This window comes from Paenibacillus sp. RC67 (assembly GCF_030020805.1).
Taxonomy (GTDB): Bacteria; Bacillota; Bacilli; order Paenibacillales; family NBRC-103111; genus Paenibacillus_S.
In genome coordinates this window covers 2,502,690-2,733,375 of the sequence record NZ_CP125098.1, presented here as the reverse complement: position 1 = coordinate 2,733,375, position 230,686 = coordinate 2,502,690, and the positions used below count along the sequence as shown (strand labels likewise).

Annotated in this window: 215 protein-coding genes, 4 tRNA genes, 1 other RNA gene, 4 pseudogenes and 1 other annotated feature (1 of these 225 running past the window's edge); of the genes and pseudogenes, 46 read left to right on the top strand and 178 right to left on the bottom strand. The window is 45.5% G+C overall.

What is annotated here, in order from left to right; all coding sequences use genetic code 11:
* Nucleotides 1–92: 92 nt before the first annotated feature.
* Nucleotides 93–1,346 carry a tyrosine--tRNA ligase gene (gene tyrS, locus QMA13_RS12380; protein ID WP_282941689.1) on the bottom strand — a complete coding sequence of 418 codons (1,254 nt, stop codon included), beginning with the start codon at nucleotides 1,344–1,346 and terminating at the stop codon, nucleotides 93–95.
* Between the two features lie 535 nt (nucleotides 1,347–1,881).
* Between tyrS and QMA13_RS12375 the strand changes: the two genes are divergently transcribed.
* Complete coding sequence (locus tag QMA13_RS12375) at nucleotides 1,882–5,034, top strand: transglycosylase domain-containing protein (RefSeq protein WP_282941688.1); 3,153 nt, start codon at nucleotides 1,882–1,884, stop codon at nucleotides 5,032–5,034.
* Between the two features lie 99 nt (nucleotides 5,035–5,133).
* Here QMA13_RS12375 and acsA read toward each other — a convergent pair whose 3' ends face one another.
* Nucleotides 5,134–6,858: an acetate--CoA ligase gene (gene acsA / locus QMA13_RS12370; protein ID WP_282941687.1), complete on the bottom strand. Its 1,725-nt coding sequence runs from the start codon at nucleotides 6,856–6,858 to the stop codon at nucleotides 5,134–5,136.
* Nucleotides 6,859–7,091: 233 nt separating this feature from the next.
* Here acsA and QMA13_RS12365 point away from each other — a divergent pair, with 233 nt between their 5' ends.
* On the top strand, nucleotides 7,092–7,724 hold the full coding sequence (locus tag QMA13_RS12365) for a GNAT family N-acetyltransferase (RefSeq protein ID WP_282941686.1): 633 nt from the start codon (nucleotides 7,092–7,094) through the stop codon (nucleotides 7,722–7,724).
* A 61-nt stretch (nucleotides 7,725–7,785) separates the two neighbouring features.
* Nucleotides 7,786–8,961 (top strand): acetoin utilization protein AcuC, encoded by a 1,176-nt coding sequence (locus tag QMA13_RS12360; RefSeq protein ID WP_282941685.1) that lies wholly within the window; start codon nucleotides 7,786–7,788, stop codon nucleotides 8,959–8,961.
* A 107-nt stretch (nucleotides 8,962–9,068) separates the two neighbouring features.
* On the opposite strand, the gene QMA13_RS12355 is transcribed toward QMA13_RS12360, so the two are convergent.
* The 14 genes from QMA13_RS12355 to aroA form a co-directional block, all read right to left on the bottom strand.
* Entirely contained in the window at nucleotides 9,069–10,451 is a 1,383-nt protein-coding gene (locus QMA13_RS12355) for a glycine--tRNA ligase (protein ID WP_282941684.1), read from the bottom strand.
* Complete coding sequence (locus QMA13_RS12350) at nucleotides 10,451–11,176, bottom strand: 5'-methylthioadenosine/adenosylhomocysteine nucleosidase (RefSeq protein ID WP_282941683.1); 726 nt, start codon at nucleotides 11,174–11,176, stop codon at nucleotides 10,451–10,453. Before QMA13_RS12350 ends, QMA13_RS12355 begins: the two co-directional genes overlap by 1 nt.
* Before the next feature lie 78 nt (nucleotides 11,177–11,254).
* On the bottom strand, nucleotides 11,255–12,268 hold the full coding sequence (gene ccpA, locus QMA13_RS12345) for a catabolite control protein A (RefSeq protein WP_282941682.1): 1,014 nt from the start codon (nucleotides 12,266–12,268) through the stop codon (nucleotides 11,255–11,257).
* Between the two features lie 269 nt (nucleotides 12,269–12,537).
* The gene (locus QMA13_RS12340; RefSeq protein WP_282941681.1) at nucleotides 12,538–12,957 is read right to left on the bottom strand and encodes a hypothetical protein; all 420 of its coding nucleotides are present in this window, start codon (nucleotides 12,955–12,957) and stop codon (nucleotides 12,538–12,540) included.
* Nucleotides 12,958–13,334: 377 nt separating this feature from the next.
* Nucleotides 13,335–13,868 (bottom strand): type 1 glutamine amidotransferase domain-containing protein, encoded by a 534-nt coding sequence (locus tag QMA13_RS12335; protein WP_282941680.1) that lies wholly within the window; start codon nucleotides 13,866–13,868, stop codon nucleotides 13,335–13,337.
* Nucleotides 13,869–13,904: 36 nt separating this feature from the next.
* Nucleotides 13,905–15,638 carry a phosphoenolpyruvate--protein phosphotransferase gene (gene ptsP, locus QMA13_RS12330; protein WP_282941679.1) on the bottom strand — a complete coding sequence of 578 codons (1,734 nt, stop codon included), beginning with the start codon at nucleotides 15,636–15,638 and terminating at the stop codon, nucleotides 13,905–13,907.
* A complete protein-coding gene (locus QMA13_RS12325) occupies nucleotides 15,631–17,520 on the bottom strand; it encodes a glucose PTS transporter subunit IIA (RefSeq protein WP_282941678.1) in 1,890 nt (629 codons plus the stop codon). The genes ptsP and QMA13_RS12325 overlap by 8 nt, the downstream gene beginning before the upstream one ends.
* Before the next feature lie 94 nt (nucleotides 17,521–17,614).
* The gene (locus QMA13_RS12320) at nucleotides 17,615–17,947 is read right to left on the bottom strand and encodes a spore coat protein (protein WP_282941677.1); all 333 of its coding nucleotides are present in this window, start codon (nucleotides 17,945–17,947) and stop codon (nucleotides 17,615–17,617) included.
* Between the two features lie 17 nt (nucleotides 17,948–17,964).
* Nucleotides 17,965–18,180: a hypothetical protein gene (locus tag QMA13_RS12315; protein WP_282941676.1), complete on the bottom strand. Its 216-nt coding sequence runs from the start codon at nucleotides 18,178–18,180 to the stop codon at nucleotides 17,965–17,967.
* Between the two features lie 74 nt (nucleotides 18,181–18,254).
* Nucleotides 18,255–18,917: a hypothetical protein gene (locus QMA13_RS12310; RefSeq protein ID WP_282941675.1), complete on the bottom strand. Its 663-nt coding sequence runs from the start codon at nucleotides 18,915–18,917 to the stop codon at nucleotides 18,255–18,257.
* Nucleotides 18,918–19,057: 140 nt separating this feature from the next.
* Nucleotides 19,058–19,699: a thiamine phosphate synthase gene (gene thiE / locus QMA13_RS12305; protein ID WP_282941674.1), complete on the bottom strand. Its 642-nt coding sequence runs from the start codon at nucleotides 19,697–19,699 to the stop codon at nucleotides 19,058–19,060.
* Between the two features lies 1 nt (nucleotide 19,700).
* Nucleotides 19,701–20,126, bottom strand: a complete 426-nt coding sequence (locus QMA13_RS12300; RefSeq protein ID WP_282941673.1) for a CoA-binding protein — start codon at nucleotides 20,124–20,126, stop codon at nucleotides 19,701–19,703.
* Between the two features lie 18 nt (nucleotides 20,127–20,144).
* Complete coding sequence (locus tag QMA13_RS12295; protein ID WP_282941672.1) at nucleotides 20,145–20,948, bottom strand: C39 family peptidase; 804 nt, start codon at nucleotides 20,946–20,948, stop codon at nucleotides 20,145–20,147.
* 86 nt (nucleotides 20,949–21,034) lie between these two features.
* Entirely contained in the window at nucleotides 21,035–22,330 is a 1,296-nt protein-coding gene (aroA, locus tag QMA13_RS12290) for a 3-phosphoshikimate 1-carboxyvinyltransferase (RefSeq protein WP_282941671.1), read from the bottom strand.
* A gap of 185 nt (nucleotides 22,331–22,515) precedes the next feature.
* Between aroA and QMA13_RS12285 the strand changes: the two genes are divergently transcribed.
* Nucleotides 22,516–22,809 carry a rhodanese-like domain-containing protein gene (locus tag QMA13_RS12285; protein WP_282941670.1) on the top strand — a complete coding sequence of 98 codons (294 nt, stop codon included), beginning with the start codon at nucleotides 22,516–22,518 and terminating at the stop codon, nucleotides 22,807–22,809.
* Here QMA13_RS12285 and QMA13_RS12280 read toward each other — a convergent pair.
* On the bottom strand, nucleotides 22,806–23,312 hold the full coding sequence (locus QMA13_RS12280; protein WP_282941669.1) for a shikimate kinase: 507 nt from the start codon (nucleotides 23,310–23,312) through the stop codon (nucleotides 22,806–22,808). The two genes, QMA13_RS12285 and QMA13_RS12280, sit on opposite strands and share 4 nt — an antisense overlap.
* Nucleotides 23,313–23,489: 177 nt before the next feature.
* Here QMA13_RS12280 and QMA13_RS12275 point away from each other — a divergent pair, with 177 nt between their 5' ends.
* On the top strand, nucleotides 23,490–23,816 hold the full coding sequence (locus tag QMA13_RS12275; RefSeq protein WP_481858215.1) for a hypothetical protein: 327 nt from the start codon (nucleotides 23,490–23,492) through the stop codon (nucleotides 23,814–23,816).
* On the opposite strand, the pseudogene gndA reads toward QMA13_RS12275, so the two are convergent.
* The 7 genes and pseudogenes from gndA to QMA13_RS12240 all read right to left on the bottom strand — a co-directional run bounded on the left by gndA (nucleotide 23,813) and on the right by QMA13_RS12240 (nucleotide 31,982).
* A pseudogene (gene gndA, locus QMA13_RS12270) lies at nucleotides 23,813–25,224 on the bottom strand (NADP-dependent phosphogluconate dehydrogenase). The gene QMA13_RS12275 and the pseudogene gndA overlap by 4 nt on opposite strands.
* Nucleotides 25,225–25,380: 156 nt before the next feature.
* Nucleotides 25,381–26,148 (bottom strand): SDR family oxidoreductase, encoded by a 768-nt coding sequence (locus QMA13_RS12265; protein WP_282941668.1) that lies wholly within the window; start codon nucleotides 26,146–26,148, stop codon nucleotides 25,381–25,383.
* 53 nt (nucleotides 26,149–26,201) lie between these two features.
* Nucleotides 26,202–27,752 (bottom strand): gluconokinase, encoded by a 1,551-nt coding sequence (locus tag QMA13_RS12260; protein WP_282941667.1) that lies wholly within the window; start codon nucleotides 27,750–27,752, stop codon nucleotides 26,202–26,204.
* Nucleotides 27,749–29,020, bottom strand: coding sequence for a nickel pincer cofactor-dependent isomerase, group 22 (locus tag QMA13_RS12255; protein WP_282941666.1), 1,272 nt, complete (start codon nucleotides 29,018–29,020; stop codon nucleotides 27,749–27,751). The genes QMA13_RS12260 and QMA13_RS12255 overlap by 4 nt, the downstream gene beginning before the upstream one ends.
* A gap of 4 nt (nucleotides 29,021–29,024) precedes the next feature.
* Nucleotides 29,025–30,035, bottom strand: coding sequence for a LacI family DNA-binding transcriptional regulator (locus QMA13_RS12250; RefSeq protein ID WP_282941665.1), 1,011 nt, complete (start codon nucleotides 30,033–30,035; stop codon nucleotides 29,025–29,027).
* A 195-nt stretch (nucleotides 30,036–30,230) separates the two neighbouring features.
* On the bottom strand, nucleotides 30,231–30,827 hold the full coding sequence (locus QMA13_RS12245; protein ID WP_282941664.1) for a hypothetical protein: 597 nt from the start codon (nucleotides 30,825–30,827) through the stop codon (nucleotides 30,231–30,233).
* A gap of 234 nt (nucleotides 30,828–31,061) precedes the next feature.
* A complete protein-coding gene (locus QMA13_RS12240) occupies nucleotides 31,062–31,982 on the bottom strand; it encodes a stalk domain-containing protein (RefSeq protein ID WP_282941663.1) in 921 nt (306 codons plus the stop codon).
* Nucleotides 31,983–32,322: 340 nt separating this feature from the next.
* Between QMA13_RS12240 and QMA13_RS12235 the strand changes: the two genes are divergently transcribed.
* From QMA13_RS12235 to QMA13_RS12225, 3 genes are read left to right on the top strand one after another with little or no spacing between them, the layout of a single operon-like run.
* Nucleotides 32,323–33,162 carry an ABC transporter ATP-binding protein gene (locus QMA13_RS12235; protein WP_282941662.1) on the top strand — a complete coding sequence of 280 codons (840 nt, stop codon included), beginning with the start codon at nucleotides 32,323–32,325 and terminating at the stop codon, nucleotides 33,160–33,162.
* Nucleotides 33,095–33,859 carry an ABC transporter permease gene (locus tag QMA13_RS12230; RefSeq protein WP_282941661.1) on the top strand — a complete coding sequence of 255 codons (765 nt, stop codon included), beginning with the start codon at nucleotides 33,095–33,097 and terminating at the stop codon, nucleotides 33,857–33,859. The genes QMA13_RS12235 and QMA13_RS12230 overlap by 68 nt, the downstream gene beginning before the upstream one ends.
* Nucleotides 33,860–33,881: 22 nt before the next feature.
* On the top strand, nucleotides 33,882–34,937 hold the full coding sequence (locus QMA13_RS12225) for an ABC transporter substrate-binding protein (RefSeq protein WP_282941660.1): 1,056 nt from the start codon (nucleotides 33,882–33,884) through the stop codon (nucleotides 34,935–34,937).
* Nucleotides 34,938–35,037: 100 nt separating this feature from the next.
* Here QMA13_RS12225 and QMA13_RS12220 read toward each other — a convergent pair whose 3' ends face one another.
* Both QMA13_RS12220 and QMA13_RS12215 read right to left on the bottom strand, forming a co-directional pair.
* Nucleotides 35,038–37,347, bottom strand: a complete 2,310-nt coding sequence (locus QMA13_RS12220; RefSeq protein WP_282941659.1) for a DUF4962 domain-containing protein — start codon at nucleotides 37,345–37,347, stop codon at nucleotides 35,038–35,040.
* Between the two features lie 44 nt (nucleotides 37,348–37,391).
* Entirely contained in the window at nucleotides 37,392–38,159 is a 768-nt protein-coding gene (locus tag QMA13_RS12215; RefSeq protein ID WP_282941658.1) for an SDR family NAD(P)-dependent oxidoreductase, read from the bottom strand.
* Between the two features lie 253 nt (nucleotides 38,160–38,412).
* On the opposite strand from QMA13_RS12215, the gene QMA13_RS12210 reads away from it, so the two are divergent.
* The 5 genes from QMA13_RS12210 to QMA13_RS12190 all read left to right on the top strand — a co-directional run bounded on the left by QMA13_RS12210 (nucleotide 38,413) and on the right by QMA13_RS12190 (nucleotide 43,277).
* Nucleotides 38,413–39,315 carry a LysR family transcriptional regulator gene (locus QMA13_RS12210; protein WP_282941657.1) on the top strand — a complete coding sequence of 301 codons (903 nt, stop codon included), beginning with the start codon at nucleotides 38,413–38,415 and terminating at the stop codon, nucleotides 39,313–39,315.
* Between the two features lie 175 nt (nucleotides 39,316–39,490).
* Nucleotides 39,491–40,513: a 2,3-butanediol dehydrogenase gene (locus QMA13_RS12205; protein ID WP_282941656.1), complete on the top strand. Its 1,023-nt coding sequence runs from the start codon at nucleotides 39,491–39,493 to the stop codon at nucleotides 40,511–40,513.
* Between the two features lie 132 nt (nucleotides 40,514–40,645).
* Entirely contained in the window at nucleotides 40,646–41,281 is a 636-nt protein-coding gene (locus tag QMA13_RS12200) for a DUF1054 domain-containing protein (RefSeq protein WP_282941655.1), read from the top strand.
* A gap of 179 nt (nucleotides 41,282–41,460) precedes the next feature.
* Nucleotides 41,461–42,180, top strand: a complete 720-nt coding sequence (locus tag QMA13_RS12195) for a DUF2680 domain-containing protein (RefSeq protein WP_282941654.1) — start codon at nucleotides 41,461–41,463, stop codon at nucleotides 42,178–42,180.
* A gap of 173 nt (nucleotides 42,181–42,353) precedes the next feature.
* Nucleotides 42,354–43,277, top strand: a complete 924-nt coding sequence (locus QMA13_RS12190; RefSeq protein ID WP_282941653.1) for an S-layer homology domain-containing protein — start codon at nucleotides 42,354–42,356, stop codon at nucleotides 43,275–43,277.
* Between the two features lie 53 nt (nucleotides 43,278–43,330).
* Here the strand turns inward: QMA13_RS12190 and QMA13_RS12185 are convergent, their stop codons facing one another.
* Nucleotides 43,331–44,512 carry an MFS transporter gene (locus QMA13_RS12185; protein ID WP_282941652.1) on the bottom strand — a complete coding sequence of 394 codons (1,182 nt, stop codon included), beginning with the start codon at nucleotides 44,510–44,512 and terminating at the stop codon, nucleotides 43,331–43,333.
* A gap of 282 nt (nucleotides 44,513–44,794) precedes the next feature.
* On the opposite strand from QMA13_RS12185, the gene QMA13_RS12180 reads away from it, so the two are divergent.
* On the top strand, nucleotides 44,795–46,264 hold the full coding sequence (locus QMA13_RS12180) for an aminotransferase class I/II-fold pyridoxal phosphate-dependent enzyme (protein WP_481858162.1): 1,470 nt from the start codon (nucleotides 44,795–44,797) through the stop codon (nucleotides 46,262–46,264).
* Nucleotides 46,265–46,394: 130 nt separating this feature from the next.
* Here QMA13_RS12180 and QMA13_RS12175 read toward each other — a convergent pair whose 3' ends face one another.
* On the bottom strand, nucleotides 46,395–47,204 hold the full coding sequence (locus QMA13_RS12175; RefSeq protein WP_282941650.1) for a Cof-type HAD-IIB family hydrolase: 810 nt from the start codon (nucleotides 47,202–47,204) through the stop codon (nucleotides 46,395–46,397).
* Between the two features lie 160 nt (nucleotides 47,205–47,364).
* Here QMA13_RS12175 and QMA13_RS12170 point away from each other — a divergent pair, with 160 nt between their 5' ends.
* Entirely contained in the window at nucleotides 47,365–47,784 is a 420-nt protein-coding gene (locus QMA13_RS12170; protein ID WP_282941649.1) for a DUF1885 family protein, read from the top strand.
* Between the two features lie 67 nt (nucleotides 47,785–47,851).
* Here the strand turns inward: QMA13_RS12170 and QMA13_RS12165 are convergent, their stop codons facing one another.
* Together QMA13_RS12165 and QMA13_RS12160 are read right to left on the bottom strand one after the other, a co-directional pair.
* Entirely contained in the window at nucleotides 47,852–48,151 is a 300-nt protein-coding gene (locus QMA13_RS12165; protein ID WP_282941648.1) for a DUF1292 domain-containing protein, read from the bottom strand.
* 99 nt (nucleotides 48,152–48,250) lie between these two features.
* The gene (locus tag QMA13_RS12160; protein ID WP_282941647.1) at nucleotides 48,251–48,871 is read right to left on the bottom strand and encodes a stalk domain-containing protein; all 621 of its coding nucleotides are present in this window, start codon (nucleotides 48,869–48,871) and stop codon (nucleotides 48,251–48,253) included.
* 366 nt (nucleotides 48,872–49,237) lie between these two features.
* Between QMA13_RS12160 and QMA13_RS12155 the strand changes: the two genes are divergently transcribed.
* Entirely contained in the window at nucleotides 49,238–49,399 is a 162-nt protein-coding gene (locus QMA13_RS12155; protein ID WP_282941646.1) for an aspartyl-phosphate phosphatase Spo0E family protein, read from the top strand.
* 90 nt (nucleotides 49,400–49,489) lie between these two features.
* Nucleotides 49,490–50,233, top strand: a complete 744-nt coding sequence (locus tag QMA13_RS12150; protein WP_282941645.1) for an MBL fold metallo-hydrolase — start codon at nucleotides 49,490–49,492, stop codon at nucleotides 50,231–50,233.
* Between the two features lie 123 nt (nucleotides 50,234–50,356).
* Here QMA13_RS12150 and QMA13_RS12145 read toward each other — a convergent pair.
* Nucleotides 50,357–50,589, bottom strand: a pseudogene (locus tag QMA13_RS12145) (DUF3892 domain-containing protein).
* A gap of 189 nt (nucleotides 50,590–50,778) precedes the next feature.
* Here QMA13_RS12145 and QMA13_RS12140 point away from each other — a divergent pair.
* Nucleotides 50,779–52,407, top strand: a complete 1,629-nt coding sequence (locus QMA13_RS12140; protein ID WP_282941643.1) for an ATP-binding protein — start codon at nucleotides 50,779–50,781, stop codon at nucleotides 52,405–52,407.
* A gap of 61 nt (nucleotides 52,408–52,468) precedes the next feature.
* Here QMA13_RS12140 and QMA13_RS12135 read toward each other — a convergent pair whose 3' ends face one another.
* On the bottom strand, nucleotides 52,469–52,963 hold the full coding sequence (locus QMA13_RS12135) for a divergent PAP2 family protein (protein WP_282941641.1): 495 nt from the start codon (nucleotides 52,961–52,963) through the stop codon (nucleotides 52,469–52,471).
* Nucleotides 52,964–53,094: 131 nt separating this feature from the next.
* Nucleotides 53,095–54,495, bottom strand: a complete 1,401-nt coding sequence (locus QMA13_RS12130; protein WP_282941640.1) for a hypothetical protein — start codon at nucleotides 54,493–54,495, stop codon at nucleotides 53,095–53,097.
* 47 nt (nucleotides 54,496–54,542) lie between these two features.
* Here QMA13_RS12130 and QMA13_RS12125 point away from each other — a divergent pair, with 47 nt between their 5' ends.
* Nucleotides 54,543–55,364, top strand: a complete 822-nt coding sequence (locus tag QMA13_RS12125; RefSeq protein ID WP_282941639.1) for a Crp/Fnr family transcriptional regulator — start codon at nucleotides 54,543–54,545, stop codon at nucleotides 55,362–55,364.
* An 18-nt stretch (nucleotides 55,365–55,382) separates the two neighbouring features.
* On the opposite strand, the gene mobA is transcribed toward QMA13_RS12125, so the two are convergent.
* A complete protein-coding gene (gene mobA / locus QMA13_RS12120; protein ID WP_282941638.1) occupies nucleotides 55,383–55,940 on the bottom strand; it encodes a molybdenum cofactor guanylyltransferase in 558 nt (185 codons plus the stop codon).
* 203 nt (nucleotides 55,941–56,143) lie between these two features.
* Between mobA and QMA13_RS12115 the strand changes: the two genes are divergently transcribed.
* Complete coding sequence (locus QMA13_RS12115; protein ID WP_282941636.1) at nucleotides 56,144–56,860, top strand: Crp/Fnr family transcriptional regulator; 717 nt, start codon at nucleotides 56,144–56,146, stop codon at nucleotides 56,858–56,860.
* On the opposite strand, the gene QMA13_RS12110 is transcribed toward QMA13_RS12115, so the two are convergent.
* Genes QMA13_RS12110 through QMA13_RS12100 form a run of 3 tightly spaced genes read right to left on the bottom strand, consistent with a single transcriptional unit; the run spans nucleotide 56,857 to nucleotide 59,148 of the window.
* Complete coding sequence (locus QMA13_RS12110) at nucleotides 56,857–57,150, bottom strand: DUF1811 family protein (RefSeq protein WP_282941634.1); 294 nt, start codon at nucleotides 57,148–57,150, stop codon at nucleotides 56,857–56,859. The genes QMA13_RS12115 and QMA13_RS12110 overlap by 4 nt on opposite strands.
* A gap of 4 nt (nucleotides 57,151–57,154) precedes the next feature.
* Nucleotides 57,155–58,162, bottom strand: a complete 1,008-nt coding sequence (locus QMA13_RS12105) for a phosphotransferase (protein WP_282941633.1) — start codon at nucleotides 58,160–58,162, stop codon at nucleotides 57,155–57,157.
* A gap of 44 nt (nucleotides 58,163–58,206) precedes the next feature.
* The gene (locus QMA13_RS12100) at nucleotides 58,207–59,148 is read right to left on the bottom strand and encodes a hypothetical protein (protein ID WP_282941631.1); all 942 of its coding nucleotides are present in this window, start codon (nucleotides 59,146–59,148) and stop codon (nucleotides 58,207–58,209) included.
* 185 nt (nucleotides 59,149–59,333) lie between these two features.
* On the opposite strand from QMA13_RS12100, the gene QMA13_RS12095 reads away from it, so the two are divergent.
* Nucleotides 59,334–59,405: transfer RNA gene (locus QMA13_RS12095), tRNA-Val, on the top strand.
* Between the two features lie 1,115 nt (nucleotides 59,406–60,520).
* On the opposite strand, the gene QMA13_RS12090 is transcribed toward QMA13_RS12095, so the two are convergent.
* The 11 genes from QMA13_RS12090 to QMA13_RS12040 all read right to left on the bottom strand — a co-directional run bounded on the left by QMA13_RS12090 (nucleotide 60,521) and on the right by QMA13_RS12040 (nucleotide 67,453).
* Complete coding sequence (locus QMA13_RS12090; protein WP_282941630.1) at nucleotides 60,521–61,069, bottom strand: GNAT family N-acetyltransferase; 549 nt, start codon at nucleotides 61,067–61,069, stop codon at nucleotides 60,521–60,523.
* 9 nt (nucleotides 61,070–61,078) lie between these two features.
* A complete protein-coding gene (locus tag QMA13_RS12085; protein WP_282941628.1) occupies nucleotides 61,079–61,456 on the bottom strand; it encodes a hypothetical protein in 378 nt (125 codons plus the stop codon).
* Between the two features lie 297 nt (nucleotides 61,457–61,753).
* A complete protein-coding gene (locus QMA13_RS12080) occupies nucleotides 61,754–62,599 on the bottom strand; it encodes a class I SAM-dependent methyltransferase (protein ID WP_282941627.1) in 846 nt (281 codons plus the stop codon).
* Between the two features lie 6 nt (nucleotides 62,600–62,605).
* Nucleotides 62,606–63,424 carry a polysaccharide deacetylase family protein gene (locus tag QMA13_RS12075; RefSeq protein WP_282943381.1) on the bottom strand — a complete coding sequence of 273 codons (819 nt, stop codon included), beginning with the start codon at nucleotides 63,422–63,424 and terminating at the stop codon, nucleotides 62,606–62,608.
* 261 nt (nucleotides 63,425–63,685) lie between these two features.
* On the bottom strand, nucleotides 63,686–63,949 hold the full coding sequence (locus tag QMA13_RS12070) for a hypothetical protein (RefSeq protein ID WP_282941626.1): 264 nt from the start codon (nucleotides 63,947–63,949) through the stop codon (nucleotides 63,686–63,688).
* Nucleotides 63,950–64,041: 92 nt separating this feature from the next.
* Nucleotides 64,042–64,269 (bottom strand): helix-turn-helix domain-containing protein, encoded by a 228-nt coding sequence (locus QMA13_RS12065; protein ID WP_282941625.1) that lies wholly within the window; start codon nucleotides 64,267–64,269, stop codon nucleotides 64,042–64,044.
* A gap of 83 nt (nucleotides 64,270–64,352) precedes the next feature.
* On the bottom strand, nucleotides 64,353–64,649 hold the full coding sequence (locus QMA13_RS12060; protein ID WP_282941623.1) for a hypothetical protein: 297 nt from the start codon (nucleotides 64,647–64,649) through the stop codon (nucleotides 64,353–64,355).
* A 181-nt stretch (nucleotides 64,650–64,830) separates the two neighbouring features.
* Complete coding sequence (locus QMA13_RS12055; protein WP_282941621.1) at nucleotides 64,831–65,190, bottom strand: hypothetical protein; 360 nt, start codon at nucleotides 65,188–65,190, stop codon at nucleotides 64,831–64,833.
* Between the two features lie 166 nt (nucleotides 65,191–65,356).
* A complete protein-coding gene (locus QMA13_RS12050; RefSeq protein ID WP_282941618.1) occupies nucleotides 65,357–65,563 on the bottom strand; it encodes a hypothetical protein in 207 nt (68 codons plus the stop codon).
* A gap of 257 nt (nucleotides 65,564–65,820) precedes the next feature.
* A complete protein-coding gene (locus tag QMA13_RS12045; RefSeq protein WP_282941617.1) occupies nucleotides 65,821–66,984 on the bottom strand; it encodes an acyltransferase in 1,164 nt (387 codons plus the stop codon).
* Nucleotides 66,985–67,063: 79 nt separating this feature from the next.
* A complete protein-coding gene (locus tag QMA13_RS12040) occupies nucleotides 67,064–67,453 on the bottom strand; it encodes a VOC family protein (protein ID WP_282941614.1) in 390 nt (129 codons plus the stop codon).
* A gap of 166 nt (nucleotides 67,454–67,619) precedes the next feature.
* Between QMA13_RS12040 and QMA13_RS12035 the strand changes: the two genes are divergently transcribed.
* Both QMA13_RS12035 and QMA13_RS12030 read left to right on the top strand, forming a co-directional pair.
* Nucleotides 67,620–68,318, top strand: a complete 699-nt coding sequence (locus QMA13_RS12035; protein ID WP_282941612.1) for a pirin family protein — start codon at nucleotides 67,620–67,622, stop codon at nucleotides 68,316–68,318.
* Between the two features lie 29 nt (nucleotides 68,319–68,347).
* Nucleotides 68,348–68,683, top strand: a complete 336-nt coding sequence (locus QMA13_RS12030; protein ID WP_282941610.1) for a hypothetical protein — start codon at nucleotides 68,348–68,350, stop codon at nucleotides 68,681–68,683.
* A 177-nt stretch (nucleotides 68,684–68,860) separates the two neighbouring features.
* Here QMA13_RS12030 and QMA13_RS12025 read toward each other — a convergent pair.
* The 14 genes from QMA13_RS12025 to QMA13_RS11960 form a co-directional block, all read right to left on the bottom strand.
* Nucleotides 68,861–68,946, bottom strand: a tRNA-Leu gene (locus QMA13_RS12025).
* 32 nt (nucleotides 68,947–68,978) lie between these two features.
* Nucleotides 68,979–69,055, bottom strand: a tRNA-Ile gene (locus tag QMA13_RS12020).
* Between the two features lie 10 nt (nucleotides 69,056–69,065).
* A tRNA-Met gene (locus tag QMA13_RS12015) sits at nucleotides 69,066–69,142 on the bottom strand.
* An 82-nt stretch (nucleotides 69,143–69,224) separates the two neighbouring features.
* Entirely contained in the window at nucleotides 69,225–69,392 is a 168-nt protein-coding gene (locus QMA13_RS12010) for a hypothetical protein (protein WP_282943714.1), read from the bottom strand.
* A gap of 203 nt (nucleotides 69,393–69,595) precedes the next feature.
* Nucleotides 69,596–71,320 (bottom strand): hypothetical protein, encoded by a 1,725-nt coding sequence (locus QMA13_RS12005; RefSeq protein ID WP_282943380.1) that lies wholly within the window; start codon nucleotides 71,318–71,320, stop codon nucleotides 69,596–69,598.
* Nucleotides 71,321–71,351: 31 nt separating this feature from the next.
* A complete protein-coding gene (locus QMA13_RS12000; protein ID WP_282941608.1) occupies nucleotides 71,352–72,605 on the bottom strand; it encodes an efflux RND transporter periplasmic adaptor subunit in 1,254 nt (417 codons plus the stop codon).
* Between the two features lie 29 nt (nucleotides 72,606–72,634).
* Entirely contained in the window at nucleotides 72,635–75,742 is a 3,108-nt protein-coding gene (locus QMA13_RS11995; protein ID WP_282941606.1) for an efflux RND transporter permease subunit, read from the bottom strand.
* Nucleotides 75,743–75,843: 101 nt separating this feature from the next.
* A complete protein-coding gene (locus QMA13_RS11990; protein ID WP_282941604.1) occupies nucleotides 75,844–76,218 on the bottom strand; it encodes a hypothetical protein in 375 nt (124 codons plus the stop codon).
* Nucleotides 76,219–76,609: 391 nt separating this feature from the next.
* Nucleotides 76,610–78,757 carry a hypothetical protein gene (locus tag QMA13_RS11985; protein ID WP_282941603.1) on the bottom strand — a complete coding sequence of 716 codons (2,148 nt, stop codon included), beginning with the start codon at nucleotides 78,755–78,757 and terminating at the stop codon, nucleotides 76,610–76,612.
* A gap of 55 nt (nucleotides 78,758–78,812) precedes the next feature.
* Nucleotides 78,813–80,288 carry an ABC transporter substrate-binding protein gene (locus QMA13_RS11980; protein WP_282941602.1) on the bottom strand — a complete coding sequence of 492 codons (1,476 nt, stop codon included), beginning with the start codon at nucleotides 80,286–80,288 and terminating at the stop codon, nucleotides 78,813–78,815.
* A 63-nt stretch (nucleotides 80,289–80,351) separates the two neighbouring features.
* Nucleotides 80,352–81,233: an ABC transporter ATP-binding protein gene (locus QMA13_RS11975; RefSeq protein ID WP_282941600.1), complete on the bottom strand. Its 882-nt coding sequence runs from the start codon at nucleotides 81,231–81,233 to the stop codon at nucleotides 80,352–80,354.
* A 1-nt stretch (nucleotide 81,234) separates the two neighbouring features.
* Nucleotides 81,235–84,159, bottom strand: coding sequence for an ABC transporter permease (locus QMA13_RS11970; RefSeq protein WP_282943379.1), 2,925 nt, complete (start codon nucleotides 84,157–84,159; stop codon nucleotides 81,235–81,237).
* A gap of 5 nt (nucleotides 84,160–84,164) precedes the next feature.
* Complete coding sequence (locus tag QMA13_RS11965; protein WP_282941599.1) at nucleotides 84,165–85,280, bottom strand: efflux RND transporter periplasmic adaptor subunit; 1,116 nt, start codon at nucleotides 85,278–85,280, stop codon at nucleotides 84,165–84,167.
* A complete protein-coding gene (locus QMA13_RS11960) occupies nucleotides 85,240–86,064 on the bottom strand; it encodes an ABC transporter ATP-binding protein (RefSeq protein ID WP_282941597.1) in 825 nt (274 codons plus the stop codon). Before QMA13_RS11960 ends, QMA13_RS11965 begins: the two co-directional genes overlap by 41 nt.
* Nucleotides 86,065–86,475: 411 nt before the next feature.
* Between QMA13_RS11960 and QMA13_RS11955 the strand changes: the two genes are divergently transcribed.
* Nucleotides 86,476–88,218, top strand: a complete 1,743-nt coding sequence (locus tag QMA13_RS11955; protein ID WP_282941596.1) for a PdaC/SigV domain-containing protein — start codon at nucleotides 86,476–86,478, stop codon at nucleotides 88,216–88,218.
* A 99-nt stretch (nucleotides 88,219–88,317) separates the two neighbouring features.
* Here the strand turns inward: QMA13_RS11955 and QMA13_RS11950 are convergent, their stop codons facing one another.
* The 6 genes from QMA13_RS11950 to QMA13_RS11925 form a co-directional block, all read right to left on the bottom strand.
* The gene (locus QMA13_RS11950) at nucleotides 88,318–88,983 is read right to left on the bottom strand and encodes a DnaD domain-containing protein (protein WP_282941595.1); all 666 of its coding nucleotides are present in this window, start codon (nucleotides 88,981–88,983) and stop codon (nucleotides 88,318–88,320) included.
* 130 nt (nucleotides 88,984–89,113) lie between these two features.
* On the bottom strand, nucleotides 89,114–90,412 hold the full coding sequence (gene asnS, locus QMA13_RS11945; protein WP_282941594.1) for an asparagine--tRNA ligase: 1,299 nt from the start codon (nucleotides 90,410–90,412) through the stop codon (nucleotides 89,114–89,116).
* A gap of 39 nt (nucleotides 90,413–90,451) precedes the next feature.
* On the bottom strand, nucleotides 90,452–91,666 hold the full coding sequence (locus QMA13_RS11940) for an acetate/propionate family kinase (RefSeq protein WP_282941593.1): 1,215 nt from the start codon (nucleotides 91,664–91,666) through the stop codon (nucleotides 90,452–90,454).
* Nucleotides 91,663–92,535 carry a 3-hydroxyacyl-CoA dehydrogenase family protein gene (locus QMA13_RS11935; protein WP_282941591.1) on the bottom strand — a complete coding sequence of 291 codons (873 nt, stop codon included), beginning with the start codon at nucleotides 92,533–92,535 and terminating at the stop codon, nucleotides 91,663–91,665. Before QMA13_RS11935 ends, QMA13_RS11940 begins: the two co-directional genes overlap by 4 nt.
* Nucleotides 92,536–92,771: 236 nt before the next feature.
* Complete coding sequence (locus QMA13_RS11930) at nucleotides 92,772–93,791, bottom strand: Gfo/Idh/MocA family protein (RefSeq protein WP_282941589.1); 1,020 nt, start codon at nucleotides 93,789–93,791, stop codon at nucleotides 92,772–92,774.
* Nucleotides 93,792–93,811: 20 nt separating this feature from the next.
* Nucleotides 93,812–94,582 carry a sugar phosphate isomerase/epimerase family protein gene (locus QMA13_RS11925; protein ID WP_282941587.1) on the bottom strand — a complete coding sequence of 257 codons (771 nt, stop codon included), beginning with the start codon at nucleotides 94,580–94,582 and terminating at the stop codon, nucleotides 93,812–93,814.
* 124 nt (nucleotides 94,583–94,706) lie between these two features.
* Here QMA13_RS11925 and QMA13_RS11920 point away from each other — a divergent pair, with 124 nt between their 5' ends.
* Both QMA13_RS11920 and QMA13_RS11915 read left to right on the top strand, forming a co-directional pair.
* Complete coding sequence (locus QMA13_RS11920) at nucleotides 94,707–95,531, top strand: helix-turn-helix domain-containing protein (RefSeq protein WP_282941585.1); 825 nt, start codon at nucleotides 94,707–94,709, stop codon at nucleotides 95,529–95,531.
* 185 nt (nucleotides 95,532–95,716) lie between these two features.
* The gene (locus tag QMA13_RS11915) at nucleotides 95,717–96,133 is read left to right on the top strand and encodes a YjdF family protein (protein WP_282941584.1); all 417 of its coding nucleotides are present in this window, start codon (nucleotides 95,717–95,719) and stop codon (nucleotides 96,131–96,133) included.
* A 58-nt stretch (nucleotides 96,134–96,191) separates the two neighbouring features.
* On the opposite strand, the gene QMA13_RS11910 is transcribed toward QMA13_RS11915, so the two are convergent.
* The 4 genes from QMA13_RS11910 to leuC all read right to left on the bottom strand — a co-directional run bounded on the left by QMA13_RS11910 (nucleotide 96,192) and on the right by leuC (nucleotide 100,624).
* Nucleotides 96,192–97,559, bottom strand: a complete 1,368-nt coding sequence (locus tag QMA13_RS11910) for a UDPGP type 1 family protein (RefSeq protein WP_282941583.1) — start codon at nucleotides 97,557–97,559, stop codon at nucleotides 96,192–96,194.
* A 21-nt stretch (nucleotides 97,560–97,580) separates the two neighbouring features.
* Nucleotides 97,581–98,441, bottom strand: a complete 861-nt coding sequence (locus QMA13_RS11905; RefSeq protein WP_282943378.1) for a GNAT family N-acetyltransferase — start codon at nucleotides 98,439–98,441, stop codon at nucleotides 97,581–97,583.
* Between the two features lie 127 nt (nucleotides 98,442–98,568).
* Nucleotides 98,569–99,174, bottom strand: coding sequence for a 3-isopropylmalate dehydratase small subunit (gene leuD / locus QMA13_RS11900; RefSeq protein ID WP_282941582.1), 606 nt, complete (start codon nucleotides 99,172–99,174; stop codon nucleotides 98,569–98,571).
* A gap of 31 nt (nucleotides 99,175–99,205) precedes the next feature.
* Complete coding sequence (gene leuC / locus QMA13_RS11895) at nucleotides 99,206–100,624, bottom strand: 3-isopropylmalate dehydratase large subunit (protein ID WP_282941581.1); 1,419 nt, start codon at nucleotides 100,622–100,624, stop codon at nucleotides 99,206–99,208.
* A gap of 161 nt (nucleotides 100,625–100,785) precedes the next feature.
* Here leuC and QMA13_RS11890 point away from each other — a divergent pair, with 161 nt between their 5' ends.
* Nucleotides 100,786–101,685: a LysR family transcriptional regulator gene (locus tag QMA13_RS11890; protein ID WP_282941579.1), complete on the top strand. Its 900-nt coding sequence runs from the start codon at nucleotides 100,786–100,788 to the stop codon at nucleotides 101,683–101,685.
* Nucleotides 101,686–101,721: 36 nt separating this feature from the next.
* On the opposite strand, the gene QMA13_RS11885 is transcribed toward QMA13_RS11890, so the two are convergent.
* From QMA13_RS11885 to QMA13_RS11870, 4 genes are all read right to left on the bottom strand, one after another.
* Nucleotides 101,722–102,252, bottom strand: a complete 531-nt coding sequence (locus QMA13_RS11885) for a GrpB family protein (RefSeq protein WP_282941577.1) — start codon at nucleotides 102,250–102,252, stop codon at nucleotides 101,722–101,724.
* Nucleotides 102,249–102,761: a GNAT family N-acetyltransferase gene (locus QMA13_RS11880; protein WP_282941575.1), complete on the bottom strand. Its 513-nt coding sequence runs from the start codon at nucleotides 102,759–102,761 to the stop codon at nucleotides 102,249–102,251. Before QMA13_RS11880 ends, QMA13_RS11885 begins: the two co-directional genes overlap by 4 nt.
* A 381-nt stretch (nucleotides 102,762–103,142) precedes the next feature.
* Nucleotides 103,143–103,940: a carbon-nitrogen family hydrolase gene (locus tag QMA13_RS11875; RefSeq protein WP_282941574.1), complete on the bottom strand. Its 798-nt coding sequence runs from the start codon at nucleotides 103,938–103,940 to the stop codon at nucleotides 103,143–103,145.
* A 58-nt stretch (nucleotides 103,941–103,998) separates the two neighbouring features.
* On the bottom strand, nucleotides 103,999–104,784 hold the full coding sequence (locus tag QMA13_RS11870; RefSeq protein WP_282941573.1) for a class I SAM-dependent methyltransferase: 786 nt from the start codon (nucleotides 104,782–104,784) through the stop codon (nucleotides 103,999–104,001).
* A gap of 196 nt (nucleotides 104,785–104,980) precedes the next feature.
* On the opposite strand from QMA13_RS11870, the gene QMA13_RS11865 reads away from it, so the two are divergent.
* From QMA13_RS11865 to mtnB, 7 genes are all read left to right on the top strand, one after another.
* Nucleotides 104,981–106,186: a pyridoxal phosphate-dependent aminotransferase gene (locus QMA13_RS11865; RefSeq protein WP_282941572.1), complete on the top strand. Its 1,206-nt coding sequence runs from the start codon at nucleotides 104,981–104,983 to the stop codon at nucleotides 106,184–106,186.
* 367 nt (nucleotides 106,187–106,553) lie between these two features.
* The gene (gene proB / locus QMA13_RS11860) at nucleotides 106,554–107,669 is read left to right on the top strand and encodes a glutamate 5-kinase (RefSeq protein ID WP_282941570.1); all 1,116 of its coding nucleotides are present in this window, start codon (nucleotides 106,554–106,556) and stop codon (nucleotides 107,667–107,669) included.
* Between the two features lie 29 nt (nucleotides 107,670–107,698).
* Entirely contained in the window at nucleotides 107,699–108,967 is a 1,269-nt protein-coding gene (locus tag QMA13_RS11855) for a glutamate-5-semialdehyde dehydrogenase (RefSeq protein WP_282941569.1), read from the top strand.
* A 36-nt stretch (nucleotides 108,968–109,003) separates the two neighbouring features.
* Entirely contained in the window at nucleotides 109,004–109,870 is an 867-nt protein-coding gene (gene proC / locus QMA13_RS11850) for a pyrroline-5-carboxylate reductase (RefSeq protein WP_282941568.1), read from the top strand.
* Between the two features lie 18 nt (nucleotides 109,871–109,888).
* A complete protein-coding gene (locus tag QMA13_RS11845; RefSeq protein WP_282941567.1) occupies nucleotides 109,889–111,163 on the top strand; it encodes a 2,3-diketo-5-methylthiopentyl-1-phosphate enolase in 1,275 nt (424 codons plus the stop codon).
* Nucleotides 111,160–111,822: a 2-hydroxy-3-keto-5-methylthiopentenyl-1-phosphate phosphatase gene (locus tag QMA13_RS11840; RefSeq protein WP_282941566.1), complete on the top strand. Its 663-nt coding sequence runs from the start codon at nucleotides 111,160–111,162 to the stop codon at nucleotides 111,820–111,822. Before QMA13_RS11845 ends, QMA13_RS11840 begins: the two co-directional genes overlap by 4 nt.
* Entirely contained in the window at nucleotides 111,819–112,460 is a 642-nt protein-coding gene (mtnB, locus tag QMA13_RS11835; RefSeq protein WP_282941565.1) for a methylthioribulose 1-phosphate dehydratase, read from the top strand. The genes QMA13_RS11840 and mtnB overlap by 4 nt, the downstream gene beginning before the upstream one ends.
* Nucleotides 112,461–112,519: 59 nt before the next feature.
* Here mtnB and QMA13_RS11830 read toward each other — a convergent pair whose 3' ends face one another.
* Nucleotides 112,520–113,305 carry a DL-endopeptidase inhibitor IseA family protein gene (locus QMA13_RS11830; RefSeq protein ID WP_282941564.1) on the bottom strand — a complete coding sequence of 262 codons (786 nt, stop codon included), beginning with the start codon at nucleotides 113,303–113,305 and terminating at the stop codon, nucleotides 112,520–112,522.
* A gap of 186 nt (nucleotides 113,306–113,491) precedes the next feature.
* The gene (locus tag QMA13_RS11825) at nucleotides 113,492–114,124 is read right to left on the bottom strand and encodes a cysteine hydrolase family protein (protein WP_282941563.1); all 633 of its coding nucleotides are present in this window, start codon (nucleotides 114,122–114,124) and stop codon (nucleotides 113,492–113,494) included.
* A 143-nt stretch (nucleotides 114,125–114,267) separates the two neighbouring features.
* Between QMA13_RS11825 and QMA13_RS11820 the strand changes: the two genes are divergently transcribed.
* On the top strand, nucleotides 114,268–114,573 hold the full coding sequence (locus QMA13_RS11820) for a hypothetical protein (RefSeq protein ID WP_282941562.1): 306 nt from the start codon (nucleotides 114,268–114,270) through the stop codon (nucleotides 114,571–114,573).
* A 77-nt stretch (nucleotides 114,574–114,650) separates the two neighbouring features.
* Here the strand turns inward: QMA13_RS11820 and QMA13_RS11815 are convergent.
* The 8 genes and pseudogenes from QMA13_RS11815 to pyrR all read right to left on the bottom strand — a co-directional run.
* Nucleotides 114,651–114,828: pseudogene (locus QMA13_RS11815) on the bottom strand (DapH/DapD/GlmU-related protein); the annotation flags it as partial.
* 137 nt (nucleotides 114,829–114,965) lie between these two features.
* Nucleotides 114,966–115,622, bottom strand: coding sequence for an orotate phosphoribosyltransferase (gene pyrE, locus QMA13_RS11810; protein WP_282941561.1), 657 nt, complete (start codon nucleotides 115,620–115,622; stop codon nucleotides 114,966–114,968).
* 49 nt (nucleotides 115,623–115,671) lie between these two features.
* The gene (gene pyrF / locus QMA13_RS11805; RefSeq protein ID WP_282943377.1) at nucleotides 115,672–116,364 is read right to left on the bottom strand and encodes an orotidine-5'-phosphate decarboxylase; all 693 of its coding nucleotides are present in this window, start codon (nucleotides 116,362–116,364) and stop codon (nucleotides 115,672–115,674) included.
* A gap of 141 nt (nucleotides 116,365–116,505) precedes the next feature.
* Nucleotides 116,506–119,721: a carbamoyl-phosphate synthase large subunit gene (gene carB / locus QMA13_RS11800; protein ID WP_282941560.1), complete on the bottom strand. Its 3,216-nt coding sequence runs from the start codon at nucleotides 119,719–119,721 to the stop codon at nucleotides 116,506–116,508.
* The gene (locus tag QMA13_RS11795) at nucleotides 119,708–120,895 is read right to left on the bottom strand and encodes a carbamoyl phosphate synthase small subunit (protein WP_282941559.1); all 1,188 of its coding nucleotides are present in this window, start codon (nucleotides 120,893–120,895) and stop codon (nucleotides 119,708–119,710) included. The genes carB and QMA13_RS11795 overlap by 14 nt, the downstream gene beginning before the upstream one ends.
* A gap of 97 nt (nucleotides 120,896–120,992) precedes the next feature.
* Nucleotides 120,993–122,279 (bottom strand): dihydroorotase, encoded by a 1,287-nt coding sequence (locus QMA13_RS11790; protein WP_282941557.1) that lies wholly within the window; start codon nucleotides 122,277–122,279, stop codon nucleotides 120,993–120,995.
* Between the two features lie 92 nt (nucleotides 122,280–122,371).
* Nucleotides 122,372–123,280 (bottom strand): aspartate carbamoyltransferase catalytic subunit, encoded by a 909-nt coding sequence (locus QMA13_RS11785; protein WP_282941555.1) that lies wholly within the window; start codon nucleotides 123,278–123,280, stop codon nucleotides 122,372–122,374.
* Nucleotides 123,277–123,813, bottom strand: a complete 537-nt coding sequence (gene pyrR, locus QMA13_RS11780) for a bifunctional pyr operon transcriptional regulator/uracil phosphoribosyltransferase PyrR (protein ID WP_481858214.1) — start codon at nucleotides 123,811–123,813, stop codon at nucleotides 123,277–123,279. The genes QMA13_RS11785 and pyrR overlap by 4 nt, the downstream gene beginning before the upstream one ends.
* Before the next feature lie 397 nt (nucleotides 123,814–124,210).
* On the opposite strand from pyrR, the gene dapD reads away from it, so the two are divergent.
* Together dapD and QMA13_RS11770 are read left to right on the top strand one after the other, a co-directional pair.
* The gene (dapD, locus tag QMA13_RS11775) at nucleotides 124,211–124,921 is read left to right on the top strand and encodes a 2,3,4,5-tetrahydropyridine-2,6-dicarboxylate N-acetyltransferase (protein WP_282941553.1); all 711 of its coding nucleotides are present in this window, start codon (nucleotides 124,211–124,213) and stop codon (nucleotides 124,919–124,921) included.
* Between the two features lie 120 nt (nucleotides 124,922–125,041).
* Nucleotides 125,042–126,202, top strand: coding sequence for an N-acetyldiaminopimelate deacetylase (locus QMA13_RS11770; protein WP_282941552.1), 1,161 nt, complete (start codon nucleotides 125,042–125,044; stop codon nucleotides 126,200–126,202).
* 80 nt (nucleotides 126,203–126,282) lie between these two features.
* On the opposite strand, the gene QMA13_RS11765 is transcribed toward QMA13_RS11770, so the two are convergent.
* From QMA13_RS11765 to lspA, 5 genes are all read right to left on the bottom strand, one after another.
* A complete protein-coding gene (locus tag QMA13_RS11765; RefSeq protein ID WP_282941550.1) occupies nucleotides 126,283–126,660 on the bottom strand; it encodes an ArsR/SmtB family transcription factor in 378 nt (125 codons plus the stop codon).
* Nucleotides 126,657–127,079: an SRPBCC family protein gene (locus QMA13_RS11760; RefSeq protein WP_282941549.1), complete on the bottom strand. Its 423-nt coding sequence runs from the start codon at nucleotides 127,077–127,079 to the stop codon at nucleotides 126,657–126,659. The genes QMA13_RS11765 and QMA13_RS11760 overlap by 4 nt, the downstream gene beginning before the upstream one ends.
* A gap of 173 nt (nucleotides 127,080–127,252) precedes the next feature.
* The gene (locus QMA13_RS11755) at nucleotides 127,253–128,407 is read right to left on the bottom strand and encodes an aminotransferase A (protein WP_282941547.1); all 1,155 of its coding nucleotides are present in this window, start codon (nucleotides 128,405–128,407) and stop codon (nucleotides 127,253–127,255) included.
* Nucleotides 128,408–128,421: 14 nt separating this feature from the next.
* Nucleotides 128,422–129,369 (bottom strand): RluA family pseudouridine synthase, encoded by a 948-nt coding sequence (locus QMA13_RS11750; RefSeq protein ID WP_282941546.1) that lies wholly within the window; start codon nucleotides 129,367–129,369, stop codon nucleotides 128,422–128,424.
* Between the two features lie 5 nt (nucleotides 129,370–129,374).
* Nucleotides 129,375–129,866 carry a signal peptidase II gene (gene lspA, locus QMA13_RS11745; protein WP_282941545.1) on the bottom strand — a complete coding sequence of 164 codons (492 nt, stop codon included), beginning with the start codon at nucleotides 129,864–129,866 and terminating at the stop codon, nucleotides 129,375–129,377.
* Between the two features lie 107 nt (nucleotides 129,867–129,973).
* Here lspA and QMA13_RS11740 point away from each other — a divergent pair, with 107 nt between their 5' ends.
* Entirely contained in the window at nucleotides 129,974–130,732 is a 759-nt protein-coding gene (locus tag QMA13_RS11740; RefSeq protein WP_282941544.1) for a TraR/DksA C4-type zinc finger protein, read from the top strand.
* Between the two features lie 90 nt (nucleotides 130,733–130,822).
* Here the strand turns inward: QMA13_RS11740 and ileS are convergent, their stop codons facing one another.
* From ileS to QMA13_RS11555, 37 genes and pseudogenes are all read right to left on the bottom strand, one after another.
* Nucleotides 130,823–133,591 carry an isoleucine--tRNA ligase gene (gene ileS / locus QMA13_RS11735; RefSeq protein WP_282941543.1) on the bottom strand — a complete coding sequence of 923 codons (2,769 nt, stop codon included), beginning with the start codon at nucleotides 133,589–133,591 and terminating at the stop codon, nucleotides 130,823–130,825.
* A gap of 72 nt (nucleotides 133,592–133,663) precedes the next feature.
* Nucleotides 133,664–133,918, bottom strand: a binding site (T-box leader).
* An 81-nt stretch (nucleotides 133,919–133,999) separates the two neighbouring features.
* Nucleotides 134,000–134,479, bottom strand: a complete 480-nt coding sequence (locus tag QMA13_RS11730; protein ID WP_282941542.1) for a DivIVA domain-containing protein — start codon at nucleotides 134,477–134,479, stop codon at nucleotides 134,000–134,002.
* 116 nt (nucleotides 134,480–134,595) lie between these two features.
* Nucleotides 134,596–135,384 carry a YlmH family RNA-binding protein gene (locus tag QMA13_RS11725; protein WP_481858161.1) on the bottom strand — a complete coding sequence of 263 codons (789 nt, stop codon included), beginning with the start codon at nucleotides 135,382–135,384 and terminating at the stop codon, nucleotides 134,596–134,598.
* 3 nt (nucleotides 135,385–135,387) lie between these two features.
* The gene (locus QMA13_RS11720) at nucleotides 135,388–135,657 is read right to left on the bottom strand and encodes a YggT family protein (protein ID WP_028549298.1); all 270 of its coding nucleotides are present in this window, start codon (nucleotides 135,655–135,657) and stop codon (nucleotides 135,388–135,390) included.
* Between the two features lie 20 nt (nucleotides 135,658–135,677).
* Nucleotides 135,678–136,112, bottom strand: coding sequence for a cell division protein SepF (locus QMA13_RS11715; RefSeq protein ID WP_282941541.1), 435 nt, complete (start codon nucleotides 136,110–136,112; stop codon nucleotides 135,678–135,680).
* A 139-nt stretch (nucleotides 136,113–136,251) separates the two neighbouring features.
* A complete protein-coding gene (locus QMA13_RS11710; RefSeq protein ID WP_481858160.1) occupies nucleotides 136,252–136,935 on the bottom strand; it encodes a YggS family pyridoxal phosphate-dependent enzyme in 684 nt (227 codons plus the stop codon).
* 28 nt (nucleotides 136,936–136,963) lie between these two features.
* Nucleotides 136,964–137,821 (bottom strand): peptidoglycan editing factor PgeF, encoded by an 858-nt coding sequence (gene pgeF, locus QMA13_RS11705; RefSeq protein WP_282943375.1) that lies wholly within the window; start codon nucleotides 137,819–137,821, stop codon nucleotides 136,964–136,966.
* A gap of 173 nt (nucleotides 137,822–137,994) precedes the next feature.
* On the bottom strand, nucleotides 137,995–138,297 hold the full coding sequence (locus QMA13_RS11700) for a YlmC/YmxH family sporulation protein (protein ID WP_282941539.1): 303 nt from the start codon (nucleotides 138,295–138,297) through the stop codon (nucleotides 137,995–137,997).
* Nucleotides 138,298–138,484: 187 nt separating this feature from the next.
* Nucleotides 138,485–139,267 (bottom strand): RNA polymerase sporulation sigma factor SigG, encoded by a 783-nt coding sequence (sigG, locus tag QMA13_RS11695; protein ID WP_079910477.1) that lies wholly within the window; start codon nucleotides 139,265–139,267, stop codon nucleotides 138,485–138,487.
* A gap of 171 nt (nucleotides 139,268–139,438) precedes the next feature.
* Nucleotides 139,439–140,161 (bottom strand): RNA polymerase sporulation sigma factor SigE, encoded by a 723-nt coding sequence (sigE, locus tag QMA13_RS11690; RefSeq protein ID WP_028549292.1) that lies wholly within the window; start codon nucleotides 140,159–140,161, stop codon nucleotides 139,439–139,441.
* A gap of 73 nt (nucleotides 140,162–140,234) precedes the next feature.
* The gene (spoIIGA, locus tag QMA13_RS11685) at nucleotides 140,235–141,152 is read right to left on the bottom strand and encodes a sigma-E processing peptidase SpoIIGA (protein WP_282941538.1); all 918 of its coding nucleotides are present in this window, start codon (nucleotides 141,150–141,152) and stop codon (nucleotides 140,235–140,237) included.
* A 131-nt stretch (nucleotides 141,153–141,283) separates the two neighbouring features.
* Nucleotides 141,284–141,736 carry a flavodoxin gene (locus QMA13_RS11680; protein ID WP_282941537.1) on the bottom strand — a complete coding sequence of 151 codons (453 nt, stop codon included), beginning with the start codon at nucleotides 141,734–141,736 and terminating at the stop codon, nucleotides 141,284–141,286.
* A 224-nt stretch (nucleotides 141,737–141,960) separates the two neighbouring features.
* Entirely contained in the window at nucleotides 141,961–143,103 is a 1,143-nt protein-coding gene (ftsZ, locus tag QMA13_RS11675; protein ID WP_282941536.1) for a cell division protein FtsZ, read from the bottom strand.
* A gap of 45 nt (nucleotides 143,104–143,148) precedes the next feature.
* Nucleotides 143,149–144,399, bottom strand: a complete 1,251-nt coding sequence (ftsA, locus tag QMA13_RS11670; RefSeq protein ID WP_282941535.1) for a cell division protein FtsA — start codon at nucleotides 144,397–144,399, stop codon at nucleotides 143,149–143,151.
* 179 nt (nucleotides 144,400–144,578) lie between these two features.
* Nucleotides 144,579–145,463, bottom strand: coding sequence for a cell division protein FtsQ/DivIB (locus QMA13_RS11665; RefSeq protein WP_282941534.1), 885 nt, complete (start codon nucleotides 145,461–145,463; stop codon nucleotides 144,579–144,581).
* A gap of 266 nt (nucleotides 145,464–145,729) precedes the next feature.
* Complete coding sequence (gene murA, locus QMA13_RS11660; protein WP_282941533.1) at nucleotides 145,730–146,998, bottom strand: UDP-N-acetylglucosamine 1-carboxyvinyltransferase; 1,269 nt, start codon at nucleotides 146,996–146,998, stop codon at nucleotides 145,730–145,732.
* 15 nt (nucleotides 146,999–147,013) lie between these two features.
* A complete protein-coding gene (gene murB / locus QMA13_RS11655; protein ID WP_282941532.1) occupies nucleotides 147,014–147,919 on the bottom strand; it encodes a UDP-N-acetylmuramate dehydrogenase in 906 nt (301 codons plus the stop codon).
* Between the two features lie 218 nt (nucleotides 147,920–148,137).
* Nucleotides 148,138–149,205 carry an undecaprenyldiphospho-muramoylpentapeptide beta-N-acetylglucosaminyltransferase gene (locus tag QMA13_RS11650; protein ID WP_349254209.1) on the bottom strand — a complete coding sequence of 356 codons (1,068 nt, stop codon included), beginning with the start codon at nucleotides 149,203–149,205 and terminating at the stop codon, nucleotides 148,138–148,140.
* 5 nt (nucleotides 149,206–149,210) lie between these two features.
* A complete protein-coding gene (spoVE, locus tag QMA13_RS11645) occupies nucleotides 149,211–150,308 on the bottom strand; it encodes a stage V sporulation protein E (protein ID WP_282941530.1) in 1,098 nt (365 codons plus the stop codon).
* Nucleotides 150,309–150,361: 53 nt separating this feature from the next.
* Nucleotides 150,362–151,781, bottom strand: a pseudogene (murD, locus tag QMA13_RS11640) (UDP-N-acetylmuramoyl-L-alanine--D-glutamate ligase).
* A 3-nt stretch (nucleotides 151,782–151,784) separates the two neighbouring features.
* Nucleotides 151,785–152,747 carry a phospho-N-acetylmuramoyl-pentapeptide-transferase gene (gene mraY / locus QMA13_RS11635; RefSeq protein ID WP_282941529.1) on the bottom strand — a complete coding sequence of 321 codons (963 nt, stop codon included), beginning with the start codon at nucleotides 152,745–152,747 and terminating at the stop codon, nucleotides 151,785–151,787.
* Between the two features lie 97 nt (nucleotides 152,748–152,844).
* Nucleotides 152,845–154,248: a UDP-N-acetylmuramoyl-tripeptide--D-alanyl-D-alanine ligase gene (locus QMA13_RS11630; protein ID WP_282941528.1), complete on the bottom strand. Its 1,404-nt coding sequence runs from the start codon at nucleotides 154,246–154,248 to the stop codon at nucleotides 152,845–152,847.
* The gene (locus QMA13_RS11625; protein ID WP_282941527.1) at nucleotides 154,241–155,731 is read right to left on the bottom strand and encodes a UDP-N-acetylmuramoyl-L-alanyl-D-glutamate--2,6-diaminopimelate ligase; all 1,491 of its coding nucleotides are present in this window, start codon (nucleotides 155,729–155,731) and stop codon (nucleotides 154,241–154,243) included. Before QMA13_RS11625 ends, QMA13_RS11630 begins: the two co-directional genes overlap by 8 nt.
* Before the next feature lie 89 nt (nucleotides 155,732–155,820).
* A complete protein-coding gene (locus QMA13_RS11620) occupies nucleotides 155,821–157,761 on the bottom strand; it encodes a stage V sporulation protein D (protein ID WP_282941526.1) in 1,941 nt (646 codons plus the stop codon).
* Nucleotides 157,762–157,842: 81 nt separating this feature from the next.
* On the bottom strand, nucleotides 157,843–160,134 hold the full coding sequence (locus QMA13_RS11615) for a penicillin-binding transpeptidase domain-containing protein (protein WP_282941525.1): 2,292 nt from the start codon (nucleotides 160,132–160,134) through the stop codon (nucleotides 157,843–157,845).
* 23 nt (nucleotides 160,135–160,157) lie between these two features.
* Nucleotides 160,158–160,586: a cell division protein FtsL gene (ftsL, locus tag QMA13_RS11610; RefSeq protein ID WP_282941524.1), complete on the bottom strand. Its 429-nt coding sequence runs from the start codon at nucleotides 160,584–160,586 to the stop codon at nucleotides 160,158–160,160.
* A gap of 47 nt (nucleotides 160,587–160,633) precedes the next feature.
* Nucleotides 160,634–161,584, bottom strand: coding sequence for a 16S rRNA (cytosine(1402)-N(4))-methyltransferase RsmH (gene rsmH, locus QMA13_RS11605; RefSeq protein ID WP_282941523.1), 951 nt, complete (start codon nucleotides 161,582–161,584; stop codon nucleotides 160,634–160,636).
* Nucleotides 161,585–161,620: 36 nt separating this feature from the next.
* A complete protein-coding gene (gene mraZ / locus QMA13_RS11600; RefSeq protein ID WP_282941522.1) occupies nucleotides 161,621–162,058 on the bottom strand; it encodes a division/cell wall cluster transcriptional repressor MraZ in 438 nt (145 codons plus the stop codon).
* A 112-nt stretch (nucleotides 162,059–162,170) separates the two neighbouring features.
* Nucleotides 162,171–163,244: a DUF4349 domain-containing protein gene (locus tag QMA13_RS11595; RefSeq protein WP_282941521.1), complete on the bottom strand. Its 1,074-nt coding sequence runs from the start codon at nucleotides 163,242–163,244 to the stop codon at nucleotides 162,171–162,173.
* 158 nt (nucleotides 163,245–163,402) lie between these two features.
* Nucleotides 163,403–164,665 carry an adenosylhomocysteinase gene (locus tag QMA13_RS11590; protein WP_282941520.1) on the bottom strand — a complete coding sequence of 421 codons (1,263 nt, stop codon included), beginning with the start codon at nucleotides 164,663–164,665 and terminating at the stop codon, nucleotides 163,403–163,405.
* Between the two features lie 112 nt (nucleotides 164,666–164,777).
* Entirely contained in the window at nucleotides 164,778–166,418 is a 1,641-nt protein-coding gene (bshC, locus tag QMA13_RS11585) for a bacillithiol biosynthesis cysteine-adding enzyme BshC (RefSeq protein WP_282941519.1), read from the bottom strand.
* Nucleotides 166,419–166,574: 156 nt separating this feature from the next.
* Nucleotides 166,575–167,531, bottom strand: coding sequence for an ABC transporter ATP-binding protein (locus QMA13_RS11580; protein ID WP_282941518.1), 957 nt, complete (start codon nucleotides 167,529–167,531; stop codon nucleotides 166,575–166,577).
* A complete protein-coding gene (locus QMA13_RS11575; RefSeq protein WP_282941517.1) occupies nucleotides 167,528–168,553 on the bottom strand; it encodes an ABC transporter ATP-binding protein in 1,026 nt (341 codons plus the stop codon). Before QMA13_RS11575 ends, QMA13_RS11580 begins: the two co-directional genes overlap by 4 nt.
* A 73-nt stretch (nucleotides 168,554–168,626) precedes the next feature.
* Entirely contained in the window at nucleotides 168,627–169,544 is a 918-nt protein-coding gene (locus QMA13_RS11570) for an ABC transporter permease (RefSeq protein WP_282943374.1), read from the bottom strand.
* The gene (locus QMA13_RS11565; RefSeq protein WP_282941516.1) at nucleotides 169,544–170,479 is read right to left on the bottom strand and encodes an ABC transporter permease; all 936 of its coding nucleotides are present in this window, start codon (nucleotides 170,477–170,479) and stop codon (nucleotides 169,544–169,546) included. Before QMA13_RS11565 ends, QMA13_RS11570 begins: the two co-directional genes overlap by 1 nt.
* A 301-nt stretch (nucleotides 170,480–170,780) precedes the next feature.
* Nucleotides 170,781–172,436 (bottom strand): peptide ABC transporter substrate-binding protein, encoded by a 1,656-nt coding sequence (locus QMA13_RS11560; protein WP_282941515.1) that lies wholly within the window; start codon nucleotides 172,434–172,436, stop codon nucleotides 170,781–170,783.
* 341 nt (nucleotides 172,437–172,777) lie between these two features.
* Nucleotides 172,778–173,770, bottom strand: coding sequence for an asparaginase (locus tag QMA13_RS11555; protein WP_282941514.1), 993 nt, complete (start codon nucleotides 173,768–173,770; stop codon nucleotides 172,778–172,780).
* Nucleotides 173,771–173,937: 167 nt separating this feature from the next.
* Between QMA13_RS11555 and QMA13_RS11550 the strand changes: the two genes are divergently transcribed.
* The gene (locus QMA13_RS11550) at nucleotides 173,938–174,300 is read left to right on the top strand and encodes a helix-turn-helix domain-containing protein (protein WP_282941513.1); all 363 of its coding nucleotides are present in this window, start codon (nucleotides 173,938–173,940) and stop codon (nucleotides 174,298–174,300) included.
* A 105-nt stretch (nucleotides 174,301–174,405) separates the two neighbouring features.
* On the opposite strand, the gene QMA13_RS11545 is transcribed toward QMA13_RS11550, so the two are convergent.
* From QMA13_RS11545 to QMA13_RS11535, 3 genes are all read right to left on the bottom strand, one after another.
* Nucleotides 174,406–174,801, bottom strand: coding sequence for a DUF3397 domain-containing protein (locus QMA13_RS11545; protein ID WP_282941512.1), 396 nt, complete (start codon nucleotides 174,799–174,801; stop codon nucleotides 174,406–174,408).
* A 19-nt stretch (nucleotides 174,802–174,820) separates the two neighbouring features.
* Nucleotides 174,821–175,798, bottom strand: a complete 978-nt coding sequence (locus QMA13_RS11540) for a ketopantoate reductase family protein (RefSeq protein WP_282941511.1) — start codon at nucleotides 175,796–175,798, stop codon at nucleotides 174,821–174,823.
* 100 nt (nucleotides 175,799–175,898) lie between these two features.
* Entirely contained in the window at nucleotides 175,899–176,552 is a 654-nt protein-coding gene (locus tag QMA13_RS11535; protein WP_282941510.1) for an RsfA family transcriptional regulator, read from the bottom strand.
* Nucleotides 176,553–176,895: 343 nt separating this feature from the next.
* Between QMA13_RS11535 and QMA13_RS11530 the strand changes: the two genes are divergently transcribed.
* On the top strand, nucleotides 176,896–177,126 hold the full coding sequence (locus tag QMA13_RS11530; protein WP_282941509.1) for a DUF2626 domain-containing protein: 231 nt from the start codon (nucleotides 176,896–176,898) through the stop codon (nucleotides 177,124–177,126).
* Between the two features lie 24 nt (nucleotides 177,127–177,150).
* Here QMA13_RS11530 and QMA13_RS11525 read toward each other — a convergent pair whose 3' ends face one another.
* Entirely contained in the window at nucleotides 177,151–178,269 is a 1,119-nt protein-coding gene (locus QMA13_RS11525; protein WP_282941508.1) for a class I SAM-dependent methyltransferase, read from the bottom strand.
* Nucleotides 178,270–178,403: 134 nt separating this feature from the next.
* On the opposite strand from QMA13_RS11525, the gene QMA13_RS11520 reads away from it, so the two are divergent.
* From QMA13_RS11520 to QMA13_RS11510, 3 genes are all read left to right on the top strand, one after another.
* Nucleotides 178,404–179,375 (top strand): hypothetical protein, encoded by a 972-nt coding sequence (locus QMA13_RS11520; RefSeq protein WP_282941507.1) that lies wholly within the window; start codon nucleotides 178,404–178,406, stop codon nucleotides 179,373–179,375.
* A gap of 84 nt (nucleotides 179,376–179,459) precedes the next feature.
* Entirely contained in the window at nucleotides 179,460–180,584 is a 1,125-nt protein-coding gene (locus tag QMA13_RS11515) for a hypothetical protein (RefSeq protein ID WP_282941506.1), read from the top strand.
* Nucleotides 180,585–180,612: 28 nt separating this feature from the next.
* On the top strand, nucleotides 180,613–181,110 hold the full coding sequence (locus QMA13_RS11510; protein WP_282941505.1) for a hypothetical protein: 498 nt from the start codon (nucleotides 180,613–180,615) through the stop codon (nucleotides 181,108–181,110).
* Nucleotides 181,111–181,189: 79 nt separating this feature from the next.
* Here QMA13_RS11510 and QMA13_RS11505 read toward each other — a convergent pair whose 3' ends face one another.
* Nucleotides 181,190–182,521 (bottom strand): PhoH family protein, encoded by a 1,332-nt coding sequence (locus QMA13_RS11505; RefSeq protein WP_282941504.1) that lies wholly within the window; start codon nucleotides 182,519–182,521, stop codon nucleotides 181,190–181,192.
* A 100-nt stretch (nucleotides 182,522–182,621) separates the two neighbouring features.
* Between QMA13_RS11505 and QMA13_RS11500 the strand changes: the two genes are divergently transcribed.
* Nucleotides 182,622–183,164 carry a YhcN/YlaJ family sporulation lipoprotein gene (locus QMA13_RS11500; protein WP_282941503.1) on the top strand — a complete coding sequence of 181 codons (543 nt, stop codon included), beginning with the start codon at nucleotides 182,622–182,624 and terminating at the stop codon, nucleotides 183,162–183,164.
* A gap of 47 nt (nucleotides 183,165–183,211) precedes the next feature.
* Here QMA13_RS11500 and QMA13_RS11495 read toward each other — a convergent pair whose 3' ends face one another.
* From QMA13_RS11495 to QMA13_RS11435, 13 genes are all read right to left on the bottom strand, one after another.
* Nucleotides 183,212–183,664, bottom strand: a complete 453-nt coding sequence (locus QMA13_RS11495; protein WP_282941502.1) for a pyridoxamine 5'-phosphate oxidase family protein — start codon at nucleotides 183,662–183,664, stop codon at nucleotides 183,212–183,214.
* Nucleotides 183,665–183,851: 187 nt separating this feature from the next.
* On the bottom strand, nucleotides 183,852–184,124 hold the full coding sequence (locus QMA13_RS11490; RefSeq protein ID WP_282941501.1) for a hypothetical protein: 273 nt from the start codon (nucleotides 184,122–184,124) through the stop codon (nucleotides 183,852–183,854).
* A gap of 123 nt (nucleotides 184,125–184,247) precedes the next feature.
* Nucleotides 184,248–184,685, bottom strand: coding sequence for a hypothetical protein (locus QMA13_RS11485; protein ID WP_282941500.1), 438 nt, complete (start codon nucleotides 184,683–184,685; stop codon nucleotides 184,248–184,250).
* Nucleotides 184,686–184,719: 34 nt separating this feature from the next.
* Nucleotides 184,720–184,989 carry a YlaH-like family protein gene (locus QMA13_RS11480; RefSeq protein ID WP_282941499.1) on the bottom strand — a complete coding sequence of 90 codons (270 nt, stop codon included), beginning with the start codon at nucleotides 184,987–184,989 and terminating at the stop codon, nucleotides 184,720–184,722.
* 125 nt (nucleotides 184,990–185,114) lie between these two features.
* The gene (gene typA / locus QMA13_RS11475; RefSeq protein ID WP_282941498.1) at nucleotides 185,115–186,962 is read right to left on the bottom strand and encodes a translational GTPase TypA; all 1,848 of its coding nucleotides are present in this window, start codon (nucleotides 186,960–186,962) and stop codon (nucleotides 185,115–185,117) included.
* A 205-nt stretch (nucleotides 186,963–187,167) separates the two neighbouring features.
* Nucleotides 187,168–187,836 (bottom strand): TerC family protein, encoded by a 669-nt coding sequence (locus QMA13_RS11470; RefSeq protein ID WP_282941497.1) that lies wholly within the window; start codon nucleotides 187,834–187,836, stop codon nucleotides 187,168–187,170.
* A gap of 84 nt (nucleotides 187,837–187,920) precedes the next feature.
* On the bottom strand, nucleotides 187,921–189,123 hold the full coding sequence (gene thiI, locus QMA13_RS11465) for a tRNA uracil 4-sulfurtransferase ThiI (protein WP_282941496.1): 1,203 nt from the start codon (nucleotides 189,121–189,123) through the stop codon (nucleotides 187,921–187,923).
* 2 nt (nucleotides 189,124–189,125) lie between these two features.
* On the bottom strand, nucleotides 189,126–190,292 hold the full coding sequence (locus QMA13_RS11460) for a cysteine desulfurase family protein (RefSeq protein WP_282941495.1): 1,167 nt from the start codon (nucleotides 190,290–190,292) through the stop codon (nucleotides 189,126–189,128).
* A gap of 89 nt (nucleotides 190,293–190,381) precedes the next feature.
* On the bottom strand, nucleotides 190,382–191,083 hold the full coding sequence (locus tag QMA13_RS11455) for a lytic transglycosylase domain-containing protein (RefSeq protein WP_282941494.1): 702 nt from the start codon (nucleotides 191,081–191,083) through the stop codon (nucleotides 190,382–190,384).
* Nucleotides 191,084–191,287: 204 nt separating this feature from the next.
* On the bottom strand, nucleotides 191,288–191,710 hold the full coding sequence (locus QMA13_RS11450; RefSeq protein WP_282941493.1) for a hypothetical protein: 423 nt from the start codon (nucleotides 191,708–191,710) through the stop codon (nucleotides 191,288–191,290).
* 26 nt (nucleotides 191,711–191,736) lie between these two features.
* Entirely contained in the window at nucleotides 191,737–191,943 is a 207-nt protein-coding gene (locus tag QMA13_RS11445; RefSeq protein WP_282941492.1) for a DUF1540 domain-containing protein, read from the bottom strand.
* A gap of 47 nt (nucleotides 191,944–191,990) precedes the next feature.
* Nucleotides 191,991–193,118 carry a glycoside hydrolase family 15 protein gene (locus QMA13_RS11440; protein WP_282941491.1) on the bottom strand — a complete coding sequence of 376 codons (1,128 nt, stop codon included), beginning with the start codon at nucleotides 193,116–193,118 and terminating at the stop codon, nucleotides 191,991–191,993.
* 72 nt (nucleotides 193,119–193,190) lie between these two features.
* On the bottom strand, nucleotides 193,191–193,691 hold the full coding sequence (locus QMA13_RS11435; RefSeq protein ID WP_282941490.1) for a YpuI family protein: 501 nt from the start codon (nucleotides 193,689–193,691) through the stop codon (nucleotides 193,191–193,193).
* Nucleotides 193,692–193,886: 195 nt separating this feature from the next.
* Here QMA13_RS11435 and QMA13_RS11430 point away from each other — a divergent pair, with 195 nt between their 5' ends.
* Nucleotides 193,887–195,806 carry a S8 family peptidase gene (locus tag QMA13_RS11430; RefSeq protein WP_282941489.1) on the top strand — a complete coding sequence of 640 codons (1,920 nt, stop codon included), beginning with the start codon at nucleotides 193,887–193,889 and terminating at the stop codon, nucleotides 195,804–195,806.
* 56 nt (nucleotides 195,807–195,862) lie between these two features.
* On the opposite strand, the gene rnpB is transcribed toward QMA13_RS11430, so the two are convergent.
* From rnpB to efeO, 27 genes are all read right to left on the bottom strand, one after another.
* Nucleotides 195,863–196,270, bottom strand: an RNA gene (gene rnpB, locus QMA13_RS11425) — RNase P RNA component class A.
* A gap of 136 nt (nucleotides 196,271–196,406) precedes the next feature.
* The gene (locus QMA13_RS11420; RefSeq protein ID WP_282941488.1) at nucleotides 196,407–197,522 is read right to left on the bottom strand and encodes a Nif3-like dinuclear metal center hexameric protein; all 1,116 of its coding nucleotides are present in this window, start codon (nucleotides 197,520–197,522) and stop codon (nucleotides 196,407–196,409) included.
* Nucleotides 197,489–198,259 (bottom strand): tRNA (adenine(22)-N(1))-methyltransferase, encoded by a 771-nt coding sequence (locus tag QMA13_RS11415; protein WP_282941487.1) that lies wholly within the window; start codon nucleotides 198,257–198,259, stop codon nucleotides 197,489–197,491. Before QMA13_RS11415 ends, QMA13_RS11420 begins: the two co-directional genes overlap by 34 nt.
* A gap of 1 nt (nucleotide 198,260) precedes the next feature.
* Complete coding sequence (locus QMA13_RS11410) at nucleotides 198,261–199,091, bottom strand: hypothetical protein (protein WP_282941486.1); 831 nt, start codon at nucleotides 199,089–199,091, stop codon at nucleotides 198,261–198,263.
* Nucleotides 199,092–199,217: 126 nt separating this feature from the next.
* The gene (gene rpoD, locus QMA13_RS11405) at nucleotides 199,218–200,333 is read right to left on the bottom strand and encodes an RNA polymerase sigma factor RpoD (protein ID WP_282941485.1); all 1,116 of its coding nucleotides are present in this window, start codon (nucleotides 200,331–200,333) and stop codon (nucleotides 199,218–199,220) included.
* A gap of 43 nt (nucleotides 200,334–200,376) precedes the next feature.
* Nucleotides 200,377–202,209 (bottom strand): DNA primase, encoded by a 1,833-nt coding sequence (gene dnaG / locus QMA13_RS11400; RefSeq protein ID WP_282941484.1) that lies wholly within the window; start codon nucleotides 202,207–202,209, stop codon nucleotides 200,377–200,379.
* A 40-nt stretch (nucleotides 202,210–202,249) separates the two neighbouring features.
* Nucleotides 202,250–202,711, bottom strand: coding sequence for a YaiI/YqxD family protein (locus tag QMA13_RS11395; RefSeq protein WP_282941483.1), 462 nt, complete (start codon nucleotides 202,709–202,711; stop codon nucleotides 202,250–202,252).
* Between the two features lie 93 nt (nucleotides 202,712–202,804).
* Entirely contained in the window at nucleotides 202,805–203,617 is an 813-nt protein-coding gene (locus tag QMA13_RS11390) for a pyruvate, water dikinase regulatory protein (RefSeq protein ID WP_282941482.1), read from the bottom strand.
* Between the two features lie 239 nt (nucleotides 203,618–203,856).
* Nucleotides 203,857–204,603 (bottom strand): DNA repair protein RecO, encoded by a 747-nt coding sequence (recO, locus tag QMA13_RS11385; RefSeq protein ID WP_282941481.1) that lies wholly within the window; start codon nucleotides 204,601–204,603, stop codon nucleotides 203,857–203,859.
* A 33-nt stretch (nucleotides 204,604–204,636) separates the two neighbouring features.
* The gene (locus tag QMA13_RS11380) at nucleotides 204,637–204,783 is read right to left on the bottom strand and encodes a YqzL family protein (RefSeq protein ID WP_282941480.1); all 147 of its coding nucleotides are present in this window, start codon (nucleotides 204,781–204,783) and stop codon (nucleotides 204,637–204,639) included.
* A 143-nt stretch (nucleotides 204,784–204,926) separates the two neighbouring features.
* Entirely contained in the window at nucleotides 204,927–205,838 is a 912-nt protein-coding gene (gene era, locus QMA13_RS11375; protein ID WP_282941479.1) for a GTPase Era, read from the bottom strand.
* Between the two features lie 4 nt (nucleotides 205,839–205,842).
* Nucleotides 205,843–206,253, bottom strand: a complete 411-nt coding sequence (gene cdd, locus QMA13_RS11370; protein ID WP_282941478.1) for a cytidine deaminase — start codon at nucleotides 206,251–206,253, stop codon at nucleotides 205,843–205,845.
* Nucleotides 206,254–206,282: 29 nt separating this feature from the next.
* The gene (locus QMA13_RS11365) at nucleotides 206,283–206,972 is read right to left on the bottom strand and encodes a diacylglycerol kinase (protein ID WP_282941477.1); all 690 of its coding nucleotides are present in this window, start codon (nucleotides 206,970–206,972) and stop codon (nucleotides 206,283–206,285) included.
* Between the two features lie 8 nt (nucleotides 206,973–206,980).
* Entirely contained in the window at nucleotides 206,981–207,544 is a 564-nt protein-coding gene (gene ybeY, locus QMA13_RS11360) for an rRNA maturation RNase YbeY (RefSeq protein WP_282941476.1), read from the bottom strand.
* 4 nt (nucleotides 207,545–207,548) lie between these two features.
* A complete protein-coding gene (locus QMA13_RS11355; protein WP_282941475.1) occupies nucleotides 207,549–209,801 on the bottom strand; it encodes an HD family phosphohydrolase in 2,253 nt (750 codons plus the stop codon).
* Nucleotides 209,802–209,851: 50 nt separating this feature from the next.
* Nucleotides 209,852–210,814: a PhoH family protein gene (locus QMA13_RS11350; RefSeq protein WP_481858213.1), complete on the bottom strand. Its 963-nt coding sequence runs from the start codon at nucleotides 210,812–210,814 to the stop codon at nucleotides 209,852–209,854.
* A 31-nt stretch (nucleotides 210,815–210,845) separates the two neighbouring features.
* A complete protein-coding gene (yqfD, locus tag QMA13_RS11345) occupies nucleotides 210,846–212,027 on the bottom strand; it encodes a sporulation protein YqfD (RefSeq protein ID WP_282941473.1) in 1,182 nt (393 codons plus the stop codon).
* A gap of 14 nt (nucleotides 212,028–212,041) precedes the next feature.
* Nucleotides 212,042–212,320: a sporulation protein YqfC gene (yqfC, locus tag QMA13_RS11340; RefSeq protein ID WP_282941472.1), complete on the bottom strand. Its 279-nt coding sequence runs from the start codon at nucleotides 212,318–212,320 to the stop codon at nucleotides 212,042–212,044.
* A gap of 257 nt (nucleotides 212,321–212,577) precedes the next feature.
* Nucleotides 212,578–213,063, bottom strand: coding sequence for a hypothetical protein (locus tag QMA13_RS11335; protein ID WP_282941471.1), 486 nt, complete (start codon nucleotides 213,061–213,063; stop codon nucleotides 212,578–212,580).
* Nucleotides 213,064–213,099: 36 nt separating this feature from the next.
* Nucleotides 213,100–214,089, bottom strand: a complete 990-nt coding sequence (gene floA / locus QMA13_RS11330; protein WP_282941470.1) for a flotillin-like protein FloA — start codon at nucleotides 214,087–214,089, stop codon at nucleotides 213,100–213,102.
* A 127-nt stretch (nucleotides 214,090–214,216) separates the two neighbouring features.
* The gene (locus tag QMA13_RS11325; RefSeq protein WP_282941469.1) at nucleotides 214,217–215,611 is read right to left on the bottom strand and encodes an NfeD family protein; all 1,395 of its coding nucleotides are present in this window, start codon (nucleotides 215,609–215,611) and stop codon (nucleotides 214,217–214,219) included.
* A gap of 152 nt (nucleotides 215,612–215,763) precedes the next feature.
* The gene (locus QMA13_RS11320) at nucleotides 215,764–216,207 is read right to left on the bottom strand and encodes a GatB/YqeY domain-containing protein (protein ID WP_282941468.1); all 444 of its coding nucleotides are present in this window, start codon (nucleotides 216,205–216,207) and stop codon (nucleotides 215,764–215,766) included.
* Nucleotides 216,208–216,219: 12 nt separating this feature from the next.
* Nucleotides 216,220–216,393: a 30S ribosomal protein S21 gene (gene rpsU, locus QMA13_RS11315; RefSeq protein WP_010491812.1), complete on the bottom strand. Its 174-nt coding sequence runs from the start codon at nucleotides 216,391–216,393 to the stop codon at nucleotides 216,220–216,222.
* 106 nt (nucleotides 216,394–216,499) lie between these two features.
* Nucleotides 216,500–216,844: a histidine triad nucleotide-binding protein gene (locus QMA13_RS11310; RefSeq protein WP_079910550.1), complete on the bottom strand. Its 345-nt coding sequence runs from the start codon at nucleotides 216,842–216,844 to the stop codon at nucleotides 216,500–216,502.
* A 159-nt stretch (nucleotides 216,845–217,003) separates the two neighbouring features.
* Nucleotides 217,004–218,803 (bottom strand): FTR1 family iron permease, encoded by a 1,800-nt coding sequence (locus tag QMA13_RS11305; RefSeq protein WP_282941467.1) that lies wholly within the window; start codon nucleotides 218,801–218,803, stop codon nucleotides 217,004–217,006.
* Nucleotides 218,804–218,839: 36 nt separating this feature from the next.
* Nucleotides 218,840–220,135, bottom strand: coding sequence for an iron uptake transporter deferrochelatase/peroxidase subunit (gene efeB, locus QMA13_RS11300; RefSeq protein ID WP_282941466.1), 1,296 nt, complete (start codon nucleotides 220,133–220,135; stop codon nucleotides 218,840–218,842).
* Between the two features lie 4 nt (nucleotides 220,136–220,139).
* Nucleotides 220,140–221,009, bottom strand: a complete 870-nt coding sequence (gene efeO, locus QMA13_RS11295) for an iron uptake system protein EfeO (protein WP_282941465.1) — start codon at nucleotides 221,007–221,009, stop codon at nucleotides 220,140–220,142.
* Between the two features lie 235 nt (nucleotides 221,010–221,244).
* On the opposite strand from efeO, the gene QMA13_RS11290 reads away from it, so the two are divergent.
* Nucleotides 221,245–223,200 (top strand): FAD-dependent oxidoreductase, encoded by a 1,956-nt coding sequence (locus QMA13_RS11290; RefSeq protein WP_282941464.1) that lies wholly within the window; start codon nucleotides 221,245–221,247, stop codon nucleotides 223,198–223,200.
* Here QMA13_RS11290 and QMA13_RS11285 read toward each other — a convergent pair.
* From QMA13_RS11285 to addA, 5 genes are all read right to left on the bottom strand, one after another.
* Nucleotides 223,190–223,957: a copper amine oxidase N-terminal domain-containing protein gene (locus QMA13_RS11285; RefSeq protein WP_282941463.1), complete on the bottom strand. Its 768-nt coding sequence runs from the start codon at nucleotides 223,955–223,957 to the stop codon at nucleotides 223,190–223,192. The two genes, QMA13_RS11290 and QMA13_RS11285, sit on opposite strands and share 11 nt — an antisense overlap.
* Before the next feature lie 35 nt (nucleotides 223,958–223,992).
* Complete coding sequence (locus tag QMA13_RS11280; protein WP_282941462.1) at nucleotides 223,993–225,312, bottom strand: glycoside hydrolase family 26 protein; 1,320 nt, start codon at nucleotides 225,310–225,312, stop codon at nucleotides 223,993–223,995.
* Between the two features lie 86 nt (nucleotides 225,313–225,398).
* Nucleotides 225,399–228,872, bottom strand: coding sequence for an AAA family ATPase (locus QMA13_RS11275; RefSeq protein ID WP_282941461.1), 3,474 nt, complete (start codon nucleotides 228,870–228,872; stop codon nucleotides 225,399–225,401).
* Between the two features lie 28 nt (nucleotides 228,873–228,900).
* On the bottom strand, nucleotides 228,901–230,064 hold the full coding sequence (locus tag QMA13_RS11270; RefSeq protein ID WP_282941460.1) for an exonuclease SbcCD subunit D: 1,164 nt from the start codon (nucleotides 230,062–230,064) through the stop codon (nucleotides 228,901–228,903).
* 84 nt (nucleotides 230,065–230,148) lie between these two features.
* Nucleotides 230,149–230,686, bottom strand: the final stretch of a protein-coding gene (addA, locus tag QMA13_RS11265; protein WP_282941459.1) for a helicase-exonuclease AddAB subunit AddA. It continues 3,506 nt past the right edge of the window; 538 of the gene's 4,044 nt are visible here — the last part of the coding sequence; the start codon falls outside the window, past its right edge — the gene reads right to left on this strand; its stop codon occupies nucleotides 230,149–230,151.

Genomic DNA, 230,686 nt, shown 5'->3' with positions numbered 1-230,686 from the left:
TGTTGAAAAAAGGCCCCCCTCTATCCAGCTTAAATGCCGGCCTCGAAAGGAGCCTCATTGAGACTTATTATAATGAAATGTTCAAACTTACCTTAAATGAACTTCGCCAAGTAGTAGTTTTTCTTACCGCGACGAATCACGATGTATTTGCCTTCCAACCCGTCACTTGCCTGAAGCACTTTCTCCAGATCAGTTACTTTAGTTCCGTTAACCGATACCGCTCCGCTTTCGATATCCTGTCTCGCTTGACGCTTCGATGGCGCTGCATTGACAGAGAGCAATAGATCGATAAGAGCCGTGTCACCGCTAATTTCAGAGGATGGGACGTCCTGGAACGCATCTTCGATTTCACGGCCTGTCAAGATACTAACGTTGCCGCTGAAAAGAACTTCAGAGATTTTAATCGCGCTAAGCGCTGCTTCTTCTCCATGAACCAATTCCGTAACTTCTCTTGCCAGAACGCGTTGCGCTTCCCGCTTCTCCGGGCTTGTATTCACTTGCTCCTCCAAACGAGCAATTTCCTCATACGACAAGAAGGTGAAGTATTTCAAGAATTTCACTACATCATTATCATGAGTGTTAATCCAGAACTGGTAGAACTGGTATGGGGATGTTTTATCTGGATCTAGCCACACCGCTCCGCCTGCCGTTTTACCAAATTTAGAGCCGTCACTTTTCGTTACAAGCGGCATCGTCAAGCCGAAAGCTTTGTTTCCTGTTGATTTGCCGATTAACTCCAGACCTGCTGTAATATTGCCCCATTGATCGCTTCCGCCTACTTGCAAGGAGCAGTTAATATCTGTGTTCATCCGGTAGAAATCGTATGCTTGCAAAATCATGTAGCTAAATTCTGTAAACGAAATCCCGTTGCTCAAGCGCGAATCAACGCTGTCTTTAGCCAGCATGTAGTTCACAGAGAAATTTTTGCCGATATCTCTTAAGAACGTTATCACGTTCAAACTACCCAACCAATCATAGTTGTTAGCCATACGGGCAGGATTGACATTCGTTTCAAAATCCAGGAAACGCGATAGCTGATTACGAAGCTTCCCTGTCCATTCTTCTACAATATCCGATGTGTTCAAGGAACGCTCGGTCGATCTACCACTCGGGTCACCAATCAATCCGGTTCCTCCACCAACTAGTGCAATTGGCAGATGCCCTGCCATCTGAAATCGTTTCAAGCACAAGATCGGAAGCAGATGTCCAATATGAAGGCTGTCCGCTGTCGGGTCAAACCCTGCGTAAAGAACAACTGGCTCTTCGCTCAATTTTTTGGCTAAACCCTCTTCATCCGTTAATTGCTGGATTAATCCTCTGTACTGTAATTCTTTTAAAATATCCATCTTCTGACTCCCTCTCTTCTTAAAAATACAAAAAAGCCTTCTCATCCACAAAGGGACGAGAAGGCTACTGCTCGCGGTACCACCCTAATTAAAACCGAGAAAACGAATGCTGTACCCTAAGATACATACAAGGTTCCCCATGCTTTCACTTTGAAACGATAACGGGTCAGACCCGGTAGGAAGCTACTTACGTTAGCAAAAGGCTCGCCGGCGATAAGCCACCTGATGCCCATGTTCTCTTCCCCTGCTCCGGACGGTAATTCGAATGAAGGTCAACTACCGATTCGCACCAACCACCGGCTCTCTGAAAGCTTGCTTCCTTATTCTACTGTGTGCGGTAGAAGATCTAGCCCCAACCGTCACCTGTCCATCTCAGCATTTGTCATATGTGATTAAACCAATTTATATCACAAGTTCATTTCATTTGTCAAACCTAAATGTCATCTAATCGTCAGGGACGTATTGTCCACGCTTTCCATCTTTATGGTATAATGAACTACGTATGTTTTCCAATTTCGGGAGGATTTCTATCAGTATGGAGATGGAGAAAAAAGAGAGCAAGACCAAAGATGTGCTATGGAACATCGGCAAATATACACTTATCACGTTTAAATGGATGTTCATTGTCTTTATCATCGCAGGTTTTCTAGGAGGCGGTGCCGCTTTTGGTTATATGTCCGCACTGGTCAAGGATGACCCTGTCCGAAGCAAGGAAAGTATGATGGCACAGGTACAGGAAAATGCCCTAACCGGCTTCGTGTATTTTAACGACGATAGCGTCATCGGACAGCTGCGCTCCGAGGAAGACCGACGAATGGCTGAGCTCAAGGATATCCCTCAACAGATGCTGGATGCCGTATTTGCCATCGAGGATAATCATTTTTATGAGCACCATGGGATCGACTTCAAAGGCTTGGGAAGAGCCGTGGTCCAAAAGCTGCTAAGAGAAGATGTGCAAACCGGGGGAAGCACTATTACTCAGCAGTTGGCACGACGTGTATTTTTATCCCTTGATCGTGAAGACAGCCGAAAAGCAAAAGAAATCTTTTTGTCACTGCGGATGGAGCGTCTCATGTCCAAGGATGAAATACTTCTGGCCTACATGAACAAAATTCCTTACGGTAACGGATCATCAGGCTACAATCTTTACGGAATCAAGGCTGCGGCCAAAGGCATTTTTAACATTGATGATTTAAATGAGCTTAATATCGCGCAATCGGCCTATCTGGCTGGATTGCCTCAGCAACCGAGCAATTATTCAACCTTTACAAGCAAAGGACAGTTTGACGGGGCTGCTTTCAAAAGAGCCGTTGCGCGGCAGCAGCTCGTACTGAGAAGGATGATGGAGGAAGGAAAAATCAACTCCAATCAGTACCAAGAGGCCCTTAATTTCGATTTGCGCAAATCGCTTGCGGAACCGGCCAAAAAAGCCTACTCGACCTACCCTTACCTCATGCTGGAGATCGAGAAGGAAGCAGCAAAAGCGCTGCTGAAGGTCCAGGATCCTAAGCTGGCTGCGCAGCCAAATACGGATACATACAACGAAGCTCTAAAAAATGTGCAAGCGCAAATGAACCGCGGTGGCTACCAGATTTATACAACCATCGATAAAGACATTTACGATGCGATGCATGCGATTTCAGACAATGCTAAAAACTTCACTCCCGACGATCCGACCAAAGGTTCGGAGCAGGTCGGTGCCGTTATGATGGACAGCAAAACCGGTGCCATTCTCGGGATGATCGAAGGGCGGGACTTCTTCAAGGAACAGCTCAATCATGCCACACAAGCATTCCGTCAGCCTGGCTCCACGATGAAGCCGATTGCAGCTTATGTCCCGGCAATTGAGAAAGGTGCTATTCAACCAGCATCGATTATTGATGATGTTCCTATCATTCTGAAAGACGGTACCAAGGTCGGCTACCATATTCCAGAAAACTGGGACGATCGCTATCATGGTTTAATTACTGCTCGCAGAGCATTAGATCAATCCTATAATATTCCTGCAATCAAGCTGTTTTTGGATGTTGTAGGCATTAAAGAAGCATGGGATTTCGCTAAAAAAATGGGAATTTCCAGCATTACAAAAGAAGACTACGTTGCGCAAACCGGGGTTATCGGAGGCTTGAGATATGGCGTATCCGTCAAGGAATTAACTAACGCCTACTCTACTATTGGCAATAAAGGCATACACAATGATGGGTTCATGATTCGTAAAATTACGGATTCCAATGGAAAAGCCGTTTACGAGCATGAGCTTCAGCCAACTACCCTGTTCTCAGAACAAACAGCCTACTTGATGTCCGATATGATGCGGACTGTTATTACTTCCGGTACTGCCACTGATTTAATGAGCAAATTTAAACATTACGGCAAAGTACCGATCGTGGGTAAAACCGGTTCCACGCAGGATGATGCAGATGCTTGGTTCATGGGCTATACGCCGGATATTACACTTGGTGTCTGGATCGGGTATGATTCGCCAGTATACAAATTAAGCAAGAAAACGGGCGGAACCAACCGAGCGAAAGATATATGGGCACTAGCTATGGATGCCGCTATTGATAAAAAACCGGACTATTTCAAAACCAAAACATTTACACGTCCTGATAACATCGTAGAAATGACTGTGTCCAGCTTGTCCGGTAAGCTTCCGAGCGAAGCAACCTCCAAAGCAGGGAAGCTCGTCACTGATCTTTTCAATAAAAAAGACATTCCTACAGAAGAAGATAATGTGATGGTGAGACTGCCAATCATTTCGTACAACGGCATTAATTATATCGCACAGCCTTCAACACCTGCGGAATTCGTTCAAGAAAAGACGGTCATTAAAAGAGAAAAATCACTCGGAGCTTTGATGAAGGAGCTGCAGGATGTTATTCCAAAGCTTCCACAGGATAGGCGCCAATCGCTCGAAATGTATCGACCTATCGACTATAATGAGGACGCTCCGTCCGAGACGGACCCGCGCAGCGATGATGGGAAAGCTCCTGATGCACCGACTACCGTGGTTGCAACCCACTCGGGAGGCACGAGTGTCATCACATTCCAAGCGAGTGATAGCGCCGATGTTGTTGGTTATCGTTTGTACAAATCGGTGAATCATGGCACCTTCCAGCGCGTGAACAACAAAATTATCGTTGCTGGTGACGAAACGAAGTTCACGGAACAAACGAACGCTTCCGGAGCTATAGGCTATTATGTCACTGCTGTTGACGTTGCTGGTAAAGAATCCATGCCTAGCAAAGGAGCCTACACGGACGGAACCGTTATGGATTTAGTGTTTCTGACTCCTGACAGTAACGGCAGCCTTATTCCGGGAGGTACTGGAACAACCGGTACAGGAGCCAATGAGAACAATGGTGCGGCCACGCCGAATCCTAGTCCTACTCCTAGCCCTGGACCACCAGCCAAGGAAAAACCGGCGACGCCAACCGGAGTATCGGTCAAAGCAAGCGGTGCAGGCATCGTCATCACTTGGAAAGCTAATGAAGATAAAGATAAAGTGAAACAGTATGTCATCTATTTCAGCGATAAGGAAAACGGCACCTATACTAAGCTCGGCAATGTAGTTAATGGGACGGAGTTTCGTTACTATGCTTCAGGCTATGAGGGCTATTATAAAGTATCTGCCGTCAATGAGCTTGGAGAATCCAAGGCTACCTCTCCAGTTCTATTTAAAAAGTAAAAGGATTTAGATCCAAAAAAATACCCTACAAGAAAATGGAGCCACAAAAGGTGAGCTCCATTTCTTATAGGGTATTTTACTAAAACTAACCTGAATCCATTAATCTTCTATCGTGGACAAATCGCCAGTTGGAAGATTTAACTCCCAAGCTTTCAACACACGGCGCATTATTTTACCGCTGCGGGTTTTCGGAAGCTTATCTTTAAATTCGATTTCACGAGGCGCTGCATGAGCAGACAGCCCTATTTTGACGAATTTGGAAATGTCCGCTTTTAATTCCTCAGATGGTTCAAAGCCTTCACGCAATGCGATAAATGCCTTGATGATTTCTCCGCGCATCGGATCTGGTTTACCGATAACACCCGCTTCTGCAACAGCTGGATGCTCGACAAGCTTGCTTTCAACCTCAAACGGACCTACGCGCTCGCCTGCGGTATTAATTACATCATCGATACGTCCTTGGAACCAGAAATACCCGTCTTCATCGCAATATGCCGAGTCACCGGAAATATACCAGCCTTGTATTCGGAAATACTCTTCGTATTTCGCAGGGTTATTCCAAATCTTTCTCATCATGGATGGCCATGGAGTTTTGATGGCCAAGTTCCCCATGCGATACGGAGGTAAAATATTGCCAGCATCGTCGACAATCGCTGCTTCAATACCTGGAAGCGGTTTACCCATGGAACCCGGACGAATAGCCATACAAGGATAATTGCAAATTAATTGACCGCCTGTTTCCGTCATCCACCATGTGTCATGGATACGTTGATTGTATACCTTCAAGCCCCAGCGGACTACTTCAGGATTAAGAGGCTCGCCTACGCTTAGAACATGACGCAATGCAGACAAGTTAAATTCCTTGGACACATCGTCGCCAGCACCCATTAGCATACGGAATGCCGTAGGTGCGCTGTACCAAACGGTAACGCCGTATTTTTCCAAAGTACGGTACCAATCTTGAGGACTGAATCGCCCACCTCGGATTACATTCGTTGCACCATTCAACCAAGGAGCAAAGATCCCGTACGATGTTCCTGTAACCCAGCCCGGATCGGCAGTACACCAATACACATCCTGTTCCTGCAAATCTAGAACGACACGCCCCGTATAATAATGTTGAAGCATAGCATTATGAACATGAAGAACACCTTTTGGTTTCCCTGTGGAACCTGAAGTATAGTGAATCAGCAAGCCATCCTCACGATCGACCCATTCAATATCGAGTTGATCAGATGCTTGCGCCATTTCTTTATGAAAATCGACTTGTCCTTCGGCCAGCTCCAAATCTTCACCGACTACAATAACGTGTTTCAACTCCGGAAGTTCATTTACAGGAATTCGCGACACCAATGATGGCGTAGTGATGATAGCAACAGCTCCGCTATCCTGCAAACGATCCCTAACTGCTGTTTCCATAAACGCTTCAAACAAAGGTCCCACAATGGCACCGATTTTAATCGCACCGATTAAAGAAAAATAAAGTTCTGGAGTTCTCGGCATGAAAATGAAGACGCGGTCTCCTTTTGAAATCCCATGCTTGCGAAGCACATTGCCGAAACGGTTTGATTGCAGCTTCATGTCCTGAAACGTGTATTTTTCATCCCGCTTGTCATCGCTATAATATAAAGCAACTTTATCGGCTTTAGCAGACTCCGAATGCCGGTCGATAGCCTCATACCCCATGTTTACTTTCCCGGTAGTAGACCAAGAGAACTGCTTCTCAACAGCTTCCCAACTGAACTGAGCGCGCTCATCCTCGTAATTTTTCATGTTAGACGATTTGGAAACGGGTTCAATGCTTTCAATATTTGTGTGATCCATGCTACTACCTCCCGATATCAACAATTTCCATTTTGAATTGAAACGCTTACATCCGAATTTGCGATTGTAGTTTTTTTACACCTGATATTATATCACATCCTTGATATTTCCACTATTTCTTTTCTTGTATCCGATTTTTTGGTATAGTATCAAGCAAGTATGGGTACATGACTACATAGAGCATTAGATAAAAAATACCTCCGCTTGATCCGCATGAAGGGAGACAACTGGCAATGGAGCATTATAAAATATATCATTCCCGTCGCGTACCCTATCGCGATTCGCAGATTATAGTGGAAGGCCCCGTGCCTCCTGAGCAATTAAAATCGTATCGGATGCATCGGGATTTGGACGCTTTCCGTCGTCCGAAGGAGCAATTTGAAGCACTGATCGAAATAGCGGAATTACCCGAAGGCCGGATTATCATTTCCCGTTTGGACGATGAAATTATCGGCTACGTCACATTCCATTATCCTGATGAAATGGAACGCTGGTCCGAAGGCAATATGGAGGACCTAGTTGAACTCGGAGCCATCGAGGTTGCTGATGATTATCGGGGACTGAGCCTAGGCAAACAAATGATTGTGCTCGCATTTGAAGGCGGACAATTGGATAATATGATCACTTTTACTACCGAATATTATTGGCATTGGGATTTGGAAAAAAGCGGATTAAACGTATGGGATTATCGTGGAATGATGGAAAAGCTGATGAAGTCCGTAGATATGGTATGGTTCGCAACGGACGACCCTGAGATCTGTTCCCATCCCGCAAACTGTTTAATGGTTAAAATCGGCAAAAACGTACCACTTTCTTCCGTTGAACAGTTCGACCGTGTTCGGTTTCGACAACGGTTCATGTATTGACCTGGTCATTGCAAATTCAACATTTCTCCGAGAGGAACGAGTCATGGGGGCGCCGCAATATATGACGAAGTCATCGTTATTTATTTATAGTGAACAAGAAACCGGTTATCGTCTGCAACAAGGACATCCATTTAATCAGGAAAGACTTCTTCCGGCCATTGATCTTCTCCGGAAGCTGGGGGCTGTTCCGGAGTCGGTCGTCCGAGCTCCGGCAATGGCATCGGAGGAGAAGCTTCTAGCGATTCATAGTGCCGATTACATCGAGGCTGTGAAAGCGCTTAGTATAGACAATCCGGAAGAACTGTGGAGAAGCCGTGCGGACAAGTATGGCTTTGACATGGAAGATACGCCCTATTTCGCTGGCATGCATGAGGTCACCTCCCTGTTAGTCGGTGGCTCCATCCGGGCTGTAGATGAGGTGATGAGCGGACAGACCGAGCACGCTACCCATCTGGGTGGTGGACTTCATCATGCACTAAGAAACAAAGCTGCAGGCTTCTGTATATACAATGACGCTTCGGTGGCCATTGAGCACGCCAGAAAACATTATGGAGCCCGTGTTCTATATATTGATACAGACGTCCATCATGGAGATGGAGTGCAATGGAGCTTCTATAGTGAACCGGATGTGTGTACATTGTCCATTCATGAAACCGGGAAGTATCTATTCCCCGGCACGGGAGCCGTCAATGAACGTGGAGAAGGAACCGCCTTCGGTACCTGTATTAATATTCCAGTCGAGCCTTATACAGAAGACGCCTCTTGGCTGGAATGCTTCGAAGAAGTACTTAACAAGGTCGCAGCTCATTTCAAGCCCGACCTAATTGTGTCTCAGCATGGGTGCGATGCCCATGCTTACGATCCTTTGTCTCATGTCCATTGCAGTATGGACATCTATTTAGCCATGCCACAGCTTATCCACCGTATTGCGCATCAGTACAGCGGTGGACGTTGGGTGGCGCTTGGCGGAGGCGGATATGACTTCTGGCGCGTCGTTCCACGCGCCTGGAGCTTGCTGTGGCTCGAGATGAGTGACAATCCTCTTATTGCTCAATTGGAGCAGAATCGAGCTCTAAAGCTGCCTACAGCCTGGCTGGAGCAGTGGCAGCCTCAAAGCCCTGTGGAGCTGCCGACAACGTGGCTTGACAACACAGATTGGACTCCCATGCCGCGGCGCCAGGAAATTACAACGAAAAATCGTCAAACCACAGAAGTCGCCATACTTTATTTGACTTGATTACTTTTATTTCATACTTTATCGAGTTAAACCATTAAACAATTAAAAAAGCCCGTAGTTCAGGAAAAGTTAAGTAAGTTCCACTTTTCCCACTGCGGGCTTTTTTATTAAAATTGTATGTTCTTTTCGATAAATGCCTTCAGCTCGCTGATTGGCATACGAGTTTGTTCCATCGTATCGCGATGGCGGACTGTAACTTGACCGTCCTGTTCCGATTCAAAATCATAAGTGATACAGAATGGCGTACCGATTTCATCGTGACGACGATATCTTTTACCGATGGAGCCTGCATCATCATAATCGACCATGAAATGTTCGGACAAATCAGCAAAAATCTTCTGAGCGCCTTCAGCCAATTTTTTGGACAATGGGAAGATCGCTGCTTTAATTGGTGCCAATGCGGGATGGAAGCGAAGTACGGTACGGCTGTCATCGCCTTCAAGCTGCTGCTCTTCATAAGCATCGATCAGGAAAGCTAACGTTACGCGGTCCGCTCCAAGCGAAGGCTCGATGCAGTAAGGCACGTAGCGCTCGTTCGCTTCTTGGTCGATATAATTGAAATCTTCGCCCGAATGCTCCATATGCTGTTTCAAGTCATAGTCGGTACGATCTGCAATACCCCACAGCTCGCCCCAGCCAAACGGGAATTTGAATTCGATATCTGTCGTAGCGTTACTGTAATGGGACAACTCATCATCGGAATGATCGCGAAGACGGATATTGGCTTCTTTCAAGTTTAGGCTTAACAGCCACTGGTAGCAGAAGCTTCTCCAATACTCAAACCACTGCATATCCTCACCTGGTTTGCAGAAAAACTCAAGCTCCATTTGCTCGAATTCACGGGTGCGGAAGGTGAAGTTACCTGGAGTAATTTCGTTACGGAAGCTTTTACCGATTTGGCCGATACCGAACGGCAGTTTTTTTCTCATGGTACGCTGAACGTTTTTAAAGTTAACGAAAATACCTTGAGCCGTTTCCGGACGCATGTATACAACGTTAGAACTTGATTCCGTTACACCTTGGAACGTTTTGAACATCAAGTTGAATTGACGAATATCGGTGTAATCGAAAGCTCCGCAATCTGGACATACGATGTGGTGCTCTTGAATCAAGCCCATCATTTGATCGAATGTCATACCGTCAACAACGATTTCAATGTCTTTTTCCGCCAGTGCGTTTTCAATGATTTTATCCGCGCGGTGACGGGATTTACATTTTTTACAATCGATCATAGGATCATTGAAATTACCAACATGACCCGAAGCTACCCATGCTTGAGGATTCATCAGAATGGCTGCATCCAAACCGACATTATAAGGGGATTGCTGGATGAACTTTTTCCACCATGCACGCTTGATATTATTTTTCAGCTCGACTCCTAGTGGACCGTAGTCCCATGTATTGGCCAAACCGCCATATATTTCAGAGCCGGGAAAAATAAATCCACGGTGCTTCGCTAACGCTACAACTTGATCCATAGTTACTGTCATTATTTGTTCTCTCCTTCTGCTTTCTGCAGTTGTTTCAGCATATGCTCTACAATACGGTAAGAATTCTCCGAAGCCTGTACCGTAAACTCGGCAAAGTTAACATGTGCGGATCCATCCGCTTTGTCGGACATGGAGCGGATAATAACGTGGGGAATCTCATTCATTACGCACACTTGAGCAACTGAAGCCCCTTCCATCTCCGTGCAAGTACCTTGAAGTTCACTGTACAGCTTGGATACGGTTTCCCTGCTTGCGATGAATTGATCGCCAGAAAGAATTCTCCCAACCTTCACACGTCCAGGAAACAGCTCCCCGCTAGCGTTAACCGCCAATTGGCGTAAAGCTTCATCCGCTGCGAACACCGATGTTTCCTCATAAGGTATCGTCCCGATAGGAAATCCAAGAGCTGTAACATCCATATCATGCTGCATAGATTCGGATGAAACTACGATATCTCCGACGTTCAATTCAGGATCGACTGCTCCGGCCACACCAGTAAAAATGATTGCGTCAACACCATATGTATCAATCAGCACCTGAGTTGTAACGGCAGCGTTAACCTTGCCAACTCCAGATTTGCAAAGCACGATCGGTTTCCCGTGGAAAAGTCCTTCTCTAAACTGCACTTTGGCTTTTTCCGTTACGTTCACCTGTTCCATATGCTGTAAAAACTGTTCAATCTCTTCTTTCATCGCGCCGATGACTCCGATTTTTCCGTAAGACAATTGATTTCCTCCTAAGAGTTTGCAAAGCAAACGATCTTCGTAAGTAATTTACGCCCTCACAAAAGAAAGAGGCTCACATTAACGATGAGCCACCGAGTTTCTATGAATGACATCATGCGGTAAAATAACCTGCATTTGCTCCGACGCGTCTTTCGTTTCTTTGTTCATCAGCTTCGTTAACAGTCTCATGGATACAGCTCCGATATCATACATTGGCATTGCCACTGTAGTTAACTGAGGACGGACCATAGAAGCCATTCGAATGTTGTCTACGCTAATAACAGACATATCTTCAGGTACCTTATATCCATTATCCTGCAGTGTATGAATCGCGCCGATAGCCATTTCGTCTGTTGCTGCGAAAATCGCTGTCGGAAGCTCACTAAGCTCCAAGAAGTGCTTGGTTACTTCAAGCCCAGATTCATAACGGTAATTTCCGATCCGAACATATTCATCACGAACAGGAATGCCCGCTTCCTCCAACGCTTTCTTATAACCCTGATAACGAGCAAATCCGTTAGCCGGATCCTGAAGCGTTCCCGAGATCATCGCAATATTACGATGGCCGTTCTCAATCAGAACCTTCACTGCATCATAAGCAGCCTTCTCATGGTCAATATCGACGGAAGCAATCGTGTTATTCTCATCGGTAGTGGCACACAGCACGATAGGTACTGCAGACGTTTTGAAGGCTTGAATGTGCTCTTCTGTCACGACACCGCCCATAAATAACAGCCCGTCCACTTGTTTTTCCAACAAAGTGTTGATAACGCGAATTTCTTTCTCTTTCTTCTTATCCGCATTACACAAAATAATATTGTAGTGGTACATATTCGCGATATCTTCAATCCCTCTGGCAACTTCAGAGAAAATCGAGTTCGATATATCTGGAATAACTACACCGACTGTAGTCGTCTTCTTACTTGCCAATCCTCTTGCAACGGCATTTGGTCTATAACCCAAACGCTCAATGGCCTCAAAGACTTTCTTACGAGTTTGCGGCTTCACGTTGGGATTATTGTTGACAACCCTCGAAACGGTTGCCATGGAAACGCCTGCTTCTCTGGCTACATCATAAATGGTTACAGTCACGGTCATTCTCTCCATTATAGTAAAATGTATAATGCTGCGATCGTATACTATTAAGCCCTATCATACGACAAAATCAGGTTTAACGCAATAAATACGGGACCTTCTTACTTGTATAGTATCAAATAATGCAAAAAAAGCCAACTGCGGCGCAGTTGGCAATCAAATAAACCTCATTTTTTGTATTTAAAAATGAGCGTAGTTCGAGTTTTTTCATGCAAAAACCTTCGTCAAAATATCGACATACCTTGTTTCTAAGCCACTATATGCTGCTAAGCAATATCGTTCACGGACATCGAATGGTTCGCAATCTGACCCAAACGCTTACGAATGTCGTCCAACCAATGGTCATCTTTTAACGATTGTGCCAGCAGCAAAAGATCAAGTAACTCATTGATCCGGTCTTCTACGATTTTCTCGACTGGATCAGCCGCGTATTGTTTATCTGTCACCATCTTCATAAGGTGCGCAATCTCGCTGATGTCGTTAAAATACAGTTGCTGCTTCTCAGGCAAATTTCCCAGGCTTCCAATAATTCCGGTAAGCTCAGGCTTGACTTGAGCAACGACTTCACTTCTTTGACAGGTTTCACAAGAATAAACAGGAACATTCTCTATCTCTACTTTGTTCTGATAAATGACAGTCCGCAGTTTTATGCCCATCGCGCTGCCACACTTGCACTGCTTCTGCAACTCATACCACTCCTTTGTTCCAACAACCAAATCATTGAGCGCGGCAGTTTAATTAATCCCTCATTGAATCAACCGATGCATGATCTGTTCCTCGTCCCCAAAGCAAGTCATTCACCCCTTACATTGGTTCATGCAGGGGTAGTACGTGAATTAAGCTTTTGGATTATTGGGATCAATAAACCTACTCTTCTATGATACAAATATTCTACTTCCGCATTTAAACTCCTTCTGATGACCCTCTAGTAATATTAACCACAAAAAGACCGCTATCTCAGATAAGATAACGGTCCTGTTACGATGAAACCTATTCATTTCAAATGGAATCCTTAGTCGACTATCCTCTGATTCCAGCCCTAATATGACTTGATTAGAATGTCTTATTTACGAGTATAGTCAGCTAACACTCTAACGAATTCTTTAGTAAATGCAGGTAAATCTGGAGGTCTTCTGCCTGAAACGATGTTCCGGTCCACAACCACTTCTTTATCCACCCAAATAGCTCCTGCATTTTCCAGATCATCTTTAATTCCCGGCGTAGATGTCATCGTGTAACCAGCGCATATTTTCGCAGAAGCTAATACCCAACCGGCATGGCATATATGTGCAATGGGCTTCTCAGTCTCATGGAATTCCTTGGTCAGACGAAGCACGTCAGCATAGCGGCGCAGCTTGTCAGGAGCCCAACCGCCTGGAACATAAAGACCAATATAATCTTCGCTCACAACATCCTCAAAAGCATACTCCGTAGTTAAAGGCACTCCATACTTCCCGTGATACACCGTGCCGGCTTTTGGACCGACCAAATGAACTTCAGCACCTGCTTCCTTCAAACGAAGAACAGGGTACCACATCTCCAGATCTTCGAATTCTTCATCAACGAATGCCAATACTTTATACCCTTTTAATTCCATAGAACGTCTCCACCTTCCCACCATATGGTACTCTATCTATTTCGCGACTACATCCTGCCGAAGATTAGAATTTAAAACTTCCAAAATGGATTTGCTGTTTTTGCATCGCAATAATTGATCCCAGATTACAGCCCCTTCACTATGATGACTTTGAAGCAAGCTGTTTTTTACAGGCAATATCGATTGTACGGACATGCTAAGCTCTTGAATGCCCAGTCCCAGCCATATAGGCAAGGCGCGAATGTCACCCGCCATTTCACCGCATACGCTCACGTGAACGCCGGAGTCTTTTGCGGCTTCTACGGTCCTTTTTAGCATCCGTAGTACGGCAGGGTGGAATGGATCATATAAATGAGCAACTGTTTCATTCATACGGTCTACGGCAAGCACATACTGCACCAAATCATTGGTACCAATACTAAAAAAGTCGACGTGATCTCCCAGGATGTCAGCAATCACCACTGCAGCAGGCACTTCAATCATAATGCCTACCTCGATGTTCTTATTAAAAGGTAGTCCTTCCTCACGCAGCTCTTCCTTTGCAGCCTCTAGAACTTCATTAGCTTTCAGAAGCTCTTCGAGGGAAGAAATCATTGGATACAATATTTTGATATTACCATAATGGCTGGCTCTTAGAATGGCGCGTAGTTGAGTCTGGAACAGATCAATTCGGTCCAGTGATATGCGGATCGCTCGATATCCTAGCGACGGATTATCCTCTTCAGGCAGCTCGATGTAGTCGAGACTTTTGTCGCCGCCAATATCCAACGTCCGAATAACAACTCGCCTTCCGCCAAGCTTCTCAGCTACCTGCTTGTATACCTCGAACTGCTCTTCCTCTAAAGGAAGGCTGTCTCTGTCCATATACAGAAACTCGGTTCGGAACAATCCGACTCCCGAGGCACCATTATTCAATACTTGATCAAGCTCCTTCACGGAGCTGATGTTAGCTGCCAATTGAAACGAGACTCCGTCCGCGGTTTGAGCAGGAAGATGAGCCAATGTTTGCAGCTTATCCTTCCTTACCTGCAAGATGGCTTTTCGGGTCTTATATTCCTCAACAAGCTCGTCCGAAGGATTGATGTAGACACAGCCTTCATCGCCATCAATAATAAGGTAATCCCCATTTTGAATAGGGGTACTGAGCTTGCCTTCAAGCCCAAGTACATAAGGAACACCCATTGCCCGTGCCATAATGGCTACATGGGATGTCTTTCCTCCCAGCATAGTAACCAGACCTAACGCCAGGTTCGTGTCCAGATGGACCATTTGCGAAGGAGAGAGCTCTTTGGCAACGACAAGATACGGTTGATCCTTCGGGGGGAGTGTCTCCTCTAAGGCACCTAACAGATGCTTTAGAAGTCGATTACCGACATCCTTAATGTCAAGTGCTCTCTCCTTCATATATTGATCGTCCAGCAAATCAAACATATTGACAAATTTCTCAATCGCTTCTTTAACTGCAACCTCCGCAGCCTTGTACTGCTTCTGCATAATCCCCTGAACCTCGTTCATAAAAATAGGATCCTCCAGAATTGCCAAATGCGCGTCGAATATAGAGGTTTGTTCCTCCCCTAGAACGGATACGAATTCTTGTTTAATGGTTTCTATCTCGTCCTTGGAAGAACGAATTCCGTCGTAGAGCCGCTCGAATTCAAAAGCTAAATCGGTGACATCGATCAGCTTATCCGGGAAGTCCCATTCCCAGGTCGGAATGACGAAAGCTTTCCCCATCGCTATTCCTGATGAAGCTCCGATCCCTTTAGCCAAAAGTGTTCCCTCCCCCTGTAGCATCCTTCAACACAACCGACATCACTGATGCCTGACCTTTTTTGACTGTTTTAAAAGGCGCAAAGCTCCAAGATTTCACTTTATCCACATTCGTAATGATCATCGGCGTCGCCAGCGATTTGCAGTTTTGCTTCACTTTATGCAGATTAAAGCGGATTAACAGCTGTCCCGCTTCCACATAGTCGCCTTCTTTGATATGAGCCGTAAACCATTTGCCCTGTAGCTGTGAAGTGTCTATTCCAATATGGAGCAATACCTCAAGTCCCTCATCCGTTTGGATACCAACCGCATGGAGAGATGGATACAAAATAATAATTTTACCGGCTACCGGTGCAACAAGCTCTCCTTTATCCGGCATGAAAGCAACTCCGTTGCCTACCAGCTTGCCCGCGAATATTTGATCCGGCACCTCTTCCAAAGGCATCATCCGTCCTTGCATCGGGGCACTGAACAAGACTCTTTGGATATCTTTCATCAAAACTTTCTTGATCTCTTCTCGGATTAGCTCCGAATAGGTCCCGAAAACGACCTGGACATTGCCTCCGCCTAAACGAATAACGCCCGCAGCCCCCAAATGTTTGAGTGCCGCCGTATCCATCAGCTTATCATTGTTTAATGTGAGCCTAAGTCTAGTTATGCAAGCTTCAATTTTTTTAATATTGTTCTTACCGCCAAGCGCCTGCAATATTAACGGAGAACGGTAAGGAATATCGCCTGCCCACTCTTCCAACTGCGAGCCTTCCTCCCTGCCCGGGGTAGGTATCCGGAACTTGCGAATGGCCCACCGGAACAAAAAGTAATAGACGAAAAAGTAAGCAAGTCCGATAGGGATCAGCATCCAGCCATTATGAGACAAATGATAATTGATTATAAAGTCAATTGCTCCGGCCGAATAAGAGAATCCGTGATGGATATCTAAATAATATGCAATCCACATAGAAAGACCTGACAATATCGCGTGAACAATAAACAAATAAGGAGCAACAAACAAGAATGCAAACTCTATCGGTTCGGTTACTCCTGTTAAAAAAGAAGCAAGTGCCGCCGTTAGAAAGGTGATGCGGATTTTCGGTTTTAAATCTTCCCTTGCCTCATGAATAATCGCCATAGCAATAGCAGGCAGAGCAAACATCATGATCGGATACAATCCGGCCATGTAGATACCTGCCTTCGGGTCTCCTGCAAAAAAACGCGGCAAATCGCCGAATATCATTTCTCCACTTGGCTTTTCATACGCTCCCAGTTGAAACCAAAACAAATTGTTGAATACATGATGCAACCCTGACGGCACCAGAAGTCGATGGATGACTCCATACACGAATGTACCGAAGCCTCCTAGACCTAAGATCGCCGTAGATAACGTTTGCATAAAATATTCCAAATAGGGACCGATCTGAATAACAATCAGAGTGAGCACCAGAATGGAAAAGCCCATTAAAAGCGGAACCATTCGAGGCCCGCCAAAAAACTGGATGTATTCCGGCAGCTGGATGTGTTTCACACGATGATATATGATAGCCGCGATGAGACCGATTAATATACCGCCAGGAATGCCTAAATGAAACTCATCCCCTAAATAATGACGGATAGCCTGGTTAAACATAATTTGACCAATTAATGCCGACATTCCGGCAATTCCTGCGCCTTCCGTTAAACCAAGGGCAACGCCGACCGCGAATATCACAGGCAAGTACGTAAATATGGTATTGCCAAAAAACAGCATAATTTCCCCAACACGGGACATATGTACGTCTTGCCATGGCAGCGTCCCGAGACGCAGTAAAATAGCTGCAACAGGGATCGTAATCGTCGAAAGCATTAAGGACCGACCTAACTGCTGCAAATTACCCATCCAGTTCAAACCAACCGCTCCCTCCTTTCTTACTCGATGGTAAGGCCAATGTGCCAATTTGTCAAACAACCCCAAACCAATTTGTTCGGGGCTGTTTGTCATCTTATGAGAAAGTCGGGAATTGTGAGGAATAGCCGCTAAATTGCTGCTTCGCTTGTGTAATTTCTTGTTTATCGGCCGCTTTCATCTTATACCAGCCTTTTTCGAACATAAGATTAAATAACTGCCATTGTGATTCATGCTGTGTATTTAGAATGGAGGAAATGGTTTTACGAAGCTCCGGGTTTTGAACTTCGTTCAGTCCGGTATTGAAGCCTGTTGTCATATATTTTTCCAACATCAGAATGTCGTTGATATGATCTCTGTCATTCATTTGCGGTCCTTTTACCTTTGGAAGCTCTCCTGTTTGAGGCTTTGCAATTTCCATCGTCGGCATGGTTATGCTCCTCCTTCTTATTTCAAATGATTAAGAATACTGTTGTATTGATCGAGATGGGCTTGCCCCGTCTGCTCAATCATTTGTTTAATCTGCGGATCCTGGCACATGTCTGCCGTTTCTTTACACTTTTTCATAGCAAGCAGTTCCCAGGATAGAAAATCTTTAATATAGCTGAACTCTTTTTCTGATAATTGGGAACGGTCCGCAGTCATGTTTTGTTGATTGTTCATTCTTTCATCCTCCTGACTCATTAATGGTTAGGATAAAGAGAGCGGGCCCCTAAGCCCGCTCCGCTGCTAAACTGTTAGAACTGAGATCTGTTCATTCCAAATGAAGACATTCCATATTGTTGAGCCGGCTGGTTAGAGTCGGATCTCAGGTAAGCATCATGACCTTGTTGGTTACCACGGTAGTTGGCCGTGTGATAAGATTGTTGGGATTGGGCTTGTCCAAATTGCTGCGAATTGCCCATTCCGGAATTATAGGAATTCCCAGATCCCATAGCATACTGGTTTTGAGCAGGCTGATTGGAATCGGAACGCAAGTATGCGTCATGACCTTGTTCGTTACCACGGTAGTTGGCCGTGTGGAACGATTCAGGGTTTTGTTGTTGATTATATTGTTGATTTGAATACGATGCATTAAATTGGTTATTGTATGCAGGTGCTTGGCTGATATAACTTGTCGTGTATTGCTGCGCCGGTTGGCTGGAGTCAGAACGCAGATAAGCATCGTGCCCTTGTTGATTACCACGGTAGCTCGCTGTGTGATAGGATTGCGAGAAGTTGGAGTATTGGTTCGAGCCTTGATTCTGTTGGTTGCCCATGTTGGAGTTATTGGATTGATTGTATTGGGATTGAACCATACCTACCGGTTGGTATCTATTTTCCAATCCGCGATACTGGGAGGTCACGTTCCCGGAACTCATTTGTGGTTGAAAGCTATTTTGTTGAAAGTTTTGATTCATAACAAAAATCCTCCTTAGGAAGTTTAAAAGTCTTCCGGGATCGGTTACTCAACCGTTGCTCTTCCAGAAGCCTTTCTTATTGTCTCTAAGGAGGTTTTATTTTATTTATGGTAGCTATTGGTTTTGAAAGCTATTTTTTTCTAAGATTGAAGCACAATCTGCTTTAATCTTGCAGTTGCATCCTCTGGCTTTGAATTCTTGGTAATGGCAGATACGACTGCGACACCATGGGCTCCGGCCTGTATAACAGAAGCCGCATTATTGTCTTGTATACCGCCAATGCCGACCATAGGTACAGGCCATCGATTGGCAATCTCCCGAATTAAGGTCGTTCCAATGGCATCTCCTGCATCCTGCTTGGTAGAGGTAGCGTAAACTGGGCCAATGCCTAAATAATCTGGACTTTGAGACATTGCCCATTCTGCTTCTTCCATACTGCCAGCAGATATCCCAATAATTTTATTGTCGCCTAACAATTTTCTTACTTCTTGGCCAGGAATGTCATCTTGCCCTACATGCACTCCGTCTGCATCAAGCAAGATAGCTACATCGACCCGGTCATTGACAAGAAATGGAACGCCATATTGACGGCACAAATCACGCAGCAAAACTCCTTGCTCCAGAACCTGCTTCAACGGTGCCTTCTTTTCTCTCAGCTGAAAGATGGTAACGCCGCCTTCCAGAGCTTCTCTAGCAATATCCAGCGCAGTTCGATTTCCGTAATTATCCAGCCCCATTACCAAATAGACAGGTAAATGGTTCACTATACTTTCACGATACAACTTATTTCCCTCCAGGCAGCAAAATGGAGTCCTCCACCTTAATACAGCGGTCCATGATGACTTCTAGTCCCCCAGCGCGGGCTATGTCAGCGGCTTCTTCATTAAAAATTCCTTGTTGAAGCCAGAACACCTTTGCATGAATTTTGACAGCTTCTTCAGCGACAGGAGTTACCGTTTCACTGCGGCGGAACACATTTACGATATCTACCGGCTCAGGAATGTCAGATAGCGAAGCGTAACAGGTCTCTCCCAATATTTCAGTCGCATTCGGATTAACAGGGATAATGCGGTAGCCTTTCTTTTGCATTGCTTCCGCCACCATATACGAGACGCGATCCGGTTTATCAGATAACCCAACGACAGCTACATTGCGTGCAGCGACCAAAATTTCCTTGATATGATCACGGGATGGATTCTCAAAAGCCATTACCATTCATCTCCTCTATTATTTGGTATAGGATAGGGCTTGACTTCCCATAGCTTCCCAAGTTTGCAGAAACTGAGTTTTATCTATTCTCACTTTGCTCTTCCCATTATAGGGATCATTGACATATACGTTCTCTTCATCGAAGCCGACAAGTAAGACTGCGTGCTCCATAAACGTCGTTTGAATAGGTCCGATCGGCGTATCCCAGACAACCCATTTATCAGGTACTTGATAATTAATAGTAGTCCATACGACAGAAGGAATTCCATCACGGAGCTGATCCTCCAGTTGTTCAAAAGGCAGCCGTGTAAAATCTTTCGCTGTAGGAATATACTTCTTCTGCAGCTCAAGTAAAGCTCCATGATAAATCCCGAAGCCTTTGGAGGCTCCCGTAATATCACCGACAAAACCTGTATTCGGATTCCCCCAATAAGCTATAGAGCCATCTCCATTGCGTTTTAATGGGGTAGGATCCTTCTTCAGTTCAGGTACAAGCTCCATCTTACTTTTATCAACGCCGAAATATTGAATCAGCATGGTCAGGCTTGTCAGCTCACAGCCCGAAGGTAATTCAGGATACTGCCTGATTGCAGGGGCATCCAGCATGACTGAAGCCGCTCGCGGTACCTCCGCTACAGGAGCAGGAGCTAGATTTACTGCTGCAGCGGTCTCAGCGTAAGCCACCGAAGACTCGTCTGCATACCAGGCCTGTCCCGTTAGTTTGGCGTAAATAAGTATACATAATACTCCACTGACAAACATCAGCCCTATAATCGTAAAAAAACCGAGTGAAACCTGGATTCCCTTCCAAAGCACCTTCATTATGACTCAACCCGCTTGTTTTTAATAGATAATAGGAACACTGTCCGTCAATTGTTTATTACTTTTTTAACTCAAAAAAAGTGGAACTACTCTTGAACCAGCTCGATATTGGCACCTAGAGAAAGTAAATGCTCAAAATAATGAGGATACGATTTGGCAACATGGTGCGCATCGTTAATAATAAGACCTTTCTCTGAACGTAAACCTACAACAGTCAAAGCCATAATGACGCGATGATCATAATGCGCATTGATTTCTACCCCGCCGGTTACTCCTTGTGGACGACCATGAATAATAATTTCACTTTGTTTTTCTTCTACTTCCGCACCCGCCTTACGAAGCTCGTTAAGGAAATCCGTAATACGGTCGCATTCTTTATACCTTAAGTTTTCAACATTGTAGAACCGGGACGTCCCTTCAGCAAAGACAGCTGCAGCAACCATGGCAAGTACGGCATCCGTAAAGTGATCTCCGTCAAATTCTCCTGCTTGAAGCTGCTGATTCCCTTTAACATGTACAACTCCATTTTCATGGGTTAAATTTACACCCATTGCACGGAGAACGTCGACAACCGCCTTTTCTCCTTGCTTGCTTTGCTCTTCCAAACGTAGAACTTTAACATCAGAATTCGTAACAGCGGCTGCGGCCAAAATAGCTGCGGAGCCTGGGTAGTCGCCTTGGACGACATATTTTTGAGGCTGATACTGTTGACGTCCAGGAATTTTATAATGCATCAAATCTTCGGAAGCCTCGATATGGATGCCTGCTTGGGCAATAACTTCTAAGGTTTGACCGACAATAACTTTAGATTTCAAATCATGGAGTACTTCGATCTCACTGTCTTCATCCAGCAAAGGAGTCATGAACAGCAGTGAGCTTAAAAATTGAGAACTCACGTTACCTGAAACTTTAATTTTTCCGCCGTGCGGCTTACCGCCACGAATAGTTATCGGAAGCTTGCCTTCACGATGATCAACCTCTACTCCCATTTGTTGAAGAGCATCGATCAAGTCGTTATGCGGCCTTTTCCCTAAGGAATCCGGGTACTTATTAATAAAAGTCAGCTCCGGACAAAATGCAGCAATAGACATTAAGAAGCGGAGTACTGCTCCTGCGTTGCCAACGTTCAGTTCTTGTACATGTTTAGGGTTCTTTCCAAAACCCCGGATCGTCATTTTCTCTTCGTCTTCTTCAACAACCGCTCCCAAATCGCGGATACAGCGGCGCATAGCATCACTGTCTTCGCTGTGAGCAGGATAATATACCGTGCTTGTCCCATCTGCCAATGCTCCTATCAGCAGGTAACGGGTCGTGTAGTTTTTGGAGGACAACGCATTAATTGTTCCCTCTAAATGATTTGTCGGTTTTACGATGGCTTTCATGAATATGTATCTCTCCTGTTCCGCATAAAAAGTTACGAAATCATTAGGCAATTTCAGATTATTGCCAGTTTACCATACCCTATGAGGGTTGGAAACCGGAAGTTTGACACCTGTACGGTTTTCTCTATATCATGTGATAGATGAGTATACACCAATTTCAATAACCTACTGGAGGTTTATTTATTATGCAAACTATTACTCCCCAAGAACTGAAATCCCGTCTAGATAAGGGGGAAAAGCTCGACATTATCGACGTTCGCGAGGCCGAAGAAGTAGCTCTGGGCATGATCCCAGGTGCCGTTCATATCCCTCTAATGCAAATCCCTGAACGACTGGCCGACATCCCTCAAGACCGGGAAACAATTCTCGTTTGCCGCAGCGGCAATCGCAGTGGTAGAGCGTATGATTTTCTTAGCGCTCAAGGTTTTACCAAATTGAAAAATATGAGCGGCGGCATGCTCGAGTGGGAGCAGCTTTAAAGGTTCATTTCCGCTAAGATGACTTCTACGATTTCCTGAACTGTCAATATGCTTGTATCGATCTTCTGGTCAGCAAAGTCATATGCATGCTTGCGCACTTCCAGCAACGTATGCACTCTCTCGGCAACATCCCCCTGCACCAAAGGACGGTTTTGATCCTGACTGACACGTTCAATGATCGTTTGCGCATCTGCGGTTAATGCAACTACATAGCCCTTCTCCTTCATCACCGTGCGGTTTTGCTCTGCCAAAACCGCCCCACCTCCGGTGGCTACGATACATCTTCCCTCTTTCAAGGATGCTTGGATGACCTTGCTTTCAACTTGTCTAAATGCCGGCTCCCCAAGCTCTGCAAACATATTGCTTATAGTCATCCCCTGTTGTTCCTCAATCACATCATCCGTATTGACGAAACGCCACCCTAATCGAGCAGCCAGTGCATGTCCTACCGTGGATTTTCCGGTACCCATAAATCCTATTAATACGATATTGGTTTTTTCCAAGTTTCACACCTCTTGACAGCTTCTGCCTAACCCTACAATCATATCATACGTTCAACTTGATGAATAGAAATAGCAATAAATTCATATGATGGAATGTGAATAGATTCCAGTCTTTTCTGCTAAGATGATACTATGAAACCTATATCAAGGAGAGATGATTTGTTGATACATTCAGCCATGTCTCAGTCGCAGAGTCCTATTCCTAATGCTGCACAGCGGAAGCTGGAGCAAATATTGAATCCTGCGCACCCCTTATGCAGAGATGACGTCGTCTGGATTTTGGAATACATTAAAAAAAAGGTGGCTGAAGAAGATCCGGAATTACTGGACCTTTCTCAACCACGCTTGTTACAAAACTTTCGGTATTTTGCGGAAATCGCTTTGATGCTTATCCAGCGCCGCAACGGATTCGATCAGGAGGCGGACCGTCTGAAGCATTGGATCTATGAGGCCTCCTACGGTCTTCATCCTATCAAACCAAACGGGCGGGTTAAAAAGGATTAGTTTTCCATCCAGTTGAAGTGGAAACTTCCTTCTTTATCCAAGCGTTTGAATGTGTGAGCTCCAAAGTAATCTCTTTGCGCCTGCAGCAGGTTAGCTGGCAAACGCTCTGTGCGGTAACTGTCATAGTAAGCCAATGCGGATGCAAAGGCAGGAACAGGAATACCACGAGTTACAGCAGTTGCTACAACGGTTCTCCAAGCATCTTGATAGTTGCCTACAACGCCTTGGAAGTACTCGTCGAGGAGCAAGTTATTCAATTCCGGGTTGCGATCGTATGCATCTTTAATATTTTGCAGGAAACGAGCGCGGATAATGCAACCGCCACGGAAAATCATTGCGATGCTGCCGTAATCCAATCCCCAGTTATACTCTTCGGAAGCGGCTCTCATTTGAGCGAAACCTTGAGCATAGGAGCAAATTTTGCTAGCGTAAAGCGCTTTGCGAACAGCTTCGATAAACTGCTTGCGGTCTCCTTCGAAAGCAGGCGTTTGCGGGCCGCTCAATACTTTGCTTGCAGCAACGCGCTCTTCTTTCATAGCGGAAAGGAAGCGAGAAAATACGGATTCCGTAATGATCGACAATGGTACTCCAAGATCCAGGAGCTTTGGCTTGTCCATTTACCTGTACCTTTTTGGCCTGCGGAATCAAGGATTACGTCTACCATGGCTTTACCGGTTTCTGGATCTTTCTTCGTGAAAATATCGGTAGTGATCTCGATCAGGTAGCTATCAAGCTCTCCTTTATTCCACTCAGCAAAAATCTCATGAAGCTCTTCTGTGCTGACATTCAATACATCTTTCAACAGCTGGTAAGCTTCGCAAATTAGCTGCATGTCGCCGTACTCGATACCGTTATGAACCATTTTAACGTAATGTCCTGCGCCGTCTGGTCCGATGTATGTGCAGCAAGGATCGCCGTTTACTTTTGCAGAGATAGCTGTCAAAATTGGCTCAACCAATTCGTAAGCGTCTTTTTGACCGCCTGGCATAATGGAAGGACCTTTCAATGCGCCCTCTTCACCGCCAGAAACGCCTGTACCGATAAAGCGCAAGCCGTGAGCGGACAAGTCTCTGTTTCTGCGTTGAGTGTCAGGGAAGTAAGCATTACCGCCATCAATAATGATGTCGCCTTCTTCCAGGTGAGGGATCAAGGAGTCGATAGTAGCATCCGTTCCTGCTCCAGCTTGAACCATAATCAATACTTTACGTGGTTTTTCAAGAGAAGCTACGAATTCCTCAATGCTGTATGTACCTACCAGGTTCTTGCCTTTTGCTTCCTCGATCAAAGCATCTGTTTTTTCACGGGAACGGTTGAATACCGATACAGTGAAGCCTCTGCTCTCAATATTTAATGCCAGGTTTTTACCCATGACTGCTAATCCGATAACGCCTACTTGTTGTTTAGACATATGGTTTCTCTTCCTTCCTTGTCATTGTATTGGTGATTTAACATTTTTTTGAACATATCGCAAAACCGGTCGTGAGCAGCATCACTACCTTATTTCATCGGCAGCTTTTGATGCTGCTTACTTGAAGACCTGTTCTACACGAAGTTCAACCGTCTATTAAATCGTCATAGATCCATAACCGCCGTCTACGCGAAGCAGCGAGCCGGTTACAAAGCTGGACGCCTTGTCAGAAGCGAGGTAAACAGCAGCACCTTGAAGCTCTTCCGCTTCACCGAAACGATTCATTGGAGTGTGACGCAAAATCGATTCCGTACGCTCAGGAGACAAGATTTTACGATTTTGTTCTGCCGGGAAAAAGCCCGGAATGATGGCATTAACGCGAACGCGAGCCGGTGCAAATTCACGTGCCAAGAACTTAGTCACGTTGTTCACAGCCGCTTTGGATGCCGAATAAGTGAATACGCGGGACAATGGTGGCTCGGAAGATACGGACGAAATGTTGATGATGCTGCCGCCTTCGCCGTTGTCCACCATATGTTTCCCAAACACTTGGCAAGCTAACACAACGCTTTTGAGGTTAACTTCCATAATGGAGTCCCACTCTTCCATCTTCAGTTCGAAGAATGGCGTTGCGCTGTTCATGCCAGGGCAGTTCATCAATACGTCGCAGCGGCCTGTCCAAGCCAGTACATCTGCAAGAACTTGTTGAAGATCTTCGACTTTAGTCGCATCGGCTGTGAAGCATTTTGCTCTGCCGCCTGCTTCTTCAATTTTTTTCGCAACCGCTTCGGATTTCTCCGCGTTACGGCCAACGACAGCCACATCGGCGCCATGTCCGCCTAATGCTACGGACATAGCTCCCCCAAGAGTACTGTTACCTCCGATAATTACTGCTGTTTTTCCTGTCAAATCGAACAAATTCATGATGATCCTCCTCATGTATAGGTGTTGCATATGAACCGTCTGTTGGAGTGGTACTACTTCGTATGCTGTTGCTGATATGCAGCTATAGCATCGAATTCATCCTTCAACTGATGGTACACACGATTATAAATATTTGTCAACTGTTGATACAGCTGATGGTTCCCGGAATCCGGTTGATGACGATGATGAACCTGCATCCAGTTATGCACGGAAGAGAAGTCTTTGATCTCCCCCATAGCCAACATACCGAGCTGTGCTGCACCTAAACCTGAGCTTTCGATCGAGTTCGGAACAGCAACAGAGCTGCCTGTTACGTCAGCCATGCATTGCAGCCAGAAGCTGGAGCGTGCAAAACCGCCGGATGCGCGAATTTCCTTAGTTGGCCCGGAAAGCTCTTCCAAAGCGCTCAGAACGGAGTTGATACGATAGACAACCCCTTCTAGCACGGAACGAATCATATGTTTTTTCTGATGGTACAGAGATAAACCAAAGAATACGCCTCGCGCATTAGCATTCCAATAAGGCGCACGTTCCCCTGTCAGAAGTGGAAGGAAAATAAGACCATCAGACCCTGCTGCTACTTCCTCAGCCAGAGTAGTTAAATAATCATATGGATCCATTCCTCTGCGACGCCCTTCTTCGGCCTCTGCAGTAGCCAGCTGATCTCTTACCCAGCGGAACATTATACCACCGTTGTTGATTGCGCCTCCTACAACCCAGAAATCCTCTTTCAGAGCGTAGCAGAACAGTCTTCCTTTGGGGTCTGTTACCGGCTCGCGAACAACGCCACGCACTGCACCGGAAGTCCCGATTGTAACCGCGTATATTCCTTCTTCAAATGCACCTACACCAAGGTTAGCCAATACTCCGTCGGAAGCGCCTACTACAAAAGGAGTATCCGCAGGAAGGCCCATCGCTTGAGCATACTGCTCCTTCATTCCAGAGACACGGTGCACTGTCGACACAGGCTCAGAGAGCTGTTCTTCTCTTACACCGCATGCTTTAAGAGCCAGCTCGTCCCACTTCAAATTGCGAAGGTTGAATAGTCCAGTAGCGCTTGCGATAGAATAGTCGACGATAAATTGGCCGAACAGCTTGGCAAAAACATATTCCTTAATTCCGATAAATTTATGAGCATTCTCAAACACATCCGGACGATTGTCGCGCAGCCACATAAGCTTCAGAAGCGGCGACATCGGATGAAGCGGTGTGCCTGTATTCAAATAAATTTGGTGACCGTTCAGCTCTTCCTTCAAAGGCTTAACATAGCCGACACTGCGGTTATCCGCAAATGTGATCGATTGCGTCAACAAATTAAGATCACGGTCGACAGCTATTAAGCTGTGCATCGCAGAGCTAAAAGAAACGCACAGGACTTGACTTGGTAAGATTCTAGCTTTTGCAATAACGGCTTGAATGCCGGTTACAAGTGCATGAAAGATTTCCTCTGGGTTCTGTTCAGCCATATCCGGTCTAGGCGTATTCAGAGGGTATTCGATAGAATTCGAAGCTAGAACGCGGCCGTCCCGGTCAATAACCAGTGTTTTGGCACTGGTCGTCCCGAGATCGGCAGCGATGATGTATGGCTTTGAAATCAAACTCATTTCGCTAAATTCCCTTCGCTGTCAAATTGCAAATCATAAGGCTCCGTCAAAATTTCAATGTCCGGATGCAGCTTGGCTTCTTCAAGCAAGTTAACCGAAATTTCAATCTCGCCCAAATGCAAAGTATCCTGGATGCGCACCAGCTTACATTTCGTGTAATCCAAAATGTTGCAGGTCTTAACGCCAGCTTTAATAGCATAAAAATCGTTATCGAGTGTCGTCGAAATTTTGGTAGGAGCACACACGGTCGAAGTCAAGCCATTGACAAATGTAGCTGCTCTGTCCATTTGGTCAACCAAACGTTGAGTTGTAAAATCTGCTGTACCTACGCCGTTCGCATTCCCTTTGGTCTCCGGAGTCAGATCGAGAACGATCATCTTGGAAACGTCTGGTCCACCATGAGCGTATGGAGTTGGGTAACGGCCCGTTACGTTCGGATCCATGCCGTCGCCGCTGATGTTCTTACCGATATAGTCAATGACGAGAACGTCAATTTGGTCAAACAAAATTTTTGGAAGGCGCGCCTTGGCTTCTTCCAACAGCTGCATTTCACGTTCTTCGATTTGTGCAGCAGGAAGCACCTCGATGCGGCAAGTTTGGTCATAGGCGTTCTCAACCAATGCCACACCAAAAATAATAGGCAGCTTTTCAATCATGATGTTAGCCATGGCTGGAACGTTTTCCGCCATATATTTAAATCCTAATTGGTGGCAGGCTTCCGCCCCTTTTTGTTTACCCAGACCGATGGAGATCATTTTCATAATCCCGCTTTCAATGCGGCCTCGGAATGCAGTATGAGGTTTAACACGGTTAATGACTACGATAGCATCCGCAGTGGAAGCGATCTTGTCTACGTAGACAGGCAACCCGTTAGGAAGCTCATCGATTTTGACAACTTCCATAGAAGAACGGATAGGCGCTCCCATTGCTTCTTCGGTAACTCCAAGATGGTGCAGAACGTCCTTCTGGCCATCCGCCGTTGCACCGCCATGGCTGCCCATGCAAGGTACGATAAACGGCTCGCCGCCTGCTTGCTTGATGGCATCAATCGTAATTTTCGTAAATAAAGCAATGTTAGCAACGCCGCGGCTTCCTACGGCTACCGCAACTTGTTGTCCTGGTTTAATTTGATCTACTGTACCTGGCTTTTTCAGCTCCTGCTCCAGCACTTCCGACAAGTTATCGATTGTTGTGTCATCAAACTTTTGACGAATACGCACCATTTGCGGAATGGGAATGTCTTCAAGAACCTGTCTTAAAATACTCATACTTCTAAACGCCTCCTGCAATTGTTTTAACGGAATCTCGGATAATGAGCTCCGTTCGAATGAAGATGGTCTCTTTCTCCACCTGTTTGTTTTCTATAAAAGTGAGCAGCTTTGCCGCGCCTTCCCGGCTAATTTCCTCAATCGGCCTCCGAACGGTTGTTAGCGCCGGAGTCACGAACGCGGAAAAAAGCTGATCGTCGAAGCCTACGACGGAAATATCACCAGGAACGGACAATTGCTTCTCATTTATCGCTTTAATAGCACCTAACGCCATCTCGTCATTACAGCAAAAAACAGCCGTAGGCCTAAGATCCAGTGTCAACAGCCGCGCCATGGCGGCATATCCGCTCTCAACGTCGTAGTTTCCATGTACCCTATACTCTTCCCTTACGGTTACGTTATATTGATTCATCGCTTCCATATAACCTTCTCGCCGCGCTTGCGTCGATTTGAAGTTCTCTTTCCCTTCAATGATCGCAATATCTCGGTGGCCTTGATTAATCAAATATTCAACAACGAGAAAGGCGCCTCGCAAGTCGTCGGGGATAAGATTCATCACAGGGATGGCATCGATCTGACGATTTAATACGACCAGTGGAATATCCCGTTCCGTCACATATTCGATAAAAGGCTGGTCGGACGAGCTTTGGCTCATAACCATAATGCCGTCAAAGCTCTTACGGTTAATTTTATGAAAGCTTTTATAGTCGTCAATGCCTCGTACAATCAAGTTGTATTGATCCTGTATGACGTCATTGACCCCTTTAACCGCTTCGTACAAGAACCCGGCTGACGTACCAGTATGGAGAGTTGAAAAAAACAATCCCAAGTTGTATGATCGATCAAGGACCAGACTCTTGGCGCTGTAGTTTGGGGTGTAATTCAAGTTAGCCGCGAGCTGCTGGATTCGTTCCTTCGTCTCCTGATTGATAAGCGGACTGTCATTTAGAGCCCTTGAGACCGTAGTATGCGAAACATTAGCCAGCTTGGCAATGTCTTTGATCGTAACACTCAATCCTACCACCTCTGTTTTATAATATCATACAGCTGCACACGTTAACAACGAACATTTTTTGCGAAGCATTGATCTGTTTTGCTCTACAGCCAAAAATTCATCTTGGAAACTCCCTGTTCTTCTCGAATTTTATTTTATTGTACCCATAGAAAATGGCCTGTGCATAATATACACAGACCATTTCAATCGTACCGTTTACATTTCAAGCTGCAGCATTTCATGCCTGAGTTCCATCAACCTTTCTTTGCACAATTTAACGGCTTTAGCGTCTCCTGACTTCAATGCATCCTGAAGGGTAGCCAGCTCGTAATCAAGCTCCAGCCTCAGAACAGGAATACGGTCGTCAGGTCTCTTGGATCGAAAAGCTTGCATCATTTCCTCCACCGTCACCACCGGCTCCTTTTGAAACAATACTTTGTGCTCGACACCAGAAATCTCAACCATCCGGATTATTTCACCAAACATAATATTTTCGATTAAAATTTGCCTGTCCTTGAACCGTTTGACTACGGCATGACCGCGGGTATCTCCTATCATCTTCTCCATCAATTCCGCCAGCTTCTCATCCTTGAACGAATAATTCCCGACGATTTTGTAGCGATCTCCTATGCGCTGAAATTTCAGCTTCACCAGCTTCCGTCCCGTGCGGATCGAGACAATGAATTGTTGGTCGCTCTCATTCCAGTATAACGAATACCCCTCTTGAATCAGCGCTTTAATGAAGTTACGGATTAGCCGACGGTCAAATCGTAACTCAAGGTTGCAATATTCCACTTCATGACTCTTACTCACGGCAATCCCCTCCCAAATGGTACATAAACCCCGGCAATCTAAGGTGATAAGACTGATTTAAGGATCGCCCGGATTTTGATAGAATTTTCAGACAATTCAGTTACTTAATTCTATCTTATTATGAATCATATGATTTAGCAACTTGGATTATTGACTTTTTTCCTTGAATTTCAATCCATTTTTTTAATGCAAAAGGACCGCCTCCGCTGGAGACGATCCTCTTCATTGCAAAACCTACTTTTGTTCATCGCTTTGCTGACTTGTCTGGTTAATCTTGTGATCCAGTTCATCATTCAAGTCGGTTCGGGTTTCTACATTCACGCTATACGTCATATTTTCTCCTAAGCCCTGCTTATCCAAACGAAGGATAGCTCTAAAATAATGATTTTGATTAATATTGAATCCATTGCCTCTGCCGCTCATCGTTTGATACACCAAATATTCATAACGGTCCTCGCCGTCAATTTTCTCAATCATGATCGGTTTTGTGGAATAATAAAAATCTTTAATTGTAAAATTGGATGTGCTTTTTACATAATCCTTTAGTTTGGCAAGCTTTTCTGTGTTCACTTCATTCGCGATGACGTAATTCTCCTTGTTGGTCCGGGACACGGCCGGCGCTTGACGCCACCTCTTCCTAGCTTCCGTATCGCTAACGTACAATACCCCGGTCAGCTTCTCACGGTTCTTCTTCAAGCCCTCGGTATCAATTCCCATCCTTCGCAAATCAGACAAACGGTAATAAACCCCGGAGCCGCTATCGGAATACACCGTCAACAGAGGGTATTCCGCACCTAAATAAGTTACCCATTGCGATGCTGGTGAGCGAAGCGTGAACTCTTCATATGTCGTATCTTTTTCCTCAGCTGGCTGCTCTGAATTAATCCGGCTGTTGATATAGATCGTCTTGTTATCGCTTTTCCAAAGAATGTTCGCGCCAAGCATATTGCCGAGCTCTTTTAACGGTAAATAGCTTTTATCCTGATACACAAGGGTTGGCCCCTCCAGCTTAATCGGCTTACCGTCTAACACTATGTTAAAATCCGGACGCAAGTAGGCCTCGACTCTTTGCAAAATATCTTCGGCATACACTCCCGCGGTAAATGTTCCACCCAGTACTGCCCCCATAATTAAAACGCGTTTCCATTGTTTCATTGCAGCTCAAACCTTTCCCCATATAAATTTTGACAAGTAGGAAAAAACCTCAAGTAACTTCCTTTTCGCCGAAAGTCCAACCTTTTCCTGTAATTGAAAACTTTATATTGACAAACACATTAATTCCGATAGAATAGGTTGGTATAAGAAAGTGGAATCGCAAATAGCTTATAAAGACACTATCGTTAATCGGCATACTCCTACCTATTTATCGTACAAATAGGCTTCAAATGTTATAGGACATTTGGACCAGTGCCGTTTCGATATCCGCTTACTGCGATTCGTGTTTGATCTTACAAAAGAAAAACTATTTATCGGATTTCAGGGGGAGTGAGCGTCATTGATCGAAATTACGGGAGTCAGCAAGACGTTCCATCAGAGGACGGGAGGATCTTTTACCGCCATTGATAATGTATCGCTTTCGATTCAAAAAGGAGAATTTGTGTCACTGCTGGGGCCATCGGGATGCGGAAAGTCTACACTTCTGAATCTGGTTGCCGGCTTGGAGCAAGCCGAACAGGGATCCATTACCGTCAACGGAAAGCCATGCAGCACACCAGGTCCCGACCGTGTTGTCGTGTTCCAGGAACATGCGTTGTTTCCATGGCTGACGGTACTTGATAACGTAGCCTTTGGCCTAAAGCAGAAGGGTATCGGTAAAAAAGAACGTGAAGCAATGGCGATGGAGCAGATCAAATCCGTTCATCTGAGCAAGTTTGCTGACCGGTATCCGCACGAATTGTCAGGTGGTATGAAGCAAAGAGCCGCGATTGCCAGAGCGCTCGCAATGGATCCGGAGATTTTATTAATGGATGAACCCTTTGCTGCTCTCGACGAACAAACACGACTCATTTTGCACAGAGAGCTGGAAGATATTTGGATGCGTACTCGCAAAACGATTTTGTTTATTACGCACAATATCCGCGAAGCCGTTATTCTTTCGGATCGAGTATTGGTCATGTCGACACGCCCTGGAACGATTAAGAAGGAATTTGCGGTTCAAGCGGCAAGACCAAGAGATTGGGCTGACCCGCTCCTCCACCACGTAGAGAGCAGCATTATGGATGCACTGGCCGACGAGCTGGAAAAAGTGGTAAAGGAGGAAATGGGCGATGAGTACAGCATTAAGAAGAACAATCTTTCTGGTTCTACTTCTGATAGCATGGGAAGCGGGATTTAGAATTTTTGATTGGGGCTGGAAATTCCCTTCAGTTACTCAAACGTTTCAAGCGTTTTATGATGGGTTCGTTCACGGACAGCTTCTACAAGCTACGCTTGAGAGTATACGCCGACTGCTTACCGCCTTTATTCTATCTATTGTTATTGGTACGGTGCTTGGCTTCCTGTTTGCAAAATATAGGTTTCTCGACGACACACTTGGCTTCCTCGTTGTTGCGCTGCAGACGATTCCAAGTATTGCCTGGCTACCTTTCGCCATCATCTGGTTCGGTATGAACGATTTCTCCGTCATCTTCATTACAACTTTAGGGGCAACTTGGACCATGGCTATGTCCAGCCGCACAGGGATTATGAACATTCCCCGTATTTATTTAAAGGCTGCTCAAACGATGGGAACCGGAGACGGGTTCAAAATGTTCTATCAAATCATGGTACCTGCTGCATTCCCTCACATGATTACAGGAGTTCGAGTTGCATGGGCTTTTGCATGGCGGGCTCTTGTTGCCGGCGAATTGATCGCCAAGGGCGTAGGCCTGGGACAGCTGCTGCAGGACGGCCGCAATCTTGCGGACACGGCATTAATGCTATGTATAGTTATTATCATTGCCGTATTAGGCACTTTATCCGATCACTTCTGCTTCAAACGGCTGGAGGATACCATATTGGTCCGCTACGGCCTTTCAACCAAACAAAAATAAGCTTTTAAAGGGGAGTTGTACGATGAAAAAAAGAATTTCTTTTACACTTGCCATCTTGATGGTTGCGGTTCTGGTGTTGTCGGCTTGCGGTAAGAAAGAGGACACTGCCAAAGACGCTGCTGCTGGCGGCAAATCCGCACCCGCTTCTACCGTTAAACTTGGGATATTCAAGAACGTAACTCATGCACCTGGGTACATTGCTCTGGAAAAAGGATTGTTTCAAAAATATTGGGGAGAGAACGTTAAAATTGAAGTCACTCCTTTCGATAACGGGTCCGACTTCTCCACTGCATTAGCTACAGGCGAAATCGATCTCGGCTTCGTAGGTCCAGGTCCTTCGACGAACCAATATATTAAAAGTAAAAACTTCAAAGTCATTTCCGGCTCTAACAACGGTGGTGCCGTTCTCGTTGCCGGGAAAGATTCCGGTGTTACCAGCGTAAAAGATTTGGTAGGCAAAACCGTAGCAATCCCAACCAAAGGCAGCACGAACGAAATTTCTCTGCGTTTGCTGTTGAAGCAAAATAACTTAAATGTTACGACCGACAAAACCGGGGTTCAAATTATTGCCCGCGCCCCAGCGGATACGCTTATCGCTATGCGCCAAAAAGAAATTGACGCCACCTTGATCCCAGAGCCATGGGGTACCCAAATGGAACAAGAAGGCATCGGTAAAATCATTGTAGATTGGGATAAAATTCCACCGAACAACGGAAATTATCCTTTGACCATTCTCGTAGCAAGCGATAAATTCCTGAAGGAACACCGCGATATGGCGAAGCAAGCGATCAAAGCCAATGCGGATGCCATCGATTTTATTAAGAAAAATCCTGACCAGTCCTATGAGCTGATCAATAATCGCTTGAAGGCTCTTAGCGGCAAAGGAATGGACATAGCTCTCATTAAAGCAGCCCTCTCCCGTTTGAACTTAACGACAGACGTAAGCAAGGAAGCCATCGAAGAAATGGCAAAAGTATCGATTGATGCAGGCTACATTAAAGAGGTTAAGAAAGAAGAGCTCGACCTTAGTAAATTCGTTGATTTGAGCTTACTGGAAGAAGTAAAAGCAGGGAAATAAGTTCTTACAACATTAAAATCCCCTTGTTTGACGGAATCGTAAATTCCGACCTTACAAGGGGATTTTGTTTTGCTGCATCAATAAAAGTTATAAATTCATCTTAGTAAGCCTTCGGAACCTCAACCCGATGGGTCTGGCCGTTTTCCGTAAAATACAAGTCGACTCCATGGCCCTGATCATCCATAAAGTAAGAAACGTACTTCGACTCCCCTTTTCGCATCGGCACCAGCAGGGTAACGATTCGGTGGCTTTGGGCCGGGCGAGTTGTAGCCGTTAAATGCCATTGACAATCCAAGCCTTCGATCTCTGAAGGATCCACATCCGTAAATACATTGCTTTGCGACAACTGCAAATTGCCAGACGAGCTGTAAACAAAACGGCCGTCCATATCCGCCTTTGTTCCTTGGACCTTGAACGTTTGAGCCTCAAGCTTCAGTTCATTAAGAGTATGAAACAACCAGTCCACTTGGCCTGATTGTGATAAATCAACATAATCGACAATGACAGTGTAGGACTCATTCACAAAATAAAGCTCTCTTACGTATCGTTCAAGATACGGCACATTTTCTTTGTAAGCAGCTGTTGCATTGCAGCGGGAGTACGTGTAGGTCGAGTGGTTCTCAACGGCTTCCACAACACCGGTTGCAGCCATGTTAAGCACTTTGTTCGTGCCTGCATATTGCCCTAAACCATCGATGAGCAGACTATTCGTCGATCGGGTCTGCTTTCTCCAATTCAGATGCATCGTACTGCCGAAGGCGACATAATATCCGCTTTCAATGGCCAACGGTTCTCCGTAGGCATGAAGCAGAAATCCATTCTGATCCCCGTGGCTATGACTGATAGAGCCGTATGGACTGCTCTTGGTCAGCAGCATAATGTGATCCTCAGGCTTGTCCATGTTGGCATGGAAAGCAACCCATCCGATGTCACGAAACCATTTAACAGGCTCAATGTTGGTTGGAGCTTGAGCTTGTACTTCAGGATAATCATATCGGTACATCATCTCGTCAAATCGGAAATCCCACCAGCCGTAATTGTAAAATTTCATCTCCGAATCGGTATCGATCGCTTTCGTCTGCTCATAATACCATTGATAATGTCCATTACCTGTTGTTCCAGCGAATTGCCGAATATTAAAACCGGTTTTCAAGCTGACCGGGTCTCCAAGCGTAGATTGGTCTCCAAAGCTGGTTCGAAGTGTGTCGGGACTAAAGCAGTAGAGCGGAAAATCACCGGTTTTGCGGAAGAAAGGGCGTTCGTAAAAATCGATTGCCGTATACTTTTTCAATAAGTTCATCGCTTGCGTAACGAATGCCATCCCGGTTGTCCAATACATGGGCCCTTCCGCCCATCCCCCGTCAATTCCTCCCCATGGAGTATACAAGCATGCGTAATATTCTAGCGTATAATCGAGCCAGAACTGCGCCTTCTGCTCCTCTCCGAGCATTGCGATACTGCATGGGATAAGCACCGAGGATAGCGAGCGAACCGCGTGGCTGTCAAACGGTACATGATGAATCTTGGAGCGTTCCATGACATGGAATGCGACCTGCTCTGTCCTGTGGAGCAGCTTGTAGCGAACCTCATCTCGCTCCGTCGGAGTCAAATGGTCATACAGCCAGTCATAGCCCCAAGCAAGCGCTTCTGCTACGCGAAAAGCCGCTTCATCATTATAATCCCTACTCGTAGCTCCTTCAGGGTCCCAAGAGGCAACATGAAGCAGCCACTGCTTAGCTCGATTTAAGAACAGCTCATTTTCTAGTACTATCCCCGCTACACTGAGATGACGAACCGCATAGAGCGCTTCCTGACAATCCATATACATCTGGCGCCACAGCTTAGCAACCCGCTTGTTATTAGGATAGGGCTGCGGCTCAGGAATAAGCTCCTTCTCGATCCACGGTTTCACGGAGCGTTCAACAAATACGTCCCATCCGCAGTAGGTTGAGTCCTCCCTAACGTTACGTCTAAAATCCGACAGCTCTTTGGCCTGCAGCCATAGACGTGGATGCTCGGATCCAGCATGCCGATATCGGACTTCCCGATTCGGCAAAGGCGTTTGCGGCAAATCCTCGGCAACAGTGAAACGTCTCACTATACTCCACTCTGTTTGAGCAGCCGCTTCATCTGAATTCTCAACCAGTAGAAGAGCATAACGCCAATAATACTCGCCAGCCTCCAAAGCTTTATCCGGAGTATATAGATTATATGGAATTGGCTGCACCGTTACAGTATAGTTCTCTTCGAATTGCGGAGAACGAGAATATTGTAAAATATAGCAGTCATTATCAAGCTGCGCCGGAATCCAAGTAAAACGTGGAGGATTCTCTATCAGCTCCTTGTGGCTATCCGGTTCATATTGCACGGTCAGTGCTCCGCTTAACGGTTGATACAATGATTGACTCATTTGCTACTCCTTCTCTGCCCGAGCTCAGTTAGATTTCAATAGTACTAGCGCATGAACATGCCGCCGTTAATTTCAATGGACTCTCCGGTCAAATAGGAACCAAGGTCGGAAACGAGGTACAGCACCGCTCCGGCCACATCCTCCGGTGTTCCCTCCCGTTTCAGAGGGATCCCATTGACTGTAGCTTTTCTTGCTTCGTCCGTCGTAAAAGTTGCATGAAAGGCCGTTTGTCCGATGAAGCCGGGTGACACGATGTTCACGGTTATCCCATCACCAGCAACTTCTTTGGCTAAACCCTTGGAATAGCTCAATACGGCAGCCTTGCTGGCTGCATAAATACTGGCTCCAACTCCTCCGCCATTATGAGCGGCTATGGAGGACATATTCACTATTCGTCCGGTTCCCTTCGCTTTCATTCCTGGCAGCACTCGTTTGCACATAAAAACGGTGCTTTTCAAATTGACATCCATAATCTTATCGTACAATTCTTCACTCATATCGGAATTCGGGCGGCGCTCGATCAAATGTCCCGCATTGTTCACGAGGATGTCCACATTGCCTCCGAAGGCCGCCTCGACACCACTGACCAACGTATCAATCTGCTTAATATCCGTTACGTCTGCATGAAACAGCTCCGCATTCCCTCCGGCTTGCCGAATCGAAGCAACGGTTATTTCTCCCTGCTCTTTATTGTTCAAGTAAGTGACCCCGACACTTGCGCCATTTGCCGCCAACATGATCGCAATAGCACGTCCAATTCCTGCATTCGAGCCTGTGACTAGTGCAATCTTCCCTTGTAAGCTTGTGTTCACAAATACACCTCCGGTATAATTCGTTAGCTATTTCATAGAAATCGCTTACTTTAACCAATTAGGATAAATAACCCATCTATTTGATTGTACCATGTATGGTAAATTATGAAAACAAACGTTCTTAAGCACATGCCAGTAATCAGACATCAGGATGACAATCGCCTTGACTAAATTAACCGATAAGCCAATTTGTCGCATCGATTTATTTTTGTTAATCTACAACTAATAGATCGATATAAAAGGAGGGTCCTTCTTGCATTTAGAACAGCTTGAATTCATCGTCGAGGTTGCCAAAACCGGCTCCCTGACGGCAGCCGCACAAAATCTTCATGTAACCTTATCAGCGGTCAGCCAGTCTATTTCGAATCTTGAAGCGGAGCTCAAAATTTCATTGTTTACCCGTTCCCGCTCAGGTGCCGCACCCACTGCTGAAGGGAAGGTTATCATTCATAAAGCTGTCGAAGTATTGGACAAGTTAAAAGAGCTTCGCGAAGAAGCCAACGGATATTCCAATACGCAAAGCGGAGAGCTCCGTTTGGCTACAATTCCAGGGCCCTTATTTTTATATCTGGACACTATACTAGGCTTAAAAAAGCAATACCCTAACATTCAAATGGAAATTATGGAGAAAGGGACGCTCGAGATCATCGATGATGTCCGGCATAATAAAATTGATATGGGCCTGATCATTTTATACGAACCTTACCTTGAGAAGCATTCGGGATTAGTTTTCGAGCCATTATTAGAAGGAAAGGTCGTCGTTTGCATTAGCAGAAAATCCCCTTTGGCACTACATACATCCATTTCTCCGGAGGAGTTAAAAAAGCAGCCGCTCGTTTTGTACAATGACGACTATTTAAAGTGGTTTATGGAGCAATTCCAAGAGCGTTATGGCGATATGACCATCCTTTTCTCTACTAATAATAAAGATGCGATTCGCAGAGCTACCGAGGATGGCACAGCCGTTACAATCGGCCTTGATTATTCGTTCAAGAACCAACCGGAATATTTAAAAGAGGAGTTCGTCATTCTTGATTTGAATACCCCGGTTCACAATTCGATTCATTTAAGCTTAGTTACATCCAAGGAAAAGAAGCTGTCCAATACAGCTAAAATATTCATCAATAATTTAAGACACACACTACATCTTTCATAGCTCTTCCTCACAGCAGACCATCCATTTAAAAAGATGTAACTGCTATGATCTATACTTAAGCTAAACTTAACTATAGTTAATTATATATAATTTTACTTAAAGTATAAGCGGATATACAATGATAACGAACGAAGAATTCATCATCCTACTCTAATAATAAAGGAGCTATTCCACGATGAAAGCAGCTAAAATATACGGAGCCAAAGATATTCGAGTTGAACAAGTAGAGATTCCTCAGCTTGAAGCGGGAACGGTAAAGGTTAAAGTCGAATTCGCTGGTATTTGCGGCAGTGATATGCATGAATATTTGGCGGGCACATACCCCATACGTACACAGCCAGTGCTGGGCCATGAATTCTCGGGTACGGTTGTCGAGGTAGCACCCGATGTTCATACCATTAAAATAGGCGACAGAGTAGCCGTTGAACCGTTAATGCCATGCGGCAAATGTGACAATTGCAAACGGGGCTTCGTTAATTTGTGCATCAGCAGACAAGGCTACGGTTATACTAAATCCGGTGGCTTCGCAGAATACACAGTAGCAAAAGAGGAAAACGTCTTTTTACTTCCCGACCATATGAGTCTGGAACTGGGGGCTCTCGTTGAGCCTACGGCTGTTGCTGTGCATGCGGTTCGTCAAAGTCAGCTAAACCTCGGAGACAGTGCTGCCATCTTTGGCGCCGGTCCTATCGGATTGCTGCTGCTTCAAGCAGTTAAAGCTGCCGGAGCAAGCCGGATCTACGTTGTTGAGGTGTCTGAGGAACGCAGACAAAAAGCGATGGAGCTTGGCGCAACGACAACAATAAACCCAATGGAAACTGACGCGGTTCAACTCATCTTGGATGAAACGAATGGCGGTGTGGATGTCGCATATGACGCTGCGGGTGTCCAGGCAACATTCAATACGGGTGTTCGTGTCGTACGTCCTAATGGAGAATTCAAAATTGTAAGTGTATGGGAGAAACCAGTCACATTTGATCCAAATACAATCGTAAGAACAGAAGCTAAAATTAGCGGTTCGTATGCCTATATACGATTGTTCCCTGAAGTCATCCGTCTTCTTGCCAATGGCGTTATAGACGGTAATGCGGTGATCACCAGCATCATCCCTCTGGATGATATTGTTGAAAAAGGCTTCGATCTATTGACCAAGGATAGAAAGCAATGCAAAATCCTTGTCAAAACAAACCAAGATTAATTAAACCAAGGCCAGTAGAGCTGTTCATCCGCTCTGCTGGCTTTTTCTGATTTCATTCGCTCTTCAGACAACCTGTATGATATAGTATTTTCATATACATAGGGATTTTTTGTTGCACAGGAGGATATTCACATGATATTTGAAGGTTTCAAGCAAGCTGATTTTGACGTTTTTACGATTCCAGGATTGGAAGGTCGTATGGAAGGGATTCAACAACGAATTCAACCTAAATTCAAAGCAATAGGTGACGCAGTATGCGATGATACGGCTATGCTGGCCGGGGATGAAATGTTCCTGCATATTGCCAAGCATGCCCGGCGTACTGTAAACGCCCCTGTAGATACTTGGATGGCGGTATGCCACAATAAGCGGGGTTATAAACAGTATCCTCACTTCCAAGTCGGACTTTTCGATGACCGCGTATTTGTTTGGCTCGCCTTAATATATGAACTTCCTTCTAAGCAAACCATCGCTAAGGCATACTTGGATCACTTTGACGAGGTTCGAGCAATGATTCCATCTAACTATATGCTTTCATTCGATCATATGAAGAAGGATGCTAGCGCATTTAGTGAGCTAAGCGATACAGAGCTGCAGAAGGCACTGGAACGTTTCCGTGATGTCAAAAAGGCCGAGCTTCTGATAGGGCAGAACTTGCCTTCCTCCGCTTCAGTACTTGCAGATGGTCCGCAGTTTATTGAGCTTGTTAAAGACACCATTCACACTTTAATGCCGCTTTATCAAATGGCGCGCAATGCTTCCATGTAATTTCTTTTCGAAGCCGCTGAAACTGCAAACTCAATTATTCGTAATGTTATACGAGTGTCTTAGAAAATTTATGTAACGCTAAGGTTCTCTTAAAGTAACATTAAGTTAATTTGCACACGCTATAATTGGTTGCTCCAACCATTGGGGCAAATCAAATTTTTGCGAAAGGCGGACACAAGATGAGAAGCGTTCACACGAACAGAGTTATTGTCACAAGCTTAGCTTTCACTTTACTGCTGAGCGGAGTCGCTCTCTCCACTTCAAGACAGCAAGCGCTTGCCGAACCGTCAGAGAAATCAGTGCTCCAACAGCAGGGTCCAACCGAACAGAAGCAGGAACGTGGTGAAAAAAACAAAGAAAGCAAAAATCCAGAAAAAGGTGAGCGTCATTCCCTCCCTATTCTGGAGGAAGCTGCAGCCATTCTTAACATGGACAAGGCCACCCTCTCCGCTTCATTAAAAGAAAAATCATTGGTCGAACTCGCGAAGGAAAAAGGGATCAGTGAAGCCGATTTAATCGACAAGCTGAAAACGATGCGCAGTAAAAAAATCGATGAGGCCGTCAAAGCCGGTAAACTCACTGCAGAGCAAGCCGAGAAGATGAAAGCCAATATGGAGAAACATCTGAAATTTATGGTCAACCATAAAGGCGGGTTCTGGCATGGCAAGCACGGAATGAGACATAAGATGCTGCCTGCGCCGGACAAGCTTGCTTCCATCATCGGCATTTCTGAAGATCAGTTGAAGACTCAGCTGAAAGAAGGCAAATCCTTAGTAGAAATTGCTGCTGCTAAAGGAATCGGAAAAGATCAGCTAGTCACTAAGATCAAGGATGAAATGACGCCTTGGATTGAGAAAATGGTCGAGCATAAACGCGGCTCCCAGCAGGACAAAAATTAAGAAGCTAAGTAACCTTGTTCTAAAAATACTTACCGCAAGAGCTGTTCCCGGTCAAGGCATGAGGGGACAGCTTTTTTTCATCAAATATAGTAAATAACCGTGAAATTTTTCACACTTTTGTCATCTTTTTCGTTTATAATGGAGAAAAGTGACATACATAAGGAGTGCCTGTTATGCATCGCAAACGACCTTTAAGACGAAGACTCTATCTTCTAATGCTTGTCGCTGCCATAGCGGCCGGTGGAGCCACGCTCCAACAACTGCGTTTCTCAGCTACCGCTGAAGCTGCTCCCTCTGTTGGACAAGTAACTGCCACACCTGTGAGCGGAGAAGCCGTTTATCAGCAGCACTGCCTGGCTTGTCATGCAACCGATGGCAAAGGATCCGGTAAATACCCGGCCTTAACAAGTGATCATGTGAAGAAAAAACTCGGAACCTATGACAAAGCCTTCGATTTTATAAGTCGTAACATGCCAGAGAATTCCCCAGGCTCCTTATCGGAAGAGGAATATAAGGCCGTAACCAAATATGTGCTATCGTTGAATAATGTCCCTACTGATTTTATCGATATCCAAAACCACTGGGCTCAGAAGGAGATATCCGCCCTGTACGATAAAAAGTATATTGACGGATACTTAGATAAACAAACGGACAAGCTCTCCTTCAAGCCAGATCAATATATTACTAGAGCCGAATTTATTCGTTATTTTGTTAAAGCCAAGGAATTGTTCCTATCCAACAGTACCGAATCGGACATGACAGACATCGGAACTAATAAGGAAGACCGTATTTATATAATTACAGCTGTAGAATATGGACTAATTAATGGGTACCCTGATCATACTTTCCGTCCGAAAAATACAATTACGCGCGCTGAAATATCGGCTATCTTGTCTCGAAGTGAAATGCTGAAGTCAAGCGTCACTGCGAATTTCAAAGATATCCCTTCCGGTTACTGGGCGGGCGATGCGATTAGTGCTGTGCAGGAAGCTCATCTATTCAATGGCTACGAAGACGGAACATTCCGTCCCGATCAAAAAATGACTCGCGCCGAAGCGATTACCGTCATTTATCGGCTGCTCAATCCATCCCTTTAAACAACAAAAGCCGCCTAAGCTCAGTGACGAGCCGGCGGCATTTCTTATATATCCTACGCGCGCTGTCCAAGTGAAGAAGCTTCTTTGTCAAGTGCCATGAACCGATATAGCAAGTATAAGGCTGCCACAGACAAAATGGCTCCAGTATAAAACGGAAGGTTCATACTGTACTGATATATTCCTGCTCCAAGCAGCGGTCCTGTAATCCTACCCAAGCTGTCCATGGACGAGCTTAGGCCAGACGCAACACCCTGCCCGACCTTTGTTTTCTGAGTGATCAGCGATGTTACACAAGGCCGAATCAAGGCATTACCTGCACCAAATACAGATAAGTAGATGGAAGCGGTAACTAAACTATCGGAAAATAAAATGAGCACAAACCCAATCGCCGACACAACTAATCCGATCCCTACAACACGTGCTTCGTCGCCCCTTTTAATAAATCTCCGCACAACGCCCCCTTGAATCAAGGCTCCGACAACTCCGCTCACAGCGAACATAATGCCCAAATCCAGCGAAGTAGCTCCGATTTTGTCCTTTTCGAACAGAAGGAGTGTTGCTTCTAGTCCAGCCAAGGTGAACGACACGAAGAACGATAGTACATACAAATATTTAAGTGAACCTACAAAGGCCGACCAACGTGAAGGTTTGGGACCGTCTGCTTGCGGCTTGCGGCGTTTCTCCTCACTTAGCGATTCAGGCAGCATGATCAAAGCAAAAATAAAGGTCAGCAGTGCCAATATGGCAGATGCGAAAAACGGAACCTGGTACCCCCACTGGCTCAAAATCCCGCCAACCGCAGGACCGAATATAAATCCGAGACCAATGGACATTCCGACAAGCCCCATGCCCTTGGTACGGTTCTCTTCCGTCGTAATATCAGCTACATAAGCAACCGCACAAGCCGTCGCAGCTCCGGAGAACAATCCACCAAGTATCCGGGATGCATACATCAACAGCAAATTGCCGTCCGCCAATCCAAATAAGAAAAAGCTTACGCTAAAACCGAGCGTTCCGATCATAATCAGTGGTCTTCTTCCGATCCGGTCGGAAATACTTCCCCAAATCGGCGACATGAGGAATGAAGCCAGTGAATAGATCGACAGCAGCATGCCCAAATGGAAGCTGCTGGCTCCAGAACCCGTCACCGCATCGGGAAGCACCGGAATGATGATGCCGAAGCCGATAAATATCGTCATCAGCAGTACCATAATAATGGCCAGCTGTTTTTTCATAGTGTAATCCAAAGCCTCCCAATTTAAAGTATATTGCTATGGTATCATAACTTTTTTCAAGAGGGAAATCATCTCACACAAGATTAACAAATTCGACAAAACCGCCGTTTGCTTCAGATTCCTTACCTCCTTAGATCCGAAACCCTTTTTTATTCTTTTAAGTTTTCTTAAACGTCAAAAAATCCCCTTGCATCCCTATCCCTTTATGGTTTAGTATTACTTAGTTGGGGTCCATATCGGATCTCAACCGTCTTTATTTTACTACGAAAGGTAGGCATGACAGTGGATCATCAACGTACTCCTCTTTTTACTGCTTTGAAGCAGCACGCAGAGCACAATCCCGTTCAATTCCATATTCCAGGCCATAAAAAAGGAGTCGGGATGGACCCGGAGTTCCGGCATTTTATCGGAGACAACGCCCTGTCCATCGACCTTATCAATATAGCACCGCTCGATGACCTGCATCAGCCGACAGGTGTCATCGAAGAAGCACAAATGCTTGCAGCCGACGCCTTCGGAGCAGATCATACGTTCTTTTCCGTGCAAGGCACCAGCGGCGCTATTATGACGATGATTTTGACGGTTTGCTCTCAAGGGGATAAAATAATCGTGCCGCGGAACGTACATAAATCCATTATGTCCGCCATTATTTTTGCCGGGGCCAAGCCTGTCTTTATCTCGCCTGTCCGTGATGAAAATTTAGGGATCGATCATGGAATTACTACACGTTCTGTCAAACGTGCGCTTGAGAAGCATCCTGATGCAAAAGCCGTTCTCGTCATCAATCCGACTTATTACGGTGTTTGTGCCAACCTCAAAGAAATCGTCGATCTGGTTCATAGCTATAACATCCCTGTATTGGTAGATGAGGCTCATGGTGTTCTTATTCACTTCAACGACAAGCTGCCTATGTCCGCTATGAGCGCAGGCGCTGATATGGCTGCAACGAGCGTTCACAAGCTTGGCGGCTCCTTGACACAGAGCTCCGTTCTGAATATTAAAGAAGGCCGGATCAATGTACGTCGGGCCAAAACGATTATCAGCATGCTGACTACAACGTCCACTTCCTATATTCTTCTGGCGTCGCTCGATGCAGCTCGTAGGCATTTGGCATTGAATGGAGAAGAGCTTGCTAACCGTGCAATTGAACTGGCTGAATTTGCTCGTAAATCGATTAATGAAATTCCCGGACTTAGCTGCTTCGGAGAAGAGATTCTTGGCAAGGAAGCCACCTTTGACTACGATCCAACCAAAGTGAATATTCATGTTCGACACTTGGGAATTACAGGATACGATGCAGAAAACTGGCTTCGCGAGCATTACAACATTGAAGTAGAGTTGAGTGATCTCTATAACATTTTGTGTCTTATCACGCCTGGCGACACCCAAGAAAACGTAGATATTTTGTTGACAGCGCTACGAGAGCTTTCCAAACAAAACTACAATTTGCGGGAAGTTAATGAGCTGGTCATCAAAATTCCGAAAATTCCTCAGCTTACCTTGACACCGCGCGATGCGTTCTATGGCGATACGGAGATTATACCTTTCAAGGAATCTGCTGATCGAATCATAGCGGAATTCATCTATGTATATCCTCCAGGTATTCCTATTCTTTTGCCGGGTGAGGTTATATCCCAGGATCTGATCGACTATATTACCGAGCATGTGGAAGTTGGTCTTCCAGTTAAAGGACCTGAAGACAGAAGTATCGAGAACGTTAAGGTCATTGTAGAAACCCAAGCGATTTTCTAACATAACCCAACATAGTAGAGCATTTAGCTTCAAAGCGAATACAGGTACTTTGCGGGGGGCCCCACAATTTATAAATTAAAAAGGGAACACGCAGCCATCTCAAGGCGAACGTGTTCCCTTCTTTCATGTTTCAGTTCTGCACTTGGCTTTCCAGCCATTCAATCACATCAGCCACCGCATGCTCATTGTGATGCTTGCATGACCGGTTGGACACTTCCATTAATGATGGATGAGCGTTTGCTACTGCTATACCTACTCCTGCTCTCCGGAGCATTTCAAGGTCGTTCAAATGATCCCCCATCGCAATGCAGCGGGATCGCTCGATTCGCGTCATTCTCATTAACTCCTCAAGGGCATGTCCTTTAGTCGTTTCTGCTGGCAATATTTCCAAGTATTTATCATCCGATCTTATCCAACTAAACTCTGTAAATTGTGCAGCAAATGCCTCTACCTCGTACAAGAGTTCCGGTTCCCAAGCTAGCAATACCTTGAGCCATGGATCAGTTAACTGGTGCATATCCTCAGTAACAGGCCTCATAAAGTTCTCCATGCGACGATGATGATCGGTCATCCGATTCTCCCGAATAAAATACGGTTCACTTCCACAGTAGATCTCCACTCCAAGCTCTGGAAACCGCTCTATCAGTTGTTCCAGTACAGGGATCACTGATCTCTCTAACGTACACTGCCATACAATCTCGCTAGCTGCAAAATCATAGATCATAGAACCATTATATAATATAGCAGGCGCTCCAAGTGGAAGAACATCAGCAAACCGTTTTACCGATCCAGCAATTCTTCCAGTGGCCAATGTAAAAAGTCCGCCCTCCGCTACAAACCGGTCAATCGCCTGTTTATTTTCAACGCTGATTGTTTTACTGCTATCAAGTAATGTTCCATCCATATCGGTAACGAGCATATAGCCTTCGAATCTTTTCACCCTTAATGTCCCCTCTCTTTGGTTCACAACCAGTTCACTGCATACTCCATAATGATACAATGGTTCATCATATTGTCAATCCAACCTTGAAATGCTATGATGTTCTTATTATGATTTATGAAAACCTTTCCAGTCCATTTTACAGGCAGGTGTATCGGTAATGGCTCAAAGCGCTTATATTAAGTTTGTAGAAGGCTCCACCGTTTCTTCCTTATCTTTGGATGAACTGAAAGATCAACTGCTGCACTACAAAGATCAGCTGAACCTCACCGGCAAGCAGCTGGGTTGGGATTACGAGGACGCCGGTTTCCCTTACACCATTGAATCCAAACCTGAAGCCGATGGCAAATGGTTTTACCTTAAAGGTAAAAATGCTCTGTACAAATATATCGTCATGGGTTCTGGCAAGGACCAGGATGGGGATAACGAGCGCAATTTTATTCAAGTCGTTCTTCCTGACGACTGCACTCATGGGGACAAATCCAAAGGCAACGAGTTTTGCAAATATTTGGCCAAGCTTTGGAAAGCGGAGCTGCATTTGTTTAACGGTCGCATTATGTATTTTAATCCTCGCAAATAGCACCTTGATCCATACTACGCGCAAAAAAACCTTCTTGCCTTAGCAAGAAGGTTTTTACTTATAGCGCCTATTCGTTCTCTTGTTCTTCTACAATTTGATTGTAGATTTGAACAACACGTTCCCACTCTTCTTCATCTTCGATGCTAGCCAAGTAAGCTTCGTCATTTTCTTCTTCAATTCTGAAAATAACTCCGTCCGCTTCCGGATCATTACGGTCAAGCAAAACAGCATAAGGCTGTTCACTTGCTTCAAACGTATATACCATAACCATTTCATGCTCAACGCCGTCTTTATCTGTTACGATAAAAATATCGTCTTCGTGATCATGGTCATGATCACAGTTCTCGTCGTGTATGTGATCGCTCATGGGAAAACCTCATTTCATAATAAAATAGTCATCCCTCGTATGGTAACACGTTTCGTGCATGGAGGTCAATGTAAGACAGCGATACTAGCCTACTTTTAATTATTCGGAAACAATGACTTTCTCGGAAACTACGGTGTAATCTCCATCTTCATCCAGCTTGATAGAGAACTTAATTTTATAGTCTCCTGCTTCATTGAAGGAAACCGAGAAAGGCCATGGATACCAGAAGTTTTCTTTCTGCCCATTAACAATTTTCTCATGAGCAGGTACCGCTTGCTGGCCGCTTGGTGTTTCTATCGATATTTTGAAAGAATAAAACGGTGTCTTCAAGCTATCAACTTGAGCGAAGACTGCAAAATCAATCTTCTTTCCTTTTGGTACCCGTCCGAACGGAGACTTAACAGAGTAATCATCGTTAACTTTTTCCGCTACAAACATATGAACGTTAGGCTTAAAGACGGATACCGTCTTCGTTCCATCATCCCAACGAACCAGAGATTGCAGTGACTCGGATAAGGCACGTACAGGTAGAACCGCGTTACCTTTCACTAGAAAAGCAGGAGTCTCGTTATCCTTGAACTGCTTCTCCACATCGTTGACAACCATTTTAACCTTACTGAAGCCCTCGTAATCGCCCCATATTGAACTGGCCATAGCCCCTGTTGCTCCAAAGAGCGATAAGGAGAGAACCAGCGTTAGCATCCGCGGTACTTTAAACATTCCAGCAACCTCCATCGTGTCTTGTACTTTGTTCTATATGCTTATACTCAGATTAGTGGAAAGAGTTGCGCTCATTTCCTTATTAAACAAAAAAATGTTTTCGTTATGAACTAGATATAGTAAAAACAACCATTCTTCCTTGCATTTTATACAAAATACGCCATTTCGATGCTATCACAATGGAAATAGGTATCACAATGTGCAAATATATGGCGATTGTCGCGCTTCCCCGGGAAATACATTGATTCACATAGCTATCAAAAAAATCCAAAGAGGAAGAAATCTCGTCCGCTTTGTTTTCTATAATAAACGTGGTATATTTCAATTATCGCAATCACACAGAATCTGTCATATGGAGATGGTCGCATGTCATCAGACCCAAGTCGGCTAGAAGAGGAAATTGAGGCTCTTAAGAAACACTTGGCGCAAGTTGTAGTGAAGCACCAGTACAATTTCGGACATCCGGATGTGCTGGCCATTAGCCAGAAACTGGACTCTTTCATCCTGCAGCAAATGAAGGCAAAGTAACCTTGTTAAATTTTTCTTGTAAATGGGTTCAAAGACATGGTAGATTAAAAATGACATAAGTGCTATGGAACCATGAGTGGAGGATCGTTTGTGAGCCTGCAAATTCAGATGATCGGCACGGGAAGTGCTTTTTCAAAAAAATATTTCAATAACAATGCTTTAGTTACCTGTAACGATTTTGTATTATTAATAGATTGCGGAGCCACTGCTCCTAGAGCACTACATGCTTTGGATATCTCAATAGATCAGATTGACGGCCTACTTATAACCCATATTCACGCGGATCATGTAGGTGGACTTGAAGAGTTTGCCTTTCGGTTTAAATATACATACAAGAAAAAAATGAAGCTGTTCGTTCCTTCAAAGGTTCTTGAATCATTGTGGGATCATTCATTAAGAGGTGGTCTCGAGAATGAAGCTGAAGGCTTTACAAGCTTGCAAGATTACTTCGAAGTGATAACGATCGATGAAGGATCACTTACTGAAATTTCACCGGGATTCATCATCGAGACAATTCGCTCCGAACATATTCCTGACAAGCCTAGCTATTCGGTACTCTTGAACAATACCGTGTTTTACAGCGCCGATACCAAGTTCAATCTATCGCTGCTGACGAATTTATATGAAAACCAAAGATGCAAATATATTTTACACGATTGCCAGTTTTCCACTCCAGGCTTTGTACATGCCAGTCTTGAGGAGTTGATGACTCTACCCCCACATATTCAAAAAATAGTTTTATTGATGCATTATGATGATACAATGGAATTATATAAAGGAAAAACAGGCCAGATGACTTTCATCGAACAGCATACATGTTACGAATTTGATTAAACTGCCTGCTTACGGATACAGAGGATGTTTATATATGATAGGTACTCTCTCCTTCTCCCTACTCCATGAACCTATCGTAAAAAAACCTGACCTCCTGGAAGGTCAGGTTTTGTTTATTGTTCATTAAAACATCGGTAGCGAGTCCAAGTTGTTTGTAGGATCACCGTCAGCATCGCCGCGAATATAGGAATCACCGTCTCTGCCTTTGAAAACGTTTACTCCTCAATAGTACCGTTGTGAACTTCTTGAAGGGCTTGCTCGTACTGGAGTGTACGACCGCTTGAAGTTTTGAAGGCTGTTATGTCGCCATCACCGTTTTTTTGCACAGCTACAAAGGTTTCACGTTGCATGGACATATCCTCCCTTAATTGTGTTAGAAACCATCTTTGCTATTGAAATCCATGACGCAATGTTATTGTGAGCTGAATGAAAAGTTTTTATTCAGGATAAGTTCAATTCCGATTTACTAAGAAGGATTTATCAAGTCAATAGAGAATTCCATTAATATCCTTTCATTCCTAAATTATGATGAGGAGTATGAAAGCATGAGTTATAATTGGATTCTGATTACTTACACAACCATTATTTGCGCCTCTTCTATTTGGTTCCAGAAAACTTCCAATCCATGGTTACTCGTTCTTTGTGCTGTCGCTTATCTCGCTGCTCATCTCGTCGAAAAAAAATGGATAGGAGCTACATTTCTTCAATTTGGTCTGGTTATGATATTCCATTGGGTTAGTCAAATGGATTTATGCTTGCCGCTGTACATTGTTGAAATCATTAAGTCGATGTACTCGATGAAGAAGCAGAAGTCCACAGCCTCCATAAGTATTATATATACAGCAGCCTATGTTTGTATTGCTTTCACTTATTTACCTTTTACTAGTTATCGACTGTTCATCTTATTATTTTGCGCATTCAGTTGCTTGACTGTTGGCTTTTTATTTAGACGATACTTATATGTGATAGAGAGTCAGACCCTGCTTTTGGATAACGAAAAGAAGCATTTAAGCACTCACGATGCGTTGACAGGGTTATACAACTATGAGGAATGTCATCGTCAGTTAGAGCATCTAGTACAGATTCATCAATCGGTTGCGCTCGTATTGATCGATTGCAAGGATTTAAAATCATTAAATACGATCAACGGTTTTCACGGAGTGAACCGAATATTGAAGCAGGTTGCCCAACTGTTAAGGATTATGTTTCCCGAAGCCTTAGTCATCTCCCGCTACGGCGGTGATGAATTTGCCATTGTACTGGATTCCAGCGATTCCAGGCATACACAGAACTATATTTCTCAACTGATGGCCTCGGAGTTCCCTAAGCTAACAGGAATCGAAATTAACTATGGTATGGCCTTTTATCCCGATGATGGAATTTCTAAAGATGATTTGTTTTTTATAGTAGAACGCAATTTGTATACAATGAAGAGAGAATCTTGGTTAAAGCGCGAAGAACACATGCTCCGCTCCGAGAAACTTCGTGTCGTAGGTGAGCTGGCATCGGGCATGGCACATGAAATACGTAATCCGTTGACTACGATTAAAGGTTTCCTGCAGATCTCCAAATCCGATAATTTTAACATTAAACCATGGTATGATTTAATTATGGATGAAATTACGAGGATGAGTATGCTGACTGCCGAATTTCTTCAGTTCTCAAAACCGCATGCAACCCAATTCAAAGTTCATTCCATCAAGGATTGCATTCAGCGTGTCATTTCGCTTTTGGATTCGGAGACGTCTCGTCTAGGTCATCATATTGAATTTGATCCGGGCTCGGATTCGCTCCCTATGCTAATGGATCAAGATAAGATTTTGCAACTTCTTCTAAATTTGATCAAAAACGCAATCGAGGCGATGCCTGATGAAGGACTCGTTCGGATCGTGCTCACCCGTGAAAATGATCATGCGGTAATTGAAATTTCAGATACCGGGAAAGGAATTCCCGAAAATGAGCTTGATCAAATTTTCCTGCCTTTTTATACAACAAAAGAATCGGGTACTGGCTTAGGATTATCCATTTGTCATAAAATTGTACAGGATCATGAAGGAACGATGGAAGTGGAAAGTGAAATGGACAAAGGAACCAAGTTCACTATCACGGTTCCCCTTAGCCATCCGGATGCTTCACCTCAAATGAGTCTAAGTGGAAATCGCGGAACAATGTAACTATACATAAATAACCCTGTGCTGCATTATGCAGCACAGGGTTTATTAAGTTAGAAAATGATCAACTAAACCATGGCAAGAAGAATCTGCGCTTACGTGTCCGTTTTTCTAAGATGTAGCTTCCTGCCCCAATGAAGATGCCAATCAGTGCACCTCCAAGTACCTCCTGAGGCACATGCCCCAACCTTTCTTCCAGTTGTTTCTCCCTTCTCTCATGACTCAGTGTTGGGTCCTTATCCGCTAATAAGGCTACTGTATCACCAAGATCATTTACTTCTGTCGCAATAATCCCCGCCTGCCTTCGAATTCCCATCGCATCGAACATAACAATCAAACCCAGCATACTAGCTGTCGCAAAATGAATAGAGGTCACACCTCTTTTTAAAGCTACATAGGAAGCCAAAGAAGCAACGCCTGCAGAATGGGAGCTTGGCATCCCACCGGTTCGGAGCAGATTAGACCAATCCAGCCTTCCAGTTTGTTGGTAAGCCAAAGGAACCTTAGCCAGCTGAGCTAACCCGACTGTGAACAGAGCTGTTGTTAACGCACGATTCATCGTATCACCTCAGCTATATCATTTTGTATAACGGTTCGTTCTATTCATCTCAAGGCGTATCGGTTTGAACGATCCTTCCACTATCCTCTCCGTCCCACAATATAGCTACACCAAACAACTGCGGCAGCTCACTAACTGGTACGACCGGCTCCATTCCCATCTTTTTTTATTGAACGATTAAGCTTCACGCTTTTCCCATCAATCCACACATTGTCTTGATTCATCTGAACTTGCACCGAGTGTTGTTGAAATTGAACATCCAGCGGTTTATCATCCCCATTGTTTAACGAATTGTTTACATCGTCTCCTTCGGAGAACAATCTCAGAGGAATGTAATCGACGCCATTCTCGCTGTATTTGCGAATCGCATTAAATGGCTTCCCATTCAAATACATGAGAACCAAAGGCCAGTTATCCATCCCTTCGCTTTTCAGCATACTGCGCAGTCCTTGTTTATCCAAGGGAAGTGTCATAGGCTTCATCGTATTGGAGTCAGGATCATAAGAAAACCAATTGATATAGTAGGGAGTGTACATAATTTGTTTGCTTATTGGCTCCAAAGCCCAAATCTGTATATGGATATAGAAGGTTTGGAGCTCTTTCCTTAATGGACTTATATCCAGGTTGGTTTCAATCATCTTCCTGCCTTCTGATTCAAGTCCTGTCGTAATGCTAGCCGGGAGCCCGCCTTGTTCACCGAACCCTATGATATGAATGCCGTACATCACCTGCTGCTGCTCTGATGCTGCCGCTGAAGAAAAAACGATACGAAGCTGCTCCAATTCCTGACTCGTCTCGTCTTTGACCAGCTCCCACTGCTGTAGAACAGGCATTTTAAGTGGTTGTTTGATAGGTAGCCCCGCGGCGGATTGCCAATATCGGCGAACAGATGGAATGGAAAGTACAGATGGGATGTAATCATTCTCATGCCTAAGCCAATTGACTACGCCACTTGGTCTTTCCGGCATAGGTCTGGAATCAATTCCAAATAGCAGAACGTAATCCTCGGCCATAATTTCTTCCGGGTCCCACTTGTGACTGTAAGGCAATGTGCTGCCTGACCAACGAATAGGAAATCCGTCTAGCTGTCGTATTTGCGACCATTGGGAATTTGGAGTTAATTGCGCTGGATAAATCCCTTCCTTTTTCTGAAGCCAATAATAGGTAAAATGATGACCATATTCATGAATAAACGTCCGCTCTAAAGGAACGGAATCGACCTCGTATAATTCGATGCTCTTGTTCTTAATACTATAGTAACCAACACGGTAACCGCTCTTTCCTACACTCTTCTCCGGATATAAGGTCACTTGTGTCAATTGATTCAATTCTTCACCGTGCTCACATTGTATTAAAATTTCATATAAGCCTCTGAGCTTATCAGGACTCCACTTGGTACTGTAGCTTTGAAATCGAATCCCTTCAGGACTTATATAAGTAGCAGCTGGTTCTTTATCCTGAGCATAGATGATGAAAGAAAACATAAAGCAAAAACTAACCCATAAACCTATTGCTGCTACCACTTTTGTCATAAATACGCACCACCGCCTCAACTGAATGACAACGCTTTCATTAGTACTTGAGAACCATCATAGCACAAAAATGGTTCATGGTGTATAAAGTTTTTGTATGTTATTTGGTCCATATCCTTTACAATAGAGCTACGACCTATGAAGAAAGGTTTGATATAAAAATGACCCTAAATGCTAACACTCATACACAAATTGACTCCTATTTATCCGCGGCTAATTTTAATCTGTTAGAGGAAAATCTGACGTTCGAAGCCAAGATGGCCGGGAGCCATTTATTTTGGGATAGTGAGCCTGTAAACTCGTGTCTGTATGTAAAATCCGGTTTGGTTAAAGTATATAAGATGACAGAGGACGGACAAGAGCTCATCCTTCATTTGCTCCAGGCAGGAGACTTTTATATGGAAATGGGGGGAAGTGAAACACGGTATAATTGCAGTGCTGCAGTCATGGAGGACAGTGTGATCGGATTTATTACGATCAATGGTCTTGAGGAGCTCGTCGCGAGCAGCGGAAGCTTTGCCGTACAATTCATGAAATGGATGGGGCTGCTGCATCGTACTACCCAGTCCAAGTTTCGCGATCTGATGCTTTACGGTAAAAATGGCGCGTTAGCCTCTACTCTTATTCGCATGAGCAATTCTTATGGTGAGCCTTGCGAGCAAGGTATTCGTATTCAATTGAAAATGACAAAGACGGAATTAGCCAACTTGATGGGAACTACAAGAGAAGGCGTCAGTCGGATGCTGAGCGCATATCAAGAGAAAGGCGCCATCGCCTATATAGACGGGCACCTTGTTATTCGCGACTTAGCCTATCTGAGGTCTATCGTACAATGTCCGGATTGTCCGCCGGATATTTGCCGCATGTAACCCCTATAATCAGAAGCGTTAATTGACGCAAGAATTTTGCGTTATAGAGATATTGAAGTCCAACGAACGCAAGCCGCTAAGACTAACTCCAATCCACGTGATACGCTGCAGCAGCTCCACCACCCTACTCTCCTCTATCCTGATCAGCTCCGCTATAACCTCCAGACAGCTTTTGCTATACACTCCTACGAGCGGGTCAGGCTCTTCATCCAATACCGGAAGGACCGCTTGAGCTGCACTGAGCTGCTTTTTTTCCCATAGCTTCAAAATAGCGCTCGAAGAATACACATAAGGAATATGGCTGCCTGTGACAAATAATTCACAATACTTGCTTAATGTAAATGCTGCGTGCATACCGCTTAACACACCATGTCCCGGGTAATAGTCTGTAAGTATTCTTGTGGAGCGTGGAACAACCGGCAGCAACAATTTAGGTTCGTTCGTCACTATGATGATTTCCTGGCATACCTTTTGCATTTCGCGAATTTGGCATTCAATGAAAGCTTCTCCACCGATGAGACGCAGCGCCCGTGCGATACCCTTCTCCCCTCCGGCCAATATAACTCCGCTCAGCATGTGTCTTACACTTCCTTTCTTGCAAAGCCTGCCTATTGCTAATTATTACTATATCAACTTAGTACGCAAATGCATGTTACAAAAATCACAGAATTGGGCGTGTATTTAATTTAAAGCGTGATTTTTATCACATCGCCTGTGACAGTAATCCTTTATGGTTATAGCATAAGGAAACGGCACGATATGGCTAGGAGGAAAATCACATGCTGCACTGCGCACTTAAAGTGGATGGCGTTCATAATACAGATTGTTTTTCGGAGGATAATTTAACAAAGCTGAAGGAGATCATGTATGAGCAAAAGGTCACTTCAGGTGCATACTTGTTCTGGGAAGGGGATACTGCTGATAAGCTGTATTTCATGATCCAAGGAAGCGTTAAAATTACAAAAACGAGCGATGAAGGAAAGAGCTTTATCTTATACATGTACGGAGAAGGGGATTTATTCGGTCAGCTGGACCCTTTTCATCAATCGGTCAATAGCTTTAATGCAGAGGTAATGGAAGATAGCATTATTGGAGTCATTCAACAGAAGGACCTGGAGACGCTGTTGTGGCAGCACGGAGATCTGGCTATTGAATTCATGAAGTGGATGGGACTCATGCATCGGATGACGCAGACGAAATTTCGTGATTTGATGATGTTCGGTAAGCCTGGTGCACTATGCTCGACTTTGATACGGTTAAGTAACTCTTATGGTCAAGCAAGCGAAAAGCAAATTCTCATTACAAAAAAATTGACAAATAGCGAGCTCGCCGATATGATAGGCGCAACCCGCGAAAGTGTCAATCGTATGCTTAGCGAGCTTAAGAAGCTGGGTATCATTTCAATGGAAAACAGCTACATTATCATTGAAAATATGGATTACCTAAAAAACGTATGCCAATGTGAAAATTGCCCCAAGGATATGTGTCGGATTTAGACCCGAGTCAGCATCGAGATAGGAAAGCTGGCCTCCGGGTCTTTTCCCATTTTGCCCCAGCCCATCATTCCGTTGATATATTCCAGCTCGAATGGTTCCTCATATCCATCGACAGTGTAAAGTCCAGGTACGAACTCGCCCGGATTTAGCGTGTAAGCTTTTGCAGTATAATATTTGCGCTCCAGCAAATCTTTCTGACTAGGAAACTCGACATTCTTCATCGCCTCAAGAATTTCTGACATTTCCGCTTCAAGCTCTTCAGGAGACATTTGGCTGTACAGCTTCTTCATCCACTCACCCCCATTGTTTTTTGCAGAGCTCCAGAAGCCTTTCCTGATTCTGCTCCAACCATGTATAGACTTGGCTCAACTGAACTAAATACCGGTTTACGTCCTGCTCTTCATCCAGTCCATCCCAATGTCTTCCGAGAAAATGAATGCAAAGCACCATGCTGCGAAGCAATATTAACTGCGGTAAGGCTTCGATCTCATCTCCGTTCAAACGAGCTGCTTGTCCGTAACCTAATATGAAAGATTCAACCAGACTCCAGCTGTTCTCATCCTCATGTCGAACAAGTTCGCATAGAAATACTGCAGCATCCATTGCACGCAAGTCTGGTGTAACGAATTCAAAATCAAGCACTCCGGAAATCTCATCTCCATCAACAAGTACATTACCTGCCACGATATCGGAGTGCGTCAATTGAACAGGAAGGCGGCATAAAGCAGGAATGTCGTTCAGCAACCGATCTATTCCACTGCTTAGCAGATGAATTTCATTGTGCAACGGTCCGTCGCTCATTTCTTTCATCCAAGTATCCAGTCTTTCCTTAGTCACTAATGGATGAACCTCATACAGCTCGTAATAAGGTTCGTAGGCTGCATCTATATCCAACTGTATTTTGGACAATGCATCCGTCAATTCTCCCATAGCCCGCCCAATCGCAGCTACGTGATGGAGATCCGTCATATTAGCACGTTCACCTTCAATATACTCGAAGACAACCGCAATTTTTCCAGACACAGTGACTACATAAGGGCTCCCCTTTAAAGTACTTAAAGGTTTAGGGACGCGATAGGATAGCTTCACTCGCTGTAGCTGCTGCAGCACGGTGCTTTCGTACATGATTTTGTTCATGTCTTCATGATTGTCATAGATTCGTAGTACGAATGTGCCCATGGGTGTATAAACAAACCGTGTCGTATTATTGACGCCGCTTTCCTTAGCCTCAACCCGCCACTGCCCATCTTCAAAATAACATTCTAGAACTTCTGTAATTATGTCTTCTAAATCATTTTTCATTGGAAACTGCTCCTCGTATTATGCCTGACCTTGATGTAATGAGATTATTCGCGAAAACTGCCGGAAAAGCCGGCTGTAATATATTTCTTATCCTGATCTGTCATCCACACCCAACATTTGAACGTTTGGTTAGCGGACTCCAGATGATCATGTATATCCTTCAAGCCAAGTACTGCTGGCTCCATCCCATACTGACCAAATGCTTGGAACAAAAAGTGAACTCTCTGCTCCTCCGTTTTCAACTGATACAAACTCTCTAGTAAGCTCTCGTGTTGCTCATCCAATCGTATCATATCCGACCACATAACAAGCTTTCCATCTGGCTTCAATAGGGACATCAGCAGCTTATTATAGTCCGTGATGAGACTGTTGCGAAGGTAAGCTAATGCTTCTAACACTACCCTCACTTCTGATTCAGCATATTGATCCGCGTAACCGGCAAATTGCGTCAATGCATGGATGTAAAACAGTTGTGTATGTACGGAAGATGACACAACAAGAGCGAAGCTTCTTTTCCACTGAGGAAAAGCTTCGCGATGACGAACACGAAACGCACAATCTTTTATATAAGCCGCCATGTCAGCTGCGGGAGCTTGATTTAGCAGCATTTCCTCCCAAGTCTCATAAAACTGTACTTGATCCAGGCAAGTATAATCTACGTTAGTGATGGACTTTATTTTACTAGCAAGCAACCCACCATTGGAATCTATAATTTCTTCCAAAGCATTTGGCTCTGTATCAAGCACTGTAACATGCATAAAATGGTTGGCAAGCTCCGGCAGATCCAAATCTCCGTGTGTTCCCGCTCCTAGCACAACTGCTTTATCCTTAACCTGCAGCTGCTCAAGAGCTTGATTCATGAGCTGGCGAATATGAAAACGATGAGTCCCCCATTCCTTACTTCCCCAATCGACCGCATCATCTTGGGCTTGCTCCTGATGCACTTGCAGTTGAATAGGTTGAAACGACCGTTGAAACTCCCTCATCCTGTACCTTCTTTCACTAGGTTGGTATCCTAGTATTATAGCACATGGTACCGTCCTGCGTGCTGCAAACTTCATCACAATACTATGAAGAAGCTTGTTCATATTTTTTTAATAAAAACAGTTGACATTGATAAAACAACTTGGTATATTATTACTTGTCGCTAATGAAGCGGCCAACATAATAAGACTTGTTAGCTCAGCGGGAGAGCACTATCTTGACAGGGTAGGGGTCGCTGGTTCGAACCCAGCACAGGTCATACTAGGAAGCCTTGATAATCAAGGCTTTTTTATTTTTTAAAACTCAATGCTCCCACCAGATAAAACTTAGTGATACGAATTTGATACGAATCGACTTCCGGTATTGAATGATATGATTTCTACTGAAAACAAAAAAACAAGCAGTTAGATAATCTCTACTTGTTTTTGAAAAATATCGATCTTTGTTCCCTCTAACCAGTTCCTGAATACGTCATCGAACATATACGACTCCGTCCCTCGACCAGCTAACTGGCTCGATCCGTTCGGGTGGTACTTTTGTCATATGGTTCAATGGATCGTAACTAAGTCCGCAGTCGATCGACCCCTTCATTTTCGAGTTTACGCATGGTTACAACTTCTTCTTCCAGGTATCCGATAGCTCGACCATTGCCACTACCTTGTATAAAAGGACAGTCTTTACAAGGCTTCTTGAGGTTGAATTTCATACAAACCCCCTCCCATGTCCTGCTTATCTCCTCCCCCATTCGGGGGATTTTTTTAAAAAATTTCTGATGTTAAAATGATATTACTAGAGGTGATATTTTGAGAATAAAAATTGATATTCGATTTATCTGTAAACAGTTGAACATCGAGATTAAAAAAGTTTTATACTTGATTTCCCCCGCCAATGAGATCAGATGGGCCCTACTTCATATGGGCTCTTTTTTGATTCTGATAATCTTAAATTTTCAAGTATCATCCGTAACTAATTAAGTTAACCTGCATATGATTTCATTGATGGAGCGTGAAAAAATGGATGCAATCGGTTTATTTATTATCGCTACTCTTGGTTGCTTTGTTCTGATATTGTTTAAAATGTTTTTAAAATGGATGATTTTTGATGTCCTCTCCGGAAAAGGGGAAGACACACTTAGTATAAGGTTCTCTAAATTTTCAATGCTTCTATACTTTGTTATAGCTTTAGTCATAGCTTCATACTTTTTATATTTTCGTTAGAAACGCCATCTAAATTTCTCATATTCAGTCCTGCTCGTCGCTTGTGATAGCTGATATTCAAGAACCTTTTGGTCAATAGAACTATATATTAGCGCCATTGGAAAGTAGAAAATCATGAAACATACATAGTATAAAATAAGAAATATGGATGATTTTCTCACAATTTAATCCAATACCGTTTTATCACATTTCCGTTTTCCTCTACATAACTCGTATCCTGTACGCCACCATTGTTCAAAATCGTTTTCTCTGAGGCCACATTTCCTTCATCACAGACGACAAGGACTTTATTAATGCCCAATTCTTTCGTCTTTTCCAAGGCAAGGAATAATAATTTGGTAGCATAGCCGTTTCGACGTTCTGAGGGGCGAATTCCATACCCAATGTGACCACCGCAATGGAGCAGTTGTTCCGTTAATCGATGCCTAATGTTGACAGCACCAATGACTTTATTATTTTCGCTGACTAGCCAAAACGTTGAATCAGGAACCCAACCTTCAGGTAAATGCTCACCTTTTTCATTGTTAAGCAAAAATTGTACCATGCCTTGAAAATCGGAAGGGTCTTTACTTATCACCCAAGGAACCATCGATTCTCCGCTTTGCTTCCACTCTTGATAAAAATCCATATATTCATTTTGTAAATCCAAGCAAGGTTTCACTAAATATACATGCTCCGTGGTGATCTCCCCCTGTGCTTCATTCATAAGTTCCGACTATATCATTTCAAAGCCATGCTCATTCGGATCGATTCTATCGAATCTTAACCAACTCATCTCCTCGAGATTGAGCAACTGCTTAAATTCTTCAACAATCACTTGTTTATTATCATATAGTAGATAGGTATTGGCATTTAATAATTGGTCCAATCCCTCTAAGACTTCCTCCGAAACATCAAATAAGTGGAAATCCTCAATATGTACGGATTCAAAAAGCTGACTCACTGCAGCTTCATAAAAAGCATGGTCCCGCAGTTGCTCTCGAATCTCCTCTGCAATCCTTTGCCCTTCCTGCTCTTCATATAAAAATGCCACGATATGATCTATCTCTGGATAGCGTTCTCCTGCAATTTTAAATAGCAGCTCCGTTTCCATCTCGTACGGAATATGCAAAAAAGACTTCCGATCCCCTCGGTTCCATATCTCATAACCCCAGCAATGATCCTCCAGATTGTAAAAGTACAGGACGGGGCACTCGTTGGATATATTTATCATATAGGAAGAAGAACCCATTTCACTGTCTTGATCTGTAAAAAAAGCTATCCATTCCTCATTCAACTGACATACAGCAGTCCCTTTAGGAAAAACATGCTGAAGCCTGTTTTTATGTTGAACACTCGCTATATTTCCATATGTAAATTCACTCATCTATTGTCTCCTATACCGTATATTTCACCGTTCAGCGACCACTGCAAAATACAAGGGCAACCATCCTAGTCTCATCATGTTCCTCTCCGTATAAAATTGAATATTCACAAAGCCGAGCGCATTCAATATGCTTTTGACACGCCGAATGGTAAGAACATGTGCTCTCGAACGAGAATGTTGAACTTTTGAAGTGCTGCTGTATCGATTCTGTTTTTGCAGTATAAAGTTCAAAAGCTGCTTACTAAAAACCCCATTTCTAGTAAAAAGATAATCATAAATGTAACCGGTCCCATGAACCAATAGAAAAAGCTTACCCTGAGGCAGGAGCACACGAGACATCTCTCGCAGAGCCACCTCTTCGTTCAAGTATTGCAACGCAACCCGACAGATCGCCATATCAACGGATTCGTCATCCAACGGGATCGTATGCGCATCGGCAACCTTTGTGACAACTTTAGTACCACTACCGTTCAGTTCATTGAATACAGAGCGAAGCAGCTCCACCTGGTATTCGTCAGAATCTACTCCATATATATTGTGAGGCTGGTGCTGACGCAGCGCATGAATAGTAGCTCCCCCGCCACAGCATAAATCCAAAATGCGCTTCCGATCCCAAGCCTGCATCACAAGCAGCTTATCAAAATAATCAGGCTCTACAGTTTGACGATAATACTCATAACAAGTATAGCCAAATCGGTCGTCCGGGAGCTTGAAATCTGCCGATAGAACGCCCATCTCAACTAAATCCTTCAGATCTCTATCATCGGGAACGCTTAAAGAAGCTTTTTTTATCCCAATCTCTTTGCAATAGATAGCGGTTACATTACGTAAGAGTTGCTCATTTAAAAGTATCTCAGCTCTTATATCCACAACAGCTTACTTCCCCTCAAAAATATGCGAGTGGTACTCTCGAATGGACGTACAGGTAAAGTTAGTCAGCAAGCGATTTAGTTTCTTTGTTGTGTGCTTCAATCCATAGTAGCGCCTAATGCTATTGATCCATGATGTATTAAAAATTTGCGGCTGTCCTTCATCTAAATCATATGGATGAATATAGAAGATAAACGAGCCTTGATTTTTAACGATCCTGTTAGCTCCGCTGTCAAATAACCAATAAGGATAGAGCCGAAAATAACCACCACCACCCCACGGGATGTTAAATGGTCCCAGATATAAAACGGGCATCGGAATCTCCCATAGCTTTTGTTTTAATTTAAATGGGGTAAGCCATGTCGGAGCGAGATTAAACTTGGAATAAAGCGAATTTAACGTATTTGGAATTATACTCGCATCATAGACAAAGCCTTCCTCAACTAAAATGTCCAATGCAGATAGCGTAATAGAAAAACAAGGAGCTCGATAGCCATAAACCTGCGTCCCTGTAAGATGCTCTAAAATATGCTTGGACTTTCGAATATCCGCTCTGAACTCTTGCGCAGACTGTTGGTAAACCAAACGGTGAGAGTATCCATGTGAGGCTATTTCATGGCCTCTCCGAGCTATTTCTTTAATTAAATTCGGTCTTCTCTCAGCTATCCATCCCAGTATAAAAAAAGTTCCTGTAGAATTCCTTTCGTCCAACAGGTCTAATATGTCATAAATCGGTCGCTCCAACCTAATTTCGTACTGTTCCCAATCATCAAGCGATAACTCCGGGCTGCAAAACCAATCCTCTACATCGACAGTAAACGCCATTCTCAATCTACTACACCTCTTTTACTATGCAGGAATTGGAATGCTTTCATCTACCATTTAGGAAGATCCCCTGGTCTGCTTATGCACCCTTTATCTATATCCTTACAATATTATCATTATTTTCCCATTTTCAAAAGATATTTTCTATAATCCTATTCTCTTAACTGGATACAAAAAAAAGAATGCAAGTGAACGTACCAACCGCATTCATGTTTGATATGAACTATATGAATAACTTACTCGTAGTATAATTTAGAATTGCTAAGACCATCCCTGCGGCTTCGTCTTCGGTTTCTTTTTGTAACGAAGATACCGTTTTAAAATACTCTGTTCTTGTTTATTGCTCATCATTCGTTTGATATTGCGCATTAATTTATTAAGTCTAAGCGTTTCTTGATCTTCTGTCTTAAATAAGGGCATTTTTCTATCGCTGTGCATCTGTGCTGTTAATCCACCTTTTGCAGAAGTGTTGTTATTGATAAGTATAAAACGGTACATAATAAAATCAATCCTATAACATTCCAAATAAGTAGCATAGGAACACTCCCCTCTCTGTCTGTTACCATTATACTATACTTTGGAAGTTTTTGTCGAATTATGTAGTTACAATTACCTAATTATTTTTCATTATCGTAGCCCGCAAGGACTAACAACTCTGAAATAGGTTCGTATCTTAAAGCATTAGCTAAAGCTATCACCGTCTCTCGGGATGGCTGATATCTCCCGTTCTCAATGGAGTTTAAGATCGAATAGCTTACACCGGCTTTCTCGCCAAGCTTCCGTAATGTAATATCTTGCTGCATCCGCAGCTGCTTAAGTCTGACTCTGAACTTTGTTTCTATCATGGTTCATACTCCCTTATTTGTGTCGTTCCCTAAATATATCTCATTTGGGATTACAAATAAAATAGTACGATCAAGTCCAATAATTAAGCACTCTGGAGAATTTTGTTCTCCAAGTTTGTTCGTATCATATGAATTCTTTGTCTCACGTAAAAATCATAAGCGGCTCCCTTCAGCTCTTTGAGAGGGATGTGAAGCTCCGTATCATTATCGATAATGGTTAACGAACCGTCATCGAAAAATTTGAAAGTGAGATCAGCCCAGTGCGTACCGGCTGCGTCAAGGATTTTTTCGATTTGACTATCACTTAAATAACTACTATGGCTTACCATCATCGTTCTATAATAGTCACGCTCAATAAATCTTACTTTTGTCGAATTCATAGCTTACACCCCTCTCAAAAATAGGAACACTAGTTCTATATCTCTATTATAGCAAACATTTGTTCGTAGTCAATATATTGCAAGCAAATTTGTTCCAAAAAAATAGACTCATTCCTTCAACAGGAACAAGTCTATCTATGATTTTTCGTAAGGATAATAGATCGATAGCATAACTATGTACTTAAAATTTAGTAAGCGATTTATGCAAATAATAATACAAACGATGATCTATCAAATCCATATGTTCCTTGCCCACATACTTCTCCAGGTCCTTGTAATCAACGGAATCGCCCTCAATCTCACGTGCAACATTTAAGTCGAACGTTTCATATTGATACTTGGCTTGAGTAACAATAAAACTTGCATCCGGTTTAATATAAATTTCTTTGGCACAATCCTCACTAAGCGTGACAACTGTCAAATAACAGCATTTTGTTTTGAGCCGCGGATCGGTTACCCGTGTATTCAACACATTTCCCTCCACTAATGGATAAGAAAAAGGAGTGTTCATCACTACGCGTCTTAAAGTTCTTTCATCCATTCTGAAATCCTCCGATGTCTTGGATTACCTGCACTTGCACTGATTACCATATTATCACAGTCTTCAGAAGAATGCTTCCATTTTAATATATTCCTATCTGAATACCCTTGTCTTTCTCACAGCAAAAAAAAGCCCGCAGCTTCACGGACCTTCTCACCTGACTCGTTTAGACATAAGCCCTTCCTTTCGTTAAAATACATGGAACCCCTTTACCGATCGCCCCCGGCTGGGACATTTTCTCCAAATATCGCAGTCCGCGTTCGCATTTTCTGCAGCGGCTGCACACATCTGAAGTCACGATTTTCATGTTGAACTTATTTTTATCGATGCTTGAGACGGGGGTGTTTTTCTTTTTGACTTTTTTGCCACTCATAGCGTTCACCTCAACACGTTTGGTTGATGTATACTATGTAGGCGGCAGTCGTATTGTACCCGTTACAAGCATCAATGGATCATTATTTTCAAGCTTGAACTGTTGCTTCAGTCAAAGGGACATAGAACATATGTTCTAATTATAGTCAGATTACACCTTATGTATTCAATGGTAAATGTTGTGCAGTCGATTTGTTCTCCAGACAATGAAAAAAAGCCGTGTTCTTCAAACGAAGATCACGACCAATGTAAGTGCATTTAAAGCGTTCTTGCTTGACCACCCGGTTTACGTGGCGCAGGCGCTCCTACGATCAACCGTCCAATGTTAAACTTACTAAGAACTACAGTGAGCAGTAACGACAGCACAGTGCAAATAACGAAGGCTACGACCGTTCGAACGGAAATGTTTCCTCCAAGAACCAAACGATCCGATAATCCAGTTGCAAAAGTGAGCATAAGCGCATGAGCCAGATACGCTCCATAGGAATGTTTACCCAAATAGCTAAACGTACTTCGAAGGCGCTCGCTTGTCCCATCATGCAGCACTACTGCAGCTATACTCATTGCAATAACGGACAACATCAGGAAAACAGCCATAAAAGGCTGCACCAGCAGCGTATCATTGTACTGAATCACATAACCTGTACTCGTTTGAAAGCTCCGTACAATCTTGTAGAAGAGTACCATAGAGCAAAGGAGATATAAACTGATCCATAGCCATTTCGTTTTCATCATCCATTGCTTCCATACTTGTACATTTAATCCAGCCGCGGCTCCCATAATAAAATAGATACAGAAATAAAGTGCATTACGATCCGCATATTCTGTGAAAAGCGGAGTGATGACCGGCACATGCATCCCTTCGGCTACAGAGCCTATACTGCCTACTTCCGTAGTTAAGGCCACATAAGCTACACAGAGGAGGACAAAACCAACTCTAAGCATCCAAGGCTTCGTTCGGCCCCAGAACCACAGTACGCCGCTTTGAATGAAAGGAAATAATAAGTACAGCTGAATACTCATTACGACATACCATAGGTGATAGGAGGCTTTTCCCGTAAACCAATCGAGCAGGATTCGCTTACACTCCATCCAAAATGAAGTTCCGGTCTCCCCAAAAAAAATCGCATATACCGTCGACCAGATGATATATGGCAATACGATATCTTTAAACCTTTTGCGTACGAACGGCACGAAAGAAACTTTTTCTCTATAGTTGTAAAACAAGACTAGTCCAGTAATAAAAATAAACATGGGCACCGCGAACTTAGCTGCAATTAGCAGCAATGCCAGCACAGCGCCATTTTCCAAGCCAGTCTCAGGTAAATAAGCGTAGTGTCCAATTGAATGCTGCAGCACAACCGCCAAAAAGGCAAAGCCTCGTAAATATTGAATTTCTTCGATTCTTGCTTGCTTAGCCAAGGTCTTTCACTCCTATTGGTTGCTTGCGGTTTGTGAAAAACCAGCTTTTCTAGTATATCATAATTTCAGTTCTCATATTTTAACGAGTGGATTGGAAAAATTCGATCCATTCACCATCGGGTCCATGAAAGAAGAAATATCGGGAGCCGTTAGGAAGTGTCGTGATCTCCGTATCAATCAGCTTCACATCCAACGTTTGAATGCGCGCAAACTCTTCCTCCACATTATCTGTGGTAAACGCAATATGGTGTACTTTGCCTTCTAGCGGCAGCTTGTCATTATACCCTTCAATCAACTCCAGCTCCGTCTCACCGGCTTGATCAAAGCCCAAAAATGCAAGTCTCATAACACCGTTGGAATGAATTAACGTGTCTTTAAGCGTCAATCCTATGATCTCTTGGTAAAAAGTAATAGAGCGCTCTAAATTGGATACCATAATGCCGACATGTTCTAGCTTTGTTCTTGCCATTTCTTTCTCCTCCTTCATGTAGACTATACTGCGGGTAATATCCTGAAATTTAAATCAATCACGGTACATATTATCGAAAAAAGCCCCTAAATACAATCATTGAAAATCGAACTACCTTTATATATACTAAAGATAAGGTACTATATTTTCTAAAGGAGTGATTTACTTGATCCAAATTCATACTGCCGCTTCCCGTTACTCATCAGACCATGGTTGGCTTCAAAGCAATTTCAGCTTTTCGTTCGGAGACTACTATGATCCTGAGAATACAGAGTTCGGACCTCTTTGTGTATTTAATGATGATGTGGTTGCAGGCCACCGCGGTTTCGGAGCCCACCCCCATCGTGAAATGGAGATTGTCTCTATTGTACTGAGGGGTCAACTGCAGCATGAGGACAGCACCGGCCACAAGGCAGTTACAGGCTTCGGTGGCATTCAACGAATGACAGCAGGGACCGGAATTATCCATTCGGAAGTCAATCCAGGAGATGAGGCTGTCGAGCTGCTGCAAATCTGGTTTACACCCAATGAACGCCAACTGCAGCCTTCATACGAAACGACGAGCTATTACCCTGCTCAAATGAAAAATCGTCTTCTTCCTATCGTCTCCGATGCGTCGGGACCTAACATCGCTCATATTCACCAAAACTTGACGATGTACTTATCCGAGATGGATGCTGGACAATCGGTTTCTTTCCAACAGGAACCAGGGCGCAGAATGTATGTATTCGTCATTGAAGGCTCTCTTGTATTAAACGGATCTTATCAGCTGAATCGTCGTGACGCGGCTAGAATCACCGATGTAACCGATCTAGAGCTTCATACAGAACAAGGTGCTACTTTACTCCTTATTGATTTGCCTTAATAGAAATCGGAACTGTGGGAGGGAATCGTATGAACGAAGTGTCTAAAACACATTTTTATATAAAACATGCTATAGGAAGCCGTATGCTGTTCGATGTCAGCGGTAGGCAAAAGGCATTTTCTTTGGAGGAAAATGACGGTAAATGGAAGTTTACTGTCGAGGATGTAGAGCCAGATACAGCTGCTCTGCTTGATTCGAATAGTTGGAATCTTAACCTCTTTTATTTTTTTGAAAGACCGGGTCTGCCTATCCAAAAATACTGGTTTTACGATAAAGATAAGCCAGAACTTCAATACAATGCGGCTACTCGACGTTGGACCATACAACTGGATTCAAGAATGGAATACAATAACGAGAAAGTATAAATACAGCTAGCTGATCCAATTAAGGGGGAACTTCTACTGAAGTCCCTTTTTTCTTGGGTAACTAGCCTACCATCTGATCCTGATCTGTACTCCTACATAAAAATTTAAAAATCCCGTATGCTTCACGATGCTGCATGAAAACATACGGGATTTACTATGTACGCTAATGTGTGATTGTGGTGCCGAAGACCGGACTCGAACCGGTACGGGGTCGCCCCCGCAGGATTTTAAGTCCTGTGCGTCTGCCATTCCGCCACTCCGGCAAACATTGTAAACCACGATCAAAATGCTATGGTGGTGGGCCCTGAGGGACTCGAACCCCCGACCAATCGGTTATGAGCCGACCGCTCTAACCAACTGAGCTAAGGGCCCACGAATGTTTTGGTTGCGGGGGCAGGATTTGAACCTGCGGCCTTCGGGTTATGAGCCCGACGAGCTACCGGGCTGCTCCACCCCGCGTTAGTTGGTCAGTTGTCTTAGCGACGAACTCAATAATACAATATAGATAGAAGAGTTGTCAAGAAAAATATAACAAAAAATTTTACACTATATAACGGACTCCAAAACGCCCTTTTTTAGAGCGATATACCTCTACCTCTTGAGGACATTCGTAGCCGTAAATCCACCAATCCTCTTCCATCCGTTTGGCAAGACATCCTGCTTGAAATTTGCTTTCGTATAATTTAGCCCAATATACCCAGTTCATCATCTTTACTCACTCCGATTATGTCATATCCTAATGGTATGAAGATATTCCAGCTGCTATCATGTAGCATATCCAAAAAGCAGCAACCTTATTTGGTTATTGCTCCAATTTCATTATCATTTCAGCTCTATTCATAGTACACATTGTAAAAAAGAAGCCGACCCGAGGGTGGCTTCTTTTGAAATAAAAAGTAGATAAGTTCATTATTATTGCTTGAATACACCCAGCAAACGCTTGGAATCTCCCGCCTGAGTTGTAAACAGCTCGTAGACACGAATAGTCAGAGGACGCTCGAGCTGTTCTGTAGTGGAATCGAAGATAATGTTATTCTCACCGGTTACGAGACGTCCCGTTCCGACAAATTTCCCAGTGGTCGTACCAATCAAGCGGCCCACGGAATCATAAAGCTCAAACTGCAATTTGGAAAAACTTGGGTCAACCTGCACCTGCTCGTCACGAGTCAGCTCCAGATCAAATCTGGCCTTATACGAATACGTCAACGAATTACCCAGACGATTGAAAATTGGCGATATAGTCCAGTAGGTTACTTTTGCCGCAAACGGATATACCTTGAATTGGTTCTCCGGCTCATCCGGTTGAAGCACTACGCTATAAGAAGCGATCGTTGTTTTATACGGAGCCGCTTTCTGGGTGTCCAGCATCTTCAAAGCCAGACCTTTACCTTGCTCAGAAGTCGGAAGCGTATAGGAATAAGAAACAACTAAACTGGAGTTTGGCAGCACGCTTTTGGTCGTAATGTTTTGGCGATTGCCGCTGTAAGTAAAGCCGTCCGCGCTTACCAAATCCGTCTGGAACACAGGAATAGCGATAGGCATATCGCTGTTATTGTTGAGTTTAAACTTAGCCGTAACGTTCTTAGAGCCTTCCTCTTCATTAGTATCCATGTGGAACTCCACCAAGGATACTTGCATGTTCGGATGAATCAGATCGCTTAAATTATCAAATTTCATAGCTGTACCCATTTGATAAACCGGGTAGGTAGTGCCTGTACTTGAAGCCGGTAGCAAAATGTTCAATCTTCCTACATTATAGTTGACTAAAGTCGGTTGAGCGCCGCTCCCAGGTTGCGCAAACTTCTCTGGAGTCAGCAGGTTAATGCTTGAAAGCACGGTATCATTGTCCGTTGAGATTGCAAAATGAATATACTTTTTCTCTTTTGCTTCTAATACTATCTCACCTTGTTCGATCTTTTTACCGGCATAAACTTGAGTTTCGGATTTGCCGTCCAACGTAAAGTCAGGCAATGTTTCTCTTCCTTCTGAAGGGTTACTAACTAACAGCTGCACGACTTGAACCGTGCCCTTATCCGTCATTTCCTTCTCGATATTAATCGGAGTGTATTCCAATGGAGAAATGACGGAAGAGATTTTAAATGTCTCTCCCCATTTCTTGACAGCCATAGGGTCTGTAATGGCCATGTCGCTGCCTTTCCACGATTGGCCGCTAATCGGTACCGCAACGACTAACGATTCCGTTTTCGGGTACACATAGTAATCTACATCCGTCCAGTTCACTTCCGATAAGGTAACGGTATCCGTACGGTCAATGACAGCCATATAGCTCAATTCCGTATTGGCTCTTGGTTGTATTGACTTGGGATTGGATGCGCTAGGCTGAAGTGTGTACTCTGTTCCATCGCTCGTCTTAACACGCAGCTCATATTCTGGAACCCGTGTTATCGCTCCACTGCTGTTTTTCATGCGAACAACGACGCCAATTCGAGTTCCCTCAAGAACATGTTCATTCAATACGCTCTTAATTTCAACGCTTAACGAATCTGTTAGAGTGTAGGAAGCAGCTGCTGCTGCTTGCGTGTTTGCTTCAGTCGGTTCCGCAGCAAAGGCGGCATAGCTTGTTGTCATGAGTGATGTAGTAATGACGACGGATGTTACTGTCTTTTTCCAGTTCATTTTCACTTGGTTTCTCCTCCAGTTCGTGTGATTATTTCGCCAGTTGAACTTTTTCTTTGTCTTTTAACTGATTCTGTCCGGAGATAACTAATTGTTCCCCTTCTTTAACTCCCGAAAGCACCTCTTGTTCCGCTTCGTTCAGGCGTCCTAGTTGAATTTTACGCTTCTCAACCGAATCACCTATTAAAACGAATACGAAGGTATCTCCACCTTCGCGAACAACGCTCAAGGTCGGTACGGTAACAACCACTTGATCTTTCTCATCGGAAAGCAATATTTGTGCTTTCATTCCCGGCTTAAGCTTGCGGTCTGCATTAGGCACTTCAATTTCAAGGGAATACGATTTGGTTTGTGCGCTCATCACATCGGCCAAATAGTTTACTTTGCCAGCTTGTTTATCAACTGCACCCGGTACATAGAACGTAAGCTCCTGCTTACCTCGAATCATCTTGGCAGCATCCTCGGTCAGCTCTGCCTTAATCTTGATTGGATCCAGCTGTTGGATTTGTGCCGCCTTCACGCCGGCTTGTAAAGTCATCCCTGTCTCGATTGGAAGATCGGTCAGCACTCCGCTTACCGTAGCCTTCACTTCCATATTAGACATCGTACGATCCGCTTCCCGGATCGACAATTCGGAGGATTGCAGCGCCTGCTCCAGTTGAGACAGAGAATTTGTCGTATCCAACGTTTTTAACTTCGCTTTAGAGCTTTCCAAGTCCAGCTTCAGGCTGCTCAGCTGGCTTTCCATTTGGTCAAGCTGGAACTTGGTCACGAGTCCCAAATCGTAATCATTGCGCATCTTGCTATAGTTTTTCTCTGTATCTTTGATAGAGGTTTCCAGCTTCGTAATGCCGTTCTGGAGATCTTGTCTTGAATTGACCAAGTCCTCTTTGGATTTAGTCAGCTGCTGTCTGCTTCCTGTTACGGAGATTTGAGCCCTCTCTTTTTGCAGCTGCACATCGGTAGGATCAATTCGGAATATGACATCTCCTTTTTCTACCGAATCACCCCGTTTTTTCAGTATTTCCTGAACATCTCCACCCACCTTGTTAATGACATCGACTTGAATGGATGAAGCTACATCGGCCACTTGTTCCAGAGGGTCGCCGATTTTTTTCTTTTCGATTTTGGCCGTTTTCACCGTCTTGATTTGTGCTTCCGCAGCATTGGCCTCAGGTTGAGCCGCTGGCTTGGAGGTGCACCCGGCTATTAGCGCCGAGCTGATTACAACGGCACCCATAACTTTGGTGCTCTGTTTTATAGTTTTTGCAAATGTCGGATTCATTGGCTCATTCTCCTTTTCCGTAGTCCCTATTAATTTGCCGCGGAAGTAGCGTTCGCTTCTACCGAGGTTTTCTTTTTATTGAACATCCGTCCAATCCGCTTCTTGATATTATCGATCACGATGTACACCACCGGTACAACGATCAAGGTCAACAAGGTGGACGTGGTTAAGCCGCCGATAACGACTACAGCAAGACCTTTTGAAATGAGTGTTCCTTTCGATAATCCTAAGCCGAGAGGCAGCAGAGCAATGATTGTTGCTCCTGCAGTCATAATAATCGGCCGCAAACGCGTCATCCCCGCTTCTATCAGAGCTTCCTTCACTTCATGACCATCCTCGCGAAGCTGCTGCACCCTGTCGACCAACACGATCGCATTGGTTACAACGACACCGATCAACATAAGAAATCCGATCAAGGAAGTAATATTTACCGATTCATGAGTAATCAGTAGCCCTAGCAAACCGCCGATTGCCGCAAGCGGTAAGGAGAATAGAATAGCGAATGGAGCACTACCGTTTCCAAATGCCAATACCATAACCAAGTAAACGATAAATATGGATGCTCCCATGGCAACAAACATTTGCGAGAAGCTCGATTGAATGTCGTCCGAAACCCCTTTTACTTCAGTTCTTACTCCGGAAGGCAGCTCCACCGTTTTTAATGCATCCGATACTTGCTTACTGATACCTGCTTTATCGACATTATCAATTTTGGCAGTTACTTTTACGTACTGCTCCTGCATTTCACGAGAAATGGCCACAGGCGCGTCAATCTGACGAACTTTGGCAACTTCATTCAAATCGATCGTTAACCCTGTAGGTGTTTTAATCTGGAATCTACCAATTTTATCCACTGAATTTTTGAAGTTCGGATCCAGCATGATCTTTGTTTTAAAAGTGGTATTATCAAATTTCAAATCGCCGATTTTTTCTTCTGCAAGCCAGCTACGAACCGAATCATTAATTTGAGCGGAAGATAGTCCGTAAATCCGCGCTTTATTTTGATCCACATTAATTTCCACTTCGGTTTTCGACTCACTTAAAGAGTCTTTAATATCGATAAGTGCAGGGAACTCTTTCATCTTCTCTTTAACCAATTCCGAACCTTTTGAGAGCATGAGCAAATCATCGCCTTTGAGCATATACGAGAAATCCGCTCCCCCTGAAGGAGGTCCTCCGGAAGACAGAAGCTGAACCTCTGTTTCAGAGCCTTTTGGCAGCATATAGAGAATTTTTTCCTTCAAATCTTTTACAAGCTGCTTGGCATCCGTTGCAGGTGAAGCTTCAGCAAACATGGAGCTGCGATAAGCAATCCGGTCTTCACCTTGATCATAACCGATCAATGCGTCGAAATAAATGAAGGTCGGCTGACCCGTCGGATCCTTGGAAGCCTTCATCATCGCTTCGATTTCCTTCACTTTCATGTCCATGCTTTCAATCGTTGTTTCCCGAGGCATTTTGATTGTAACCTGCATTAGCTTATCCGTAGAGCTCTCTGGCATGAATGAAACCGCCAAGAACGGAACCGTACCGCCAATGGTTACTATGAGCAATAGAATGGATAAGAACACGGTTTTCTTGCGATTAGCGAGAGACCACAAAAGCGTCTTTTTATATCCGGATGCAAATTTCCCAACACGTTCTTCATCATGATGTTTGAACTGTTTGCTTCTAAGAACTAGCAGCTTCGCAAGCATAGGGATAACCGTTAACGCAACAATCAAGGAAGACATAAGAGCAACAACCAATGTAATGGCAAAAGGACGGAATATCTCTCCTAGCACGCCTCCAACAAAGGCAATAGGTCCAAACACGCCTACCGTTGTAATTGTTGAAGAAGTAATCGCTGATGCCACTTGAGAGGTTGCCAGCTTGATAACGGATTCGTTGCGTTCCTGAGCTTTTTGCAGCTGACTGTAAATATTTTCGATAACAACGATACTATCGTCCACGACACGACCGACTGCAATGGCCATACCGCCTAAGGTCATAATGTTGAGTGATATGCCTAGTGGAGCCATAACCAGCAGTGTGACTAATATCGATAATGGAATGGACACGAGAACGATAACCGTCATTCTTACATTTCTCAAAAAAAGCAATATCATAATGGAAGCCAGAATAGCTCCTAGTCCGCCTTCACGAACCATGCCGTTTACCGACTCTTTAATGTCTGTAGCACTGTTGTAAATCGTGTGGAAAGTAATGTTAGGGAAATCCTTTTTCCACTGCTCCATCAGCTTATCGGCATCGGCAGCAAATTCAACCGCGTTGGCATTCTTCGTTTTGTATAAGTTAATCCCGATAGCCGGCTGTTCATTTAACCGCGATAAGAAGGTAGATTCAGTAATAGCCTCGACTTTGGCAATTTGCTTTAATAGCAGCGTATCGCCATTAGGCGTTGTAATCTTCATGTTTTCCAGGTTGTATATAGAATTTAGATCGCTCTTAACGCGAACCATCTGCGTGTTGCCGTTGAAGTCAACAGAACCTGCAGGACTCGTGAGCAAAGCGGCTTTGATGCTTGAGGATACTCCAGATGGGGTCAAGCCGTAGTTATTGATGGCATTAATGTCCATTTTCATCGTTAGCACAGACTCCTGATTACCGATGGAATCAACGTGATCAATGCCTTTCAAAGAATTGAAGCCAGGGAGGATAACATCTTTATAAGCTTTATCAAGCTCTTCTTGATTCATTCCGTTAGATGCATAGGCGGACAAATAATATACAGGCTGTGACGCAAAACCAAACGTTTGTACCTTCGGCTTCTCAGAGCCCTGTGGAAGCTTGACGTTAGCAACAAGGCTCTCTACATCCTTCTTTACGTCCTCCGGCTTTTTATCCTGCTCCAGCTCGATGACAATAGAGGAAAAATTGTCACTGGAGGTGGAAGTCAGGTTCTTAAGCCCTTCCAAGCCTGCGACAGCCTTCTCCAAAGGCTTCGTCACATCCTCAAGCACGTCCTTGGGAGGAGCCGTGTACTGAGTGTTAACGAGTACGACCGGGAATGATATATCCGGCATGCTTTCAACCTTTAATGTGCTGGCAGCATAAATACCTCCACCGAACAGCAGCAGGATGATAATGATGACGGCCGTAATGTTTTTCATTGAAAACTGTGTTAATTTATTCATCTCTCTACTCCTCCATTACATTAGCTGACCCTTTAGACGAGGGGGTTTGCTTTACCCCTTCATTTTTTTTCAAATTTTGGTCTTTTTTCTTTTCATTGACCTTATTCTATTTGAGGAAATAATTGTGCTCTTCTGCGGTTCCACTCCTCCTCCAAGCCATCCAATCGATTCAGGAACATTTCGTACATCGCTTGCATCTCGATAAATCTTCTTTTGCATGCGTCATGAGAAGAACGTTCTTCCTCTTCAATTCCTTCAAGCTGATCAAATATATGTAAAGTATGTTCAATCTGATGCTGTATTCTTTGCATCTTCTGTATGTTGGCTTGCAAAGAAGTCATGCTGATATCGTCGGAGATGAAGTAGTAATCCTTGCGGTCATTGCTTGTTGGAATCTTATGACACATCAAGTGTTTCTCGAGTGTGCGCACCTGTACGCTAATGGCCGCCTTGGTCACGCCAAGCTCATCCGCCATTTCCTGTAGGCTAACAGGCTTAGGCGCAGCTAGCAGGAAAGCAAAAATCTTACCAACCAGCGGACTGAAGCCCTCAGCCTCAAAAGAGAGAGAGACATATGGTTGCTAATGTTTTGCCTCAAGGCGGAATAAGACCGATGCGGTAGTTTCATATCATTCTTCCTCACTGTAGTTTATTATCGTTAAGAATGTTGTTAACGATAATAACATAATTCCTTTTGAAAAATGTGTCAATAGTTCCAATACAAAATTAACCATTTATACATAATTGGTACAAGTCCTGCAATAATCTACTCGGTTCATTCTGTAATCTGAAGGCATGATCATAACAAGAAAAACCGCCATGCTATGCTTATATGCATGGTCAATGGCGGTTTCATACTTATTCATATTAGTCCGTAGTGGAGAACCAATCGATCTTTTGGGAAGCAAGAAGTTTCTTCTGCCCTTGGTAAGAGTCATATACATTAAGCTTATAGGTTTTTAATGTTTCGAGATGGAAGATGAGATCTTGATCCTGCTCTTCGATAACGAACTTATCTCGTTTTCCGAGACGGATTTTGGTATCCTTGTTCGTTTCCGTACTTGAAGAATCTACGACATCAAAATCTTTGAAATCAAACTCACGAGTAAACGATTTGTTACCATTCTCATCTTCAAGACCAATAACTAACTTGCGACCCTCTGTATTGGTCTCCATCAAAAGATTTTTAGTTAACTCATAATTAAAGGTGATCTTCAATTTTTCTCGGTCAAGCCATGTATTAATTTTATTAATAGATAAGGTATAAGGCAGCAAATCGATATTCATTAAATCATTCTTGACCTCAAAGTTTTCCAAAGGAAGCCAGAAACCAACTGCGTTCACATAGGAATCAGGAGTATCTTTACTCGTGGAAAACTTATTGTCCGTCACAGCTTCACCGATCATCACGTTCATATTGGAAGTTGGAAACCCTTTGGGAAGTGTACTGGACAAAATGAGCAGCGCTTTTCCACCTGGTGTGATCTTGTTCTTAATCTCAGACACGGCAGCCGGGTAGATAGCTCCATCCGCCGTTTTAAATTGAGCAACAAGCTTCGTAATATCGGAATAACGTTTCTCCATATTGACGGTTTCCAGTTGAACGGTAAATATGTCGGCAGTATCTCCAGAATAAGTTTTAACATTCCGCACCTGGTAGCTTGCATTTCTGCCGATATTCGCATTTTTATACGTTTCCCCGACATTCAAATATTGCATGTTCATCAGTTCAGAACGATGGGCGAATTCCAGCAGATCCTCTGTTTCTTTCTCGCCTGTTTTCTCTTGAAGTACCAGTTTGACTGTTGAGAACTGGTATGTATACGGCATCTTGCCAACAAACTGGAACGTACTAGAGCCACCTACCGGAAGTCCTATTACTTTATCGGTTTGAACGAGCTTTGCTTCAACCTTCACTTTATCATCCAATAGGAAGTGACCTGTCAAATCAGGAAGCGGCAATGAATTCTCACCTTTATTCAAAAGTGTAAGATTCGCCGATAAGATATCTTGATCCTCCAGAGGCAAACGCTGCAGCGAGTTCAGCTTCGTCGTGTAAGTACCTTCTTTATTCGTGAATTTGTATTCTATTCCTGTATCCACGCTGTCAGGCTCAGAAACCTGCGGAAGCTCGTAATAAGCAATAGGCAAATTCAGTTTCAAATCCGCCGCATTTTGAATAATGACCAGCTGCCAGCCCTCCGTACTTACAGCTACAGGGATGGAACCAGTTAACTCAACTTCCTTATTCACCTGCGGATTAATAACTAAATCCTTCAAGTTTTTGGCATCGAGCGGATACATATATCCTTCCTTGGTCCGAATCAAAAATTGATAGGTCGGTACTGCCGCACTACGGTTACCTACGTTCTCCATATTTAGCACTACGGTAGGGGTAACATTTTTCTCGTTCTTCGTCATAAATATTTTTTTAATGGACGTCTTAACTTCGGTACCCGCCATATTAATGATGTGTGAATCATTCATAGGAGTGACGACTGAATAGGTATCCGGGACAGCAATCTCGCCTATGCTGCGCTCAAAATTCGGCTGGCTGAAGTCCCACTTAATAAATTCAAAAATAAGATCCGTCAACTCCGTAGTCTCGTTAACCGAAGCATAGAAGCTGATATCCTGTACGGATTTCGGAGTGATCCGGTTTTTGTCCTTATCTTGTGGAAGAATACGAACGGAAATTTGATTTCCTGATTTCGTTTTAAGATGCGGCCAATAATCAATGAACAGCAAGTCATTGCTGCCTTCATTATGAACGCTTACGGTAAAAGTAACTGTCTTGCTTCCCTTCTCCGGCAGTATCGTCACATTTTTGAGTTCAAAATAGCTGTCACCAGTCACTTTGACTTGTCCCAGAGCTGGCGCAGAGCCGGTGGACAGGGTATTGATCGAGTTCGCCGGAGGCGTACTGCTGTCGGCGGCAAAAGCCGGGACAGCGGTACCCCAAGTTAAGGCGGCGCTAAGGAGCAGGATATGAGTTGTTTTATGGTTAAATTTCATGATGTCTGTATGCCTCCCGTTGAAAATAGATTATTAACTGTTAACACACTGGCAGTTAGCCTGCTCGCATCGACATGATTTCATTGTTGATTGGGCCGGTTGGATTATCTTTAATCTGCTGAAGCATCGCATCTCCGTCCGTTTGCCATTTTTTCAACGCGTCACGGACCTGCATTTTCCCATCGACTACATCGTTAAACAACCGACGTCCGATATCCTGTACTTGACCGATACTAGGTTTTTCTCGATAAATTTTGTAATCCTGCTGAGGGGCCGGTGTCAATGTAGTGAAAGCTTCGATATGGAACTGTATACCGTCTTTCGGTTTAATGTACTTTTTACGGGTTACGATGTTATAAGAGCTGCTGGACTTCAGACGTGCCCAATCCTCACTATTAATAAACTTAATGAATTTCCACGCATCTTCCACATTTTGAGCCTTGGCATTAATGCTCATAATTCCGTTCATTCCGATATAGCCGCCCACATCCGGCGCTTCAGGATGGACAGGGAGCGTAACAACATCCCAATCAATAGGTGTATAACCCGGATAGTTTTGTGCACTTTTGTTGGCATTCGTAATCTGGTTCAGTTGGCCATAGTTAATAATAGACATTGCAACCCGATTAGAAAGAAAATCATCATACTGGAACGGATTGAAATTTTCGCCTCCGTTCATCATTTGGCCTTTCATTTTGGAAGGATCCTGCTGTTCAGGCAGCACTTTGTCCTGCTTCAGCTTCAGCATCGCTTTCCACACTTTTTCCCATTGATCGGAATCCACTGTCATCTTCTCGCCCTTTTCGTCAAACATTCTCAACTGAAGAGGCGCTGTATACATTTGCATGGAATAGAACAAATCTCCCATCGATTGGGTACTGAACGAGAAACCCGCTTTTCGGTTCTCTCCCTCGCCTTTAATAAGACGCTTGCCCAAGTCGAACGTTTCATCCCATGTCATCTTATCCTTTGGATAAGGAACACCCGCTTCGTCAAACATACGCTTATTATAGATGAGTGCAGAAGAGTTGAATGTAGGGGCCAGTGCATACAACTTGCCGTCCCCTGTCTTCTTAAGTCCCTCAACAACCGCAGGGACCATATCCGAGGTATCGAATTTGTCTTTCGTAATCATCGGATCGAGCTGAGTCAGCATATTGTTCGAAATCAGTTCAGGAAGCTGCTCATAACCGACCATTACAACGTCAGGAGGGTTATCCCCCTGCATAACTTCCTTCAGCTTATCCATAGGATCTACCGGCTTCTTGTTCGGATCCACTCTTCCATACCGATAGCTGTCATCCATCGTCGGAATAATCTCGATTTTAATGTTCGGATTGGCAAACTCGAATATTTCGGTGAACTGCTGACGAAAATATTCATCGTCTCCATAACCGAAGCTTGTAGCGACACGCAATACTCTCTCTGTCTTCGTATCGGCTCCCTTCGTCTTAGTGCAGGCTGCTAAAGTAGGCACCATAAGACCGGCACTAATGGATAATAGCATTGATTTCTTTATCCATGGTTTCATAAGTTAATCCCTCCAACAATTTGTTATGCCATCGGTAAAACATTGCATATAGCTTCCTAAGGACTATTCGATGGATTTAGGCGGTCTTATAATAATTTTCTCTCCGTCAAACTCCATGGAAGCCTTAGTGTCGATTTGCAGTGCCTGTAGGTACGCTTTAGGTATTTGCAGTCTGCCGGCCTTATCCAAAACAACGTACTCTTCATGGACGTCGTTCATCGCCTGAAACCCTGCAGCAGATTCCATTTGATCTTGCTCCAAATTCGGATTCCGTTTAATGAACTCCGTACTGGTCATCCCGTCGCGGATGGCAACAACACGATCCACCTTGCTGGCAAGCGCCATATCATGGGTAACAATAACGATAGTGACGCCCAGCTCGCGATTCAGCTTACGAAAAATATCCATAATCATATCCGACGTTTTCGTATCTACAGAACCGGTCGGCTCATCCGCCAACAGAAGCGAAGGCTTATTAGCAAGGGATATTGCGATGGCGACACGCTGCTGCTCACCGCCTGATAACTGCTGTAGCTTGTTTCCCATTCGTTCCTTTAATCCTACCCATTCCAGAAGCTGCTTCGCGTAAGCACGGTCATAATCTCCACTAAGCATCATAGGCATTTCTACATTTTCCAATGCGGTCAAATAAGGCACTAAGTTTCGCGCATTATTTTGCCAAATGAAGCCAACGGTTTTACGTTTGTACTTGACCAGATCTTCATCTGTAATTTTGAGGAGGTTCCATTCGCCAACCTGCACCTGGCCGGCAGAGGGCCGGTCCAGCCCTCCCAAAATGTTTAGAAAAGTCGATTTCCCGCTCCCGCTGTTGCCGATGATTGCCATCATTTCTCCGGCTGCAACGGAAATGTTCAGCCCTTTAAGGGCGACGACTTCAATGTCGTCGGTTTTGTATATTTTGACGAGCTCTTCACAAGTAATCATGTTATTTCTCCTCTCCGAGCTTGACGGCTTGATGAACCCTCAATCTGCGGATATGCAGGAACAATAGACCGGCACCAGTCAGCATCATTACCGCTACGACCACATACAGCTGATCGGTATCCCGAGCATTAAAGACGACCCGGAATGGCGGTACCTGCATCTTGACATTCTCTGCCGTTTGCAGGAAAGGCAGGAACAAGTAGCTGGTCAGCTTGCCTATTCCTATTCCGAGAGCAATGGACAATCCGGCAGTAAAGCCTTGTTCAAGCAGCAGCATGCCTGTGAGCTGACGTCGTGAAAGCCCCATGGCCCGCAGGACGCCGAACTGAACCACTCTGCTGGACAAGTTGAAAAACCAGTACAATATATAGCCGATTAGCGATACAAATACCGATACAAGGAAGCCGAGACTTAGTATTCCGAATACGCCACCGCGAGCCGGATGCTTCATCTGTACGATTAATTCGTTGCGCACATCTTTCACGCTGACAATCGGGATTTGCTTCTTCGCCAATTCTTCCATAAGAGGAGTGACTTTCGCACCCTCTTTCATCTTCAGCCACACTTCATAAGGAGTGACCGGCGCCTGATCATAAATATAATCCAGGTTGGCTATGAAAAATGGCATTTGGTCTGGATATTGACTCGGCCAATAAGGTACGGTTGCCACTACAACAAATTCAACCTGCTGCTGTTGAATGGAGATACTGATGATATCCCCTTCCTTTATATGGTGCTTCTCAGCAAAGGAGGTTGGGATAATAACCGATTGCTCATACGTACCAAGCAAATTCAAGTAAGCATTAGGATGGACTTTGAATAAGTCCTTTCTATACCAGAACACCTTGGAGAAATCAACATTATCGATTCCCATCAGCATCCCTTGGCCCAAGGATTTGCCCGACATAACAACATTACCCTTAGTTCTCAGTACACGGGCCGCATGATCGACTCCTTCAAGCTGCTGAAATACGACGAAAGGCGGCTCTACATAACGAAGCTTAGGCGGAGGTTCTTCCATACCATTACCGCCGGCACCACCAGGGCCGCCTCCATTTCCTCCCCCACTACCGTTATTGCCATTTCCTTGATTATTTCCTGAGCTTCCATTTCCACCGTTGTTTCCATTATTCTGTCCGTTGGATTGATCCTGAGGCAGATCGTCCGAAACACCATCCCAAACGGCTTGGATTACAACGTCTGTTCCATAATTGTAAAGAATGCGGTCCGTTGAGTTCAGATCTATCGTTCTTGCAGCTGAAGAGTTATACACTCCCAAGCCCAATGTAAGTATCAACAACAGCATTAGAGGGTAATACGATTGCGCAGAACGAGACAGCTGAGTCAGCGTTAAGTATACCGGCACAGGCAAGAAACGTTTGCCAATCCAGTTCCACAGCCTGAGCAGCCATGGAAAAATACGCAGAAAGAACAATCCAAGAGCAATGATTGATAATGCCGGCACGAAAAAGAGCAGCGGGTGCACCTGCAGCTGATCCGTTGTTAAACCGGTTTGCACCGATAATACTTGTCTTTGATCAAATAAATAATATCCGTAGGCTACAACACCTATAAGTAGCACATCGAGAAACCACTTTTGCCAAAAGGGGGATCGGTCTGAACGCGCCAGCTTTTGCTTGTAGCTGACAATAGATGCCTTGGCGTAGACGATCGCTGGTATTACGCTGGCTAGCAGTGCGATAAGTACAGCAGCCGCTCCATATAGCAGCGCTTCTTGAGAGACGCCGACGGGAACCGACTTCCGATCCACAAAAGCGAGGAACCCGCTGGAAGAACCGATACTTTTGGCCATAAACCATCCGAGCATAGGCCCCAGGATCATCGCAATCAATCCAAGCAGCAAACCTTCCAGCACATAAATACCGATAATTTGCTTCGTACTGCCGCCCCTGCTTCGCAAAACCGCTATGACACTGCGCTGTCGATCCAACGATTGCCTTGAATTCATCACGATATAATAAAACACCATCGCAATCATTGGTGCAGCCAATGTAAACAGCAAAATTTGCAGCTGCAGGCTTTGCGTTTTAAATTCCTGCAATATAGGAATAAACGACAAGTCGACACGCGTATTTTTCAGCTTTTGGTACAAGATGATATCCAGACGCTCCAGCTTTGATTCCAAAGGCGACAGCTGACTCGTTTGAATATTTTTCAGATCAAAGGCATAATACCAGTTCGCAAGGTTGAGCGGTATTTTCTTATCCTTCAATATGTAGTTCTCAAATCCCGCTTCGCTCATAAAGAAGGAGTTCATAACTCCTTCCATCCCTTGAAACCAATAAGGATGCTGATCGTTCTTTGGAACGATCGTTCCGACGACCTTAATTTTGATGGGGGCAATGCCTAACCCGCCACTAATAGGATAATTGAATACATCTCCGATATGAATGTCGTTGCGGTACATAGCTTCTTCCAATATAACAGCTTCTACGATACCGCTTTGCACTTGATCATTAAACCATTGTCCCTGTTTAAGCTCCGCTTGATCCTTCAAACCGTTTTGAGACAAAAGCGTCATTTGACGTTTTTTACTTGGATCGACCTTCTTCGGATCTTCCGGCGACAGCTGAGAGGCACGGATCGAATAGCTGCGGACATAAGCTTCATAAGGGAAAGAAATATCCTTAGGGATATCATTCGTTATGTATTGATCTGCATCTTTTATGGCATCCAGCTCAGCACGATCCGATCCGGTAGCCTGATATCTTATTAATACGGAGCCAGCAGGCAAACCGCCGCTTTTTTCTTCTAACGATTTGCTGACGACCCGCTTTAACGAACCGTCGGAATACATCGGTATGCTCGTTGTAAAAGCCACAGCCATAATTAGACCGACCAGAGAGCTTAACGTCAACCAGCGTGTATTCCACATTTTTCGGTACAAAAATCGCAGCATTGGCATTGACATTAGCGGCCCACTACTTTCTGCCCCGGCGTAAGTCCTTTAACGATCTCCACGTCCGTTGAGGTTTGCTGCCCTATCTCGACATCCACTTCCTTCTTGTTCCCTTGATCATCGACCACTTGAACGTAATTGCGTCCGGAATAGGATCTAAGAGTAGCTAACGGTATCGTAACCGCCTTTTCCTTACGTGAAGTTATGACGGATACGCTGAGAAACGTGCCTCGGTTCAACCCTTGGGGCAATGGATCCAGCTCCACTACCATATAATTATCGATGGAGTCAGGCTTCTTCTGGTTATTCCCGTTCTGGCCTCCAAAATTGCCGTTATTGTTATTGCCGTTGTTCGCATCCGAGCTAGGATTTGGCAATTGAATGACTTTTCCTTTATGCTGACCTGCGGAATTGATATCGACTACCGCCTCCATTCCGACGGCAACCTTCTTCAAATCCTCGTTGCTCAGACTTGCAACTACCGCTAACTGCGTTAAATCCGCAATCGTAGCGATGGCATCGTACGCTTTGGCTGTATCGCCTTTTTGCACATAAACCGAAACAATCGTACCCGAGTAGGGAGCTGTCAGCTTCGCCTTAGCGATTGTGCTCTCCAGCTTATTCAAATCTTCCCGTTTAAGCTCAAAATCGATCTTAGCCTTCTCCAGATCCTCCGCGCTCATCTCGTCGGCTTTGCGCAAGGTCTCTATCATGGTCAGCTCATCCCTGCGGGTTTGCAGCCGCTTTTGCTTGAGCTGGCTCTCCTGCTCGGTAACGTCGAGTTCGGCGATCACTTGACCCTGCTCGACTTTGTCTCCGCTCTTTACATAAATGGCCTTAATTCTTCTGCTATCCTCATCCGTAAAATAAAGATCCTCTTCCTTCGTTCCCATCATCTTGCCGGAACCGCGCACCTTGGTTTCCAACGTCTCCGTCTTCACAACATACTCCGGTTTCTTGGACAACTTGGGAGCCGTAATCGTCGGCAGCGTTTCTTCTTCCGCTTCCTTTGGCAAGAGTGAGCATCCGGAGCTTATCGTTAAAACGGATGCCATACAAACAGCAAGCAGAGGTTTAGCCTTTCTTTTACGTGTTGATAAATTTCCCATCCACCATTTCAAATACATGGTCGGCAACCTCCATAATTGTTGGATCATGTGTAGTCATACAAATGGTCACTTTCTCCGTATTGATGATTTCTCTGAATACCGCCATAACCTGTGCGCCCATCTGCGAATCAAGCTCCGCCGTCGGCTCGTCAGCTAGAAGCAGACTAGGCCTGTGGGCAATAGCTTTAGCAATTGCGACACGCTGCTGCTCTCCTCCCGAGAGCTCGAAGGGCCTATGATGCATCCGTTTGGTCAATCCGACAAGCTCCAAGCAGTGAGAAGCTCTGTTCTTCCATTCGGAGCGTGGGACGTCAGCCATTCGAAGAGCCAGCTCTACGTTCTCCCAAGCAGAAAGAAGTGGCATTAAGGCAAATGATTGGAAAATAAATCCTATTTCTTTGCGTCTTATTTGCGTACGCTGATCGTCGCTGCACAAATGAAACGGATGATCTTTAAACACAATCTCGCCCTTGTTCGGCTGGTCAAGCCCCCCAATCAAGTTCAACAGCGTTGTTTTACCAGAACCTGAACGTCCTTTCAGCATAACAAGCTGCCTGTGATAAAGAGACATATGAATGCCCTTCAGCACATGCAGCTGCTGGCCTCCGACGGGAAAAGACCTTTCTACCCCTTCAACCGTTAGCAAGGGCGTGCTATAATCCACCGGCTCAGCTGTGGCGGCCGAGGCTTCCAAGGATGCTGCCCCCAATTCCAGCGATAAGTCCACCGGCTGCTGAGCTTCTGCCTCCCTGTCAGCCTCTTCAGGTTGATTTTTGTTTTTTTGGCGAAGCCAACCAAGCATTGCGACCCTCCTACCTGTTATCGACAATCATTCTATGTATCTATCAAAACCATTACTTCCAAATTATAGACGAAGGAAATGATGAAAAAGTTACAGATTGTCATCAAAAAACTTCTTATTTTTAAATGTCTGGAAATCCCAACCACTTACCGGATACGCTTTCAATTCTCCCAAAATGAAAGATAGCTAGCCGGAACTCAGATATCTTCACGCCTTTTTATGCAGTTTTCCCTCTATCAAATTGATTCATTTTTTTCCAAACCGTGTAATATAGTTTTACTTTGTGACTGACAATAGCCCCTTGTACTATTTTACGAGAATTGTAACTTCTCCGTAACCAAAGGAAAAATCAGGTTAGCTATAATAGCTTTAGGAATCACATTAACCATGATCATCCAGGAGGTACTCATTATGAAAACACCCTTTAAATTATTGACTCTAGGTATTGCAGGATGTTGTATGCTCGCTTCCTATGCCAATAGCTCTATGGCATCACCAGCCGTAACCGCAATCCCTGCATCCGGCGTTATAACAGCTGTACCTATTTCCGCACCTATCTCGAGCACCGATATTCAAGTAACAGCCAAAACAGAGCAGGAACAAACAAGTGAATTAACCTCCAACCTGAGCGTACCAGTCATTAGCGGCCTAAAAGATAAGGCTTATCAAACCAAGCTGAATGATCAGATCGCAGAAGTAGCTGCGAAAGACTTGGACGCTATCAAATCCCAAGCTAAAGAGGGGCTAGAGGATGCGACTCAGAACGGTTACCCGTTTAGACCTTATTCTGTGGATGTAAAATACGAAGTGAAAACCAACGCGAATCATACCCTCTCCATCAAGGTCTACACTTACAGCTATACGGGTGGAGCGCACGGCATGACGCGAATTGACACTTACAACGTCAAAGATAGCGACCAAGCAGCCGCTATTACATTGAGCGACATATTCGGTGGTAATTACAAAGATGTAATTAACCAGCAAGTCAAAGCGGAGATTGCCAAATCACCAGAAAATTATTTCAGCGATGAGTTCAATGAGTTCAAAGGAATCAGTGACGACCAAACCTTTTATATCGAAAATGGAAAAGCTGTCATCGTGTTTAGTGCATACGAGATCGCTCCGTACGCTGCAGGCAGTCCTGAATTCGCCATAGCTATTCCAGCAGCAAGCTCTAGTCAAGATGGAGTTCAAGTATCCTCTGCCTCAAAACAGGAGCAGCTCGATCAATTGAAGGTAGATATGAGCGTACCCGTAATTACTGGTATGAAAGATGCCCAGTATCAAGCCGAGCTTAACGATCTGATTGCACGCCAGGCCAACAAAGACTTGGAGAGTATGAAAGAGCAAGCCCAAAAAGATGCTGAAAGAGCGAAACAAGAAGGAATTGAGGTTAGACCTTATGAGCTGTTCATTAAATATGATCTAAAGTCTGACGGAAGCAGCACCAGCAGTAACCGTCTGTCTATCCAAATGACCACCTATACCTTTACAGGCGGCGCGCACGGTATGACTCGGATCGATAATTACAATGCATTAAATAATGAACAAGCGAGCAAGATCGAATTAAGCTCGTTATTCGGAGATCAATACAAAGAAATGATTAATAAACAGATTATAGCTGAAATGGCTAAAACACCGGAAAAATATTTCCAGGATGAATTTAAGGGCATTTCAGATACTCCATCTTTTTATATCGAAAAAGGGGATGCCGTTATTGTGTTCGGTCAATACGAAATCGCGCCTTATTCTTCTGGATCACCTGAGTTCCGCTTCGCTATCCCAAGCGAAAGCACCAGCACGAACCCTACTAAACCTAGCAAGCTGGTCGTTGATAATCAAGAAATCCCATTGCTGACGAACAAGGAAGGAGTCCCTTTTGCTCCTCTGCGTACGGTTGCCGAAAGCCTTGGTTACACGCTGAAATGGAATGCCGACAAGCAGCAGGCTGAAGTGTCGAAAGGCGCTCAATGGACCGCTGTTACGGTCGGAAAGGATCAATACACATATAATAAAATGGCTCCGATCTCGTTAGGGGCAGCACCATTTATCAATGATCAAGGATCTTTGTATGTTCCAACCACCTTTTTCGACCAAATTTTAAAAGCGGATGTTAAAACCGAAGTCGATACGATCTTTATTAGCCAAAAATAATCAAAACAGACGAAAAAACCTTTCCGGATCTAAAAGTCCAGAAAGGTTTTTTGTTGCTTTACCGCATGTAGAAAAAAGTCCTGCAGCAATCACATCAGTCTAACGCATGGAGCGGAATTTCTGTGAATGCTCCTTCGCCTGCTCCACCGTTGTAATCCGGTTGCGGCTCCATTCAAGCAATATCCGGTCAATGTATCTAAAGTGTACTTTCCCCGCAAATACGGCCTCCTTCAGCCCGGCCAAAATCAATTCCTCCAGATAGCCGTCCTTATCAAGCCAGCCCGTAATTGATTCCAGCTCCATAGGAGTCAAGGGACGACCGAATTCTTTTTCGAAAACGGAAAATATATCCTTGCGAACCTCCGGCTCCTTCTTCTGCTTAAGCTTCTCCATTTCCTCGAACCAACAGCCTGCGAGTCGTTCAAGTAAAGGTGTAAAGTTATATTTCTCATATTGAATGCCGCTTACTGGGTCCACACTGTCGTCAATGGTTAATAACCCTTCCTTCAAAAGCTTCTGCAAAGCCGCAATGACCTTCTCGCCCGGAACGGTCATTCTTGCTTGCAGCTCCTCAAGTGTTGGGAATTCCTTACGTTCCCTCTCCATAAAAGCCATCACATGGATCATCAGCATAACCTCGACTTCTGTCAGCTTCCACTGATGATAGTGCTTTAACAAAAGATACGGGACTCCTACAGTGCCTTCCCGCCAACCCGCCACAAAAGCAGCCAGCAATTCTCTGTTTTCCTTACTTTGCTGTTTCATCCGATCACCTCTCTATACAAAAAACACATAACCGTTCCCCAAGCTCATTCGAAAGAACAGCGGTTCTTCAAGAGAACCGCCCCATTCTTCCCTAAGCTTGTATCCTGACTTCACTACTGAGAAATTAACTTTATGGGTACAAGCGGTACAGCAGTCTTGGAAAAGGAATCGTTTCCCGTACATGATCCAAGCCGCAAATCCACGCAACCGTACGCTCCAAACCAAGACCAAAGCCTGAATGAGGCACCGTACCGTATTTACGCAAATCCAAATACCATTGATAGGCTTCCTTAGACAGCTCATGCTCCGTAAACCGTTCTTCCATCAGCACCGGATCGTCAATCCGTTGACTGCCCCCAATAATCTCCCCGTATCCCTCTGGAGCAATCATATCCGCACACAACACAACCTCAGGCCGATTTGGATCCGGTTTCATGTAGAATGCTTTAATCTCGGTAGGGTAATGAGTGATAAATACTGGCTTATCGTAATTCTCGGCAATCGCTGTCTCATGCGGTGCACCGAAATCTTCTCCCCACTCGATTTCATGCCCGTTCTTTTGCAGAAAGCTGATCGCTTCGTCATAGGTAATCCGCGGAAACGGAGCTTGGATGTTCTTAAGCTTCGACGTGTCACGTTCCAGCACTTCCAGCTCCTTGCCGCAGTTGTCCAAGACGGACTGAATGATATGCGAAACAAACTGCTCCTGCACTTCCAAATTTTCTTCATGCGTAATGAAGGCCATTTCAGGCTCAATCATCCAGAACTCGATCAAATGACGTCTCGTCTTTGACTTCTCGGCACGGAAGGTGGGTCCGAATGAATAGACACGCCCTAAAGCCATTGCGGCTGCTTCCATATACAGCTGACCGCTCTGCGTTAAAAAAGCGTCTTCATCAAAATATTTCGTATGAAACAGGTTCGTCGTCCCTTCGCAAGACGATGGCGTCAAGATCGGAGGATCGACCAAATGAAAGCCCCGCTCATCGAAAAATTGTTGAATTGCTCGAATAATTTGAGCGCGTATAACAAGTATGGCCCGCTGCCGCGGCGAACGTATCCATAAATGGCGGTGATCCATTAAGTAATCCACACCATGCTCTTTTGGCGTTATCGGGTAATCGCTAGAAACCTGAATAATCTCAATTCCGGTTACCGTCAGCTCATAGCCGCTCTTGCTTCGAGTGTCTTCCCGCACGTTTCCGGTCACATAAAGAGAGCTTTCTTGTGTAAGCTTCCCTGCTGATTCCCAGACCTCCTCCGGCACATCGCTTTTTACGACTACTGCCTGAATGAATCCCGAGCCATCACGCAGCTGCAAAAATTGAATTTTTCCGCTAGAACGCTTATTATGCAACCAGCAGCCGATCCTCACTTCACTGTCTCTATGTTGATCGACATCTCGAATCATAGATAAATTTCGGCTCATTAAATGGATCATCCTTCCTATTTCAGAGTCACAATTAGATTATACTACATTTCTGCGATTCAATAGGAGTTGATGCGTATCGCGGGCGATAACTAATTCTTCATTCGTCGGGATGACAAGAACCTGTATCCGGGACTGCTCGGTGGAAATGATCCGTTCGTCATTGGAACGCTGTTCATTCGCTCTTTCATCAAGTTCCAAACCAAGGAATGTCAAATTACGGCATACAGCCTGACGCAGCGCTGCCGAATTTTCTCCGACTCCTGCCGTAAATACCAATACATCCACTCCGTTCATCGCAGCCGCATAAGAACCGATGTATTTTCTTAGACGGTACTCATACATTTCGAAGGCAAGGGTTGCACTTCGGTCGCCTTCCTTCATAGCCTCCAGTATTTCCCGCATATCGCTGCTAATACCCGAAATCGCCATAAGTCCGCTATGTTTATTCAGCATGGAATTCACTTCACTCAACGTCAGTTCTTCTTTGCCCATGGCAAATGGAACGATAGCCGGATCGATATCGCCACTGCGTGTTCCCATCATTAGACCTTCGAGTGGCGTCAAGCCCATACTTGTATCGAACGACTTGCCGTTCAGTACGGCTGTGCAGCTGGCTCCATTACCGATATGGCAAGAGATCAGCTTCAGCTCCTTCAATGGCTTTTGCAGCAGCGCTGCGGCTCTTTCGCTTACATATGCATGAGAGATGCCATGAAAGCCGTACCTGCGGATTTTATGCTTCTTGTAAAGCACCATTGGAATCGGATACAAATAAGACCCTTGTGGCATCGTTTGATGGAACGCAGTATCGAAGGTAACAACCTGAGTTACATCCGGCATATTCGCTTCTACGGCGTTAATGCCCAGCATATGTGCTGGATTATGCAGCGGGGCCAAATCAAACAAAGTTCTTATTTCCCGTTTTACATCCTCATCCACGATAACCGACCCAGTGAATGTTTCACCACCATGAACGACCCTGTGTCCGACGGCTTCGATCTCTTGGATGGAGTCCAGAACACCATACTTAGGATGCACGATCATCTCCAGAACTTTTCGAATCGCTGTCGTATGCTCCAATATTTCCGCAACTTCGCGAACCTCCGAGCCTCCATCAGGCTCAAAGCACACAATAGCAGAATCCATTCCTATGCGCTCTACCTTGCCTTTAGCTAGAACCGTTTCATCCATCATATTGTAAAGCTGAAATTTCAGCGAGGAGCTTCCTGCATTGATTACGAGAACTTTCACAGACGGTCACCATCCTTATCATAGCGGAAAAAGCCTTGCCCAGTCTTTACGCCGAGCTGCCCGGCACGAACCATTTGCTTCAAAAGGACGGCGGGGCGATATTTCACGTCTCCAAACTCTCGGAACATCCGTTCCATTGCCACCAAAAGTGCATCCAGTCCCATTCGATCCGCTGTTTCGAGAGGACCATAGTGAAAATCATAACCCATTCGCATTGCCGTATCGATATCTTCTGCACTCGCAACCCGCTCTGACAGCGTATGCATAGCTTCGTTAATCAGAACACAAATCAATCGTGTCGTAACAAAACCAGGCGATTCATATACCTGAATGCCTGTTCTTTGAATCGTATTTTCAATAAATTGCTTCGTAAAAGAAAACGTATCCTCGGAAGTTTTTAACCCTCTAATAATCTCCACCAAACGGATTTTTGATACAGGGTGCAAAAAATGAATGCCAATGACTCGATCAGGCCGTTTTGTTACTGCTGCGATCTCTGTCAAGCTTAATGTGGAAGTATTGCTGGCCAAAATGGTTGTTGCCGGACAAATTTCATCCAACCGTTGAAACAACAGCTTTTTCTGATCCAAATCTTCGCTGATCGATTCGATAACCAGATCGCAATCTGCAAGACTGTACATGACGGTATCTCTATGGATTCTGGATAAAATGAGCTTTTTCTCTGCAGTAGTGATAGCCCATTTCTCCAGCTGCTTGTCGAGGCTAAGTTCAATCTGCTCTAATGCTTGCTCCAATTTCTCCGACGTACGGTCAATTAATAATACGTCCATTCCTTGTGCTGCCAGCATCTCTGCGATGCCTTGGCCCATCGTTCCGGCACCGATAACACCGACTTTGCCGCACTGCATGCCGTTTCCCCCTTAACCGCTTTCATTTGCAATCTCTCACTATATAAACCCATGGTTAATTAAAACAGGCCGTTCTGCCTGTATGTGCTTATTATACACTCCCCGAAGCTTAAATGAAAAAACTTCTTGTGGCATTGTTGTGAAGAGCTGGCAGCTTACCTTTGCTCCAAAAACAAAAACAAGCCCTCCGCCGCAGCAGCAGCATTGGACTCGTTCCTATGAATGGAGAATATGAATTAAAGACTAATAACTTGCTTCGTATCTTGCGATGCAAAAGCAGCCAATATAACCTTTAACGACTTCAAGCCTTCTTCACCAGAGATGCTTGGCGGGGTATTCGTGGTCAAGCAATGAATGAATTCATCGATAACTCCGCTCGTCGTTTGTTTTTCATTAGTGGCCATCGCTCCGACCTTATACTTCTCAACGGAACCGTTGCGGAGCTCCACAATCACTTGATCATCTGAATCGGTACCGATTTTCATAACCCCGTTCTCGCACCAGAGAATCGTGCTGTTGTCGCCGCCTTTATAGTAGGTCCAGCTTGCAACTAATGTACCGATAGTGCCGCTATTCATACGAAGTACGCAAGTTGCATTATCGTCCACATCTGTGCCTTCCTTATGAAGGGTGCCCACGAATGCAGCAACATCCGCAACCTCATCATCAAGAAGCCAACGAATAAGATCGGATTTATGCACGCCTAAGTCGCCCATTGCGCCCATAATTGCTTCTTCCTTACGGAAAAACCAGCTTTCTCTTCCGTCTACGCTCCAGCCTTCTGGTCCTGGATGTCCGAACGAAGTACGGAATGTAAGAACTTTGCCAAGTCTGCCGGATTGCAAAATTTCTTTTGCTTTCATATGAGGGGGCATTAAACGTTGGTTATGACCCACCATCAAGTAGACTCCGTTCTTTTGAGCCGCTTCGATCATAGCCAAGCCTTCCGCTTCCGTCACAGCCATTGGCTTTTCCACCAACACATGAGCTCCTGCATTTGCCGCGGCAATAGAGACTGGTGCATGCAGCACGTTTGGAGTACATACGCTGACGGCGTCCGGTTTGATTTCTTTGAGCATTTCATTGTAATCGGTATAAGACTTTGCGCCATGCTTCTCAGCGTATTTGTCTGCCCGTTCTTTAATGATGTCGACAAAAGCAACAAGCTCAACATTTGGGTTAGCTTCATATTCCGGTATATGTCTTCTTATGGAAATAGCTCCGCAGCCTACAACGGCAACTCTCAATTTACTCATGTCATCTACCCCTTATGATTTTAAAATTGATTTAAATAATTTTGTTGAAGCCACTTCAAGCTAGTACCAACACTCTCCAGCGGAGGATTTTGGCAGCGGTCCTGCTCAACAATAAGCCACTCAACCTCTGCATCCGAAGCCGCTTGAATGACCGTTGGCAATTCAATTTCCCCTTGGCCCAGTTCAACCGTATTGATCTGATTGTTAATCATGCCTTTGAAATCTTTCAGGTGGAGCAGCGGTAATCTACCTGCATAATCAGCGATATATTGAAGCGTATCCAATCCAGCGAACTGAACCCAGCCTGCATCCATCTCCACTAAAATATCTTCGGGTGCAGAAGCGTACAAAGCGTCAAAAACATATTGATCACCGATTTTCGCTTCGAATTCAAACGCATGGTTATGATAAGCAAACTTCAGGCCGTTTTCCTTAGCCTTGCGCGCTGCTTCTCCCAGAAATGTAAACAGGGATTTCCAGCTTTCCACGTCTGCGCGATCCTCAGCAGCCACATAAGGACAGATTAAGTACTCAGCCCCGATAGCAAGCAAGTAGTTGATTTCTTTGTCCAGATCTGCACGCATATTTTGCAAGCTAACATGTGCTCCGATAGGCTTCAGGTTCAGTTCATCCAAAAGCTGCTTTAATTCCTCTGCCGGCAAATCACCGTATCCCGCGAATTCAACACCTTCATATCCAAGCTCGGCCACACGGCGAAGCGTTCCTTTGAAATCTTTTGACAAATCATCGCGAACCGTATACAGCTGAACGCCAATACCCATTCTTCTCATATGCTCATCCTCCATAGGAATTGATCTATTTGATATTATTTTAATCCCAAATGCCCTATAATGACTATGAACGATGTGCTTACAACATGAACTATTTTGCTATTAATAAAGAAGGGATTCTACTATGCTCTCTCAAATTCTATCATGCGGGTATTCTTATCACTCACAAAAATTTCAAACCGGGCATAAAGAAAACGTGAAGCATTATTTGATTCGACTGCAAACCGAAGGCTTCAGCCAAGCTTGGGTCAACGGTACGATGACCGATGTCGAGACGGGTGATCTTTTGCTATACCAGCCCGGTGATGTGTACGATCTGCGGATCGATGAGCATACAAATAAACTGGGCCAAACCCTGATTTCAAGCGGTGATTATTACATTATGTGCAAGGGAGAATGGCTGGAGTCCTGGTGGAAAAAAAGCAAAAAGCCGCAAAAGGTCCGGATCGCAGCTGCAGAACGTCTGCTAACTTTATGGAGGCAGATCATACTGGAGAAGCGGCGTATCGAGGATGAGAACAAAGAGCTATCCGACTATTTGCTGCGAGCGCTTTGCCTACATATCGACAGGGCCGTCACTGAAACGCGCACACTTCATGGAAGTTCCTTCTTGGCTTCACGGATGAAAAGCTTTATAGAGGAGCACGCAATTATACCCTTCAAGGTCGAAGACGTCGCTCAGCATGTCGGACTTAGTGTCTCCCGTGCCGTTCACCTTTTTAAAGAATGCTTTGGCAAAACGATGATCCAGTATACGCTGGAAATCCGTCTCTCTACATCTATCGAGCGAATGAACTACAGTGATATGACGTTGGAGCAGATTGCCGAAACGTCCGGCTTCGGAAGCTATTCTTATTTTCACCGCGTATTTCGGGAGAAGTATGGGATCTCACCCAAAGCGTTCCGGCTCCAGCAGACAGAGGGGGATCAGGTACATCCGAATCCTTAAGTGAGCTTCAAATAGTCCTACATCCATCTTGTAAGCCCGTCATCCATTGCTATATACTTCTCTTTAGGAGTGTAAAATCACAGTCCGGTTGGTAGTCCGGGCGCATAGGGCTAAACCTTGTGTCAGTAGCCTTCCCCCCTCGGGATGTCCATCACTCTGTACTTTATATTGAGGGGGAAGCTTAGATGAAGCTTACCGTATTTTTTGATGAACAGCTCCAATTCTGGGTGGGTGTTGTAGAAGACGAGGACAACAACCGAATCAAAGCCGTCCGACATTTGTTCGGCAAAGAACCGAAGGAGGCCGAGATTCTCGATTTTATCCATCACGACATGCAGCGGCTGCTGGATTCAGCAACCCAAACTCTGCAAACTATACCGCGCGGGGAACGACGGATTAATCCTAAACGGATGTCACGTATCGCCGCTCGTGAAGTACAGCAGCGGGGCGCATCCACTTACGCACAGCAGGTCATAAGTTTGGAGTATGAGCATCGGAAAATGGAACGAAAAAGCGATTCAAAGCGCCGGCAAGAGGAATTGAATGAACGAAAATATGCATTGAGGGTGCAAAAAGCGAAGCAGAAGCATCGCGGAAAGTAGCGCCGCAGCAAGGCTGCCTTTACGGTCAGGATAACCTAAACCACAGAGGCAGCCTTTTTCAAATGCCAAGTCTACGAACTATGTCCGGGGTCAAGCCTTCCCCTGAGTACGATACTAAAGGAGATATTTCGATGTCACGGTGACTCATGCTTTCCTTGATAACTCCCGCTTCCAAAAGCCATTTGTGATGAAGCGCAAGAACAAGCTGTCTGGCGGATGCCGGACTATCCTCACCCTCTTTATTTTTCACTGGAGCAAATTCTTCCTCCCGGTTCACCTTAAGCACCGTAATTTGTTCCGCCAGAGGAAAGAAATCGAATATAAACCGCTCCATTTTGTATGCGTTGGGTTCATCCGGTTCAACTAGCTTACCAGCTGAATCGATAAATTTGATTTTTTTATGTGCCATTGCATAAGGCAGATCCGCATCAGCAACACCTTCAATGAAGTCAAATCTGAATAATTGCATAGAAATATTACCGAGGCTAAACATCAGCCTGCCCTGCTCGTCCGTAGCATACATGATATCTTCCGGGAGCACCGTATATTCTACGACTGCCGGACGACCGCTGCGATAGCACAAAATGCCGACTGGCTCCTCGGGATATAATTTTTCAACGGTCTTGGCTGCCGCGGGATGTTGTTGACAGGCAGCTACACCTATAAACAACGGGTCTGCCACCTTTACGAGCGCATTGTCCACATTATAGTAAAACAACCACTCCAAGCCTCGTCGCTTCATGTCCGCCAATGCCCCTGTCCGTTTTAAAGCAGCGAAGCAATCACCGTTGCCGCTTGGAGCCAAGCATATCTCATCTTTATCAGAAAGAAGAATGTTCCCATGCTCATCCATCGCTGGCATCATCCCCTGCTGGAAGAACATGCACTGCTCACGTCCATAACCGAAAAAATGGTTGTCCTCAAAATACTGAACGGTTTGCACATGATTATCAGGACTTGTCATTATATACCACGCTATAGGCTGCCCCGCTCTTTCCGACAAGTTGATTAAGTGCTCCGCCTGAAGTTGAAAGAGTGATTTACCAGACGGTAGTCCAATATTATAGGCTCCCTTGGGTCCTTCATATCCTAACCGACTTCCTTGACCGCCAGCTACGACAATCGCTCCTACTTTCCCTTGTTGAAGCAACTCCCAACCTGCCTCAGCATACCTCGCTCGCTCTTCCTTTGTAAACTTGTCCCAGCTGCTGGCATGAATCGGCGCCAATTGCCCACTCTCCAATAGTCCAGCCTGCGAGTCCGACCTACGTCTCCATACATTGCAGATCGTTTCAAAATCAAGCTGTGCAATTTGATCAAGCAGCTTCTTCTTGGATGATTCGCTCAATTCATCATAAAATGTAAGCAAATGTGCTTGACCGTAAGCGTTCAGCAGTGCCAATGCTTGTTCTTTTCGACTTTCCATAAAAAGCCCCCTAAAACAACTTTATCTTATCGCCTTTTCTATGAATCGGTACATTACCGAAGCTTGGATAGGACGATAGCCTATCTGCGAATAAATATGATTGGAGGTCGGATTAGCCAGATCGGTGTAGAGACTGCAAAAGGAGTACCCCTCCTCCAGCATGCGCTGACTTAACGCAGCCACACAAGAGGATGCATAGCCTTGATTACGGAATTGCGGCGGCGTATAAACATAGCTTAATACGATACCGTGTTTCGTGGGTCTGGTCGTTTTTGCCATACTGACCGCCCCATCATTATCCCATAAGTAGATGGAGCTTTCTTTGATAAAGCCAAGTGCTTTAATAGAAGCTTTCTCTAGAGAAATCTGTTCGTTTATAGAATCTGCGAACTCTTTGATCCAGCTTGTAACCTGTTCATGGTCACGCAGCTCAGCCACTTTCAATTGTCCCCTACTGAAGCGAATCGGATTGACCTGGTCAAGCTGATATATGCATTGATCCATTTTGAGAACTGGTTCCAACTCATTTTGGTTAGCCCACTCCAAAGCAAATAATCGTGCAATTTCCGTCGGCCCGACAACTCCGTGGACATGTGCATTTCTCCCAACCAACTCGGCAATAACCGCTCTCACAGCTTCTTCTTTCTTCATGCCGTTACTGTACAAAACAGCGTTCAAGGGGTTATTTAGCATAACAAGCTCGATACCGCCGTCTTCATCTTCGACTAGAGCCATTTGTGATTTTGAAGATGCTGCTCCCTGTGCTTCACCTTTAACTGCTATTTGAAGGAGACCAAGCAGCAGGTTGTTCACCGCCTCGTGCTTCTCCAGCTCTCCCCCGACCTTTTCAAGGAAAAGCTCAGCGCTGTCAAAAAAATACACGTTCAAGTCCCCATCACCTCTACAAAAGTAAATTTTATCCATGTTATCACAAGTTACATGATTCAACAATGAGAAAAAGCGGCTTTCACTCCGAATGGAGCAAAAACCGCCTAGGTGTATGACAAACTTATTTATAAGCCAAACGCGCTTGATGAGCTGCTTCATATGCCGTAATAGCGTCAGCATGCTGAAGAGTCAAGCCGATATCATCCAAGCCTTGCAGCAGGAACTGACGACGGTGCTCATCCAGATCAAAATCAATGCTCAGACCTTGATCATCCGTAATTTTTTTGTTTTCCAGATCAACAGTCAGCTGGTAGCCTTCTGTCTTAGCTGTACGTTGGAACAAATCTTCTACTTGTTCTTCGCTCAGCTTGATTGGCAAAATGCCGTTTTTGAAACAGTTGTTATAGAAAATGTCCGCATAAGACGGAGCAATGATAACTTTGAATCCATAATCTTGGATCGCCCAAGGAGCGTGCTCACGAGAAGATCCACAGCCGAAGTTAGCGCGGGAGATCAAAACGGAAGATCCTTGGTAACGAGGCAGGTTCAAGGAAAAATCCTTAATAACATCGCCTTGCTTGTCAAAACGCCATTCAAAGAATAAAAATTGTCCGAAACCGGAACGTTCAATCCGTTTCAAAAATTGCTTTGGAATAATCGCATCTGTATCTACGTTTACGCGGTCAACTGGACCTACGAGGCCTGTATGCTTTTTAAAAGCTTCCATGTCGTTATTCTCCTCACTCAAATAAATTGAATTAAGCTTCTTGCTTCACTTTGAAGTCCCACTCGCGAACATCATAGAAATGTCCTTTGACTGCTGCCGCAACGGCCATAGCAGGGGATACAAGGTGCGTACGTCCGTCACGTCCTTGACGACCTTCAAAATTACGGTTGGATGTCGATGCGCAGCGTTGTCCCGGCTTCAATACGTCCGGATTCATCGCCAAGCACATGCTGCAGCCCGCATCGCGCCACTCGAAGCCAGCTTCGGTGAAGATTTTATCCAAGCCTTCTTTTTCCGCTTGAATTTTAACGCGTCCGGAGCCTGGAACTACGATTGCGGTCACATTCGGGGACACTTGATGTCCTTGCGCAACTTTCGCTGCAGCGCGAAGGTCCTCGATGCGGCCATTCGTACAGGAACCGATAAATACATAATCTACGGCCAAGTCCGTCATAGGAGTTCCTGGAGTGATGCCCATATATTCAATCGCTTTTTCAGCGGCTTTACGTTCGTTCTCTGTCGGGAAGCTTTGTGGATCCGGTACAAGCGCTGTAACATCAGTACCCATACCAGGGCTAGTTCCCCAGGTTACTTGTGGAATCAGGCTGTCAGCGTCAAAATCAACCACACGGTCATAAACTGCGCCTTCATCTGTAGTCAGTTGTTTCCAGGCAGCAACTGCTTCGTCAAATGCAGCGCCTTGAGGTACATATTCGCGACCACGCAAGTAGTTGAAAGTCGTTTCATCCGGTGCAATCAAGCCTGCTCTTGCGCCTGCTTCGATGGACATGTTACATACAGTCATACGCTCTTCCATAGACAGGTTGCGGATTGCTTCCCCTGTGTACTCGATTACGTAGCCAGTTGCAAAGTCCGTACCGTATTTAGCGATAACGCCCAAGATCAAGTCTTTTGCTGTAACGCCTGGGTTCAGCTTACCATTGATGCGAACTTCCAATGTTTTAGCTTTCGATTGTTGCAAGCATTGAGTAGCCATAACATGTTCTACTTCACTAGTACCGATACCGAACGCCAACGCGCCGAATGCTCCGTGAGTGGAAGTATGGCTGTCGCCGCAAACGATAGTTTTACCAGGGTGAGTCAAGCCAAGCTCTGGACCCATAACGTGAACAACGCCTTGATCGATGCTGTCCAAGTCAAACAAGGTAACGCCGAAATCTTTACAGTTTTGCGACAAAGTGTCGATTTGCTGTTTGGAGATCGGATCTGTAATATTGAAACGATCTTTGGTAGGAACGTTGTGGTCCATTGTAGCGAATGTCAAATCCGGACGACGCACTTTGCGGCCGGACAAGCGAAGCCCTTCAAAAGCTTGCGGAGACGTTACTTCGTGCACCAGTTGCAGGTCGATATAAATGATGCTAGGTTTGCCTGCTTCCTGATGAATTACGTGATTGTCCCAAATTTTCTCGAACATAGTTTTTGCCATCAGTTTCACCTCATTGTCATGAATGCGAATCAATTCATCTCATGTCACATAGTTTAGCATTTCTTTATTCATTGATCCAAGATATAATATCTATAAGCTTGATAGGTATAAACTATCACATTATCGAGCATAAAGGAATAAAAAAAAGGAGACATCTCCCCATGGAACTAAGACAGCTGCAGTATGCGCTGCAGATCGCTATAGAAAAAAATTTCTCACGCGCCGCCGAAAAGCTGCATATCGCACAGCCTTCGCTCAGTCAGCAATTATCCAAGCTGGAAAAAGAAATCGGCGTCCTTCTGTTTCAGCGGACAACCAACTCGGTTGAGGTAACCTATGCCGGATCCCTGTTCGTCGAAAAGGCTCAAGCGATTCTTGATATGGTCGAGCAGCTAAAGCGAGAGATGGAAGACATCTCCCAAATGCGTAAAGGTAAGCTGATCGTCGGCAGCCTTCCGATTACTGGCGCCCACGTGCTCCCTCTAGTGCTGCCTGTCTTCCAAGCGCGCTACCCGGAGATCGAGATCATGCTAGTCGAGGAAACGACCGCTAATTTGGAACATCTCACAGCCAGCGGGCAGATCGACATCAGCTTGCTTTCCCTACCGTTAATCGATGAATCGCTGACCTACGAGCCTCTTATCGAAGAGGAAATTATGCTCGCCCTACCCTCGAATCACCGTCTTGTCAAAGCCTCAGGTGATGCCAAGACGATCCAGATCGAAGAATTGGCAAACGAGCCTTTTATCGCACTGAAAAAAGGCCAAGGCTTCCGGCAAATTGCGATAGAGCTATGCCTGAATGCAGGCTTTACTCCGAAGATTGTTTTTGAAAGCAGTAATATCGAAACGGTGCAATCTCTTGTTGGCGCCGGTATGGGCATTGCTTTTGTACCTCACATGATTACGAGGGGAGCCTGGAGTGAGATGGCTCCAGCTTACTTGTCCTTGTCCCAGCATCCAACACGCACATTAGTTATTGCATACCGCAAAGGACGCTACATGTCCAAAGCCGTCGAAGCTTTCATGACTACGTTCCGGGAAGTCGTGGAACAGCAATAAGCAAACAGCACTATTAGGGTACATTTATATAAAAGCCTAGCAATCTGTCCGCCGCTCTGCTGCCCAAATAGCCGCTTTCTGCACAAGATTCTCTAACAGGGACCGCTTCCCGTCCTGATACTGGTGAACACTCTCTGGGAACTGCTCTGCTAAACGGAGCTTCAGCTGACCGTAGTCCGCTGCATCCTGAGGGTGTTCCAGCATATAAGCTTTGAAATCCAAATGAGCGGCAATGGAAGGATGACCCACTTCAAAAATATGGACATGGTGTGTTCTTTGATCTCCACCTTTTGTAAAATATCGCCTTCCAGGGATCCCGTTCTCCCCCTTCGGACTGAATCCTTCGTCATGCATGGCCTCATTGAAAGAAGAGATAACCTCAATGTTGACAACTTCGATCAGAATATCGATGATTGGCTTCGCATATCCGATACAAGGAATGGAGGTACTGCCGATATGATGAATTCGAACCAGCTCCGTATCAAGGATGTCCTTTAATAGCCTTGCTACTTCCGAATACCTAACGGCCCACTCTGGAGTCCACTCGGCAACTATCGTCTTCCTCATTTAAGCGCCTCCTTAGGTCTCCCAGTCGTGTAAAATTCAAATGTAGGAAGCCCTCTACTTATCGTTTCGGTAATTTCACCTTGTGAGCAATCGCCGATCACCTTACGCCAAAAAAGTTCAGACACTACATTTCGCTTCAGATACGACAGACTCCATTTCCCCTGAAACTTGGAAAAGATTTGTTGAGCCGTCCAGTAACCGACTCCCATTTTCCGATAAGCGCGCATAATGAAATATTCCGCTACGGAGTAATTCGGAGTGCCATCCGGCAGCGGTTCATGCTCGCGAATGAGGGCAAATCCGGCGATTTGACCGTCAACTTTGACGAAAAAAGCAAAACGGCCTTCCTCGGTCCAGTAATTATCTATGTATTTATATCCATATAGACCATGTGCGTTCACATGAATGTTATCCTCAAATTCACTCATATCATATTGATAGAGCTCCATAATATGCTGTAATACAGACTTCTCTTCATAAGAAATTGGTTGCAGCTCCATGCTCAGCATCTTTTATCCCCCCAAATATAATTAGTTAACTCTACCTTACATCTTAAGAGTTTAAAATCCACTGGATAGTTTCGCTATAATCAAACTGTCTTTACGAGAGGGGAAACTAAAAAGCAGCCGTAGGCTGCTTTGGTATGAGGAGAAACCTATAAAAATTGAAATATTGCTAACATACTCCAGTGGGGTATCCCCCTCCGGCCGCTGTTGTTATCGGGAAATTTTTAATTTATTTACTTTAACAGCGGTGATTTCCCGATAACAAAGGCGGACGCTTTCGCTCCTCCAAGGGATACCCCACCTACCGAATATAGCAAATTTCTTGAAAAAACGGGTTTCTTGACAAACCAGAGTAGCCAAATGGCTGCTTATATTTTGTATGTTTTAATATAATGCCGGTCGACGGTCCTCAAACACCGGAATTTTATTGCGAACCTGGTTAACCAGCTCCAAATCGATTTCAGCGCGAAGGATGGCTTCGGACTCATTGCCTTCAACCAATATCTCCCCCCACGGATCGATAACCATCGAATGTCCAAAAAATTCAGTCGAACCGCTGATTCCTACACGATTGCAAGAAACAACGAACATTTGATTCTCGATCGCTCTTGCGGTCAAGAGAGTGCGCCAGTGATGCAGACGCGGGTTAGGCCATTCGGCAGGCACGAACATAATTTGAGCACCACCAAGAGCCAGCTTGCGGCTCAGTTCCGGGAAACGGATGTCGTAACAAATCATCATCCCAGCAGGTACTCCATCCAATTGAAGCTGTCCAATGCGTCCGCCTTCTTTTAAATACTTTTCCTCGTCCATCAGACGGAACAAGTGAATTTTAGAATAATCGGCAACCTGATTGCCTTCGCGGTCAAAAGCATAAATCGTATTATAAATGTCCTCGCCCTTCTTCTCGGCAATAGAACCTCCGATCACGTTCACACCGTGCTTGCGGCTGAACTCAGAAAGCATCGCGATGGTACGCTCACCGTTTTTGTCTGCGAGGTCATGAATTTGCTCTAAGGCATAGCCTGTATTCCACATTTCTGGAAATAATATGACGTCTGGCTTAGGTCCGCCTTCTACGGCCTCGTTAAGCATAGCCTCCAGCTTGGCGAAATTGCGTTCTGGTTCTCCAATTGCTACATCCATTTGCACCAATGCAATATTCCAACGTTTTTGTGTCATACCCTTCACCCTTCATCTTGTCTAATAACCTTTATCATAGACGAAGCTGTAATGAACTTCAATGCTTCTTAGCAATCCAAAGGGTCCAACGATCCTTCTCTTCAACGGGTTCGTTTTCTTGGATGCCTGTTTGATTTTGAATATGGTCAGTCAGCCTGATCAATTCTGCATCTGTAAGCTCATGTAATATGGAACGGCCTGCTCGCTTCAGAATATCGGAGCGATAAGCTTCGAATGAATTGAACTGTTGTCTTGTTTCCCATAGGGTAAGCTCCTTAATTTCTCCGAACCCTGATTGATTCAAGCTTCCACAAACACGTTCCGACGCATGCCGCCGGCCCGTCTCCTTCTCCTTTAATTGAGGGTAAAGCTCAAATAAATACCCCCGCAAATGCTCCCTGCTTCCCTTAAGCAAACAATCCTCGGGAGTCCGATCCTGAACAACCAGCACACCTTCAGGCTTTAAAATCCGATAGGCTTCATTAAATGCAGCAGTCAACTCATCCGAGGTTAAATGATGAATTAAAGCCCGCTCCAATATAAGCTCCACCTCTCTATCTTCAAGTCCTGTCTCCAAAGCATTCCCTTGATGAAACCTCACTTCTTGCCGCGATACGCTAGCAGCTGCTCCTTCCAACATGGCTGATGAGAAATCGATTCCTACAACCGATACTGCTCCTAGTTTAGCTAGAGCTTCCGTATAAATCCCTCCGCCGCAGCCGATATCCGCCGCACGAATTCCTTTTATCTTCACTTCTTTATTCATAAGCTGTTCCCAACTCGAGTCCGCACTTCGGCCAGTGTACATTGAGCGATTATTGCGATCATGAAAATTCATTGTCATAGATATCACTCCTAGGTTTCATTTAATGAAACTATATATTACTGAATGAAACTAATGTATTTATTTTACCACCTCTCCTCTTAAAAGAAAAGTAAAACTATCGGTGTTCTATACATGCTTTTGGTTTCGTGATACATTAATGCTAGTCCGTTGGAACGACAATAATATAGAAAATATACATGGAGTGTGACCATAGATGAGTACTTCTTCTTCATCCAACGTATCTGCCTTTTCTATTCAACCTGCCTTGCGCATGCAGGAACTGCCTACACAATTTTTCGCCAAACTGGTAGGAAAAGCGAATTTGCAAGTTGCTGCAGGACACGATGTCATTAATTTAGGGCAAGGCAATCCTGATCAGCCTACGCCATCCCATATTGTTAAAAAGCTGCAGGAAGCAGCAGAAAATCCGCAATATCACCGTTATCCGCCCTTTAACGGCTATTTATTTTTGAAGCAAGCTGTAGCTCAGAGGTACAAGGAAGACTACGGAGTGGATCTCGATCCGGAAACCGAGGTAGCGATTCTTTTCGGAGGAAAAACCGGGTTAGTCGAAATCAGCCAATGTCTACTTAACCCTGGGGATGTTTGCTTGGTGCCTGATCCTGGCTATCCGGATTATTGGTCTGGCGTTGCGCTTTCCGGAGCACGTATGTCGTTTATGCCGCTGCGCGAATCAAATGCGTTTCTGCCCGACTACAGCTCCATCCCGGCAGACGATCTGAACAAAGCAAAGCTCATGTTCATCAATTATCCGAATAACCCGACGGCCGTCAATGCCCCGGCATCCTTTTATGAAGAAACAATTCGTTTTGCCGCCAAAAATGGCATTGTCGTTGCGAGTGATTTCGCCTACGGCGCGCTTGGGTTCGACGGACAGAAACCTGTTAGCTTCCTTCAGCTTCCTGGAGCCAAAGAAGTGGGCGTCGAGTTCTATACATTATCTAAAACCTATAACATGGCTGGCTGGCGCGTTGGCTTCGCACTCGGGAATAAAGAAATTGTGCGTATGATCAACCTGATTCAAGATCATTATTACTGCAGCCTTTTCGGTGGCATTCAAGAAGCTGCTGCCGCCGCATTAACCGGTCCGCAGGACTGCGTCAGCGATCTTCTTGCCATGTATCAAGGACGTAGAGATGCTCTTTATTCAGCTCTGGATAAAATCGGCTGGAAAGCTACCCGTTCGCAAGGCTCCTTCTTCACTTGGCTTCCTGTACCTAAAGGCCATACCTCCGTATCACTTGCTGACCTGCTATTGGAAGAAGCTAAAATCGTCGTAGCTCCTGGCACCGGCTTTGGTGAAAGCGGAGAAGGCTACGTCCGCCTAGGGTTATTAACTTCGGAAGCCCGTTTGCAAGAAGCTATTGAACGTGTCGCCAAATTGAACCTGTTCGGCTAAAACGCGGGCTTATCAATCTTTACAAAACGGCTGGCAGCATGCTATGCTATAATGAATATTAAATTAAACGTGATGATGGGAATAGTAAGAAGTCCATTCGCGCTCAGAGAGTAAATTCCACCGGCTGAGAGAATTTACCGTGAACACTATCCGAACCCGCCCCGGAACGGCCAACGATGAGTTGGACGGCTGTTGACCTTGCCGTTAGTAAGGCTATCAAAGTTGGATGTTTATCATCAATTAAGGTGGTACCGCGGAAGTTCTAAGCTTCCGTCCTTAGAGGACGGGAGCTTTTTGTGTTTTTATCTTTTCGAACAGCCTCTAAGAACTTGATGCTTTTATTCAGGTAGAAAGAAGTGATTCTTCCATGCAGCAAACCATCGTAATCAAAATTGGGAGCAGTTCTCTGACATCGGATGAAGGAGGACTGAACCGCAATAACATTGTGTTCTTTGCATCCGAGCTGGCCCGTCTACATCAGCAAGGCTTCCAGGTACTGCTCGTAACCTCTGGGGCTGTAGCCGCAGGGTTTCGCGAGATGGGATACATAAACCGTCCAAAGGTACTGCACGAGAAGCAAGCGTCAGCTTCGGTCGGTCAGGCACTCCTGATGCAAGCTTACCATGAAGCATTTGCCGCTCATGGCATCGGAGTAGCCCAAATCCTGCTTACACGGTCCGACTTCTCCAATCGTCAGCGAATTCATAATGCTTCCATGACCATTGAAGAGCTGCTCCGTCATCGGATCATCCCTATAATTAACGAGAACGATACGGTAGTTGTCGATGAGCTAAAATTCGGGGACAACGATATGCTCTCCGCTTTGGTCGCAAATCTGGTCCGTGCTCAGCAGCTTATCATTCTGACTGATATCGACGGATTATACAGCGATAATCCAAGAAGCAATCCGAATGCCAAAAGATTCGATCGTGTTACCGAAATCGGTGAAGATATGTATCGGATCGCCGGAGGCTCCGGATCCTCTGTCGGCACAGGGGGCATGCGTTCCAAAATCGAAGCAGCTCGCATTGCCATGCGCGGAGGGGTTCCGGTATTCATCGGTCGAGTTCTCGAAGAAGGAGATCTAGCTGCTGCTGTTGAGGATAACGGTAAAGGAACGTACTTCATAACCAGTGAGCACAACCTGCCGATGAAGAAGCAATGGCTCGGATTTCACTCCATGCCTCAAGGCCGTATTACGGTAGATGCAGGAGCAGAAGCCGCTCTTGTTGTCGGAGGCAAAAGCCTTCTGCCTGCCGGCGTTAAGGAAGTATCAGGCGACTTTCATCCCGGTGATGTCGTTGAGGTGGTTAATCTGGAGCAGCAGACATTAGGCCGCGGGGTTGTCAATTACGCTAATTGGCAGCTGCAAGCCGTTGCTGGTCTCAGCACCGAGGAAGTTCAAAAACGGATTGAAGTTCATCGTATGGAAGTCATCCATCGCGACGAATGGATCACCTTGTCCGTCCATAAACAAGTATGAACCTATACAAATATGAGGAGGAATGAAATATGACAACCCAATCTGCAACAACAAGTGAAGTCGTTCAGAAAGCAACACTGGCGAAGCTTGCATCGCCACAACTTGGCTTGTTAACCACAGCGCAGAAAAACAGCGCCTTGCTCCTAATTGCGGATGCACTAGTAGCTGAGACCCAATCTATAATTGAAGCTAATGCCGTGGATTTACGTGAAGGCAAGCAAAACGGTACTAACGAGTCTTTGCTTGACCGCATCGCTCTTAATGAGCAGCGTATCGCCGATATCGCTCAAGGCTTGCGTGAGGTCGTTGAGCTAAAAGATCCTGTCGGTGAAGTCCTGGAACAATTTTCTCGTCCTAATGGTCTGCAAATCCGGAAAATCCGGGTGCCTATCGGCGTTATCGGAATCATTTATGAGGCACGCCCGAACGTTACCGTAGATGCTGCAGGACTTTGTCTTAAAACAGGTAATGCGGTAGTTCTGCGCGGTGGTTCGGCAGCACTCCACTCCAACAAGCGTATCGTAGAGATTATGCATGAAGCGCTCAGTCGTTCGGATGTTCCAGCGAACGCCATTCAGCTCATTCTCGATCCAAACCGTTCTTCGGTGGACGAAATGCTCAAGCTGAACGGCTTGCTGGATGTACTCATTCCTCGCGGTGGGGCTTCCCTTATTCAGAACGTCGTCAAAAATGCTACAGTCCCTGTCATTGAAACAGGAGCTGGCATTTGTCATACTTATGTGGATGAAACCGCACAATATGATATGGCGCTAAATATTGCCTTGAATGCCAAGGTCCAGCGTCCTTCCGTATGTAACTCTATGGAAACCTTGCTTATTCACGAGAGCTTTGCACAGAAGCATCTTGCTTCCATTGCCGAGCAATTCGCACAACAGAACGTCGAGCTTCGCGGCAGCGCATCCGCGCAGCAGCTCGTAGCCAGTATGAAGTCCGCATCCGATGAGGATTGGGATACTGAATATAATGACTACATTTTAAATGTGCGTGTTGTCCAAGGTTTAGATGAAGCCCTGGAACACATTCGATTGCACGGAACGAAGCATTCTGAATGTATCGTAACAGAAGACGGAGCCAATGCCGTCCGCTTCCTGAATGAAGTCGATGCGGCAGCTGTGTACCATAATGCTTCCACTCGTTTCACAGACGGTTTTGAATTCGGATTCGGTGCGGAAATCGGCATCAGTACGCAAAAGCTTCACGCTCGCGGTCCAATGGGACTTCCAGAGCTGACGTCCAGCAAATATTGCATCCAGGGCAGCGGACAAATCCGCGGCTAATCATTACAAACTTCCTTAACAGAAGGAGACTTCATTATGTCGTTAACTAGCGCTAAAATTACTTTTATTGGTGCAGGCTCTATGGCAGAAGCGATCGTTCGCGGTCTTGTCTCCCAGAAAGACGCCGATGCATCCCGCATTACGATGATCAACAGACAAGATACCGATCGGCTTGTGAAGCTGCAAGAAAGCTACGGAGTCAGCTACGCAGCAGATATCACCGACAAAAATCGTGCTACTACAGAAGCAGATGTTGTCGTAGTAGCTTTCAAACCTAAGGATGCTATCGAAGGCTTGAAAGCATTGGCTCCATTACTCAAACGTTCCCAACTGCTTGTTTCCGTTATCGCGGGAATTTCCATAGCAACCATTGAAGCTGTACTTGGTTCTTCCGGTCAAGCGATTGCCCGTACAATGCCCAATACATCCAGCTCCATTGGACTTGGAGCAACAGGTATCAGCTTTTCTTCTCAAGTATCCGAGGAGCAGCAGCAGCTTGCAATCGATATGTTCGCATCTACGGGCATCGTCTCCGTAGTCGAAGAATCAAAGCTAGATATTGTGACCGGAGTATCTGGCAGCGGTCCAGCTTATATTTATTACATGATGGAGGCCATGATCGAAGGCGGAATTCGTGGCGGGCTATCTCCTGAAGCAGCAAGAGAGCTTACGGTACAGACCGTTCTCGGCGCTGCCAACATGGTTAAGCTGACTGGTGAAGAACCGGCTGACTTGCGTCGCAAAGTCACTTCTCCTAATGGAACAACGCAAGCTGCGTTGGAGATGCTCGATCAGCACGATTTCTCAACAGGAGTAGCCAAGGCTGTGCTGCGTGCCGCTGAGCGCGCAGGCGAGCTCGGAGAAGCGATTACCTCTCAGGCTGCGGCCGTTCAATCTAAATAAAAGTAGGTGTACGTAGTGTTGAATTCATACTGTGTTGCAACATACCGCTGCTACGACGAAAAAGCCGATTTCTCCAAGAAAGCGCAAGGCATAGCTGTCGGACTCACTGTCGGCAGCTGGACGGACCTGCCTGAAGCAAAAAAAGCCGAAATGGAACGCCATCTTGGTAAAGTCGTCGATGTTAATGTCCATGAACCTGGCCCCAACGCACCTCTCTCGGAGCGTTATGCCGATATTTCCATTGCCTATCCTGATGCTAATTTCAGCCGGGATATCCCTGCCCTGCTTGTTACTGTATTCGGCAAACTGTCTATGGATGGGCGTGTAAAGCTGATCGATCTATCGTTCTCAGAATCGTTCCTCTCTGCATTTCCAGGCCCTAAATTCGGCATGCAGGGCGTTAGAGACTTACTTGGAGTCCACGATCGTCCTTTATTGATGAGTATTTTCAAATCCGTCATTGGTCACGATTTGTCCACGCTGCGTGAGCAATTTTATTTGCAGGCAGCAAGCGGCGTCGATCTGGTTAAGGATGACGAGATTTTGTTCGAGAACCCGCTCACACCGATTGAAAAGCGCGTTGAAGCTTGCATTCAAGCTTCTAAGCAAGCAGAAAGCGAAACAGGACAAAAGCTGCTGTACGCTACGAATTTGACTGGACCTACCTTCAGTCTGTTGGACCAAGCGAGAAAAGCCATTGATGCAGGCGCTAATGCGCTGCTGTTCAATGTGCTCTCCTATGGGTTCGACGTGTTGAGCGAGCTCAGCCGTCATCCTGATATTAACGTACCCATCATGGCGCATCCCGCTATGGCCGGCGCCTTTTACCCATCTCCTCACTATGGTATTGCCGCTAACGTTCTATTGGGTAAGCTGATGCGGCTTGCGGGTGCGGATCTGGTGCTGTTCCCTTCTCCTTACGGCTCAGTCGTCATGCCGCGTGAAGAGAACATGGCCATCAAAGAGGTGCTGCTAACCCAGAAAGCCTCTGATTACGTATACAGCTCCGACGGATCAGCCAATAACGGATCCTTATCTTTGAAAACAAGCTTCCCGGTACCATCCGCAGGGATTCACCCGGGTCTAGTACCTCTGATTCTCAAAGATTTCGGTGAGCAAGTCATCGTCAATGCGGGTGGAGGCATTCACGGGCACCCCATGGGTACTATTGCCGGCGGACAAGCCTTCCGTCAAGCGATTGCTGCCTGCCAAGCCGATATCCCGCTCAGAGTATATGCAGAAAATCATCCTGAGCTTAAAGCAGCCATAGAAGCCTGGGGGATTAAAGAATGAGCAAGAAAACCATCATCTTTTGCGATTTTGACGGCACCATCACCGTTAACGACAATATCGTTGCCATCATGAAGCATTTTCAGCCGCCAGGTTGGGATCAGCTCGTCGAGCAAGTTCTCTCGAAGTCGATCTCGATTCGCGAAGGTGTAGGCAAGATGTTCGCTTTGTTACCTACCTCCCGCAAACAGGAGGTTGTCGATTATGCTATTAATAATGTCGTCATTCGGCCTGGATTCAAGGAACTGCTTGAATACTGCAAGCAGCAGAACATAGAATTTTTTGTAACCAGTGGAGGTATCGACTTTTTTGTTTATCCGGTACTATCCGCGTTCTCGATTCCAAAGGATCATATTTACTGCAATGGCAGTAATTTTAGCGGAAGTCATATTGAAATCTTGTGGCCTCATGCATGCGACGATCAGTGCCATAATGATTGCGGCATGTGCAAAACAGCAATAATCCGCGGCTACTCACCGGATGAATACCATCGTATTCTAATAGGCGACAGCGTGACCGACTTTGAAGGTGCCAAGCTGGTGGACACTGTATTTGCACGCTCGATACTCGTGGACTTGTGCCGGGATCTGGGATTGAACTACTACGCCTTTAACGATTTTCACGATATAATCAAGCAGCTTGAGGAGTTGAAAGTAAAGTGAGCAGTACTTTGAAATTGGAAGAAAAGCAGCAGGCGTTCGCCGAGTTGAAGGAAGTTAAGACGATACTGGCAGCTAAAGGCTGGTTCCCGGCAACTAGCGGAAACCTGTCCATCCGCGTGGGCGATTTTGAGCCAGACAACTTTACGTTTGCCATTACGGCTAGCGGCAAGGATAAATCCGTAAATACGCCGTCTGATTTTCTATTAGTGAATGAAAAAGGACAGCCAACCGATGCAACTGGGCTGAAGCCATCCGCTGAAACGCTGATCCATTGCGAAATCTACAAGGCAACGGGCTGCGGAGCTATTTTTCACGTTCATACTGTGTTTAATAATTTGGTGTCCGAGCTGTTCTGGGAGCGCAAATCGATTCCTGTAGAGGGAGTAGAGCTGATTAAAGCGTTCAACATTTGGGATGAGGACGCGAAGATCGAAGTGCCGATCCTGCCTAACTACGCGGACATTCCGAGAATCGCTGAGCTGGTTCAGGATGCCATCGTTCCTCGTGTTCCGGGCATTATGCTGCGCAAGCACGGGATCTATGCGTGGGGAGCCAATGCATTCGAGGCGAAGCGCAATTTGGAAGCATTTGAGTATTTGTTCGAATATGTATATCGTTGGGAGCTTTTGAAAAAGTAAGAGTAAAAGCGGGACAGCCCCTTTTGGAGCTGCTCCGTTTTTTTGTTCCTCAAGGCTTTTTATCTAGCTTGTGTCATTCTCCAACCCATTCCTTTCACTAATTCGTAGACAATCTTTTTACTCAGAACTTCCTCTCCTTTTGGAGCTTCGAACCCCTCGCTTACCGGAATCGCGAACTCCACTTCGGCTTTGTTTCCTTGAATTGATTTGCCTTTAATCGCAGCGCGGCTCCAATCATAGATCGTCCCTCCGTCTGCAACTCGTTGTGCCAGTCTTCCATTGATCTCGATGAATCCAAGCTGTTCCATCAATGCTTCTGTATAAGCTGGGGTGAATACCTCTTCCAAATATTGTTTCACTTCGTTCTTCGTCTTAAATCCGCACGTATAGCTTCGGAAATCCGGGTCTCCAGCGACAGCCTCATACTCACATGCTTTTGTATTATCAATCGGTCCCCCACTGCTTACTTTCATCGATCTTGTCGACTTCTCCAAAAGCTGCATTACCTGCTGATCCGATAAATACTCTGGGGAATGATTCACTTCTGAGGCTCCGTCAATATACACGCTTTGAGCAGCTTGATCCCATTTAACCTGCTGATTCAAAGCCTGAGCTACGGCTCTTACTGGCAAATAGGTCGTACCTTCGTATATAAAGGGCTCCACCACAGCTCCATCTGTGTCTTTAGGTATGATCTGCTGTCCGTTGACATAAAGCTTAATATTGCTGTAGGCAGCTGTAATTGTTTTGGTAACCGGTGCGGCAAATGCGGAGGCAGATAGAAGAACCATGCTTGCTGCTGCCGTGCCTATTAGAAACCCTTTTAGCTTATCCTTTGAAAACATAACCATCCTCCTAAAATATTAATATTTTTTCCTGATGATACCATTTCATTATAAATACCAACGGTCGGTTTGTAAGTGGTGATAACTTCGGAAAATTGAAAAGCGACAGCCTTAGACTAAAAAAATTAGTCTTAGACTGCCGCCGTTTCATTCAGTTAAAGTTCCTATTGATTCAACAATTGATTACTATATTGCACTAAGAACATCATTTAAAACACAAACATGCACACCAATGTTCCTCATTTCTTGGATGCCCTTCTCGTAAACCTGCGACATGCAATCTGCCACCATAACAACACGGAAGTCACGCTCACTGGCTTCGTAAATGGATGTTCGCGGACAGTTAGGGAAGTTACAGCCAGAAAATACAATGGTGTCGATGTTACGCTTCTTGAGGAAAGCTTCCAAATCTGTATGATAAAAAGCACCCCAGCGAGGTTTATACATTATCCATTCATTTTCTCCAACTGACTGAAACTCTCCCTTCAAAAGCTTATGGGCATCCAGAGAACTGTAGCTTAACGGGCGGATTTCGCTTACCAATTCGGCACCATCTGAATATGGGGCAACAATCCTGGCACCTTTTTCAACAGCTTCTTTCCTGCAAATATCAACGTTTGAACCATCTTCTTTATACAAACGAATGACATGGATAATCGGCAATCCTATCTCACGATACTTTTCAAGCAATGACTTCATTTTCGGCAAAATTTGCGTAGTACCGCTGATTTGAGCAGGAGCATTCGGTAGGGTAAAATCGTTCTGGGTATCAATGGTAATCATTACGGATGTGTTCCAATTCGGACTTATATAGCTCATAAGCTCTATCCCCTCTCAGGTTTCTAACGTGTTTCAGCACATTCTAAGGTTCGCCGAACCCTATTTCATTCCATATGTCATTAGTATAAGCATATCCATTCACTGGTTCATAAGATATTCTAAATTACTTAAGGAGGAATCTTATGGCTCTTACAGTGAAACAAGCATTACTTCAAATTACAAGATTATCTGCAAAATTGGCGAACTGTGTTTCATTTAGAAGAAAGTTTGAAGACATTATTGGCGATACACAAACAAGCACTAATAAAAGAGTCCTGCAAATGAGAGCCCTGTTAAAATCAGCTGGCTTCATATCACCTAATCGGGTACGAATATTTAATGATTTGGGAGAAACGCCAAGGGTCGTCATTACTTATAGTGCAATAGACGCCCAATTAGCAACAAGTGTAACCCTATCGTTCACATTTCAATTGAATCCAGGACCCTAATGCTGATACTAAAGGACACCAATAAGGTGTCCTTTAGTATGTATCCCCACTAAAATCTGCGCTCTATAAGATCAGTATTATTCTTCTGTGATTTCCCTCAGCAACTTGGCTGGATTTCCTGCGACAATCGTATTGGCCGGTACATCAATTCGTCACTACCGAACCGGCTGCCACATTAGAATTGTCACCGATTGTCACTCCCGGCAAAATGGCGCAATGCCCACCGATCCAGACATTATTGCCAATCGTAATCGGAATACCGTATCCGCTTTTATTCCGCTCCATCTTTACGATTCGGCATTCAAATTTGAACTATCCTGCAAAACAAAAAAACCTTCAATCCTCTTTCAAATAGAAAGTAGATTGAAGGTTACTCGGAAGGATATTAAAAATTATTTACCGTATTCGCTTGGGTTCAAGCGCCAGGATTTCAATAGTTCAAGATCCTGCTGCTGAATACTACCTTGCTTCAAGGCTACGTCCACAAGAGTTGTGTAATTGCTCAAAGTTTCAAAAGGAATTCCCGCACTTGCAAACGCTTCTGTCGCTTTCTCAAACTGGTAGGAGAAAATCCCCAGTACGCCTTGAGCTTGCGCTCCTGCTTCATTAACAGCAACAGCCACTTTCAGCGAGCTGCCTCCGGTAGAGATCAAGTCTTCAATAACGACTGTTTTTTGACCCGGGCGGATAACGCCTTCGATCAGGTTTTCTTTACCGTGTCCTTTTGCTTTATCCCTAACATACACCATAGGAAGATTCAGCTTTTGCGCTACCCACGCCGCATGAGGAATACCACCTGTCGCTGCTCCAGCAATCACTTCAACATCAGGGAAGTTTTCACGGATTAACGATATGAAGCCTTCTGCGATCAGCTCACGAATTTCCGGATAAGAAATCGTTAACCGGTTATCGCAATAAATAGGGGATTTCATGCCGGAAGCCCAAGTGAATGGCTGGTTCGGACGAAGGGTCACAGCTTGAATACGGAGAAGGGCATCTGCGATTTGCTCCGCTAACAATGTGTTCGTTCTAATTGTATTTGTAGTCATGATTGGACACGTCTCCTTTTGTGCGGTTCTATCTATAGGATCATTTCATTTATTGGCTAACGGATTGAATAATCGCTTCCAAAGCGCTTCTAGGGTCCTTTGCAGCCGTTATCGGACGTCCGATAACCACGTAATCCGTTCCCTGTGCAAAAGCTTCTGCAGGGGTCATTACGCGTGTCTGATCACCAATATCCGCTCCAGCGGGACGAATTCCCGGTGTCACGGTTACAAATTCAGCACCGCAAGCCCCTTTTATCTTCGTCACCTCTAATGGAGAGGCTACAACTCCATGCAATCCAGCACTTTGTGCCAGTCGGGCGTAGCGAAGAACAGCTTCTTCCACACTGCCACCAATACCAATCTCTTCATTCATCACGGCTTGACTGGTACTGGTAAGCTGAGTGACACCGATGACGATCGGTTTGTCAGTACCGCCATTGAGTGCCTTATCCACGCCCTCAAGGGCCGCCTCCATCATTTGCTTGCCGCCGGCTGCATGAACGTTGAACATATCGACACCAAGTATTGTTACACTCTCAGATCCGCCTTTAACGGTATTGGGAATGTCGTGCATTTTCACATCCAGGAACACTTTATAGCCCTGCTCCTTCAAGCTGGATACAAACTGAGGACCCGCGCTATAGAACAGCTGCATACCGACTTTCATATAGCATGGAATACCCTTTAAAGCTTCGATCAGCTGCCGGGCTTCCGCCGCGCCTGGATAATCCAGCGCTACCATAATTCTCTCCGCTACATTTGTTTGAACTGGCACGTTACTTTGCCTCCCGAGTCATTTTGACGCCTATGGACGCCTAATCAAGGGATTAGCACAGCATCCCGCTTCTTTCCCGGGCCGCTGTGCTAATCTTCTAGTTATCTATTATGCGTGATGTGCAGGCATCGGTCTCGATTGGAAATTGATCGCTTCAAGCATATGCCACAACGCTCTTACTGTATCAAGAGAAGTCATGCAGACAACTCCGTTCTCAACAGCTTCACGGCGGATACGGAAGCCGTCACGCTCAGGCGTTTTTCCTTTGGTCAATGTATTGACCACAAAGTGGGCTTCTCCATTACGGATCAAATCAAGAATGTTCGGCGAACCTTCGCTCAGCTTGTTCACATGTGTTACATGCAAGCCAGCTTCTTCAAGAGCCTTGGCTGTGCCTCCTGTAGCAACGATTTTGTAACCCAGATTGTAGAAGCCGGTTAAGATCTCAATCGCTTCCTCTTTATCTTTATCGGCTACAGTCGCAATGATTGCGCCTGTTGGAGGAATTTTCATTCCCGAGCCAATCAATCCTTTATAAAGAGCTTTAGCGAATGTCTGATCGCGTCCCATTACTTCGCCTGTGGACTTCATTTCAGGTCCCAACGTCGTATCTACACGGCGCAATTTAGCGAAGGAGAATACAGGCACTTTTACGGATACATAATCATCTTCTGGCCACAATCCGGTTTGGTAACCGAGATCAGCAAGCTTTTCACCCATGATAAGGCGTGTTGCCAAGTTAGCCATTGGAATTTTCGTTACTTTACTCAAGAAAGGAACCGTTCTGGAAGAACGCGGATTCACTTCAATTACGTAAGCTTGGTCTTGATAAATGACGAACTGGATGTTAACCAGACCGACGACTTCAAGGCCTCTAGCAATTTTCGTAGTGATATCGATAATTTGCTGTTTAATTTCTTCCGAGATGGTTTGCGGCGGATAGACGGCGATAGAGTCACCGGAGTGAACGCCTGCTCTCTCAACATGTTCCATAATACCTGGGATCAGTACAGTTTCTTTGTCGCAGATTGCGTCAACTTCTACCTCTTTACCCAGCATATAACGGTCAATCAGTACCGGATGTTCAGGGTTGATTTTCACTGCATATTCCATGTAGCTCAGCAAATCTTCGTCGGAATATACGATTTCCATTGCGCGGCCACCCAATACATAGGATGGACGAACGAGCACTGGGTAACCGAATCTGGAAGCCATGCCTACAGCTTGGTCTACCGAAGTAACGGTACCGCCAGGAGGTTGCGCAATGTCCAAGCCGCGAAGCAGGGCTTCGAACTTTTTACGGTCTTCAGCTGCATCGATATTTTCCAGGTCTGTTCCCAAGATTTTCACGCCCGCTTTAGCCAAAGGAGCAGCCAGGTTGATAGCGGTTTGTCCACCGAATTGAACGATAACGCCGATCGGTTTTTCACGCTCGATTACGTTCATAACATCTTCGAAGAACAGCGGCTCGAAGTACAGACGATCGGAAGTATTAAAGTCCGTCGAAACGGTCTCTGGATTGTTATTAATAATGACAGCTTCATAACCAGCAGCTTGAATCGCCCATACCGCATGCACGGTGGAGTAATCAAACTCAATACCTTGTCCGATACGGATAGGTCCGGAACCTAGAACAACTACTTTTTCCTTCGTTGTTTCTTTCACTTCATCTTCTGTCTCGTATGTCGAGTAGTAGTAAGGAGTCGTAGCTTCAAACTCAGCTGCGCAAGTATCAACCATTTTGTAAACTGGTTTCAGGTTCAAGCTCAAGCGATAAGCGCGAACGTCCGCTTCCTGAGTGAAGTTTAATCCTTTATCCGCATTACGGCGAATTTCCGCAATAGCGCGATCCGTGAAGCCTTTTCGCTTTGCTTCGTACAGAAGCTCTTGTGTCAATTCAGGTTGAAGCAGCTGCTCTTCGAATTGAATAAGTCCTTCGAGCTTACTTAGGAACCACCAGTCGATTTTGGTCAAATCTTGAACTTGCTGAAGCGTGTAGCCGCGGCGATATGCTTCTGCGATTAAGAACATACGCTCGTCATCCGGTTTGATCAGACGCGCTTCTAGCGTTTCTTTATCTAATAAGTCTGTTTCTTTTAAGTACAGGCGGTGAACACCGATTTCAAGCGAGCGGATCGCTTTATGAATCGATTCTTCGAAAGTACGGCCGATTGCCATGACTTCTCCAGTCGCTTTCATTTGCGTTCCCAGCTTACGGTTAGCCGCAGTAAATTTATCAAAAGGCCAACGAGGGATTTTCGATACAATGTAATCCAGTGTAGGCTCGAAGCAAGCGTAGGTTTGGCCAGTAACTGGGTTGATGATTTCATCCAATGTGTAACCGATAGCGATTTTAGCAGCCATTTTGGCAATTGGATAACCAGTCGCTTTGGAAGCCAAAGCCGAAGAACGGCTTACACGTGGGTTTACTTCAATAACATAGTATTGGTAGCTGAATGGATCCAGCGCAAATTGTACGTTACAACCGCCTTCGATGTTCAAGGCGCGAATAATTTTGAGAGAAGCGGAACGAAGCATTTGGTATTCACGGTCGGACAACGTTTGGCTAGGTGCCACAACGATACTGTCTCCTGTATGAACGCCAACCGGATCGAAGTTCTCCATGTTACAAACAACAATACAGTTATCGTTCGCATCACGCATAACCTCGTACTCGACTTCTTTCATTCCAGCGATGCTCTTCTCGATCAAACACTGACCGATTGGGCTGTAACGGATACCTGAAGCAACCGTCTCAAGCAGTTCCTCCTCGTTGGCGCAAATACCGCCGCCAGTACCACCCAATGTGTAAGCTGGACGCACGATAATCGGATAACCGATCTCATTTGCAAAGTCAACAGCCTCTTGAATCGTAGTAACGATAGTGCTGTCTGGTACTGGTTGTTCCAGTTCTCTCATCAAGTCACGGAACAAGTCACGGTCTTCCGCCTTCTCGATTGCTGTGAGCTGCGTACCGAGCAGCTTCACGTTCTCGCGTTCAAGAACTCCTGCACGCGCTAATTCCACAGCCATGTTCAAGCCCGTTTGACCGCCTAGTGTAGGCAGCAAACCGTCAGGACGCTCCTGACGAATGATTTGCGTTACGAATTCAAGTGTAATCGGTTCGATGTACACTTTATCCGCCATGTTGGTGTCGGTCATGATCGTAGCAGGGTTGCTGTTGATCAGGACGACCTCCATCCCTTCCTCTTTCAAGGCTTGGCAAGCCTGTGTGCCGGCATAGTCGAACTCAGCCGCTTGACCGATAACGATTGGACCGGAACCGATAACTAGTATTTTTTTCAAGCTATTATTTTTTGGCATAGTGCAATTCTCCTTTCGATGCAGGGGCAGCGGAGCCCGCAGGTTGAGCGCCAAGCTTGGAAGCAGCCGAAATTTGCGCTTGTCTTGGTAATTGCGGCTTCGATGTTTTGAAGTCACGAATCATTTGAACGAAGTCATCGAACAAGTAGCTGGAGTCGTAAGGACCCGGAGCCGCTTCCGGATGGTATTGCACCGAGAATGCTGCATGCTTCTTATGTTTTAAGCCTTCGATAGTTTGATCATTGTTGTTGATATGTGTAACTTCCAACTCCGTATTGGCGATGGATTCTTCTTTAACCGTATAACCGTGGTTTTGCGATGTAATGTAGCAGCGATTCGTCTTAAGATCTTTTACAGGGTGATTCCCACCGCGATGTCCGAACTTAAGCTTCTCTGTATCAGCGCCGCATGCAAGTGCAAGCAGTTGGTGACCCAGGCAAATACCGAAGATAGGGAACTCTCCGAGAATTTCGGAAATCATCTTCGCAGCATGAGGAACATCTTTCGGGTCCCCAGGGCCGTTGGACAGCATAATGCCATCTGGAGCCAGGCGGCGGATTTGATCTGCTGTTGCGTCTTGAGGCACTACGACCACGTCGCAGCCACGGCTTGTCAAATCGCGAATGATTCCGCTTTTCGCACCGAAATCTACAACAACTACGCGCTCTTTGGAGCCAGGGCAGCCAAATACGCTTTTTGTAGAAACACGTGCTACTTGATCCGTCATCAGTGGAGTTGCTTTCAATTGCTCTAGCAGCTCAGCAGCTGATTTATTGGAAGTCGTAAGCAAGCCTTTCATTACCCCGTGGTGGCGGATAAGGCGAGTCAGCATCCGAGTGTCCACACCGCTGATTCCGATAATGCCGTACTCTTTCAGCAAGCTGTCAACCGAGTATTCTGCTCTCCAGTTACTTGGAACTGTTTCATGCTCACGCACAACGAATCCGTGAACGAAAGGACGAATCGATTCGAAATCGTCGCGTGTAATCCCGTAGTTACCGATCAGCGGATAAGTCATCGTTACGATTTGTCCGCAATAAGACGGGTCGGAAAGAACCTCTTGATATCCTGTAATCCCTGTATTAAAAACGACCTCACCTGTCGATTCGCCTTCACTACCAAATGCTTTTCCGGTAAAAATCGTACCGTCTTCCAATACCAATCTTGCCTGCATCGCCTTCAACTCCTTCTCAGTGTAAAAAAACCTCTATGTTTAAAATGAACGATGAATTGCTTAAGTACACAAGTTATCTATCCCTAACCGGGAGTTATTAAGCTTCGGACCAAACCACTTTGCCGCCGAATATAGTCAAGGTTGGCCAGCCTTTTAGTTTCCAACCGGTAAACGGTGTGTTGCGCCCTTTGGAAGCGAACTCTTCCGGATTAACCTCTTTTTCCGATTCCAGATCAATGATCGCGATATCTGCTTCTTTACCTACCTCAAGAGTTCCGAGGGACAAACCGAATACTTGCGCTGGAAGGGAAGTCATTTTCTCTACCAGGAATTGAAGTGTCCATTGGCCTGTAGCTACGAATTTAGTATACAAGAGCGGGAATGCCGTCTCGAAGCCTACAATACCGAAAGGTGCTAAATCGACGCCGCGCGCTTTTTCCTCTTCGCTATGAGGTGCATGGTCAGTTACGATAATATCGATCGTGCCGTCCAGTAAGCCTTCGATACATGCTTGAACGTCTCTTGGAGTGCGCAGTGGAGGGTTCATCTTCCAGTTGGCATCCATGCCCGGGATATCTTCATCCGACAGCAGCAGATGATGCGGACAAACCTCAGCGGTTACTTTAATTCCAAATTGCTTCGCATGGCGGATCAGACGAACCGATTGTTCCGTACTCACGTGACATACATGGTAGTGTACGCCAGTAGCTTCTGCCAACAGCACATCACGTCCAACATGGATGGCTTCTGACTCATTAGGAATACCTTTCAGTCCGTGCTTTTTGGAGAATGCGCCTTCGCTTACCCATGCACCTTCCACCAACGTGTTATCCTCGCAGTGAGCGATAACCGGCATTCCGATTGACGCGGCTTTAGCCATTGCATCCTTCATCATTTGAGCGCTTTGTACGCCCACACCGTCGTCCGTGTACCCAATGACTCCAGCTTCTTTAAGTGCGTCGAAATCCGTCAGCTCGCGACCGAGCTCGTTTTTAGTAATACATCCGTATGGCAGCACTCGAACAACGCCTTCTGTTGCAGCCTTGTCCAGTACATACTTAACAGTGTCAACGGTATCGATAATCGGGCGCGTATTAGGCATGCAGGCGATCGTCGTGTATCCTCCGCGAGCTGCGGAACGAGTACCTGTTGCGATGGTTTCTTTATGTTCAAAGCCCGGTTCGCGCAGGTGAACGTGCATATCGATTAAACCTGGAGTTACGAGCTTGCCGGCCGCATCAATAACCGTATGTCCAGCTGTATCCGGTTGTCCGTTAGCTGCATCGACGATCTTCTCGATTGTATTTCCTTCTACTAAAATATGTTGTTTTGCCAACTCGTTGCTAGCAGCAACCACTTGAGCGTTTAAGATCCAGATTCCCATAATGCCCTCCCTGTAATTCGTTATTACCTATAGTGTGTCCAGCAATTGGATTCTTCCCCATAAGCAGCAAAGCCTCGATAACATTCTCTCGATTAGCTCAGCGCTCTCTCAATTACGGCCATGCGGATAGGTACTCCATGTCCCATTTGCGCAAAAATCTTCGAGCGTTCGCATTCCACAAGCTCATCATCAATCTCTACATTACGATTCACTGGAGCCGGATGCATGATAATCGCATGCTTAGGCATCATGGCTTCTCTTTTCACTGTCAGTCCGTAGGCCTCTCGGTAATCCTCAGTGGATTTAAAAGTATTCTCTTCATGACGCTCCAATTGGACTCGCAGCATCATAACAACATCTGCTTGAATCGCTTGATCCATTGAGATGTAAGGAGCATATGCGGCCAGTTCAGGAGCTTGCATACTCGTTGGAGCGCAGAAGCTTACTTTCGCTCCCATGGCCTGCAGCGCCCATAAGTTCGAGCGTGCTACTCGGCTGTGCTGAATGTCACCGATGATCGACACGTTCAGCCCTTTTAGATGACCGAAATGCTTGCGCATCGTGTAGATATCCAGCAGCGCTTGAGTCGGATGCTCATTGCTTCCGTCTCCTGCGTTGATCAGCGGCACTTTAATCTTCTCGGCCAGCTCAGCGAGCAAGCCATTCGGCTTCATCCGGATAACTCCCGCGTCAATGCCCATAGATTCAAGAGTTTTGACGGTATCGTAGATCGATTCCCCTTTTTGAACGCTCGATACGGCTGCCGCGAAGTTCAAAACTTCGGCACCCAATCGTTTCTCAGCCACTTCAAACGAGAATCGTGTTCTTGTGCTATTTTCAAAAAACATGTTCGCTACAAAACGGCCTTGCAAGTGATTGGCCAGCTTCACCGGGTACTGCTCCCAGTAAGCGGCGCGATCCAATATCGAGGTGATTTCTTCAGCGCTCATCCCTTTGATACCTAACAAATGCCTCTCTGCTGCAACCTTCAACTGTGTCATCCGTTTTGCCTCCTATGCTGGGTAATGACAACTTGATCTGTGCCGTCCACTTCATTCAGTAATACCTCAATGGATTCTAGACGCGAGGTTGGGATGTTCTTCCCAACATAATCAGGTCGAATCGGTAATTCGCGATGTCCCCTATCCACTAGAACAGCCAGTTGAATCATCTGTGGCCTTCCCAAATCCATTAACGCATCCATGGCTGCTCTGACTGTTCTCCCAGTGAACAGCACATCATCGAAGAGGATCAATTTCTTATTATGAATGTCCATTCCCGATGCTTCCGCATCACTGCTATTTACTGCCCGTTCGAATCTGCCAGAGCGGTCATCCCGGTATCGAGTCACATCGATTTCTCCTATTGGGACCGGTACGTTCTCGATTTCCAAGATTCGCTCGGCAATTCTTCTTGCCAGATAAATGCCTCGGGTTCGGACTCCGATTAACATACAATTCTCGAAGCCTTTATTTCTTTCCAAAATTTCATGAGCGATCCGGGTTAACGCGCGGCGCATTCCCGTCTCGTCCATTAGCACATGTTCAGCTTCTTGCGCCAAGGTCTTCGACCTCCTGCTTCAGTAAGTGATTGGCAAAACAAAAAACCTTGCTTATTGGGCAAGGTTTGCGGACACAAGGACACAAGCGGTCAAGGACATACGAAGTCTGTACGCGCAGACTACGGAACTGTCCAAGTTACCGTTTATTCCATTCGTTCACCTTGCCAGCCTCTCGGGACTGAGTTTAAAGGTGCTATTCAGTTGCAAGTATTATCTCATGCTCGACAGCCTCTGTCAATAGCAACTGTCGATGTTTGTCGACGGATACATTGCTAGAACATCGCATTTATGCTATAAAGGAAAGGAATGATTTCGTTGTGCCCGATATCGGTCCGGTACACGTTATTTTACATAAGGAGTTGGAATTAATATGTTGGAAATGAACACAGAAGAAGTTATTAATTTTATTAAAACCAGCACGAAAAAAACCCCAGTGAAAGTATATGTGAAGGGCGATTTGGAATCCATCGATTTCGGAGCTAGCATCCAATCCTTCATCTCCGGTAAGAGCGGCGTACTGTTCGGCGAATGGACAGAAGTAAAACGCGTTATCGACGAGAACCAAGCTAAAATTGAAGATTATGTTGTAGAGAACGACCGTCGCAATTCGGCTATTCCTATGCTTGATCTGAAAAACATCAATGCTCGTATCGAGCCAGGCGCTATTATCCGTGATAAAGTAGCTATCGGCGACAATGCTATCATCATGATGGGCGCTTCCATCAACATCGGTGCTTCCATCGGTGCTGGCACTATGATCGACATGAACGTTGTCGTTGGCGGCCGTGCTAAAATCGGCGCTATGTGCCATATCGGTGCAGGTTCCGTAGTTGCAGGCGTTATCGAGCCTCCATCAGCTCAACCTGTTGTTATCGAAGACGATGTCCTTGTAGGCGCTAATGCCGTTATCCTTGAGGGCGTTCGTATCGGTAAAGGCTCTGTTGTTGCCGCTGGTGCTGTGGTTACTGTAGATGTTCCTGAGAACACGGTTGTTGCCGGAGCTCCTGCTCGCGTAATTAAAACGGTTGACGCTAAAACCAAGTCCAAAACCGAAATTTTGCAAGACCTGCGCACACTGTAAGCAAAGTGCCTGGCAGAAGGCTCGGCGATTATCGCCGGGCTTTTTGTAATTTCTTATCCCGTCAGCTTTGAGGTCACACCATCCCTCATCAATATATTCTAAGAACAAGGAGGCCGTTTCATGACTGCATCTAACAAAAGCATTGTCGACAATCCTAGTCCATTTGTAGCCATTCGCAGAGAGCTCCATCAAATTCCTGAGCCCGGCTTCGCTGAATTCAAAACACAACAGTACTTACTGGACTACATTAAAACTCTCCCTAATGAGCGTTATGAAATCCGCACTTGGCGTACCGGCATTCTGGTGAATGTCAAAGGTACGGCTCCTACACGCCGTTTCGGTTATCGCGCCGACATGGATGGATTGCCTATTGTTGAGGATACTAGTTACGAATTCCGCTCCACTCATGAAGGCTTTATGCATGCCTGCGGTCATGACGTCCATATGTCCATTGGTCTGGGTGTATTAACTCATTTCATTCAGAATCCTATCCGCGACGATATTACCTTTATTTTCCAACCAGCAGAAGAAGGACCAGGCGGAGCGAAGCCTATGCTGGAGAGCGAAGAGCTTCGGGATTGGCTTCCGGATCAAATAATCGCCCTGCATGTCGCTCCTGAGTACCCCGTCGGTACAATTGCCACCAGGCCGGGTATTTTGTTCGCCAATACATCCGAGCTGTTCATCGATTTGACCGGCAAGGGCGGTCATGCTGCCTATCCTCATCAGGCGAATGATATGGTGATTACAGCCTGTCAGCTTGTATCACAGCTGCAAACGATAATTTCCCGTAATGTGAATCCTCTGGATTCGGCCGTAATCACAATCGGTAAAATCGACGGCGGCACCAAGCAAAACATTATCGCGGAAAAGGCCCGTTTGGAAGGTACGATTCGCACCTTATCCGCTGAAACCATGACGCTGATTAAATCCAGAATCGAATCGCTAACCGCAGGGATGGAAACAGCTTATAATTGCAAAGTAGATATCGATTACGGTTCCAATTACCGTCAAGTGTTCAACCACGCTGACATTACACACGAATTCATGAATTGGGTGCGTGACCATAGCGATATGCAATTGATTGAATGTACTGAAGCTATGACCGGAGAGGATTTCGGTTATTTCCTGGAAAATATTCCGGGCTTCATGTTCTGGCTTGGCGTCGATACTCCATACGGACTCCATCATGCCAAAATCGAACCGAACGAGCAGGCGATCGATCTTGCCATCCATATGATAAGCAGCTACATTACATGGAAATCCGGATCAGAGAGCTAAGAATAATAAACTTAGATTCACATAACAAAAGCTCCTTCTACCTGAAATTAGGCGAAGGAGCTTTTTACTATTCTTAGGTACTACTCATCTTCCGTCGGTTTCTCTACCAGTTCCAGTGAGAATGCTCCACCTTCCGATTCATCCGACTCCACATAACGCTTCAATGCCGCCATTTTATTTTCCCAATAACGTTCATAGAAGCTTAACCATCTCTTCAATTCCTGAAGCGGCTCTGTATCCAGACGATATCTTGTTTCGCGACCGACCTTCCGTTCCTTCACTAGTCCGGCATCCGATAAAATACGCAAGTGCTTAGAAACAGCCGTTCTGCTCATTGGAAAGTGACCGCTGATGACCGTAACCGGCATTTCCTTCTCGACGAGCAGCTTCAACAGCTTGCGGCGGGTTGGATCGGCTATAGCTTGAAACACATCGTGCTTCTGTGTAGGCGAGCTCATTGCATCCCTTCAACATAAGCTGCCAGTTTCTTCTGCATACCATTCCACCCGCCTGCCATGTTATCTCTAATGGCTGTATGCGGTTGACCGAATTCCGTCACTTTATCGGCATCCCATCCGGAATGAATCAGGGTGAACTCTGTTTTATCGCCTTGCTCGATTAATTCAAATGTAAGGGTCCAGTCTTTTCCCCATGTAAAGGAAAGTTTGTTAGGAGGATCAAGTTCAGTTACTTTACAAGGCGAATCTCCAAAAGGACCTGCGTTCAATTGAAACTCATAGCCTTCAATAGGCTGAAAGTTATTCGGCATAAACCAAGCCGAGATGCCATCAGCTGTTGCAACAGCATCCCATACTTTTTGTATCGGCGCATTCAAAGTTAAAGTTTGACGAATATCAGGAAGTGTATTTTGACTCATTTATAATTCCTCCAATAATAAATTACGAAACCATTTGGTTTCAATTATGATTATACGAAACCAAATGGTTTCGTGTCAACCTGCTTATTTTGCCCTTTCCTCGATAGGCATTATTCTTTCCGCACAAAAAAACCATGGAAACAGGTTTCCACGGCCTTCTGCGTTAATTATACTTATAAATTCTTAACAAACGTTTCCAAGCGATCCATCGCTTTCTCAAGCACTTCCATTCCGTAAGCGTAAGAAATGCGGATATAGCCTTCTCCATAGATCGAAAAAGCATCGCCAGGAACGACAGCAACCCGTTGTTCTTCCAGCAGCTTCATCGTGAAATCCATCGAAGTCATCTTGAATCGTTCAATGGAAGGGAATAAATAGAACGCACCTTCTGGCTTATCCAGCTCAAAGCCCATTTGAACGAGACGATCATATACGAAATCCCGTCGTTCGATATAAGCTTTCTTCATCGGAAGTGCGTCATCCACCCCATTCGTCAACGCTTCTAGGGCTGCGTATTGGCTTATGGAGCTCGCACAAGTTACATTGTACTGGTGCACTTTAACCATATGCTGCGACAAGTATTCCGGCGCGAAGGTGAAGCCAATTCGCCAACCCGTCATGGAATGGGACTTTGATAAGCCGTTAATGACAATTGTCTTTTCGCGCATAGAAGGAAACGATGCAAGCGAAACATGCGGTTGATCATAAATGAGCTCGCTATAAATTTCATCCGAAATAACAAAAATCGATTTGTCCTCAAGCAGCCGCGCAATATCAGTGAGCTCCTGTGCATTCAATACACGCCCCGTTGGATTCGATGGATAGCACAGAATAATGCAGCGCGTTTTCTCAGTAATATGCGGCTCCAACAAATCTGCGGTCAGCTTAAACCCGTTAGCACGTGTATCCACATAGACAGGCTCGCCTCCGCACAAACGAACGAGCGGTTCATACCCCGGATAAATAGGTCCTGGCAAAATGACCTCACTGCCTGCTTCCAGAATCGTACGAAGCGTAATATCCAGTGCTTGACTTGCCCCTGTTGTTACAATTACCTCCGTTTCCGGACGGTATTTCAACCCATACTTGTGATCGACAAATTGAGCAGCCGCTTGGCGAAGCTCCAACATGCCAGGGTTAGGAGTATAGGTCGTTTTATGTGCATCGATAGCCGCTTTAGCAGCAGTCATAATATGATCGGGAGTCGGAAAGTCCGGCTGACCAATCGTCAAGGTTACTGCATCCTTGTAGGTGCTGACCAGATTGGATATTTTACGGATACCTGATATTTGGATGTCTTTTACTTTGGAATTAATTAAATGTTCCATGCTTCAGTCCGTCCTTATCGATTTTTTAAAACATGCAGCAAATGCTGCATATCTTCAGGCAGCTCTGCTTCAAACTGCAAATGCTCACCTGTCCGCGGATGTACAAAGCCAAGAACCGCCGCATGCAGCGCTTGTCCCTCAATTGTTACATGCTGGCTTCGAGCAGGTCCGTATGCCGGATCTCCCGCCAATGGATGCCCGATAAACTTCATGTGAACCCGAATCTGATGAGTACGGCCGGTTTCCAGCTTCAGCTCCATTAATGTGAAGTCACCGAATCGCTCCAGTACGACAAAGTGAGTTACTGCATGCTTGCTGTTTTTTTCAGTCACCGTATATAGCTTACGGTCATGAGGATCTCTACCGATGGGGGCATCTATCGTACCATGATCATGCGCCACATTGCCGTGTACCACAGCCAAATATTTTCGATTAACGGAATGCTCCTTCAGCTGCGCGGCTAGTGAAACATGCGCCAAATCATTTTTGGCCGCCATCAACAGACCCGATGTATCCTTATCGATTCGATGTACGATCCCAGGTCTCATAACTCCATTAATACCGGATAAATCCTTACAGTGATACAAAAGCGCATTAACCAAAGTTCCAGAATAATGGCCGGGAGCCGGATGAACTACGAGACCTCTAGGCTTATTCACAACTATGACGTCTGAGTCTTCGTATATAACATCTAATGGGATCGCTTCAGCTTCAAGGTTCATTTCCTCAGGTTCAGGGACGTTAAGGAGTAACTTATCTCCCTCCGCCAGCTTGTAATTCGCTTTTATCAGGGCACCATTGACCGTGAGATGCCCCTCTTTAATCCATTGCTGCACCTGTGTACGGGAGACATCTTCATCTAACGACTCGGTAATGAACTTATCAACCCGTTCGCCTCGCTCTTCAGTTCCTATGATCCATTCCATCGTTTGCTCCAGTTGTTCTTGATCCGAAACTGACATGTCGTTTATGCGCCTCTCCTTTCTTTGTTCCAGCTAATTAGTGAATCAATGAAAATAAGTGCCACGCCTACTACAATGGCTGAATCCGCGATATTGAAGATCGGATAGGTATAATCTACAGAAGATCCGAACCAGTTGAATTGAAAACGGAATTGCAAAAAGTCTACCACTTCACCGAACAAAGCGCGGTCGATAAAATTACCAAGAGCTCCGCCAAGCAATAGGCTTAGAGCAAATGGCAGCAGCTTACGGCCTTCCTTGCGTGTCTTTTGCAAATACCAAATAACAGCGGCAGCAACAACCAAGGTAATGACGATAAAGAACCATCTCTGATTTTGCAAAATTCCGAACGCGGCACCGCGATTGCGGTGGGAAGTAATTTGAAAAAACTCTCCAATAACCGACCTGGACTCACCCAGCAACAGTTTGTTTACAATAACCCATTTTGTCGCTTGGTCCAAAAGAAGCACTATCAATGCGTAGATGTAATAAATCAATGTTTCATCTCCTTATTTCGCTTCCTGTAATACAATGATTTTCCTATGTAAAAAGGTCAATAACCGTGAAAAATAGAAGCAACGTGATTTTTAAAGGAGGCGGCCCCATGCCGGATCACCCGAACACATTGAACTCTCAACAGCTGCAAGAAATTAAACATACGCTGCAGGAAGAGAAACAGTGGCTAGAGGATCATTGGCAAGCTAACGAACATTTCGGTTTGAATGAATCACTGAAAAACCAAACCGGTGAGCTGTCCACTAACGACAATCACCCCGCCGATTTGGGCTCAGAATTGTTCGAACGAAGCAAAGACATTGCCTTGAACGAGAACCGTGAGCGCCATCTTACTGATGTAAAGGAAGCCTTGCAAAGAATAGATAACGGCCGATATGGCTTATGTGATACTTGTGGAGCTCCCATATCTTTCGAACGTCTGCAAGCTATACCGACAACGTTATATTGCATTGAACACGTCCCTGATCCCAATGCATCCGAAGATCATCGTCCTGTAGAAGAACAATTTCTTGAACCGCCTTTCGGTAGGACCAGTCTGGACGAACACTCCGAGCAAAATCAATTTGACGGAGAAGACGCATGGCAAATCGTTGAAAGCTGGGGAACGTCCAACACTCCTGCAATGGCCGAGAACCCTAATGTTTCCGACAATTACAATGATATGGAGATTGAAGCCGACGAGCACGACGGCTATGTGGAATCGTTCGAAAGCTTTCTGGCTACGGATATGTACGGCCAACATGTAACAGTAGTCAGAAACAGAGCCTATCAGGATTACATGAACAATGGTGAAGGTGAGGGCCTGCTTGAGCCAGACCAAGAAGCATTGGACGACGGGTATTATTAATAAGTTCGTCCTTCCAGCTCTACTCCAGTCACAATAATGAGCGGACCGGCAAAAGAAACGAATTCTTTTGCCGGAATGCTCGACTATGATTTAAACTCCGGCAACTTGCTTAATAACACCGGCACATCTTTTGCAAAGAGTAGGATGTTCCTCATCATGACCGACTTCTGGCGTAACAATCCAGCAGCGCTCACATTTATCGCCCTCAGCTACAACGACTTGAACGGATAAGCCTTTAAAGGAATGGGCTCCTTCCGGCGCTTGAGCACCAGGTTGATGAATTGCTACAGCAGAAACAATGAATAATTGATCCAATTGATCGAAGCTTTGAAGCAGCTTGAATGTCTCTTCATCCGGATAGAGATGTACGGCAGCCCCCAAGGAATTACCAATAACTTTCTCCTTACGCGCTTCCTCTAACGACTTCAATACATCATCTCGGATTCCAATAAACTGCTCCCACTTGCTTTCCATAGCTTCGTTGAACAAAGCCTTGTTCACTTCTGGAAGCTCACTTAATTGTACACTTGCCAGCTCAACACCTGGAATATACTTCCATACTTCATCCGAGGTATGAGGCAGAATCGGCGCAATCAATTTAGTTATTGCCGTCAAAGCATCATATAATACGGTTTGCGCTGCTTTACGTCCTGCATCACTTGGAGCGCTGGCATACAGCCGATCCTTGATGATATCCAGATAGAAAGCACTCATCTCTACTGCGCAGAAGTGATGAACGGTTTGATACACGATGTGGAAATCATACGAATCATAAGCCTTAGTAACACGCTCAACCAAACGGTTCAAACGTACAACGGCAAAACGGTCAAGCTCGTTCATGTTCTCAACAGCTACTCGATCTGTACTTGGGTTGAAGTCATACAGATTACCAAGCAAGAAGCGCAGGGTGTTACGGATTTTACGATAAACTTCGGTAATTTGGTTCAAAATGTTATCCGAAATCCGAACATCCGATTGATAGTCAACCGATGATACCCACAAGCGTAAAATATCGGCGCCAAGCTTCTCACAAACCTTATTAGGATCTACTGTATTACCTAAGGATTTGGACATTTTGCGTCCTTCTCCGTCAAGCGTAAAGCCATGGCTCAGAATGCCTTTGTAAGGCGCTTGGCCTTTTACAGCAACACCTGTAATAAGAGAAGAGTTATACCAGCCGCGATATTGGTCAGAGCCTTCCAGATACAGGTCAGCAGGCCACTGCAGTTCGTCGCGTGTTTCAAGAACCGCTACATGGCTGGATCCGGAATCGAACCAAACGTCCATAATATCGGTTTCTTTACGGAAATGATCGTGACCGCACTTTGGACATACAGTACCGCTTGGCAGCAGTTCTTTCTCTTCTAGCTGGAACCATGCATTGGAGCCGTCCTTCTCGAAAATTTGCGCAACGTGCTCGATAGTTTCGTTATTGACGATTGGTTCGTTACAGCTGCGGCAGTAAAAAATCGGAATGGGAACTCCCCAAACCCGTTGACGGGAAATACACCAGTCTCCACGATCCGCAATCATATTATGAAGGCGAACCTCGCCCCAATTCGGAGTCCATTTAATCCGTTTGATTTCATCCAGCATCTCTTGACGGAATTTATCGACCGAAGCAAACCACTGCTCCGTAGCACGGTAAATTACCGGCTTCTTTGTCCGCCAATCATGCGGGTACTGATGCTGAATTGTGGTCATATGAAGCAAATGTCCGGATTCTTTCAGCATCTCCGTAATGAGTTTTCCACCTTTTTCATAGAACATGCCTTCAAATCCAGGAGCTTCGGCAGTAAAGTGACCTTGATCGTCGACTGGACAAAGAACGCCCAGGTTATAGCGTTGTCCGATTGCAAAGTCGTCTTCTCCGTGTCCCGGAGCCGTATGAACGCAGCCTGTACCCGCTTCAAGTGTAACATGCTCACCAGTCATTACAAGCGAAGTACGGTCATAGAAAGGATGCTTGCACAGAACATGCTCTAGTTCACTACCCTTAATCTGGGACAGTATTTGTACATCCGTCCAGCCGATTTCTTTGGAGGCCGCTTCCAAAAGACCAGCAGCAAGCACATATTTTTTGCCATCAGCCTGTACAAGCGCGTAGTCAAATTCAGGATGTAAGCTGATTCCCAAGTTCGCAGGAAGTGTCCAAGGCGTAGTCGTCCAAATAACAATGGAAGCATCCTCAGGAAGCTTGCCTTTGCCATCTTGAACTGGAAACGCTACATAAATGGATGTGGACTGCTTGTCTTGGTATTCGATCTCTGCTTCTGCCAACGCACTCTCAGAGGATGGGGACCAATATACAGGTTTAAGTCCTTTATAGATATATCCTTTATTTACCATTTCACCGAAAACGCGAATTTGCTGGGCTTCGTATTTGGGTTGTAAAGTAATATACGGGTTGTCCCAATCTCCACGTACGGCCAAGCGCTTAAATTGGCTTTTTTGTCTTTCTACCCATTGAAGAGCGTACTCTTTACAATACTCCCTGAATTCGTGAACACTCATTTTTTTGCGGTCCACTTTGCCACCATTGGCAATGGCCTGCTCAATCGGCAAACCGTGAGTATCCCATCCTGGAACATAGGGAGCGTCAAAACCTTGCATCGTTTTAAAACGGACAATAATGTCCTTCAAGATTTTGTTCATCGCATGCCCGATATGGATGTCCCCGTTCGCATATGGAGGTCCGTCATGCAAAATAAACTTTGGCTTTCCTTTGCGACTCTCTTGAACCATACGGTAAATATCCATTTCGTTCCAATGCTCCAGCATTTTCGGTTCTGCTTGCGGCAGGTTGCCGCGCATCGGAAATTCCGTTTGCAATAGGTTTAATGTTTTTCCATAATCCATGGTAGCATTCAATCCCTTCAATAAAATAACTTCGTGCAGTTGTTCATTCCCAACAAAAAAAGACCCTCATCCCATAGGGACGAGAAGTCTCGCGGTACCACCCTGATTAAGGCCCTGCTGACAATCATAGAATAGTGTCTCCATTATTCCGACTGCGGCTCTAGCCTTCGCTCATTGATTTATAACGGAATCACCCGATCTGCTTTACTTAACATTCAAGAGACGCTCATGGGTGATTTTCCTTTACTGCAGAGGCCGGGCTCCCACCAATATCCCGACTCGCTGATCGCGCATACGTAAAGTACTCGTCCCAGTCATCGTTTTTGCTGTCATTTAATTTTACTCATTACGGAGTATAACGAAAATACAAGTCAGAGTCAACTAACTTGTCCATCGTTATGGCCTTCATTATGTATGCTCGATCTCCATACGTTCCAGAGAGCTCCAATCTTCCTTGCCAAGCAGCTCCAGCTGAGCCTCAAGCAAAGTGCGGAAACGAGTACGATAAATGGAAGCCTGCTTTTTCAATTCTTCGATTTCCACTGCAATTTTTCGGGATTTTGCCAAAGATTCGTTGATAATACGATCCGCGTTTTTTTCCGCTTCTTTTATAATCAACTGCGCTTCTTTCTTCGAATTGGATTTAACCTCATCAGCCGCTTCCTGAGCGATAATGATCGTTTTGCTCAACGTTTCTTCAATGTTGGTAAAATGATCAAGCCTCTCTTGAATCGTTGTCAGTTGATTTTGCAAATCCTTATTTTCACGAATAAGCGCTTCATAATCTTTAATAATTTGATCCAAAAATTCATTGACTTGGTCTTCATCGTAACCGCGGAAAGAACGCCCAAATTCTTTATTATGTATATCCAACGGTGTTAACGCCATTGCTGCACCTCCTGAATATTTTGCAACATCCCGAAATTGTTCTATGTCAGACGCGTATTGCTATATTCGACAGTAGGCTGCAATTTCCTTCATTCTCCATAAAAAAAATCGGCAATCTATACATATTTGCCGATTTTAACGCGAAATCTGCCTTTTTTGGTTAATCCTTCGACTTCCAATACTTTAAACCGTCCGAAGCCCTGCAAGGAAATGACATCCCCAGCTTTAAGCTGCTTGCTTGGATCTTCTTCCTGCTTCCAGTTCACTTTACAGCGCCCTGCCTTGATCGGAATTAAAATTTTGGCGCGGCTCAAATGATAAACGTCACTTACTATGCCATCCAGCCTCAAGGAGGCCACCGACAAGCCAACTTCTTCAAGCTTTGTCTGGGCCGCCTTCAGCTGCTCTAGCGGCAAAAGCTCCGTCTGCACGTGCACCCGATGTACCTGCTGCAGATTGAGCCGCATATAGTCCGCAACTTCATCTGCCACAAGAAAATGGCAGCCCGAATCCGAGACATGTATATCTCCGATTTTGTCCCTTTTGATGCCAAGAGCCAGTATCGAGCCCATATAGTCACTGTGATCCAGTTCCTTCAGCTTATCGTCCAAGGCCGTCACGGAGATTAAGCTGATTCCCATATTCTCTTCCTCAAGCATCCGATAATCAGGTGCCACCAGTGCACGCCGCCGTTCCGAATGTTCATGTCCTCCATCGAACCGCACCTGCACATCCGTGGTGCGGTTAACCAATGTGGAAAGAATGAACGCCTGTCTTGGATCCAGAAAGTCCGTCAGCTTCACGGAATGCTGTTGAGCCCGTTCAACCCACTCAGATGCCTTGTCTACGAAACGATGCTCATCAGGGTGAAAATGGGAATAAATTTGGTCTGCGTTCAAATCCATCACCTATACAAAAAAGTTCACAATTGCACGAATGCCTTCGCCTATGAATCGAAGTGCGATCAATGCGATAATCGGAGAAATATCGATCATCCCGCCAATGGGAGGAATAAATCGTCTGAAGATAGACAAGTAAGGCTCGCATAACTTGCCTAATATTTCACCGACAAAGCTTTCTCTTGCACTAGGAAGCCAAGAAAGCAGCACATAGGCGATCAGCATATATGTATAAATTTCTATAAGTGTGTAAATGTATCCGTCAATTGTGGAATACAAGCTGTTCACCCCGTTTTCAGTTATTGTGAGTACCCTTCATGACCCAGTATTTCCGAGATGGAGCCATGAATTTCAACCGTATCCGGTGTACACAAAAAAATGTTTGGTCCGATTTTGGAAATCGAGCCATTGAGGGCATACACCGTACCGCTAATAAAGTCTACGATGCGGGTCGCCTGATCAGGCCGAACCAAATGCAAATTGACGACAACGGGACGGCGAGAGCGCAGATGATCGGCGATCTCCTGAGTGTCCTCATAAGATTTGGGTTCGGTAAGCATTACTCTAACATTTTTTTGCGAATGTATACTCACCACATTATTCTTATTTCTACGTTGTTCGTTTGGATTGGTTTCAGGTTCTTCCGGCTGTTGTTCTACAACCCGCTCGCGCTCTACTACTTCCTCTTCGTCCTGTAGTCCCAAGAAGTTCATGAATTTATTCATGACGCTCATGTCCACTCCTCCTTCAAGTTTCACTTTGTGAAACTAACTTTGTAAGCATTAACATAGTTTCACACTTGGGAAACTAACTTCAGTAAGCATCAGCTAGATTCTCACTGTAAGTGAAATTTAATTTGCATGCATGACTCTGCTATTCTTTACCCACCAGCACTGATCCCAAACGAACCCAAGTTGCTCCTTCTTCGATAGCAACCTCAAAATCGTTAGACATCCCCATAGATAAATGAGGTACCTCGTACCCAAGAGCTCTCACGCGGTTCATCTCATCCCTTAATTCTCTTAGCCGTCGGAATACAGGGCGAGTCGCTTCCGGTTCCGCTTCATAAGGAGCCATCGTCATGAGACCCACTATATGGATGTTTTCCATTCCTCGAATAGCTTGGACGAATGAATCGAGCTCTTCTGGCGGGAGACCGTATTTCGTCTCTTCCCCCGAAACGTTCAGCTGGATAAAGCATTGCGCCTTGATTCCCATAGCACCCGCTTTCTTATCCAATTCCTTGGCAAGCGAAAGCCTGTCCAATGAATGAATATAAGCGAATTTCCCCAGCACATCCTTTACCTTGTTCGTTTGCAGATGGCCAATAAAATGCCATGTTCCTTGATCGCCGAATGCTTCCCATTTAGCTTGAGCATCTTGCCATCGGTTTTCTCCGATATGATGTAGACCCTGCTTAAGAACCTGTCCTGTGGTTTCCAAAGAAACATATTTGGTTACCGCAATAATATGAACCTCATTACGATCACGTCCGGAACGGACGCAAGATTTAGCTATTCTGTCTTCTACATATGGTATAGTTTGCGTCAATTGCAAAACGTGAAGTCACCTCAATTTCTATTACCTATTCATGCAATCCAATCCACGCAGCCATCCTGCCCGTTTTCCCGCCTTCCTTACGGTGAGAAAAGAAGAGGTCGGTGCGACAACTCGTGCATAAACTACTTATTTCGATATGAGACGGCAAAATTCCTGCTTTTATCATAATTTGTCGGTTCATTTGTTGCAAGCTTAAGTTATATTTCCCATTATCTTTATTTTCAAAGATCGGAATCGATTTATTATCGTCATGATTTTCAATTCCTAATTCATCCATCGTTTGGCGGATCTGCGTAATGACCTTGTCATCCACCTCATAGCAGCATGAATGGATGGAAGGGCCGATCGCCGCAAGGACATCTTCCGCTTTCGTACCAAACTGATGCTCCATCGCTTCAATGGTTTTCCGTGCTATTTGCAATACGGTTCCTTTCCAGCCGGCATGCGCCAATCCTACAGCTTTATGAACAGGATCAAAAAATAACAGCGGCACACAATCCGCGAACAATGCATGGAGGATGACTCCCGGTTCATTTGTTATAAAAGCATCTTTAGCTTGTATCGCACCTTCTCTTGAATCCACGCCAGCTCCCGCATGCTGTCTTGTTACCACCTCAACTTCATTTCCATGGACTTGCTCAGCATAAGTGCAATCCTCCAGCTTCACATTCAAGGCTTCCGCCAAGCGAGTCCGATTAGTGATTACATCCTCAGGCACATCCATGACATGAAGTCCACAATTCAAGCTGCTGAACTCCTTCTTACTAACTCCACCGTGACGGGAAGTAAATCCTGCCGTTAAGTCTATCGTTTGATCCATCCAATGCTTAATAAAAAATAGCTCGCAACCGTTCTCCACTTTTTGCAATACAAATGGTTCCATCATGCATCTCCCTTCGCCTTCAGTCTCCGATTACCAAACTCTCCCTATCAGTATACACGATTTTGGAATAAAACCTCAAAGCAATTGCAACGACAAAACAGCACACTTACCGAAAAACAACACCGCTCCCTGCGGCATGCTCTCGTTCGTGTGCCTTTAACTAGGGCTTCTGTTCAGCTCCGATACTGCCGGTTATATTCATATACTGTCGTATCCACTTCCTCCTGCTGCCGATAAGCTCGAACATCATCCAGCTTTACCAGCACTACGTCCATTCCGATTTTTACAATATTTTTCCATGGAATGACGACATCCGTAGACCCGCCGAACCATCCAAATAAACGGTTGCTGCTCGGTACGACGATGGACTCGATCTTGCCTTGTCGGAGATCCAGCTCCAAATCGCTTATTTGACCCAGCTTTTTGCCGTCCACAATATTGATTACGTCCTTGGTTTGGAAATCTGATATTTTCACGCTGCAACCACCACGTATTCTCATGGATTCTTAACCTGCTAACTAAACCTCGCTTTTCCTGCCTCTTATAGATACTATATGTGAGACTTGGGCAAAATGTCCTTCTTCATGAAAAAAAGACCCACTCTCCTTGTATTGACGAGTCGGTCTGGTCCGTTTTGAAGTCAGAGCGCTATCCAGCGCAGAGTTAGTTTTTAACGTGCTTTTGCATTTGTGAAATAGCAGATTTCTCCAATCGCGATACTTGAGCCTGTGAAATGCCGATTTCATCCGCAACTTCCATTTGCGTTTTGCCATCGAAGAAGCGCATGGACAAAATCATTTTTTCCCGATCATTGAGCTTGCGCATCGCTTCCCTTAAGGCTATGCCTTCAATCCAGGATACGTCTTTATTGCGGTCGTCGCTGATTTGATCCATCACGTAGATAGGGTCTCCCCCATCATGATAAATCGGCTCAAACAAGGATACGGGATCCTGAATAGCATCCAGAGCGAATACTACATCTTCCTTCGGTACATTAAGCGCTTCTGAAATTTCATAAATCGTCGGCTCACGTGAATTTTGATTCGTCAGACTGTCACGAACCTGCAATGCCTTGTAAGCAATATCACGCAAGGAACGCGATACACGAATCGGATTATTGTCGCGTAGATAGCGGCGAATCTCGCCAATGATCATCGGTACCGCATACGTTGAGAATTTTACATTTTGGCTTAGATCAAAATTATCAATAGCCTTCATCAGTCCGATACAGCCCACTTGAAACAGATCATCTACATATTCACCACGATTATTAAACCGTTGAATTACGCTGAGCACCAACCGCAAATTACCGTTTACCAATTTCTCTCTTGCAGTTCGTTCATTATTAGTTTGCAGTTGAACGAATAATTCACGCATTTCCGCGTTGGTCAGAACAGGTAGCTTTGCAGTATCGACACCGCAAATCTCGACTTTGTTTCGGGTCACCGTGATTACCTCCCAAGGAGAAACATTAATGTTAATTATCTCCTCGCGATACTTTTTTATGCGCTGACCCCAACCCACTATTGCCACTTTGGAAATGCGTAAATCGATTCAACCTCAATCAGATCAAGCACGGATTCGCTTACAAATCATTCAAAAAATATTTTTTCCATTTTAAACCATTTTATTAAATTCCTTACGCAGCCTTTTAATGATGCGCTTTTCCAAGCGCGAAATGTAGGATTGGGAAATCCCCAGCATGTCCGCTACATCCTTCTGCGTTTTTTCTTCTCCGTCCTGAAGACCAAATCTCAGCTCCATAATGGTGCGCTCGCGTTCTGTCAGCTTATCCAACGCCTTATGCAGCAGCTTGCGGTCCACCTGCTCTTCGATATTCCGGTAAATCGTATCGTTCTCCGTCCCCAGCACGTCCGACAGAAGTAGCTCGTTACCATCCCAATCAATGTTAAGCGGCTCATCAAAAGAAACCTCGGTCCGGATTTTACTGTTACGCCGCAAATACATCAAAATTTCGTTTTCAATACATCGAGATGCATAGGTAGCAAGCTTAATTTTTTTCTCCGGATCAAATGTATTAACGGCTTTGATCAAGCCAATAGCTCCGATGGAAACGAGGTCTTCAATGTTAATACCTGTATTCTCAAACTTCCTAGCTATGTAGACGACAAGTCGCAAATTTCGTTCAATCAGCATGGCTCGGATCGCTGCATCTCCCGAAGGAAGCTTTTCTAACAAATATTCTTCCTCTTCGCGTGTAAGTGGAGGCGGCAGCGCTTCACTTCCGCCTATGTAATAGATTTCCTCCCCTTTTAAACCAAGAAACAGCAAAAGACGGAAATAATAGATTTGCAGAATAAGCTTCAACTTCAAGAGCATAATCGAGTTCCTCCTTAGCATTTTGCGGTTTGTTTTCTCTAAGCTGGAGCCTAGATCGGGCAAGCATATTTCATTAATTTTGTAGCAAATTCGGATGAATAATGGCTTGGTACGCATTGTCGGCGCTTAATTTGCCACCATCTAATCCTATCAGTACTTTAAGAGCTTCAAACTGCTTGTCATTATGGGTAATGACCACACGATCCGGCTTAATCGCGAGCATAAATTGCGTGCTTCGATTGACTCCACGATAGGGCACCAGACGTAGACGGTCCTGCCACTCAAAATCATCAGTTCCAATGGCACTCACAATTTGGTCCACCTCTGCTCGTTCGATCCGTTGCTTCCAGGATTCCGGAATCTTCTCCTTCCACTGGGATAGCTCCATCACCATAACCGGCGTTTTCGTCAGTGGATCGTATAGCTGGTTTCCGGTATCGATCAATCCGGTACAGCTGGATTCATATTGATCGATATGCACGTCCACTTTTGCAAAATAAGAGGCCAGCTCTTCCTTTCGTTTGGAAGCTTGCTGAACATGACGGAACAGCCAAATCGCAAAGAACAGCACCACGATAATAAACAAAAGCCCTACCTGCAGCCTATGCTCCACTCCACCGGACTGCGTAAACAAAATACCGTTTATTACCTCTCCGGACGACATCCAAAAATAGTGAGCTCCTACTATCGTTCCAGCGGCTACAAAGTTAATAATGTAAAATGCGCCTACATTCCGCCAAAAATGCTGAAGCCCGCCATAGCCGTATGCCGTCAGAATCATAATTAAAGACAACAAAAACTTGACGGCAAAGGTAAACAAAAACGACAATGGCGGGAAAAACATGAGTACGACATAGGCTCCACCGATTGCTGCAGAGCACAGCAGTCTCCACCAGCGGAATTGCAGTCTTCTCATTTTGGTAGTAGCTATAAGCAGGACCACATCGATTAACATGTTGACGAGGAAAATGATATCGACATATACAATCATTTTCCTAACCTCCTGGGGTCCCTCTATGGTTACTAGCTTTAATGCGAATGAGACAAGTATATAGTAAGCATATTCCAAAGTCTGTCTAAACTTGCCGATTAGGTGCAACTTTTTTTGTCAGGTTATGGAATTTACAATGTGCTGTTCAATTTCTCTACAAATTGGATCCCGTACTGTTTGCAAGTCTCCTTCTCTGCTTGTGAAGGGGACAGCTCAATCTTAAGGCCATCCAATACGACATCTGCTCCTTGCTCCTGCAGCTTAGCAATGAGAGTATCGACTGCAGCCCCATATTCGGAATAGGAAGAGTCGCACGAACCAAATACGGCAGCTACCTTGCCCTTAAGATCAAGCTCATCCATCTCGTCATAGAAATCAAGAAACTCATCAGGCAAATCACCATCCCCCCAAGTATAAGCGCCTAGCAAAATACCGTCATAATTCATCAGCTCATTGCCGTTCGAATCCATCACGTTTTTTTGTTCTAGTTCTCCACCGGCTTCACGTATTCCATCAGCTATTGCATCTGCAATATCCTCCGTATTTCCTGTCATGCTCGCGAAAATCATTACTATTTTTGACATTTACATTCCTCCGAAATATAATTTATAACAGATATAGTGATAATGATTATTATTATCAATAAATCCATTCGTTGTAAATGATAATCATTCTCAAAAATGTTGTCAATACTTTCCGCCCTTTTTTATATTGAATCCACCTATAAAACAACAAAAGCCCCTCGATCCATTGGGAATGGTTAAGGGGCTTCTTACATTCGTTATTAAGTTACTGATCTATTTATGGATTATTTATCAAAGTTGTTTCTGCCGCGATTGCGAAGGAAGGTTGGGATATCCAATTGATCATTGGATGCTTGTCCACCAAATGGACGTAGATTATTTAAACCGCCGCCGCGGTTGTCATTAGCCGATACATCATTAGAAGTCGCGCTGTTGCCCATAGGCTGCTTGCGTACCTGCTGCTGAGTGTCAGGTTTATGCTCGAACCCCGTTGCAATGACAGTAACTTGAATTTCGTCCTTAAACTTCTCGTCAATAACAGCACCGAAGATCATGTTCACTTCCAAATCGGAAGCAGATGCCACGATATCTGCAGCTTCATTAACTTCATACAAGGAAAGGTTCGCTCCACCTGTAATGTTCATCAGAACGCCTCTTGCTCCATCGATCGAAGTTTCGAGCAACGGGCTTTGGATTGCCTTTTTGGCAGCTTCGGCAGCTCTGTTCTCACCGGTTGCAACGCCAATCCCCATAAGAGCGGAGCCGCGTTCCGTCATGATCGTCTTCACGTCCGCGAAATCGAGGTTGATTAGCCCTGGTACGGCGATCAAGTCAGAAATCCCTTGAACACCTTGGCGAAGCACGTTATCCGCTACACGGAATGCTTCAAGCATCGGGGTTTTCTTATCGACAATTTCAAGCAAACGGTCGTTCGGAATAACGATTAGCGTATCTACTTTTTCCTTCAGAGCAGCAATCCCTTGCTCCGCTTGCATAGCACGTTTACGTCCTTCAAATGTAAAAGGTCTTGTTACTACCCCTACAGTTAGAGCGCCGCATTCCTTAGCAATTTCTGCGATAACTGGAGCCGCACCAGTTCCTGTGCCGCCTCCCATACCTGCAGTGACGAATACCATGTCAGCGCCTTTAAGCGTGTTGAAAATCAATTCTCTTGATTCTTCTGCGGCTTTCTTACCCACTTCTGGATTAGCGCCCGCTCCTAAACCACGAGTCAGCTTATCGCCGATTTGCATCTTCTGATCCGATTTGGATAAGTGAAGTGCCTGTGCGTCCGTATTGACCGTAATGAATTCAACGCCCTTTACTCCGTTGTCAATCATTCGGTTAACAGCGTTACTTCCGCCGCCGCCAGCACCGATTACCTTTATCTTGGCAAGACTGTCCATGTCCATATCAAATTCAAACATAGCCTTCATTTTCCCCCTCATTAAGCCTAAAAAGTCATGTGTACCTTAAATAAACTCACTCAACCAATTTTTAAATCGTTCCATGACCGAAGGCCTTTGTTCGCTGGTAGCGGTTGATTTTTTTGGATTCGAGACGGATTTTTTTACTGCACTCGATTGCTTTGCAATTTTTAAATACTTGAAAGCGTATTGAATAATTCCAACACCGCTGGTATAAGACGGGTCGCGTACACCGATGAAATCCGGTACCGCAATTCTAACCGATGTCGCCAGTTCAGCTTGTGCAACAGCCAGCATGCCCGGCATAGAAACCGTGCCTCCTGTCAGTACATAGCCTCCTGGAAGCTCGGAGAAGCCCAATCGTTGTACTTCCAAATGAACTAAATGGAAAATTTCCTGCACACGAGGCTCGACGATATTCGCCAGATCCACCTGCGAAAATTCCTTATCAACGTTACTGCCAATACGATTTACTTTAAATACTTGATCAGGTGCAGCGTGCTCGATAACCGCGCAGCCGAATTTCAGCTTAATTTTTTCAGCTATGTCCACTTGAGTCCGCAAACCAATCGAAATATCATTCGTAATATATTCGCCGCCGATAGGCAAGGTTGATGTTGCTACCAAATTGTTTTGTTCAAAAACGGCGATGGTCGTTTGTCCTGCGCCGATATCCACCAGTACGGTTCCAATTGCTTTCTCATCCTTGGACAAACACAAGTGTCCTGCTGCTAAAGACATGAGAATTAAACCGCTAACCTTGACTCCTGCTTTCTCCACTACTCGGAGCAAGTTATGTATCGCTGTTTTCGCGCCTGTAATAATTGTGGCTTCCACTTCTAGACGAACGCCTATCATACTGCGCGGATCGTGAATTTCATCCAATCCGTCAACCAAATATTGGTTCGGCACAACACCGATAATTTCGCGTTCCGGTGCAAGAGGAATGACCTTAGCCGCTTGAATAACCCGTTCAATGTCCTCATCGCCGATTTCGCGGTCTTCATTAGAAACGGCTACTACGCCATGGCTAGATTGCAAAGCAACATGATTCCCGGAAATTCCAACGTAAACCTCTGCTATTTGAATACCAACCATACGTTCAGCATGATCGATCGCGTTGCGAATCGATTGTACCGTTTGATCGATATCGACAATGGCTCCCTTGCGAATACCTTCCGAGTCGGCAGATCCAACCCCTATTATATTAATGGCGCCGTTAACGACTTCCCCAATAATAGCACGAACTTTGGATGTACCGATGTCCAAACTAACAATGATGTCATTGCTGCTCAACCCGTGGCACCTCCTATAACTAATAGATATAAGCTTCGATGAAAAGAAAGCTTCTGTACATATTCCACACGGTTAGGGTTTTCCCTCTTTTTTCACAAACTTTTTTCAACAAACTTGTTGCTAAATATACCATAAAGTTAATTCTACCATTAAATCCCTTGATTGAGTAGAGTTTTCTATCAATTCCGCGTCGTTTCTTTGCCTGAAGTAGCTTTACCTGGATCTTTCTTTGAATCGGCAGAACCGCTCTGGGCGTTGGTTGGCGGCTTTTTATCGGACTTGACGTCTTTACCAGTTTGGGATTTATTACCTTCTACATCGAACGGCGCGTGAGTATCGACTTCCAATAACGTCAAAACCCCCGTATTCACTTTATTTTCCTTCAGATTGGAAATGTAGGCATCCAAGTATTGCAGCTTATTTGGTAAATAGCTAATCGTGGTGACAACTTCGAACTGTGAGCGGGTGTACATCTTGATTCGATCAGGGTAGGATGTCGACGGATCAGGCTTAATCTCAGATATATCCATCAAAGTTGACGCTGGAGCCGATGCCAATGCCTTACAGAGCTGAATCTTCAAATCCGCACTGCTGCCCCACCCGGTCAGTATAGGCTTGTCCATTATAAAATTCACCTCAGCGGACATTGGTACAACGCTGCCGTCAGCCAAGATTGCCTCAGGTTGATTAGCATTACCGAATTGATAGGCAACTCTGGGATATTCTTTGACTTCGATATGAATTACCCCGGGAAAATGCTTTGTAACCTTAGCAGATTCTACCATTTGCAGAGCTTTAACCTGTTGCTCAACATTATAAGAGGAGACAGCAAAAAAATGATCTCCTGATTTTACCCCGGATGCTTGCTCTACCGCATCAGCAGTTAGCAGCTCCTGCCCTTCTACCTCGACCGATGTGATTTTACTCAAGGACGATTGAAAGAATAGAATACAGAGCAGCGTAATGAAGAACAGGAATAAAAACAGGAGCAGCTTTTTGCTGCTTCTTGAACGTTTTTTTGTTTTGGGCTTTTGGATGACGGGCAATCTTTGTTCTTGGTGCAAGGTTGTCCCTCCTAAGGGCTTTCCAAAGGAAAGCCTTACTTCGTAAGCATAACTTGGTTTTGCGAATGCAAAACTTACTTCGTAAGCGTTACTGGGCTTTCTGAAAGAAAGCCAAATTCGTAAGCATTAACTTGAGTCTTGCGAATGCAAAACTTCTTCTTCGTATAACGCAACGAACTATGTAAACCGCCGATATCCCCGTCTAAAAAAAGAGGGGATAAATCAGCGGCAATGGTCATAGGAATCATGATATAAGTAATAAGTGCTTACTCGGAAGGTACCGGTGAAACGCGGTGAATATGGGCACCCAGACGTGATAGCATGAGTTCGATTCTATCGTATCCCCTGTCAATATGATGAATCTGTTCAATGATAGTTGTGCCTTGAGCAGCAAGACCTGCAATAACCAGGGCGGCACCTGCCCGTAAATCCGTAGCTTCTACGGTCGCTCCATATAATCTGGGCACTCCCTTGACGAATGCTGAGTTCAAATCGAGACGGATATCCGCTCCCATTCGGGATAGCTCATCTACATGCTTAAATCTGCCTTCAAATACCGTTTCTTTCACAATGCTAAGTCCATCTGCCAAGGACAATAAAACCATAATCTGGGATTGCAAATCCGTCGGGAAGGACGGATGTGGCGATGTAACAATACGCTCTACCGACTTCGGTCTCGATAGACAGTTTACATTTATTATATCACCGTGAATCGCTATTTGAACACCTGCGCGCTTCAGAACGTGTATCGCAGACGTTAAATGAGCCGGACATACATTCTCCAGCGTTACATTTCCTCTTGTTACCGCTGCGGCGATCATCATCGTGCCAGCAACAATACGGTCCGGAATAATGCGATAAGTACATGGAGTTAATTCCGAAACACCTTCTATCGTAATGGTGTCGGTACCTGCTCCAATAATATTAGCTCCCATCGCATTCAAGAAGTTTTGCAAATCTTGTATTTCCGGCTCTCTGGCAGCATTCGATATCGTAGTCCAGCCTTTGGCCATTGTTGCAGCCATCATGATATTTTCTGTAGCTCCCACACTCGGAAAATCAAGAACGATCTCCGCTCCCCGCAGCTCTTTAGCCGTACAAACAATCGTATTGCCGGATTCCTCGATCTCAGCTCCTAATGCGATGAGCCCGCTTAAATGTAAATCTATTTTCCTCTCTCCTATTGCGCACCCGCCTGGCTGATAGACTTGAACTCTGCCAAAGCGCGCTAACAACGGCCCCATCAAAAAAATGGAGGATCTCATTTGACTCATCAAGCTTTCGGGAATGTGATGCGAATGCGCAGTGGATGTATTAACGGTTACCGTGTCTTCATGATGATCGGTTCGGCAGCCTAGTGCGCGTAATATGCTTAGCATCACTTGAATGTCGGACAGATCGGGCACGTTACTGATTTCAATAGTCCCTTCTGCCATCATGCCCGCTGCCAATATGGGCAGCGCTGCATTTTTTGCACCATGAATCTTGATGGCTCCCGATAGAGGTCTCCCACCTTCGATAACCAACTTTTCCAAAGTCCCACCTCCGATTTACCGCTCACCCACCACCAATACTTCTGGCACAAGCTTAATTCCGTTTTTTTCCAAAACGATTCGCTGTACCTGTTCGATGAGGGTGAGCACGTCCTGAGCTGTCGCTTTCCCGGTGTTGACGATGAAATTGGCATGCAGCGGTGAAACTTCGGCTCCTCCGACTTTGTACCCCTTCAATCCCGCTTCTTCAATCAGCTTTGCAGCAAAATGTCCTTCCGGATTGCGAAAAACACTTCCAGCGCAAGGCAACTGCAGCGGTTGAGTCCGTAGACGCCTTTCTTTGTAGGCTGCCGTAGTTTCGATAATTTCTTTTTTGTCGCCGAATTGCAGCTGGAATACAGCCTCGGTTACGATCCCCGGTTCCTTCTGCAATAAAGAATGACGATAATCATACTCAAAATCGGCTTGCTGCATGGTCACCAATTCCCCTGTCGGGAGCAGCACTTCAGCTCTTAACAGTATGCGTGACACATCGGACCCGTGAGCTCCGGCGTTCATGTAGACGGCGCCTCCCACTGTTCCCGGAATGCCTCCGAAAAACTCGAATCCAGTCAAACCTTCCTTGCTGGCCATGACAGACAGCTTAATCAAGGAATAAGCTCCTCCAGCATAGACGATATCGCCATCAAACCGCAGTGTCTCCATCGACGGTCCAAGCTTAAGTACGATTCCTCGTATTCCTTTATCTGCAACCAGCATGTTGGAGCCGCGTCCGAGAACGGTCCAAGACGTCTGATGCTGATAAAGTAGCTTGACAGCCTCGACTAGCTGCTCTTTTGTGCGAGGGATCAGCAGCACATCAGCCGGGCCGCCGATCTTCCAAGTGGTATGAGGCGCGAGCGGCTCTTTCAGACGGCAGTCGCCGTATGCTCCGCTCAGCAATTGTGTTATGACCTGTTGCATGGGAAAACCTCCTTCACAGAACTCCAGGGCATCCGATTTAAGGACTTCGCGTCCAAACCGGAATGAACAACAAGATGAGACGCTTACTGTCAATGGGTTGGCGCCAATCTTCTGTCGTTAATAGCTCAGGTGTCTGTCACGGTTATAGTGTAGTTTATGTAAAATCGGAAATAGTGTGACAATAGCCCAGACAGTTTCTTCAAACTGCAGGTGCGGCGTTACTTTAGACAAGTTTCCTGAATTAATTGAAGGATCGTTTCCGTAGCGCTGTTTTGCTCCGTAGACCGAATCTTGGCGATCATGTGGTCCCGGTTATCGTAAACACCGTTAATACCTTCAATTAAGGTATCGGCAGTTAAATTCTCTTCGTAAAGAACTTCCGCATAACCATTCTTCTCAAAAGAAGCTGCATTCAGCAGTTGATCACCACGGCTCGCTTGCCTGGTCAGTGGAATCAGCAGCATAGGCTTGCCTAATGATAGAAACTCAAAGATCGACGTTGCTCCAGCCCGAGATACTACGAGATCCGTCATGGCCAATATATCGGCCAGCTCTTCATTGATGTACTCGAACTGCTTGTAGCCGCGACGCTTGGCATAGGCTTCATCTGTCTGCCCTTTACCGCATAGATGAACGATCTGATAACGTTCCAATAACGTATCTAGCGAATCACGTACGGCTGCATTAATTTTTTGAGCGCCGAGGCTTCCCCCCATGACCAGGAGGACAGGCTTTTGCTTGTGAAAATCACATAGATCCAATCCGCGATGCGCTTTTCCTTGTAAGATCTGTTCGCGAATAGGCAATCCTGTACATATTCCTTTGCCGCCTTTTATGTACTTGAGAGCTTCGGGAAAATTAACACAAATTCGATTCGCGAACGGAACCGATATTTTATTTGCCAATCCTGGAGTAATATCTGACTCATGGCAAATCACCGGAATCCGGTTCAACCAGCTAGCTACTATGACAGGGACCGAAACGAAGCCGCCTTTGGAGAATACAATGGCCGGCTTCAGCTTACGAAGCAGTGTATAAGCATCTCCAACGCCTTTTATAACTCTAAAAGGGTCTTTCATATTTTTCAAATCAAAGTAACGACGGAGTTTTCCTGAAGAAATAGAATGATAGGATATGCCGGCATGCTGAATAATGTCTCGTTCTATCCCTTGCTTTGAGCCGATATATTGAATATCCCAACCTTGCTTTTTCAATTTTGAAATGAGTGCCAGATTAGGAGTGACATGTCCTGCCGAACCGCCTCCTGTAAAGACGATAGTTTTCAAGCCGTTCACCTCGCATAGCGGGAAATATTTAATAGAATGCCGATAGAGGTCAGCATCAGAGTAAGCGATGAACCGCCTGCGCTAATAAGCGGAAGCGTAATACCGGTAACCGGGAACATGCCGATAACAACCCCGATGTTAATAACGACCTGGACAGCAATCATGCCGACGATGCCTGTTGCAAGCAGGCTACCGAACGTATCGGGTGCCGTAATGGCCGTCCGCATGCCGCGCCAAACCAACAGCATAAACAAAATAAGAACAAAGGAGCCGCCGATAAAGCCCAACTCTTCTGCAATAATAGAGAAAATAAAATCTGTCTGAGGCTCAGGCAAATAGCTGTATTTTTGCCGGCTCATTCCGAGTCCCAAACCCACCAAACCTCCTGGTCCGATAGCATAAAGGGACTGAATGGCTTGATAGCCTGCACCTAACGGGTCCTGCCAAGGGTCTAAGAACGCGGTAATCCGCTTTAAACGATACGGAGCCGCAATAACAAGTCCGATAAACCCTGCCACACCAACCATGCCCAAATATGAAAGATGCAGCAGTCTGGCGCCCGCCGTGTAAATAATGAGTAGAGAAGCCCCTACCAGCACTGCGCCTGTTCCAAGATCCGGTTGAAGCATAATGAGTCCGAATGCTAGACCTACTAAACCCAAAGGAGGTATGAGTCCCTTGTTAAACAGCGTAATTTTATTTTGGTTCTCAGAAAGCATTTTGGATAGAAATAAAATCATGCCGATCTTCATGAACTCGGACGGCTGAATACCGAAAGATCCGATACCGAGCCAGCTTCGTGCTCCTCCACGAACGACCCCGACTCCTGGGATCAAAACAATCAGCAGCAGAGCAAAGCATACAATGAGTCCGATCTTGGCGTACTTCTTCCAGACCAAGTAATCTACATTCATAGTAAATATCATGGCTGCAATACCGAGAACAGCAAACAGAAGCTGCCTTTTCAAATAATAGTACAGATCGCCAAACTCATGAAACGCCAGTACGGCGCTGGCACTGTATACCATCACCACTCCGATAGCTAAGAGCATCATCGTACATACCAACATCGTCACATCTGGTGCAGACCGCGCTTTTGCCATACATGCCACCTCTTACCTTGTAAAATGGTAGGGTAGGCTTGTATACCCCCTCTTTAAAGGGTATGCACGGACTGCCTAAACATTCTTCCCCTTTCCTCATAGGAAGGAAACATGTCCCAGCTGGCGCACGCCGGCGACAAGAGAACGATATCTCCGGCCTTGGCCATTGCCGCTGCTTGTCGTACCGCCTCGGTTACGGTGTCCTGCACACTGTTAGCAGTATCGACCGTTTTTACTTGACTCATGCCTGCAAGCTTGGCAACATGACTTATTTTCTCTTTCGTTTGACCCAGGGCGACAAGACCTTTGACTCTCGTTTGGAAAACATGCAGCAGATCCATGTAATCCATACCTCGTTCCAAACCACCAGCTATAAGAATCACATCCTGCTCAAAGGATTCTATAGTTTTAATAGTTGCCGTAGGATTCGTAGCTTTGGAATTGTTGTAATATTGAACACCTTCCAGAGTGGCTACATGCTCTAAGCGATGCTCAACACCTTTAAACTCTTTGAGTACCTGCGAGATGGTATCAATAGAAACACCGAACGTCAGTGCTGCGCAAGATGCAGCTGCTGCGTTCTCTACGTTAAATGTACCTGGAATACCAAGCTCCTTCACACCAACGATTCGTTGGATGCTGCCTTGAGAATCTCGATAAACGATACTTCTTTCAGCAGCAGGTACATCAACGGAAAAGGAAGGTTGAACAAACACTCCATACTCCAATTCCTCCTTGATAGAAAACGGCATGACGGATGCTTTCACTTCCCGGGCAATTTGACGGCATACAGGGTCGTCCCAATTAAGCACAGCCGTATCTTCAGAGGTCTGATTAGCGAACAGCTTGGCTTTCGAGGCAATATAGTCTTCCATCGTACCATGATAGTCCAAATGTGTCTCATACAAATTTAACAGACAAGCAACTTGAGGTTTGAAATCGGTGGTTCCTTTCAATTGGAAGCTGCTCAGCTCAACCACCATATGGTTGTCAGGCCCTGCCTCCAAAGCCGCTTCAGTCAAAGCGCGACCGATATTGCCTGCTACGATTGGCTTCAGACCTGCTTTATCGAGCATGAGGCCAATCCAGGTCGTTGTTGTCGTCTTGCCGTTAGAGCCAGTAATGCACACCATAGGAGCTTTGCAGACATGGTAAGCAACCTCTACCTCCAGTGATAATTTCAATTCCCAGCTGCAAAGCATTTTGGATAGGTTCTATCGTGTAAGGAATACCCGGATTTTTTACGACAAGCTTAACGCCTTCATGAATCAACGTAGACGGATGATTACCGCATATAACAGAAATACCCAGAGCCGTAAGTTCATCGGCCTCAGGGCATAGGTCTCGTTCCTTTTTATCATTCACCGTAACGATGGCTCCCAGCTCGTGGAACAGCTTGGCTACAGCAACTCCGCTGCGAGCCAAACCTAAAATAACCACCTGTTCGTTCCGATATGCTTGTGGATGATTCATATGCTACAACACCTCGTTTATGAATAGTCCGATTCCTGCCAAAACGATGCCTGTTGCCCAGAAGGTGATGACAACACGCCATTCGGACCAGCCAACCAGCTCAAAATGATGATGAATCGGGCTCATTTTAAATACACGCTTGCCTCTTGTTTTGAAAGATACGACTTGAATGATAACGGAAAGCACTTCTACTACGAATACTCCGCCTATCAATACAAGAAGAATTTCAGCCTTCGTTAATATGGCTACGACAGCTAGACCGCCTCCAATACCAAGAGAGCCTGTGTCTCCCATAAACACCTTGGCTGGGTGGGCATTGAATACGAGAAATCCTAGCACGGCTCCTACCATCGCAGCAGAGAAAACCGCCACATCCGGCATTGTATTGTTTAAGGCAATAATAGCATAGGCTCCGAAAGCAACTGCACTCGTACCTGCCAGCAATCCATCCAAACCGTCGGTGAAATTCACCGCATTGGAGGTTCCCAGCATCATAACAACGACAAACGGATAATAAAGCCATCCCATAGGAATGGAATAATCGACGAAAGGAATGCGAACATCGGTGCTATGTCCGATTTTTGCCAGCAAAATACAGACAATAACCGATACGATGAGCTGACCGAGCAGCTTTTGTTTGGCAGTTAAACCAAGCGAACGCTTCAGCATAATTTTGATATAATCGTCCATAAATCCTATTAAACCATAACCAAGAGAAGCAACAAGCAGGATGACCATTTCCATGCTCTTATCCGCAAAACGTAACACAGCCAAAGCCAACGCGAACAGGATAATGGTGCCTCCCATAGTCGGCGTTCCCGCTTTTTTCAAATGTCCCTGCGGTCCGTCTGTACGGATTTGTTGTCCAAACTTCAACCTCCTGAGCAGAGGTATGCCTAATGGTCCCATAATGACGGCAAGCAGGAATGCTGCCCCCAAAGTGATCATGACCACGTTAAAATCCACAATTAAGTCCCCCTAAAACTTTCCACAGGAAAGTTACATCGTAAGCATCATCTAAAACTTTCCCGAAGGATAGTTACATCATAAGCATCCTATTACTTTACTTTAATTGTTGAAGCAATGACACAATCTGCTCCAGCTTCATCCCTCGCGAGCCTTTGACCAGAACCACATCCTCGGGTGCCGCGTAAGAAGCAACAGCTTGTGCCAAGCGGTTTTTGTCATCAAATGAATGAACACGGCCAGCCGGATATTGCTTTGCTGCCTCTTCGAAGATTTGTTGAGCCAGCTTGCCATATACGTAAACTCTATCGATTTTTTGGGGATTCAGCATGCGTCCGATTTCCTTGTGAAATTGCACTTCCTGTTCACCCAACTCCAGCATATCTCCTAGAACTACAATCTTGCGTTTATAGCCCTGCAGTTCCTCTAGAAGTGACAATGCTGCCTTCATGGATGTTGGGCTAGCATTATAAGCATCATTCAAGATCGTAAGGCCTGATGGAGCCTTGAGCAATTCAATTCGCATGCTAGTCATAGCACACGTCCTTAAGCCTTGTGCTATCTTTGCAGCAGATATTCCGAAATGGATCCCCACAGCAATTGCAGCCAATGCATTGATCACGTTATGGAAGCCAAGCAATGGAATATAAAAGGACACGTCATCAAAGCGCTCAATTTTGAAATGCGTCCCTGCCGTATCCATCGATGTATGAGAAGGATGCAAATCATTATCCTTATTTGCGCCGAATCGAACTCGATGGTACCTCGTCGCCTTCATTCCGTTCTGCCCCTTCAGCTCTGGAAGCACCTTCTCAATTAACGGCTCGTCGCCATTGTAGACCAAGGTACCGTCTTGCTGCAGGCCGGCCATAATTTCCGTCTTGGCCCTTGCAATCTCTTCACGGCTGCCCAGCTGCAGTAGATGCGCCTCTCCGATATTCGTGATGAGCACAATCTCCGGCTCTGCAAGCTCCGACAAAAATCGGATTTCACCTCGCCCGCTCATCCCCATCTCGAGAACAGCAACCTCCGTATCTTCCTCCAGCTGCAGCAGCGTCAACGGAAGACCGATATGATTGTTATAGTTGCCTAATGTCTTATGCACTTTATAAGTAGAAGCAAGAACGGAAGCGGTCATATCCTTCGTTGTTGTCTTTCCGTTGCTGCCGGTAATCCCCACAATGCGAACAGACAGCTGAGAACGGTAGGCTTTAGCAAGCTGCTGGAGTGCTTTCAGCGTATCATCTACCAATATTAAAGGCACCCCGGCAGGACGGTTCTCGTGATCGTTCTGCCATAAGGAGGCCGCCGCTCCTTTGGACACTGCGTCCTCAACGAACTGATGTCCGTCGAAGGCTTCTCCGATTAATGGGACATAAAGACTGCCTTCCTGCAGCGTGCGCGTATCTTTGGACACGCCTTGAATCATTAGATTATCGTCACCATGAACGAGTGTGCCACCCGCCATGTCGGCTAACTGCTTCAATGTACGTTTAATCACGGTATCGTCCCCTTATCGCTTCTTTGGCAACCTCGCGGTCATCAAAATCATGCTTGACTCCCATGATCTCTTGATAGGTCTCATGCCCTTTCCCCGCAATCAATACTACATCGTCAGGGGTTGCCTGAGCAACGGCTTTTTGTATCGCTTCCCGCCGATCAACAACCAATTCGTAGCGATCTGGCAGAAGACCCGCTTGGATGATGCCTGGTACGATATCCTGCAAGATTCGTTCCGGATCCTCAGTTCTCGGGTTATCGGAGGTAACATACATATAATCGCTGTATCCCGCCGTTACTTTACCCATTAACGGACGTTTAGTCCGATCTCTGTCGCCACCGCAGCCAAAGACGCAATAAACATGACCTTTAGCAAACTGTTTAATCGTAGAGAGCGCATTTTCCAAGCCGTCCGGCGTATGTGCGTAATCGACTAGTACAAGAAACGGTTGACCTGCGTTTACGATTTCCATACGACCATCCACGGAATCTATAGCTTCCAAACTCTTCTTCACAGCTTGGAGAGAAATTCCTTCCAGCAGAGCCGCTGTAATAGCAGCCAAGGCATTATATACATTGAACTTACCGACCAGCTTCATTTGAATATCGATCGACCCTCGAAATGTCACGCATTGGAAACGAGTTCCTTTGCCGGTGATTTCGATCTGCTCAGCTCTCACATCGGCAATATGATCAATACCATATGTTATTACTTGTGCAGAAGTTTGCTTGGCGTAATACGCCGAAGCCTCATCGTCCGCATTAAGCACGGCAAATCGATGCTCATCGGGATTGTCAGAGAAATCATTACCCAATCGTGAAAACAGTAAGCCTTTAGCAGCTTGATACTGCTCCATCGTCTCATGGTAATCCAGATGATCCTGAGTCAGGTTAGTAAAAATGCCGGTACGGAAGCTGCATCCTTTAACCCTGCCTAAATCCAACGCATGACTGGATACTTCCATAATGCAGTAATCTGTACCTGCGTCGGCCATTAGTCGCAAATTTTTTTGCAATTCTACGGCTTCCAGCGTTGTCCTCTCCATATCGGTTACCTGAGAACCGATTTTCATTCGAATCGTCCCCATCAAGCCAGTACGAAAGCCTTGATCACTCAAGATGGCATCGATCAGATAAGTGCTGGTCGTTTTACCATTCGTACCGGTAACACCGATGACTTTCATCTCACGGCTTGGGTAATTATAAAAATGATTGGCTATGACGGCCATGGCATATCGGCTGTCCTTCACTACTAGCTTTGGTATATTAACATCGACATCATGCTCGACAACTAGAGCCGCAGCTCCCATTTCTACGGCTTTTGCTGCATATTGATGACCGTCTGTTACCAAGCCGGAAATGCACAGGAACAAATCACCGGGCTGCACCTTGCGTGAATCGGTTTGAATCCCTGTAAACACCGCTTCACCGTCACCCAAAATATGGCTTAACATCAACTGAGAAGCCAGTTCCTTTAGCTGCATGAGTCCCCCTCCGTTTTTTACACATGGTATCTATTATGGACAAAAAACGCTCTGATGAAAAGCCCAAATTTTCTTTTTCATAGAAAATGTTATTTCTGAGAATCCGGGCTGGGTGAGGTATCCGATAAATAGATGCGAATCGTAGAGCCCTGCTCTACTTTGACACCTGCCTTAGGCACCTGATTGACGACATAACTGCCTGCACCCGATTTCGCTAGCAGGAAGTCGGAGTTCATATCCTCGTAAATGTCGGTTATACTCATGCCGATCAAACTTGGAACCTCGACCGCCTTCGGATCCCCGTACACATACTTGCGGTCAAGCTGATCTTTGCGTGGAGGGACATTCATATAATGAAGTGCATCCTCCATGATGTTTTTAACTAGAGGAGCGGCAATTACACCCCCGAATTGTATGCCCTGCGGATTATCAACCGCTGCATAAACAACAACCTTCGGATCATCCGCAGGTGCAAATCCGATGAAGGATACTATATGCTCTGTCGCGGAGTAGCGGCCGTTAATAACCTTCTGTGCGGTCCCCGTTTTGCCTCCGACACGATAGCCTTCGATGAAGGCGTTGCGCCCTGTTCCGTTCGCTACGACGCTCTCCAGCGTCTCTCGTACCTGTTTGGACGTCGCCTCGGATATAACCTGTCTCACGAGCTCCGGCTGTTCCTTTTGAACCATTTCACCGGTTTCCGGACTATACCATGCCTTCGCAACATGCGGTTTAAAGAGCTTTCCGCCATTGATGGCTGCCGAAACAGCTGTAATTTGTTGAATCGGTGTCACGGATACCCCTTGACCGAATGCAGTGGTGGCAAGCTCAACTGGACCGACCTTTGACGGTTTGAACATGATCCCGTTCTCTTCCCCGTTCAGATCAATTCCTGTTTTCTTCCCGAAACCAAAATTCGAAATATAGCTAAACAGTGAATCTTTGCCCAAACGCTGACCCATGGTGACAAACCCAGGGTTACACGAGTTCTCGACCACTTGCAAGAACGTTTCACTTCCATGGCCTCCTCGCTTCCAGCAGCGAAGATTTGCGCCCGCTACTTTAATCGATCCAGGATCGAAAAAGGGCTCGTTGAGATTGACCTTCTTTTCTTGCAATGCGGCTGCCAATGTGATGATTTTGAAGGTCGAACCTGGCTCATAGGTCATCCATATCGGCAGGTTACGATCGTAGCTTTCCTTCGGAAAATCGCGGAAGTTACCCGGATCAAATCCCGGTCTAGCCCCCATTGCCAAAATCTCACCGTTATTCGGATCCATCATGATAGCGATTGCGTTATTGGCCTGATATTTGACCATCGCCTGATCCAGCTCCCGCTCGAGAACGGACTGCAGATGACTGTCGATCGTTAATTGCAGGTTCATTCCGTCACGTGGCTTAACGTACTCTTCTGATGAGTTGGGCATTAGGCGGCCAGCAGCGTCGGATAAATACGCAATGCTACCTTTTAGTCCGGTAAGCAGTTTGTCATACTTTAATTCTATGCCCGTCAATCCTTTATTATAAATATCCGTAAACCCAAGAATATGAGCAGCAAGGCCTCCAAACGGATAGAACCGCTTGTTATCCTCTGCAATTATAATACCGGGGATTTTCAAAGCACCAATCTCTTGCGCTTTTTCCAGCGTGATCTTACGTCCGGCTGGCTGTATACGTACACTAGATTCTCTTTTGGTAATCAACTTATAGATGGAATCCTCTGTGACCTGCAGCTGTCCTGCAAGCTGGGCTGCCGCAGCTTTTGCATCCGTAACTTGAGCCGGGATAGCATAAATAGTAGGTGAGCTGATGTTATAAGCCAGCTGCACTCCGTTGCGGTCCCATATCTCGCCTCGCTTGGCTTCAAAAGGGATTTCGCGCCGCCACAGCTTCTCAGCCATCTCGGATAGCTCAGGTCCCATCCAAATTTGGACGTATCCCAGCCTCACAATCAATGCGGCGAAAAGTATAGTTCCAACAATTAAAGCGGCAAATAGCCGACGACGTACCGTTACATTCGATGCCCTCATGACCGATCTATCCCCTCCCGAAAGGTTGTCTAGATTGTTTCATATCCAGACTATTCGGGACAACCTCAGGATAGAACAAGCTTACCGGTTCGGTGGGACAACTTTTTTACCCGATGAATCATTTCCCTTAGGAGTATCCGCTGCTTTTGCTGAATCCTTTTTATCTGATTTGCCAGCAGGTGTGTCGTTGATCGGAGTTTGCAGCAGCTCGTTGTATGGCTTCAGCTGCAAGGTGACGACCTTGCTGTCGCCTTCTGTTGATACCGTCTGGGATGCGACATACCCCTCACCTGTAGATTGACACTTCGCTTTAATAAAGGAGCACACCTCCAGAGCATCCCTTAACGATTTCCCCGTTAAATCCGGCACGGAAGGATCGCCATTCTCCTGCATCGTTACATAAATTCGTTGTGTGGAGCCAATTTCAGTACCTGGCGCTGGAGATTGGGACGTGATTTTCGGCCCTTTTCCTATGGCTTCTACAACAACTCCATACTTATTCATTGCAGTACGGGCTTGTTCTAATGTCATTCCGACCAATTCAGGCAGATTTGTTTTAACTTCCTTTTCAGCTGCTTTCGTTTGCTGTGAGGAAGAGGGAACCCCCATATATCGAAGCGTCTGCGCTACAATTTCCTTAAAGGCAGGAGGAGCCACTTCACTACCGCGATGGTAGTCCCCGCCCAGATCGGGTTGGTCCGCAATAATACTAACCAAAATTTTCGGGTCTTCCACTGGGGCGAAGCCGATAAACGAAATAACCCATTTATCTGGAGAATACCCTTTGCCACCCGGTTCAACCACGTTAGCCGTTCCCGTCTTACCAGCTACGCGATAACCTTCGATTGCAGCCTTTTTACCTGTACCTATCGCTTGGTCGCTAACGACCTGCTCCAGCAGCTCGCTGACTTGTTTGGCCGTGGCTTCCGAAACGACCTGACGGACGAATTTCGGCTCAAACGATTGGATAACCTCTTTGGTTCGAGGGTTATAAATCTCCTTGACGACATGCGGCCACATCAGCTTGCCTCCATTGGCTATAGCTCCATAGGCGGCGGTTTGCTGAATCGACGTTGCTGTAAGACCTTGGCCGTAAGTAGCCGTTGCGTATTCCACCGGGTTTACCAATTTCACTTTACCCGGCACTTCACCAGCGACATCTATACCTGTTTTTGCGCCAAAGCCAAATCTATTAATATATTGATCTAGCAAATCCTTACCCATCTTTTCATACCCTAGTTTAACAAAAGCGACGTTACTGGAGCGTTTTAACCCCTCTAAATAGGAAATAGGTCCCCAACCGACAATATTATGGTCATGCAGCTTATTTCCTGGAACCGCAATGGAGCCGGACTGAAAAAATTCATTAGGATTGAATTTTCCTTCCTCTACAGAACCAGCTAACGTAACAATCTTAAAGGTCGATCCCGGCTCATATTGCGATGCAACGGCATTATTGAAAAAATCCTGCGGATTGGCTTCCCAATATTTGTTCGGATTAAAGTTTGGGAAGCTCGCCATACCAAGAATCTCCATCGTTTTAGGATCGGCCGCGATGGCTGTTATGCTCTTCGGATGATACTGGTTATATACTTTCTCCAGTGCGCTTTCAATATAAAATTGAATGTTTTTATCGATAGTCAGCTTAATGCTATTACCATCTACCGCAGGTACATAGTTTACTTTAGCGTCCGGAAGCTCGACACCTGTACGATCCTTCTCATAGGCACGGAAGCCGGGAATCCCTTTTAACTCTTTATCCAACGCTAGCTCTAGACCCATAACCGGCTTGCCTTCTTTATTGTCATATCCAAGCAGATGTGATGCCAGCTTTCCTCCAGGATAAAACCGTTTTTGATCCTCTATTAGAGTAATACCGATTGAATTAGAATTCACCTGCTTCTTTAATTCTCCAGATAATTGCCTGATTTGATCGGCTACTTCAGCGTCAATCTTCCAGCCTTCATTGCGAAGCTCCACTTGGGGATATTTTGCTGTAGGATACTCCTTGGTCACGATCTTTCTTATCTTGTCTTCTAATTCCGCTATAGCAGCAGGGTCATCTGATGTTTTCAGAATAGCTGCCAAGCCTTTGGTTACTGCTGTTTGAAGCCCTTTGGATTGGATAATTTTCGGATTCAAGGCCACCGTGTAGGCAGGAGCATCTTCCGCAAGCACTTTGTCGTTACGGTCAAATATCATCCCCCTTACCGGACGCAGCACATCTTCCGTTTCCCACTTCTCTTGGGCCTGGGCTAGCAGCATCTTCCCGTCAATGATTTGAACCCAATAGAGTCGGCCTACTAAGGCAACAAAAAGGAGGGTAAATACCCCCCCGATTAACAACGATCTTAACTTCGTTTTTTTGTTCATATTCATCTCTCCCAGTCAGATGATTACGGGGTATCCGTTTTTTTCTGGTTGGCTGCCGTCGCATTGGATGGACTTTCGGTATTTGGCCGAGCTACCTTACTGATTTGTTTTTCTTCCGACGGAGCCATACCCCATTTTTTTGCTTCTTCTCTTAAACGATCCGGACTGGAAAGCTTGTCTACCGAACGCTTGAGCACACTATTCTCCGCCTGCAGCATTTGAATATCGGTCTCGAGCTTCATAATTCGTGTGTTCATCTCGTAAATTTGCGCATAGCGCCAAATGATTAAGCTGGCAACAGCTACGCATACAAGAACAGTAAACAGATACAAAAGCTTCTCCTGGACAGGAAGCGATTTACTGCGGTAAACGATTTTTTTCGTTTCTTTAATACTCACCTTTTGACCCGATTTTTGCTCGACAGCCAAGTTTCCATGAATGTATGCAGGCATATAGGTTCTCCTCCTTCACTACACGTAAATAGTTATAAAAATAAAGTTTATAGTTTTTGGGCGATCCGCAGTTTGGCAGAACGTGCTCTTGGATTGGCTTCCAGCTCGCCCGTCCCCGCTTCTATCGGCTTGCGGTTAATTAACTTCACGATTCCTTTGCTTCCGCAAACGCATAATGGGAAATCCGGTGGGCAGGTGCACCGCTCCACGTACTTGGCAAAGGTTTGCTTGCAGATCCGGTCCTCTAGCGAGTGAAACGTGATAACAGCCACCCGTCCTCCCGGTGCCAAACAACGAATGGATTGCTCCAATGCTTCCTCGAACGCTCCAAGCTCATCATTAACCGCTATTCTCAAAGCCTGAAAACTGCGTTTGGCTGGATGTGGTCCGCTGCGCCGCGCGGCGGCAGGAATGCCTTCCTTTATGAGCTCCACAAGCTGGCCTGTTGATTCAATAACCCCTTTGCTTCTAGCCGCTACAATATTAGCCGCAATACGACGGGCGAATTTCTCTTCTCCATACTCGAACAAAATACGAGCGATTTCCTGCTCAGGCCATTCATTCACAATTTCCTTGGCTGTCAAATCTGCTGTACGATCCATTCTCATATCCAGCTCGGCATCGTGGTTATAGCTAAAGCCTCTATCCGCTTCATCCAACTGCGGCGACGACACACCCAAGTCGAACAAAATACCGTCCACTTGAGGGATTCCGTCTTTAACCGCTCTCGGAATGGACCGAAGCTTATTCTCGATCTCACGAAAGTTACTTCTTACAAGCTTTACTCTATCCTTATAAGGAGCCAGTTTGGTCTCTGCATTAGCAAGCGCCGCATCGTCCTGATCAAATGCTATCAGTAAGCCCTCGTCAGTTAACTGAGCTGCAATGGCAGAGCTATGCCCTGCTCCTCCCAATGTACAGTCGACATATACGCCGTCCGGCTTTATTTCCAAGCCCTCTACGGCTTCTTCCTTCAAAACGGTGATGTGATGAAACATGCTGCTTAATTCCTCCTGTGTTTGGTCATTCAGTATTTATAAATCAAAGTTAAAATCCACAAGCTTCTCGGCGATCTCGTTGAACGACTCTTCCGATTGTTGGGAATAGGATTCCCACATTTGCTTGCTCCAAATCTCGACCCGATTAGAAACACCGATGACGACGCAGTCCTTTTCCAACTTGGCGTGCTCAATGAGATTGTTGGGCAAGTTCATTCTGCCCTGCTTATCCAGCTCACACTCGGTAGCACCGGAGAAGAAAAAACGCGTAAAAGCGCGTGCGTCCGATTTCATTAAAGGTAATGCCTTGAGCTTCTGCTCAAGTACACTCCACTCTTCCTTGGGGTAAACGAACAAGCATTGGTCCAAGCCGCGAGTAACGATGAAGGATGGTCCAAGGGATTCACGAAATTTAGCCGGCACAATCATGCGACCTTTATCATCGATGCTGTGCTGGTATTCTCCCATGAACATACAAACCCTCACCCCTTTCTACCACTTTACCCCACTTTCTACCACTTGTACACTTACATTTCTCCACTAAAACGAAAAATCCTGCTACATAGCAGGATTTCACAAAATATTTTCATTTTAGATTGTTAGGAGATTCTTCATCATTCGACGTATTTTGAATAGATTCTCTGTTTTCTTCCGTCAGTTTCTTTCTTAATTCGACCTGTTTCCTCCGTCTTGAGCGCCGTACGAGCAGTATAGGAATGATAATGACTGCAAGCACGATAGCGACTGGCAGCACTGCTGCGGCGACGATCACAATCCATTGAAAAATGACTGTTAACACCGCTGCGCTCCCATTTAGCGCTGAAACAGCTCTTAGATACAGCGGTCCGCCTTCTTGACCCTTAATGATGGCTGCTGAGCCCATTTTCTGAACCAATCTAAGCTCTATGGTAGAATACGAAACGTTTTGCTCTAAATACCTCATTCTGCCCTTTATACGCTCGATCTCCTCTTGCACCTTTCCAAGCTCGTTGGAAAATGCCAGCAGCTCGTCAGTTTTAGAGGCTTTCTCCATAAAAGCAATGAGCCTGCTCTCCACCACCTGCTTTGCTTTTAATCTAGCTGTAAGATCGACATACTCTTCTGACACGTCTTGACCCTGCATATTCTTTTGCGTAGTGGGATGAATTTTCTCCAATTGACTCAGTAAGGAGCTGAAACCATTCGCGGGAACTTTGATGACGAAATTCCCGTTCTTCTCATACGTTGTCTCATTTTGGCTAAACTGCAGTACATAGCCTCCTGATTTCTTGACCGCATCTTCAATTTGCTGTTGAGCCTCTTCGTACTTCTCCACCTGCATCGTTAGATTCGCACGATAAATAATTTTCCGATCCACAGCGTCAGCAAATTCACTGCCGGTACCGTTGTAACTATCCGCCTGTGGTGAGGATTCACCTGCTTTCATTTCCGACTGCTTGGCTGTCGCCGACGAAGCTGTTGCCACGCTTTGGTTCGAATCTGTCTTCACCGATTTCGCACTCTCATATGATGCCGCTGAATCCGCAGAGCTTTTGCTTGTGTCTGCTGCACCGCAGCCCGTCAAAATGACGGTCAACAACGCGATAATCGCCCATTTCTTCATCCAATTCCTCTGATGCTGTTTGCGTTTTCTTTCTACAGCAAATCCTTCTTCCCGCATTTCGATCCCCCCTATGGAATCTTCCCAGACCGCTGTTCACAACGGTACTTAATTAACGAGGTCGAATATGGTATTGTTGCATGATATTTGAAATTTAGACATGTTTTAAATAAAAAAACAGCCCTCCCGAACGGGAAGACTGTCCTTTGTAACTAGCATTAGTGCTCGGTCCAGCTGTCCAAATACGATTTTTGCTCTTCAGACAACGCATCGATGGAAACGCCCATGGATTCCAATTTGAAGCGGGCAACTTGCTCATCAAGCTCGTAAGGAACATTAACGACCTTTTGACCGATTTGTTTATAGTTGTCGTTCACATATTTCAAGGACATGGCTTGCAGAGCAAAGGTCATATCCATAATTTCTGCCGGATGTCCATCGCCTGCTGCCAAGTTAACCAGACGTCCTTCAGCGATCAGGTAGAACTTACGTCCGTCCTTCAACGTGTACTCTTCGATATTGCGGCGAACTGTACGTTTGGATACAGAAAGCTCATCAAGCTCAGGTTTGTTTACTTCCACGTCGAAGTGACCTGCATTAGACAAAATTGCTCCGTCTTTCATCACTTGGTAATGCTCGCCGCGGATAACATCACGGTTACCTGTTACCGTTACGAAGAAGTCACCGATCTTAGCCGCTTCTGTCATCGACATAACAGCAAATCCATCCATATAAGCTTCAACCGCTTTAATTGCATCGATCTCTGTTACAACAACGTTGGCCCCTAGACCTTTCGCACGCATGGCAACCCCTTTACCGCACCAGCCGTAGCCGACAACAACAACGGTTTTGCCCGCTACAACCAGGTTAGTCGTACGGTTAATTCCATCCCATACGGATTGTCCTGTACCATAACGATTGTCGAACAAATATTTGCAATAGGCATCGTTAACAGCAACCATTGGGAACTGGAGCTGACCATCTTTTTCCATTGCTTTCAGTCGCAAAATACCTGTAGTTGTTTCTTCTGCGCCGCCACGAACGTTCTTCAACAAATCTTTGCGTTCGGAGTGAAGAATAGAAACAAGATCCCCACCGTCATCGATAATAAGATCGGGTTCCGTTTCCAACGTTTTGATCAACAGTTCCTTGTATTCCTTAGGCTCTGGATTATATTTGGCAAATACCGTAATGCCGTCTTCTACAAGCGCTGCGCACACATCATCTTGTGTAGACAAAGGATTGCTTCCGCAAATAGTGACTTCGGCTCCACCGGCTTGAACCACTTTAGCTAAATAGGCAGTTTTTGCTTCCAAATGAAGAGAAATAGCAACCTTCAAGCCTTTAAACGGCTGTTCTTTTTCAAATTGCTCGCGAATGCGGTTCAATACCGGCATGTGGGCGTTAACCCAGTCGATTTTCAAATGACCTTCAGGGGCCAAGGATAAATCCTTAATGATACTGCGTTCTTTCGTATTCATATATCGTCCTCCATGTCTTGTTTTAGGCGTTCGCCAAATTGGGGTCATATCGTAAGTTATCTTGTTGTCCTTTATAAAATCAAAGCACTGGCATAGGTTTACCCGCTTTGCTTTATAGATAGATTACTTTATGCAGACCATCGAGCTCCAGCTCGTCGTCTATCAGCTTATAAAGCCATTCGGTCCCATACTTATTAAGATACGTAATAATGTTGTAGACCCTCTCCTGCGGTTTTCCCTGAGGGAGTACTGATAAACCAATCCGTTGAAACTGTCTTAAGGAAGCGTCGAATTGAGAGCGAACCGCATCAGCCGCTTTATGCTCCAAGAAGCCGATTTGCTCCAATATTTTGGCCAAATTCGTTTCGCCAAGCTTCCCAAGACCCGGATTGACTCCGGAGATGAGCTCAACCAGAGGCTGATAACTATCCTTGAACTGGACTCTGACCTGCTCGAAGCGTTCTTCGAGCTTCAAGCTATCCTGTTCCTTCAGCCACTCCTGCTGCTTCGCATCGAGCCTATGAAGCACGTCGTCCAATGACAAGCCATATTTTTGCATGTTTTTCTGGACGATTCCTTCCATTAAAGTAACTTCCATTCGAGGAATAATGATTGGCATTTTCATATCTACATAATGAAAAGCTTCTTTTGTAAGTCCCCAATAGGCAATTTCTCCTGGCCCCAATACAGTACCAAGCACCGGGAGGACATAATCCTGCATCAACGGCCTTGTCAGTACATTGTTGCTGAACCGCTCAGGAGCCGTCTCCGTCCAATCGATCAATTGACTGAAGGAATATCTTCTCTCCTGCTTACGATCCGAGAATACCTTAGAATCTTCCTCTGATGCATACAGCAGGATACGTTCATCTTCATCGAAGATGAACAAATTCGCTCCGCGCTCATGCATCTCCACTTGAGCGTTGTAGCCAAGCTCATTTACATGATGCTTGCCTTGCTGATACGCCTCGTGGAGCTGGCTATGCTGCTCTAGCAGCCTGCGGAACATCGGCGCTTCAACTTGACGTAGAGCAGGATCGTCCGAATCCAGCAGCACTAGACCATAGGAGCCGAACAGCTTGGCAATCAGTTGACCGAAGAATTCAACGAGTGTCTTTGAGGACGAGGCCATGTTATGCAGACAGTCCATCCAAGCGGCTTTGAATTCCGTTGGGATTAAAGAAGCATCGAGCTGCTGCAGCGCTTCCTCCCACTGTTCTTTCGAAATGTCCAATCGGCTAACCGAGCTGCGCTTCGCACTCGTATGACCGACCTTGATTTTATTCACCTGCATGTCTTGCGTCAAAGAATAGATGTGGTTGACCTCATCAAAATCATGGTCTTCCCCTGCTATCCAGAATACAGGCACGACAGGTCGCCCCAGCTGCTCAGAGGCCTGGCGAGCGGAACGAATCAAGGTGATAGCCTTATAAATCACCAACGCTTGCCCTGTAAACAATCCGGCCTGCTGACCTCCTACGATGCAGAGGGTTTGCTCGTCGCGAAGCTTCTCTATGGCTTGCATAGCTTCCGGAGCGTTATGAAGCCGGGCGTTAAAGGCAGATAAGACATCGGCAATCTGTCCGCGATCAGCAGCTAATTGACGTCCGTGATCCAGCCATTCCGCTCTCGCAGCCCATGATGAGCCATCCCATGGATTATAATCGAACAAGGAACTCACCTTGTCAAATTGGTGAACATAATCCTCCGTGATAGGCTGGCTGGATTTCCAATGAATTGATTCAACTTTCAACAAGGCAGCCGCCTCACTTTACAATGATTTATATGTACCTCTTTGATTGTACACATGATTGGCATAATCGTCAAAACCGAAAAACAACTTCTAAAAAGAAAGCCGAGCCGTTCAAGGACATCGTCCAGAACAACCCGGCATTTCATGAATAGGCCATTAATACAAATGGCAAGCTACGTAGTGATTAGGCTCCACTTCTTTAAATTCAGGCATGGAAGCCGCACATTCCGGCATGGCCTTAGGACAGCGAGTTCTGAACGGACACCCGCTCGGCGGATTCAAAGGACTAGGAATCTCGCCTTCCAAAATAATGCGTTCCCGAGTACGCTCTACTTCTGGATCCGGAATCGGAATAGCCGATAGCAGTGACTGCGTATAAGGATGAAGCGGTTTATCGTAAAGCGCGTCCGAAGTCGTAACCTCAACCAGCTTACCCAAATACATAACGCCGATTCTATCGGATATATGTTTCACCATGGCCAAGTCATGGGCAATAAATAAATACGTCAGGCCATGTTCTTTTTGAAGCTTTTTGAACAGGTTAACAACCTGTGCTTGTACGGAAACGTCCAAAGCAGAGATCGGTTCATCCGCAATAATGAATTGCGGCTCGATAGCCAATGCTCTAGCAATTCCGATACGCTGGCGTTGACCGCCTGAAAACTCATGCGGAAAACGGTTCGCATGCTCAGAATTTAGGCCGACAGCATCCAGCAGCTCGAACACGCGCTCCTTGCGTTTCGAACCAGAATATAAACCGTGAATATCGACACCTTCTGCTATGATGTTCCCAACCGTCATACGTGGATTCAACGATGCATAAGGATCTTGGAACACCATTTGCATTTGACGACGTAAATCATTAAGCTTGCGACCGCGTAATTTATGCACGTTTTCCCCGTTAAAAATAACTTCGCCGCCTGTTGCATTATACAAATTAATAATCGTACGACCTGCGGTCGATTTACCACAGCCGGATTCACCTACCAAACCGAACGTTTCACCACGCTCAATGGAAAAGTTTAAGTTATCGACGGCTTTCAATATCTTGCCATTAGCTACTTGAAAATGCTTCTGCAAATTGCGGACTTCCAGAATGGTCTCCTTGCTCATCGAGTTCCACCTCCCACATCTACAGGACGCTCAACCTTCGGCGCGTCGGGATGAAGCAGCCAACAGGCAGCCGAATGTGTGTCCGTAAGCTTTGTATGCTCTGGATCAATCTCCAGACAAGCTTTCATGGCATAAGGACAGCGTGCTGCGAAAGCACAGCCTTTGGGCGGAGCGAACAAATCAGGAGGCGTTCCTGGAATAGGAACGAGCTCACTATCAGTATCATGGTCCAAACGCGGTACCGAACGCAGTAGTCCCCAAGTATACGGATGCTGAGGATTGTAGAACAGCTCATCTACTGTCGCTTGCTCCACAACTTTACCTGCGTACATAACAATAACACGCTGAGCCATTTCCGCCACAACACCCAAGTCATGTGTTATTACTATAATAGAAGCTTCTGTCTTTTCAGACAAGGTTTTCATCAAATCAATAATTTGAGCCTGAATCGTAACGTCAAGAGCAGTAGTCGGTTCATCGGCAATGAGCAGTTTCGGACTACAAGCCAGGGCGATGGCAATCATAACCCGTTGACGCATACCACCCGAAAACTCATGCGGGTATTGGTGAATACGTCCTTCCGGATTGGAAATACCAACCAGCTTCAAAATTTCAATAGCTTTATTGCTCGCTTCCTCTTTCGTTACATTTTGATGCTTCATCAGACCTTCTGTAATCTGCTTGCCTATCGTCATAGTCGGGTTCAAAGAAGTCATCGGATCTTGGAAAATCATTCCCATCTCCGAACCACGGATCTTCTCCATTTGTTTATCGGAAAGTTTTGTGATTTCCTTTTTACCGTCAAACAAGATCGATCCGCCTTTAATGACACTTGGAGGCGACGGGATCAGTCTCATGATCGTTTGCGCAGTAACAGATTTTCCGCAGCCGGATTCACCAACAATCGCCAGCACTTCTCCTTTTTTTAGTTCAAAGGAAACGCCGCGGACTGCTTGCACTTCTCCGACATAAGTGCGAAAGGATACCTTGAGATCTTTGACCTCTAATATATTTTGACTCATTAATGGCACCTCCTGCTTGCTTTAATTTAAGCATAAGCTTTTTCGGGAATAAAATCTCCCTCCATTTTCGGCATTATTTTCTCATTTTTGGATCTAATGCGTCACGAAGACCGTCGCCGAGCAGGTTAAAGCTCATCAAGATCAAGCTGAAAATAATAGTAGGGAAAACAATTCGATGCGGGTACAACCGAATGGCGCCTGCACCGTCAGAAAGCAATGCACCCAAGGATGCTAAGGGTACGCGAATACCCAAACCAATAAAGCTCAAGAAAGCTTCTGTAAAAATGGCCGATGGTACGATAAACGTAATTTGTACGATAATTAAGCCTAATGCGTTAGGCACCAAATGCTTCAATATAATACGTGCGCCATTGGCACCTAAAGTGCGTGCGGCAAGAACGTATTCCTGTTCCTTCAAAGTCAGGATTTGTCCGCGGACCAAACGGGCCATCGGAACCCAACCCGTTATCGCATAAGCGATAATAATAGTTTTGAACCCCGGCCCTATGACGACGATAAGCAGGATCGAAATCAACAGGAACGGAATGGAATATACAATCTCAATAATACGCTGCATGATGTCATCGACACGACCGCCATAATAAGCGGAAATCCCGCCGTACAATACCCCGAACACCAAGTCGAGCAGAGCGGCTGCAAGCCCGATAGCTAACGATATCCGAGTGCCCCACCATACACGGACCCACAGATCACGTCCGAAATCATCGGTACCGAACCAGTGCTCACCGGATGGCTTCAGGTTTTTAATATCGTAGTTTTGCGTAGCGTAATCATAATGTGAAAAGATCGGTCCGAATATGGACAAGATAGCTAGTACGATCAACGTGATAAGCCCGAACATAGCCAGCTTGTTTTTCTTAAGTCTTCTCCAGGCATCCTGCCAGTACGTCAAGGACGGCCTTACGATTACATCGCCATGGGCTGTTCCTTTTGCTGCTGGCTCAAACATATCTTTCGAAATTTGCTGCATCATTTGGAACCTCCCTTGGTCAGACGAATACGCGGGTCAACCAGCCCGTACAATATATCGGTGATGAACAAGACAACGACTAATAGGAAAGAATAGAAAATAGTCAATCCAGTAATCATCGTGTAGTCGTTCGAATAGATCGATTGAACAAAGTGTTTACCAAGTCCAGGCACGACAAAGATTTGTTCGACAATCAGCGTACCGGTGATCAAGTTAACGAAAACCGGTCCTAAAACAGTTACAACCGGAAGAATTGCATTTCTAAGCGTATGGCGCACCACTATAGCTCGCTGAGACAAGCCTTTGGCTTTCGCCGTTTTAATATAATCCAGACTTAATACATCTAGCATGGACGTTCGCATCAATCTAGCTAAAATAGCGATAGTACCGAATGATAGCGATATAGCAGGAAGAATGCGACTGGAAGCCCCGGTCCACATCCCCGCTGGAAGCCAACCCAGCTTAACCCCTACAAAATAAGATAGCAGCGGCGCAAGAACGAACGATGGAATCGAGATCCCTACTACTGCCGTGAACATTGCACCGATGTCCCAGCCTTTGTTGTGATTAAGAGAAGCAATAATACCTAGAATAAGTCCGACAACAATAGCGATACATAATGCCCATAGTCCCAATTCGAGGGATGCAGGAAAACCTTGTGCAATGATTTCAGTAACTTTACGGGTAGGAAAAGCGTAGGAAACGCCCAAATCTCCGTGAATGACATTGTTAAGATACTTCAGATACTGCTCCCACACCGGTTTATCCAAACCATATTGTGCATATAAAAGCTGCTTCTGCTCTGCAGTAAGTTTTAATGTGTCTTCACCGAACGGATCACCCGGCAAATTTTTCATCAGCACAAAGGTGAACGTAACGATCAGCCACAAGGTAACAACCATATAGACCAAACGACGAAACGTATAGCGAAGCATATTACACCTCCTGTACTTAATTAAGAAATGCGTGCTTAGACGCATTCCAGGGACTTACATCCGCATTTCAGCGGTGGATGGTAGACGGTTAGAGCACAAAACAGTCGGTCCCGTATTCTTATGGAGCCGAACTGCTTCGCAAGCATAGACGATGTACACTCAAGACTATGTTTGCGAAACAGTTCCGCTTCGATCCACATAGACAGCTCAATCGGGCAACTTGCAAAAAAATGAAAGGGCCGTTCCAAACGGCTGCAGAACGGCCCCATGACGAACGTTATTGCTTAACTTACTACTTTAATTACTTAATGTTAACCCATTTCAATTCCCACTCTTTAGACATAGCCGGCAAGATTAAGCCATCCACGTTTACGTTTTTAGCATAAGGTCTTGTCCGGAAGTAAAGCGGGCTTAAAGGCATATCGCTCATAAGCTGTTTCTCTGCATCAACCAGCATTTTGGAACGTTTAGCCAAATCTACTTCTTTGTCTGCACCTCTTACTAATTCATCATACACCGGATTGCTGTATCCCATATAGTTGAAAGATTTGTTATCTGACAACCACATGTCGAGGAACGTCATTGGATCGTTATAATCAGCGCCCCAAAGACCAATCAAAGTATCGAAGTTACCTTCTTGCATGTTTTTAACGCGAAGCGCGAACGGCAATGGTTCGCCAGTAACATCAACACCCAAGTTTTGTTTCCATTGTGCTTGGATAAACTCAATTGTTTTCTTGGAAGAATCTGTATCGTCAGAAGTTAACTTGAAAGGCGGCAAAGAAGTCATGTTCAATTCCTTCAAGCCTTCAGCCAACAATGTTTTTGCTTTTGCAGCGTCAAATGCAGGTTGTGTGTCGCCTGCTACTTTACGGAATTCCTGTTTGTTACCATCACTAACAGTTCCTGGTACCAAACCAGTAGATGGAATGGAGGCTCCGCCGAGAACAACTTCGTTCAGTGCTTTACGGTCAATAGCCATTCCTAATGCTTGACGGACTTTTGCGTTAGCAAATGCTGGTACTTTTTTCACTTGGAACATAACGTAAGAAGAAACGAATTCTTTTTTCAGGGTCAATTCAGGCTTGCCTTCGTACATTTTGAATTGATCGCCTTTCAACTCAGTTAAGTCCACTTGCTTAGTTTCAAACATGTTAAGGGAAGTGCTTGCGTCTTTAACAACGTTAACAGTTACTTTGTTCAGCTTCACATTAGCTGCATCCCAGTACTTGTCATTTTTAACAAGAGTCAACTGTTGCTCATGATCCCATTTCTCAAGTTTGTAAGGTCCTGCACCGATTACTTTATCAGCATCAGCGCCGTATTTATCTCCTTGAGCTTTAACAAAATCGGATTTTTGAGGGAAGAATAACGGCATCGAGAGTTGGTCGGTGAAGAAAGCAACTGGTTTTTCCAAAGTGATTTCCAACGTTTTATCGTCTTTAGCTTTTACGCCCACTTCAGCTTTTTTCGCTTCTACTTCTTCAGGCTTCGCTTTCGTCAAAGCGGCTCCGCCTTTGATCCAAGCAAGCATGGAAGCATACTTAGCTTTAGTTGCAGGGTCCAGCGTACGTTTGAACGCATATTCAAAGTCGCCAGCTTTTAGCGGGGTTCCATCTGCCCAAGTCAGACCATCACGCAGGGTAATAGTGTAAACCAAACCATCAGGAGAAATTTTTGGCAGTTCTTTAGCAAGTGCCGGTTGAGGCTTGCCATCTTTGTCCAAACGATATAAACCTTCATTAATGGCATTCAAAATCGTAAATGTCGGGTTCGTAGTAGCAATTGAGCTATCCAATGCAGGCGGCTCCGCAGATAAGTTAATTCTAAATTCTTGTGCAGGAGCTTTTGTGTCTGTACCCCCGGCTTGATTTTTCGAATTGTCCGTCGAGCATCCTACCGCTGTACCCAGCATGGCAGTAACTGTAGCCAATACGAGAAGCTTATTCAACTTCATAAATGTTCCTCCCTTTTTATTATGTAAATATATGGAATCTCTTTTGTCATGTAAGGAAATCTGACTAAGAGCTTACACACTAGAATCATAAACGAATATTTCGTAAATGTAAATAGTTGAAACCGTTACCAAATAGAAAATATAAGACCAAAGGTCAATTATTATCGTATAAAATCCATACCAAAGATCAATAAATGGTAACATTTACGAAAATAAGGAAAAGGAGCCTTACACTAGGTTCCTCCTAAATGTTCTATTGATTAAACTTCGCGTTTATTATTTCCTACGCTGTTGTGATTATACAGTTGAATAATACCGATGAATGCGCGTTCTGCGAACATCTATAGTGTTGTATCGTGATTGACGGGCTTCTCCATTATTTTCTTAACCTCGTCTAAATCACTCGTTTTTCCTAAAGCCCACATTAATTTGGCTACAATAGCCTCTGAATTCATATCTCCCGAAAGAATGATTCTGTCTTGAGCCACTTTACGCCCAACCTCATACAAATTCAGATCTTCCCCTTCTTCCAAGCATTGGGTGGAGATCACAACAGCAACTCCGGCAGAAATCAATTCTCTTACCTCTGGCAGCAGATCTCTTCCTTGGAAAGGAATACCTCCATTACCGAAGCTTTCGATAATAATTCCTTTATAAAGGGGTTTCAAATGACTGAATAACTCCGGTTTAGTTCCTGGAAGCAGCTTCAGCAGAAATACATCCGGACATAGAGAAGCGTCAAGCTTCAGCTTTTTTGTGCTTTTCCCTGGTTTGGAGTTGACGTATTTGATCTCGGAGTCGTTAATATAGGCAACATACGGATGGTTGATGCTTTCAAAAGCGTCATAGCTTTTCGTCCTGATTTTGACAGCCCTAGTTCCACGTATTACCCGCCCGTCAAATACAAGAAACACTCCGCCGGTATCCTCACAAGCGAACCGAATGGCGTCCATCACATTTTTTTTCGCATCCGTTTTCTTATAGTTGATCGGAATTTGAGATCCGGTTATAACAACCGGCTTGCTTAAATTTTGCAGCATATAGGAAAGAGCCGATGATGTATAGGCCATTGTGTCTGTACCATGCGTAATGACAAAACCATCATAGTCTGCATAGTTGTCATATACCGCTTTGGCAATTTCAACCCATGATTCAGGCTGCATATTCGTACTATCAATGTTCATTAACAACTTACTTTCAAGCTGATAATTCGGATGATCCTTCTTTTGCAAAAAGCCGACCAATTCCTCGGCATCCATCCCAGGAGCTAGTCCTTCTTCACCTTGAATGGCGGTAATTGTTCCACCTGTTGCCAATAACAGCAATTTTTTCATGATCGCACCTCAGATAATCAAATCGTACGCTTTTTGCGACTTTCCTTGCTTATTATATTCGTCGAAAAACGATAAATCAAGCGATATTTACGCGATTCGCGAACATATGGCTTGAGTATCCAATTTCTGATGTTATAATGGGATTTGGAATAAGGGGGATAAAAGCAATGTTTTTAAATAGATTAACCGAACTGAGGAAAAGTAAACGGTGGTCATTGCAATATATTGCAGATAGACTAGGCATTGCAAAGAGCACCTACGCAGGATATGAGTCCGGTTATCGGGAACCGTCCCTTGAGGCTACGAAGATGCTCGCTGATCTTTATGGTACATCGGTAGATTTTTTATTAGGCAGAGTGAACGAAGTGAATTTCCCGTCTGAAAAACCGCGGAAAGAACAAATTGAGCTATTGGAGCTGGATCAGGTTACAGTAACCGTGGACGGTAAATCGCTTTCTTCCGGAGAAATTAAGCACGTCATTGCTTTTATTCGAGTTTTACGGGAAATGGATGGAACTGCGAAGAAGTAATTTCGGAGCAATAAAAATTACCCAGTACACCCCCTTTCATGGTCAGGTCATTGTCATCTTTTTACTAGAGCCGTAAATATCAGTATCCGGAGCTTTGCTGCAAGACTAGCTTGCCACTATGTATTTGCCTATGCCGATAAACAAAAGCAGCACATAACATGCCGATAGCACTACGAACCCCAGTCTTAGCAGCGTGCGTGCAATTTTAACAGGATCAATCTTGCCTTTCAGTCGATTTTGCATGTTGCCTAGCAGCCCGCCAGTAATTAAGAACAGCAGTACAACCAACCAGAACCCAAGCCCTGTTTGGAATAGACTTCGTGTCATTAACGACACAGAACCTATCAAAAATAAGGTCGTTACATCAATTGCTGCGTAGGTGGCTTTCTTCTTATCATGGTATATGCCGTACATAATTCCCCACGCAGCAAAAAACGAAACAAAAGGAACAAGTGCCAAAAAAGTATACACACTTTGCAACCAAGCTACGAATCCGTTCATAGCGGATCACCTGCTTTGCCTATATTTTTTTCCACTGCTGTTCTATCGACCGCACCAATTGGTACACTGTCCTATGAGACGGAAGCTCAATACCTGCTTGCTGCGCTTTGGCAAGCAGGCCTCCTGTAATCGAATCCAACTCCGTTAGTCTACAAGCACGAACATCCTGCAGCATCGAGGATTGGTTAGCAGCCGTGCGTTCACATACCGTCAGCAGTTGTTCCCACAAATCATCCGCCAGCTCGATTCCTAGTTTATTCGCCAACCGCACGCCTTCTTCAAAAAGTGCCCGCATTAAAGGCGTTATAGCGGGCAATTGGGTCAGCATCCCATTCGGGATTTGCAATATGGCTGTCAAAGGATTGATTACGGAATTTATCAGCAGTTTATTCCAAACTTTACTAGTGATTTTGTTCGACAAAGACACACTGAATCCTGCATCCTGAAACATATTTTGCAGCTTTTTTTCCAGAAGATTCAGTTTTTTTTCATCATTTGCCATATTCATTGGTCCGAGCCATGTGATTCCGCTTCCAGTATGTTCTACGCCATGGGAATGATGCCGAAGTGCCCCTTCTGTCGTCACGGCAATCCAGATTTGATCTATGGGTATGAAGCGAGACAATGTCTCCGTATGCCCGATACCGTTTTGAAAACAAATCAACCGGGTTTCAGGCTTCATCTGCGCCGCAATAGATTGCGCCAGTTTGTCCGTAACCGCTGTTTGCTTTACCATAAGTAAGATCCAATCCGGCGCAGCTTGTTGGTCAGGGTTAGACTCCAAATCTTCGGCAGTGGTAATGCTCGGTCTGACTGTTATCTTATGTTGATCCATTCCCGCCTTCTTTTTCATTTTCACCAGCTGCAGCCCTTCTGCCGATAGTTTCTCAGCCTGCTCGCGGCTTCGTGTAACCAATTCGATTTGGACGCCTGCTTCGGCTAGAGCAGCCGCTATCAGCATTCCTAGCGCACCGGCTCCTATAACTCTGACTTTCATACGATACTCTCTCCCTTATCTCCAACCTATTTATTCCATCTTAGCAGATCGTCCATAGCAAACAAAAGCCCCGCAAGCTATTTGCCTGCGGGACTGCTCTTTACTCTATTCTTTCCAAATTACCGTTTGCATCCATTTTGAATCGCGGCTTATTCTCGTCTTCTTCCTCTACAAGAAAAGCCAGTTTGCGTGCACGGTCCATAATTTGTATAAGCGCTTTGTAGTCGTCATTTACGACGCGATAATCGGTTTCTACTTCATTAACCTGCTTATTTAATACATCATTCTCACCGCGTAATCGGTCAAGCTCATCCTGCTTCTCGGACAATTCTTTTTCCAAGTGACGAATATGCCGCGACATTTCCTGATAAGTGCCCTTCCATTGACGCAAAAAACGAATGACGGCATCGATAGAAATAGACTCTTCCACAAACGTATCATTGGATTTCACATGCTCCATATGAGTATGATCCAATACAGCCGTATTGTTGGAAACTGCAGCAAAAGAGGAATGCTTTTTTTGCTGGTTGCGTTTTTGCCTCTGAGACTTGGCTATCTGAATAGCAGCCTCGTATTTCTTCCTCACAAAACTATTCCACCGAAAGCCACATGCAGCTGCCGTTCTTCCTATTTTTTCGCCAACTTCCTCAAAAGCGGTTAGCTGTGTACTTCCTTCACGGATGTGACGCAGCGTCACCTCCGCCAATATCAAATCATCCTCATCGCTCCAAGCATCTTGTCTGATAGCTGTCATACAAAAGCAGTCCTCCTAACCCCTGGGTAATCAATTATCCATCCATTCATCTATCGAAAGTAAGACATGGAATGTTGCGTTACTTCATCTCTATGCCCATAGTAGAGTTCATAGAATCTTTTTCTACTATTTTGTATTGCCATTTTTTAAGGGACTCATACATGTTTTAGTGCATAATGGGGTAAGCTAGGGCAGAAACCATAAAAATTGTTTTTAATTTCGTCACGTATTGGACGTTTACACACTTTGATGCAACAGTTATAATGTCTAGTAGTAAAGTACCGAAAGTGAGAAATTATGCTAATTAGCAGATCTTCTTACATAACTCTAAGGGGGAAGCAGAATGGATCGCATGTTTCGCGTTCTTGGATTCTGGACGCTGGTCATCGGATTGATGGCGCTAGCCGGTGATATGATTCCGATGGCAATGCTCTTTTTTGCCCAAACGGCTATCTTCGTACTGTTAGGGTACATGAAACTATCCGAACGTACCTACATATTGCTTTTTTGGGGGTACATGATTCTTTCATTTACCGGCTTTACGTACTGGTCATTCTTCAAAATGTCCATCTAATGGGACGAAAAAAAGTGAGCTGCGCTAAGGCAGCTCACTTTTTTTTTGAATCAACACCTTGAATAGCTCACTCATCTGATCACTTAGCAGCAGCTGACGGATTGCTCGGTTCCTTCGCGCCACTGGACTGAACGGGTCTGTCGCCGTATGATCCTGAAGCATGGACAAAATTCCGTTTTCCACTAAAAATTGCTTCTGTGTCATATAACCGAGAACCTGTGCCCCCGCCCTCTCGCCCGCTTCCATCAAAGCCGAGAAATTAATATGAGCGGTCATATCCTGCTCCCCAGGGAATGCATAAGGATCGTCGTGTGCCGTGTGACTCCTGTAGCACATCAAAGTGCCCTTCATTCGGTGAGATGCATACAGCTCCTTTTCCTCATCGCCATAGTCCACCGTGATGATCAAGCCGCTCCGCAGCGATTTCGCAATCATTTCAATCCAGTGTATGGCATCCATATTAACCTCGAATCGCTGGCCCTGCTGTAAGGATGTTTGCAGCTGTTCCACATAGGCCAACACCTCAGGTTCCTTCAGCAACATACATCTTTCACTAAATGTTTCGGCATCAGTATTCCACTCCACATAAATTTCGAATAATTGCCCATCCCGGTATTCGATTCGATGGACGGCAAATGCATCCGGCAGCTCATTGGATATTACGATGGTTTGCTCCCAAGGCCCCATCTCCACCCATTCCGTATCGCTAATCCAGCTTACAAGTTGTTCATGCTCCTTACATTCTTCGGCTTGCAGCGACCTTTGACTCAAACTTTTTTCTACACAAATATATCTTATGCGGCTGTATAATTCGGGTGCTGTAAGCTTCAGTTCGTCCAATAGCTGCCTTGCAAGTCTTCCAGTACCTCCACCCCACTCCACAAGGGTAACAGGGCTCTGAGGACTCATTTCGTTTGTCTGAGACATGATGTAGCGAGCCATCACTTCTCCCATCAATCCGCCTATTGCGGAACTGGTATAGAAATCGCCCTCGCGGCCGATTTTGCTTCTCTCACTTGTATAATAGCCATGCTCAGGATGGTACAAGCAGAGCTCCATATAATCATAAAAGCTTATTGCCCTGTCCGGACTTAGCTCGATACGATATTTTATTGCTTCAATAAGCGCGTGGTTTCCTTTCACCCGTGCTCACCTGCCCTCTATCTAGTTGAATGTTCACAGCATAGTAAAAACATGCAACCATATCACTAAAGACAAAAAGAAGCATTGTCGATATAATGAAGGTTGTTTCTTGAATACATTCGGAAGGAGCCATCATGTTGACAGCCTATCGCAAGCATATTATTTCTATTTCCTTACTACTAACCTTGTCATTTATCCTTATCCTTACCGGCTGCACGGACAATAAGCAGCTGAAACAGGATTTATTGCAAGCTATTAACAAGCAGCAAGACGTGACTAATTATCGTTTCCAAGGGTCTATCGAGCTGCATGCAGATTCTTCCTTACTAGGACAAGCCGATCCAATGACCGCGACCCTGTTCTCTTTGGTCAAAGAAAGTAAAGTTGAATTTAAGGGGGTTTCCGCACTTGAGCCTGCGCGAATGGAGACCAACCTTACCGTTACCCCTAACGGCGGCTCACCGATTAGTATCCCTGTCCTAATTAAAGATAGCAAATTGTATTTCCAAATGCCACCATTAAATAAGCCGGATGAATACATGATGCTTCCTGTTCAAAATAAACAGGCATCCGCTAACGGTAGCACGGATCCATTGAAAAACACGGGGCAGCTGACGACTACTCTTATGCAGCAGTTGTTTAAAGACCTGGATCCAAACTGGCTGCAAACGGCCAAAGAGACCACAAAATTGTCCGACGGAACAACAGCCAAACGCATTACTCTCGATATTAACAAAAAGAACGAGCAAGCCTTCGCAGACTATATGAGCAAGTCCGTCGTTCCAGGTCTGATCGAAATGGTAAAAACGAACGGCTTAGCAGCCAGTGCCTCGATGGAGTCCTGGTCAACCGCATTGAGCCAGATCAAAGTTAAGGCTCCTAGCTCCATTACGTTATTGATTGATAGTGATGGCTTTATACGCGAGCAGCAATGGAACTTGAGCTTCACGGCCGGAAACAGCACTAATGAAAACAAGCTCAGTTGGACTTATACTTTATCCGACATAAACCAAAATCCAGCATTTACACAAGAAATACCTACAAAAGTAAAATCTTTGGAAGACTTGCTCCGTTTACTGAAGCCGGCTAATGCGGTCAAAAAATAATAAATTTTCCCACATTAATCTACTTCTTCTTCCGGGAAGAAGTATTTTTTTATCCTTTTTCACATAAAGTTGTGATAATCTTATATGGATTATATCCAGAAAGGAAATACGCTGATGAGGCACTTTTCGCAAGCAGCCTGCATCCTGCTATGCCTTTTTCTATGCCTGTCCGCTTATCCTATCACTGCCACAGCGGCAAATGAGGAAACGCAGCAGCTTTTACAAAAAGGATTGACGGTCTACGAAATTGACCAAGAACTAGCCCGAATCGATGAGCAGCAAAAAAAACTCCAGCAGCAAATCGCTTCAACGGAGCAGCAGCTTTCACAGCAGCAGTCCAGATCAATAGAAACAAAGCAGCATGCCGGCAAAGTACTTAGAGCTTATTATATGGGAGACCGGGATTCGTTATGGATGCTCTTATTCTCCATTACTTCGTTTAAGGATGCACTGTCAACGTTTGAATATTTACAAATGATCGTTATGAGTGATCACGAGACTCTTCAGAGGCATCTCAACAGCCAAAAAGAGCTTCAGAAGCTTAATGCGTCATTGCTCAACTCGCAAACGACTTTGCAGCAATCCAAAGACCGCTACATAGCACAGAGGCAGCAGCAAGTACAGATTCAGAAACAGCTTGACGAAGGATTGGCCAAGCAGGCTTCTTCATCCGCTGTGATTCAGGAAATTACGAAGCTGACGGTACAATGGCAGGACAAAGGAATCCCACTATTCAAAACTTATTTTCGTGCTCTTGCCCAAGCCATGAATCAATTGCCAGAAATCATTAACGATACAAACGGCGGTAAAAGCAATCATCTCATTATGAATGGCTTTCAGTATACGTTCCAAATTACAGATCAAGAGCTGAACGCTTTCCTTCAATCCAAAAATCCACTATTTCAAAATATGGCTTTTCGTTTCACCGACTCAAAAGTGATTGCCAAGGGTAAACAAGATGGTATGGAGGTTATGATAAAAGGATCTTATGACATAGCAACTAAAAATACAATAAAAGGAAAGTACATTCGTTTCAATCTGGAGCAGCTGCAGTTCAACGGTTTTGACTTACCTCAAACGACTATCGATTCGCTGGGGAAGGATTTCGATTTTGGCATTTATCCGCAAGCTATCGCTTCCTTTTTACAAGTAACCGATGTCCGTTTGGATGAGGGAAAACTAAGCATTATGTTAAAGCTTGCACTCTAACAACGATTGCACTGAAAGGAATCTCGGTATGAAGCCCATACAGAAATACGGATTGTGCATGGAGCTGCCAGATGGCAAGCTCCCAGGCTTTTATGCTCAAGTCATCAAAGCGCTGGCTGACAAATCGCCTCCTTTTGACAGAGACAAGGAGCTCCTCCTATTTTCCGAGCCGCAGGAAAGAGAAGCTGCTTACAGCATAATGTCGCAATATAAGATCCCCTATGAGGAGCTCGAATTGCTGCTACTCCCCGACAATGTCCTCACAGAATCTGCTTTCAGCGATTATGGGTTCGTGAGCCGCTCAGGCCATACCTATATGTATAAAGAAAACGCGTGTTTGTTCACTCTTGTGGCAGACCATGTCGATTCTGAGCCTGCTCTTGCCCGAATGCAAATGGATGAGCATTTATTAGCCGCCTACACGGTAAATGAGGAAACAATCTACATTACCGACTCCCAGTCGGATGAACTAATGATTGGAATTGCACGTGCTTACAATTGTACCGTACAATTCATTCCGCTTTGACTTTATCCTACTATGAAAAATCAAAAAAAGCGCAGCGGTGAGGCTTTTAGATAAGCCACCCACTGCGCTTTTCTTAACTTTATAGCAAGTCAGCCGCGAGCTGAGCCAGGTGTGAGCGTTCCCCTCGCTCCAAAGTAATATGACCGCTAATCTGTTGGTCTTTAAACCGTTCTACGACGTACGTAAGCCCGTTGCTGGTGGCATCCAGGTAAGGATGGTCAATTTGCTCTGGATCGCCCAGCAGAACGATTTTACTGCCCTCTCCGACCCTCGAAACGATCGTTTTGATCTCGTGCTTGGAAAGGTTCTGCGCCTCATCTATGATGATGAATTGGCCTGGTATGGACCGGCCGCGGATGTAAGTCAACGCTTCAACTTGTATACTGCCAAGTCCAGCCAAAACCTTATCGATATCTCCTGGCTTTTTCGTATCGAATAAAAACTCCAGATTGTCGTATATCGGCTGCATCCAGGGACGAAGCTTCTCTTCCTTTTCCCCAGGCAAATATCCAATATCTTTTCCCATAGGAACAACAGGTCTGGCAATTAATAATTTCTTATATTTGCGTTCATCCTCCACTTTCAGCAATCCGGCCGCGAGCGTTAGAAGCGTTTTACCTGTTCCGGCCTTACCCGTTAGTGTGACGATGGGTATTTCATCATTAAGCAGCAGCTCCAGAGCCATTCTTTGCTGCGCATTTCGTGCGGCAATCCCCCATATTGGATCGTTGCTTAGGAACAAGGGCTCTAGCTTTTTCCCGTCTGCATTTACTTTGAGAAGTGCAGATTTGGAGGTCCCCATCTCATCTCTTAAGATAACGAATTCATGAGGATGCAGTGGATAAGCCAGGTTTAATGATTTGACGCTCAAAAACCGATACGTATAAAACTCGTCGATAACCGATGGATGGGCAAGAATGGTTAGGTATCCCATGTACATATCCGGCATATTCACAATACGGTCTGTTAAATAATCTTGTGCCGTCAATCCGAGGACATCAGCTTTGATACGGACCAGCGTATCTTTACTGACCATAATAACCGGTCTAGGGTTAACCTTTTCTTGCTCTTCCAATTGATAGTTCAGGGCCACAGCCAAGATTCGGTTGTCATTAGTCCCTTCTGCGAACACTTCCTGGAGCTTTGCGAAGCTCCGATGATTCAATTCCACCTTTAGACTACCGCCATTAGGGAGCTCGATACCCTCATACAGTCTTCCTTTAGACCGCAAACTATCCATCATCCGGGAGATATGTCTTGCATTGCGGCCTATTTCATCCGCATTTCGTTTCTTCGAATCGATCTCCTCTAAAACGATGGCAGGAATCACCACCTCATTATCCTCAAAAGCAAAGATTGCGTTAGGATCCTGTAAAAGCACGTTGGTATCCAATACAAAAATTTTACCCATTTGAGTCCCTCCCAGGCTGGTGTTGGTTGCCGTTATACATAGGAATCGAGTAGTTAGGACAAACTAACCAAAGCAATTAAGGGATAGAAAGGAACGATCGATGATGAGAGTGTTTGTCTACTGTGTTGTGTTGTTGTCAGTATTGGTAGGTTGTAACCAATCACCTAAGAATGGAGCTTCCCCGACTAATGATGTGAATCGACAAGTGCAAGTAAAGCAAACGGCACCTCAGAAAAAAGAAATCGTCGATTCTCGGGCTGTCTCCGAACGTTTGGAGCAAATCGCCACCAGCATACCTTTGGTCGAAGGCGCCAAATGCGTCGTTTTCGGAAACACAGCGGTCGTTGGGATCAATTTGCCTCCGGATATGGACCGTTCCAAAGTAGGAACCATCAAGCTATCGGTTGCGGAAGCTTTAAAGAAAGATCCTTACGGCGTGGATGCTATCGTGACAGCGGATATGGATTTGGCCGCAAGAATCGGTAAAATTAGAGATAATGTTGTAAACGGCAAGCCGATTAGCGGATTTGCAGAAGAAATGGCGGAGATTATCGGCCGTATTATGCCGCAATTTCCCCGAGAAGTTGAACCTATTTCACCTCCTCAGAGTACGGAACCTCAAATGCCGAATAAGCAGTTGTAGCATAGGTAAGATAAATCATATGGAGAAAAAGCCTAGAATGAATTATTCTAGGCTTTTTTCATAGCATCGGAAACTTGCGCATCCAGCTTATCAGCCGCGCGCTTGTCGTAGGTTTTCTCATATTCAGGAGCAACGGAAATTCGTGAGCCGTAGAACATAGCGTCACGCACCGAAGTAATATCAATGTCATAGCATGCCAGCTTGAAAGGCACACCTTCCAGAGCTTCAGAAACTTGGCGCGCTTTACCGTAAATGGCATGAACCGACCCTGCTCCAATGAAGGTCACATTGACCAGTTCGTTTTGCTTAAGGTTGCTAACGATTCTGGAACGCTGATCAATAGCAAAGCGAATCGTTTCCGCATCTTTGGCATAGATCCAAGATACAGCATTCATGCTGGGAGAGCCCGTTTCAAAATCAATAGTGCTTAGCAAGGCTAACGTCTCTTTTTGCAAAGCTTCAACTAGCTGCTCCGGCAGTACTGTGATCGTTTCTGCCATGATTACCCCTCCTGTGTCCATTGTTTAAATGATTCTATATCTAGCTTTATTATAACACAGGTATTGCTTGGCAACCACAAACTGCCGCAGCTGCCGCAAAAGCGAGCAGGTTATGTAGGTCAAAGATAACGGGACACTCCTTTCAAACGATATTAATTTATTTTATCGAGTGTGTCCCTTATATATGTCACTGATTGTACTTAGGATTGGAATTAATGTCCTGGAGAAGCTGTTCGGCGTAGTCCTTATCGAAGTAGAGCTTATTACTGCTTCCATTTACATCGTATGTAATATGAATCCGCAAATCTTCGTCAGAGGTCGCTAGTTCCGTCACTGCGTGATCCTCCCGTAATATCTCTTCAAAAAAAAGTCTCGTTTCCTCAGCCGCCTTATCTTCCGGTCTCGCTTCGGATACTATCTTCATCTGCAGCCAGTTAAATAACGCATCCTCCAATTTCATGTGCATCCTCCTAAGGGTTTTCCGTAGGAAAACCTTCTTCGTAAGCTTTGGCTAAGGGTTTTCCGTAGGAAAACCTTCTTCGTAAGCATCTGCTTTGGGTTTCCAAAGGAAACGCAAGCCTGCCTAACTCAGCAGCAATATTCTATAACCTGCTTCATTCCATTTCTTCATCGTATGCAGCCAGCCTGCAATTGGTTCGTCCGAAGCCTCTGAACCGAGCTGATCTAGTGCCTTCTGCAGCATATTCCCCATCTCATTGCCTATAGGCCTTTTATCGATATAGGCTTGAGCACAGTGAGATAACTCCAGCAGTTCAGGGCTGAAGATGATTTGCGCACCCGACTCCAATTCGAACGGAAGCTGATCTACTCCGCATCTAATCTCCGCATCCTCACTTAACAGCAGGTTAGACTTGAAAGGAACCAAGAGCCTCGGATGAACCAGCTTCACCCATTGAAGAAAACGCTCTCCGGTTTCTCTTGGCAGCAGCTCAAATCGATCTGCAGATAACAGAACGGACTCACCCTCAAATAGGACTGGCGCCAGCCAATAGCTCCTCATTTGAAGCCATCACTCCTTCTATAGGAATATTCGGCTATTGTTTTTTGGTACGACCTTCAAAGAAATAGCGAATCCTGACAAGAAACATTAAACCTACGGCTACGGCTAGGCACAAAACGATCGGAAGCGCACCCAATTGAAACAATAGCAGCATTCCAGCGCCAATGGCCAACAGCAAATAGATGATAGCTTCTTTCAGAATGGGAAGTCTGCGAGTCTTGAAAACTTTGTTATACACATAGGTGATCAATACGAAAATTATTAAGTATGTAATAAAGGGATGCTCTCTAAACCATTCGGTCATAAGAAGAAAACCTCCTGCATGTAAATTATTCCCTCCATAAAGGAAATACGAGTATGAACCAACCGGGAGAAAACTCAAATAGTTATAAAGAAAGCTCTGAATCATCAGAGCTTTCTCTCACCATATTATACGTTAGCTTCAGCCATTTTGCGGTGCTTTTCAGCACGCTCGCGTTCGCTCTTGTTCAATATTTTTTTACGAAGACGAATCGACTTCGGAGTAATTTCACAATACTCATCATCGTTCAAGTACTCAAGCGCTTGTTCAAGAGAATACATACGAGGTGTTTTCATTTTAACGGTGTCATCTTTACCAGCAGAACGGATATTATTCAATTGTTTCTCTTTACAGATGTTAACAATAATGTCCGTATCGCGTGTATGTTCACCAACGATCATACCCTCGTACACTTCAGTACCCGGCTCTAGGAACAGAATACCGCGGTCCTCAACAGATAGCATACCGTACATTGTAGAAGTACCTGTTTCACTCGATACTAGTACGCCCTCATGACGGCCACCAACACCTGCACCGTAATAAGGTCCATAGCTATCAAACGCATGGTTCATAATTCCGTAACCGCGAGTCAGAGTCAAGAAATACGTACGGTAACCGATCAAGCCGCGCGCAGGAATCAAGAACTCAAGACGAACGTTACCTGAACCGTTGTTGATCATATTAACCATTTCCGCTTTACGAGTTCCCAGACTCTCCATTACCGAACCCATGCTCTCTTCCGGAATGTCGATAATCAAGCGCTCCAAAGGTTCCATCTTTTGTCCGTCGATCAATTTAATGATAACTTCCGGTTTGGATACTTGAAGCTCAAAGCCTTCACGACGCATGTTCTCGATCAAGATACCAAGGTGAAGCTCACCACGTCCGGAAACGATAAATGCATCCGGGCTATCTGTCTCGTCTACACGCAAGCTAACGTCCGTTTCCAACTCTTTAAACAAGCGCTCACGCAGCTTACGGGAAGTTACCCATTTCCCTTCACGACCTGCAAAAGGACTGTTGTTAACAACAAACGTCATTTGTAATGTAGGCTCATCGATCTTCAATACAGGCAATGCTTCCGGGTTAGCCGGATCTGCAATGGTTTCCCCAATGTTGATATCTTTAATTCCCGCGATAGCAACAATATCTCCTGCTCCCGCTTCTTCGATTTCGATCCGTTTCAAGCCTTGGAAGCCGAACAGCTTCTCAATACGAGCTTGCTTAGTAACGCCATCACGATTAATAACCGCTACCGGCTGTCCTTGTTTAACGACACCACGATTGACACGTCCGATTGCGATACGTCCCAAATACTCGTTGTAGTCCATCAAGGTAACCAAAAATTGCAGCGGTTCTTCCACGTTCTCCGTAGGAGCTGGAATATGGCTTACTACCGTTTCATAGATAGCTTGCATGTTGTTGTCTTGCTTGGATGGATCGGATTCCATGCTGGAAGTACCCATCAAAGCCGAAGCATATACTACAGGGAAATCCAATTGATCGTCATTAGCGCCAAGCTCGATGAACAAATCCAACACTTCATCGACAACTTCAGCAGGACGAGCATTCGGACGGTCAATTTTATTTACAATAACAATTGGTGTTAAGTTTTGTTCCAAAGCTTTACGCAGAACGAACTTTGTTTGCGGCATTGTGCCTTCGAAGGCATCAACAACTAGAAGAACGCCGTCAACCATTTTCATAATCCGTTCAACTTCGCCCCCAAAGTCAGCATGTCCAGGGGTATCCACGATATTAATAAGGTAATCTTTATAATTGATCGCAGTATTTTTTGCCAAAATCGTAATGCCGCGTTCTCTCTCCAAATCATTGGAGTCCATCGCACGTTCTTGAACCGCCTCGTGCTCGCGGAACGTACCCGATTGTTGAAGCAGTTTGTCTACCAAAGTCGTTTTACCATGATCGACGTGAGCAATAATCGCAATGTTGCGGATTTTATCTCTTGAATGCATGTTTTCCCTTACCTCTCCTTAATTTGACCCTGCCACTTTGCTCCCATACGAGAGCAATCGGGGCCCGTTCACAAAACAAGCGTCGGACATAAGCGCCGACGCTTGACATTTACGTTTATTATACGTGTAAAAATCCAAAAAGGCAAGGCGAAACGACAAGTTTAACGTTCCATTTACATCCTTTTTACATAAAAGCACCAATCATCTAGGAATGATGCGGCTTAGGTCTGCCCGATAGTTTCTTCAAAAGGCCTGCTCCGATAACGATAACCACCCCGATAACCGGCACAATCCAGTGAGGCACTCCTGTCAGCAGCAAATCGTAAACACTCTTATCTTTAACAAACATTTCCCCCGCCGTATAGCCCAAAATACCTGCACCGAGGAATACAAGGATAGGGAATTTAGTAAGCAAATTCATAACTAAAGTGCTTCCCCAAATGATAATAGGCACACTCAAACCGATCCCCAAAATAATAACAGCAATATCGTTATTTGCCTTTGCGGCAATAGCCAGCACATTATCCAAGCTCATGACGAAATCCGCAACGATAATCGTCCATACGGCTTTCCCTAGTGTAGAAGCTTCTTTTACATTGGCATGGCCGTCATCATCGATCAACAGTTTTACCGCAATCCAAATTAACAAAAGCGATCCTGCCGCTTGAAGGTAAGGCACCTTCAGTATGTAAACGGCAATAACAGTTAATATAAGCCGAAGTCCGATGGCTCCGAAAGCCCCCCACCAAATAGCCTTCTTTCTTTGACTTACAGGCAAATTTTTACTAGCCAAGGCAATAACTACTGCATTATCACCGCTCAATACAATATTGATCAACATAATTTGCAAGAAAAGCAGGAACCATTCCAACATGAGCTTCTAACCTCCAAATTCACTCTCTACGTATAGTCCATCCAAGTTATTACGGTAATTCTCTCAACACGTTTCGATTATCGCTTAGAAAAAACTTGAAAACTTGGATGCTTGCCCCGCTTGAATCCAGATCGTTTCCGTTTGGTTCACCGCATGGTCTATTTCCTGATCTAGCCATTCCATTTGCTTCTCAATGCTTTTTACAACACGCAAATTCGGATTAGTGCTGGGCGATGGCGGGAGGAACAGCGTACAGCAATCTTCGTGAGGCAGGATTGAAATGTTAAATGTATCGATCATTTCCGCTATACGAATGATTTGCTGTTTCTCCATACAAATAAGCGGCTGTATGACAGGCAGTTCCACGGCACGACCAATTACATTCATACTGCCAAGCGTCTGACTCGCTACCTGACCAAGACTTTCCCCTGTGACAATCGCCGATGCATCATTGGCTTCTGCAAGCTTCTCGGTAATCCGGAACATAGCCCGTCTTAATATAGTAATCAGCAGGTTCTGACTATATGCCTGATGAACACGAGTTTGCAAATTGGTGAAAGGAACAAGATGGAGCTTGATGTCTCCTCCATATTCCGACAGCTTGCTAACCAGATCCTTCACTTTTTGCTGTGATCGTTCGCTGGTGTATGGATAGCTATGAAAATGCACCGCTTCGATAGTCAAGCCTTGACGCATAGCCAAGAAACCGGCTGCTGGGCTGTCTATTCCTCCGGACAGCATTAGCATGGCTTTACCATTAGTGCCTAGCGGAAAACCGCCTGCTCCTTCCTCCACCTGCGAGTAAATGAGCGCACGCTCTTCACGCAGCTCCACCCTCAAATCTACCTCGGGCTGGTTTACATTAACCTTCAGTTCCGGTATCACTCGAAGCACGGCACCGCTTACCAGCTTATTCATTTCCTGCGAATCGTGAGGAAAGCTTTTGTTAACACGCCGCACAGACACCTTAAAACTGCTAGGAATTCTTCCAATTTTGCGCATGGCTTCTACTGCGGTTGTTTGAATAGCTTCAAGCTCCAGAGGAGCGGTATAAACTGGACTAAACGAGGTAAGTCCAAGTATTTTTTTCAATTCGAGAGCAATGTTATCATAAGATTCTCCATTAATCTCTACATACACTCTGCCAAAATCACGGTTAAACGTTAATCCGGTATATGGCTTCAGCTTTCTTCTAATCTGATCATAAACCGCCTTTTCAAACCGATGGCGATTTCGTCCTTTTAACACAAGTTCCCCTAAGCGAAGAACTACCAAATCCGGTATCATAGCTACCTCCGTCTGTTCTGAGATGTCATCGTCGGCTTTAACTTTTCTACGACTTCCCGCAGTGCATGACTGAATCGTTCAGCATCCTCGAGAGTCTGGCTTAATGAGTAGCTGAGTCGAATGCCATGCGCGGCCCTGGCATCGTCATATCCCATAGCATGAAGCACTCTGCTCGGCAATTCGGCTCCTGACGAACAAGCGGATCGGGTCGATACATAGATCTGATGCTGTTCTAAAGCATGAACCAGAACCTCTGACTTCATACCCGGAAATGAAAAATGGACGATATGAGGCGCCATATCCGCCGCGTTATCGGAGCCGCTCAGCTTTAATTCAGGAATAGCTCGAATTCCTTCCACAAACTGTTCACGCAGCTTGGATGTATGTTCAACGAATTGTTGGCGATGGTCGTAAGCAATCCGCACGGCCTTGGCCATCCCTACGACTGCCGGAACGTTTTCCGTACCAGATCGAACACCGGCCTCCTGTCCGCCGCCCCATAATAAGGGCCGCAGCTCCAGTCCTTGTCTGCAATAGAGGAAGCCGGTTCCTTTAGGACCTCGAAGCTTATGCGCTGAGCAGGAAAAAAGGTCGATCCGCTGTTTGCTAGGGTCTATCGGAAGCTTGCCGACCGCTTGGACAGCATCGACATGAAATATGACTTTGGGGTAGCTACGCAATAATTCTCCGATTTCCGTAATGGGCTGCATTCGTCCCATCTCATTATTAACCGCCATAATGCTGACAAGAATCGTATCGTCCGTTAGTGCCTGCTCCAGCTGATCCAGTTTAACACAACCTGTCTCATCGACAGGCAGGTAAGTAACCCGAAAACCCTGTTGTTCCAGCTGTTGGAACGTTTCATAGACAGACGCGTGCTCGATCACGCTCGTAATAATATGATTCCCACGATGACGATATTGGCTTACGGCACCTTGGATCGCCAAGTTATTACTTTCCGTCCCGCCGGAGGTAAACCGGATTTCCTCAGGAATCACATTCAAGCATTTTGCTATAACCGCACGGGCTTGGCTTACGAGCTGCTCTGCCTCCAGACCAAGCCGGTGCAAGGATGACGGATTACCAAAATGCTTCTTCATTACTTCTGCCATTGTATCTACGACTTCGTCATAAGGAGGCGTCGTAGCCGCATAATCCAGATACAGCATGTTATGTCCTCCTTATCATAAAAATAAGACCTAGCTTAAGCCCCTCTTCATACAGGACGCTTACAGTAGGTCTTGGTATAATGCCGCAGTTAAGCCTCATAATCACGCTGCAGTCTAAGCACCTTGCCCACGTAGCTTTGAGTTTCGGTTGGCAATAAATGCATCTTAGACTTCAGCTCTTGATCGTTCGTAATACCTAAACGGTCGATTCGTCCCGGACCCGCATTATAAGCGGCTAATGCTACACCACGGTTTCCATTATATTTCTGCAGCAAACCGGATAAGTATTGGGTTCCGCCCCCAATATTTTGGGCTGGATCAAATGGATTCGTTACGCCTAATCCTTTACTGGTGTTATCCATAAGCTGCATCAGTCCTTTGGCTCCTGAGCGGGAAACCGCTTGCGAGTTAAAGGAAGACTCCGTATCGATCACCGCTTTGACTAAGCTGGACTGAACTCCGTGTTTGCGGCTTGCGCTTTCGATTAATGACTCCAAATCACCGGTTTGGTTGACGGCATTAGGCTTTTGCATATACGCATATTGATTAGGTATTGCAGACGTATAACCTAAGGGCCGCATTGGGTTAAGCGAAGTGGCTGACATTGCTGTTCCGCCCGCTGCCGCTTGTTTATCATATGTCGCCGCCGATGAAGATAAGATGCTGTTCAGTATGTCGGAGAAGTCAGAATCGTCTCCCATTCCTGAAGCTGCACTGGATGATAATAAACTCGATCTGCTCAACATCTGCAGTTGAAGCAAATCCTTTAAAGCTCTAGGGTCAATGTTCATAATCGTTTTATGCTCCCTAATCCCAGATTCAAACCTTATTGTACACTGTTTTGGACCAGCCATCCAGTTCTTTTTGTACTATTTGTCAAAATTACAAGATCCAAGCCCGTGAATACAGAGACACTTCACCAAAATAAAAGCACAGGATATAATTATCCCGTGCTTGGTAATAGTTTGTATTCCTCTTGCTGAAGTTCATTGCTGCTAAGAGTACAAAGGGAGAAGCAAGAAATACCCTGCCAAAGAAATAAGTCCGAGAATGACGGACCATACTCCCAAGGCCTTCATTCCCTTCATGTAGGAAATGCCCCCGAGCACGATAGCAGCTGATCCGAATAGGGTCGGAAACATGAACATCGATAAGACTGATACGGCCAAGGCTGTGTAGCCAAGCCAGCGGCTCTTGTCTTGTGTTCGTTCCCCATCCGTTGCTGACTCCATACGCAGCTTCGTCGACTCTCTTACGTTCACCGGAGCCTGAATAGAGGGTCCGAATGTAGACGCAATCTCAGCTGCGTATTCATCCGAGTCGTACAAGCCCGATTGTTTATGCAGCCGCTCCTTGTCATGCCGGGACTTTGCAGCAGCTTGCGATCTTGCCCGCCCCCGCTTCCTATGGTCACTCATAGGTCATACCTCCCGATCATGCTGAACTATTTCTTCTTCGGCTCGAACGTATGACAACAGGTGTTGCGAACGCTGCTTGCTTGGTCTTGGTGATCTTCGAAGTCGTTGGCAAATTCGGAATCAAAGCTTGCCTGTGCGTGTTGGTCAATATCAATCATGATGGATTTAGCTGCACATTGGTTTCCTTCTGCCCAGAAATTACAGTTGGAAACACTGCATTTTACGTCTGGCATGATTATCACCCCCTCCTCAATGTGCCCGAAAAGGGGGAGTCGCTATACTAAGCGTATAGCTGGGAATATAGCACAAGGTACATCGCATGCGACCAAAGCAGCGGAGAAGCCGGAGTTCCCCATCGTTCAACCCATTGCTTATAAGCCTCGGAGGGTGGCAATGTATGCGGAACTTGTTCCGGTAATCTGCCTAGCCTGTCAGCTTGATGATTAATCCAATCCAGCGCTTGATCGGCTTGTTCCCTCTGGCCTGCCTTATAATGGATCCAGCCTAGCCAAGCCGTCAACAGTATCCATTCTCCGCCGCCATAATATTCATCCCCAACATATCTGCGTACGCCGCCAGCATCTGATTGCAGATCGGCTTTAATCTTATTTAAAGTAGCGGACATCAACGGATGATCTGCTGCGAAAACTTGAAACGGTTCACATAGCCACATCAAGTTGGCATCAACACCATCAAAGCTGATTTCAAACTGTCCACCCGCAGCAGGACGAATGCTTTTGACGAAAGTACCCGTATCGGCATGAACACAGTGTTCTAACAGAAACCTTTTGATTTGCCCTGCGACTTCATCCATCTCCACATCATTAACATAAGCACGAATGGAGGTTAAACCTCCATAAATGCATGCAAGCGTCGAAGGATGGAGCTGATCGTTGCGCTCTTCCCAGCAATCAAAATTAGGTTGCTGCCAAAAAGCGCATAAATAACGTATCGTTAGCTCTACACTTACTCGAAATGATTCCGGCATGGACGTTTGTCCAGACTTTTTCCAATGCTCCACCAAGCCCCAGAGCCAAGCTCCATAACCATCCAATTGAAAATGTCCCCACTCTGAGTGATCATCGTCCCGGCCATCCAGATGGTACCTTGTATGCAGAAACTCATTTTGAGCTATGTATTCGCCTTTTTGATGCTTCTCCAGCAACAAATCGACATGCTCCTTCTGCCGCGCCAGCACCAGATTCACCCATTGGTGAAAATCTTCAGAGCTTACTGTATCCCCCGCAACATCCATGGAATAAGCAATAAAACTGCCATCCCTGAGCCAGCTAAACGTATAATGGGAAAATAAAGGGCAAGCCACATAACTCCCGCTCGGATGTTGATTATATTGAATGACTTGTTTGCTTATCTGTGCCAACTGATGAATAGAAGTGGTCTGACTCATATCGATACCCCTTTCTAAACAAAAAGAGATGCGTTCTCAGCATCTCTAGTAAGTATTTCCATGTTGTACTATTTATACGCGCTCGCCTTGCATACGTTTTTGCGTAATATAATCAGTTTCGTAATAAGCCAGATCTTCACGAAGCGTTTCAAAGATTTTGGATAGCTCAATAGTCAAGTCACGAACAGCCCGAGTAGGTTTCTTACGGAAACGAATTGCATCTTGTCCTGTGTAAGCATAACGCCCATCCTCGGAGTAGCATTCATTTTTAGGATAGAAGAAATTGTTCACGCTGCCGTGATATACCTCGTACAGCACTTTCTCAGCATACTCTACGTTAAATGTAGGACGTCTCAAGCTGACTCCGAGCTTTTCGTACGCTACTTCGCTGAATACAAGAAGGTGACGAGTGTCGGACAGATAGCCCTTATAAAATTCCTCCATCGAAGAATCCATTTCAGAATTCAGCTGCTGCAGGGAATGTTCATTCAAGAATGTTTCCATTTTCGAAATGGCATCGCTAAGTTTGGATTTAGTTGTTTCACATAAATTTTTCACATTAAACATCGCCATAAGTCAAGACCTCCTGTATTTGAAACAAAACATGCTGGTAAATGATATACTTCTTCTCTTCATCGTACCACAAATTGTGGCTAAAAGTAATACGAAAAATAACTATTGGTAAAAATCCAAGGAGATGATTTCCGGTTGTAATAAAACATTCGGCGGGGACTCTAATCTTAACTTCAAGGAAAAGGAGTCAGTCCGATGTGGAAATATGCCTTGTCTTTTGCTTTATTGCTTGCTTTTGGTGCGCTCCTATTTCCCCGCAACGAAGGTGCACCCCGAATTGCAAGCTTATCTCCGGCTGAAGAAATAAAAATTAAACAAGCTACACTATCGCAGGATATGAAACTAACCGATGATTTGTGCCGTTCCCAGTGCAGTCTGGAGCTTCGGCGTGTCCTGAGCCAGACTGAGCAGCAATCTGGCGATACGAAGCAGAAAGGCTTGCAAAGCCTTCAACAGGAACACCCTCACATGTTGAAGCTTTATTGGGTCACAAAGTCCGAGCCATTGGATCGAAGCCTGCAGGCAGGACAAATGGACGATGCGCTTCGTGTGCTAGCCGAGCCTGAATTAGTAAAGGCCAAGCAGCAAACCGACCAAGGCAGCAGCTACCAATCTGCACCCTTCCAGTATAAAAGCGAGACGTATTTCGTTCTTGGAGTGCCTTCAAGCAACTCAGATTCAGCCATGCTCGGCGTTATCAAGCAAACCATATTGAAGCAGGTTGAAGACCATCAGCTAAAAAATTTACGTATTGTGACCTATCCTCCGGATAATCATTACAAAATTGAATCGGTGGATTCCAGAACGCTGAAGGATGTAAAGGTAAATCATCCAGAAGAAAACGAAGGCACGAGCCATTATCACGTCAATCAGGTTGTGGTCCGATTTAAGAACGAGCCATCTAATGCGGATTTAGTCAAGATAGAAAAAGATATCGGGACAACTCATTATCGAAAAGTAGGCTATACGTATGTCTTCGAATCCCGGAAAATGGAAGCCAAGCAACTGATGGACTACTTTAAGAACTGGGATGTTGCTTATGCAGAGCCTCATTTCTTGTATTTAACCAACAGCGCGGCTGTTGACGCGGTAACCGAAAACAGCTCACAAACCACAGATAACAATACCAATCAAGCGGTAATAAAGCCAAACGATGCCTTGTACCAGCGATATCAGTGGAATTTACCTATTATCGATACGGAATTAGGCTGGAGTATATCCAAAGGATCTCAGGATATCAAAGTGGCTATTGTCGATACCGGGGTGGATTTAAACCATCCGGATTTGAAAGACCAGTTGATCTCAGGATATAACGTTGTTAACAACAATGCGCCTCCAGCAGATGATGTCGGTCACGGTACTCATGTTGCCGGTATAGTCGGTGCTATCGTTAACAACAATCTCGGCGTAGCCGGAATGAGCTGGTATAACCGCATAATGCCAGTGAAAGTGCTCGATCAAAGCGGTGCAGGGAGCACTTATTCCGTCGCGCAAGGTATCATATGGGCCACAGATCACGGGGCCAAAGTCATCAATATGAGCCTTGGCAACTATGCCGAAGCAAACTTCCTTCATGATGCCATAAAATATGCATACGACCATGACGTCGTCTTGATTGCCGCAAGTGGTAATGATAATACGGCCACTCCTGGATTCCCTGCCGCTTATCCCGAAGTATTTGCTGTTGCTGCAACGGATGCCAATAAAAACAAGGCATCGTTCTCCAACTATGGTGATTATATCGACGTAGCGGCGCCAGGTGTAAGTATTGCAAGTACCTATCCGCATAATCAGTATGCCGCTCTGTCGGGTACTTCCATGGCAAGTCCGCATGTGACTGCGCTCGCCGCCTTGATTCGTTCAGTCAATCCGCAATTGAAGAACACGGAAGTCATGCAAATTATGCGCGACACGGCACAAGATATTGGCCCCAAAGGAAAAGATCCGTATTACGGAAACGGTTTGATTGATGTCGTAGCTGCACTGAAAAAAGCTCAGAGTGCAAAAAATCCGCAAACCATGCAAAGTCCGCAAACACAAACAGAAGCTACTCCAGCAGCCCCCGCTAGATCAGATTGGGCTCAGAGACTTCTGGAACGTCTTGGATGGAAATAATCTAAACCATCTATACAGCACAAAAACCGCCTGCAAGGGCGGTTTTTCTTCGGTTCCAGGAAAGCTTGCCGTAAGCCGGGTTCTGTACTTCCAGTGGTCATAACGGGTACCACCCTCCCACCGTTGAAGCGACAATCATCTATCTAGGCCAAGCATTGCTGCTCAGCTCAAGCGACCAACCCGAACGCGTCCCGGGCAAGGACTGTCTCCGAAAAGACATGCGTTCCTCTAGGTCTTGCTCCAAATGGGGTTTACCAGGACATATGTCACCATATCTCCTCGTGGTCTCTTACACCACGGTTCCACCCTTACCTGTGCGGAAGGACAAGCCTCCCGCCATCGGCGGTCCATTTCTGTGGCACTAGCCTTCAGCTCGCGCTGACTGGACGTTATCCAGCATCCCGCCCTGCGGAGCCCGGACTTTCCTCTCGTGATTTCTCACCAGCGATTGTCTGTCAAGCTTTCCTGATGTGCATTTGCTAGTATACAGCGATTTCGAATAAAAAACAACCGTTCCGTTGTTTCCAGATGTACCATTTTGCAAAATGGTTGCCAAAAGCTCCATAGAGAACGGCTGTGCCAGTTCCAAACATTTAAATTCTACATGAATTTGAATGGCTCTGTGTCAATTTCCGATGCGAATACTTGCGTATCCGACTTCTTCTCTTCCAGCTTCTTACGCAAATAGCCGGCAACACCTTGTTTCATGATTTTCTCTACGTTGTGACCTGGATCAATGAGAGCAAGACCTGCCGCCAAGGCATCGTGTGCGGTATGGTAATCAATGTCACCAGTAATTAATACATCGGCTCCCGCGAACAACGCATGACGCACATAGCGGCTACCCGAGCCTCCGAGTACGGCAATTTTACGGACGGAACGATCTGGATCGCCAACCAGCCGCACTGCAGGAACGTCATACGCTTGCTTTACCTGTTCACAAAGCTGCTGAAGCGTTACGGAGTCACTTAACTTGCCAACCCGTCCTAGACCGAAGGTACGGCCTTTTAAATCCAGTTGGTAAAGATCGTAAGCGACTTCCTCATATGGATGTGCTTTCAGCATCGCTTGGATAGCTCTGCGCTCAATACTTTGTGGAATAATGGTCTCCAGACGCACTTCACGTACTTCCTCCAGCTTTCCCTGCTTGCCGATAAACGGCTCGCTGCCCGCTTCCGGAACAAAAGTTCCCGTTCCCTGGATATTAAAGCTGCAATGGCTGTATTGCCCTATCCAACCAGCACCCGCCTGGAACAGAGCTTGCCGCACTTTATCCAGATGATCCTCAGGAATAAATACGACGAGCTTTTTCAGTTTATCCGTGTGAATATCCTCTAATGGTGACAGGCTCTTCAGACCAAGCGCATCGGCCATTAAATCGTTAACCCCGCCTTCAGCCACATCCAAATTGGTGTGAGCAATATACACAGCAATGTCGTTCTTGATCAGCTTCTCATAAAGCCTGCCTGCTGGTGAATCCGTTTGAAGATGAGCTAAAGGCCTAAATATAATGGCATGATGGGCAATAATCAAATTAGCCTTTAAGCGGATCGCTTCATCAACAACCTCATCCGTTACATCCAAGGCAACAAGAACATTGGTTACTTCTTTATTCAAAGTCCCCAACTGCAGTCCTATCTTGTCATCCGGCACGGCATAATGTTTGGGCGCCATTTCTTCCATCATTTGAATGATGTTCTGTCCTTTTGCAAACAAGCCATAACCTCCTTGATCCGATTCATTTCTTGTTCAAGCTCCTGTTCTTTCACACGCGATTCAGGTGATTCGGATAAAGACAGCTGACGACGGATCATATCCAGCTTTCCTAGCTCCAGCTCCCACTTTTGGAACCATACCGTCGATGGATTTTGCAGTAAATAAGGTCCCATTTTTAAGAGCTGCTCACGATCCACGGTAAGCTCTTGATCCATAGTTCGTGGTTGGTACAGCTGCTCATTATCGATCGAAGCTTCTCCGGACGGGACGGAAACAAGAATTTCATATATTTTGCCGTCTTCCTCCAGAATGAACTCTTCTGTCAATGTCCAACCGTTCTCCAACAACCAGCTGCGTACGTTATATTCGCCTACGTTGGGCTGCATAATGAGCCGCTTTACACCAGCAAGCTTAGGAGAGCCACTCTCCAATATACTTGCAATCAGCGCACCGCCCATGCCTGCTATGGTAATAACCTCTACTTCACCAGGTTCAATAACCGCCAGTCCATCCCCGAGACGAACATCGACGATCTCCCCTAGCTGAGAGCCGCGAATTTGCTTCGATGCAGCCTGGAAAGGGCCAGCATTCACTTCCCCCGCTATTCCTTTCCTGATACGGCCTTGCAGCGCCATATAGCTTGGAAGCAGCGCATGGTCCGATCCGATATCTGCAAGAGTACTTCCTGCTGGTACTTGTTTTGCTATCAATTCAAGTCGTTTTGACAATTTTAACATATTAAGCTACCCACTCAGTCCATTTTTTTCTAAAAGTAAACAGCAAGCTCGCCTCTATAAATATTTTACCCACTAACGCCAGTTGAACCGCTTGCGCACCATACTGCTCGGAATAAAGCATACCATACAGTTCAGGCATAAACCAAACGATGCAGCTTAGCATAAGAAACACTGTGCTTGTTTGCTTCGATTTTTCATGCAAAATCCATCCGAGCCAACCGAATAATAAACTAAGCGGTACCCAGCTTAATTCTAGCGTAACCCAATTGATGGAATCCAGTTTATAATGGAGCAGCCAACCGTAGCAAAATACGAGCACAACCCATCCGCACAGCTGGAACAGAATGAATCTTGATAAAAGCCCAGTTAACAACCATACCAGACTGCATAGAACGACAAAGCCGACAACAAGCACCGAATCGTAAATATGATATAGTCTGAATAAATAAACCCCTATAAAAAGTAAAAAAAGCGAGGCCATACCAAACAGCATTTGTGCTCTCAGAGGTTCATTCATTCTCTTCAAGCTTCCTAGCGCATAACAAACAAATAAAAATAATAAAGACACCCCAATTTGCATTGGTAAATTAAAAGCGGTAAAATTAAGAGCAGTTAAAGAAATAACGGCAATAAGGCCGAAGATAAGAACCCATATTTTCCAATTACTGTTTTTTATAGCTGCTGGAGTTATTCCAAGGAAAGAGACTTTGCCTTGACTGGACCTATCTTCCAAATAAATGTTTAATAAAAAATCACAGTAATGCTCAGGAAGCAGCTTGCTCTTTCGCCATTGTTCGATTTCTCTAATAATTATTTTTCGTTTGTCATCCATCGGTTTCGGTTCACCTCTTCAAAGCGATATATCTTCAATGGTTTCATGTTCATTTTATCGGTTGAGGTGAAACAAAAAATTAGACCTGACTGCAACGAGTGCAGAAAGGTCGTAAGGGTCAAGGCACTATTCAAGAAAATCTTTCAAACGTTTGCTGCGGCTAGGATGTCTCAGCTTACGCAGCGCCTTTGCTTCAATTTGGCGGATCCGTTCACGAGTAACGCCGAACACTTTACCGACTTCTTCCAGTGTACGGGTACGTCCGTCATCCAATCCGAAACGAAGCCGGAGCACGTTCTCCTCACGTTCGGTTAATGTGTCGAGCACATCCTCGAGTTGTTCCTTCAACAGCTCGTAAGCTGCCGCGTCTGCAGGAGCCAACGCCTCTTGATCCTCGATAAAATCACCCAGGTGTGAATCGTCTTCTTCCCCAATCGGTGTTTCCAACGATACAGGTTCCTGCGCAATCTTCATAATTTCACGAACTTTGTCCGTGCTCAAATCCATTTCCTTAGCGATTTCTTCAGGCATAGGTTCACGACCCAGCTCTTGAAGAAGCTGACGGGATACACGAATCAGCTTATTAATCGTTTCAACCATATGCACTGGAATCCGAATCGTTCTCGCTTGGTCCGCAATTGCGCGGGTAATCGCTTGACGAATCCACCATGTAGCATACGTACTGAACTTAAAGCCTTTATCGTGATCAAATTTCTCAACGGCTTTAATCAAGCCCATATTGCCTTCTTGGATTAAGTCGAGGAACAGCATTCCTCGTCCAACGTATCTTTTGGCGATGCTGACAACGAGACGCAAGTTCGCTTCTGCCAAGCGGCGCTTTGCTTCCTCATCCCCTAATTCGATACGTTTGGCCAGATCAACTTCATCTTCAGCTGACAACAGAGGAACTCTTCCGATTTCCTTCAAATACATACGCACCGGATCGTTAATTTTGATACCCGGCGGCAGCGACAAATCATCATCAAAATTGAAATCGTCGTGGTCTTGACCCGGGCCATGCTCATTATCTTCATCCGATTCGTTTCCTACATCGATCCCCATCTCGGAAAGCTGCTCGAAAAATTCATCGATTTGCTCAGGATCCTGATCAAAGGGAGCCAGCTTCTCCATAATATCTTTGTAGGTTAAAGAGGAACGCTTCTTGCCGTGCTCAATCAGCTGCTCCTTGACTTGCTCTAACGTCAACTCAGTCTCTATCTCCGTATGTTGATCGTTCGCCATAATCCAACTCCCTCCTCCCTAGAGACATCTTCCGCGTATATGCTTAAGATGATTTCAATTGCTTTTCTAGGGATATAATCTCAATACCTATTTGTGCAGCCCGTATAATGTCCCCTGAACGTTCTGCGCGAATCATTTCTTCTCTTTTTCGCTTGATTAATTGCTGCTGCGGATATTTTTTTATTTCTCGGATGTAATCATCGATGACTTGATCGTTGACCCCGTGAGAATTGCCCATCATCGCTATAGAACTGGCCAAATTCTCCAGTTCTGCTTCTTGAAGCATAGCAATAAAGCTGCTCGCATTCGGCTCATACCCTTGTGCAAAATAGGCGTACAAATAAGCAGCCAATGCCGCGTGAGCATCTACGTTGAACTGGTCTCCTAGCACCTTTTCTACGTAATGCGTCACTTCCCGATCGTACATCATGATAGCCAAGAGCTGACGCTCCGCATTATGATAAGCAAGATATAATGAGGGATTTTGCTGCCGAGGTGTTCCGTCATTCATAACATTATTCCACGGTTTATCTTTATTATCCCCGAACTTGTTGTTTTTTTCCGCTTGGAGTCGAATTTCGTTCAAGGATTGTAAAGCTGATTCATAAGAATAATTGAATTCGGAAGACAGCTCCCTTACATAATGCTCTCTTTCGATAGGTGAAGGAATGTCAGCAATAATTTTGAGTGCTTGCTGAATATAGCGTAGCTTTTCTCCATCCTCCTGCAGTTTGAAATTTTTGCGAAAATAAAGAAGTTTATATTTGATCGACGGTACGGCAGCTTCAATCACTTCACGTACAAATCGTTCAGAACCGTTGCTAGTAATGTATTCGTCAGGATCCTGCCCGTTTGGGATTATCGCAACCTTGACGAGCAAGCCAGCTTTCTCCAAGATCGGAATGCTTTTGAACGCTGCGGCTTGGCCAGCTGAATCACCATCGTAGGCTACTATAACCTGATCCGCTTGCTTACGGATGATCTCCGCATGTTCTCCTGTCAAAGCCGTACCCATTGTAGCAACACCGTTGACGACACCGGCTTCCCAAGCCTTGATGACGTCCATATAGCCTTCGAACAAAACCAACTGCTGCTGCTTTCGAATATTAGGCCTAGCCAAATGCATATTATAGAGGCTTCGGCTTTTGTAAAACAATATCGATTCCGGGCTGTTCAAATATTTGGGCTGCGCATCGCCCATGGCTCTACCGGCAAAAGCGATAACATGCCCTTTCCAATCGTGAATGGGGAAGATGATTCGGTCACGGAACTTATCAAAGTATCCTTGGCTATCCTGCCTTGCCGAAATCAGACCTCCCTTTTCCATTAATGGCAAAGAGAATTGCCGCCGCTCCAGCAGCTGTGTCAGCGTATCCCAAGAAGTGGGAGCATAGCCGATTCCGAACGTTTCTATCTGCTTATCGTTCAGACCCCGTGATCGTAAATATTGCATGGCCTGTTTACCCTGCTCAGTATTTTTCAAAATGTACTGATACAATTTACCGGCGAGCTCGTAGGCCTCAAGCAGCTTTGTTTTCTCCGGATTTTGTTGGGGACGTTGATCCGCCTGCGCGTCAATGCCGATATCCAGATTGGCTTCTTTGGCCAATTGGCTTACCGCCTCCGCAAAGGAATACCCCTCCATAGCCATCAAAAATTGGATGACACCGCCTCCGGCTCCACAGCCGAAGCAATGATAAATTTGCTTTTCAGGTGTAACGGTAAAAGACGGCGTTTTCTCCGAATGAAATGGACAGAGTCCTTTCATGTAGTGCCCTTGCTTGCTTAAATGCACATAACGGCCTACGACATCCACAACATCATGATGCTTGAGGACTGCTTCAATGATTTCTTCAGGAATGCGTCCGTTACTCATCCTATCCACCTTCAATCAAATTAACACGTAATACTATTCGCTATAGCTTGCGAATCTCCTGCAAACCCTGCAAAACTTTTGTCAAAGAATGTAGAAAAAAATGTCGATCCTCGTCGGTAATCGGTTTCGGTCCTTTGGAATGCTTCCCACCGCGTCGTTGCTTTGCCTGTTCATGCCTTCGGTCCAATAAAAAATCAATCGTTCGGTCAATGTACTGCTGTCCTCGATTTGATAATGCTAAAGCCTTTTTACCCAAAGCAATAGCAGCTAAACCAAAGTCCTGTGTAATTAGAATATCACCAGGGGCTATTCGGTTCGCTATGTACAAATCTACGGATTGATCGGAACGATCGACTTGAACGATCTGCACTCCTTCCATAGGAGCGAGACGATGATCGAAGGAAGCGACCATCATGACTTCGACGTCAAACTGCTTGGCGGCTTTGACGATTTCCGACTTAACCGGACAAGCATCGGCATCCACTAAAATCTTAAATGGCATAGTCAAGTCCCACCGAATTCCTACTGAAGTACCACCGTAATATTATATACGATGAATAAACAAAAAATCCTGCACGCTTTCGCGAAAAAATGACTACCTTCCTTGAAACAATTCGATAATCAAACTTGCGGTTTCTTCAACCGCTTTATTGGAAACGTCGATAATTGTGCAATCGAGTCGTTTCATAATATTATTCGCATAATCGAGTTCCTTATTAATTCTTTCCACATTGGCATAGGTCGCGTTTTGCGGAAGACCCAGCATTTTCAAGCGCTCCGAACGGATCACGTTCAATTTCTCCGGATCGATGCGGAGTCCGACGATTTTTTTCTTTGATACCGTGAACAATTGCTCTGGAGGCTGAATCTCAGGAACGAGAGGTACGTTAGCGACTTTGAACTTTTTGTGCGCAAGATACATCGACAGCGGGGTTTTCGACGTTCTCGATACTCCGACCAACACGATATCCGCTTGAAGAACACCGCTAAAGTCTCTTCCATCGTCATATTTTACAGCAAACTCAACCGCCTCGACCTTTTTGAAATAATCTTCATCCAACGGGTGAATCATCCCGGGCTGATGTCGGGATTCCTGCTGCAGTTTTTTCTCCAGAGAACCAATGATAGGACCGAGCAAATCAATGTAAGGCAGCTGATACCGAATCGCCTGCTCAACCAAATAATCGCGTAATTCAGGAATAACAAGAGTAAATACAATAATGCCGTCTCTTTGCTTCGCGGTTTGAACGAGTTTATCGATTCCCACCGTGTTCTCCAAAAAAGGCACGATGCGCATATCCACCTGCTGGGGATAAAACTGCACCATAGCCGCTCGTACCACCGCTTCCCCTGTCTCTCCCGCAGAGTCTGAGGCCACGTAGATGATAGGAATGGTTTGTTCCGCCATTACTGCACTGCACCTGCTTTCTTTAGACAAGCTACTAATAATACGTATGTACGGTATAAATGTTTCGTTTTATCGCTTAAACTCTAAAACGCAGCCTTTTTTATAAAAGAGGATCAGCCAAATACCCCTTCTAACAAAAAATTCCCGCCGATAAGCCTGTTATGGACTTGAGTCGGACGAGAAGTCGCCTTTAATGTTAATATATTATATTATCAAACGCGAATAAAAATGTCAAAGCATTAAACTCCGTATTTATCCATCTGCTCTAAGAAATTTCGGGATTTTAAGTTAAGACCGATATGAGCATCATAGTAAGCCCGCATCAGTTGTTTTAATGCTTCTTTCGTTTGTGGCTTCACATCAATTTCACCCAGCCGCCGAATATCCATGCGGGAAAATAAACGGATCAGCTTCCATGTTCCTGAACTCATGAGCATCGCCTGCGGGTCTTTACCTCTGCAGCGTTCGCATAAGATTCCGCCTAATCCAGCACTAAAGCGCATCTCACCCTCGGTCGACCTGCATGAGACGCAAGCATCAAGCTCTGGCTGATAGCCCGCCTGCATCCAAATCTTCATCTCATATATAAATCCGATAATTTGCATGTCTTTATCTGCTTCGATTCCAGTCAATGCGGCATTAAGCTGTTCAAACAAAAAAGCGTTAGCCTCCTGATCGGCCATCATCCGATCGGTGAGCTCCGCCATGTAGGAGGCATAAGCCGCTTTATGTAAGTCCTCCCGGATTCGATGATGGGAATCCAGGATTTCTGCATGATTCAAAGTTCCTAGCTGACCGGATCTAAAGAACAAATAATCACCGCTTGTGAAAAGCTGGGCGACGGAGGCATAGCGGCTTTTTACCTTTTTAGCCCCTCTCACTATAACGGCCACTTTTCCCATTTCACGTGTGAACAGGGTAATAATTTTGTTGCCTTCCCCATAATCCATACTGCGAATGACAATTCCTTGCACTCTGTACTGCATCGTCCGTCCTTCCCCCAAGCCAACGTAACACAGCTACTGTATCCCGTCCGTTATTTCCGTACTTGGATCCTCTTCCGGATAGTCTTCAGAGGCGTGCTGCTCATTGTCCATCTCTTTATAAAGCAGATAAGCATCTACATCACCGGTCATTGAAAAATACTTCCACGAAAAATCTCTCATGTGTATCAATCCCCTCTCCTAAGAGCTTTCCAAGGAACGCTTGCTTTGTAATCAAAGACTTTAGGATGGACAGTATCTGTGTACAAGATTAGATTGATACGAAATGACCGGAAGTATCCCAAGCAATAACTGGCATGAAAAGCTTATTCGTTACGGAAGCCCAGATCACGCAGAACTCTCTCCTGATTGCGCCAATCCTTCTTCACCTTAACCCAAAGCTCCAGGAAGGTTTTGGAACCAAGCAGCGCTTCAATATCCTGCCGCGCCTTTTGGCCGACTTCTTTAAGCAGGGCGCCCTTCTTACCAATAATAATACCTTTCTGCGAGTCTCTTTCCACGTAAATAACAGCATTAATATGAACAAGCCCGTTCGCTTCTACTTTCATATCCTCAATAGCTACTGCAATGGAGTGTGGAATTTCTTCCCGGGTTAGATGCAAAATCTTCTCTCGAATCAACTCGGCACATACAAACTGCTCCGGGTGATCAGTCACTTGATCGGCAGGATAATATTGCGGTCCTTCCGGTAAGTATTTAGTCACCTGCTCCAACAGGGTGTTGACGTTATTGCCCTTAATAGCCGAAATAGGCACAATCTCGGCAAAATCATACAAATCCTTGTATGCTGTAATCACCGGCAGCAGCTGCTCTGGCTGCACCTGATCGATTTTGTTCATAACTAGAATAACCGGTGTTTTGATTCTTTTGAGATTTTCAATAATGAAGCGGTCTCCTCCGCCCAAACCCTCTACCACATCGATTAAAAAAAGTACCGCATCCACTTCGCTCAGTGAGCTTTCCGCGGTTTTCATCATATAATCGCCAAGCTTGGATTGAGGCTTGTGAATACCCGGTGTATCCAAAAACACGATTTGCGAGTCGTTCGTCGTATAAACACCATGAATTTTATTTCTAGTTGTTTGCGGCTTGTCGGACATAATGGCGATCTTCTGTCCGATAACTTGATTCATCAAAGTGGACTTTCCCACATTGGGGCGGCCAATAATGGCGACAAAGCCGGATTTAAACGCTTTTTTACTGGATGTTGATGTCATTCGATTACTTTCCTCCATTAAGATCTTTCATAGTAAAAGCTCCCGGCAGCAATTCAGCTACGGTCGTTTCCTGAATATCTCCGCGCACATTGGCCATATAGACAGGCATGTCCGGAGGGCAAAGCTCAATCAACACTTGACGGCAGACGCCGCAAGGGGTAATGGGGGTCGGTGTATCTCCAATAACGGCTATCGCTTGAAAAGAACGCGGCGCCGCTCCGTCTGCAATAGCACGGAATAAGGCTGTTCTTTCGGCACAGTTTGTCGGGCCGTAAGCCGCATTTTCCACATTGCAGCCGAGGTGCACCTGCCCATTCCGATCTAACAGAGCACTTCCAACCTTAAAGTTAGAATAAGGCACATAAGCTTTATCCATCGCTTGCTTCGCTAGTGCAACCAGCGCCAGTCGATCCATCCATATCATCCCCGTGAGTTAAACTTAAATTATATATTCATCAAATAGTAGGCTAGCACAGAAACGAAGCCGCCAATAAGTGCTCCGAGCAAAAGAGAGGCAAAACCTCTGCTTCTCTTATCATATAATACCATCATAACCACAAAAGCAAGCAAATACGCGAGAAGAGCTATAAAAGTGACCGTTGCATAGCATGTAATAAATGTGGATATGGCAAAAGCCACAGCAGACAGCAGGCTTGGTTGAACTCTGCTTCCTTTTCTTGAAAATCGCGTCTCTACAACAATAACGGTCAGCATAACCAGACATAACAATATCCAGATCGAGCCAGCGGTTAATGTGTATCCCTGCGTGCTCTTTGCTTCTCGGAACAACCGGTCTATCGGTTCATAAAAAACGACCATGCCTACGATAGCGGCAAAAGCCGCAGACACCAGTACGGAGGCTGCGGCCACATCCTTGGCTATTTTGGCCAGCGGATGACGGTCCGGCATGGCAAGATCAACCGTTTTTTCTACCGCCGTGTTAATGAGCTCTGTTACAATCATTAGCGTCACGGCCAGTAAAATAAATAGCACTTCAAGCTTATGCAAATGGAAAAACAAGGCCATCAGCAAAACCACGAAAGCGGCAAAAAAATGAAACTTCATATTGCGCTGCGTAGATAAAGCGTATTTCACTCCCTCATACGCGAACCGAAAGCTTCTGTGCCACTTCACCTTCGGTCTCAACGGACAAGACCTGCCTGCTGCAAAATATGCTCCTGCTTACCAAACATTACTTTCTCTTCTTCTTCGCTCTGATGGTCATACCCGATAAGATGAAGGAATCCATGGACGAACAAAAATCCAAGCTCCCGTTCAACGGAATGTCCATAGTCCTCGCTTTGTGCGATGGCTCTAGGAACGGAAATGATGATGTCGCCCAGAGGTTCTTCAAACGGCTCCTCGTCCTCATCTTCTTCCTCAGTATCGCCCTCTTCTTCATCCAGGCGACTAACATCCTCAAGATCGCTTTCCGAGAAATCTTCCTCGTCGTAAATAATTTCGATCTCATCTTCGCCCATTTCCTGCATTGCAAAGGACAGCACATCCGTTGGTTTATCCAGGTTGCGATATTCCTTGTTTAGACGCTGAATTTCTGCATCATCAACAAAGGTTAGCGCCACCTCGCCATCGGTTACATTCTCAGACTTCCCGGCAAGCTCCAGCAGCTGACGAAGCTTCTCGATGAGCTCTTCCGAAATGTTATATTCATCTTGTTCGTTATTCCATTCCAATCGCAGACTCATACGTCTAGCTCCTTTTCACCTGCTTAGGCTCTCCATTCGGATTCGACCCCGGAAGATCACTTGGGTATTCAATTCTCGAATGAAAAATGCCAAGCAGCGTTTCATTCAATGTTTTTGCGACTTGATCCAGCTCTTTGATCGTTAGATCACATTCATTAAATTGACCGTCATCAAGACGATTTTTAATAATTTTGCGGACCATGGTGTCAATCTGCTCCAAGGTAGGGTTTCGAAGTGAACGTACTGCTGCTTCCAACGAATCAGCAATGCCCACGATAGCCGCCTCTTTGGATTGCGCATTCGGTCCAGGATAACGGAAATCCGCTTCTTCCAACGGCTTCGGATCATTCTCCGCCTCTGCGATTTTTTTGGCTTTATGGTAAAAAAATTGCAGAAGCGTCGTTCCATGATGCTGTTCCGCAATATCCCGAATGGGCTTAGGGATACTATACTCCTTCAGCATCTCCACACCGTCCCGGGCATGAGCCACAATAATCGATTTACTCAAAGTCGGATCCATCTTATCATGAGGGTTTTCCATATGATTTTGATTCTCGATAAAGTAATTCGGACGCTTCGTCTTTCCGATATCGTGATAGTACGCACCGACTCTGCACAATAGACCATCAGCGCCAATCGACACAGCTGCTGCTTCAGCCAAGTTGCCGACCATGATGCTGTGATGATATGTGCCCGGAGTTTCAGTGAGCAGCTTGCGCAGCAGCGGGTGGTTCGGATTGGACAGCTCCACCAGCTTGAGCGGAGATAAAATACCGAACGCAACCTCGAAGAACGGCAGCAAACCGATAACGAATACTGCGGTCAATAAGCCACCACCTATAACAAAGGAAAGAGCGAACAGCATGCTTCTTCTAGTCTCATGATCGTCTATCAACAGCAATGCACCTACAAGCGCCATTCCGAACAGCGAGACAATCATGCCCGCTTTTAGGATGGAAGACCTTTGACTTGCCCTTTGGATCGAGAAGATTGCGGCAAACGAAGCGGCAAGCGTCAGCAGCCCATAACGGAAATCAAACGCTTGAAGGTGGTCTGTGTTAAATATAACACTCGCCATTACACCGAACACGATCGTTGCTACATACGCCAAATTCACATCCAGCAATATCGTGATCAACATGGCACCCAGTGCCGTAGGAGCAAGAAAGCCTATATACGGGTATTCCAAATTTTGCACAAGGGAGAACAGCTTCATCCCCAAAATATTAATAAATAAAATAAGAACTAGCATCAGCAATTGAGCATTATTATGACTAACCGCGAGCGTACTCTGTTTGACGAACATAAAGATCACCAGACCGAACATAGCCACCAACAGCAGCAGCCCAATTTTAGGCCAATAGCTGGACTCGTCCTTCAGCATTTCCAAACCGCTGAGACGCTGGTATATTTCCTCGGTAATAACAGCGCCTTTTTTAACAAGTACTTCGTTTTTATTAATAAATACCGATTTCACATTGTCGCGAGCATGACCTTTAGCTTCATCGGTGCCTTTTTGATCAAAAAATTTGTTTGGTGTAACCGCTGCCCTTACAAGCTCCAGCACCATTTCACGTGATGTGCTTTTGCTCAGCGTCGAAGTATTCACCAGTTCGGCCACTTTCGCCCTTGCGGTTTGCGCATCCATAATCTGATCGTTCATCAGCCGGGTGACAATATCTTTGGCCACCGGCTCCATTGCCGTCAAATCTTCCTTGGATACGCGCGGCATCTTGTAGTACGTTTCTTCCGGAATCCGATATTGTTGTTCTCGGATTTTTTTGCGCATTTCCAGCAGCAGCACGTCATTGTATTGCCCGCTGTCCGTGTACGTCTTAATCTGTTTATCTACATGATCGTCAATAAGATTAGGAATAACCGTTTTGAAAATGTTTACCTTATCCCCAAGCGTAACTTCCGTATCTGCATTAATTTGCTGCAATTTCTCGAATAACGCTTCCATAAGAACTTCATTCTTCAACGCGACGATTCGATAAACCGGCTGTACCCGCTGCGCTGCATCCTCTTTGGCCTGCTCCGTTGCGACGGCGTTCTCGATGGCTCGGGGAGCCAATATATCCTTTTCCGCCGTGGAGCCGACACGAATATCATAGGTCTGCGGGATCAGTTTGCTCATTAAAGCCATGTAAAAAATGACAGTAAGCACTAAAAACAGAAGAAAGCGCACAAGGGCGCTGTATTTCCAGCCAGCAAGCTTATATTGAAACTTGCCTTGGATCGAAACCTGGTTCTTCATCTCGAAAGGTCATCCCTTTCACAGCTCTTCTGCTAATCATTGAAAAAGAGCTATTTTTCTTTATCCTCTTGGTAAGCAACAATAATCTTCTGAACTAATGAGTGTCGGACAACATCCGCTTCAGAAAACATGATAAATCCGATTTCTTCAATCTGCTTTAGAATGCGTTGCGCTTCCACTAAACCGGACGACTTGCCCCTTGGAAGATCGATCTGGGTGACATCACCGGTTATGACCATCTTCGAACCGAAGCCAAGACGGGTCAAAAACATCTTCATCTGCTCGGGAGTCGTGTTCTGCGCTTCGTCCAAAATAATAAAGGAATCATCCAATGTTCTGCCGCGCATATAGGCTAATGGAGCGATTTCGATAAGTCCTCTTTCTAATGACTTAATCACCTGATCAGGACCTAACACGTCATTAAGAGCATCATACAATGGACGTAAGTAAGGGTCAACCTTTTCTTGTAAATCGCCGGGTAAGAAGCCCAAGCTCTCTCCAGCCTCCACCGCAGGCCGCGTCAGCACGATCCGCTTGACCTTACCTTCCTTGAGTGCCGCGACTGCCAATACGACAGCCAAGTACGTTTTGCCCGTACCTGCAGGCCCGATCCCGAACACGATATCTTTTTGCTTGATGGTGGACACGTACTGCTTTTGGCCAATCGTTTTTACCCGAATAGGCTTACCTTTATGCGTAGTCGTGATTTCCCCTTTGAACAAATCAAGCAACTGGTCGACTTTCATCTGCTTGGACAATTCCAAAGCATAGTGAATATCGCGCTCGTTTAAAATGTAGTTGTTACGAACAAGCTCCAACAGCACTTCAAATAACTGCTGCAGTGATTCCGTTTCAGCCGCTGATCCTTGAATGACGATTTCTTCTTCGCGAGACTGAATTCTGGCTTCGGTTTGCTGCTCGATCATTTGCAGAAACTTGTCCTGCGGACCAAACAAAGCAAGCCCTTCCGCCGTGTTTTTTAATGCTACTTTCACGATGCGTGCATTGTCAATCAACAGGCCTCTTCTCCTTCAAGCGAACGCGTTATGGAACGATAGGTTGCTCTTGAGTGATAGATTCTTCCACTTCCAAATGTACTTCCATATAAACTTTACCATTCTCCGTCTTTTCATGCAAAATTTTTTCATTGACGACCTTCGCTTCTTTACCCGCAGACGCCAAAATTTCCTTCTTCGCCGCTTCTATTCCAAGCTTTTTAGCCTCTTGGGGGTCCGTAGCCTTTTCCATGATATTGACTTGCATAACTCGTTCATGCAGCCAACCGATGGGTAGAACAAATTTCCCGAGCTGAAGCGTTTTTCTTTCAGGAATTGTCTCGAATTGCTCAAACCCCGTTTTCCCGTATCCTGTCAGTTGTAAGGCGCGATTGCCTACGACAAAATAGGAACGATCCTTTACTTCTCCAGTATAGACTTTATACTGCTGCGTTAACGGCACCTCTACCTGAGGCGTATACCATACCAAGCCCCTCACTTCACCTGATGCCACCACCGTCTGCCGGTTCACATCATCGCCCAAAACACCTGATATAAGGATGTCCCCTTTTTTCACATACGTATTGGCTTTTACCAAAGGTCTTCCCTTCTCAGCTAAGATGTAAGTAATCATACCGCTTTTGGAAGCAACCAGATGACGCGGACTCAGCAGCGGCTGTTTATCAGGCACCGTTGCCTCCACGATTTTAATAACGATATGGGTGCCATGCACCTCAACTCCAACCCATGCGGTGCCAGGCAGCTGGCCTTGCAGCGCCCTAGACATGACATCGGTGTTTTTCAGCCTGTATTTCCATTGGAGCTTATAAATCCCTTGCTCTTTGGCTGCTTCCAGCACCTGCTGTTTACTAATCAACTCATTTCCTTCTACACGAACCTGCCAGACAACAGAGGATAACATATATAACCCGATGACAAAACCAATGAGTCCAAGGGCAAAAATCTTTCTTTTCTCGAGTTTGTCCAACAAAAAAGGAACGCCATACCTCTTGCGGACATGCACACGGCAGCCTGTCTCTTTTAAAACCGGACGAAGCCTGAAAAAATCCTTGAGGACAATATACAGCTCCGCATTTGTCTCGTCCACAATACGGATATCCCAAATCGTCATCCGTTGTTCCATCAAAGCATTGACTAGCTTCTCGAACCGTCCTCCTCTGACTTCAATCAGGACATAACCGCGCATCGATAAGAGAAAAGATGATTTCACTGTCAGACACCTCTTTACGGGATAAATTTGACGTCTTCTATAACCCCTTCGATAAAAACTTCCTCTGAAAAAATAGCCCGTATGACGAGCTGCTTGCCGCGAACCTCCAAGCTTCCTTTATTTAAGGCCAGCTTCATCAGCTCGTTTGAGAAATGTAGAACGCCCCGGTGGTTTTCTATGTAAAGCTGCATATTCCCAATAAGCGTCATACGGGGAAGATCCAGAATAACATCCTGGGGAAGGTCCAGCAGCTTGGCGGTGAATTGATTGAATTTACGAGTTAGACTGCGCATACGATTCCCCCTCAGTGTTGTTACTTTGTGAAATGTCTTTAACGTACCCATTAAATGCAGCAGAGGCTATTTACACCATATGCTGGAAAGCCACCAATTATGAAGACGCATCAATGCAAGTTATGCAAAACGCACAAAATAACCCCACAAAGTGGAGCCTTTAGCTTCGAAGTGCATTCAGATACTTTGCGGGGAGCCCTCGAAATAAAGAAGCACCGGACCAACAATTGTTGGTCTGGTGCTTCTAAGATCAGGTTTTATTTTCGAAAAGGCTTCTTGGCTCTTGGCGGCCCGAGAATCTCAGCCCAAATGACCCCTTGTGCCAATAGGTTAGCCGATGGTCGCTTCAGCGTGTTTCCTGAATCAGTACGATGTGACGAATCTCTGTTAGAACGGATCTGTCTATTGCTCTCAAGTGGAGAGTCCTTCCAAACATCCACTGTTTCCAGCTCTGGAATGGTCCTCTGAGCCGTTTTTGACTGTTCCCTGGGTTTCGGTTCCGGTCGCTTCTTAGGCTGCTCAGAACGCGATATGACGTCCTTTGCCTGAGTAACTGTTTGTTTGACAGTCCGTCCCCAACCTGATCCTCCTCCCGCAAATGGAGGCATGCTCTGCTTCGGAGACGCTTGCTTACCAGGTTCATTTGAAGACTTCGATTTAAACATTTTTCCGATATTGCTCAAAATAATAAACAATATCACTAACATATACCAGTTGTTGAGTAATAATTGTAAAAGCTTCATGCGTGCACGCTCCTTTGTCGGTTCATGCAGGAAGCATTATTCCTGATCTTCATGTTTACCCGTATCATTCATTTTTCCCAAAGAAGAACGCATTTGCGTATCAGCGTCAATATTTTTCAAATTCATATACTCCATTACCCCGAGCTTACCACTCCGAAGAGCTTCAGCCATCGCGAGCGGCACTTGTGATTCGGATTCAACCACCTTGGCTTTCATCTCCACGACTTTGGCCTTCATTTCCTGCTCCTGCGCAACAGCCATAGCACGACGTTCTTCTGCTTTAGCCTGCGCAATACGCTTGTCAGCTTCCGCTTGTTCGGTTTGCAAGTGAGCGCCGATATTTTTACCTACATCCACGTCCGCGATATCAATGGACAAGATTTCGAATGCCGTACCTGCATCAAGTCCTTTGCCCAATACGGTTCTTGAGATCATATCCGGATTCTCAAGAACGTCTTTATGGGAATTAGATGAACCAACGGTCGTTACAATCCCTTCGCCGACACGAGCGATAATGGTTTCTTCCCCGGCTCCACCGACTAATCGATCGATATTAGCACGGACTGTTACTCTGGCAATTACCTTCACTTCAATACCGTCTTTTGCCACTGCAGATACGGTTGGAGTTTCGATGACACGCGGGTTAACACTCATTTGAACCGCTTGGAGCACGTCACGACCAGCCAAATCAATCGCAGCCGCGCGTTCGAACTCCAAATGAATATTGGCACGGTGCGCTGCAATTAAGGCATTGACAACCCGGTCTACGTTACCACCAGCAAGGAAATGACTCTCCAACTGATTTATCGTGAGCTCAATTCCTGCTTTAGTGGCTTTGATCAAGGGATTCACGATACGGCTTGGTATAACACGACGCAGACGCATCGCGACGAGTGTAATTATTCCGATGCGTACCCCCGACGCTAACGCCGAAATCCACAGCATAATCGGAACGAAGCTTAAAAATACGGACAACGCTATAATAATAATCGCTGCCAAAAGTAGTACGTAAACGATTGAATCCATAGTTTGAACCTCCTAAAAGTTTTTTGCGCCAGCAAAAAACTGGCATCGTAAGCATATACTTTGAGTTTTTTGTGCCATCCACTAACTGGCATCGTAAGCATGTACTTAGAGTTTTTTGCACCATCCATTAATGCAGTACGTCGTTGATTTCCCGCACAACAACCCGCGAGCCTTCCACGTGCACGATTACAACTTGTTTATTCAGAGCTATGAACTCCCCGGATGTCACAACATCGACACGCTCATCGCCGACATAAATAGTTCCCGACGGACGAAGAGGCGTGATGGATGTTCCTGTCTTGCCCAGTAAATCTGAACGCTCCCTAACGGGCGTGTAGCCTTTCTCCGTCGTTAGCTCATCCTTAAGAATAAAACGATTCCATACACCACGATGTTTAAAAATGCGGACGACAATAGCTACGACAATGATTGCGAGTACAAAGGCCACGGATAAATGGAGCGCCGCTTGCTTCGTATTGTAGGCTGCCATGACGACACTGCTGAACAAACAGGCAATGCCCAAAATACCAAGTATACCGAAGCTTGATACAAAAATCTCAATGACTAGCAGTACAACCCCGATGATAAAGAGAGCAATATCCTCCACCCCCGCGAACCCAACAATATAATGTCCGAAGAAATACAGACCGAACCCGAGCAGACCTAAAATTCCTGGCAATCCAAAACCAGGGACGAACAGCTCGATCGCAATTCCAGCAATACCGATAAACAACAGAAGTATCGATATGCTTGGCTGCGTCAAAAAGCGCGAGAACGATTCGGCTGCGGTAGGCTCCAAATGCACTACGGGATGCTCTGACGCCCCTATGAAACGAATCACTTCATCCATATCAGCCGCTATGCTTTCCGCATATCCTACTTTCACCGCTTCGTCTGCAGTCAATGAAACTAGCTGCCCCTTAGCCACCGTACGATTGATGGCCTTCAGTTCAACTCCCGCATTTTTGTCTACCATTGCTTCAGCAATTTGCGGATCACGCCCTCTTAACTCAGCTGCAGATCGCATTTGACTTGCCCAGTGAGCAATAACCTTAACATTTCCCACCTCAGCACCAGAGGAATCTACAACAGCCGCTGCCCCCATAGTACTTCCTGGCTCCATAACAATCTTGCTTGCATTCAACGCAATGTAGCTGCCTGCAGAAACGGCTCTCCCATGCACATAGGCAATGGTCGGCGCTTTACTGTTGCGTATCAGCTCTCCAATGTCTTCAGCCGAGTCCACTCTGCCACCCAACGTATCAATGTCGAGAACAATGTACATGGCCTTAGATTCTTCAGCTTCCTTCATAGCTCGCTCAAGAAACTTTTGCAGACCCGTCTCAATCGTTTGATGTACCGGAATGACAACGACCGGGGCAGACTTAGGAACGGATGACGAAGCAGAAGCCGGATTGCCGTCAACCGCAAAAGCGGTTCCCAATGGCATTAGCAAGAACAACGCCAATAGAAGCAGCAAGCTTGACCTTACCAGCCATGATCCAGGCTTAGCATTCAACATCAGCAATGACCCCCTTCAACCATTTTCCAAATCACATACATTCCTTACGTAAAGCATAGCCGATTCGATTCAAACTTGCAAAAATTTCCTCACCTAAGAGGCGAATCCTCTAAAAAAAAGACACCCCTGAAACAGGAGTGTCTTTCATCATACTATAATAATAGTTGTTGAACGGCTTGATTGACAACTTTGCCATCAGCCCGTCCTTTCACCTTAGGCATTAAAGCACCCATGACTTTTCCCATATCCGCTTTAGAAGAAGCACCCACTTCTTGGATGGTCTGCTGTACAATGGCTTTTACTTCTTCCTCAGATAACTGTTGCGGTAAGTACTCCATCAGAATTTCTATCTCTGCCTTAACGGTTTCGGCCAAATCATCGCGACCGGCCTTTTCAAATTCTTGGAGGGAATCTTTACGCTGTTTGATCTCACGACTCAGAACATCAAGTACTTCCTGGTCATCTAAGGTTTTACGCTGATCTATCTCAATATTCTTGATAGCTGCACGAACCATACGGATTACGGTTAGTTTGAACTTGGCCTGGCTCTTCATCGCAAGCTTCATATCTTCGTTTAATTTCTCGCTTAAGCTCATCGATTAAGCCCCCTAGAACTTTCTCTTACGAGCAGCCTCTGACTTCTTCTTACGTTTCACGCTTGGCTTCTCATAATGCTTGCGTTTTTTAACCTCCGCTAGTACGCCATCTTTTGCGATGGAGCGTTTAAAGCGGCGAAGTGCAGCATCTATAGTTTCATTTTTGCGAACTCGAGTTTCTGACACCAGTTTTCCCTCCCTCCGAACAGACCGTCCAAGACGAAAAAAGCGTTCATCAAATTTCATTATATGGTATACATAAACTAGGTGTCAACCTAAGGAAAAAGATTCTTTACTTAGCATTGAGAGGACCCAGTTTTTCACCCGCAAGCAAGTGATAATGAATGTGAAAAACGACTTGTCCTCCATCCTTGCCGCAGTTATTAATGAGCCGATAACCGCTATCCGCCACACCTTCCTGCTTAGCAATTTCTTGGGCGGCACGATGAATTTCGCCGATCAAACCCCAGTCGCCGGGCTCAACGTCGTTCATGGTAGCGATGTGTTTCTTGGGAATAATCAAGATATGTACGGGAGCTGCCGGCTGTATATCGTGAAACGCAACCACATGCTCATTTTCATACACCTTTTTGGAAGGAATGGTTCCCTCTACAATTTTACAAAAAATACATTCCATGACGGGTTGTCCTCCCAGCTACTTAAACTATGACCGTTTCATTTTTACCTATATACTATACCTAATTTTCGGCAAAAAAGAAACTCCGCATTCAAAGAAATTACGAAGTTTTTTGAATAAAATTTGGGATTCTCATCCGTAAGCCGTCTATAGGCACAATTAGACAGGGTTTGATTCCATTGGATTGGAATTTTCTCTCCTCTTTCTGCTGTATCTCACTACTTGAATCAAAATATAAACGAGCACCAATAGCTGAGGCACAAGCGTTTCCCATGTCGGGTATACGCCAAGCCAACCCCAAGATGGAATAAATCCAGGGACATGCGAAGATAATTTACCCGCCACCTGAAGGGAATGGATGCTTTCGCCAAGGAATTTAATGACCAGATAATAAATGAGCAAAGTCGCCACTTGGAAAAACGTCCGAATAGGAAGCCGTATGCTTCCTTTTACAATGATATATCCAAGAACAACTAAAATAACAATTGCAGAGGCAATTCCAATGATCAGTTGTCCTAATTGAATAGAAGGAGCCATTCCAATATAGAAAATGGTTGTTTCCGCGCCTTCTCTCAAAATAGACAAGCAAGCCACAATAAATAAGGACCAGAGGTTACCACTGGCTAGCGCTACGCCTACTTGTTTTTCTATATAACGGTTCCACGCATTAACCTGTGTTTTTTTATGCAGCCAGGCGCCTACAGTGAGCATCAGAAGAACGGAAACAAGCCCCGTAATGCCTTCCAGCATTTCACGCGTGCTGCCTGATGCTACATTGGCAATCATGTAATTCAAGAGGACCGCTAGGCCGCCGCTCATAACCAATCCAGCTGCCGCACCACACCAAATCCATTTTTGTTTGCTGGAATTCCCTGTCCTATGAAGAAAAGCCACCAGTGCTGCAAGCACCAATAAGGCCTCTACCCCTTCGCGCAGCAGAATAAGTCCCGCATCCCATGCTGAATAGCTTGTTTGCGCAGCGAAGGGCGTCAGCTCCAGCTGCATCGTTTGGATAATCGAACTAGCTTCCTGTGTCCGCGGCGGATTGGAAAGTAGTCGGCTCAATGCCTCCGTCATTTCATTTTCAACCTTAGTATACAGATCAGGGGCTTTGGTTCGAACCACACCCTCAACTGAAGGCCATAAAGTAATAAAGCTCTGCATATGTACAGCAGCTTCTGCAGCTTTGCTTGAGCCTATACTTGCCTCCGCCTTTTGTAAGATGTCTAAACCATCAGCGACAGTCTGCTTGCCTGATACGGGTGATTGCACCGTTAATGAGCCGTTCACGTAATCGTTAATGGTTTGAATCAAATCTTTAATGCCAGCGGTTGCGGCTTCAGATCTCGGCGGGTCGGCTTGCACCGAAACTCTGGCCATCGTAGTTTTTGTTTCAATCTGACCATAAATTTGATCGTTGTCTGCGCGTATCGCATTTTCCGCTTTTGACCATTGATTGGTAAATTGTTTGAATGTGTTCTGCGCTTTTGTCCAATCATTTTGACTGATTTCAGTCAAGCATTGCTGCAAAAAAGGTAATAGGATCTTAGCCGCTTTTTTGCCGTCGCCCTTATCTGCAGCCTTCTCCAAGTCGGATACGAAGCTACCCGTAGCTTTGGCCAGCTTTGACACCGCTGGGTACACGGCATCAGGCTTACTCGATGCATCCTTTATCGCTAGCTTCGCTTCGGCCATGGTTGATGTTACATTGTCATAAAGCGCCGACTTTGGAGACTGTATCTGCTTCCACTGAACTTCGAACAAGTCCAGCTCCTTGGCAGCCTCGCTCCAATGCTGATCTCCCGCTTCAACTAAAGCACCGCCAATAAGAGGCATCAGCTTCTCAATATCAGGGTCCACCTCCGCTGCCCATCCTTTTCCAGCAAACGGAACAAAAAGAAGGGCGGCGATCATCAACCAACCGACCCACTTCATTAAGTAGATTTTACTTTTCTTCATGATTCTCATTTCCTCTCAACCGGATTCCGTACGCGCTCACAATAAACCTTCCCCCACGTATCCGCCTTGACGAGTACCTGGAAAACAGGCGAACATAGCGCTGCCCATATGGAAAATGTATGCATTCAACGCATCGTTTTTGGCTAAACGCTGCTGGATTGGAATAAACTGCTTCCGCGGATCTCGGTTGTAGCAAATAAAGAAGAGTCCTGCATCCAGCTGACCTGTTTGTTTATCAATACCGCTTGAATAAGAATAAGAACGTCGTAAAATCTTTTCTTTGTCTTCTCCATGAGCTAGTCGGATATGCGAATTAGCGGGAATCACAGGTTTACCTTCTTCATTTTTGGCATCTAGCTGCATAGGATCGAATTCACTTTTCTGACCCAATGGTGCTCCGCTGCTGCGATAACGGCCAAAAGTAGCTTCCTGATCATTAAGTGTTGAACGGTCCCACACTTCTATCCGCATACGGATACGTCTCACCGCCATATAAGTGCCATTCTGCATCCAGGACGGACCATCGGAAGGCTGTACCCAGATCAAATCGTTCATCAGCTTGCTGTCCTGTACATCCGGATTTCCGGTGCCATCTTTAAACCCCAACAAATTCCGAGGTGTCTCGTTGACATTCGCTGCTGTAGCCGACCGTTGGAAGCCTTCTTGCGTCCATTTGAGTACAGCAGTGCCCCGAGCAATACGGGCTAAATTTCGAATTGCGTGAAACGCAACCTGCAAATCATCCGCACACACTTGAACACCTATGTCGCCCCCACACCATTCATCACGCAGACGCTCTCCAGAAAACTTAGGAAAATCCACAAATGCCTCCGGTCGCTTGGCCGCCAAGCCGAATCGTTCGTCGAACATTGCGGGTCCGACACCGAAGGTTATCGTTAGCTGATTCGGATTCAATCCAACAGCTTCACCTGTATCCTCAGGCGGAAGGCTCTGCTGATCATTATTGGGACCGACCATTTGCCCCTCTGTCATTTTCGCAGAGGCTTCGGTCCAAGCACGAAATAGCTTCGTAACATCAGCAGCCTGTTTGGTTGTTAAATCAAAAGCAGCAAAGCATAGAAAGTTTTGTGCGGGAGTCAAGATCCCAGCTTGATACTTATCATAGAAAGGAATGCTAATATCGCTCCTGTCTGTTGGAACTGATGCCGACTTAGCAATCTTTCCCGCTCCGGTGAGCAAACCTCCGACACCAACAGAACCGAGCAACAGCCCGATTCCTCCTGCACCCGCCATCTTGAGGACATCTCTCCGGCTTACCGTCGACTTTTGATCCGAATGAGGCTCTTGGTCTTGCTTAGTAGTGTCGTCCATCCTACTACGCCCCCAACAATTTGCCCATATTTGAAAGCGGCTCCGCCAAAGCGTCTATAGACTGGCTCAGCTTTTTGACTTGATCAGGCTTGAGCTCCGTGTACAATACGTAGCCGTTGTCTTTTTTGTAAGGCGCCAACAAGGCTGTCAGTTCTTTAAAACGGTCATCGATGGTTTTAACTAATGCTGCATCTTTTTTCTGAAGCTCCGGCTTTAAAATTTCAAAAATTTTGGCCGCTCCTTCCACATTCGCTGCGAAGTCGTACAAATCCGTATGAGAATAACGTTCTTCCTCGCCTGTTACTTTCGTTGCAGAAACCTCGTTCAGCAGTTCTACAGCACCGGTAACAAGCATATTGGCGTCAATCTCCACTGTTTCCACCTTGGCTCTAAGCAGCTTGCTATTTTTGAGCAGTTCATCCGCAACCGCTTCTTGGCCCTTGGTCGTTTTGTCCTGCCACAGTGCTTTCTCCAAACGGTGGAATCCTTTCCAGTCTTTTGGATCAACATCATCTTCACGTGCATCAATATCCGGGTCAAGATCACCCAGTGCTTCAGCAATCGGCTCAATTCTCTCGTAATACATGCGTGCAGGTGCATACAGCGCCTGACTCTTGGCAAGATCTCCCGCTTTCACCGCAGCTACAAAATCACCGGTTTGTTTAACAAATAAGTCACATTGTTCGATTACAAATTTGCGATACTGATCAAGGGCAGGCTTCAAAGCAGCATTATCTGCCGCAGCAGCTTTATTGGAAGCATCCTTAGTAACAGGCGCGGGAGAAGGCTGTACGCTCGCTTTATTGGCACCGCATCCGGTAAATACTAATGTAGATGAAATCACGATTGCTGAGACGACATTACGGGTAATCATTATAGAAAGACATCTCCTTATATTAAAATAGCTTCTAAAAGACACTGATAATCATTCTCAAATAAACTATCACAGTTTATGCGCATTTTCAATTGTTTTTTTAGTGTACATAAAGACTCTAGTCTGCTGCGCAAAATATTAGTTCACACCGTTCATTTATAGCCGATATCACTTATAGACTCGAAGTCTAATATTAGGTATAATGGAGCCGAAAAGACTTGTGAGGTGGGTCGGAATGAATGGGTTGATGCGATCGGCAACGAGAAAAAAACGGGAATATATGATTGAGGTTGCCCTTCGCTTGTTTATAGAGCGTGGTTACGAACAAGTTTCCGTTGACGACATCATCGCCGCTACGAACACGTCAAAAGGAACCTTTTATCATTATTTCAAAGGAAAGGATGAAATTTTACGGGAGATATTCCGCAAGCAAATCCAAACGATCAGCGAGTGGGCCGTAAAAACTCCATCCCAAGTCCAATCCTTAGAAGGACATATCAACAGACTCTTTTTAGACTTAGCGTCCAATATCCAGGCTTATCCCCGTCTGGTACGCAGTTTAATTGCCCTATCTCTACAAAACGAGTCCGTCAAAAAAATTGAAGATGAACAATTTCAGTTACTGTTCGATCGGCTGCTTCACTGGCTCCCGGAGCCGAATAAAGTTAGGCTGCTGATTACCGCATACAGAGGTACATTGTGGATGTGGTGCTCTCAAGAGGAAGTGGACTTACCTGGTTTAATGCGCAGCAACCTGGCATGGGTTTGGTCAGGTCTACGTTTGGAACAACAAGAATCATCCATCTCGGTAGAAACGAGGCAAGTCGGACTCAATGCGAGTTGGCTTGCGCATAGCGCTAAGGAGGAAAAAAAGATGAGAATCGCAATTATTGGAGGCGGATTGTCCGGTTTGACGGCGGCCGCTTATTTGTCGGAGCAGCAGGGTGTGGAGGGCGTACTTTTTGAAAGAAGCCCGCAATTGGGCGGTCGCGCTTTTACTTACGAGAAAGCAGGCTTTACGCTTAACTACGGCGCTCATGCCATCTACGGGATTGATCGTCACGAAATATCGACCATGGAACGTGAGCTAGGTCTTTCCTTCAGCTCCAAACAGGTGGACAAACGTAAAGTTATGTACGCCAAACACGATCAGCTGACACCAGCTCCACTTGACTTCGTCAACCTGATGCGGACCGAATTGTTAAACACTATGCAAAAAGTACGTTTCGTTGGAGAAATCACAGCTATTATTGCACACATCCATAACGTAAAAAACTATGAGACGCTTGGTGACTATCTCGCTCATTCCGATGCGGACGAGGACGTTAAGGAGCTTTGGGAGCACCTGGTCTGCTCCAATTTCTTTATTACTCCAGAGGAAGCACGCAAGGTACCGGGTCCTGTTATCAGCGAATATTATCATAATTTGTTCCTATCCAGCCGTCCGGTTAACTACGTATTGGGAAGCTGGGCAGTTATTACAAATCAACTGCGTCAAAAAATTGAAATTTCCAGCCGTTGGGAGCTAGCGCTCCAAGAAGGCGTTGAATCTATCCAATACGCGGACCGTAAGTACCAACTAAAAACAAAAAATCGCGAGGAAAGCTTTGACCGCGTCATTTTTGCAATGCCGGTTCAGCAAACTTGCAAGCTGCTCAGAGGCACGCCATGGGAACCGTTCCTAGCTCCTTATGAAAATAATACAGCTACCGAGGTTATGGTTTACGATATCGGGCTTAATCGTGTCGTGGCACGTCCGTTCTCCTATATCAGCGATATGGACAATAAGATGTTTATCAGCGACGTTTCGGCAACAGATCATACGCTGGTGCCTGAAGGCGGTCAGCTGCTGCAAGGTATTGCGTACCTGAGCGATAGCTTCGCGGACGAGCAAGAGCGCAAACAATATTTGGATAAGAAAACGAAGCAAATGGAAGACTTGTTCGATCACTACTATCCAGGCTGGCGGGATGAAACCGCTGTGAAGCGCGTTTCCAAGAAAGCTATGGTATCGAGTGTGAAGAATATCGTCACGAACGAGCTGCTGCCTACACGTTTGGAACATGTGCCGTTTTATTTCTGCGGAGATGGTTGTGTCGGTAAAGGTGAGTTGGCGGAAAGAGCATTTTCAAGTGCCCGCCTAGTTGCGAAAGCGATTATCGAGGATGTTAAAGTACCGGCTAGAGTATAGAGGATACGAAATGAACTATAAATGAAATGGCGGATTGAATTATAAGACCCGCGGTTAAAGCAAGCTTGGAAAGCCAACCCGATTCTTCTTGAGAATCGGGTTTTTGCTGTTCCTGAAGCTGCCCCTGTTCCGAGGCAGCCGAGTTAAAGGCGGTCTTTCCATTTGCAGATTTGATCGTAACAGTTCTCGTGGTTCCATCCCACTTCAGCTCTCCTCCGAAAGCCTCACCGATGAACCGTGCAGGAGCCATCGTATGCCCATTGATTAACTGAGCAGCTGCTTCCAACTGGATAGGCTGTCCATTTTTCAATGCCTGACGATCACCGATTTTCAAGGATACGGTCGTGTTCCCTTTGCGCCCGGTCGCCGTTTGCGTGCGTTCATCCCATGAAACGGTTGCGCCCATCGCTTCGAAGATTGCTCGTAATGGCGTCAAAGTATTCCCGTCCCTAATAACAGGCGGCTGTTCATAGACCTGCGGCTTGCCATCCAGAACAACGGAAACCTGGGAAGACATTGCAAATGATTTGGAAATTACTTTAGTCCCATTTCTGTTGTAGACCGTTAACTGGATAATGGAACCTTCGGGTACCTGACCTGCATTCAGCTCGATACCGAATGGAGGACTCGTCTGGGATTCAACGATGGCTCCGTTGATCGAATAATCGATTTTACCTATATAAATATCCGGAATTTTTACCCAAGGCGTTATCTTCGTTTTGACCGTGAATGTATTGTCCTTATTATCCAGCTTCACATGGCCAGTCCCGTCAGAAGGCTTCGCTCCCTGCTCTACCTTGATAAATAAAAAGGGGAAGCAATCATTCGGCTGTAAAGGTTCTTCATTTGTTCGTTAGCGCCGAGCAAATAATTGTTTTGCGATTCCCGATTTTTCAAATCCACATTGAAGTACGTAATCGACTTCAACCGAGGATATTTGAGCGGCATAATTTCATATAATCGGTGAAGATTCAAAAGTCCATAATCCGTAAACGCTTCCTGTGGGATGTGAGCATAATGAGAAACGGCTGTTTCACTGATCATTAAAGGCTTACGATTTGAATACGTTTTGTACAAGTAATCCAGCCGTTCGATAGGGCTCGTTGCCTGCATGTTAGCCTGCTTAGGATCACCATTCTCATACGGCTCGGTATACATGCTGACACCGACCCAATCGACATAATCATCGCCAGGATAATAGGCATCCATAGAGTAAGCCGGCACATCTCCCGGACTCCATACCATAGCCACATTTGGTGCTTCCTCTGCCATGACATCATGGACAAGCTTGAACTTTTCTATATATTTTTGCGGATCGCCATGCCATACGACCCAATTCCCGTTCATCTCACTCGCATAGCGCAAAAAGATAGGAATTCCTGAAGCTTTGGCAGCACGTGCCCATTGCCGGAGCGACGAATCATCTTGTACGGAGTCCAGTCCCTTGGAAGGCTCCCATGCAATTTGCAATGCCGCCCCCGCTTCCTTCGCTCTAACCGCGTACTGCTGGGGAAAAGGATTTCCTACCTGGGAATATGCTAAATACAGTGCATGATTTTTCCCATAAAGAGCTTTCGATTTGGTGAAATTGTTTTGCATCGCAGGATCTTGTTCGGAATACATTCCGATATACATTCCATACTCTGGCTCGAATTTGGCCAGCTTTCCGTTAGCCGGTGCTCCTTGCTTTTTCAATGTCTCCATATCCTGAGTGGACATGTAGACATCTAGAATCGTTCGGATTTGCTCGGCGCGTTGAAGGTCAACAGCTCCCCAATCTTTGCCGTAAAGCAGCCAATATTTATTCTCTAGCTCGTAGTAGTGGATAGCGTTGTCGTAATCTTGGATGTCATCAAAATATTCATCCAGCTTTCCACTGAACAGTGCGGCGCTCTGCCAATCTTCGATAGAGGCATAATAATCAACTAGAAACTCCCAATGCGGCACAGCTTCTCCCGGATTGCCCCGGTTAACTGCCGCTTCAGCTGCCTTCCACCGATCCCAAATTGGATCGGCATGCGCAGGGGAAGCTCCGAGCCACAAACCACAAGCTACCGTTAGTGCAAGCAAGCTTTTGATGCATCGGGATATGATGTTAGGTACAGCAGCCATGTCTCTTTCCCCTCTCTCGCTGCCTGTAAACCGGCTGCGGGTTGTTCAAACTAAATTTCTCATGTAGGTAACTACGTAATGACCGCCTATAAGGTTTCTAAATAAACGCTGCTTCCTTTGCCTCCTGCTTCAGCAGGCTGAACAACCAACCGGCGAGGAAGTCGTGCCCTAAGCTCAGGCACGTGGCTAATTACACCTACCGTAAGCTTATCGAAATGAAGCTTCTCCAAGGCTACAATTACTGTTTCCAACAAATCTTGATCGAGCGTACCGAATCCTTCGTCGAGGAAAAAGAATTCCAGAGGGTATTGCCCTTTCAATTGAATTTGAGCGGATAATGCCAAAGCCAGTGACAAGGAAGTTAAGAAAGTTTCACCGCCAGATAAAGTGGAAACCGGTCTCTTGACACCTCCATTGGAATCGTCTCGAATGATGAAGCCTCCGGAGGAATCGACTTCGATTGCATATTTTTGACGGGTCAACTGTCCAAGACGTTCGGATGCCACACGGCTAACCTGCATCAGCTGCTCTTCGGCTAAAAATTCGACAAAGGCATTCCCCCGCAATACCGACTGAAGCTTGCTCAGTAGGGTGAGTTCACTTTGCTTGACTAGTCGCCGGGACTCCAGTTCGCTCCATCTATCATGCTTGGCCTGAAGCGATTCCCAATCCCGTTCCGCCTTCGCCTTCGCCTGAAGCGCAGCTTCGTCCTGACGCTTACACTCGGAGAGCTCCGCCTCTAATACTGCCCACTGCTCCTCGGTAATGCTTCTTCCGCCCAACTGTTCAGCTAACTGACCTTCCTGTGTCTTAAGCTGATGTTCCAGCTTGCCATAGTCTTCGACCTCGGCAGTCCATGTGCGTTTGACATCGTCAGCAACGAGTGCAGACATGACTTCTTCAGGTGAGTCAAAGCTGTGAACAGCGGACTGGTGCTTCCACTCTTCCTCTGCCTGTTCCGACTGCTCGACCGCGGTTTGTGCCGCCTTCTGAGCAGCTGCATACGCTTGTGCGGCTTGCTGTCCAGCCGATTGAGCCGTCTCATAATCAAGCTTCGTTTGCTCATTGACTTGTCGTAGTCCATTCAGTTGCTTGGATGAAGCAGTAATCTGAACTTGAACATCTTCATTACCTGCCCATTCCTTAAGTCTTGCAGCTTTCTCTTCAACCAGCAGATGGCTGTTTTTCCGTTCAGTCTTCAGCTGGACACCTTGACGGTCCAGCTCGTTCAACCGCTGCTGAAGCTCACTGATCAACAACAGCTTTTCATCAATAAAGCTCACGCTTTTATCCAACCGCTGGCGAATATCTTCTGCTTGCTGCTGACTCTGCCGCTGCTTCTCTGCAGCGGTCTCGACAAGCTTATAATCGATATCGGTAAATTTCCGTGTCCATGCTTCTGTGAGCTCGTCGACAGTATGCTGGACCTTCTCTGTTTTTTGACGGACTCCGGCTAGAATCGTATGTAATGTATGCTGTTTGGATTGCAGCTCTCCTCCCAAACGATCTATACTGCCTCTTAGCTGCAGAAGCTCCTGTAATCTCTTTTGCAGCTGCTGATATTGTTTATTTCCTTGAAGCAAACCGCTTTCCGCCACACGATAAAGGGATTGCAGCTGCTGCTCTGCTGATGAGAGGTCACTAGACTCAAGGTTATAGACGGTCTCTTGCTGCTCGGATGCCTGTTCCCAAAACCAAGCCTCAATTGCCGCGGCGGCTTCCGCCAATGCCGCATTCGCTTGCAGCTGCGGCAGTACCGGCTTCCACTGCTGAACTACCCCATTCAAGCTCAATCTCAGCTGACTGGCTGCGAGCTGCTGCTGCCTTGCTTGAAGCTGCAGCTGCTCCAAGCGGGTAAGCGCAGCAGCGTTTTCTGAGCCAGCTGCCGCTTCGAGCTCGTGAAGCGAATACAGCTCTGGATGATGCGTTGACCCACACACAGGGCAGGGATCGCCGGATTCGAGTTTAACGGCTAAAGCTGCTGCCATCGCCCTCAACTCGGCTTCACGACCTTGAGCCTTGTATTCTGCAAGCAGCGTAGGGACAGCTTCAATGATGCCAGTCAGCCTTTGCTCCTGACCGCTTGTCGCCGCATAAGTCTCAGATACATCCTGCAGCCAAGCGGCCAAGCCTTGCCCCCACTGGCTTTCTTTGTCATGCAAGGAAGCTTGCTCCTGCTGCATGGCTACCAGTTCCGCCTCATGACGATCACGTTCGACACGCTGCTCTTCAAGCTGACGCCTCCACTGTTCGATCGTCCGCTTCTCCTGCAGCGCCTCTTGCAGCCGCTCCCGTATCTCGCTCGGAACCTCTATCTGCTTAAGCTCCGCCTTCAAGTCGGCTTGTCGCTTCATGGCCTTTTCGCGCAGCTCCTGCTCACGCAAAAGATGCTCCTGCGCTTCGGCAAGCGAGGCTGCCGACTGAGCTTCCTGCGCAGCCAGCTTCGCAAGCACCTCCCGCTGCTGCGCTAGCTCCGCGGCAAGCGCGAGCGCCTGCTGCAGCTTGTCGAGGCGCAGCAGCAGCGGCGCCTCCTGCGCCGCGAGCGCGTCACGCGCGGCGGTATGCGCCGCTTGCACTTGCGCCAGCGCAGCTTGCGCGCTCCGCAGCGCCGCCTCGGCGCCTGCGGCTGCGTCGCGCTCACGCGTGAGCCGCGCCAGCGCCTGCTCGCGCTGCCGCGCGTACGGCTGCGCGAGCTCCGCCTGCGCAGCGCGGGCGAGCTTCGCCTGCAGCGCGAGCACATGCGGCGCGCGGGCCGCATGCTGCGCGTGCTGCTGCCGCGCGGCCGCGAGTGCCTGCTGCAGCTCACGCACGCGGCTCTGCTCCGCGGAGCGCGCCTCGCAGGCGGCAAGCTGCTCGCGCAGCTGTTGAGCAGCCTGCGAAGCCGCTTCAAGCGCAGCCGCCGCGGCATCGAGCGCCGGCTGCGAAGCGTCACCGAGCCCCTGCTGCTCGGCGCTGAGCTCCTTGATCGCCACGTCCGTTTCCTTGAAACGGACTGCGGTTTTGGCACTCAGCTGGTCTCCATAAGGCTCCAAATGGAACAGCCGCTGCAGCATCTGCCTCCTGTCGCTGCCCTTCAAAGCGAGAAACTCAGCGAATTTGCCCTGCGGAAGCACAACCGCTCTCGTGAAGTCCTGCATCGACAAGCCCAAAATGTCCTGAACCTGCAGATTCACTTCCCCCGCTTTATCCGCCAGCACAACGGTCTCACCATCTTTATAATGAATGAGCCTGCTGACTGTATTATTGACCGACACCTCACCGCCCCTTTTGAATTGGCGGTCTACCCTATAGCGCTGTGCGCCGGAGGCATGGCCCAGTTCAAAGGTAAACGATACGGTTAATGTCTGCTCGGCGTGATTCATAATACCCTGAGTCCCGTTAGCCGCCCTTTCGACTTTACCGAATAACGCTAAAGTCATTGCATCCAGAATCGTCGATTTGCCACTTCCCGTTGGCCCGAAGATCCCGAATACGCCAGCATCGCACAACCCTGTGAAATCGATCTCCTGCAGCTCCCGGTAGCTTTGCAATCCAGCCATTTGCAAATAAATCGGCCTCATGCCTTGATTCCCCCTTTCTCCACTTTCCTTAACCCTGAGGAGCTTCCAGCAGCTCCATAAACAGCCTCACCAATTCCCCTTCCGGCTCGGCTCCGCCCGTCTGTCTCGCATAATAACGGCGGAACAGTTCATCCATAGGCATACTCCGCATTGATACGGCTGAAGCGGCTGCCGCTTCCATCTCCGGATAAATCGGACGGATATTAACAATCCCTTCACGGGCTTTACGCAGCGTTTGAATTTGCTCTATTGACATTGCTTCTGTCATATGAATTTCCAAATCGATCCAGGCCCTATCGTCTTTTCCTTCTTCAAGCCATGTATGCACCTGAGTTATCCCATCCTCAGCTCTCCAACGTGTTAACGGACGACCGCTTGTTAAGAACAGCTCTTCCAGCTTCGGCTCTCCGCCTGGCTGTACATCCAGAACCGTCACGGATTTGGCTTGTCCCGCTTCCGAAAAGCTGTAGGCCAGAGGCGATCCGCTATAACGCATCAAGGAAGAAGCCTTAATGGTTTGCGGCCGATGCAGATGACCTAAAGCAACATATTGAGCTCCTACTGCTAATGCCGTCGTATCGACAGTATAGGCGCCACCGACCTGAATCGGCCGCTCCGATTCGCTCTCCGCTCCGCCGAGCACATAAATATGACTCATTAGCAAATTAACTGTATCGTGACGATAATGCTTGGCCTGCTGTGCTGCAATGTATTTGACTCGATCCGAGTAAGCCGCCCGCAGCAGCTCTTCCTCTACATTATCTGATAACAATTCCTTAAGCCTTGATTCCGAAGGATAAGGTAGAGAGAACAAGCAGGCCCGTTCCCCAGTCCGCTTAATATCTATAAGCTCATGCCGGTCTTCAGGCAATCCCGCCAAGAGAACGCCCAGCTTTTGCGCCAGCGGTGCAGCCGCAGCCAATCGGTCCGGGTGATCGTGGTTGCCGGCAATGACGGCTACTGGTCTTTTCCCATTGTCTGCCAATCGCGCCAGCGAGTCATAGAACAATTGCTCTGCTGCTGCTGGAGGATTCACTGAATCATAGACATCCCCTGCAATTAGCACCAGGTCAATGCATTGATCTTCAACGAGACGATGCAGTTCCTCCACAAACGCTTCCTGCTCTTCCAACCGGCTTCTGCCCTCCAACTGGCGGCCAAAATGCCAATCTGCGGTATGCAATATCCGCATCGAACATCCATCCTTTCAGGCTCATTGGTGCTAAGTAGAGTACAGATGCTATCGACATCCTACCGATTTATCAGCAGTGAAGCTCTACAGCTCCAAAATATGAGCCCCATCAAATAAAAAGATATATTTACCCGTCACCGGACGTCTCCAAATTTTCGAAATAGCTTGAGCATACAAATCCAGCTGAAGCTGATAACGCTCCCGCACCGCTTGCAGCGATTTTTCGCCCTGCCCCTTCAAATGGTCTGTCTTATAATCAAGCAGCACTAAACCGTCCTGCTCTTCAAACACACAGTCAATAACCCCTTGCAGCAAAATCGTTTCTTCGGAGGAGGCTTCATCCGTACCGCTGTACACTTCCCTTGCCGGAAGCCCGTAGCTGAAAGGCACTTCCCTGTGTACCGCCTTCGATTGCAAGAGTCGTTTTCCGAGATCGCTATGGAAGAAGGATACGATAACCTCAGCATCGATGACCTCTTTTTGAGCATCGGTTAGCAGCTCTTTACGAACCATTTCAGCCAGGGTTTCCTTGACATCCTCGGCAGTAGGCGAAAAATGAATCGGCATATGCTGCATCACCGAGTGAAATACAGTTCCTCGCTCAGCCGCATTCAGCTTTGAT

Bases quoted from the DNA above. Each gene is read 5' to 3' on its own strand.
- tyrS (WP_282941689.1), bottom strand. From the start codon at position 1,346: ATGGATATTTTAAAAGAATTACAGTACAGAGGATTAATCCAGCAATTA.
- QMA13_RS12375 (WP_282941688.1), top strand. From the start codon at position 1,882: ATGGAGATGGAGAAAAAAGAGAGCAAGACCAAAGATGTGCTATGGAAC.
- acsA (WP_282941687.1), bottom strand. From the start codon at position 6,858: ATGGATCACACAAATATTGAAAGCATTGAACCCGTTTCCAAATCGTCT.
- QMA13_RS12365 (WP_282941686.1), top strand. From the start codon at position 7,092: ATGGAGCATTATAAAATATATCATTCCCGTCGCGTACCCTATCGCGAT.
- QMA13_RS12360 (WP_282941685.1), top strand. From the start codon at position 7,786: ATGACGAAGTCATCGTTATTTATTTATAGTGAACAAGAAACCGGTTAT.
- QMA13_RS12355 (WP_282941684.1), bottom strand. From the start codon at position 10,451: ATGACAGTAACTATGGATCAAGTTGTAGCGTTAGCGAAGCACCGTGGA.
- QMA13_RS12335 (WP_282941680.1), bottom strand. From the start codon at position 13,868: ATGGAATTAAAAGGGTATAAAGTATTGGCATTCGTTGATGAAGAATTC.
- QMA13_RS12320 (WP_282941677.1), bottom strand. From the start codon at position 17,947: ATGCCGACGATGGAAATTGCAAAGCCTCAAACAGGAGAGCTTCCAAAG.
- QMA13_RS12315 (WP_282941676.1), bottom strand. From the start codon at position 18,180: ATGAACAATCAACAAAACATGACTGCGGACCGTTCCCAATTATCAGAA.
- QMA13_RS12310 (WP_282941675.1), bottom strand. From the start codon at position 18,917: ATGAATCAAAACTTTCAACAAAATAGCTTTCAACCACAAATGAGTTCC.
- QMA13_RS12300 (WP_282941673.1), bottom strand. From the start codon at position 20,126: ATGGCTTTTGAGAATCCATCCCGTGATCATATCAAGGAAATTTTGGTC.
- QMA13_RS12295 (WP_282941672.1), bottom strand. From the start codon at position 20,948: ATGAAGGTGCTTTGGAAGGGAATCCAGGTTTCACTCGGTTTTTTTACG.
- aroA (WP_282941671.1), bottom strand. From the start codon at position 22,330: ATGAAAGCCATCGTAAAACCGACAAATCATTTAGAGGGAACAATTAAT.
- QMA13_RS12285 (WP_282941670.1), top strand. From the start codon at position 22,516: ATGCAAACTATTACTCCCCAAGAACTGAAATCCCGTCTAGATAAGGGG.
- QMA13_RS12275 (WP_481858215.1), top strand. From the start codon at position 23,490: ATGTCTCAGTCGCAGAGTCCTATTCCTAATGCTGCACAGCGGAAGCTG.
- QMA13_RS12265 (WP_282941668.1), bottom strand. From the start codon at position 26,148: ATGAATTTGTTCGATTTGACAGGAAAAACAGCAGTAATTATCGGAGGT.
- QMA13_RS12260 (WP_282941667.1), bottom strand. From the start codon at position 27,752: ATGAGTTTGATTTCAAAGCCATACATCATCGCTGCCGATCTCGGGACG.
- QMA13_RS12255 (WP_282941666.1), bottom strand. From the start codon at position 29,020: ATGAGTATTTTAAGACAGGTTCTTGAAGACATTCCCATTCCGCAAATG.
- QMA13_RS12240 (WP_282941663.1), bottom strand. From the start codon at position 31,982: ATGAAACAATGGAAACGCGTTTTAATTATGGGGGCAGTACTGGGTGGA.
- QMA13_RS12230 (WP_282941661.1), top strand. From the start codon at position 33,095: ATGAGTACAGCATTAAGAAGAACAATCTTTCTGGTTCTACTTCTGATA.
- QMA13_RS12225 (WP_282941660.1), top strand. From the start codon at position 33,882: ATGAAAAAAAGAATTTCTTTTACACTTGCCATCTTGATGGTTGCGGTT.
- QMA13_RS12220 (WP_282941659.1), bottom strand. From the start codon at position 37,347: ATGAGTCAATCATTGTATCAACCGTTAAGCGGAGCACTGACCGTGCAA.
- QMA13_RS12205 (WP_282941656.1), top strand. From the start codon at position 39,491: ATGAAAGCAGCTAAAATATACGGAGCCAAAGATATTCGAGTTGAACAA.
- QMA13_RS12200 (WP_282941655.1), top strand. From the start codon at position 40,646: ATGATATTTGAAGGTTTCAAGCAAGCTGATTTTGACGTTTTTACGATT.
- QMA13_RS12195 (WP_282941654.1), top strand. From the start codon at position 41,461: ATGAGAAGCGTTCACACGAACAGAGTTATTGTCACAAGCTTAGCTTTC.
- QMA13_RS12190 (WP_282941653.1), top strand. From the start codon at position 42,354: ATGCATCGCAAACGACCTTTAAGACGAAGACTCTATCTTCTAATGCTT.
- QMA13_RS12185 (WP_282941652.1), bottom strand. From the start codon at position 44,512: ATGAAAAAACAGCTGGCCATTATTATGGTACTGCTGATGACGATATTT.
- QMA13_RS12170 (WP_282941649.1), top strand. From the start codon at position 47,365: ATGGCTCAAAGCGCTTATATTAAGTTTGTAGAAGGCTCCACCGTTTCT.
- QMA13_RS12165 (WP_282941648.1), bottom strand. From the start codon at position 48,151: ATGAGCGATCACATACACGACGAGAACTGTGATCATGACCATGATCAC.
- QMA13_RS12160 (WP_282941647.1), bottom strand. From the start codon at position 48,871: ATGTTTAAAGTACCGCGGATGCTAACGCTGGTTCTCTCCTTATCGCTC.
- QMA13_RS12155 (WP_282941646.1), top strand. From the start codon at position 49,238: ATGTCATCAGACCCAAGTCGGCTAGAAGAGGAAATTGAGGCTCTTAAG.
- QMA13_RS12140 (WP_282941643.1), top strand. From the start codon at position 50,779: ATGAGTTATAATTGGATTCTGATTACTTACACAACCATTATTTGCGCC.
- QMA13_RS12135 (WP_282941641.1), bottom strand. From the start codon at position 52,963: ATGAATCGTGCGTTAACAACAGCTCTGTTCACAGTCGGGTTAGCTCAG.
- QMA13_RS12130 (WP_282941640.1), bottom strand. From the start codon at position 54,495: ATGACAAAAGTGGTAGCAGCAATAGGTTTATGGGTTAGTTTTTGCTTT.
- mobA (WP_282941638.1), bottom strand. From the start codon at position 55,940: ATGCTGAGCGGAGTTATATTGGCCGGAGGGGAGAAGGGTATCGCACGG.
- QMA13_RS12115 (WP_282941636.1), top strand. From the start codon at position 56,144: ATGCTGCACTGCGCACTTAAAGTGGATGGCGTTCATAATACAGATTGT.
- QMA13_RS12110 (WP_282941634.1), bottom strand. From the start codon at position 57,150: ATGAAGAAGCTGTACAGCCAAATGTCTCCTGAAGAGCTTGAAGCGGAA.
- QMA13_RS12105 (WP_282941633.1), bottom strand. From the start codon at position 58,162: ATGAAAAATGATTTAGAAGACATAATTACAGAAGTTCTAGAATGTTAT.
- QMA13_RS12100 (WP_282941631.1), bottom strand. From the start codon at position 59,148: ATGAGGGAGTTTCAACGGTCGTTTCAACCTATTCAACTGCAAGTGCAT.
- QMA13_RS12090 (WP_282941630.1), bottom strand. From the start codon at position 61,069: ATGAATGAAGCACAGGGGGAGATCACCACGGAGCATGTATATTTAGTG.
- QMA13_RS12085 (WP_282941628.1), bottom strand. From the start codon at position 61,456: ATGGAAACGGAGCTGCTATTTAAAATTGCAGGAGAACGCTATCCAGAG.
- QMA13_RS12075 (WP_282943381.1), bottom strand. From the start codon at position 63,424: ATGGCGTTTACTGTCGATGTAGAGGATTGGTTTTGCAGCCCGGAGTTA.
- QMA13_RS12065 (WP_282941625.1), bottom strand. From the start codon at position 64,269: ATGATAGAAACAAAGTTCAGAGTCAGACTTAAGCAGCTGCGGATGCAG.
- QMA13_RS12060 (WP_282941623.1), bottom strand. From the start codon at position 64,649: ATGAATTCGACAAAAGTAAGATTTATTGAGCGTGACTATTATAGAACG.
- QMA13_RS12055 (WP_282941621.1), bottom strand. From the start codon at position 65,190: ATGGATGAAAGAACTTTAAGACGCGTAGTGATGAACACTCCTTTTTCT.
- QMA13_RS12050 (WP_282941618.1), bottom strand. From the start codon at position 65,563: ATGAGTGGCAAAAAAGTCAAAAAGAAAAACACCCCCGTCTCAAGCATC.
- QMA13_RS12040 (WP_282941614.1), bottom strand. From the start codon at position 67,453: ATGGCAAGAACAAAGCTAGAACATGTCGGCATTATGGTATCCAATTTA.
- QMA13_RS12030 (WP_282941610.1), top strand. From the start codon at position 68,348: ATGAACGAAGTGTCTAAAACACATTTTTATATAAAACATGCTATAGGA.
- QMA13_RS12010 (WP_282943714.1), bottom strand. From the start codon at position 69,392: ATGATGAACTGGGTATATTGGGCTAAATTATACGAAAGCAAATTTCAA.
- QMA13_RS12005 (WP_282943380.1), bottom strand. From the start codon at position 71,320: ATGAACTGGAAAAAGACAGTAACATCCGTCGTCATTACTACATCACTC.
- QMA13_RS12000 (WP_282941608.1), bottom strand. From the start codon at position 72,605: ATGAATCCGACATTTGCAAAAACTATAAAACAGAGCACCAAAGTTATG.
- QMA13_RS11995 (WP_282941606.1), bottom strand. From the start codon at position 75,742: ATGAATAAATTAACACAGTTTTCAATGAAAAACATTACGGCCGTCATC.
- QMA13_RS11990 (WP_282941604.1), bottom strand. From the start codon at position 76,218: ATGGCGGATGAGCTTGGCGTGACCAAGGCGGCCATTAGCGTACAGGTG.
- QMA13_RS11985 (WP_282941603.1), bottom strand. From the start codon at position 78,757: ATGAAATTTAACCATAAAACAACTCATATCCTGCTCCTTAGCGCCGCC.
- QMA13_RS11980 (WP_282941602.1), bottom strand. From the start codon at position 80,288: ATGAAACCATGGATAAAGAAATCAATGCTATTATCCATTAGTGCCGGT.
- QMA13_RS11975 (WP_282941600.1), bottom strand. From the start codon at position 81,233: ATGATTACTTGTGAAGAGCTCGTCAAAATATACAAAACCGACGACATT.
- QMA13_RS11970 (WP_282943379.1), bottom strand. From the start codon at position 84,159: ATGCCAATGCTGCGATTTTTGTACCGAAAAATGTGGAATACACGCTGG.
- QMA13_RS11965 (WP_282941599.1), bottom strand. From the start codon at position 85,280: ATGTATTTGAAATGGTGGATGGGAAATTTATCAACACGTAAAAGAAAG.
- QMA13_RS11960 (WP_282941597.1), bottom strand. From the start codon at position 86,064: ATGCTTGGTTGGCTTCGCCAAAAAAACAAAAATCAACCTGAAGAGGCT.
- QMA13_RS11955 (WP_282941596.1), top strand. From the start codon at position 86,476: ATGAAAACACCCTTTAAATTATTGACTCTAGGTATTGCAGGATGTTGT.
- QMA13_RS11950 (WP_282941595.1), bottom strand. From the start codon at position 88,983: ATGAAACAGCAAAGTAAGGAAAACAGAGAATTGCTGGCTGCTTTTGTG.
- asnS (WP_282941594.1), bottom strand. From the start codon at position 90,412: ATGAGCCGAAATTTATCTATGATTCGAGATGTCGATCAACATAGAGAC.
- QMA13_RS11935 (WP_282941591.1), bottom strand. From the start codon at position 92,535: ATGCAGTGCGGCAAAGTCGGTGTTATCGGTGCCGGAACGATGGGCCAA.
- QMA13_RS11930 (WP_282941589.1), bottom strand. From the start codon at position 93,791: ATGAGTAAATTGAGAGTTGCCGTTGTAGGCTGCGGAGCTATTTCCATA.
- QMA13_RS11925 (WP_282941587.1), bottom strand. From the start codon at position 94,582: ATGAGAAGAATGGGTATTGGCGTTCAGCTGTATACGGTTCGCGATGAT.
- QMA13_RS11920 (WP_282941585.1), top strand. From the start codon at position 94,707: ATGCTCTCTCAAATTCTATCATGCGGGTATTCTTATCACTCACAAAAA.
- QMA13_RS11915 (WP_282941584.1), top strand. From the start codon at position 95,717: ATGAAGCTTACCGTATTTTTTGATGAACAGCTCCAATTCTGGGTGGGT.
- QMA13_RS11910 (WP_282941583.1), bottom strand. From the start codon at position 97,559: ATGGAAAGTCGAAAAGAACAAGCATTGGCACTGCTGAACGCTTACGGT.
- leuD (WP_282941582.1), bottom strand. From the start codon at position 99,174: ATGGAAGCTTTTAAAAAGCATACAGGCCTCGTAGGTCCAGTTGACCGC.
- leuC (WP_282941581.1), bottom strand. From the start codon at position 100,624: ATGGCAAAAACTATGTTCGAGAAAATTTGGGACAATCACGTAATTCAT.
- QMA13_RS11890 (WP_282941579.1), top strand. From the start codon at position 100,786: ATGGAACTAAGACAGCTGCAGTATGCGCTGCAGATCGCTATAGAAAAA.
- QMA13_RS11885 (WP_282941577.1), bottom strand. From the start codon at position 102,252: ATGAGGAAGACGATAGTTGCCGAGTGGACTCCAGAGTGGGCCGTTAGG.
- QMA13_RS11880 (WP_282941575.1), bottom strand. From the start codon at position 102,761: ATGCTGAGCATGGAGCTGCAACCAATTTCTTATGAAGAGAAGTCTGTA.
- QMA13_RS11875 (WP_282941574.1), bottom strand. From the start codon at position 103,940: ATGACACAAAAACGTTGGAATATTGCATTGGTGCAAATGGATGTAGCA.
- QMA13_RS11870 (WP_282941573.1), bottom strand. From the start codon at position 104,784: ATGACAATGAATTTTCATGATCGCAATAATCGCTCAATGTACACTGGC.
- QMA13_RS11865 (WP_282941572.1), top strand. From the start codon at position 104,981: ATGAGTACTTCTTCTTCATCCAACGTATCTGCCTTTTCTATTCAACCT.
- proB (WP_282941570.1), top strand. From the start codon at position 106,554: ATGCAGCAAACCATCGTAATCAAAATTGGGAGCAGTTCTCTGACATCG.
- QMA13_RS11855 (WP_282941569.1), top strand. From the start codon at position 107,699: ATGACAACCCAATCTGCAACAACAAGTGAAGTCGTTCAGAAAGCAACA.
- proC (WP_282941568.1), top strand. From the start codon at position 109,004: ATGTCGTTAACTAGCGCTAAAATTACTTTTATTGGTGCAGGCTCTATG.
- QMA13_RS11840 (WP_282941566.1), top strand. From the start codon at position 111,160: ATGAGCAAGAAAACCATCATCTTTTGCGATTTTGACGGCACCATCACC.
- QMA13_RS11830 (WP_282941564.1), bottom strand. From the start codon at position 113,305: ATGTTTTCAAAGGATAAGCTAAAAGGGTTTCTAATAGGCACGGCAGCA.
- QMA13_RS11825 (WP_282941563.1), bottom strand. From the start codon at position 114,124: ATGAGCTATATAAGTCCGAATTGGAACACATCCGTAATGATTACCATT.
- QMA13_RS11820 (WP_282941562.1), top strand. From the start codon at position 114,268: ATGGCTCTTACAGTGAAACAAGCATTACTTCAAATTACAAGATTATCT.
- pyrE (WP_282941561.1), bottom strand. From the start codon at position 115,622: ATGACTACAAATACAATTAGAACGAACACATTGTTAGCGGAGCAAATC.
- pyrF (WP_282943377.1), bottom strand. From the start codon at position 116,364: ATGGTAGCGCTGGATTATCCAGGCGCGGCGGAAGCCCGGCAGCTGATC.
- carB (WP_282941560.1), bottom strand. From the start codon at position 119,721: ATGCCAAAAAATAATAGCTTGAAAAAAATACTAGTTATCGGTTCCGGT.
- QMA13_RS11795 (WP_282941559.1), bottom strand. From the start codon at position 120,895: ATGCAGGCAAGATTGGTATTGGAAGACGGTACGATTTTTACCGGAAAA.
- QMA13_RS11790 (WP_282941557.1), bottom strand. From the start codon at position 122,279: ATGGGAATCTGGATCTTAAACGCTCAAGTGGTTGCTGCTAGCAACGAG.
- QMA13_RS11785 (WP_282941555.1), bottom strand. From the start codon at position 123,280: ATGACACAGTTGAAGGTTGCAGCAGAGAGGCATTTGTTAGGTATCAAA.
- pyrR (WP_481858214.1), bottom strand. From the start codon at position 123,813: ATGGACGAGACGGGAATGCGCCGCGCGTTAACCCGGATCGCTCATGAA.
- dapD (WP_282941553.1), top strand. From the start codon at position 124,211: ATGTTGGAAATGAACACAGAAGAAGTTATTAATTTTATTAAAACCAGC.
- QMA13_RS11770 (WP_282941552.1), top strand. From the start codon at position 125,042: ATGACTGCATCTAACAAAAGCATTGTCGACAATCCTAGTCCATTTGTA.
- QMA13_RS11765 (WP_282941550.1), bottom strand. From the start codon at position 126,660: ATGAGCTCGCCTACACAGAAGCACGATGTGTTTCAAGCTATAGCCGAT.
- QMA13_RS11760 (WP_282941549.1), bottom strand. From the start codon at position 127,079: ATGAGTCAAAATACACTTCCTGATATTCGTCAAACTTTAACTTTGAAT.
- QMA13_RS11755 (WP_282941547.1), bottom strand. From the start codon at position 128,407: ATGGAACATTTAATTAATTCCAAAGTAAAAGACATCCAAATATCAGGT.
- QMA13_RS11750 (WP_282941546.1), bottom strand. From the start codon at position 129,369: ATGTCAGTTTCGGATCAAGAACAACTGGAGCAAACGATGGAATGGATC.
- QMA13_RS11740 (WP_282941544.1), top strand. From the start codon at position 129,974: ATGCCGGATCACCCGAACACATTGAACTCTCAACAGCTGCAAGAAATT.
- ileS (WP_282941543.1), bottom strand. From the start codon at position 133,591: ATGGATTATGGAAAAACATTAAACCTATTGCAAACGGAATTTCCGATG.
- QMA13_RS11730 (WP_282941542.1), bottom strand. From the start codon at position 134,479: ATGGCGTTAACACCGTTGGATATACATAATAAAGAATTTGGGCGTTCT.
- QMA13_RS11725 (WP_481858161.1), bottom strand. From the start codon at position 135,384: ATGGATTTGAACGCAGACCAAATTTATTCCCATTTTCACCCTGATGAG.
- QMA13_RS11715 (WP_282941541.1), bottom strand. From the start codon at position 136,112: ATGAGCGTCATGAATAAATTCATGAACTTCTTGGGACTACAGGACGAA.
- pgeF (WP_282943375.1), bottom strand. From the start codon at position 137,821: ATGGAACCATTTGTATTGCAAAAAGTGGAGAACGGTTGCGAGCTATTT.
- sigE (WP_028549292.1), bottom strand. From the start codon at position 140,161: ATGCTCTTGAAGTTGAAGCTTATTCTGCAAATCTATTATTTCCGTCTT.
- spoIIGA (WP_282941538.1), bottom strand. From the start codon at position 141,152: ATGATTGTATATGTCGATATCATTTTCCTCGTCAACATGTTAATCGAT.
- QMA13_RS11680 (WP_282941537.1), bottom strand. From the start codon at position 141,736: ATGTCAAAAATAGTAATGATTTTCGCGAGCATGACAGGAAATACGGAG.
- ftsZ (WP_282941536.1), bottom strand. From the start codon at position 143,103: ATGTTTGAATTTGATATGGACATGGACAGTCTTGCCAAGATAAAGGTA.
- murB (WP_282941532.1), bottom strand. From the start codon at position 147,919: ATGCAACAGGTCATAACACAATTGCTGAGCGGAGCATACGGCGACTGC.
- spoVE (WP_282941530.1), bottom strand. From the start codon at position 150,308: ATGGCAAAAGCGCGGTCTGCACCAGATGTGACGATGTTGGTATGTACG.
- QMA13_RS11625 (WP_282941527.1), bottom strand. From the start codon at position 155,731: ATGCAGCTAAAGGAACTGGCTTCTCAGTTGATGTTAAGCCATATTTTG.
- QMA13_RS11620 (WP_282941526.1), bottom strand. From the start codon at position 157,761: ATGAGGGCATCGAATGTAACGGTACGTCGTCGGCTATTTGCCGCTTTA.
- QMA13_RS11615 (WP_282941525.1), bottom strand. From the start codon at position 160,134: ATGAACAAAAAAACGAAGTTAAGATCGTTGTTAATCGGGGGGGTATTT.
- ftsL (WP_282941524.1), bottom strand. From the start codon at position 160,586: ATGCCTGCATACATTCATGGAAACTTGGCTGTCGAGCAAAAATCGGGT.
- rsmH (WP_282941523.1), bottom strand. From the start codon at position 161,584: ATGTTTCATCACATCACCGTTTTGAAGGAAGAAGCCGTAGAGGGCTTG.
- mraZ (WP_282941522.1), bottom strand. From the start codon at position 162,058: ATGTTCATGGGAGAATACCAGCACAGCATCGATGATAAAGGTCGCATG.
- QMA13_RS11595 (WP_282941521.1), bottom strand. From the start codon at position 163,244: ATGCGGGAAGAAGGATTTGCTGTAGAAAGAAAACGCAAACAGCATCAG.
- QMA13_RS11590 (WP_282941520.1), bottom strand. From the start codon at position 164,665: ATGAATACGAAAGAACGCAGTATCATTAAGGATTTATCCTTGGCCCCT.
- QMA13_RS11580 (WP_282941518.1), bottom strand. From the start codon at position 167,531: ATGAGCAAGGAGACCATTCTGGAAGTCCGCAATTTGCAGAAGCATTTT.
- QMA13_RS11575 (WP_282941517.1), bottom strand. From the start codon at position 168,553: ATGAGTCAAAATATATTAGAGGTCAAAGATCTCAAGGTATCCTTTCGC.
- QMA13_RS11570 (WP_282943374.1), bottom strand. From the start codon at position 169,544: ATGCAGCAAATTTCGAAAGATATGTTTGAGCCAGCAGCAAAAGGAACA.
- QMA13_RS11565 (WP_282941516.1), bottom strand. From the start codon at position 170,479: ATGCTTCGCTATACGTTTCGTCGTTTGGTCTATATGGTTGTTACCTTG.
- QMA13_RS11560 (WP_282941515.1), bottom strand. From the start codon at position 172,436: ATGAAGTTGAATAAGCTTCTCGTATTGGCTACAGTTACTGCCATGCTG.
- QMA13_RS11555 (WP_282941514.1), bottom strand. From the start codon at position 173,770: ATGAAAAAATTGCTGTTATTGGCAACAGGTGGAACAATTACCGCCATT.
- QMA13_RS11550 (WP_282941513.1), top strand. From the start codon at position 173,938: ATGTTTTTAAATAGATTAACCGAACTGAGGAAAAGTAAACGGTGGTCA.
- QMA13_RS11545 (WP_282941512.1), bottom strand. From the start codon at position 174,801: ATGAACGGATTCGTAGCTTGGTTGCAAAGTGTGTATACTTTTTTGGCA.
- QMA13_RS11540 (WP_282941511.1), bottom strand. From the start codon at position 175,798: ATGAAAGTCAGAGTTATAGGAGCCGGTGCGCTAGGAATGCTGATAGCG.
- QMA13_RS11535 (WP_282941510.1), bottom strand. From the start codon at position 176,552: ATGACAGCTATCAGACAAGATGCTTGGAGCGATGAGGATGATTTGATA.
- QMA13_RS11530 (WP_282941509.1), top strand. From the start codon at position 176,896: ATGGATCGCATGTTTCGCGTTCTTGGATTCTGGACGCTGGTCATCGGA.
- QMA13_RS11520 (WP_282941507.1), top strand. From the start codon at position 178,404: ATGTTGACAGCCTATCGCAAGCATATTATTTCTATTTCCTTACTACTA.
- QMA13_RS11515 (WP_282941506.1), top strand. From the start codon at position 179,460: ATGGATTATATCCAGAAAGGAAATACGCTGATGAGGCACTTTTCGCAA.
- QMA13_RS11510 (WP_282941505.1), top strand. From the start codon at position 180,613: ATGAAGCCCATACAGAAATACGGATTGTGCATGGAGCTGCCAGATGGC.
- QMA13_RS11505 (WP_282941504.1), bottom strand. From the start codon at position 182,521: ATGGGTAAAATTTTTGTATTGGATACCAACGTGCTTTTACAGGATCCT.
- QMA13_RS11500 (WP_282941503.1), top strand. From the start codon at position 182,622: ATGATGAGAGTGTTTGTCTACTGTGTTGTGTTGTTGTCAGTATTGGTA.
- QMA13_RS11495 (WP_282941502.1), bottom strand. From the start codon at position 183,664: ATGGCAGAAACGATCACAGTACTGCCGGAGCAGCTAGTTGAAGCTTTG.
- QMA13_RS11490 (WP_282941501.1), bottom strand. From the start codon at position 184,124: ATGAAATTGGAGGATGCGTTATTTAACTGGCTGCAGATGAAGATAGTA.
- QMA13_RS11485 (WP_282941500.1), bottom strand. From the start codon at position 184,685: ATGAGGAGCTATTGGCTGGCGCCAGTCCTATTTGAGGGTGAGTCCGTT.
- QMA13_RS11480 (WP_282941499.1), bottom strand. From the start codon at position 184,989: ATGACCGAATGGTTTAGAGAGCATCCCTTTATTACATACTTAATAATT.
- typA (WP_282941498.1), bottom strand. From the start codon at position 186,962: ATGCATTCAAGAGATAAAATCCGCAACATTGCGATTATTGCTCACGTC.
- QMA13_RS11470 (WP_282941497.1), bottom strand. From the start codon at position 187,836: ATGTTGGAATGGTTCCTGCTTTTCTTGCAAATTATGTTGATCAATATT.
- thiI (WP_282941496.1), bottom strand. From the start codon at position 189,123: ATGATACCGGATTTGGTAGTTCTTCGCTTAGGGGAACTTGTGTTAAAA.
- QMA13_RS11460 (WP_282941495.1), bottom strand. From the start codon at position 190,292: ATGCTGTATCTGGATTATGCGGCTACGACGCCTCCTTATGACGAAGTC.
- QMA13_RS11455 (WP_282941494.1), bottom strand. From the start codon at position 191,083: ATGAACATTGACCCTAGAGCTTTAAAGGATTTGCTTCAACTGCAGATG.
- QMA13_RS11450 (WP_282941493.1), bottom strand. From the start codon at position 191,710: ATGAGTGACCATAGGAAGCGGGGGCGGGCAAGATCGCAAGCTGCTGCA.
- QMA13_RS11445 (WP_282941492.1), bottom strand. From the start codon at position 191,943: ATGCCAGACGTAAAATGCAGTGTTTCCAACTGTAATTTCTGGGCAGAA.
- QMA13_RS11440 (WP_282941491.1), bottom strand. From the start codon at position 193,118: ATGAGTCAGACCACTTCTATTCATCAGTTGGCACAGATAAGCAAACAA.
- QMA13_RS11435 (WP_282941490.1), bottom strand. From the start codon at position 193,691: ATGGCGATGTTTAATGTGAAAAATTTATGTGAAACAACTAAATCCAAA.
- QMA13_RS11430 (WP_282941489.1), top strand. From the start codon at position 193,887: ATGTGGAAATATGCCTTGTCTTTTGCTTTATTGCTTGCTTTTGGTGCG.
- QMA13_RS11415 (WP_282941487.1), bottom strand. From the start codon at position 198,259: ATGTTAAAATTGTCAAAACGACTTGAATTGATAGCAAAACAAGTACCA.
- QMA13_RS11410 (WP_282941486.1), bottom strand. From the start codon at position 199,091: ATGGATGACAAACGAAAAATAATTATTAGAGAAATCGAACAATGGCGA.
- rpoD (WP_282941485.1), bottom strand. From the start codon at position 200,333: ATGGCGAACGATCAACATACGGAGATAGAGACTGAGTTGACGTTAGAG.
- dnaG (WP_282941484.1), bottom strand. From the start codon at position 202,209: ATGAGTAACGGACGCATTCCTGAAGAAATCATTGAAGCAGTCCTCAAG.
- QMA13_RS11395 (WP_282941483.1), bottom strand. From the start codon at position 202,711: ATGCCATTTAAGATTTTAGTGGATGCCGATGCTTGTCCGGTTAAGTCG.
- QMA13_RS11390 (WP_282941482.1), bottom strand. From the start codon at position 203,617: ATGGCGGAACAAACCATTCCTATCATCTACGTGGCCTCAGACTCTGCG.
- recO (WP_282941481.1), bottom strand. From the start codon at position 204,603: ATGCAGTACAGAGTGCAAGGAATTGTCATTCGCAGTATGGATTATGGG.
- QMA13_RS11380 (WP_282941480.1), bottom strand. From the start codon at position 204,783: ATGAGAGATTTTTCGTGGAAGTATTTTTCAATGACCGGTGATGTAGAT.
- era (WP_282941479.1), bottom strand. From the start codon at position 205,838: ATGACATCAACATCCAGTAAAAAAGCGTTTAAATCCGGCTTTGTCGCC.
- cdd (WP_282941478.1), bottom strand. From the start codon at position 206,253: ATGGATCGACTGGCGCTGGTTGCACTAGCGAAGCAAGCGATGGATAAA.
- ybeY (WP_282941476.1), bottom strand. From the start codon at position 207,544: ATGAGTCTGCGATTGGAATGGAATAACGAACAAGATGAATATAACATT.
- QMA13_RS11355 (WP_282941475.1), bottom strand. From the start codon at position 209,801: ATGAAGAACCAGGTTTCGATCCAAGGCAAGTTTCAATATAAGCTTGCT.
- yqfC (WP_282941472.1), bottom strand. From the start codon at position 212,320: ATGCGCAGTCTAACTCGTAAATTCAATCAATTCACCGCCAAGCTGCTG.
- QMA13_RS11335 (WP_282941471.1), bottom strand. From the start codon at position 213,063: ATGAAGCTTTTACAATTATTACTCAACAACTGGTATATGTTAGTGATA.
- floA (WP_282941470.1), bottom strand. From the start codon at position 214,089: ATGGATTCAATCGTTTACGTACTACTTTTGGCAGCGATTATTATTATA.
- QMA13_RS11325 (WP_282941469.1), bottom strand. From the start codon at position 215,611: ATGTTGAATGCTAAGCCTGGATCATGGCTGGTAAGGTCAAGCTTGCTG.
- QMA13_RS11320 (WP_282941468.1), bottom strand. From the start codon at position 216,207: ATGAGCTTAAGCGAGAAATTAAACGAAGATATGAAGCTTGCGATGAAG.
- QMA13_RS11310 (WP_079910550.1), bottom strand. From the start codon at position 216,844: ATGGAATGTATTTTTTGTAAAATTGTAGAGGGAACCATTCCTTCCAAA.
- QMA13_RS11305 (WP_282941467.1), bottom strand. From the start codon at position 218,803: ATGAAGAAAAGTAAAATCTACTTAATGAAGTGGGTCGGTTGGTTGATG.
- efeB (WP_282941466.1), bottom strand. From the start codon at position 220,135: ATGGACGACACTACTAAGCAAGACCAAGAGCCTCATTCGGATCAAAAG.
- efeO (WP_282941465.1), bottom strand. From the start codon at position 221,009: ATGATTACCCGTAATGTCGTCTCAGCAATCGTGATTTCATCTACATTA.
- QMA13_RS11290 (WP_282941464.1), top strand. From the start codon at position 221,245: ATGAATGGGTTGATGCGATCGGCAACGAGAAAAAAACGGGAATATATG.
- QMA13_RS11280 (WP_282941462.1), bottom strand. From the start codon at position 225,312: ATGGCTGCTGTACCTAACATCATATCCCGATGCATCAAAAGCTTGCTT.
- QMA13_RS11275 (WP_282941461.1), bottom strand. From the start codon at position 228,872: ATGAGGCCGATTTATTTGCAAATGGCTGGATTGCAAAGCTACCGGGAG.
- QMA13_RS11270 (WP_282941460.1), bottom strand. From the start codon at position 230,064: ATGCGGATATTGCATACCGCAGATTGGCATTTTGGCCGCCAGTTGGAG.